The sequence below is a fragment of the Peribacillus loiseleuriae genome (assembly GCF_001183985.1).
Taxonomy (GTDB): domain Bacteria; phylum Bacillota; class Bacilli; order Bacillales; family DSM-1321; genus Peribacillus; species Peribacillus loiseleuriae.
In genome coordinates this window covers 338,206-568,891 of the sequence record NZ_LFZW01000001.1, presented here as the reverse complement: position 1 = coordinate 568,891, position 230,686 = coordinate 338,206, and the positions used below count along the sequence as shown (strand labels likewise).

The window sequence follows — 230,686 nt, the reverse complement described above, 5'->3', positions numbered from 1 at the left end:
CCCACCCGCTATATGATACGACCTAGGCTCGGCCGCACAAGCACCGGTTAGTTGAAGTATCAAAGTCTTTTAAATTCCATTTTAATTAGTAATTAGGCTTTCATTTACATTTGTAATAAAACGAAAAGTTTCTTCCCCCGCCTTTTTATCCTTTATCGGTACAGAGTTCACAAAAATACCTTCCAGTTGAAAATCCTTGGTATCTATTGATTTATTTGAACTAAACAAATAGTAAGAACCATCCTTTACATACGATTTTTCAAATTCAATAAATACTGGCGAGGATACAGTGTGGATAAATGAGTTGGTATCTTTATTTTGTGTTGCCCCTACCGAAAACTTAATTATATCGTATGGAATAATTTCCATTTCTTTTTGATAGTCTGACAGGGATTGTTTTTTGAGAGCTAAAACATAATGATATTCCTTTTTATTAGAGTTATAATACTCTTGAATATTGTAGAATATATTATTTATTCCTGAGTTTGATATAACCTCACTTGATTTTGTATAGAATATTGTTTTATCGCTTAAACTTTGTAAATCTTTTACTTCTAAAGTAAATTGAGATTTGCTACTTGCTTCTCCATCTTTTTTCTTAGATAGTTCACATCCAACAGTTGGTAACACTAAAATTACGAGCAATAATCCAATATATAATCTTCTAATAATTACGTTCATAAATCCCCTTTCTTTAACTGGAATCCCCCTAATAATACACTTGATTTTATTGTTAATAATTCCCTCACATTTTTATTAAAGATATTATAGCACCATTCTTCAACTATTGGCCTTGTTAGTTGAAGAATGGGTTTTTCAAATGTATGATATTAGTTATTTTCGTACATTCAAAAGATCACCAATTTGGTGGTCGCGCTGTTGAATTAATGCATCCGTAGCTTAATTAGACTACCTTAAAAAGAAGATGATAAACCAAGCGATCAAACCAACCACGAAATAGCAAGTGATTCCTATTATTTTGTTTTTATTTTCAACTTCTGCCCTTTTTTCCAATACTCTGATGTAGTCATAGATAACCCATAGACTAAAAAAAAGAATAATACCAAACATATAATTATCTTTTAGGTAATCCAATGAAATAACTGTCACAATTGCAAATGCTATATAACTAATAATCTTATGGATAATAACTCCTCCTAGAAATCACATACACATTACCACAATAAAACAAATTACTTATAAAACTATTTTCCTCATTACTTGAATACATTCTCATTTAATATTCCATCGAATCGGCAATCTGTACAAGATCTTCGATCGTGCATTTCTTCTCGTTTTTTGGAGATTTAATAAGCATAATTGAATAATAAAGTCCGTCTTTTTTCCAACGAATTTCTTTCGTATTCTCGTCATCGCCTTCTATAAGAGCCTTTATGTCGTTCTTTAATTTTACTGTCTTGAATTGTTTATCATCAGAAGAAAAGGTTGTATTTTTATAGTGATAAGTAGTGATATGAAGATTTACACCTTCGCCGCCATACATAAATTCAGTATCGAAAATATCTCCTTTTGAGTCTCCTGGAGGGTTCGCCGTGAAACGTAAAACCACATTTTCAACAGCAAAAGGTAATTCTGTCGGTGCTGCTAACTCATCTTGAATTTTGCCAGGTAGTTTCTCAGCCACTTCTTTTACCGTTTTGGGATATTCCTCTTTTAAATTTTCTACTGCACTATTTGAATTACACCCAGTTAGCAAAATAAGGAAAATAATTGCAAAGACTTTTTTCATTTATCGGACACCTCCCCATTTTTTCTATATAATTCCATTTTATCATTTCCTTGTTCAACAATCCTGCCTTTAGTTGAAGAAGGGGGCTTCTTCTTGAACTGATGTCACCCATTAGCTTAATGGGGTAGCGGCAGGGAAATGCGAATTTACAACGCTAAGCATTTTGATACAAGTCTTATTTAAAGATTATTTGATTATGTCTCAATAGGCTTTACTCTATTGAGACTGTGAAGTGCTACACTTAAACTAACGAGCAGAAGAGTTAAAGAAAGAATATTAGGAGGGATTTCTATTCAAACGATAATAAATAAAATATTAATTGCAGTGATTTTACTAGTTGTAGTTTTATTTTTGGTAGATAAACCTTTTTTAGGAGCTATTCCTTTACTTAGTTTAGTGTTAGTAACTAACTACATTAGTAAATTAGAAAAGAAAGCTGAAGTTAATATTAAAGTAAAAATAATAGGCATGATTTGTTTTTTTGTGATTGCAATTATAGGATTATTGCTAATCCTTTCGTTTCCTGATTATTTTCAAACGAGTCGTTTCTAGATCAACAGGAATCCACTTTTTAATGTTGAAATTAGTTTAACCTTGTAAATCTGCATTTTCCTGACGCTACCCCAAGAAGAGTTTACATAATCACCCTTATAGGTAATCGAGTAGAGGGAAAATAATTTAACTATTTTCGCCCCTCTCACACCACCGTACGTACGGTTCCGTATACGGCGGTTCAATTTATATTACAGTGTGTATTTTTAGATAATGTTCTAAAGCAGAGGGAACCCCCCTCTGCTTTAATCTTTTGTTTGAGATTGCTCTTTGAATAACTTTCGATAGTCCAATGTACCGATAACCTCTTCTACAGAAAGTTAACCCTTTCGCCTCTTCCTCTGGAATCCCTAATTGAACAAGCGATTTGATTTGTTTCTTCGCTACCTTCCATTGCTTCCAGATGATAACTCTAATTCTGGAGCGAAGTTTCTTATCTATCTCAGTCATCGCTTTTTTCATATTCGAGATTCTAAAGTAGTTAACCCACCCAAGTATGACTTGTTTTAGTTTTAAAATTCGGTAGTCCAACGGAACACTCCAATTTCGCTTTGTTAATTTTTGAAGCTTCCTTTGAAGTTTTTGTATGGATGTGAGATGAGGTTTTACTTGATATTTCTCATTCTTAGAATCGTAGTAAAATCCAAATCCTAAGAATTTCAAATCCTTTGGACGGGAGATTTTACTCTTTTCTGTATGGACTATCAACCCTAATTTCTTTTCTATAAATCTCACGATTGAATCCATCACTCTATTCGCTGCTTTCTCACTCTTCACGAAGATGAGGGCGTCATCAGCGTATCTCACGAATTGGAGTCCTCGACTTTCTAGTTCCTTATCCAGTTCGTTCAACATAATATTACTTAACAGTGGGCTTAGGTTTCCTCCTTGCGGAGTTCCAACTGGTGTTTCTTCATATTTCCCATTCACCATAACCCCACTGACAAGATATTTTCTTATTAGAGAAATGATATCTCCGTCATCTATTGTATTAGAAATGATTCGCATGAGTTTATCGTGTTGGACTGTATCGAAAAATCTTTCAAGGTCGATATCCACAACCCAAGTGTGTCCATCATTCAGAAATTCCAAGCTTTTTATAATTGCCATCTCACAACTTCTTTTCTGTCTAAAGCCGTAACTGAATTCGCTGAACTGCTTTTCAAATATCGGACTGAGTACTTGATGAATGGCTTGTTGAACTACCCTATCCACTACTGTTGGTATTCCCAATTTGCGCATCTTGCCATTTTCTTTTGGAATTTCCACTCTTAAGGCAGCTTGTGGTTGGTATTTTCTTGTTCTGATGCGCTGACGCAGCTCGTCTTCGTGCTCTTTCAGATATTGCTTTAGTTCGTCGACCGTAACTCCATCAACCCCACTGGCACCTTTATTTTTATAGACACGTAAGTAGGCTTCATTCATATTTTGATTACTTAGAATTTGTTCTAAAAGTTTCACACTCGTTTCTCCTTTCCTCTCACGTAGTAAGTGATAACTCCATTTTGGTTATCCTTTGAGATACGCTCATACTTTCACCATTAACACATTCGGAGTTCGTCACTTACGCATTCGCGGCGTTGAAACACTATAAATTGTTCAGCCCTTCATGATTTTACTCATTACTATGGCTTCTGCTGACTTCTTGCGACTAACCTTTTTCGACTGTACTACTGTACATCCGCAAGACCTCCAGGGTAAGACAACTATCTTTCCTCTTTTACTCGCCTGATTTACCCTACAAAGTTACGCACATCTTTTGGACTTTGACTTGTCAAGGAGTCTCATCCTTTTATAGAGCCTTAGTATCAGATTTCTGTTCGTCGAGCCAAGATTTTATTCCACGCTTCCTCCAGCCCTTACCTCGCGATAAGTACCTTACGCTTCCTTAGTGGTTGGTCGATGTGCACCCCCACAGTGGACTTTCACCACCTAGATAGTTGCCATGCCTGGCACACCTGAAAAAGGATCTTCTGTTGGAAGATCCTTTTAACTGCTTTTTCAATTAAAGCGCCCGATTGTTGAAGATCGTTTTTCAACTATAGTTCCTGTAATTAAAGATTACTTTGTATCCAACAAACAAGATTAAAAACCAAATCGGTGCGACATACAGTGCAACACGCATGTCTGGAATAAACGCCATTAACACAATAACCATTAATAAGAATGCAATGGAAATATATGTAGTAATTGGGAATAACGGAATTTTGAATTTTAGACCGTCAATTTCTTCCTTCGTTTTAGACTTTCTGAATTTCAATTGAACAATCAGAATAATCATCCAGCTCGTAATAACTGCTACTGTTGCAACAGCAGAAATATAAATGAACACTTTTTCAGGGACGATGTAGTTTAACACAACGGCAATTAGTAACATTGCTGATGAGAATAAAATCCCACGACGTGGACTACCGTTTTTACTAAGCGTTTTGAAATATTTAGGACCGTTGTTTTGTAACGATAAGTTGTAAAGCATACGTCCTGAACCATATAATCCACTGTTGAATGCAGACATTGCTGCTGTTAATACAACGAAGTTAATAATATGCGCTGCACCAGGAATTCCGACATGGTCGAAAACTTGAACGAATGGGCTACCATTTGAACCAACTTCATTCCATGGAGATAAAATCATCATGACACCTAATGCACCAATATAGAAAATTAAAATACGCCAAACAATACTGTTGATGGCAGAAGGAATTGATTTTCCAGGATCCTTCGCTTCACCAGCTGAAACGCCTACTAATTCAACACCACCGAACGAGAACATTACTAACACAAGCGACATTAAAACACCGTGGAATCCGTTTGGCATAAAGCCACCGTGAGACCATAAATTACTGAAACCAACTGCTTCACCATGATTGCCTACACCAAATAAAATAATGGCTAAGCCAAGTACAATCATACCGATAATTGCAACTACTTTAATAAGAGCGAACCAGAATTCAAATTCTCCATAAGCTTTAACATTTGCTAAGTTCACTAACGTCATCACTACAAGTACAACGAGTGCAGTTACCCATTGCGGAATATCTGGGAACCAATAGTTAATATACACACCGACAACTGTTAACTCGGCCATTCCTACAACAATCCACATGAACCAATATGTCCAGCCAGATAAGAAGCCTGCGAAGTTCCCTAAATATTTGTTGGCATACGTACTGAATGAACCGGATGCTGGCTCCGCTACTGCCATTTCACCTAAAGCGCGCATAATCGTAAAGATGACTAATCCACCAATTAAATAAGCTAATAATATCGATGGTCCGGCCATTTGAATCGTTGAGCTAGAACCGTAAAATAAGCCAACACCAATACAACCACCGAGGGCAATTAATTGTAGATGTCTGTTACTTAAACCGCGTTTAAGCTGAACATCTTGTTTCGTTTGTTTCATAATTACTTTCTCCTTAAAACTTTAAATTTCCAAATTGTTTGCGTAAAAGACATAAAAAAAAACGCCCTTTTGGATTAACCAAAAGGACGATTCAACTCGTGTTACCACCTTTAATTTATAAGCAATTCACATTACTTACCTTAAGAAGTACAGTCATTTGACGATACTCTCGCACATGATTACGGGTGCTTACCGGCGTAGCCTACTTAGATATGATCTTTTCGGTACACAGCTCCAAGATGAATTCACAATCGTTTTACATGCACCTCTCATCAACCGGTAACTTTCTGTTCGTAAAAATAATTGATACTATTTCTTTTCATAGCCTTTGTTCTATACAAATATTTTTGAATTGTTTTTCATTTTACACTTAAAAATTGTTTTGTCAATATAATTTTTAAAATTTCTTCATAAACCGCTTAAATTACATATGACATTTTACTATATAAATACAACTCACCACTTAAATATAAAAGCTAAAGGAAATATTTCAACAAATGTTAGTAAAGTTCTTTTAAGAATGTTATTCAACAATATGGCCCTTTAGTTGAACAAGGTTTCTAAGGAAAACAGGAATACTTTATACAAATCTAGTTAACATAAAATTGCTTATAGGTGCTAAATAAGGATCTTCTGTTGGAAGATCCTTTTAACTACTTTTTCAATTAAAGCGCTCGTTTCTTGAATAAAATAAAATTGATAATCCCTTATTGGTTAATGGAAATATGGTCCCTCTACTTTTTCATGAATCTCTGTTTCAATTGCTTCAACATGCTCATCTTTTAGCTTTTGTTTTGGATGAGGTTGAAACCATTGGATTTCCCCCTCGTGAACAAATCCTTTGAACTCTTCACCATCCACTTTAAGAATGAATTGGTGGCGTTCGTGTGGCTTACCTTCAAACACTTGCTCTATTTCAATATCTTTAATCGGGTTGGAAATCCCATATTGCCTCAACAATTCGTGGATTTTATTTTCGATTGCATCCGCTTTTTCCTCTCCGATCATTTGTTTTGGTTCTGGATGCATCCACTGAATTTCACCGTCGTGAAAATGACCTTTAAACTCATCTCCTTCAACAGTAAATGAGAACGCGTGTCTCTTATGTATTGGTGGGTGGTCAACAAGTATTGGCTCAACTTCAAAATCCTTAACTTTCAGTTGTTGTTCATTTTCTTTCGTCATCGTCTTTCCTCCTAATTAATTTACATATTAAAAGGATGTCCAAAATCTCGAGGAAAATGACTCGCTCTAGTCATTTCCCCCGGGATTTTTTACTTCTTGTTTAGTTAACCATTCCCATTAATTTAATATTTTAGGCTTCGACTCGTCATGTTTATTCCATAAATTGGACCATTTGCTGAATAAGATTTCTAAGGAACAAATGAATGCTCTATACAAATCTAGTTAAGTCGGGTAAGCGAGGGGCATCACTGCCCCTAACTCCCCTAAGAACCGTACGTGACAGTTTCCTGTCATACGGCTCAAGCCTTCTTTTTATCTAAACAACTCTTTTATTTAATGCAAGGTGTATGTACTAGCTTAGTAACTTCACCTGTAGGAACTTCTAAAATCCTTACAATAACCTTTTCACCGTTTTGTAGAGGTTGCCTGCATAATGCACAACGATATCCTTGCTTTCTTGCGAGTTTGATTCTGTCCAAAGTATTTTCTGTATCGAAAACCTTTCGGTCTCGTTTTTCCCAATACTCTTTGAGGGCAGGATCATCTGGACTGTTTTTGTATAACACCATCACATGTCGTTTTATTTTAATCCAAGTCATGTGTAAGAGTTGAATATTTGTTATCGGGCAAGTTAAAATCCAAGAGTTATTTCCGCCATGGTTTGGTTTTCTAAAATATCTTTTCTTTATCCATTTCCAAGGTTTTTTAGGATGAAGCTGTCTCAAATATTTACAAGTTTTGTGAAATACATAGTTTTCAATTACACCAAAAGACTTCTTCGATACCACATGCTTCCAGTATTGTCCGTAGCCTCTGATAATGGGATTTAACACTTTGATAAGTTCCCGGACTGGTTGCCCCTTCATTATTCGGAATGTATCTCGTATCTTCTCTTTGGCTTTCTTAATGCTCTCTTTACTCGGTTTAATTAGTAGCTTGTTCCCTTGCCATGTTTTATACTGTCGAACTGAAAATCCGAGAAAAGCAAAACCATCTTCAATATGAGTAATTTTAGTTTTCTCATTGCTTAATTCGAGACCTCTATTACTAAGGTACGGTTGTAGTCTTACGTATACGGACTGTGCTTGTTCCTTAGTTTCTGTTAATACAACAAAATCATCTGCATACTTAACCAGAGCTATCTTGCATTTGGGATGGATAGCGTAACTTCCATTGGATTTATATGTTTTACGATATAAAATATCAAGTTCTTCTTCCATTCCGTGAAGTGCTATATTTGCTAATAGAGGAGATACGACACTTCCCTGGGGAGTACCTTCCTGTGTTTCGGAGAACACGTGTTGATCTACATATCCCATCTTCAACCATCTTTTAATGAGTGCTTTTCCTGAAAACTGAGAGGATTGTTTCTCTATCCATTCATGACTCAAATGATCAAAACAACTCTTGAAGTCCCCTTCAAATATCCATTTTTTCTTACTATTGGTGTTAATCTTGTTAAAGATGTTACTAATCGCATCGTGGGTGCTTCGCTTTGGACGGAACCCATATTGAGGAGGGTTCGAATCTTGCTTCCCATTGAGGTTCCAACGCGTTTTTAACCATGTTTTGATAGACTCTATCTTTAATAGTCGGAATACCAAGTGGTCTTAGTTTTCCATTTTTCTTCGCAATATAGGTTCGTTTTGCCGGTCTGGGGCGATGTTGAAATATATTCTGTTGCTTTAGTTGTCGATATAATTCATTACGCCTGCTAGCGTGCAATGCTGTGTAACCATCTACGCCAGAGGTGCGTTTTCCTTTATTTTGTTGTGTCACTTTTCGAATGGACAACAGTAGGTTCGCTTCACTCCGTAGGAGTAGTCGTTGAAGTTTTCGTATTTTCCTTTGTTGTTTGAGTTGTTCGGCACGATAAATTCTTTGTCGTAACTTCATCACATACTTTTGAATTTCATTCCAGTTTACTGAATTCCAAGTGGTATACGAGGCATTCATAACTGCACGCTCCTTTTCGTCAGAAATTAACCACAAATTTATTTTCGTGTTGAAGACCTATTGGAAGTCAGCTCTCTTTCGAGCCTGTCATAGGTTTGCGCCAAGGTTGGCGACAGTATCCGTCCAGTTATACAGCTTCCTGTTTTCCTGTTACCTTTCGGTGTAACGGCTTTTGCTTTCTCCAATATCCCATACCCTCTGCCACATCGATTGGTTTTACAACCTCTCTACTGTTGATACAGATGACATAGGGCTTACCAAGTTCCACATTCCACAGATACGACAGGGTTAGGTGGGTTCTTTACTCCGGGCAAGATGTGGGACACAGCACAGTAGCTTTATGAATCTACTTTTCCTCTTACCAATACCCAAGCGAAACTATGCATTATCTCGAGCTAGTTCTGACGAAGCTTACAAACCTTCACTTTTGTTCACCATATATGTCTTCTCCTAGCAGTATTCCGGACCATACACTTGTCCTCTGTTTCCTCATTTCCTCATGCAATCTACAAGCCCGTTGCCAAGCATGCAGTTTCGGATGGAGATCATCTTTGTGTCTAAATGAGTAGCGTAAGCTACACTGTGTGAATGCGACTTCTTGTCGCACCATAAAGTCAACTCTCGGAAGTTCCGAAACATAAAACCCCTTGGCACTCAAGGGGTTCCGAATGGTCCATTTTTATCGTTTATACATGATTTTATACATGGTTGATGAATCAACATTTTCGGCTTCTTCAGAAGCCTGGTAGTTGCATAAAAAAGGGGTGTTTTATGCAAATTCTTCTTTCACTAAACCAGCTAATAGGAAGTCAATATCTTTCTCTAAAATTTTCATTTCCCTTATGTTATACTATTTTTGGCCATGCCAAATAACCCTCCAAAACCCTTTTGGAAGGATTTCTCTTTGTTTCACAAAACCGTTAATTAAGCTAAATCAAGGAACGTTTCTTTTCTCTTTAATAAAGCATAAATCCAATGAAGAAGTTTATTAATACAGGCAACGATCGCCACTTTGGCGGGCTTTCCTTCTGATTTTTTCTTATCATAGAATGCTTTAAGCTTTTTGTTTCTTGAACTCCTTATACCGCATAATACGGCAAGATACAGGGAATGGCGTAGTCTGCTCGAACCTCTTTTAGTAATATGATTGATTGTTGCCGTAAACTTACCTGATGAGTGAACACTAGGATCGACTCCAGCGAAGGCAACGAGTTTTTTGGGATGATTAAACCGATCGATTTCACCAATCTCAGAGATAATCGTTGCAGCGATTTTTTCTCCGATTCCCGGAATCGATTGGATGATCTTGTATTCCTCCACTTCATTTGCCAAGGCAACGATACGACCTTCCAAATCAGAAAGGTGCCCTTGGTAATGAAAAAGCAAATCAATATACATGCGTAGATTGATTAAGTGACTTTCATACACGACTTTTTGAAATGGATTTCGAGATGCGGAGTCCATTATTTTTTTTGCTTTTTCCCTCGCCCATTGACCAGATCGCCTCGGACAGAACTCCATAACACTCTCTACTAGTCTACTTTCCCCGGCTGTTAATATGGCCTCTGAAGTGGGATATTCCTTTAACATCGATAAAGAAACCTTTGAATATAGATCTCCAAAAACCTTCCGGTATTCAGGAAACACTTGATCTAAAATGGTGTGAAAATGAAGTTTAACTTCCACATACATATTCGTTACAATCTCCTGTTGTCTTGACAAATTCCGAAGGTTTAAAAGCTGAATCCCTCTATTTTTATGGGGTTCAAAATCTTCTTTGTAATAGAGCACACACAACTGATACGCATCGATCACGTCTGTTTTTACCTTTCGTAAACTGGACTTCTTTGCCTGATAAGAAATAATAGGATTAAGCAAGATATATAAAATCTCGTGTTCCTCCATGCATTGAACAATGGGGGAATGATAATGGCCTGTAGATTCTAAAATGACCATAGGAACTTGCCCTGTCACCTCTTCGATCTCTTTTAAAAAGCCTATAAATTGATCTAATTCCTCTCTGGTATGCTTCATTGAGAAACTCTTTCCATACGGTTTTGATTTATCTGAAAATGCCTGAACTTGACTTTCTCCCTTTGCCACATCCAGACCAACTACTGGATTCATTGTCTTCTCCTCCTCTACTTACTAACCAGTACCCCTAGTCCTCCATGTAGTGTCATAGCTTCGCTTGTTATACGAGATCTACGTCCCAACCAGCCTCAAACATGTTTCTACAAGTAGGGGGCGGACAGTTTAGTTGACGGGATCAATGCCCCACGCACCCGTACGTCCTACCCTGGCTACTGATATAATAGATTCTATTAAAAAAAGGTCAACCAGTAAAAACTGGCTAACCTTATAATACGAAAGTACCTGTTAGCCACCCAGCAGCACAAAATCAGTGCTGCCCCATGGGGTTCTTGCCCGAAGTTTAGTTGCGTGACTGACTAATCCGTACTTCAATTGTCCAATAACCATTGATATCATTACGGCTCTTGAGTCCTATCTAAACAAGAGTATCCAACTGCTTCAGCTTCTTGATAGCCCACCATATGAGGAATATCCTTCAACATCATTTCTTCCTGAAATTCAAGTTGTTTTTTGCCGATGGCAAATAATATACGAATGAGGTTATTACACAAAGCAATAATGGACTACATCTTTTTTTTAGGGTTGCCAGGTCACTGCGTATAATACACGTGAAGTGCTTTAAATAAAGAAGTCATTATTCAGCAAAACATTAAAGCTATCTTCCAATATCTCTAATAGCTCATCCGTTGATTTTACTTTTCCCTCTTCTATCCAAGTAATGAGAATTCCTAGAGCTACGCCACTTCTCACAGCCATAAAATAATTATAATGACTTGTGTTGGTATCCATATCAGGAAACAGATAGTTAGTCAAAATAATGGATTTCCTTTTTAATGATTGATGAATAATATATCTATGATTTATTTGAATTAAAATCTCCAAAATTCCACTATTAGCACTCCAATATTCCAAAAAGTATTTGAGAAAGTGAAATCGTTCCAAAGGAAGGTCGCTTTTCTGTTTGAGTAATTCTATATATGAGTTGAACAACTTCTCAAACTCTATATCACAATTCATCATTAAGACATCAATTAAACAGTCAAAATGTCTATAAAAAGTAGCCCTACCTACTGAGGATTTTAGCTGTATATCCGTTATTGTTATTTTTTCAAAGGGTTTCTCATGAAGTAAAGATAATAAGCCCTTATAAATTAGCGTACAAGACGCCTTACACCGTTTGTCTTCCTTGATTCGATACATTCTGTTCCCTTCTGTTCTATAAGTAATGGAACTATTGTATCAAAAAGAGACTGATTTTATAATTAGAAAATATTCATTGTCTTATTAGAAGGAAGGTGATTAAAGTGAAGGTAGCATTAACTGAAGACGAAAAACAAATTGAATACGCCAATCTTTTTTATAAAGAAGCACCGCCTTTACCGACAAACATTAAAATAAAACTTAAAAATGATCCATCTATAACATTAATCGATTCATTGAATGTAAATGATTTATTAACGGATATTCAGTTGCAAAATGAGATTGGATATGAAGAAATACCAAGTGGCGGTTGGTTAGTGGCAATGAAAAGCGAGATGCCTCATGTGACTGGAGATATGATTGATTGGTGGTTCTGGTGGCATGTACAAGAAAGTTTACGGTATAAAATTTGGTTCCCTGGCGAGCATTATGGGAACTCAACTGCGATAGAAGATAAAGAATACTTTTCTTCACCATTCACTGGTTTTAAACCGAATACGCAATATCCAATAGAAAAAATCGGGCATGTAAATGCAAAGCTATTCATCCAGTTCGTTTCTCCTGAACAATTTGGATTTGATACGGCCTTATTTAAAGACAATGATATTGCCACTATTGTATGTGGATATGTAGGATTTTCAAAATTTAATCTGGAACATACTAAAATGGTCCATATCTTTAAGCAAACAACCAATGGATTAACGATAATCAGCAGATTTTGGCTGGGAGACCGATTGAAATTGAGAAAATTGAAGGATAATGGATTTCTGAATTCTTTCATTAATTCAAGCGCGATTAAAAAGAGAATATTCACGAAAGAACTCGCATACGGAATGGCTGAACATTGTAGTAAAGAATACCGTAATCTTAGTCGCATCTTACCAGATTTATATAAAAATTATGGAGAGTGAGAACCTTATATGATTTTCTCACTCTATTATTTAAAAGGCTCTGTTACATTTAAATGTATGATTTTAGATATTTTCATACATTCAAAAAAGTGTAAAAAGGCCGCCAATTGGCGGCCTTTTTATGGCGCTAACGTACCCGTTACTTTAATAAGCCAATCTTATTTACTATTTTTAAGAATTGAGTAGACATATGTATCGTGTGCTTCACCATTTTGATACATATAATCCCTCAGAACACCTTCTTTTTGAAATCCGAGTTTAGTTAGCAAATTATTAGATGCTTCGTTATCTATAAAAACGACAGCCCCTAAGCGAGCAAGACCTAATTCATCAAAGCCATATTGTAGGACTTTCGATACTGCTTCCGAGGTATATCCATTTCTCCATTGTTCGGGATGAATTTCATAACCTATTTCCGCCCGTTTATGTTTAGGTGACCAGGCATTAAAGCCAATGGTTCCAATTATTCCTTGAGTTCCTTTTCTTTCAATACCCCACCGTATGCCCTTTTTTTCTGTATAACTTTTTGCAAAAAAATCAACGAATGTTTCCGCTTGTTTTATATCTTCTAATGTCTCTTGTCCGTAATAACGTGTTACATTCTCATTAGAAAAACAAGCAAATATGTCTTTTGCATCATTTTTTGTTATTTCTCTTAATAGTAATCTTTCTGTTTCTAATATAGGAAACATCTTTTTCTCTCCCTTTTTGTTTATCTGTTTAAATTTCTGTTAGAACTGTAATTATTCCTTTAAAAATTAGACTTTCTTATTCAACTAAACTGTCCAGTTAGTTGAATAAGGTTTTTTTTGAATGTATGATTTCATATAATATCACACATTCAAAAGGCCACCAAAATTGGTGGCCTTCTTCTGGTACTAAATAGTTTTACTGTATTTATGAATAATTATTTTATAGGTATCTTCACTTTCAATTCATGAATTTCATCATTTTTTAATATACCAATTGAAACAAGTAGATTAATTTTAAGAAAAGTCACATTAGAAGATGCTAAAGATATGTTTAAATATTTATCTGATAAAGATGTTGTGAAACCTATGGGGTTAGCACCTTTTCAAGCAGTAAAAGACGTATGGGATGAAGTTAGTTGGTATAAATCTATATACGAAGAAGGTACAGGTATTAGATGGGGAATTACACTAAAAGATTCTGATAAGGTTATAGGAAGTTGTGGTTTTCTTAATATGCTTACCAAACATTATCGAGCTGAAGTTGGATATTGAATTAAGCAAAGATTACTGGGGCAAAGGGATAGCTAGTGAAGCATTGAAAGCCGTTGTTAAGCATGGTTATCATCACTTTCAGTTAGAAAGAATAGAGGCTTTAATTGAGCCAGCTAATCTTCCCTCACAAAAACTAGTAGAAAATCTAGGCTTTAAAAGAGAAGGGTTACTTAGACATTATGAATATACTTGTGGTAAATTCGATGATTTATATATGTACTCAGTCATAAAAGAAGATATCAATCTTATCTAAAGTATATTAGTACGTGGACTCTTAACCACACAACATCCCCATAAAATAACAGACGGTATATTTCTCGAGACTTAGCTTGTTTGATTTCCTTAAATGTGTCCACCCCATTTATACAATGAATTGTTCCTCAGATTTCCCTTACCGATTTGCAATATACAAAACAAAAAAAGTGCAAGGCACCATGGTATGTTCGATATGGGGTTGAGTATAGAGATGAAATAAAAAACTAGACAAGAGAAAAATAAATTCTCTTGTCTAGTTTTTATAGTGTTAGGCGTTATATTCATGGGAATTAGCTAGTGAATACGCTTTTTTCTAATTCCGCCTCGATTGTCGTTTTCAATTCTTCTGCCGATAATTCTGTAGGATATTGATATTCTTTGTCATTGATAAATACAGTAGGCACCATTTTCACATTTCTGCGAATGGCCTCTGCAGTTACATTCAAGCTAATTTCGGTATTTTGTGGTTCTTCTTTTAATTGATATTGTTTAGCTAATAGCTTCTTAATATCTTGATTGTTCAATTGATCCCATTGTCCTTGTGTTGCAAATAATTCCTTTAAAATTTCTTTTGTGCGTGAAGGATTCTGATAGTCTAGGAATAGATTGATTAGCGTTCCATTTAACAGCATCTCTCTAGGTTTGTCATAATGTTTTACAATAAATTCAACTTGTCCATTATCTAAGTAGTCTTTTAAAACCTCTTCCGCAACCCCATAAAATGTAGCGCAATAAGGGCATGTTAAATTCAAAAACACTTCAATCTTTACAGTCGCGTCCTTCTGTCCAAAGCTCAATTGTGTATTCTCAATTTGATTCGCCATTTCTCTCACTCGCTCTCTATAAAAATTCAATTCATATTTTCATAATTATATTAATCCATACCAAAATTGTCAACATTGAAATTATATAATATTCAGTTTTTATAGATTATTCCGAATGGTGCTATTATCTTCCTTTTTCATGATACTCCACTCCACTATAACAAAGTTAAGAACAATGCCGACCCATATGTTCACATTTAGTATTTCTTCAATCATCTTCTCTCTTCCTTCTGGGAGTGTGAAACCATTTAATATGTAATAAGTAAGAAGGAGAACTGGCACGAATATACGAGCAGTAACAGCAACTAGAGTTAGACCAAAATTACGCATCATCCATATACGATGTTCTTTAAAATCTTTTATTATAGCCATCCGATACCCTTTCCAACACGTGAATAACCATAAAATAGCTAAGGTGAGAAAAGCAACTGCTTTTGTGAAATCTTTAATATAAAAGGTCACTACCAAAGCAAGAATCCCACTTACAAAGACACTACTTACATAAATTTTACCAATATAGCGATGAATATGTGGATTTTTGATACGAATACGATCTATAAACTGAAGAAAACCAGTTATCAAGGATATAAAAGCAAAAATAATATGTGTAACTAGTATAGGATATTGTAATGTAGTCGATGTAATCATCGCACGGCTTTTAGCAGGATTGAAAGTCAAATAGGGGGCCATAAATGGAATGATAACCCCAAGACTTACAATGACTAAAATCCACCAACTCTTTTTTTGTTTCATTATTCCTTCATACCTCCTTTATTATTCTATTGGACATATCTATGCCGGAAGTAGTACGAGTAATCAATACCGTTTTCCCTTCATAGCGTTTCTTTTAACTCCATCCAGATAAAATATTCAGTGATCCCTTTAGTATCTGCAAAAAACACCCTCTATACTATCTGACAATACAAATTAAATCAGCGGAATCTTCACTATCCCCATCTATTCTTGCACTAATTCTTTTACGAATGGACATCATCAACTCTATCTTCTGAATAAATGATCTAGTTCCATCTTATTATGAAACTATTACAAAAAGCTAAACAAGTTCTAAAAAAAGGATAAAATCTTAACCAATCTATTAAAATTCCTAACAAAAAAACGAACTGTTTTAGTTCGGCAATTTCCTACTGCGTTCATGATTCACCTATCTACACATTTTTTTAAAGTTATTGATACATGCTGCAGAGCTACTTGAATAAGAAAAGGTTCAATAATTGCTTGCACATACCATCCGCAGAAGTAAGAAATCAATCAAACTCTTTCAATAAAATGCTCAGGTTCCAAAATAGGCCTGAGCATTTTGTTCCATTTATAATATACATTAAATTCCACTCGATTAGTTTAAGATAGGTTAACAGCCACAACCAGACTGGACACCCATTCCTGGACTACCGTAACCTGGATATCCGCCAATGCCCATAGGTCCTCCATAACCTGGGTAACCACCATAACCCATATGCATTCCATGACCTGGGTAACCACCATAACCCATATGCATTCCATGACCTGGATAACCACTATAACCCATATGCATTCCATGACCTGGATAACCACCATACCCCATATTCATTCCATAACCTGGATAACCACCATACCCCATATTCATTCCATAACCTGGATAACCACCATATAATTGTCTATCCATTCTATATTTCCTCCTCGTAAACTTATATAATCAATATAGAGTATGAATCTATAGTAGGGCGGTATAGACTTTTGCCCAATCTAAAGGAATAATTTCTCTAGGCGGCGAATTAAAAGCATGGTTAAAGCCTTTATTTACGCATGTAAATTCTTCAATCATTATTAAATAAGGATGCAGGATTCACTTCAAATTGCGGTATTATAGTGGATAGATATTAACAAAGTACCAATTGTTAAAAGGTTTCAAATCATAGGTCCTTTACATGGTTTGTATCACATGCAAGGGTTCTTTGTGAATACGGGGCGGGGCTTCGCAAAAATCAGCTCCGCACCGCCAGCTTATAAGATGATGCAGTTTGAGTACCTGAACCTTTTTCATCGTTTTAATTGGGATCAGATGCTCATCGATATTTTTTCTCCCCAAGTTCCGGAGCCCACCAATCAATAAATGACTTTCCGCGATACATAAAAAAACAAACAATTCGTTTTCACTTTACTCACAATGCTTTCACAAATTCTTCAAGCGTAGTAGCATAATTAACCTGAATTCTTGGGAGTAGATAGTGTTCGTTTTCCAGGCCCTTTTCAGAAAATGCCCCAGGGATTGTTGTAAGCCCAAATTGATAGTACTTTTTCGTCTCCTTCACTACATGGTCATTAAAATTGCCATATGGGTATGCAAGAGCCATGACTGGTTTACCCGTGATTTGTTCTATTTTTTCTTTGGACCTTTTAAGTTCGTATTCATAATTTTGGATTTTCGTCAAATTAGGATGTGTAGCGGTATGTGACTGAATCGAGAAAAGACCTGAATCAGCCATCTTTTTCAAATCGATTTTTGATAATCGATTTGAACGACCGATAAAATCAGAAATAACGAAGAGGGTACCCACTGGTTTAAAATGCTCGTCTTTCAGTTTCTGAAAAATTTTAAAAGCATTCTGATTATTTTTATATCCGTCATCAAAAGTGATGAAAATGGGTTTGTTCACTTTTTTAATATCTTGCCAACGATCGAAAGTTAATAAGGTATATCCATGATTTTTTAGATACATCATTTGTTCTTCAAAATTCCCTGGTGTCACATATAAATCCTTTGAACCGTGGCCTTGATACTCATCTATCGAATGATACATCAAGATGGGTACTTCTTCTTGACCGAAAGCTTGTGATGGGTGTACAGACGTTAAAAATAAGAAAAGCAAAACAATATATTTCATAGAACCCCTTCCTTAAACACTTAGCTTTTCAGATATTGTTCCACATTGCCATGATTCTATTATTTCTCTGTTCAACTTATGGGGAAATCTTCATGCCAGCTGAATAAAAAAAGGGAAACTTATGCGAAGAAACGTAATTTGATGTCACAATCAGACTTTTTTAGTAAGTATAAAAATCAATTCCTTGGGATATTCTTGATGCTCTCTTACATCGTTCTTCAATTTGTTCATACCTTTAATGTAATTTTACCGATAATCACCAACAACTTAACTACCCATCACCTATCTTCCTGCAAAATTTTAGATGCACTAGGCTTTACATAATAATTTTTTAGGCAGTTCGCAAACCAATTAAGAAAACATTCATAAATTAGTACTATAGAACAGGGGGGATTGCATGTCTGAAGTTCAAATAACTTACCCTGATTCCCATTGTATCAATATTACAAAAGTATTCGATTGGATTGTTCACCTTTCAACTATTCGGGTTAAAAACCCTATATTCATAAAAAAGAAAGTAAAAATAATAAAAGAGGAAATATGCAGAAACTTTTACATTGAAGATAATAAACAAGGGTCTATATTACTTTGGGAAAGTTCCTCGCCTTCCCATATTGCGAGTACAGTATGGATTTCAAATGAATCAAAGAATGATTGCATGATAAATGTTTTTGTAAATGATAAATTCCTTTTTTCCCTTCTTAATGGCCAGTCAGAGAGCATTACAATAGCGAAACTTCAATCACTTTCTATTACAACGGATTCTAAGCACCGGATCAAAGGGAAGTTTTATATGGTAATAAATAAAAAAGTGGCATATTTAGATGGAGAAAAAAAGAATATTAAGGGGAATAAAAAAGTTAAATGCTTTTTTACTGATCAATGTGGAAATCAAACAAATCATTGTTTCAATGAAATTATTGAATGTGAAGAAGTTTTAGGCGTATCAGGGCGAACAAATAGAAATGTAATGTTACCAAGTGGAAAAACAATGTTACTTCAGAAAGTTAAACTAAGAATAAAGGGATATGCTTGTGTCAAACATTATAATGATAACTGTTATATAGGACCGATTCCTTTTTTCTTCGAAGAAAGTTTTTTCCTGTGTGCACCAAATGGTACAACAATTGCCTGTATAATTGAGAACGCTCATTGTCACGCTACTCTTCTGCCAAGCGTACATGAAGATGCTCATTACGTAATCAATCTTTCAATTGAATTACTGCAACATGTGAAAGTGCTAGGTAATGCAAATATATTAGTTGAAGGGGATATCGTCCACCCTTGTAAACGATAAAATGACGACAGATGTTCTTCTAAGACAACGCTAAGATAAAACTAGAAAAAAATTATACCTATCAAAGAGCCAAATCCCATCTCCGTCAAACATACTATCGATGAATATATGATATACGTTTTTGGGAAGTAATCTTGGCTCCATCAGTAGGTTGATCTAATAATCAAATAGGAATTGTAAATACGCCCTATGTTACACGGTTGATTTAGCTGATGCGACTACTACTTCTGTCATAAACAGCATTTTTGAAAAAAACGGCATAGTTGGAACCTCACTCAACAGCTACTTTCTTTGGATGAAACTACAATTATTGGGTTTGTGGGTGTAGCCAATTTAGGCTTCATCCATTACTTTGAACTACCCACTACTTAATTTCTAACGAAATTTGAAGTGTGGGATTCCTGCGAACACTTTCGTATCCGAAAATTACTTTAGCAGGCTAGCCCCGTCGCACCTACGGTTAGCAGTACCAGCGACTTAGGCGTCTCCTGCGGTTGTTGCCAACTTATACGTTTAAGTTGGCAACACTTCCCTACTCTGCTTAGTTTTCGCTACTTCGGTGAGTGCGGGGCAAAAGAACGTTGAAGATTTTATAGCAGACGTTTTTCCTGCTACAACCTCATATCTTCAGTTTCCAAGGAACGTATGTACGATATGAATATACTGCAGCATTTTGGCCACGCCAACCGAAATTCATCTCCCCCTTACCGCGGGGCTACGCCCTTCACATACTTGAAGAGGGAGTCTTCTTTCGAAAAATGATAAAATTCACCTTTAATCCATAACAATGGTTCTACCAAGCCTTAACTTAAACGAATAATGGTTAGAGCGGCACCTGTAGCTCCTCCCCCTACCAAGATTACTGTCGCGACCAAACCAAATAACTGAAGTAAAATAGTATCGCCTGCTGTTAAAGATACAATCACATCATTATTATAATTTGACGTAGATACCGCTGGGGATACAATTGAACCAGGTATTGGCGTAGTAGTACCATTCAAGATCAGTCTAGAACCAGCAAGTAGTGCGACTGTTGTATTTATTTGATATGTCAAGTAATAGCGACCTGTCACAGGAACGGTAAAAGTAGTATTAGCACCATTGACGGTAAACCCATCTAAGCTTTGGTTATTAGGAAGTGGAACGCTGGTCCCCCCTAGCAGCACTACAATAGTACTCCCAACTGTATTAGACGCATACATAGAGTTAGTTGTCACACTTGGTCCGGTTTCTCCCGTTGGCCCTGTTAGCCCGGTTGCTCCCGTTGACCCGGTTGCTCCCGTTGGCCCGGTTACTCCTGTTGACCCGGTTGCTCCCGTTGGTCCGGTTGGCCCGGTTGCTCCCGTTGGCCCGGTTGCTCCCGTTAGCCCGGTTGCTCCCGTTGACCCGGTTGCTCCTGTTGACCCGGTTGCTCCCGTTGACCCGGTTACTCCTGTTGACCCGGTTGCTCCCGTTGGCCCGGTTGCTCCCGTTGACCCGGTTGCTCCCGTTGACCCGGTTGCTCCCGTTGACCCGGTTACTCCTGTTGACCCGGTTGCTCCTGTTGACCCGGTTACTCCTGTTGACCCGGTTGCTCCCGTTGGTCCGGTTGGCCCGGTTGCTCCCGTTGACCCGGTTACTCCTGTTGACCCGGTTGCTCCCGTTGGTCCGGTTGCTCCCGTTGACCCGGTTACTCCTGTTGACCCGGTTGCTCCCGTTGGCCCGGTTGCTCCCGTTGGCCCGGTTGCTCCCGTTGACCCGGTTACTCCTGTTGACCCGGTTACTCCTGTTGACCCGGTTGCTCCCGTTGGCCCAGTTGCTCCCGTTGACCCGGTTACTCCTGTTGACCCGGTTGCTCCCGTTGGCCCGGTTACTCCCGTTGACCCGGTTGCTCCCGTTGGCCCTGTTGGCCCTGTTATTTCTGCACCGCAGCCAGATGAAAAAATTTGTGCACACATAATAACATCTCGACTTTCTAAGGATTTTCTACATGAAGAATGTTTTTCTCTCCCTATACCTTGCTTGGCTTTTGAATTCGAGGGCAAGACTTGAATACGAACAGACAAATTAAATGATTCAAATAATAACTTTTGTATAGTTTCCTACATAAAGATCAAATCAAAAGAGGACGATGATGCATCCTCTTTTAAAATTAGAACTTATAGTTTAGAGAAAAAGAAACTTTAACGCTTGCCGTACCTGTCCCTGCTCCGACCAGTCCAATTGAGTTTATATTATTCATTGTAACGGACATAGCCTCACCTGGACCGACAGTAAATCCAGTAACCGCAGTTCCATTTACCATAAGAGTTGCTGTTGTTGTAACTCCATTAATTCCATTGTTCTCTACCATGATTGTTCCATTAATGACAAAAGTCGTATTATTATTCCAAAGATCTATAGTATCCGTAGCCGTATCAGCTAAATCAATCGTAAAACATAATGCATCATTCACACCGACCAGCTGTTCACTACAGCAGTTTCCAATCTGAGCCAACGTCGATTTCCCCCTATATAGGTACAGCTATGAGATCATCTTATGTTTCTCTTATCATTTAGGGTTGGACTATAAGGAGGATTTGTTACATATATATCTGCCAGAACTATATCATCATCTATTTTATACGTTGTATAAATCTAAGAATTTAAATACCTTTAATTGTATTCATTTCTTCGAGTACGGCGAGCAAATATTCCCATGTACGGATTGTGGACGGAATGCTAAGATGCTCATTTGGCGTATGGACATCGAACATATCAGGTCCGAAAGAAATGGCATCTAGGCCTGGAATCTTCTCAGTGAAAACACCGCATTCGATACCGGCATGGATGGCGATGATTTCTGCCTTTTTGCCATACTTCCTTTCATATACTTTCTTAAACAGTTCACGAATGGCCGAGTTCGAATTATACGCCCATTCAGGATAGTTGCCACTCGTTTCAACCTTCCCGCCTAAAGTCTGTGCAATGACATTCACTTGATTTAAAATTTGCTCTTTTAAGCTTCTTACAGAGCTGCGAATTTCATTTTGGAAGCATACTTCCGAATCAGATGTCGTGATAACGCCTAGATTTGTTGAAGACTCTACCAATCCTTTAATATCCATACTCATACTTTGAATGCCAGTCGGTGTTAACATAATTGCTTGTACAACTCGTTCGGTCGTTTCTTTCGAAAATACTTTTTCTGCAAAGGCGGCTTTTTCAAGCTTTACATATACTTCTTGGTCTGAAGCTTGTAATTCATTTTTCAACATTCGATTCCACTCATCTATTTTCATTGTTAACTTCTCAGCAGCCTCTAGTTCAATTACAAGAATGGCCTCTGCTTCCCTAGGAATGGCATTCGGCTTCAGGCCGCCGTTGATTTCACTTAAATGATATGCAATTTCATTTGATAAGTCATATAAAATACGGCTCAACAATTTATTGGCGTTTCCTCTTTCTTTGTCAATCTCCATGCCTGAGTGTCCGCCTCGCAATCCCCCAATACTAAGGCGGTATGATCCAGTATATTCAGGGGCAGTTTCCCAATTAATAGGAAGGCTTAGCTTTCCACAAATCCCGCCGGCACTGCTGACAAGCAGCTTCCCTTCCTCTTCTGAATCAAGGTTGATGAATATTTCACCTGTGAAGTGAGTCGGATCAACAGCAATTGCGCCGCCCATCGTCGTCTCTTCTTCTGTAGTAATGACCACTTCAAGAGCAGGATGTGCAATATGATCAGCATCAAGTAAAGCAAGCATATAGGCAACCGCAATTCCATTGTCTGCTCCTAACGTCGTTCCGTTCGCATACAACATGTCGCTCTCGATCCGTAATTCAATAGGGTCTTTTTCAAAATCATGGACAGTTCCTTTATTCAACTCGCATACCATATCCATATGTCCTTGAAGAATAACTGTCGGCGCATTTTCATATCCCTTAGTAGCTGGCTTTTTAATCATGACATTGAATGCCTTGTCTTGTACGACTTCAAGGCTCCGCTCCCGCGCAAAACCTGTTAAATAATCGCTGATTTTCTTTTCATTTCCAGATCCTCTCGGAATGTTCGAAATCTCTTTAAAAAAATAAAATACTGGATTTTCTATTAATTGTTCTACAGTTTGAAACATATGTATCATCCCTTCTAGTACATGTTCAAAAAGGAGGATAAAAAGAGCCGAGAAGTTCCAGGACGTGAGGACCTGATCTTTGCACAGGTTGTGCTGGCTTCTGTGTTGCGCACAGGACGTGCGCGATTTTAACAGAAGGTCATTAATGAGCTATGACGTAATTCGCAAGCTTTTTTACCGGACTTTTTGAACAACTTCTAGTATTATTTTTTAATTAACACGTTGAAGATTACAGGTTCTCCTATTAATATTGCAGAATATAATGGTTTTCGGCAAATTTAGAGAGAGGAATGTAGGATCTCAAAGCTCTAACTATCCCTCTCTTCCGGCCTGGCTTCATTACGTAGCACCACCACTATTAGCCGCCGCGCTGTTATTTCGTTTTATTATCGCATTCACTCCCATCACGACCGCAATCCATTCCCAAGCCGGCATGGATGTCTCATATGAGCTCAAGCGATACGCCGCTGATGAGAAAAATCCGCTCACTTTTTCAAACTTTACTAGAAGCTTGGATTGACTATCATAGATCTCATATTGGCGGGAAAAAGCTTCAGACTTAATCTCATACACTCCCCGTTTACCTGCGTCATATTCATATTTTTTAGAGAAGAAAGCAAATCTTTGACGTAATTCTCCTAGCTCATTTTGATCATAATCTGTTACGACCCATCTATTACGAAGTGTTCGAAACTTTCCACTAACAATGACACTTCCTGTCTGATTCAACACATCTACACTTGAAGAAAAAGCACTCTTTAAATCCAGTTCTCCCACTTGTGTCTTATTTTCATCATAAATAATGGTTGTTCCTGAAGAGAAAAAATTATCGTTTAAAAATAGAATTTGATGATCCATTCTAACTCCCCCTTCCATCTATTATTTACGGGTAACTCTTGAAAGGGTTTCTAATTTATCGCGTGGAAAAATTGAATTTTTCTATCCCGCCTGTTCCTCACACCAAAATAACCCAGCATATCTGTGCGCCAGTCAAACTTATTCTCGCTCCGCTAACAAGACTACAATATCATCTTGTATTTTTGTAATGGAATCTCCATCAACGAAATTATTGAATAGGATTGAGAAAATGAAGCGTTCGCCGCTTTTCGTTGTAACATAACCGGAAAGGGTACTCGTTGCTGCCAGCGTCCCCGTTTTCGCCTGCACATTTCCTGCTGCAAAAGTATTTGTCATCCGATTCCTCAGTGTTCCTCCAATGAACCGGTCACTATCTCCCGCCACAGGCAATGAATGTACATAAGCAGGATACCAAACTTTTGCTTGAACAGCATATAGTAATTTCGTAAGTTCATTAGCTGAGATTAAATTTATTTGAGATATGCCCGATCCATCGCGAAGCTTGAGCGAAGTGGGGTTCATTCCGAGCGATTGAACGGTATTTCCAACTACTTCAAGCCCTGTTTCCCAGCTTCCCTCTCCATGAATAACTTTACCCATTTCCTTCACCAAATGTTCAGCATGTGCATTATTGCTGAGCTTCATGAAAGGGACGAGCAACTGGGATAACGGCATTGAGTCATGCGTTGCAAGCAATTTTGCCTGATTTGGTACTTTTCCTGCTTTTACGAACCCAACATGCGTAATCCCTTGGGCTTGCAGAGCATTTTTGAACACGTGAGTCGTATAAACAGTTGGTTCCCATAATGCTACCCATTGTCTCGTCCGGCTTGATTTAACAGGGATCGTTCCAGTTATCGTAATGGTGTTACTACGATGCTCACGAACGATTTTGATTTCTTTCTTCCCATCTGCCGCCACGGTTTTGGCCAAATTGACGATTTTAACATATTCCGTTTGCGGCGTGACTTTCACAGTCGCTCCCTCACCAACCTTCATTCCTGAAGTCACATCAACAATGGCTGTACCAGAGTCATAATCTTCATTCGGCGCTATCGTTAATGCTGAAATGGCTGCACCGTAATATTCGCCTTCATCGCTCCAAATCATATCCACAGAATATCGTTCACAATCATACCAAGTATCATCGCCAATCACATTGCCAACAACTGTTTTAATTCCTTTATTCTTGATAACTGTAGCAAGAGTGTCTAGATCCGCTTGTAGTAATGTTGGATCCCCTTTTCCTTTTATGTACAAATTACCTGTCAAAACATCTCCATTCATTACTCCATCTGTAAACAGTTCTGTTTTAAATACATAATTTTCACCAAGCGTTTCAAGTGCTGCTGCAGCTGTCAGCAGTTTCATATTTGAAGCTGGGCGCAGCCTAACATCTCCACCATGTTCATAGATAACTTCACCAGTTGCTGCTTGGCGAATACTAATGCCCAAAACAGCTCCAGATAATTTTTCATCAGCTAGAAGAGGATGAAGTTGCTGCTCGAATGTACTACCACTCGCAGCCAGAACAGGCCCATTCGCCTTCTCCACATATTGAACCAAAGTAAACACGAATATTAACAGAAGAAGTACACATACCTTGATTTTATATTTCACTGTCATCCCCACCGCCATATTTTTATCATTGGAAAATATTTCGTAAATAACTTTCATGAAACGAGTCCATTCTCGAAAACGCTTTAGACGTAATCTACAGTAGTATTCCTTCATTCAAACTGGATATGTGAAAGTACGTTATTGTACAAACATGTTGTTAACACTAAAAAAACACATGGCTACTTTTCAAAAAGCCATGTGTTTAAGTATAAGATTTATTTGTTTACATTTCTAAAGTAACGCTGTTGCTATCCATACATCTTTCCCTTATTTTCTTCTCGCAAAATCGACAAACCGAAATTTATCAGGACGATGGCGCGATTCGGTATATTGAATTATGCTGGCATCATCCAAGTACACATAGTTTTTAACTACTACGATATTATGAAAGCCTTCTAAGTCCAAATAGCGGTGATCTTCCTTTGACGGTTCTTCGATCGTGATTTCTTTTTTTGCAAAAGAGATGGTAAGTCCTAATTCCCCTTCAAGATATTCGTATATGGAGTCTTGGCAAATTTCTTTCGTAAGGGAGGGGACATATTTTTCCAGGAGAAAGTCCTTATCTAAGATGATTCGCTCACCATCAATTTCTCTGACACGGCTAATTTTCCAGAATAACTCATCTTTCCCAAGCTTCATTTTATCGCTGAGATCATGATTGGGCTTTATCTTTTCAAGCTCTTCGACAAAGGTTCTGGCGCGCTGACCCATTTTTTTCGAAAGCTCTTTAAAACTGACGAGTCCTGAAATCGGGAAATCAAACTTTGACACATCGAGAACAATCGAGCCTTTTCCCTGTACTTTATGAATGTAGCCGTCTTCAGAAAGCATTTTTAATGCTTTACGGATGGTTTCTCTTGAAGCGGCGTATGAATCAGCTAACTCATTTTCAGAAGGCAGCAATGTCCCACCTTCAATTCGACCATCTCTAATTTGACTTGCTATATTTTCATATATTTTCATGAATTTATTATGTTTCATCCATTATCACCATTCTCATTTGATGCCGCTTTAACAGACTGTAATGTTCCGTCCCCCTGAATTGTGAGAAAAGGAGATAGTCTATATAGCTAATTCAAATATGTTTTAGAAAGACAACTCTACCATTGAATCTTATCATTTCTTTTTCAAATGATAAACAAAAGATTCGTAAGGTCCAATTTCCATATTCGCAGCAAGTTCAGGAGCATCCACATTTGAAAGCAAAATCTCATTTTGATAATCACTCAATTGTTCCGAAGAGATTGATAGCTCAGCCGTTTCTCCATAAAAGTTATTAATCACAAGTAATCGTTCATTTTCTAATACTCGTTCATATACAAAAAGTTTAGGGTGATTTTCCTCTAGTAAACGGTATTCCCCCTCTGTAATAATCGGGTATTGTTTACGCAGCGCAATTAGTTTTTGATAATGGTAGAAAATCGAATCCTGATCCTCCATCGCCTTTTCTGCATTAATATCAGAATAATTATCAGCAACAGGAATCCAAGGCGTACCCGTTGTAAAACCTGCTTGAGATTGATTGTTCCATTGTACAGGTGTCCGTGAATTATCACGCGATTTTTCTTGAAAGATCGAAAGGATTTCTTCTTCTGTTTGGCCTGATTCTTTCATAATTCGATAATGATTAAGGGTTTCGACATCACGGTATTGCTCAATATGATTAAACTTCGGATTCGTCATGCCAAATTCTTCACCTTGATAAATATACGGGGTACCTTGCATCATATGAATCGTTGTCGCAAGCATTTTCGCAGATTGCTTGTGATACGTACCATCATCGCCATAGCGGGAAACGATTCGAGGTTGGTCATGATTACACCAGAACAATGCATTCCAACCTCCTCCCCGCTGCATTTCAGTTTGCCAGGATGAGAGGATTTTTTTCAATGCAAAAAAGTCAAAATCACCAATTGCCCACTTCTCACCATTCGGATAATCGACTTTTAAATGATGGAAGTTAAAGGTCATACTTAATTCTTTGCGGTCAGGATTGGAATAGTGAATACAGTCTTCAATCGAAGTCGAGGACATTTCGCCGACTGTCATACTATCATAATGAGACAATATTTCTCGATTCATTTCCTGTAAAAACTCATGAACCCGAGGTCCATCAGTGTAAAACTTTCGGCCGTCCCCTGGAAGAATAGAGCCGTCATCATCTGTAAAGGTTTGATCTTTAGAAATCAAATTAATAACATCAAGTCGGAAACCATCAATTCCTTTTTCAAACCAAAAATTCATCATTCGATACACATCTTGGCGAAGCTTTGGGTTTTCCCAGTTTAAATCCGCTTGTGTCTCATCGAAAAGATGGAGATAGTATTGTTTCGTTTTTTCATCATACTTCCAAGCAGGGCCACCAAATTTGGACAGCCAATTATTCGGCTCACCGTTCTCTTTCGGGTCTTTCCAAATATAATAATCACGATATGGACTATCAAGCGATGCAGCCGCCTCCTTAAACCACTTATGTTCTGTAGAAGTATGGTTGACGACAAGATCTATAATCACTTTAATGTCTAGATCATGCGCCTTTGCTAGAAGATCCTGAAAATCCTCCATCGTGCCGTATTCTTCGTGAATAGAGTAATAATCGCTAATATCATAGCCATTATCACGCTGGGGAGATTGATAAACGGGCGTTAGCCAAATCACATCAATGCCAAGCTTTTTTAAATAATCAAGTTTCTCGATAATTCCCTGGATATCGCCAACACCACTTCCAGTCGTATCATTAAAACTCTTCGGATATATTTGATAAACAGTAGACTTTCTCCACCATTCGTTCATCCTGAACACCGCCATTTCTAAGGTAGTCTTTGTTTTCGATATAAATTAAAAAGGTTGTCCCAAAAGGGATCTGACCTCATACTCTATACACGGTTATTGTGTTTTTAGAGCTGGGGTCTGACCCTTTATAGGACACTCTTATTTTCGAGAAAGGAGTAACGAATGATTCTCTCCTTTTGTTTTCATGCTTTTATGGAACGAGATTTTTTAAAAGATATTTTTCCTGTATTTGTTTTAGCAAAAATGATGGTTAACACAAACGGAATGACAATGGCAACAACCATCGCTAGCGCAAATACTGTCATATACTTAGGTTGGATTGAAAGAATACCTGGTATTCCCCCAACACCGATAGAGTTAGCCATCACATTGCTGCCTACTGAAATGACCGCGGCAACTAATGAGCCAATCATCGCCGCTAAAAACGGAAAACCATATTTTAAGTTAATTCCGAACATGGCTGGTTCCGTTACGCCTAAGTAACAGGAAATGGCCGCTGGAATGGAAACTTGCTTTTCTTCTTCATCTTTTCGATTAATAAAAATCATGGCAAGCACAGCAGATCCTTGCGCAATATTAGATAAGGCAATCATCGGCCAAAGGTTTGTTCCACCAAGCTCACTCATGAGTTGCAAATCTATAGCATTCGTCATATGATGCAAGCCTGTGATAACGAGTGGTGCATAGACAAATCCAAATACAGCTGCAAATAACCAGCCAAAAGCCGATGTTAATCCTGAATAAACGATATCAGAAACCCAAGAACCGATTTGCCAGCCGATTGGACCAAGAACGATATGGGCAAGTAAAACCGTTGGTACCAATGATAAGAAAGGGACAACAATCATTGAAATTGCATTTGGAACAACTTTACGTAGTTTTAATTCTAAAAAAGAAAAGACTAGACCTGCTAGAATAGCTGGAATGACTTGTGCTTGATAACCGATCATCTCTATTTTCGCAAAGCCAAAGTCCCAGAATGGAATTTCTGTAGCCCCCGCAACTCCATATGCATTCAGAAGCTGAGGAGATACTAGCGTAATCCCTAGTACGATTCCAAGAATTTGTGAAGCCCCCATTTTTCTTGCAACAGCCCATGTAATTCCAACTGGTAAGAAATGAAATATAGCTTCACCAATTAACCATAGAAAAGCATGTACCCCCGACCAGAATTGGGATACCTCGACTAGCGTTTTTGTTCCACCTTCTAAAAGCTTAATATCTCCAATCACATTTCTAAATCCAAGGATTAAGCCTCCGACAACAAGTGCTGGAATTAATGGTGTAAAAATATCAGCTAAATGAGAAATCATTCTTTGTAAGACATTCATATTTTGCTTGGCAGCGACTTTTGCTTCTTCTTTCGACGTATCACTGACACCAGCCATTTTGATAAAGTCATTATAAAAGGATGAAACTTCGTTGCCTATAATGACTTGAAATTGTCCACCTTGTGTAAATGTTCCTTTTACAAGTTGAATCTCCTCAATTTTATCAATATCCGCTTTCTCTGGATCATTTAACACAAATCGCATTCTTGTCGCACAATGAGTTACCACAGAAATGTTATTACTGCCTCCGATATGTTTCAAAAGATCTTTTGCTGGTTCTTTATATTTGCTCAATCTTTTCTCCCCCTAACATTCTGGTATAAGATAACATATACCAAGCTTTTCTTAACTTGTATATACATATTTTGATCACGCTTTCATATTAACTTGTATATACATCTTTGTCAATAGATTTTTAAACCGCTTTCAGTAATATCAATTCATAAAAAAATTCACCGAACGTTATACTTTTGAGGCTTATCTAGAAAAAGTTGTAGCAAAATCAATATGTTATGGAAACATCCGATTTCGGGTCATTTCCCTCAAAAGTAAGGTGTAAAAGAAAGCTTTTAGCCATTAAAAATTGAGATTACGCGTGGAAATGAGCGTTTCTCAAGCCAGAATGGACACTTTTCTAGCTCGAATTGAAAAGTAGATTTCAAAACGAGTTTTACTATATTCAAAGGTACATTATTCTTGGTCTCACTATTTAGAATGCTATATAGAGGCTAGTTTAACAAAATCTTGAATTATCTTATCTATTCTATCAGCGTATTAAAATATATAAGATGTTTACTAATTAATGAATTTTTCATCAGAATTTTCAGTTCAATTTCGTAAAAACTAATAATTGCCCCCCTCTAAACTCTAACAATTTCGGAAAAATACCTGCTTTATCGCGCTTTTCCAACCTAAATCCACTGCAAAATAATCTATAATATTACACAAATTATAGAATTGACTCTATTTTGTAACATAATTACTATTAGAATGAAATATTACTGTCATACTCTCCTGTTATGCTAAGTCTATTAAATTACGACAAAGGAGACTATCATTTTGAAAAAATATCTAGTCTATTTAACAGCTACCTTTTTTCTACTATTTGGGTTTTCCGGCGTTGCATCAGCGAATACATATGAAGTCAAAAAAGGCGATACACTTTACAACATAGCAAAAAAACATAATGTAACAGTTAATCAAATAACAACTTGGAATAATCTAAAGAGTCCTGCAATCAAACCAAAACAAGTTTTAACAGTATCTGCTTCACAAATACAAGCAAAGCCCGCTCAAGTAAAAGGAGCATATAAAACGATTACCATTAAAGCGTCTGCCTACAGCGCAGATTGCAAAGGGTGCAGCGGGATCACATCAACTGGATTGAATTTAAAGAAAAACCCATCACTTAAAGTGATTTCCGTTGATCCTAAACTCATTCCACTTGGTACAAAAGTTTATGTCGATGGATACGGATATGCCATCGCAGCTGATAAAGGCAGCGCCATTAAAGGAAACAAAATCGACGTATTTATGCCATCAAAAAAACACGCACTCAATTGGGGTATAAAAACCGTAAATGTTCGAATTTATTATTAATGAAAAGGGAGGATGTCTATAAACATTCTCTTTTTTGTTTATTTGAAAATTAGCTTTTTTTAACAATTTCATACTTTAAAAATCTAATAAGTGATAAGATGAAGAAGCTTGGATCGTTTCAAGCTTGAATTATTAAAAGCGAGGTGCTTATCTTGAATATCGTAATTATTGGTGCAGGTGCAATAGGGGCTTATTATGGCGCAAGGTGGCAAGAAGCAGGTCAACATGTACAGTTTCTTGTGCGTGAAAATCGTGCAAGACTTTTAAGCGAAAATGGTTTGTATATTACTAGTTCACACGGTAATTATGTGTTTAATGACCTTCATTTCGCAGACAACCTGGATGGGCTGACAGACCCCGACCTTGTCGTCCTCGCTGTGAAAGGCTACCATTTACAAGGAACCATACCTGCCCTTAAAACGTTAGTCGATAGGGGCGCTAAGGTAATCCCTCTATTAAACGGACTTGAGCATATTGCCCTTCTTCAAAAAGAATTAGGTGAAGAAGCTATAATCGGCGGTAGTGCGTATATTATTACAACACTGGATGAAAAAGGGCATGTTGTCCATACGAGCAGCAGCCATGATCTTTTATTTGGTCCTCTCCATCCCTCTCAGCAAAGTATCTGTAAAGAACTTGAAGAAATTTCACGCAACGCCATTATGAATGTGCACTATTCTAATGACATTATGCTTGAATTATGGAAAAAGTATATATTCATTACCGCCTTCTCAGGGGTCACGACAGCGACCAACTTTTCAATTGGAACAATACGAAAATATCCAGATACATTCGAACTACTTCACCAAGTACTTCTAGAAATGAAAGGGCTCGCGAACTTAAATGGAGTGGCTATTAACGAGGAACACATCGCTCAGTTTATGAAACAATTTGATAAGCTTCCAGAGGAGTCCACCTCATCCATGCATCAAGATCGCCGTAAAGAACTGACTCTAGAAGTTGAACACATACAAGGCGGAGCACTTCGGCTTGCTGAAAAAGTGGGCATCAAATTACCAATAACCGAACAACTATACCGTCAGATTAAACCATTTGAGAATTAATCAGTCATTCATTATATATTTAATCGCATGTTCAAAAAGGAGAATAAAAAGAGCCGAGAAGTTCTGCGAGCGATCGTCTCAAACCTTTCACGTATGCAGTAATGCGTGAGGATCAGGCTTACACAGGATACGCTGACCTGTGTTGCTCGTCGACGTGCGCTATCTTAACAGAAGGTCATTCATGAGCTTTGAAGCAATTCTCAAGCTTTTTTACCGGAATTTTTGAACAGCCTCTATAAGAAGACCAATGTGCATTAGATTGAAACATGCACATTGATCTTCTTGGTATCAACTCGATTACAATTCACTTAACTTAAAACAATTCCCCCTCCAGTCACGAGTTCAATGATTTGTTTTTTTGTAGGCAGAGAACCAATGGCCCCTTTTCCCGTTGTCGTAAGTGCACCACAAGCATTTGAAAATGTAAGAAGCTCTTCGTGATGCTTCCTTGCGAATTCTTCAAGCTGAGATGGACTTATTCCACTTTCTAATAAAAGATGTAGGAAAGCCCCAATAAAAGCATCACCTGCTCCAGTCGTATCCTGAACATTTACAGAATACCCCTTTGATGTGTAAGAAAAGTCTCTGCCATAAAGAGTAGCACCCGCGGCACCTTTCGTATAGATGACCATTTTAACATGACCAGTAAAAAGTGAGGAAATAGCTTCTTTTTCATCTTCAAACCCGGTAATGAAAGATAATTCTTCATCAGATATCTTGATTATATCGGCCATGGGGATAAATTCTCGAATGGCTTCTCTGCATGTTTCTGGACGATCCCATAATGGCAGCCTTACATTCGGGTCAAAGCTGATAAGACTTCCTTTTTCCTGTGCTTGTTTAATTGCTTTTTTATGAGCATATTTCATTGGACTTTCTACTAAATCTACAGAGCAAAAATGCAAAATATCTCCTTTCGAAAACCAATCTTCTTCAACTTCAGATTCTGAAAATAACAAATCTGCAGAAGGCTTACGATAAAATGAAAAATCTCTTTCTCCATCTTCACGCAACGAAACAAATGCTAATCCAGTATTCGCTTCTTTGGTTATTAATAATTTGTCTGTCTTAACACCAACTTCTTCCAATTGCTTCCTCAAAAAGTCTCCAAAGGCATCATCGCCCACTTTACTAATCATATAAGCAACACCGCCCAGCTTAGCCACTGTTGCTGCAACATTTGCAGGCGCGCCACCAGGAGCACGTTCGAATGAAACCACATCTTTTAAGGCCAACCCTTTTTGAAGTGGTATAAAATCAATTAATACTTCACCTATTGAATATAGTGATCCCATTTTAAAGCCCTCTCTTTCTCCTTATATCGCCCATTTTTCCACAGTCATATCCACACTTCCATGATTGGCAAAGAATCGGATGTCTTGACCATCTTCTTCAGGGAAAATCCGAGATGTAAAGACTTCCTCACCGTCGTTGATAAATATTTCTACGGAAGAGACATCAACAAAAAGGTGAACCGTTACTATTTCGGAATCCAATGAACAAGCTCGTCCTGTCCCGTATTCTATCCCAACATCCTCTCCAGAAAGACTTCTATCTAGAAGTAATCTTTTACGCTTTGCTTCGTACGTCAGCACAGTTTTCTTTCTGTCATTTGCGCGAAATTCTATTCCGAATTCTGCAGCATCAAGCCTCGCTACCTTTATTTTCATTTCAAAAGTAGTTCCAGCCAAACCCTCAATGGATTTGATCTCATTCTCAATATGTGCCTGAACCTTTATCTTTTGTTTCCTTAATGCTTGCAGCTCCTCAACGGGAGTTTGAATCAGTTTTCCATTTTGAATCGACAATTCTCTAGGAATCGTCAGACAATGTGCCCAGCCATTTTTATCTGTCGGATAATCAATCTCCGGTAACCCCATCCAACCAATGAGAATTTTTCGGCCATGAGGGTCTACCATCGTTTGCGGGGCATAGAAATCAAACCCTCTATCAAGCTCTTTAAATTCTCCATGATGAAATTCTCGGCTCGCCAGATTAACTTTATTACCTATCAGATAACCTGATTGATAGATGTTTTGAAATTCGTCATCCTTTGTTTCAATTCCTTGTGGGGAAAAGATGAGCACACCAGAATTGTCTAGTTCAAAATAATCTGGGCACTCCCACATATAACCGAAGTTTGGCAGACTTGTTTCCAATTCCCCATCAAACTTCCAAGTTTCCATATCTGGACTGCTATATAGAAGGACGGTCCCAGTCAAATTTTCACGTTGCGCACCGATGATAGCACAAAAACCCGCATCTCCTTTCCATACCTTTGGATCACGAAAATGCTCTGTATATCCATTAGGCGGTTTTGAAATTACTGGATCTTGCCACTTTGAAATTTCCCCACTTTGGTTCATCACAGCGATGCATTGCGAAGGATACCGTAGCCAGTTTTCATCACGTTTATTGCCTGTATACATCAGATAAAGCTCACCATCCCGCTCTAATGCACTCCCAGAATAAGCCCCGTGTGAGTCAAAATCTTGATCAGGACGTATCGCAGGTCCTTCATCACTCCAAGTAACAAGATCAGTAGATTTCATATGATACCAATATTTTACCCCATGAACAGGTCCTAGAGGGAACCATTGGTAAAATACATGATAATATCCGTCAAAATAAGCCAAGCCATTCGGATCATTCATTAACCCCATTGGAGGTTGGATGTGGAATGTCTGTCTAAAAGGGCAAGCATGGACTATTTCTAATAGACTAGCTATTTCTTCTGGTGTTGCTTCCTCTAGTCGGCGGTAGCGTTGCTCTCTCGTCCACATAATCGTTCACTCCCCATTATGAAATAGTGAGAAATCCGTGATGGATCCCTTTATTCCCAGTATTGTATTACGATGTCGTTACCCCATTCTTCTTTGCATCACGTTTGCCGAGAAGAATTGTCACAGCAAAGGCAACCGCAAAAGTAATGACCATCCCTATAATATAAAGTATCATCATTCCAGGCTTAATCGAAATAATCCCTGGAAGACCAGCTGCTCCTAAAGCAATCGCCTTCACTTTAAACAACGCAATAAAAGCAGAACCTACTGCCGCACCTACAATTGCTCCAAAGAAAGGATATCTCAATTTCAAGTTCACTCCGAACATTGCTGGTTCTGTAATCCCTAGTAAAGCAGAAATACCCGCGGCAGATGCGACTCCTTTTAACTTTGCATTCGTCGTTAGCAATAATACCGCCAAAGTTGCAGCCCCTTGCGCCACATTAGACATGGCAGCAATCGGGAAAATAAACGAGCCTCCTGTTTTGACTACATCGGCGAGTAACTGAGTTTCAACCGCTAAAAAACTATGGTGCATACCTGTAATAACAATCGGTGCATATAATAAACCGAATAACCCACCACCAATAAAGCCAGCAGAATCATAAAGCCAAACAAGTCCATCCGTTACTGCATTACCAGCACCTCTTGTTAATGGTCCAACTATGATAAATGTAAGAATTCCAGTAATGAAAATTGAGAGTAATGGTGTGACCAAGTTATCCAATACCGAAGGGACTCTTCTTCTTAGCAATGTTTCTAATTTAGCCAAAATAAAGGATGAAGCAAGTACAGGCAGTACAGTCCCTTGATAACCAACTTTTTCAATTCCAAAACCAAATATTTTCCATATCGGTACTTCCCCGCTTGCTACTGCGTTCGCATAGCCATAGCCATTCAGTAAATCTGGATGCACCATTAACATCCCTAAGGTTGCACCCAAATACGGATTACCGCCAAACCGTTTCGTCGCAGAGAATCCGATTAATATTGGTAAAAAGACAAAAGCTGCGTTTGCAAATGTATTAATAAGTGCAGCAAGGTCCGCCATGTTGGGATATGCATCAATTAATGATTTTCCTTCCATGAAAAAATCAGGCGCTGTTAATAAATTATTCAAACCCATTAACAAACCACCAGCTACGATTGCTGGAATAATGGGTACGAAAATATCCGAAAGCATTTTCACAAATCGTTGTATAGGGTTCATTTTCTTCGATCCTGCACTGCTTACTTCACTCGTTGACATATCGGAAATATCCGTTAATTCAGCAAAATCTTTGTAAACTTCATTCACAATTCCAGGTCCTAAAATAATTTGATATTGTCCACCAGTGGAGAAAGTCCCCTTAACAATCTCCATTTCATCAAGCTGCTTTTGATCAATTTGACTTTCATCGTTCACGACTAACCTTAGCCTTGTCGCACAATGAGCTGCCGCTGTTACATTTTCTTTCCCACCAAGTGCTTCTAAAATATCTTTTGCAGTACTCTTGTAATCCATTTTTATCATCACCTTTGAACGAATTATGGAACCGGTTCCTAAAAAACCTAAAAAAATAGAGTGTTCAGAACCAGTTCACTCTTCAAAACAACTATTTATGGAACCGGTTCCGAATGAATTATAGGATTAATTAAATCTTTTGTCAACGCTTTCTCTTTTAATTATTTCATATTTTGAGAATGTGACTTTATCAATTTCCTCCTTGTTTACCATTTTCACCATATTTTTTGCAGCAATATTTCCCGCTTCTTTATAGAAAAACTTGGCTGTTGTAATGCTAGGATGGATCAAATCCGTTACTTCATACCCCCCAAAGCCAGTAATAGATAGATCTTCTGGAACTTGTAGCCCACTCATATAGGCAGCTTTTAAAGCGCCAAGGGCAATATTATCAGTCGCGCAAACAATAATACTTGGCTTGTACTGCTCAATAATTTCAAGCGTTTTATGGATTGCATCTTCACTCTTAAAGCTTGTCTCAAAATATTTCACTTCAGTATCTACCTTATCGGCTACAGCAGACATAAATCCTTCTCTACGTTTGACCCCTACTGCTATATCTTCCTTTGCAACTCCTAAATATGCGATTCTAGTATGCCTTTGTGAAAGAACGTACTCTCCTAATGAATGGGCAGCTTGATAATCATTATGAATCACGCTATGAAATTCTTCATTTTCTTGGCCAACTAATAAAATCGGCACCTTTATTTCATGCAATGCTTTAATATGTTTCTTGGTTACCATAGTTGCCAACAAAATAATGCCTGCCACTTTTTGCTGTGCCAATATATAAATATTTTCAATTTCACGCTCCAAACTCTGACTCGTGTTAGAAATAATTAGCTGATATTCCAAATCTCTAAGCTGCTCATCAATGCCAATCAAAGTTTGTGAAGTAGCATACGAATCTAAACGGGGTACTATCGTCCCGATGATATTCGTCTTCTTCGCTTTCAAGCTTTGGGCAAATTTATTGGGGGAATATCCCGTTTCTTGAACGACTTTTTCAATTTTTCTTATCGTTTCATCACTCACAGAACCTCCGTTTAAATACCGTGAAACTGTACTCTTAGCCACACCCGCCATTTTTGCAATATCAGCAATCGTTACCATTTTTCCAACTCCATTTTATACAAATCTTCCATTATTATAGCAAATGTCGAATGAAGGATGCACCAATTACTCGAATGACCGCATCACCCTATCCTTTCTTGTATTAGGATCTTATGAAAAAGGATAACTCATACTGACGTCGAATTATCTATCTAAGAAGGTCGTTACTTAAGATTGATTAAAAGATAGAAAGAATGTCTTATCTTTCACTCCAGTAAATCGGAAATCAATATTGGCACACAATCTTGATTTTCAGAATTCTATTTATTCCCACATTACTGAAGCATTCGCTCTATCAAGCAAGAAACTAAAACACCGTCTAATTGTTATATATACTTAAGAAGAACGACTTTTACTTTCGACATGGAGGTTGTACGTATGAATCATTACGGAATATTTGTGAACGGAGAATGGTCTGATTATGGATTAGATAAAATTGAAGTAAGGAATCCAGCGACAAATGAAGTAATTGCCACTGTTCCTAACGGGGGCGCTGATGAAGCAAATAAAGCAACAGATGCAGCATACGACGCCTTTCAAGGCTGGGCTGGGCTGTCCGTTTATGAAAGATCTGAGTTGATCTGGAAATGGCATCGTTTAATTGAGGAAAGAAAAGAAGAGCTCGGATACATCATGACAATGGAACAAGGAAAACCATTAAAAGAAGCAATAGGCGAAATCTCCTATGCAAATGGATTTTTATCATGGTACGCAGAAGAAGGGAAACGAGTATATGGGGAAACAATCCCAGCAACTCAGGCTAATAAGCGATTATTCGTTTCCAAACAGCCCGTTGGTGTCGTTGCCGTCATCACTCCTTGGAACTTTCCTGCAGCTATGATCACAAGAAAGGTTGCTCCAGCCCTTGCTGTTGGCTGTACAGTTGTCATCAAACCATCAGAATTAACACCGCTCACTGCTATAAAATTAGTTGAGCTAGCAGAACAGGCTGGAATTCCAAAAGGTATCATTAATGTTGTAACAGGAGATGCAAACGCAATTGGAACTGCCTGGATTGAAGATAATCGGGTTCGTAAACTTACCTTTACTGGATCAACAAAAGTCGGCAAACTCCTAATGAAAGGCGCAGCTGATACAGTCAAGAAAATCTCCCTTGAACTCGGTGGACATGCGCCAGTTATCGTTGTTGCGGATGCTGACTTAGATAAGGCTGTGGCAGGTGTCTTGAACTCTAAATTTCGAAACGCAGGGCAAACTTGTGTCTGCGCAAACCGAGTCTATGTACATGAATCCATTTATGACACTTTTATTGAAAAACTAGTCTTAAAAGTGAAGACATTAAAAGTTGGTAACGGGTTTGAAGAAGGTACTGATATTGGACCGCTTATTAATCAAAGTGCAGTTGATAAAGTATTGGCTCATATTAAAGATGCCATCGATCAAGGTGCAAAACTAGAAACAGGTGGAATGGGACAAAATGGACTTTTCCTTGAACCAACCATTTTAAGCAATATCGATGACTCTATGCTTTGCATGCAAGAAGAAACATTCGGCCCACTGGCTCCGATTGCTTCCTTTAAAACAGATGAAGAAGCGATTAAACGTGCGAACCAGTCCAACTATGGATTGGCAGCTTACGTTTTCACCGAAAACATTAGCAGAGGTATTCGAATCACTGAAGCTCTTGAATTTGGAATCGTCGGGTTAAATGACGGTCTACCTTCAACCCCTCAAGCTCCATTTGGCGGTTTTAAGCAAAGTGGATTGGGTCGCGAAGGCGGACATCAGGGAATCGAAGAATATTTGGAAGTGAAGTATATTTCGTTAGGGTTATAGTAAGCCGGCTCAAACTCGGTAATCACAGTTTGAGCCTGTTGCATTTATTCGCTTCTACTCGGGATGTTAATGATTGAACCTGAATTGCTTCTTCCCTTGGGTTACTTCCTTTTAAACCTCGTATTATGGGCATATCTCTAATTGTTGAGACTTTACTCATCGACTTCGGCTTTTTACTCGTCAACTATGAAATCCCATAAAAAAAGCCGAGCTGTTACACGATATTTAGTTGCATTTCAGGAAAAATTCTAATTAAACATTTTAGCGTTTTCCGCCATACAATTTATTGATTCATACTTCCTAATGTTTTCCGAAATCCTTCTTTATATGACGTCCTCGGAATCGGACCTATTTCTATCTCATATTTTCTGCCATCTAATACGACCGGATCTTCGTTTAAATAAAACATCTCAACCATTTCCTTCATACCAGAATCAAACACTCCTAGTAGTCGAATCATATTTTTAGAAACAGTGGAAACCCTTTTCTCATACCCCGTCAACTCTTTAACGAGTTCAATGATCTCCTTTCCAGTAATGGTGCTCGTGCCTGGAATATTCCAATGCCCTCCTTCAAAGCGGTCTTGCATAGCCAATTCACAGACGGCTTTCGCACCATCCGGTGTATAAATATATTCTCGTGAAATCGTTTGATCCCCGACAAACTGAGCTTTTTTATCTTTCATTATCGCCTGAAACGTATAATCCAGTAATGTATTTTCAGCACGAGGTCCATAAAAGTCTGGAAAATGCGCGATCAACATCGAGACACCGGAATCCTCCGCCATCGAATTCAGCTTCAGACGAATTTTTCCTTTTTTCGTATAGGGGTCCTTTCTTGTCGTTTCAGTTACCAAGGTACCGGGATTTCTTCCGTAAGCATAGATATTATCGACAATTACAAGCTTTGTTCCCGTTTTCTTGACCGCATCAATAATATTACTCATAAGAATCGGCTGCTTATCCTCCCATTCTTGATAAGGTAAATTAATAGAGTGGAAGACAATGTCTGCATTTCTTACGGCACGACTCAATTGTTCCTGATTAAAGACATCACCTTGGACAAGCCTTACAGGATGATTTTTGAACATCCTATTTAGCTTCTCTAGGTTCCGAGCAAAGGCCGTAATCTCAACTCCCCGCTCCAGCAATTCATACACGATTGCGCTACCCATGCCCCCTGTTGCTCCCAATACAAGTGCCTTCATAATTATCCCTCCTCTTAATTAACCAATGGTCAATTAATCGTTAAAAAATTAGGGCTGCAAAATTGCCCGTAAAATTACATCTACATGTGTTTCAGCCATGATTTCCACCTCAGAATAAGATTGCCTATTTCTACAATAGACCGAAACAAATCCATGGAGCGATAGAAAAACAGACCATGTTTCTTTAATCGGTATGGTCCTACCGCTTAATTGATGCAGTGCTTCTGAAAATTGCCGATAGCTTTCACTAGGTTCCTGCTGCAGAAAGCTTTGAACCTCTTCATCTCTCGTTAAGAACATAATTTCATAATGATTAGGATGATCGAGACCGAATTTAATGAATCTTAGAAATAAATCTCTCATTTTTTGATCGTTATCGGCTTCATTATTCATCACCTTCGCAATCTCGTGATTTAGCAAGGAAAAGTCCAATGATACAAGACTGTAGAAGATTTCCGCTTTATTTTTAAAATGATAATAAAGCGCCCCATGTGAATATCCAAGGCTTTGTGCTATCTTTCTCATCGAAACATGTTGAAACCCTTGTTCGGCAAATAATTCTCTTGCTGTGTCCATAATCGTTTCTTTCGTTAATTCATTATCAACTGCTTTTCTTGGTGACATAGTTTTCTCCTTTAATTGACCGTTGGTTAATTAAAATTTTATCTAGACTTTCATTATTTGTCAATATATTCTAATTAAAAAAATGATTAAATGCAATTCAGCCGTAGTAATTACACCTCCGAATACTTTACATCACTTTTTTCAGGGGGTACACGAGTCAAAATAAAAAAAACGTTAATAAATTTTAGTTTTGAACCCATTAATTAAATTTACCTAATGTTCAGATCTAATCAATGAGGGTTGAAATTCAGATAAAAAAAACATCCCTATCTATGGATAAGGATGAAAAACTAGTTGGAATTAATCATTCTCGGATACTTGGCACCCTTACTTAAAACGAAGCAATAAGTCTGATACGCCATTTCCGAAAAAAAGAGTATAAATGATTTTCTCCTTTCTGGCTCTAATGATTTTTTAAAAGCCTTCCCATTTAATATATCCCCTTTCGCTTTATTGCTCATTTTTCAGTGCAGCACGACCTTCTTCAGCAGTACGGATTTTAATCACATTGGCCAGTTCATAAATAAAAATTTTCCCATCTCCTGGTTCACCTGTATTGAAGTTTTTCCTTGCAAGATCGATTACTTGCTGAACTGGTACCTCACAGACAACAATTTCGATTTTGATTCGATCATGCAGGCTGATTTCACGAGTCACGCCACGATAGGTTTCCTTATAACCCTTTTGCAACCCGGTCCCTTTGGCTTCTACAACCGTAATCCCGTTCACTCCGATTTTGGCCAACTCCTGCTTGAACGCTTCGAAATTATCTGGCCTTGTGACGATTTCGATCTTTGTTAACACATCTCCCATCATATAGCCCTCCTACTTAAATGGATTCGTGGTATGCCTTTTCTCCATGTAAAGAAATATCCAGACCAAGTGTTTCATCTTCTTCATTCACGCGTAACGGTACTAAGTAACTAATCACTTTAGCAATGATAAATGTAAGCACTGCTACGAAAATGTAGGTGGCGATGATTGCAATCAGCTGTTTCCAAAATAAACCGATACCCCCATACAGCAATCCGTTTGCTCCTCCAGGATTAACAGAGGTTGTAGCGAATAAGCCAGTTGCAATCCCTCCCCATGTGCCACCTACTCCATGAAGACCAAACGCGTCAAGTGCATCATCGTAGCCAAGCTTTCCTTTTAAATAAGAAACACCCCAGAAACAGACAGCTCCACCAATTAAGCCAATAATAATAGCGGCAGGCACTGTAACGAAGCCACAGGCAGGTGTAATCGCAACTAACCCGGAGATTGCTCCCGATAATGCACCAAGCATCGTAGGCTTTTTATTGCACACATACTCAATTGCAAGCCAGCCAAGAATGCCAGCTGAAGCAGCAACTGCCGTGTTCACAAAAACGACCATGGCCACTTCATTAATCGTCAGAGCGCTTCCGACGTTAAAGCCGTACCACCCGAACCATAATAATGTCGCACCTAGGAATGTTAGCGGAAGATTATGCGGTGAGTTTTCACCTGACAGTTTACGTTTTCCGAGCATAATTGCTAACACGAGACCCGTAACACCAGAGGAAACATGAACCACATTACCACCTGCGAAATCCAATGTTCCAAGCTGAGCTAACCACCCACCGCCCCATACCCAATGAGCTAGTGGAGCGTATACTAGCAACGACCAAAAAATTGTGAACAGTAGGAATGCTGAGAATTTCATGCGCTCAGCGACCCCTCCAGCAATAATAGAAACGGTTATTACAGCAAATGTCATTTGGAATAACATGAACAAACTGTGCGGAATCGTATCACTATAAGGTCCAGGCTCAAACCCAACCCCTTTCAATCCAATCCAATCTAAACCCCCAAAGAAAGCATTTCCCTCTGAAAAAGAAAGCGAATAGCCGATTGTAACCCATAAGATTGAGATGACAGCTAGCGGCATATAACTATGCATGGCAGTGTTTAAAACATTTTTGCTTTTTACCATGCCTCCGTAAAAAAGTGCAATTCCTGGAGTCATAATCCAGACAAGCATGGTCGCCACAAACATAAATACTGAATCCGCTAATTCCATTTTTTCTCCCCCTTCACTAATGTTAGAATATATAACATTGAATGTTATATTTAATATCATATTAAATACATTAACGAAAAGTCAACTTAATTTTATAAATATTCAAAATATTTGTTAGGTTAACTAACATTTCAGTTTGTTTTTTCCAAACAAGATAACAAATTCAACCTTTGGCGTATTAGGTTATTAATCCATTACACCTCTAGGCTTTTGTGGTACGATAATAGTAATATTTTTCAAAAAGAATAATCATGTAAGGAGCGTGGAATCGATGGGCGTAACCCTAAGCAAAGGACAGAAAGTAGACTTAACCAAAACCCATCCAGGACTGCAACACGTCGTTGTAGGGCTAGGATGGGATGTCGGAAATTTTGGGGCTAGCTATGATTTAGATGCATCAGCCTTTTTAACTGGTGCTAACGGTAAAGTAGCGAGCGATGCAGATTTTGTTTTCTACAATAACCCTTCTGGAGGAAACGGATCTATTCTATATAGCGGAGATAACCGGACAGGTTCAGGTCATCAAGATGATGAACAAATTCAAATTGATTTAAATCTTGTACCGCAGGCGATCCATCGTATCGCATTTACAATCACAATTCATGATGCGCATATGAAGCAGCAAAATTTCGGACAAGTCGCCAATGCTTATGTAAGAATTTTTAACACACAAACGTTTGAGGAATTAATACGGTTCGAACTCGGAAGAGACTTCACAGTCGAAACCGCAATCGTAACAGCAGAATTGTATCGGCATAACGGAGAATGGAAATTCAATGCCATTGCAAGTGGTTTCCAAGGCGGTTTATCCGCTTTATGTAGAAACTTCGGTGTGAATGTCGATGATGCACCCGCACCTCCTCCAATTGTTCAACAACCTTATCAACAGCAGCCTATCCCTTCGCCGCACCAGCAGCAAGCGTTCGGCAATCAACAGACGGGATTTGGTAATACCAATACATATGGTAATCAGCCCGCGTATCAACAACAAACCTACCAACCTCCTATGCAAAATCAAGCACAAAGAGGTGGAGCCTCACAGCAATACGGCGGAGAAGAACTGCAATGCCCGCGTTGCCATTCAACCAATGTTCGAACTGGACAAAAAGGATTCGGACTTGGTAAAGCAGCAGTCGGCGGGTTAATTCTCGGTCCAGTCGGATTGCTAGGCGGATTCATTGGAAAAAATCAATTGAAACTAACTTGTAACAGTTGCGGCAATTCGTGGTCACCGAATCAAACCGACTATTCCGAATGGGCCGTGCAGCAAAAGCGGAAAGCACAGAATTTATTCGCTCGATATAAAAGTCAGGATGTACTTGATGCAATTGTTGCCGGTTGTGCACTTGTTTCAATGGCAGACGGACATTTAGACCCATCTGAGCGTCAACAAATGATTGATTTTGTCAACCAAAGCGAAGAATTACGGGTCTTCGATACAAACAAAGTGATCGCACAATTCAACAACTTTACTCAGAAAATCGAACGCGATATGATTGTCGGCCGTGCTGAAGCCTTCAAAGCATTAGGCCGTGTCCGAACAAAACCGGAAATCGCTCGCCTTATTGCAAGATATAGCATAGCGATCGGCTACGCAGATGGTAACTTCGACGCAAACGAACAGCGCGTTGTCAGCGAAGTTTGTAGAGAACTCGGTCTTGATCCAGCTGAATTTCTTTCTTAACAAAAAAGCAAGAACTTATTAGTCATTAGAAAACTACGCTACTTACTCTAGACAACACGTAAAGCAAAAAGTGCCCATGCTGGGCACCATAAAAACAAACGGAAGACTCTATCCAAAGAGTCTTCCGTTTGTTTTCTTACTTATACTCAGATTTCCAGCTGTCGAAGCTCGCTTGAGTTTTCTTTTCACCAAATACCGCATACATTCCTTCACGAGTGACCACCCATGATGTTCCAAATTTACGAATGGTTCCATGAGGGAAATCATGGATTCTCCTTCTTAACGTCGAAGAGTCAATGCCCCATTCTTTGCATGCTTCACTAGAGCTTAATATGTTTCGGCTATCTAGATTAGGTTGTTTTTTAAATAGGTTGATCAATTGAAAACACCTTCTTGATTGGCATTTTATCCCGATTTAACAGGATGCCCCCTTACTTTTCATGAAAAATAAGAAGAGCGGTAAAGAAGCCCCCTTTGATGGAAGCTTCACTTTATACAAAACAACTATAGACGTTCTTTATAAATTTGCAAGACTTGATTCAATATATCTTCAGCTGCTAGGATTCCTTTTTGCTCTGTTCGGTAGATTGTTCCCTTCACTACAGGATTCCCGACTTCACTCAACTCTCCGTGGATCGGCGCAATTGCATAGTCCGCAACCTCAAGCATAGGCAGATCAAGTAGCGAATCTCCCGCTGCTGCCACAAATTCTCGATTGCTTTTTTCTTTAATATAAGCGACTGCATCCCATTTATTCACCGCTTTTGGTACAAAATAAAGCTTACGACCTTGCAGAGACATTTTCCAGCCTTGTTGATCGATTAGTTCTTTGAAATGGATCAATTCATCCAACGGAGCCGAGTCACGCTCAATCAAACAATAATGAAACAATCCATCTGCCGTATGTTGGGAATGAACCCACTCGTCGTTAGCTATTTCACTAAAATGTTCAAGTATCTTTTCTCCGTTTAATGCCTCATTTTTCAGCTTCACTTTAATTAGTCTCTGCCACTCTTCATCTATTTTGCCTTTAACAAGAATATTTCCACCATTACTAGTCACTGCAAAAGACGGGACGATTCCCTCTTGGAATAGAGTAATATATCGAAACTGTTCTACCGTTCTTGTTGTAACCGGAAGAAACATCATCTTGTCAGCAACCCTTTTTAATAATTCAATTGCCGCTAAAGTCATATAAGAGATTTCCCGTTTGCCCCGCTTTTCAACAACACGCATCGCGGGTACCGGGCATCCTTGTGAAAGCCTCATTGAACGAATCGAGTAAATCAACGTTTGGTCCAGATCACTTGCAAAAATCATAGTTCCTTCCTCAATGACTTGATTAGTCCGCAGCACGTATATGACATATCTTTATACTCTTCAATCGGAACCCCACGATCTTTGGCAAGTAGGATAATATGTTTCAATCGCTCGTCATGTCGGTCTTTCACGAGAATCTTCCAAGGAACTCTTCGCAATAAAACACGAGTCGTTTCCCCAACTCCAGGCTTTACATGATTTATATCATCGATTAAAAAATCAACTTGTATCTTTTTCACACAAGCCGCCCCTGACCAATTTGGCGTCGTGTGCTCCGAACGAATTTTATCAAGCTGAGTTTGAATATCCCGTCCAGCCCTAGGAAACTCTTTCACGATGGTTGCAATAAATTCATTTGACACATCTTCCTCTTCAAGATGACGATAATATTTTGCACCGTGAAAGTCTTGATCAGAAATATATGCTTTATTGTGAACCGTACGGCTTACAAGACCTGAAACAGTTGAATTCAGACAAGCACTCGGTATCAAGAAGTCCTCTCTCGTTCCATAAATTTCAGAACAATAACCTGGGTCAGCTAACACAGCAAGACCGTCATCAAGATGATAACCAAACTTGTCATTTATGTTTTGGCAAGCTTGTGTTAATTCACGACTAATTGCCCCTTTACCTGTCCACCCATCAATAAACTGAATCTGGCTATCTGGATGATTCTCTTTAATGTAACATATCGCCCGCTCATCAATTCCTTTACCACGGATGATAGAAACACTGTAATGAGGCGCATCCAAGTTATAAGCGAATGACAAATAACGCTTAATTAGGATGCCAATCGGAGTACCTGCTCTTGCTAACGAAACTAGAATCAAATTCCGCCCCTTCTTTGCAAGAATCTCTTCCGCCACCACGCCTATTGCCACCGCCAGTTTTTCAGCATATTCTCCCAATGCTTTTTGATACACTTCCATGTATTCAGATGTCGGCTTGTATTCAATCGGCAACATTTCAGAGTAATGAACACCAGATTGAATCGCTTCTTCCCGTTCCTCTGTTCCCCGCTCCTCTATGACTCCACTTAGATCTTTTAATAAAAACGTCACATCTTCAGGTGGATAACTGCCCATTGGCGTAATCGGAAAATTTTGTTTAATCGGCATGACTTTCTCCTTTCTGCTGAGAATTCACGGTCACAACAAAGAGCCTCTCTGCACCGACTTGTTTGATTTTTTCTAATAAAGATTCCAGGCGAACCTCTGTTACTTTACGCTCGAGAAATAGATAGATGTCTTGGTAGCTTTTGTACGGGATATTGTAAAAATAATTTGTGATCGCCGAATCATCCGGATTCACAAAGTCAAACCCACTTGTCACAGCATACCCCTCTTTATCAATTCGATGAATCGGACTTCTCGTCGTCGATTGATAAAAGACATCCTTACCCATATATGAAGCGATTTTCATTGGAAGATACATAAATTCACCCGTCCCTAGACATAACGTTTTTCCGCCAGAACGGGTTTGCTTAAGACCCACTCCCACATGAAATGCATAATCATCAATACTTGGACGATCCGTTGATGATATTCCATTAAAGCGTCCTGTCATTCCGGAATAAGGAACTTTATTCACATGTCCTTCACTACTAATAGATACATACTCAACATCATCAATCTGTTTAAAGTTCTCATATTCTGATAGATTGATAGAGTGAATCTCCGTTTCAACTGCAGCATCGGAATTGGTATATTCATAGTAACCTTCCGTATCAACAGGATTTCCATCTACCTTAATCATACCTGCCAATAATGTTGCGGTTCGAATGCGGATTCCCAGCTTTGCTTCTAATTTCGCGTACGCTTCTTTGTTTGCTTCTGAACGCCAATCCAAAAGAGATAAGACGACATACTCTCGACGAGGATATGCTGCATGAATGGATTCAATAATATTTAACGCGGTTTTTCCTGTAGTAATTTCATCATCAACAAGTACGATCGGACCATCTTTCTGCAACAGTTCTTTATTTCCATAGCACGCTTGCTCAGTCGCATGAGAGTGTTCTTCTTCAAATTCTATGCTCGACTGTAGCCCGACGATTTGCTCTCTTGTCGTATGAAGATAATGGGCATTATTAAATAAATCAAATACACTATGTCCAAGTGCTGTCGCAGTCTCAGCGAAGCCGATAAAAAGTGTTTCTTCAGCTAAAGGAAATGGATCATCCATGAGAGATTGATAGATTTCTTCTTGCCTACTTCCTGATAACAACGCTTCAACCGCAGCTTTTCTTCCCTCTATTGGATGGTCATGTACCGTTTCTAAATAACGCATCGCTAATAACGCACCACTTAACAAAGATGTAACCGGCGCTACTGGAATATGCTTGCCCAGAATTTTGCTAACAAACAAAAAGCCACGTTTCTTATTCTTTCGGGCAGCCATTCCGAAGAAATGGTCTAAAGGCAGTTCATAAGGATCTTCCGTTACCTCAACTGTTACAGCTAAAGAATCTAATATATTAAATATGGACCTGTTCTTGCTCTGTGAGTAAATCAATGTATGAGCATTGTTCATGATACACCCCGTATATTTTCGCTTTGCTAACGATTTTTATTGCCCAATTATAATGGGGCTTCATTTCATTCATTTTATTGGAAAATTGACTTTTCAGCACACCCGATTCTCCACCTATTCCCTCTAATATACTAATGGCATCCATATATTCTTCATAGGAGACAACGGAAAACGCGTGAACAGGCTTTATATGGGTCGGATGAATGACAGTTTTCCCAGTAAGTCCATTGTTTTTGTCCAGCAATATTTCCTGAATCAATCCGTCCAAATATTCATTTAAGAATTCTTTACGAATCGATATGCCTTCTTTACCAAGACTGTTCGTAAAAGGAGTTTGGCGAAGCTGCGGTTTAAGTACTCGTTCCTCTTTATAAAAGTACTCCCATACAGGCCCCGACACAACATACTCTTTTTCACTTCGGCCAAATACATTCACGATATCGGCAATACAATCTCTGACAACCGAAATATCATAAATCGTCGAATCACTACTTCTTCTTATGCCATATAATCCACAAAAGTCAGTTGCTCCCATCCGGACATTTAAGATGCAATCATAATGTTCATCAAGCAGCTTCTTTATGCTTAATAATGAAGTGATTCTCGATTCCTTATAGATAACTTCAGCTGATTCAAGAATCGGCATCCCATATAATCGAATGCTATATTGCTCATTTAAGTCACGAAGAGCCGCAATATAACCCGTCCCATTTTCAGCTGTGAATTTTGGAAAAACAAAGCCAGTTAGCACATGTATGGAGCTACCAAGATGCTCCGCTACATTTCTCATTTGCTCTTCATTTCTCACACGAATAAAAATGATTGGCAGTTCACCCGTTGAAAATAATCCCGATTCAATCTGCATATGGAGCTGTTGAAGCTGAGCAATTACATTCATTTCTGCCTGATACACTTCATGATCGCTTACAGCATCTTCAAGACAAAGGACCATAGACACTAAACCATCATGCTTCTGATTAACTATATCAGCGCAAATATTTGGACGAGTGCCAGGCATATACAAGCAAGCTCCAAGCGTAAGTGCCAGCAATTCTTTCTCACTGTCTTTAGAAAATTCCATCGGCATTCGATAAAAGGTTTTCTCTTCACGATCCTTTGTTAAATAATTAAAATGCTTCAAACTGCTACCTCCTATCACAAAAACTGTCACCGGTGTAAGGTTAGTTACTAAAAACCATTAAAAAAACGTATACTTTATTTTCACTTAAGACAGCGTAAGTATCTTGGTCAACCTAAAGTCTAGTATAAGACAAGCAAGAAATAGGGAGAGCCTTTTTGTTTTCTCTCCCTATTTCTTGTTTGTCTTAAAAGCGAAAGATTCTTTTAGCATAAGAAGACCACCTAAGATTCACACATCCTTCGCTCGAAGATATCAGGGATTAAACCACGAAGGCGGAATTTGCCAACATTTCGCCATCAACTAGTAAGCAGAACGCTAGCTACATCCCGTAGTCCCCAGCCTCAAAGCATATGAAAATCCTATACTTTATTACTTTTTACGAAAACCACACCTACTTCATTTAGCCACAACACAACATTTCCCATTCAAATGCTATAGTGAAACTTCAATCAGCGGGATTTTACTTCCCATTAATGCGGGATAAATGACGAAAAGGGAAACACAAATGTGTTCACCCTTTTGACATTTGGAACAATTATGAATGTACTGCTTTTTCTTGCACTTCCTAAATTAACAATGGTTCTTAAAGTTGCAGTGACAAAATCGTTATAAGATATATGTGTATCGTTTAAACAGATAAACCATAGTTTTGACACAATGAAGCCAAGCCGCCTGAGAACCCGCTGCCAATTGCATTAAATTTCCAATCAGAACCGTGACGGTATAACTCACAAATCACAACTGCCGTTTCTATCGAGAAATCTTCTCCAAGATCATAACGTAAAACTTCTACATTTGTATCTTCGTTTACAACGCGCACAAATGCATTAGACACTTGACCAAAGTTTTGGCTACGCGCAGATGCGTCATGAATCGTAACAGTGATTGCAATCTTATGGATATTTGCAGGAACTTTATTAAAATCTATTTTAATCTGCTCATCATCCCCATCACCTTCACCTGTACGATTATCACCTGTATGTAGGACAGAACCACTCGGATCTTGCAAATTATTATAAAAAATGAAATCAAGATCGTTGGTGCATTTATCATTTTGATCAACTAAAAATGCCGAGGCATCAAGATCAAAATCATAACCGCCACTATATTTATTCGTATCCCAGCCTAGACCGATAACAGCACGTGTCAAACCTGGATTTGTTTTAGTTAAATCAATTCGTTGCCCCTTTGATAATGAAATGGACATCTACATCATCCCTTCTATTTCACATAAAGATAATCCCCCTTCAACAAAGTTCATTAAAGGTGAAGGGGCTATCAGAAGAAACTCTCTTTTTTTTTGATCTTATTTTGGAAGATATTAAAGGTTATACAGATAAACCATAGTCAGTTACCAGTGCAGCCAAACCACCTTGGTAGCCACTACCAATTGCATTGAACTTCCACTCGCCATTGTGACGGTACAATTCCGCAACAACAACAGCTGTTTCAATCGAGAAATCTTCTCCAAGATCATAGCGAATAAGTTCTGTATTGCCTTGTTCATTTACAACACGTACGAATGCGTTCGATACTTGACCAAAGTTTTGACCGCGAGCTTCTGCATCGTGGATCGTAATCGTAAAAGCAATTTTTTCAATCTCGGCTGGTACCAGGCTTAAGTCGATTTTAATTTGCTCATCGTCTCCATCACCTTCTCCTGTAAGGTTATCTCCTGTATGTATGACAGAACCGTTACCACCTTGAAGATTGTTAAAGAATACAAAATCTTTTTCAGAACTTACTTTTCCAGTAGCGTTTAGTAAAAACACAGAAGAATCCAAATCAAAATCATGTCCACCATCATACTTGTTTGTATCCCAGCCTAAACCAATAATTAAATTTTTCAGTCCTGGATTCCCTTTTGTTAAATCTACCTTTTGTCCTTTGCTTAATGAAATAGCCATAATTATTTTCCCTCACTTTATTAGATTTTTTTTACAAAAAAATTACGCATACTTATTTGCAATCTCAGAAATGGATGTATCTTTTGTACCGTCTCCGATTGCGTTAAATTTCCACTCACCGTTGTGGCGATAGATTTCTCCAACAAATAATGAAGTTAATCCCGCGTAGTTATCAGTCAGATTAAAATGGATTAATTCTTGGCCGTTTGAATTATCCACCAAACGGATAAAGGCATTTTGAATCATTCCGAAATCTTGTTTTCTTTGTACACAGCCGTAAATATTCACGACGAATACAATCTTTTCTACATTAGGTGACACACGGTTTAAGTCAACGATGATTTGCTCATCATCACCATCACCATCTCCTGTTAGGTTATCACCTGTATGTTTTATACTTCCATCCCCACTTGTTTTATTACCGAAGTAGATCAAGTTATTTTTACTCGTTAATTTTCCATTCTTGTCCAAAAGGATGGCAGAAGCATCACAGTCAATGTTTGGAGTACTTCCTCCACCAAACAATCCTCCCAAAATCCCTTTTGGCTTACCAGCACTCACTGGGTCCCATCCTAAGCCTACTGTTATGGATGATAAACCGGCTCTGCCTTTTGTAAGGTCTACTTTTTGTCCTTTTTGTAATGAAATCGCCAACAGAAACACTCCCTTGCCAACTCACGCCAGCGTGTTTTATTTATTTTTTATTCTATCATCATTCTTCCAATGGAACAAATAATAATACTCTTAACTTTTCAGTTGTCTTGCTTGAAAGCTTTCCTTTAGTTCAATTAATCGTTTTGTACCTTCTTCACGCGTCCGTTTATTTTCATCCTCAATTTTCTTTGTTTCTTCCAGTCCATTAATAATAATGTTCCATGACTCTTCAATTGTTTCAATTTTGATACTCGGTGCTCCTGCAAGTCTTGCAATCTCTGTGCTTTGTGAAGAAATATTTTGTGCATTTCGCACAAGCATTTCATTCGTTCTGCGATCAAGCTCACTCATTGAATCAGCAACAAGCTTTTGACGTTTGGCAGATACCGCTTGGATTAATCCATTTTTAAAAATTGGAATGGTTGTAACAAAGGCAGAATTAATTTTTCCAATCAGCTTCGTGTTCCCTCTTTGAAGTAATCGGATTTGTGGCGCTGTCTGCAATGCAACCATCTTCGCCATTTCCAAGTCATATACCCGTTGTTCTAGCGTTTCAATACCATTTCGCAATGTTTCTAATTCCATCGCTGCAATTTGGTCTCCTGCTATGGCTCTTGCTTCATATTGCGGCAGTAATGTTGTTTTCAATTCCTCTGCCTTCATAGCACCTGCCACACCATATTTTTCAAGAGAAAGGTAATAATTAAAGTTTTGTTCATACATTTGTTCTAGCGTGTTCGTTGATGTCATCATTTCATTTTGGTATTTGGAGATTTCAACGTAAATCTTATCGATTTCACCGCCCATTGTTTGATATTTTCCAAATATCTTTTCAATCATTTTCTCGCCCTTATTGAACAACTTTCCAAACAAACCCTTCTTCTCTTGGGCAAAATCCTTCCGATCGAACTGATCCATTACCTTACCTAGTTGCTTCAATAATTCACTGGAATCTTCCATTGAACTAGCTTTCATCGTACCTAAAATACGATCTGAGAACTTCGAAATTTCAACAGCTGGCTCTTTACCGAACTCCAGCAACGAAATCTGATTTTTCACATCTATTTGCTGAGCCAGCTTCTGTACTTCCGGTTCCTGGCGAAGCTTCAGCTTAATTTCTTCCGTTTTATTAAGTGACAGCTGATTCGTGTTCTCATCAAGTATTTCTGTACTATTAATCTGCATTCTTGATCCCTCTTTCTTACGTATCTTTTTTGAAAAGACGGCGCCATATCGGTTTTTTTGGTTCTTTATATTCATAATTAAATTCAAATTGATCCATTAAATGTACATCATAATATTGTTCATCTAGGTAAAGCTCTAAATCTCTAAGTCCTGATGGATTAAGGAGAATGATATCAAAACCCAACTCATTTAACAAAAGCAATAACGCAGTATCTGAACGTGCTAATCCATTTCCGGAACCGCTATTATACAAAATAATTCTCGGAACAAACTGTGGATAATCAAATTTAAGTAACAATCCAACAATAGACTCGGGCAATACAGTAAGCTGTGTAAATAAATACAATTGAACATCCTCTATCGTCTCATGATGCTCACGAAGAAGCTTAGGGTGCGCACAAACTCTTGAAATTCCCGCAGCAATTGCTTCTTGGACACCAAGTGGCAATTGCTTTAATTTCCACCATACGCTATTAATCATTTTTTTTGGATCTAGTACCCCATCATCGGAAAGTGCATGCTGATAATGATAGAGGTAATTGCCATTGATGCTGTTTGTAAAAGGAAAATAACGGATAAACAGCGATAGATCGCCACCTTTTAGCTCCTCAACTTTCCCCCAATACTCACTTCTATTCGTTATCACGCCGGATACCTTCGCGAATAGGGAAGGTATATGCACTTCATTTCCTTCAATTTTAAAGTTCGGTCTAATGAACGCTCTTTCCCTGCTCATTAAAAATAATTCATCATACGTTGTTTTTAGTGTGATGGAAACAGGGAAATGGGAACGATACTGCCAAGGCTTGAATATAGGCGTCTCTTCAGTGTGTAGAATCCGCTCAATTTCCTTAGATGCCTGATACGCAACCGTTGCCCTACGATCCGGGCGCTGTGTTGGAAAAGGTCTTGGTTCTTTTTTTACTTGAAAATCCTGAACAATCATTTGCTTCCGTTCTGGATCTAGTTCTTTGAAGATATCAGACCCTAGTGGATGGAATATTAATAAATCAAAGCCTAAATTTAGAATAAATGATAAGAAATAAAGTTCGCTTTTCGTTGCGTCGCCATACCATAAAACAACTGGAACTTCTCCTTCATCTAGTTTACTAAGGATTTCATCAACATGGTTCCAAAGCCATTTAATTAAATCGCTAATCACCCTGCGAAAATCAGGATGCTTAAATCCTGATTCATGTTGTTCGACAAATTGGGATAATGTTTTATTGAAACTTTCACGTATATGCCGATGAATCGAAGTATCTTCATGAGACGGAATAAGCTGTCTCCCTTCAAGAAAAGCAATAAATCGATTAACGGAAAGCTGTTCACTTTGGTTTATTTGTAGCACTTCTTGAAGTGCATGAAATTTCTCGGGATCATTTTCTTTGTTTAAACGGTCATTCCAGACGTATACATGAGGGTTTTGAGATAATGTAAATAATGTAAGATAATAATCATCCTCATCTCGGGGAATACCTAAAAAACGAGCCGCCACTTGCCCAAAGCTAATGAAGGGTTCACCGCTTCGGAAATTATCTCTTTCTAAGCGTTTCTTTTCGATTAATTGTTTCCATTCATCTTCTGTAAAATCGATCAATACCGGATTGATCTTTGCGTATTGACCAAATGCACCCACTGACAAATCTCCTTTCAAAGAAAAGCGCTAAGCTCTTTGTTCAACCTACGCATGCCTACCAATTCAGATGGCACAGCTTTAAGGGTCTAGGCTGTCAAAAATCACTGAAAAACTCTTGTATCTATTATAACGTATTTGCCCGCAAAAGGTTTCATTGAAGTTACTGACTTTTGGATATATATGTATCAAACAATTGACCCTTTCGTGTACAATGAAAAGAAGATTATTGAAGGATGTGTTCGTATACTTACCTTAGTTAAAGGCCAGAGAATGAATCTGAGCAAACAATACCCGCACACGAAAAAATGGCGCATTACTATAGCATGGGATATTTCCACTCCCTATGAGAGTAGCCAATACGATGTTGACGTATCCGTATTTATGTTAAATGAACAGCGAAAAATTCCTCTTGAAGAGTACTTTATCTTTTATAACCAGCGGGTATCTCCGGACAAGTCTCTTATCTTGGCAAATCAAATGCACAATGCAGCGAAGCAACATATGACCCTGGACATGCCCTACATAAGGAGCGACATTCAAGAACTACTCTTCGTCCTGACCATACATAATGCTGCTGAAAAAAATCAAAGCTTCCAGCACTTTCGCTCCATCCACATGACCCTTGAAGACTTTGACACAAACGACACCCTCATTTCCTTTACCGAAAATCAGTTCCATGACGAAACAGCTTGTGAACTAGGGAATATTTACAACAAGGACGATGACTGGCGTTTTAATCCAGTTGGCAGAGGGTATAATGCCGGGCTTCAGGAATTCTTGGATCTTTATCACGAGGAAACCGAGGAGACTCCTAAACCGGTGCCCGAGCCTGTTCAAATAACCGAGCCGTTAAAACTCACTAGTTTTGACCTGCTCAAGAAAAAAGTCGATATCGCGTTGGAGAAAAAGGCACTACAGAAAGGAATTTCCCGAGTAGGAGTGGTCCTTGATATATCAGGTTCGATGCGCAGGCTTTATCAAAACGGCACCGTTCAAAACGTTATTGAAAGGCTCCTTGCATTGGCAACCCGCTTCGATGATGACGGCGTCTTAGACGTATGGATTTATGACAATGAATTCACACGGATGCCTTCGATTACCGAGAACGACTTCACTGATTATATCGAACGCGAAATCCTTTCTAATCCAACAGTAAAAAAGTTTGGTGCCAATAATGAACCACCTGTTATGAGAGATGTATTACAAAAATATTTAGAAGAAGAAACAAGCGAGGTACCGGTCTATTTGATTTTCATCAATGATGGCGGCGTGAAGAAGGCAAGCCGGAAACAAGACAATGTTTCAAAAGTATTGATTGAATCATCCAATCAGCCCTTGTTTTGGCAGTTCGTCGGAATTGGTAACGGAAACTTTGACGTCCTTAAGAAGCTCGACAATTTAGAAGGCCGCTTCATCGACAATGCAAACTTTTTTCAGATCGTCGACATCGAGAATGAGAGTGACCATGATTTGTATAATAAATTACTCAATGAATTTCCGTTATGGATAAAAGAAGCGAAAAGCAAGCATGTAATTATTTAAGTGCAATAAGAGGATGTCCCATAAGTGTTTACCCCAGCACTCGCCACATAGTTATTCGTGTTGCTTGCACTTCATTTAAAAACTCGGTTGCAAAATGATGCGGGATGAGCAAGTTTAGGCAGAAACACCGGACTTGATGCATGCTTCACCTCACCTTTTCAACCATAGCAACCCGGAATTCAAATTTGCGTGTCAGAATCACTACTTTTCGAGCGAGATTTGAGATTTGCGCGCCGAAGCCACTTTTGTTGTCTTAGAAACGAAATTTCGGATAAAAGTATACTATATGTAGTAATTACGGGGGATGTTATAGGACATCCCCTTATATGTGTACCTTACTTATAATTTTTTATAAAAAGTATACCAATTCTCTATCCTCCCCTCCCGGTCTCAATTTACTCTTCTACATAAGGTATCGTTAGTGGACCCAAAGGCAAAACAGCTATCGACATATCCTCACCATAAATCTGTTTTAATTCCTCAAGCGTTTGTTCAATGTTATCCGTGCTTTTTAGCATGGCGCCCTTCACTTGCTCATCCGTAAGTTTAGAATAAACATATACATCCGCCCACACTTGAATAACCGCCTGTTTTTGAACTTGCCATTGATCGAACATTTTAAATTCAGGACTGCTTATCAAATCTAATAACTCTTGAGGACTTTTCGCCATGTCAAAAATCTTCGAATAGTTGCCGTGGCTCGGAAGCCCATCTGAACATTCGGATGCAATAATAATTGCGCCTCCTTTTTTCACGATTTTATGCGCGGCGCTCATCCCCTTCACCGCTTGATAAAGATTTTGATCAAGAGGGTAGCCTGAATTTGATGTAATGACTACATCAAATCGTTTTGCGCACTGTATCATCGCATGTTCCTTAACAAACGCACACCCCTTGTCATGTGCTTCATATAATTCACCAGCAAATACAGCTGTTATTTCTTTGTCTTTATTTAAAGTGACGTTCAACATGAAGTCTGGTTTACACATTTGATTTATTTCACGCGTCATTTCTTGAACAGGGTTGTTCTCCATATTTCCCCATGTTGATAGGGGGTCCCCGATCATTCTTGCATTATGAAATGTCATGATTGTCTCTATCCCAGCAATCCCCGGCATAATGCCTTTAGGTCCTCCAGAAAACCCGGCAAAAAAATGGGGTTCAATAAAACCTGTTACAATCCGAAAATCAGCTTCCACATACTCTTTATTTAAATAAACATCACAACCAAACTTGCTCTGCCCCAAATTAACTAATGTTTCTTTATCATGGCAATTATTATTGATGATACGAATATTGTCTACGACCCATTCACCAAGCATCAAAACAAACTCTTCACTTGTTTGGTCCCGATGGGTGCCAGTGCCGTTTATAATGACAAAATTCTCTAGTGGAACATGGCTCAACTCCTCAATCAGCCAAGGAACTAGTTTATGATTAGGAGTTGGTCTTGTAATATCACTGATAACAATCGCGACCGTATCTGTCGCTTTAACGGTTTCCTTAAGGGAGCGAGCACCTATTGGATTTCTAAGAGCATGTGTGACCGCCTCTTTTTCTTCCTCCATTCCCAATAGATTGTTTGGCTCAACCAAGAATACATCATCAGGTAAATCAAGTAATAATCCGTCTTTTCCGTACAATAAATTTGTTTTCATATCTATTTCCTTTCCCTATAAAAATAAAAGTAGCGAAGTAAACATTCAAAAAAAGAGTGGCTTTAAGTAAAAAGACTAGAGGGTGTCCGAACCAAAAACGGACACCACAACTACTTTATATACAATTCATATATTGTCTATTAACATCTTAAACTACGTTAATATTTCAATGGCAGCCCCTTTTAGAAATCCTTTTAATTGATAGATGAATGAGTCACTTTGTTGATATCATTATTTGGACCTGGGCCTTCAATCGTACCATCGATACCACGCTTCTTTTGATATTTATCTACTAAAATAACAGCGATTGGACACAAAATAGCAGTCGTTAAGGTAGCGATTGAGATTTGCGCGGTAGCAACGTTTACTATACTTGCATAGCTAGCAGCCTCCGCATTACTCATCATGCCAGAACTCGCTGCAACTGCGGATGCAGCTGCTATCGCTGCAGGGGTAGCTGCGGCATTTCCTGCTGTCGATGCTTCAGCAACAGGACCGATATAACTTTTTTCTTTGAATAACTTGAATACTAGAATACCTGTCGTAGCAGTAAGGACCGTTGTTAAAATTCCGATTGTAAGACCTGCAGCAACAACGGATGGGTTGAAGAAGTTAGCAAGATTCATCCCCGCCCCCAAAGCAAAGGCGAAGAATGGAACTGGTAGGATTTCTCCTGGCTTTAAAAAAGCTCGGATTTCAGGATCTAAATTTCCAAGTAACATCCCTAAACCAATTGGCAGTAAAACAGCGATAAAAGCGATGACCGGAAAACTAGAACCTAATAAACCTAAAGACATAAGAGTGAGGAATGGACCATCGTTTAAAGATAGAACTGACACTGCGCCAACATCCGAACGGTTTCCATATTGACCCGTCAATGCTACATACATTCCACCGTTTCCATTTGTCATAGCGGCAATAATAGCCAATGTAGACAAGCCAAGAATCCCATCCATTGGATCGAAAAAGATTCCAAATAGTAGTCCTATTGTAAGACCGGTTAAATATTTTGAAGATGTGAGCAAGACACCTTTCTTAAGTGCTCTCCCACCTACTTTCAAGTTCATTTGACTTCCAGCACAGAAGAGAAAAAGTGCTATTAATACCAGCGAACCATTTTTAAATAATGCCTCCGAAAACCCACCGATTCGTAAAAATTCATAAAATCCATCTGGTGTTTGAGCGACCCCAAGCGTCTTCAAGAAATTCATGACAAAAGGGATATGCATTTGATCGATGGTATTTAGTAACGCCCCAAACAAAAGAGGAACGACCATTAATCCACCCGGAACTTTTTCTATCGTTTTTTTGATTTTCATATGCCAAACCTCCCTTTATCTATTTAGTTGATGATACAGTGAACCTTCTATCAGTGGGGGGTCTTTCATACCCACTGATGGTTAGTCCCCACCTAAGCTTCTTCGATTCCTCTAATTCTCGAGGTGGGGGTTTTGACTTTCCGTTAATGCGGGATAAAAAAATGAACGAATAACTTGCTCCGAACAATGCTCTAATAATTCACCTGCACGTTCCATTGCTTCACTCAGCATCATCGGTTGATTAATAATACTGTTCACACTTACTACCCCAAATTGATATAAAGTTTCAATACCTGGCCCAATAGATCCTGCCAGAATGATAGAAGGAATCCCTTGTGATTTAGCGGCTTGCGCTACTCCCATTGGCGTCTTTCCAGATGCTGTCTGAAAGTCAACCTGGCCCTCTCCAGTAATCACAAGATCTGCCCCGATAAGCGCTTGCTGTAACTTCGTATATTCAATGACAATGTCGATCCCACGCCTCATTTCAGCAGGGAAAAATGCTTGGAAAGCTCCGCCAAGACCTCCAGCTGCCCCAGCACCAGGTCGGTCATGAAGATGGATACCTGTGACCTTTTCAACTTCATCTGCCCAGTGAGCCAAACATTGATCCAACATCTTTACATCTTCAATTGTCGCGCCCTTCTGTGGTCCAAAAACAGAAGACGCTCCATCTGATCCGATTAAAGGATTTTGTACATCGGAAGCTATCAGAAATTTCCTACCTTTAATTCTTTTGTCAAATCCACTGACATCGACTGAGTTTATTCGGGCTAATTCAGCTCCACCAAAGGAAATCTCCTTTCCATTTTCATCTAAAAGCTTCATCCCTAGAGCCTGTAACATCCCAGCCCCTCCATCATTTGTAGCAGAACCGCCAATTGCCAAAATGAAAGATTGAAACCCATCATCTAAAGCTTGTTTGATTAATTCTCCAGTTCCATACGTAGTTGCAAGTCTGGGGTTAAGCTGTTCATGAGGGATGAGTGCAAGCCCTGATGCAGACGCCATTTCAATGACACATGTTTCTTCATCCCCTAATACGCCATATTCAGCTTCCACCGTTTCGCCGAGTGGTCCAGAAACAGCTACACGCTTTTTACTACCGCCTGTAGCTACAACCAATGTCTCCATCGTCCCTTCACCACCATCAGCTATAGGTAACAAGACCGTTTCTGCATCAGGAAGAGCCTTTTTAATGCCTTTTTTAATAGAGATGGATGCTTCTACTGCACTTAAACTACCTTTAAATGAATCTGGCGCAATAACGATTTTCATAATCTCCCCCCTTTCTAGAAAACGCTTTCAATTTATGATTTAATTATAACTGAACTTGACTCTTGAAAGCTTCGTGTTTAACGTATAAAATACGAGGATTATTTTCTGAATATTTTGTTTGGATTAACTAAAACATGGAGGAATTATGTTAACAAGGAGTATTGCTCATACAATTGTTAAGGAAACTTCAATACGTCTTAACCGGAATATCAATATCATGAATGATTCAGGTATTATCATCGCTTCCCGAGATGTTGAAAGAATCGATGATATTCACGAAGGAGCACTTCACGTTTTAAAAACCGGGCAGACGCTAACGATTCCTTCTAATCAAAGTGTAGCCTGGAAAGGGTCTCACCCTGGTATCAACCTACCCATTGTTTTTCAAGACAAGATTGTTGGGGTCATTGGGATTACAGGTAATCCAGATGAAATGGCTGATTTAGGGGAACTAGTCAAGATGACAACAGAATTAATGATAAAGGCAGAATATATGACCTCCCAAATGGAGTGGAAGAAACGAACAAAAGAAATGGTGATTGAAGAATTATTGAAGATTAATCCATCCTTTGATCATATTAGTCGTGGTCTTAATTTACTTGGCATTAGCTTTCATCCTCCGTATAATACCGTTGTCATTCAAATGGCTGAAGGTACGATTACGAATCATACTGTTGTAGAAAAGATAGAAGAAATACTAGGTGAGGAGAACGGTATTATTGGTTTTATTAACACAAATCGTATCTTTTTGGCTTTTTCCAACCAAGCACAAATGAAGATTGATAAAAAACTTGAGGAAATTTATCATGCACTAAAAAAACTTCAACTAACATTTCGCCTAGCCATTAGTATTCCGTTTGATTCTCTAAATATGTTTTATCAATCCTATCAAGATTGTGATTTAGCACTTGCGATCAGCAATCCTTCTGAAGAAGTAATCTCTTTCGCTGACGTCGAACTCAAAGTTTTAATTCATCAACTTAATCCATATGAATCTGAAAGGTTTTACCAAAGAGTTATGACGAAAACACTCATAAAATATACCGACACACTTGAAAGCTTTTTTCAAAATAACTTTAACATCCAACAAACTGCGGATGAACTATTTATCCATAGAAACACTTTAATTTATCGATTGAAGAAAATTGAAGAGGATACCGGATATAATCCTAAACACTTCAAAGATGCCATCACTTTGCAGCTTGCGATTTGGATCTCACACAAAATGAAGAAATAACCAAAGTAAATCATAGTAAGAACATGAAAAGGGTCTGACCTCACACACTATACACCGTTTATAGTGTCATTTACACGACATATAAACCATATATAGAAGATGTGGGGTCTGACCCTTTCTTTTTTGGACACCCATTTCATAATATTAGATAGCTTTTTCCATCTGCCCTTTTCCCAAAATAACTGCATTCTCAATATGGGTAGCTCTTATATCGAATATCGGCTTCTCTACTCGTGCATCACCTGTTAATAACAATCTCACGGCAAGATAAGGGAAATTTACTCCTGAAAGCGTTGAAATGTGTAAGCCGCCTGACATACGCGGATTGATTTCCAAAAGCTTTGGAACGCCTTGATTATATTTTACTTGCACATTGTACACGTATGGAATGTTGTAAACATCATGAATTGATTGGGCTAATTGAAGTAGCTCGGGTACTTCCTTCAGCTCGCGTATCCTGCCCCCTGCTTTCTTACGAGGTACGGCTGCAAGAAGTTCTCCTCCATAAGCTAGGCAATCAATACTATATTCAAAATCAGCCAAATATTCCAATACCATTAATGGTTGAAAGGAAGCTTCTGATGCCAAGATTTTATATGCATCATTGTACGAAACTTTATGGGAAATATAACCGAATAAATCTTTCAATCCGTCAGCTTCACGTTTAATTACTCTGAATCCTTCGCCACCCCTACCGTCAACCGGTTTGACGCAGACCGTTTTCCCACAACTATGTAATTTATGATATGCTTTTGCAAATTGCTCAGCGGTTGTTACAATATGATAGTCCGGTATAAATTTCTCTAATCCATTTTTCTCAAAAGATTCATAGAGCTTTCCTTTATCCGAAATTGTCTCCATCAACGAATAATCATCAATCACTAAGACGCGCGTCCCTACTTCATCGAATCGTTTGAGCTGCTTCGAAATTTCCAATGCGTGCTGATACGGTATGAATACATTGATTTGATTCTTTTTACAAAAATCGACGCAATATTGGATATACGCTTCTCCATCTATTTCAGGCTCCGTTTCTGAATGGTCACACACGTGAAAATACACCGTATTTGGATTAGAATGCGTCCCAAAAATCTCGAACTCCATTCCGTCAGGATTATTTTTTATCGCTTCAATAAAATGATACGCTGTCGAAAACCAGCGATTGAACCAAATTCTTTTCTTCATCTAACATATCCTCTCTTACCCTTATTAGGCATCATTATGTTATAGTTTTACCATCTTCACAATGATTTATTCTATAATTTCCCAATCGCGTCTTTCTTCACAAGGAAAGGCTGCCAATCTAATAGTAAGAAACGAGCTATACGTGTATGGATGAACAGAAAGTTTATTTTTTATTCCCTTTCATAATTTTCGAACCGAGTGCACCAACTATTAAAATGACAAATGAAATAACATTCGTGTCTTAAAAAAGAGGCTATGTTTTAAATCAATGTTGAAATTTGATATAGTTTCGTGAATATGCGATAATTTTGCGATATTCAATGGAAGTAGGGCATGACTATGGCATATTTAAGCACTATATATAGAACAAATAAAAAGATTACCGTTACACCAACAACAGCATATATATTCTTTTTTAGAGGAAGTGCTTGTGTTGGGCTCACAAGTAAGTCAAATTACACAGGAAGTTAAAGATTTTAGATTTGCCAAGGGGAAAGTCTGCCCTCATTGCGGTGCTGAAACTGTATCAAGAAACGGAAGATATAATGGTAACAACGATATATATGTAAGTCATGCCGAAAGACCTTTACTGACTTTACTAACTCTGCTACTTACAAGAGTAAGAAAACATTAGATAAGTGGCTTAAATATGCGAAGTGTATGATAAATGGTTATTCCATTAGGAAAAGTGCCGCAATTGTTGGCATTAACATAGCAACAAGTTTCTTTGGGAGGCATAAAATCCTTGACTGCATAAGAGTATTTTTTGCTGAAAGTTTTAAAGGTACGAAACCTTCTAAAATGCCAAGAAAATCTCGTAAAGAGGTAAGCAGGTTAAAAAGAGAGGTATATCTAACGAACAAGTATGTATAGCAACTGCTATTGATAGGCAAGGTAATTTAATCATGGAATTACTATGTAAGGGCAGAATGACACATCAAGAATTAGAAAGGCTCTATGATGGCCGTATAGGGGATAACTTTTATGACGATCCTTTGTACTGATAGTCATAAGAGTTATGTTCAGTTCGCCCATGATTTTTCGTTAGACCATAAGCGTGTAAAAAGAGGAAAGCATAAAGAAGGAATATACCATATTCAACACATAAATACTGTTCACAGCAAATTAAAGAAGTCGATGAATAGGTTTAATGGTGTTGCAACTAAATATATCAGTAACTATATGTACTGGTTCAAATGGCTTGAACTATTTGAAAATGATAAAGAAGCAACAAAGGTAAAAAACTTTATGGTTCAATGTAATGTAGCCTATGCTTATACAAAAACAGCAGGTTTTAAAGAAAGAGAGCCAATATTTGTAAAGGAGATTGAGGTATGACAGAATTCTGGGAATCAAGTTTTGTAGAAAATCAAATGATGTGGGGATTTGAACCTTCAGACTCCGCAATCTTGACAAAGGACTTTTTTCTTGAAAAGAAAGTTAAGGATATATTGTTTCCTGGTATTGGATATGGTAGAAATGCAAAGGTTTTTATTGAAAACGGAATAAATGTAACAGGTATTGAGATTTCAAAAACAGCGATTGAATTGGCAAGGCAAAATGGGCTTAATATGAGTATTTTTCATGGTTCAGTAACCGATATGCCTTTTGATAACAAACTTTATGATGGTATATTTTGTTATGCACTTATTCACTTACTGAATAATCGTGAGAGAGATAAGTTTATTAAAGATTGCTATAATCAGTTAAAGCCAAACGGATATATGATTTTTACTACTATTTCAAAAGAAGCCCCAATGTTTGGAAAGGGCAAACAACTGGGTAAAGACTATTTCGAGATCATGGAAGGGGTAAAAATGTTTTTTTATGATTCTGACTCGATAAAACAAGAATTTGGAAAATATGGACTAATAGAATTTCCGGAAATTGTTGAGCCACATAAGAATTTGGAAAATAAGCCTCCATTTAAATTTATAATGGTAAAATGTCAAAAAGAACTATAATTACAATTACATAAAAAATCAAAAATAGTGAATTGTTAATTGATAAGGCTTATGTATAACCTATTCACTAAGACTTTCAAGTGCTTACGCATTATTCTTAAAAGGCGAATTAAGGGAAGTCAAAGGGCTTCCCTTAAAAATCGCTTAATTTTCAACACTATTTTAAACATAGCCAAAAAAGATTGTAAAGGGAACATCCAGAAATAAAAACACCGCCGTCATAATACGTCCTGCTAATAAGACAAGTCCGATTACTAGCATCCAATTAAACACTTTCTCTACAAAATCCATCGAGTTCCCCTTTGTTATTTAATCACTTCCCTCATACAGTCGCTTTCTGTACAATTTTAATTAATTCATTACTATACGTTTCTAAATCTACTTTCTGGGTATAATTTAGATTAACCATTAGGTACTCTCCTCCATCATTAAGAAACGTGTTTATACTAAAGCTGTAAGAGAAAAGATTAAACTTTTTTTAAAAGGCAAAACTCTCCTCTTTACATACCCTACTTAGGTATCGTATAGTGGAGTCAAGGTAGGAGGTTGAGCTGATGGAAAACACAGGGAAAGAAGTTGCTTGCGATGCAGAAGAAGCTGCGTCTTGTCGACAAAGCCATCATCCTGAGCGTGTGAAAAAGGATTTAACGAATCGCTTAAATCGAATCGAAGGTCAAATCCGTGGCATTAAGGGAATGATTGAAAAGGATGTATACTGTGATGATGTTATCACACAGCTTTCAGCAACACAATCGGCTTTAAATAGTGTCGCTAAGATTCTGTTAGAAGGTCATTTAAAAGGTTGTGTCGTGGATCGACTAGCTGAAGGGGACGATACTGTTTTAGATGAATTAGTAGTTACCATTCAAAGATTAATGAAAAAATAAAAGAAATTTCTCGTCTTCTATATACCCCTATAGCGTATGCTACACTAGATAATTTTTAATTTAAAGGAATGAAAAAACATGAAAAATATAACATTAAGCGTACAAGGAATGTCATGTGGACATTGTGTTCATTCAATCGAGGGAAGCGTTGGTCAATTAGCAGGCGTTGAGCAAGTAAAGGCAAACTTAGCGGATGCTCAAGTAGTAGTAGCATTCGATGAAACACAAGTATCACTAGAACAAATTAAAGAAACAATCGACGACCAAGGTTATGAAGTAGAATAAAAATAAGTCGGGTGCCCTCGTAGCACTCTCTTATTTTAAAAACTATATACCCCCAGTCGGTATAATCGAGGTGGAAAGTATCATGAATACAGCAGTTAAAGAAGCCAATCTGCAAATCACAGGAATGACGTGTGCAGCATGTGCGACACGTATTGAAAAAGGGTTAAATAAAATGGATGGTGTCGAACATGCAAATGTCAATTTAGCGCTTGAAAAATCATCGATTGCATATGATCCAACGAAACTTAGTGAAGCAGATTTTGAAAAGAAAATTGAGGCACTTGGTTATGGTGTCGTGAAACAAAAATCAGAGCTAGACATTACAGGAATGACATGTGCAGCCTGCGCAACACGCATTGAAAAAGGATTAAACAAAATCGAAGGGGTCTTATCTGCAAATGTCAACTTAGCACTTGAAAAAGCAACGATTGAATTTAACCCATCAGAAGTAGCGATTGCAGATATCATCGCAAAAGTCGAAAAGTTAGGCTATGGTGCGCACAAAAAAACAGATGAGCAGGAATCGATTGATCATCGTGAAAAAACAATCCAAACACAAAAACGTAAATTTATTATATCAGCTTGTTTTTCATTACCATTACTTTGGACGATGGTTGGACATTTTTCATTTACATCGTTCCTTTACGTACCGACTTTTTTAATGAATCCGTGGATACAAATGGTATTAGCCACACCCGTACAATTTATTATCGGAAAACAGTTCTATGTCGGTGCATACAAAGCATTACGAAATGGTAGTGCCAATATGGACGTACTTGTTGTCATGGGTACATCCGCTGCTTATTTCTACAGTGTGTACCAAGCGATTGTCACAATTGATTCACATCACGATGCGCACCTTTACTTTGAAACAAGTGCGGTACTGATTACACTGATTATTTTAGGTAAGTTATTTGAAGCAAAAGCAAAAGGTCGTTCATCGGAAGCGATAAAAAAATTAATGGGCTTACAAGCGAAAACAGCGATTGTTTTGCGCAACGGTGTTGAAAAGGAAATTCCATTAGAAGAAGTCGTGATGGGTGACACCATTTTAGTGAAACCAGGTGAAAAAATTCCAGTTGACGGTGAAGTACTAGAAGGAAATACTGCTGTTGATGAATCGATGTTAACTGGAGAAAGTCTCCCCGTTGATAAAAAGCAAGGTGACGCTTTATTCGGTTCAACGATTAATAAAAATGGCTTTATTCAAATGAAAGCAACGAAAGTTGGACGCGATACAGCATTAGCACAAATTATTAAAGTAGTCGAAGATGCGCAAGGTTCAAAAGCGCCGATTCAACGGTTAGCAGACCAAATTTCAGGTATTTTCGTCCCAATCGTTGTAGGAATTGCCATTATTGCCTTCCTTGTTTGGATTTTATGGGTGCAACCAAGTGAATTTACACCAGCACTTGAAGTGTTCATTGCGATACTTGTAATTGCATGTCCATGTGCACTGGGTCTTGCAACACCAACGTCCATTATGGCAGGATCTGGTCGTGCAGCTGAATTTGGTATTTTATTCAAAGGAGGCGAGCACTTAGAGCAGACACAAAGCATTGATACAGTTATTATTGATAAAACAGGTACAGTGACACATGGTAAACCGGTGTTAACAGATGTTGTCGTGGCAATTGGGCAAGACGAGAAACGTTTCTTATCACTAATCGGAGCAGCAGAGAAACAATCAGAGCACCCTCTAGCAGAAGCCATTGTTCAAGGTATTCAAGATAAAGGAATTGAACTAGGAAATGGGCAATTTTTCGAAGCGATTCCTGGTTACGGTGTGCAAGCAACGGTATCTGGTCAAAGTGTGGTCATTGGTACACGTAAATTAATGCAACAATACGGTATCAATGTTTCAAATGTTTTACCAACAATGGAACAACTCGAAGAAAACGGTAAAACAGCGATGCTTGCAGCGATTAATGGACAGTACGCTGGTTTAGTGGCCGTTGCAGATACAATTAAAGACACATCGAAAGAAGCTGTTCGTCGCCTGCTAGATATGGGCATTACGGTCATTATGATGACAGGTGATAACGAGCGTACAGCAAAAGCAATTGGTCAAGAAGTTGGCGTCGATCACATCATCGCAGAAGTGTTACCTGAAGGCAAAGCCGACGAAGTAAAAAAACTACAAGCGACGGGTAATAAGGTTGCAATGGTCGGTGACGGTATCAATGACGCTCCTGCCCTCGTAACGGCAAATATCGGGATGGCTATTGGAACAGGAACAGACGTTGCAATGGAAGCTGCTGATATTACACTAATTCGCGGCGACTTAAACAGTATTGCAGATGCAATCATTATGAGTCGTAAAACAATGCGCAACATTAAACAAAACTTATTCTGGGCATTTGCGTATAACACAATTGGTATTCCAATCGCAGCTGTAGGACTTCTTGCTCCTTGGGTTGCAGGTGCTGCAATGGCATTCAGTTCGGTATCCGTTGTATTAAATGCACTGCGATTACAACGAGTAAAGTTTTGAACTACCCTCCACTTAGTTTTCTATGGAAAATTTGAAGTGGGGGATTTAACTGCCCGCTAATCTGCGATAAAAGGAAAGGAAATTGAGTCGGGTCAATATTTTTTTGAACCAACTCTATTTTTTTCTTTATTTATATATTTCACCGTCCTGTATGCCAAGTTCTCTTACTTTATGCGTATTAAACTTTCCTACCTTCTGATTTTCCCCTCCCCCGTCCTCAAAGATTTTTTGTCTATTAATATTGCATATGAATTGGTAATAAAAAAACAGCTTGCTATTATTCATGAATCAACATATCGTTTTTATCAAACTTTAATATAAATTATCGGACTTTGTTATAAAGATGCTAATCATAGCTTACATCTACTTTTCACAATGAATAAACTGTCTTACGATTCAATGGTTTCATAGGATCTTTTCGTAGAACCAGCCTTATACTATATCTACATTTGCGAATTGTATATGATCCTTTTATATTCTAAATTGACTATACCAGTTCATCAAACAAGTAATTAAGGCTTTCGGTCATCGATGGATGTGTATAAATTTGATTTTTCAATGTATGATAGGTGTCTCCCGTATCCATATTGTATTTAATTAAGTTAATGATTTCATACGATTCGGCACAAAAAAGAGCTGCACCCAGAATTTCATCTGAACCTTTCTCAACAATTACTTGTAACATCCCTTCAGTTTCACCTACTAATTTCGCCCTTGGAATATCAGCCGCTGCCAAAGTAAACAGATCGAAGTTCACATTTTTGTCTATCGCTTCTTTTTCAGTCAAACCAATTCGGGATAGGGGCGGGTCAATAAATACCGAATAAGGTAGATACCCTCTTTTTTCTTGATTATATTCTTTCCCCCCAGTTAATTGGTCTGCTACGATTCGGTAATCATCTAAGGAAACATACGTAAATTGCGGTCCCCCCTTCACATCACCAATCGCAAAGATATGTGGTGTAGATGTTCGCAGTTGAGAATCAACAACAACCTCTTTTCGTTTACCCGTTTTAACGCCTGCTTTTTCCAACTGTAAACCATCGGTGTTTGGTTTTCGACCTGTTGCCAGTAATATAGCGTCAGATTGAAAATTTTTTTCAGCCCCTTCATTCGTAAACTCGATAACCAACTGATCTCCTTCTATTTTTTTACTTCGTGCTTGCAGATGGATTTCTATCCCTTTCTTTTCCAATGTCTCTCGAACAGCTTTAGCCACATCTCCATCTTCTTTTGGCAGGAAAGTGTCCCCGCGATCAAAAATACGGACTTTGGATCCGAAATCTGCATACATTGAAGCAAATTCCAAGCTGATATATCCACCGCCAATAATGGATAAAGTTTTCGGCAATCTTTCTTCATTAAGGAGTGTCTCGCTCGTATATACAACCGGATTATTGTCTATTCCAATTATATCTGGAAGAACTGGCGTCGCCCCTGTATTAATAATAATCGTTTCCGCATTTATTTGAATAACGCCATTTTCTTGTTCAACAGAAAGAGTGTGTTCATCAACAAATGAAGCAAACCCATCAATCACTTCTGCCACATTAGGTTGATTCACTTTTTTATAGTTACCAAGACGCAATTTATCGATAAATTCCTTTTTAGTTGCCATCACAGAAGCATACGTCTTTGCTTTTTCCTCCCACTCTTGATTTTGTCGAAATTGTAATTTCTTTGCTTCATGAATAAGATATTTAGTCGGGATACAAGCTACATTAATGCATGTCCCTCCATACATTTTTTTCGATTTTTCAACAACTGCTATATTCCAGCCTTTCTTACCAAGGAAGGAAGCCAGTGTTTTCCCACCTTTACCGAATCCAATAATCACTACATCATATTGTTTCATTTAAATTCTCTCCTTCCTTTTTCGCACTCTTTCTTACTATTCCCTGAAAAATAAGAACCATAAATACGATTGTGTATTCTAAACTAGATTTTCTCGTGGACATCCTTTCATCCAACTGATGGCTGTTATACCTCAATACCCACATCCCCCTTGAGTAAACGGTTCATTTTCCTAACATGAATGTTTTATATTTGGGCTTGACGCATGGAATACGTATAAAAAAGATGACTCAACTAGGGAACCCTCCCATTTGAGTCATCTTTTCAAATTAATTTGCCGTGTCTTCCAGTTGTCGGTTATAGAGTCCATAGTAAAATCCTTTTTCCTGAAGCAATGAGCTATGTGAACCTTTTTCAATAATTTCACCATCTTGAAGAACAAAAATTTGGTCTGCTTGCTGAATCGTATTCAATCGATGTGCAATGACGAAACTAGTTCTTCCCTTCATTAATCGTTGCAAAGCTTCTTGGATTTTCAATTCAGTGATCGTATCAATACTGCTGGTCGCTTCATCTAAAATCAGAATAATGGGATCAGCCAAGATGGCTCGGGCAATCGAAAGGAGCTGCCTTTGTCCCTGACTAATTCCGCTTCCGTCTTGCAAAAGCTGTGTGTCATACTGATTCGGGAGCTTCATGATAAACGAATGAGCATTCGCCTGTTTAGCTGCGCTCATCACTTCCTCGTCGGTTGCGTCCAGTCTACCATAGCGGATATTTTCTATGATCGTTCCTTGGAACAAGAACGAATCTTGCAAAACAAAGCCCATATGCCGGCGTAGACTCGACCGTTTTACATGCCGAATATCATGACCGTCAACAAGGATGCTGCCACTATCTGGATCATAAAAACGCGACAGTAAATTAATAAGGGTCGTTTTCCCTGCTCCAGTCGGACCTACAAATGCAATCGTTTCGCCCGAAGATGCACCGAAACTTACATTACGTACAGTATCCCTTGAATTGTCATAGGAAAAAGAAACAGACTGAAAGGTAACATGACCTTCTACATCGTCCAGCTCTTCTGCATCATTCTCGTCCCTTTCTTCGATCTCTTCATCTAGAATTTCAAATACGCGTTCAGCTCCTGCGACAGCAGATAACAACGTATTGAATTGGTTAGCTAAATCATTTAATGGACGGGTAAATTGCCTAGAATACTCGGTAAAAATCACGATGGTCCCAATAGAAATTTGACCTTTTAACGCCAAATACCCGCCAACTCCGGCAACAATCGCAAAGCTGAGGTTATTGAGCATATTCATTAGTTTCGGAATAAACCCTGAATAGGCTTGAGCCAGAAAACCTGATTGCTTCAGTTTTTTACTGCGTTCAATAAAATCCTCAATCACTTTATCTTCCTGAGAAAAAGTTTTCACGATTCGTTGTCCAGAAATCGTTTCCTCAATAAATCCATTTAAGGAGCCCAGATTTCGCTGTTGTTCTTTAAATAGTTTCCCTGTCCGTCCTGTAATCCATCTCATTCCGTAAAACATGATGGGAACGATGATGAGCGTTAACAATGTTAATAAAGGACTGAGCCATAGCATGACAGCTATCGTCCCAAGTAACGTAAGTACACTTGAGAAAATCTGAATGACCGAGCTATTCAATGTCGAACTGACATTTTCTATATCATTTGTTACTCGACTCATTAGTTCACCATGCTTGCGGCGATCGAAAAATGGAATTGGCAGTTTATGCAAGTGCCAGAAAAGCTGTTTTCTCATCTGATAAACTGAATCTTGAGCGATGCCGATCATCCAGTAGTTTTGTAGCCATGTCGATAGTGAGTAAAACACGTAGATGATAAATAAGCCTATCAGCATCATCGTTAATCCATTAGACTTTTTCATTACAATGAATTCGTCAACGGATACTCCTACTAAATACGGACCAAGTAGCCCCAACCCTGAGCTAACCACGACCATGAATAACACGAGAAACAGCATCGTTTTATTCGTTTCCAGATAGCTCCAAATTCGTTTAACGGTACCCAGCCAATTTTTCAGTTTTACTTTTGATTTCTGATCATTATGATAAGTGGGAGGTACTCTTTTCAACGGTCAGTCCCTCCTTTCCCAATTGGGACTGTACGATCTGCTGATATAGTGAATGGCTAGCCACAAGCTGTTTGTGTGAGCCTTTTGCAATCAATTCTCCTTCATCAAACAGCAAAATTTGATTTGCTTCTTTAGCGGTACTCACCTTTTGCGTAATAATCAACGTCGTACATGTATACGTTTTTAACGCATGTAAAAGCTTAGCTTCTGTTTTTAAATCCAACGCACTTGTACTATCATCCAGGAGCAGAATTTTCGGCTTTCTAACTAGCGCGCGAGCAATCGATAAACGTTGCTTTTGCCCTCCGGAAAGATTGACCCCTTTCTGACCAAGTGGCGTGTCATATTGATTCGTAAGCGCAGAAACCGTTTCATAAATTTGCGCATCTTTGGATGCCGCAATGATTTCCTCCATACTCGCATCGTTTTTCCCCCATGCGATATTATCTTGAATCGATCCTGAAAAGAGCAATGCCTCCTGTGGGACGAAGCCAATATTTTTCCGCAATATATCTAGCTTCACGGTTGTAATATCCTTACCGTCAATTGTAATTTGACCTTGGTCGACATCAAATAGCCGCGGAATCAATTGAAATAACGATGTTTTTCCTGATCCAGTTGCCCCCATAATTGCAATGGTTTCACCTGCTTTAGCCGTAAAGGTAATATTCCGTAAAGCATGCGTTTTTGCTGTTGGATATCGAAATGAAACATCCTTGAATGAAATTTCCCCGCTATGAATCTCATTTCCTCTGCTTTCTTCTTTTGTGTCAACTAAATCAACTTCTGTGTCAAATACATCGTTAATTCGACCTGCGGATGCTTGGGCACGAGAAATCGACATAATCAGCCAGGACAATACAGATAACGAAGCTGTGATTCTAGTCGCATAGTTGACAATGGCGACCACTTCTCCAACTTGAACATGACCAGTAGCAATATTCTTTTGACCAAGCCATAGAATCATGATAATACCCACATTCATGACGAACAGCAGAATCGGTGTTGATGTTTCGATTAATCGAAGCGATGACGCTGTTTCCTTTTTTAATGCATCACTTGCCTCATTAAATCGACTTGCTTCATGATCTTTGCGCAAGAAAGCTTTAATGAGGCGCATTCCCGTTAAATTCTCCTGCATGACTCCATTTACGTTATCTAGCTTTTCTTGGACGACTCGAAACATAACTGATGCCCGTTTCATTACCCAGGCAAGAAAAACAACAAGCACAGGAATAGAGATCAAAAGGACTAACGCCAATTTCAAGTTAATAAACAGAGCCATCACTGTACCAAGAATGACAAGCAACGGTGCACGGAGCATGATTCTCATCGCCATAAACACGGTGTTCTGCAGCACTGTAACATCATTCGTCATCCTCGTAATCAATGAAGATGTTGGATATTTCGTTAAGTTAGTGAACGAAAACGCTTGAACCTTCTTAAACAAATGACTTCGAATGTCATAGCCAAAGCCTTGGCTCACATGTGACGCAGCAAATGAGTTAATGATTCCACCAATAAAGGAGAGAAAAGAAATCCCTACCATCACACTTCCCCATTTTATGACAACTGCAAGATTCTCCTGCATAATGCCATCATCAATAATTTTTGCCATTAACAGCGGTTGCAACAACTCCACACCTAATTCAGCTAGCATAAGGAAAAGAGCAAGTGCCACCATCATTCGATAAGGCTTTAAATACGAAAAAATCTTCATACATTTCACCATGATGTCCTTTCCTAAAATTTCTATGTCGAAGTAAACCCGAACTATGGAAAATACTGACCTGATTCGCATCATACAAGCAAGCCTATAGTTAATAAACTATTTAGTAAAACGAAAGATAGATTCTTTAATCATACAGTTATTTTGTATATTTTTAAATAGTCTGAATTAGACTTCATTATCCTTCTCTTAATTTTAAAAAATCGAATAAAATTTCAATAGCCCCCTTGACTTATTTAATAAAATAAGAGAGAATTTAATTGATAATGATTTTCAATATCATTATCGACTTCTGAATCTCGAAAAATTATGCTCTTAGCATAATAGATTGCTTAAATGGTGAGTCTACTTATTGGTAGCCACTATAGATGAGTTGCTAATTCCCATATGTGTTTTCATGCTAATTACTTAAAAATAACTAGAATATTGCCCCCTCTTTATTCCAGATGTTTTTACCCCCTACTTTTAAGCACATATGGGATCAGCGTTTTCTTTTGAATATTTATCGAATTATTTATATACTACAGGTAATATACATATCCCATATAAAAAGACGTACTATGTAAGGCGGATGCACAGATTTTCAATCATGTTTAGATGAAGGAGCCTATTAAAAATGAGCTTATCTACCATTATTAAAGAGAGACGTACAGTGAAACGCTATAAGGATACACCGGTTTCTGTTGAATTGATTCAAGATTTGCTAGAGACGGCTGTTTGGGCACCGAACCACAAAATGACGCAGCCATGGCGCTTCATCTTTGTTCAAGGCGACAGCCTAATCTCTTTAGCTGAAGCAGCTCGGGCAGCAGCCATGGCAAAGGAAAAAGATCCTGCGAAAAAAGAAGCTGCGGGTCAACGTGAGTTTAATAAAATCAGTACCCCTCCCTCTATTCTTCTTGCTGTTATGAAGGAAGATCCTAACCCTGTTACTCGTGAAGAAGACTTTGCAGCCATAAGTTGTGTGATTCATAATTTCACATTATTAGCATGGGAACAAGGCCTAGGAACTTTTTGGGCGACTTATGCCACGATTTTTGCTAAGCAATTCCGTGAGGCTTGTGGCGTGCAACTAGGTGAAAAAATTGTTGGTAGCATTCATGTTGGCTATCCGGACATGATTCCAAATCCGCGAGAGCGTAAATCAATTGAAGAAATTTTCACTATTTTATAGTTTTAAAAGGGTAAACGCGAACACGCGCTTACCCTTTTTTGAACTACAAAATATACTTAACGGATTGCCGGGATTTTAATTTTCACCGTAAGCTCTTCTTTATATACAAAATCCAGGGAGCCATGATGTTCCTTAATAACATCATGAATCAATTTGGTTCCAAGCCCTTCATGTTCACCCGTTGTTATCGTTCTTCCATACGTTTCAAGCAGTGAACCTAAAATGGGCGTTGGAATCGGTTTATTATGATTCTTGCAAATGAATACTAATGGTCGCGGTCTTTCCAACTGTTTTTACTTCTACTATCGGGATCAATGAACTTTCATATCAGCATTTTGCTATTCCAATCCTAAACATATTCAGCCTGCTAAAGGAATTAATCTTTGGCCTCATCAACTATGAACATATTATACTTACAATCGGCAGTAACCTGATTTGTATGATGCGGACTGATTGAATAAAAGATGTCGATTCAGTCGTATCATTTTCAAGTGTTTTTACCGAAAAACGATTCTCTTCTAAAGCACTCCGAACCAAGTTATCACAAACTCCTACTATTTCTGTTAATTTCTTTTCATCACGATTCATAAGTTCTTTTACAAGCTCTAATTGGATAAGTAAAGCAGTCATCCTATGCTCCGCCGTATCATGAATTTCCCGTGCAATCCTGTTCCGCTCACGAATCAATGTTAATTGCTCAAGTTACAGTGAATATTGAGTCAACTGTTGATGAGCATGGGATAGTTCTATATGGGACTCATTTAATTGTTCAGACTGTTTACTGACCGTTTCTCTTGCATTAAACAGCCTGTGAATTAAATTCCCAACAACTGCTCCAAATACAACAAAGGAAAAATCAGCTACATTTTCAAAAAAAAGAATTTGTCCGGTGTGTATATACGCGAAAAATAACGCAAAGCTCCAGATTAATAAGAAGACAACTACATGGACTCCCAGTATTTTTTTCTTGCTTCTACAATAAATAATGTAATAGCCGTAACGCCAACAAGTATTAAATATAGAGTCGTACCTGAAAAAACAAATGCAAACAGAAAGCTAAGCAGCCCGTCAATATTAATAGCTATAAGACACCACTTTCCTGGGTCAAAATAAAATTGATATATGATTAACAATAAATAATAGAGTAGCGATTCCGCTAAAGATTTGTACACCACTATTATTTGAAGGAGTACTCATAAAATAAATTAGACTGATTAATAGAAACATAACTATTCTAAGATTCGTTAACCAAGCTCCTATCCCTCATCTCCCCTTCCAAAGTTTACTTTTTTTCATGACAAGAAAATCATTTCATAAAAAGGGGTTCCAAAAGTAAAAAGGCAAACACATCAACTGTGTCTGCCCGTCTTGTTATACATTCACCACTACATTTGAGAAAAACTCCTGATATAACGCACGTACGGCTTTTTCTTCATCTCGTGCTTTGATTCCAAACATCATGCTTACTTCTGAAGAACCTTGGTTAATCATCTCGATGTTTACTTTTGCATTAGCAAGAGCCTTCGAAGCCCGTGCTGTCGTACCTACATTATGCTTCATTCCTTCACCAACAACCATAAGTAAAGCGAGATCATGCTCCACCTTTACTTCATCCGCCTGTAGTTCATTCATGATTCGCTCTACGATATGAGTCTCGATTTCTTTGTTCAATCGATACTCTCTTAAAATAATCGTCGTATCATCAATCCCAGATGGAATATGTTCATACGAAACATCATTATCTTCTAAAATTTGTAACAATTTGCGTCCAAACCCAATTTCACGGTTCATTAAGTATTTTCTTACATATATACTACAGAATCCTTTGTCACTAGCAATCCCAACAACGGGGCCATTCTCGTTTTCACGAGCATTGACAACTTTTGTCCCCGGTGCAGATGGATTATTTGTATTTTTTATTTGCACGGGAATTCCTGCACGAAAAGCCGGAAAGAGCGCTTCATCATGGAAAACGGAGAATCCTGCGTAAGATAACTCGCGCATTTCACGATATGTAAGTTCCTTGATTGGCTTCGGATTTTCAACAACAGAAGGATTGACTGAATAAACAGCATCAACATCCGTGAAATTCTCATACAAATCTGCGTTCGTTCCGTTTGCGAGAATCGAACCCGTAATATCTGAACCACTTCTCGAAAAAGTTACAACTTCGCCAGCTTCGTTATAGCCAAAGAAGCCTGGAAAAACAAGAATTCCTGATTGATCACGAAGCTTTGAGAGCTGATCATACGATTCTGGGAGAACTTGCGTATAGCCTGCTTCATCCGTGACGATGAGCCCTGCTGATTGTGGATTAATATAGTGTGCATCAATGCCCTGTTTACGAAAATAAGCGGCAACCAGCTTCGCGTTATTATCTTCTCCACTGGCTTTAAGTGCGTCGATAAATCTTGTTGGCTTGTTTTGATTACCATGAAGTAGGCTGATGAAGTGATCACGAATTTCCGCAATCACCGCTTCTTCCAGCTCTAATTCTTTAGCTATTTCAGCATATCGACCCATGACCATCTCTAATAAATCCATGGCATCATCACCAGCAAGCCGGGCCTCTGCACAAGCAATTAATAAATCCGTTACTTTTATATCTTCAAAATTTCGTTTCCCTGGAGCCGATACAACGACAATTTTCCGTTCCGAGTCCGAAATAACGATATCAAATACCTTTTTTAATTGTTCACCCGATGCAAGTGAAGAACCACCAAATTTCACAACTTTCAAATCATACAACCCCTATAAATAGAATTATCAGTTAATATTACCTTATTATTACGCTAATCGACAAAATAAGCAAGAGAAATTCTTTTTCTCGTGTACAATTGTGTTTTTATAGAGGACTTCTTTCATATCATTGCTTTAGTAATTCAATTACCCTATAATTATGAAAGTTTTCACATATTCATTTAGGAAGCAGGCGCTATCAATGTGGGTATTATTGGCTATTCTCACAAGTTTATGCTTTGGGATTAATAACACGGTGTTTAAGATTAGCAACGGAAAAGGCATTTCGAAAGTTCATGTTCAGTTTTTCTTTTACTTAGTGGCTTTCATCATGACAGTAAGCTTTGGACTGCTAAACAGTCGTTTTCATCCGAATTGGCTTTCGTTGATTCTTGGTTCAGCTATTGGGATTTTGAATGCAAATGGCAATATCCAAATGTCCAGGGCTTTTGAAAAAGGACCGGCAAGTCTCACGTCACCTTTGATTGCGGCGAATGCTATTTTTCCTGTAATAGGTGCTGCGCTAATTTTCGGGGAGCATTTATCCTTCATTCAAGGAATAGGCGTATTTTGCATGCTCGTTGCTGCCGTTGTGATTCAATATGCACCACATGCAAAAACAGACATTCAATATGGATCATGGATTTTTCATATTGTGCTTGCAATTCTTTCTTTCGGTATATTAGGGATTTTAATGCAGACATCTTCTCACCTTCAGATTCAACCGCTTGATGTGTTAACATCGATGTATTTCGGCGGTACTGTTTACCTTTTCATTACTATGTTGGTAAAGAAGCAGAAGATTCAACGATTGGAAATAAAAACTGGCGGGTTGGTTGGCTGTTTAAGTATTGTTGGCTATGCATCGTATTTTTACGCGTTGAATACTGGAATCGCTAGCATTATCTTTCCTATCGTTAGTCTTAATTGCTTAATTGTCGTGTTTGCAGGCTGTTATTTGTATAAAGAAAAATTAAAAATGTATCAAGTGGCTGGCGTTCTAGTCGCTTTGCTTGGCATTATTTTGACCAAAATATAACAATATGAGCAATGCCCCACAACAGATCTAAGACCTCGTACTTTATATTGTAGAATGTGATACTTCGTATTTTAATCTGTATGAAAAGAACGGGGTCTAACTTTTGTTATGAGGAATCCTCATTTCGTTTGTTCTATTTCTTCTAAAAGGCTCTGACAACTCGCTCCCGTTAATAGGTTTTCTGAGGATACCTCGCTGTGGTCTCTGGATTGCACTCCTACTCTGTTCATTTCTTCCGCATAATCTTCCGGAAACCAAACTCCAAGGTCTACCCATATATCATTGAAACATTCTTCGAATAGACTAGATTGAGAAAATTTTCAAAATCAAGCCACGATTTCTCTCTGGTACGTTGATTGATTTCTACCATTTCCTCATAGGTACCCATATGGAAATCCATTTGACGTATATCCAGCAATAAAAGCAAATGTTTCATCGTCATAATCATATTCATCTTTATATTGTCTTTGTCGTTCTCTCTTGAGAAGCTTTCTCTCTTTTTTTCGCAAATTCTGTTCTCTTGCTTTCCTCTTTTCTACTCTGCGATCTTCCTTTGCTTCACTTTCACGCTTCTTCGTTAAATGGCCAAGCTCATCCAATTCCTTTATCGCCATAGAGATGTGCATCTTATGAACCTTGCCACTGACAAACCAAATGCTCCCCCTCAAATAACTTTACCCACCCGGGAGCATTCACGAGCCTCTTCTCTCGCTCACACTTCCTTCTCTTCTTCACTTTCTTCTTGCTACCCATTTGTAAACACCTCGGGAAATAGGGTCTGACCCCTTTTTAATAACACTAAAACCCTTCCATACCAAGGGATTTTTCTACTATACAAAACTTGGGAAATGGGGTCTGACCCCAAAAGACACAGAATTGTCGAAATTGTATCGGTAAAATTGTCAGAATTGTTGTATTATTTAAATGGACTACTATAATAAATTTGTTATTTCTTTACCTACCAATCAGAACCAAAAATAAAATAGACTAGAAAGGAGTTTCATCTTTATGAAATTCATCAAGAAATCATTTAAAGAGTTATTGCAAGAGAACAAACAAGAATTACTTAATGATAAACAAGCATTAGAAAAAATTGAGATACGGATTGAAAAACGCCATGAACTTAAAAAGCTAGCTTAAACAGCTAGCTTTTTCTGGATGTTTATCAAATTCTGTTCGCGAAAGATCAGACTTAATATCAAAGACTTTTTACGGTGAATAGGAATAATAGTAAAAAACGCCGTTAAAACACAGCGTTTTTTTGCTAATTCACATATTATAGGATGTGTTTTTTCAGTACTCTCGGCGTTTGCCTGCGACTTCATTAATCAATCAATAAGCTGAGTTGGATTGTTGACCATTTACAATCGCAACTCCGGAGCTTGCACCAATACGAGTTGCTCCTGCTTCTACTAACGCTTCCACATCAGCAAGGTTGCGGACTCCACCTGAAGCTTTAACGCCTACATCCGGTCCAACTGTTTTACGCATTAATGCGATATCAGTTACTGTTGCTCCTCCAGTAGAGAAACCAGTAGATGTTTTTACAAAGTCTGCGCCTGCCTTTACAGAAAGCTCACATGCACGTACTTTTTCTTCATCTGTCAATAAGCATGTTTCGATAATGACCTTTGTTATTGCTTGTCCTTGTGCCGCATCAACCACTGCTTTGATATCATCCAAAACGAGTTCATCGTTTCTATCTTTTAAAGCACCAACATTAATAACCATATCCACTTCTGTTGCACCTTTTTCAATAGCATCCCTCGTTTCGAACGCTTTTGCTTCAGGAGTAGAAGCTCCTAATGGGAAACCGATGACTGTGCACACTTTTACTTCCGGCGTATCCTTCAATATTTCGAAAGCAGTTTCAATTTGTGATGGGTTCACACATACAGATGCAAAACGATGCTCCTTCGCTTCTTTCGCCAATTGAATAACGGCTTCACGGCTAGCATCTGCCTTTAATAATGTATGGTCAATCAAGCGAGCGATTTGTTCTTTATTCATATTCATTCCTCCGTCAATTTTAGATTAGATTTAACCATTACAGTAAGTTCCGCAATGCTTAATATCAATGGACTTCTGCATGTACAAGGACAGGGTCTGCTACTTTTGTAAGTGAGAATCTGTATGATTCATAAATGCGTTCTATAACATCATCGACATTTTCGCGATTGCTGTAGATGGTAACGATTGTATCGCCTTTTTTCACTTCATCGCCGATTTTCTTATGCAACATTAATCCGACAGCCAAATCCACAACTGAGTCTTTTGTAGCGCGTCCCGCTCCAAGAATCATAGCTGCTGTACCGATGCTATCCGCTTCGATTTCTGCTACATATCCATCTTCTTTTGCCAATACCGGAATTTCATATTGAGCTCTCGCCAGTTTAAATGGATCGTCAATAACAGAAGCATCCCCGCCTTGCGCAATCACGAATTCTTTGAATTTTTCAAGTGCTTTACCATTCGCAATGACTTCTTCAAGCATTTCACGTGCTTCTTCAACCGTTTCTGCATGCTTAGCCAAGACAACCATCTTGCTGCCTAATGTCAAGCAAAGCTCTTTCAAATCTTTAGGGCCTTCGCCACGAAGAGTATCGATTGCTTCTTTCACTTCAAGTACATTACCAATTGCGAATCCAAGCGGTTGATCCATGTCAGAGATAACTGCCATTGTATCACGACCGACATTTTTACCAATCTCAACCATTGCATGAGCCAGTTCTTTAGCACTTTCCACATCTTTCATGAAGGCACCGGCACCCACTTTTACGTCAAGCACGATCGCATCAGAACCTGAGGCAATTTTCTTACTCATAATGGAGCTTGCCATTAATGGGATGGAATTAACGGTAGCTGTAACATCACGCAGACCATATATCTTCTTATCCGCTGGAGTCAAGTTTCCTGTTGGCCCTGTAACAGCGACTTTCACCTCATTTACTTGATTGATGAATTGGTCAGCTTCTATTTCAGAGCGGAAACCAGGAATAGATTCGAATTTATCCACTGTACCGCCAGTATGACCAAGCCCACGTCCAGAAAGTTTCGCAACTGGAACACCAACCGCAGCAACTAGTGGAGCAAGAACGATTGTCGTTGTATCGCCGACACCGCCAGTACTATGCTTGTCGACTTTAATGCCTTCAATAGCTGACAGATCAATTTGATCACCTGAGTTAACCATTGCCAGTGTCATATTAGCTGTTTCTTCAGCCGTCATCCCTTTAAAGAATACAGACATTAAGAAAGAAGACATTTGGTAATCAGGAATAGATTCACTTGTATAACCTTCAATTATAAAATTGATTTCTTCTTTCGTTAATTCACCACCATCGCGTTTTTTCTCGATTAAATCTACCATTCTCATGTAATCCAACTCCTCTTGTATATGTTATTTTGCTCTTTATGAATTATTTGATTTATTGTGCGCTGAATAATGCTTCCCTTTTGGTTGTTCCGAAAGCGTCTTTCAATTAAAAAATATTTCGTTGATGTATCCCTGCCGAGCATCAATATTTCCGCCTTCAAGTACGGAAAAAGATATTCGTCGTAAAACTAGCTTTTATTTGGGATGATAACATCCTTTGAATTTTACTTAATCAATTTTGAACAAACGTAAAAACCCACTTGAACTTATGCAAAAAAGTTCATCACGTGATCCGCAGTATTCCTCTTTGGGATCCTTACCTTATTTAAGAAACTGCTTGTTTTTGCTGACTTGCTCTAAGTTCGACAGCTCCCTTGATGAAATACAGAATGGAAACTGACAAAACTACCAGCCACAAACGCTGAATCACCAAATCTTCCCACATTCCGATAAACGAAAGAAGGGCCGGGAAAGTCAAAGTCACAAAAGACTGCACAAGAGCCACTTTACCGACATACTCTTCAATCGGTTTCTTTAAAATATTAAGAGCATAGAATAAATACCATAAAAATGCCCACATCAGCCAAGTCAACGCTGTCACATAATCATGAAAATGAACGATTGAAACAAGCGTATAGAAGATAGCGATCATTGTCACCCAAGCGGAGAACCATCCTAAGCCACTACCGTCCATTCCTTTATAGAATGTGAAGGATACATATAGAAATGTTAGGCCAAATAAGAAGGTAGCCGCAAGTCCATATATTGTCCAATTGCTCTGATCCGATATCGCAATTAAGTAGAATGGGATAACAATTTGCAGAATCCCAACAAGGAAATTTAAAATGGCTACACTTTTAGCTTCTGCCTTTCCTTTAAGCATCAATCCATTAAGAAATAATACCGCGCCTGAAAGCAGTATTCCTACATTTAACATAAACAAGTACCTCCTGTTGGTGCATCGTTCTCATGCAGTGAGACGAATAAAGAAAAAAGTAACATATACCCATTTTTCGGGAGTTACTTTTTTCTATTGTATATTTAGATGATTAATCCGACGATTATAGCTGTTAAGATACTCACAAGTGTAGCTCCGTAGAGAAGTTTCAACCCGAAGCGCGCAACAACATTCCCTTGTTTTTCATTCAAGCCTTTTACCGCACCGGCAATAATACCGATGGAAGAGAAGTTAGCGAATGACACAAGGAATACTGAAATGATGGCTAGCGTATGAGTACTAAAAGTGTTAGCTACATCCCCTAGGCTCATCATAGCAACAAATTCATTCGTTACAAGTTTCGTCGCCATAATACCGCCAGCTGAAATAGCCTCTGCCCAAGGAACACCCATTAAGAATGCAATCGGCGCAAACAGGTATCCTAAGATTTCCTGGAACGAAATACCGAAGATCATATCGAACAATGCATTAATCAAGGCCATCAATGCAACGAATCCAATTAGCATGGCACCAACAATAACGGCCACTTTGAACCCGTCCATGATATATTCCCCAAGCATTTGGAAGAAGGACTGCTTCTCTTCATCTTCAATAGTAAGGATATCTTCATTTTCATCTACTTTATACGGGTTGATAATGGACGAAATAATGAACCCACCGAACAAATTCAGCACAATCGCTGTTACGACATATTTCGGTTCAATCATAGTCATGTAAGCACCGACAATGGACATCGAAACCGTCGACATTGCAGATGCACACAGTGTATACATCCGTTGAGGCGAAATTTTAGCTAATTGTTTCTTGAGTGTGATAAACACTTCCGATTGACCTACCATTACTGACGCAACAGCGTTATAAGATTCCATTTTCCCCATTCCATTGACCTTACTTAACAACCAGCCAACCCATTTCATGAATATAGGTAGGATTTTAAAGTGTTGCAAAATACCAATTAATACAGATATAAAGACAATTGGCAAAAGTACATTGAGAAAGAATGAATATTCACCCTCATTAGCCAATCCTCCGAATACAAATGAAACCCCTGCACTAGCATATTCCAATAAACGATCGAATACATTCGATACCCCTTTAATTAAAGTGTAACCGAAGCGTGTATTCAAGAGTACGGCAGCCAATAAAAACTGAATGACCAACATAAGAATAATATTCTTATATTTAATTTCTTTTCTATTTTTGCTTACTAAAAATGCCAAACCGAAAACCAGCAATAACCCACAAAACGATATTAGGTATCTCATAAGTCCCTCCAAATGTTACGGTGTACCACCAGCAAAACGCGAGTTGCTAGCGGTATCCCTTATATGTGCAATCTTTCAATGATGGTCATAGCCGAATAGTACATCACTATTTATCGAAATGGCGTTTAGCTTCTCTCCATATCCTTGGATGTAAAATACCCAGGTAATAATTGTTCAATTGTTGTTTCTTGAATATCTCCATTTAAGTTTGCAAGGTAGATTTTTGTATCTTGATTTGCAAACTCTGCTATTACTTGTCGACAGGCTCCGCATGGAGATACTGGCCCGTCCGTATCAGCGACAATCGCAATTGCTTTCATTTCTGTTTCTTTGTCTGAAACCGCTTTAAAAATAGCCGTACGTTCAGCACAATTCGTTAGTCCGTAAGAAGCATTTTCAATATTGCATCCAAGAAAAACCTTATCATTTCCTGACAAAACCGCTGCCCCTACATTGAATTTAGAATATGGTGTATATGCACTTTCTCTAGCTTTAATTGCTTCTTTCACTAATGTAAGTTTGTCCATTCTAACTTCACCAATCCTTCAATTATCATTTTTTATCCTGACCGATGACACACACAAACAAAGTCAATTTGTATCCGCCTTTATTTGGGTTAATCTAAACTTTACTCTGAAGCTGATGGGTCTAATGTTTTTCTAGGAAGAGTTGAAATACTTCAAAATTCGCCTAAATACCATAAATAGTGAATTTCAAAGGTCGGAAGTCAGACAACTATAGATCAAAACTTTAGTACGAACATTTGCAACTCACTTATTTTACATTTCGCACACAATTGAAGGATTGAAAACATATAAGTTGTACTCGTGTTTTTAGTTTCTTTTCCTTCGCATTTCTCTCTCGACTAGCTAATCAGTTATAAGACCCTCCTCCCTAATGGGAAAGCGTTATCAAACAAGATTAGACAAACCAATATAAATTGAATTCGTTTGATTTCACTATAGCAAATCATAAAACATTTGTAAAACATTAAATTAACTTTTGTAAAATTACCACAACATCCTTATATTCCCTTTCCCCCATCCACCATACCTGAAATCTTACTTGGACTACCACTAGCGAAGCTTCAAGTGGCTAATTCAAAAAAAGCACGGTAACCAAAAGGCTACCGCGTTTGCTTCAATCTTATGTTTCTTTATTTAAAAGTATTTTTGCCGTGTTAGCATCTGTAATCAATACATTACTCATTTTCGACTTAATAGCTCCCCTTATACCATCAACCTTCTTCAAACCACCGGCAACAAGAATGGATTGTTCTTTGTTCTTCAAGTCTTCCAATTCAACACCTATTGTTCTCGCATTTAAATCTGTATTGCAAATATGACCATCTTTATCGAAAAAACGGGAAGCAATATCACCGACAGCATGCTCTGAAATGACCTTTTCATCTTCTTCTGTAAAATAACCTAATTGAAAAAGCAGCGATTCGGTTTGCGGTACTCCAACCGTATAGATGGCAATATTCGCTTCTTTTCCAAGCGTAAGCAATTTACGAATATGACGGTCTGCGTCTATGGCTTGTTTAACAACGACATGATCAACAATTGCCGGTAAAGGAAGTTGATAGAGCATGGCATCGAACGCTTTCTCGAATAAATTCAACGCTTCTGAAGCATAGGTTTTATTTTGAGAATGGCTGACCCCGCCCTTCAACTGGACAATTTTCACATCCCGAACTGATTTATGCTTAAGATGCAACGCTACTTGGTACATAGTTGTTCCCCAAGTGATACCGATAGTATCACCATCTTTGACAATACTGTTAACATAGTTAGCAGCAATCTTGCCGATTGCCTGTTTTACAACATTCTCTTCGTATAGAGGAACGGAAACGACAATTGCCTTTTTCAGACCAAATCTCTCTTCAAGCTCCTCCCCCAACATTCGACAGTTCTCTGATGGATCCATAATCTTAATCTCAACAATTCCCTCTTCTTTCGCCTGTTGCAGGATCTTTGATACAGTTGGTCTGGAGACACCAAGTTTCTTGGCAACTTCCATTTGGCTAAAATCCATTAAATGATAAAGCTTAGCTGCTTCAACCATCTTTTCAATTTTTTCAGAGTTCATTATATTCAGCCTTTCGTATGCACATTTGTACTTATATTGTTACACATATGTATTTAGCCGTGCAAGACTATTCCTCTTTTTGTAAGTTGCTCCATATAAATTCTTGACTTAGGTGGAGAGGTTCACTGAATTTCCGGATAACTAATCTACTCTTTACGTTAACGTGGTTATCAAACGCAATTTTGATAAATCGTTCACCTATTACTAGTCGAATATAATAAAAAAAAGGAATTATACAAAATTGGAAATTGTCGGTTGGAGAAATTAGAAATTTGTTGGCACAAAAAGCCGGTGATTCCAAAACATCAGAAAATCGTTTTTTTCATCCAAAGATTGTTCTATATGAAACGCATTAAACAATCTATAAAATTACACATAACCGATCAATACCCTTTTTTCGAGTTTGATTGATCTTTGCAACAAAGGCTTGAATATTTTTATGAATTTCTTGTACAGACTCGTAAAACACATGATAAACAACAGATGTTTCACCCACTTCCATAACCCTTCAATCGGGTTTAGATTAGGACTGTTTTGGGGTAAAAAAAAGAAGCTTTAGGCGTTCTTGATGTTCCTCTAAAAAAGGTTGGATCAACTTAACATGATGAATTCGGGCATGATCAAGCTCCATTACGATTTTCCTCTAGGGTATTCAAGCAAGACGTTTTCTAGAAAGTGAAGAGATGGTTCCTGCATACAGAAAACAGACCCTGTTTCATAATTAAGCACACCAAATATTTTTACACTTTGGTATTGACCGTACGTTGAGATTTTTCGCTGCCGCCCTTTTGTGAAGGATCATAATTGGAGTTTTACAACATTAACAAGAGCAAAAGAAGAAAAATCCTGCATCAATTAACACAAAATCTAGTTCAAGCATTATTACGATCGACAAAAGTAGTTGAATTATCTGGAAGGAGTTGATCTCGAGCACACTCTACATTCATCGTAGGAATATTAAGGGTATGTGAATGAAATAATTGATCCCCTTTCTCAATAATCCCAATCTTTTTAGCACCTTGATTTTCCCACAATTCACACACTCGAGACAAAGTTGCTCCCCCGCCAGGTCCACTTCCCACGATGAGGACATCATAAGGTATGTTTGACATTTCTTGAATTGTTTTTGTCGGTATCCAATTATTCTTATATGTCAAATTGTTTAATAAACTATTCGCAGTTAAAGTAGGCTTTGCTCCCCTGAGCAAAAGCTACTTTAACTGCGAGTTTTTTCTATATCATTTCCAATTAGCAACAGAAACGCCATCCTATTTAACTTTATTAATAAACGCCATTCTTCCGTTTATGATTCGCTCCGGGCTCACTAATTGAAAACTATTAGCTGCATTTGAAAAATCAATTTTAAGTTCTTTTTCAAAAAAGAGCAATTTTGACTTTTCCATTAAAACAGCGCGGTTATTTGTATCAAATAATTGATCATTATTTTCTTCTGCAGAAGAGACAAACCATAAGGTCGGTATGCCACCAGCACATCCAAAAAACTCGTTATCATCGATTTCATATTTTATTTTCAATATTCCATTTTGTTCCCCAATTTTTTTGTTCAGTTCATTTATCGCTTTGCCTGTTATTGTGATATTCAAAAGGCACGCTTCCTTTCACTCTTTTCTCTATATAAATAGGTTAACCTAAATTGCTCCGAACATTTTGTACCTACCATTTGGTACAATATTAATTTAACACTCTCATTAATAGATTGCAAATAAAGGATATTACGTGCCTTCCTACACAAATTTATACTGTTAATATTTCAATCAAAAAACATTCTATCTAGATTGCTTCATCTAGATAAAATGTCCCGTTTTAGTAATTTGTTAACAAGGTAAACTTTAAGCCAATTTAATAAGAACATACGCAATCCCGATTGCTGAAATAACGCCTAGACCCACATAGATCAGTGTTAAATTCATTAAATTCCCTTTTGTCGCTTTGCTATAATCTTGATCACCTTTACCAGTTAGTGCAATTGTAGAAATAGCTGAAACTATGCCAATAATAATGACGAGTACCATGCTAATCTTCATGAGGATCTCCTTGCAAACTTTTTTCTTCATCCATAATGGTTGAAGAAGCTTGAACTACGGCCACTCGAACATTTTGAAGATTGCTCATGAATCTCTTACCTCCGGTTCCCCTTGTTTTCTGAATATTTATTCTTCCTCAATTATAATAGAACCATGATATCTTACGCCATCCACTTTTTGATAAAATCGACCAACCACTTAAAAACAATCGTCACCACTCTTGCTACAGAAGGCAAGAGATTACACACTACCTTTGGGTATAAGCCTAGTTCAGACATATAAAAAAGGGGAGAACCACTATCAGGTTTTCTCCTTTTTTACAGTGAAGCGGTTCCCTCTCTGTTCCCCTACGTTATTGTAGGAGGATTACCCAGAGAATCTGTATATGCGGTAGAATTATGCAGCTCCAATCCCACTCATTAAAAAAGAACACTCTTCTCAATTTGCTTCAAACCGTAAAAGTATCCTCTTTTCTCCATAAGCTCTGTGAACGAGCCGGATTCGACGACCATTCCTTGGTCCATTACGATAATCTGATCCATCTGTTCCAAGCCTGTTAAGCGGTGACTTATGAGTACAAGCGTATCGTTTTTAGCTTGATTAAATAAGTGCCTATACATGTTTTGTTCCGTTAACGCATCCATTGACGAAGTTGGTTCATCCAATAACCATAACCGGCTTCCCTTTAACAGCGTACGAGCAATGGCTAGTTTTTGTTTTTCTCCTCCAGATAGATTTTCTCCTTTTTCAAAAACCGCTTGATCTAACGTGAATCCGTCAAGCTGGACCTTCGTTAGCGCCGCTTCTAACTCCTCATCTGTTGCATTCTCTCTGGCAATCAGTAAATTTTCTTTGATGGTTCCGTAGAAAAAGTGATTTTCCTGCAGAACTACATTCATGCTTTTCCAAATATTTTCTTCCTGAATCCTATCAACGGAAATACCATTTAGTAATATCCTTCCATGATCAGCAATCTGCATTTTCATAAGCAGCTGCAGCAGTGTTGATTTCCCTGAGCCAGATGGGCCAACGATAGCTGTCTTTGAACCAGCTGGCAAGGTTAGCGAAACCTGATTCAGAATCGGTCGGGTGTGGTCAGAAAAAGAGAAAGTTACCTTATTTATATCAATGGAGATGGCATCTTGATCCAAGTTATAAATCTCGCTATCTGGCTCCAATTTCATAGTAGCATCCTTCCCCACCACTGAAAAAAGTCGTGCAGCCGCTCTTCGACTGTCTTCGAAATGAACAGGGAAAGCTGCCAAAGGAATCGAGTATTCAAACACATTCAGGGAAATCATCACAAGCATTGCAAGGTATAGACCATCCAATTTACCAGTGACAACTTGGTAAGCCCCCAGCGCAACTATAGCCCAGGACACACAATTCGCGATTAACGTATTCAACGTTTGACTGAAATTAGCCAAACCTTCCTTTCGCTCTTGCTCCCTTATGTACAGATCGGAAAGCTCAAGCAGCCGCCGTTCTCTTTCTTCCAGTTTCCGATAGATTTTCAAATCACGGAATCCGTAAAGAAACTCGGTTACTTCAGTAGACAATTCACCGCGCTCACTTTGAATTCCCTGCTCAATATGCCTTTGCCTTAGCGCAAATAAAATCGGGACGATAAAACCGGTCAAAATCATACCTGCAAGTAATGACAAGGCAACATAAACCGAGTAGAAAGAAGTAAAGACAATCGTACTTAAAAACACAAGAACGAAAACAATGGGGGGATAAAAAACGCGGAGAAAGAAATTTTGCAAACTTTCCACATCTCCAACAATGCGAGAAAGAAGGTCGCCGCTTCGATACTTTTGTAAAATACCTGATGCCAGTGGTTCCAATTTTTCAAAAAATGAAACACGCAAATTACCTAAAATAGCAAAAGTCGCCCGATGTGAAAAAAAACGCTCTGCATAACGACTGAGAGCACGAAGAATCGAACATAGTTTCAGCAACGCCAACATCACCGTCATCGTATACAATGGGGGTGCAAGGGCTGCTTTTGAAATCAAATACCCACTGGAAGCAAATAAGCTAATCGCAACGATCCCTGCGAGAAATCCAAACAAAATAGTATACAGGATGTCTTTCTTCTCTATCACAACTAACCGAACGACAAGTAGTAAATCCTTCACTCTGTACCCGCTCCTTGTTGCGCAAACACCATATTGCGATATTCTGTGACTGTTTCGATAAGCTCCTTATGTTTTCCAGCCGCAACCAGTCTGCCATTTTTCAAAAATAAAATTTGATCGGCATCTTGAATCGTATAGAGACGGTGAGCAACCGTGATCACGGTCGAATTCTTGCTCAGTTCGCTCATCGACGCTTGCAATATTTGTTCTGTATATAGATCAAGCCCTGTGGTAGGCTCATCAAAAAGAATAAGGGAAGGTCTTTTTAAAAACGCCCTTGCGAGTGCAACCCTCTGCTTCTCGCCTCCAGACAGGCCCCTTCCTGCTTCGCCAATCGCTGTATCAATCCCACGTTCAAGCGATTGAATCATCCCTGATAGCCCCGCTTTTTCAGCGGCTTTTTCTACTTCCTCCATAGAGGCTCCCAGATCCCCGCCAATACGGATATTTTCAGCAATCGTTCCAGAGAAAAGATATGGATTCTGGGAAATATAACTAATTTGGGTAAACCAGCTCTTTTCCTCGTATTCAGAACGCCGCCTCTTATTCATCTGTATCAATCCCTCAGTAGGTTCCAACAATCCAGCTATGATATGCAAAAGAGTTGTTTTCCCAGACCCATTAGGGCCGACAATTGCTGTCTTTTCAAAAGGAAGAATCGAGACATTCAAATCCTTTAACGAAAAATCCCCTTCATCATAAGTAAACTTTACTCCCTGGATTTCTATAGCAGGCGGGGGACTACCTTTAGGCAAATGCACGGTCCCCCATGAGATTGATTGCTCTTCTTGCGCTAATTCGTCCGCAATCTTTTGAACTGCCCCCATACTCCCACGTCCCGAATGAAAGGCACTTCCCAGGTCTTTTAACGACAAGTAAAAATCCGGTGCCAGTATTAATATAAAAAATGCGGAGAAAAAGCTGATATTCTTGAAAACAACAAGGCGGATACATAACTCAAATGCAATCAAACCGATACTAAGCGTCGAAATGAATTCTAATGTAAGCGAAGATAAAAAGGCGACTTTGAGTACTTCCATAGTAGCATCGCGGAAATCAGAGCTACTTTTTTTAATGGCTTCTGTTTGCTGTCTCGCTCGACCAAACAGCTTAAGCGTTGTTAGACCTTGTAGAATATCGAGAAAATGTCCTGAAAAGGCTGCCATCTTTTCCATCTGGTTTTCTGCTTTTTTTTGCGTTTTTATCCCGATAATCACCATAAAAATCGGAACAAAAGGTGCCGTAATCAGCATAAGCAGACCAGAATAAGCAGGTTGGGTAAAAACGGCAAGCAATATAACAACGGGCACAATGGCGGTTTGGATGATTTGAGGAATGTAACTGCTGAAATAGCTGTCGATTTCATCTACCGCATCCATTACCGTACTTACCTTCCGCCCCGTCTGCCCACTCAAGGAAGTCTGGATCGGATTTCTGGCATATTTCACAAACAACGTTTCCCTTACTTCTCTTTTTACTTTTGAAGCAAGTTTGATGCCTGTTCTCCTTCCCGCATACATGAATATCACCCTGGCGAAAAGTACGGCAAGCAAAATGCCCAATGGAAGTTCAATAGCGTCAAAGGAAGCAGCTTTTAGAAAGACCAAATCAACAATTTTCACAAAATAATAGGCTTGTATAATTATCACTGCGCCTGTCAAACAAGCGAAAAGAACCAGTAAAAACATGGTTCTTCTCTTTGCAAACGCCATTTTTTTTAGCTGATTCATAACATTGCCGATCTCCCAACTTTATCCCGGTTTAACGAACCATCTTTTGGAGATAAAAATCCCGATTGATGGAAGTTTCACTTTAACATTCCGGCTTCCTCTGCCTCATAATCCGGGTACCTTTCTAGTCAACGGTATGTGTCTTTCCCCTTCGCCCCCCAGACAAATAATAGGACGATGGCAATTACAACAATAATCCATGGTGCTACCATAATTAAAAATGTAGTCAAGTAGACACCTCCTATTTCTTTCCTTGTACATACTGGTTGCTAAATACAAACAATCGCATAAGAAGATAGAGCGATGGAATGAGCAATAATAAACCGGCAACAAAGGTAATGATTAAGGCGATGGCCATTGCTTCATTCGTAAACCCATCATAAATCGAGAGGTACGGATAGAGCAGGTAAGGCAGGTGAGCAGCCCCATATCCATAAAAGGCAAAAGCATATTGAAGCATGACGAATATGAACGAAAGACCCAATCTTTGTTTTTTCCAAATGAGATAGACCGCACCAAGGAAAAATAGGCTCGATAGAATGAACATCCAGGAAAGGTCAAGCATACGGCTGAAATGTTCCCAGTTGTGGTGACTGATTGATAAAAATACAAGAAAACTTGCTAGAATGGTGGGCAAACTCCAAGAAAGGGCATATTTTCTCAAAATATCAAAAGCCTCTGTGTCCCCGGCTTTATGCGCATAATACGTTAAAAAGCAGGCAGAGATATACAGCACACTTACAATCGCCAAGATAATAACGGTCCAAGAATAGAAGCTCGTAAATAACCCACTGTAATCCAAAGACACATTACCACCGCTGACATTCAAATATCCCCCCTCTGAAATGGTCAAAACAGTCGATAAGGAGGCAGGGATAAGCAGACCAGTTAATCCGTACAAAAATTGTGTCCACTTTGCCTTTTTTGGACCGTAATGGTGGAATGCGTAATAGGAGCCGCGTATAGCAAGCAGAATCGTCGCAATGCTACCTGGAATAAGTAGAGTTGTCCCATAGTAATAGGCAACCGATGGAAAAAAACCAATTAATCCTACATAAAAGAATACCAGGAATACATTTGTCACTTCCCAAACTGGTGAAAGATAACGATCAATAACTTTATGAACAATGGGCCCTTTTCCCGTTATCGATGTGTAATAGTTAAAAAAACCAGCACCGAAATCAATGGACGCCACAATGACATAGCCGTATAAAAATGTCCATAGCACCGTAATGCCGAGTAGTTCATAGCTCATATCAATGGTTCCTCCCTATTCGATCCCTTGTTTTTTTAATTCCTTCTCAAGCGGGCTCGCTTTAAACACCCTTTTGAGCACAATAATGATAGAAATGGCCAAAATGAGATAAAGCAAAATAAATAGATAAAGCATCGTATCGACATGGTTTGATGTTGTCGCAGCTTCTGCGGTGCGCATAAATCCTCTTATGATCCATGGTTGACGGCCTTGTTCTGCCATGAACCAACCGGCTTCAATTGCAAGCATCGCAAGCGGCCCGCCCACGATAATAGCGCTTAATAATGGCTTGTTAAATTCATTCCATTTTTTCCTGTATTGCATGCAAAAGTAGATAAAGGCAACAAGAGCAAGAAACATGCCGATTGTAACCATCCAGTCAAAGTAATAATGGACGACCAAAGGAGGCCAATCCTCGACTGGAAATTCCTCCAGACCTATTACTTCCGCCCCTGGAATTCCATGCGCCAGAATACTTAGTGCATATGGAATTTCGATAGCCTTGCTAATTTTATTGTTTTCATCTAAGGAACCAGCAAATATTAACGTCGCTCCTTTTTCTGTTTCAAAATGCCACTCGGCTGCTGCCAGCTTTTCTGGTTGATATTGAGCCAGGTATTTCCCTGATAAATCCCCAATCAAGGCCGTACAAATGGCAAAGGCAAGGGCGACAGTCATCGATAATTTCAATGCTTTTTTATGATATACATGGTCCCTGCCTCTTAAAATGGAAAAGGCTGCTATTGAGGCCAAAATAAAGGCAGCAGTTAAATAAGAAGATGCCAAAACATGCGTTACCTTTGTTGGTGTGGCTGGATTGAACATCGCCATAATAGGATTCACATTTGTTAATATGCCATTTTCATAATTAAAACCAATAGGTGAATTCATGAAGGCATTAACAGTTGATATAAAAAAGGCTGAAGCTCCACCACCTATAAAAACAGGGATTAATAAGAGAAAATGTGCATATCTGCTCTTAAACCGATCCCATGTATAGAGATAGATCCCCAGGAAAATGGCTTCAAAGAAAAAGGCAAATGTCTCCAAGAATAAAGGCAGCGCAATGGTATGACCAGCCGCTTCCATAAAATTCGGCCACAATAAGCTGAGTTGTAGGGAAATCGCAGTCCCGGTAACCACCCCAACAGCAACAGAGATGATATACCCTCTAGTCCAACGCCTTGCAAGCACATGGTAATGCAAGTCATTCCGTTTAATTCCGATCCATTCTGCTAACGCAATTAGAAGCGGAATACCAACTCCTAGGGTAGCAAATATGGTATGAAAACCTAACGTGGTACCGGTTAAAATTCTGCTATATAAAACGGGATCATACTCGACCAATCGTGAATCCTCCTTTACTTCATATTAAAAATAGCAATTAGATAGATGCAACATACACCGCATTCGTATATTCCTCAGAAGTCGCCTAATGACAATAGGACCTTCAAAGACAATTCGTACATGGTCTAGCAAAAACTTTAGTAATTCTTCTAACTCTTTTTTATTGCTACTCGTCCGCTGCCCAAGACTGTATATGTTACTTTTTGACTTTTCTTTAATAATTATTCATATCCCATAAAGTTGCCCATTTTTTCTTAAAACTCCTTATCTATTGTTAGCATCACTGCTCTTACTAGTCCCCCTTATAAAGTGAAACTCCCATTAGTAAAAAACATTTGGGCGGATTACTAAATAAAAAAAAGCAGAGATCCTTTACGGCTTCTGCTTCTCTATATATTATATTAATGTAATTTTTTCTATGGTCCGTCCATTCGATATCACATGATTTCAATCAGGAATATCCCTAAACCCTATCATCATATTCCAACATCTTCAATTAATCCAATTTATCTCCTCAACGGCCACTATTTCTCAACATTTTCATGAACTTTTTGTGACATATTTATCTTTTGATTGTATTTTTATATAGATGGTAATAAGATAGAAGCGTCAGTTTGTGAAACAGTTAACACTTTATCTAAATAACTAGAAATATAAGGGAAAGGGGTACTACTATGAAGTTAAAATGGGCTCTATTAGCCATGATTTTCACGGTTGCTGCTGTGCTATCTGGTTGTGAACCACTACTGGTCTTGGACCCTAAAGGGCCGCAAGCTAAAGTGCAAGCCGATGATATTATGTTATCCATCTGGATCATGTCTGGTATTGTTATTGTTGTTTTTGCAATTTTAGTATTCGTGTTAGTTAAATACCGCGCTTCTAAACAGAGTGCAGATTATGAACCTCCACACATTGAAGGGAATATGTTTGTAGAAGCAATTTGTATTGGTGTTCCAATTATCATTGTCATTTTCCTTTCTGTTATGTCTGTTAAGAGTAACTATGAAGTAGAGGCCACACCGAAGGGATACGAAGGTCAAGAACCATTAGTCATTTACGCTTCATCTTCTAACTGGAAATGGCATTTTAGTTATCCTGAAGAAGGTATCGAAACCGTTAACTATGTAAATATCCCAGCAAATCGCCCACTTGAATTCAAGCTTTATTCATTCGGGCCAATTACTAGCTTCTGGATTCCACAACTTGGTGGACAAAAATACGCAATGGGTGACATGGTTACAACATTACATTTAGCAGCATACGAACCTGGTGAATTAATGGGCCGAAATGCAAACTTCAGTGGAGAAGGGTTTGCTGAAAATACGTTCGATGTTGAGGCAATGTCCCAAGCTGACTTTGATAAATGGGTAAAAGAAGTGCACGATACAGCTAAACCTCTTACTGAAGAGAAATTTAATGATTTATTAGAACCTGGACATCTTGGACGATCCACATATACTGGAACGCATTTAGAATTCTCACCAGCTCCAGAACATCATCATGATTCAGCTGATTCTGATAAGGTTTCAGAAGAAGGCAACCACCATCATGAATCAAGTGATTCTTTGAAAGAAGAAGATCACAGTCATCATCATTAATAGGTTACACATATACTAATCACTCGTTTTATATGAAAAGCAATATAATCTTGGAAGGAGTCAAAAAAGTATGGATTTCTTTGATCGCTTTGCCGTACCGCATCCAAGCTTTTTGATATACGCATCAATGGTTGCCATCGGTCTTACTGTTATTGCGGTTCTCGTAGGCATAACCTATTTTAAAAAATGGGATTATCTATGGCGTGAATGGTTAACAACAGTAGACCATAAACGGATCGGTATTATGTATCTAATTTCTGCTTTACTTATGCTATTCCGCGGTGGCGTAGATGCTATTATGTTACGTGCTCAACTTGCCATTCCTGATAATAAATTACTAGAATCTCAGCATTATAACGAAGTATTCTCAACTCATGGGGTCGTTATGATTCTCTTTATGGCTATGCCATTTATTATGTTCTTTTTTAATTTCGTCGTACCATTACAAATTGGTGCCCGTGACGTAGCCTTCCCACGTCTAAACGCCATAAGCTTCTGGCTATTCTTTATGGGTGCGATGCTATTCAACATCTCATTCGTAATTGGTGGTTCACCTGATGCAGGTTGGACTTCTTATTTTCCGCTTGCAGGGAATGATTTTAGTACTTCTGTAGGTTCGAATTATTACATGATTGCAATTCAGATAGCTGGTATCGGTACTTTAATGACGGGTATCAACTTCATCACGACTATTTTTAAGATGAGAGCACCTGGCATGAAATTAATGCAAATGCCGATGTTCACATGGTCTGCTTTAATCTCTAACTTAATCATTGTTTTTGCTTTCCCTGTATTAACCGTATTACTTGCAATGGGTACAATGGATCGTTTATTCGATACAAAATTCTTTGCAATTGGTGACGGTGGTTCAGATATGCTTTGGGCCAACCTATTCTGGGTTTGGGGACATCCTGAAGTATATATCTTGATCTTGCCGGCATTCGGTTTATTTAGTGAGATTATCTCGACCTTTGCACGTCGCAATCTTTATGGGTATAAATCCATGGTTGCTTCAATGGTTGTTATCTCTGCCTTTTCATTCTTTGTGTGGGCTCACCATTTCTTTACGATGGGGCAAGGGGCACTTGCAAACAGCTTTTTCTCCATTACAACGATGGCGATTGCTGTTCCAACTGGGGTTAAAATCTTCAACTGGTTGTTCACCCTTTGGAAAGGGAAAATTGAATTTACTACTCCAATGCTTTACGCGATGCATTTCCTTCCGCTGTTCACACTTGGTGGGGTAACAGGGGTTATGCTTGCGATGTCAGCTGCGGATTATCAATATCATAATACAATGTTCTTAGTTGCTCATTTCCATAACGTGATTATCCCTGGTGTTGTATATGCAATGCTTGGTGGTCTTACGTACTACTGGCCAAAAATGTTCGGATTCATGTTAAATGAGAGAATCGGTAAATGGACAGTATGGTTAATGTCCATTGGATTCGTTTTAGCATTCATCCCAATGTATATTACTGGTTTAGACGGTCAAGCACGCCGAATGTACACGTACTCTGAAGCAACTGGATTTGGTCCATTGAATATGGTTGCATTTATCGGAGCAGGTATTATGGCCATTAGTTTTGCGTTACTTGTGTACAATATCTATTATAGCGTTCGTTACTCACCACGGAATATCGGTAACGATCCATGGAATGCACGTACTCTTGAGTGGGCTACTCATACTCCAGTACCGGAATACAACTTCGCGGTTATGCCGCAAGTTAAATCAACTGAAGCATTCTGGGATGCTAAGAAAAATGGCCACGAAATATTTAAAGGTAAAATCGAAAAAATTCATATGCCGAATTCTAGCGGTTTACCATTTATTATGAGTTGTATCTTCTTCGTCTTTGGATTTAGTATGATCTTCAGTATCTGGCCACTTGCCATTATTTCGTTACTCGGTATCCTAGGTTGTCTGGTATACCGTTCGTTCGAAAAAGATCATGGACATTACATCCCTGTAGAAGAAATTGAAGAAACAGAAACAAAATTGCGAGGTGCTAAATAATGAAAATTGATCACTCGCTTCCACTTGAATATAGCACGGAAGAAAACCGGTTAAAAATCTTTGGTTTTTGGATCTTCCTAGGTGCCGAAATTATGCTTTTTGCAACGCTCTTCACGTCTTACTTCGTGTATGAGAACCGTTCGGGCAATGGTCCTACCGGTGCAGAAATCTTTGAACTATCACCAGTATTAATGGAAACAATCTTGCTTTTAGCAAGTAGTTTTACTATTGGTCTTGGTATTCACGCCATGCGCTTAGGCAAACAAAAAGCCATGATGTCCTTCTTTGCGGTAACTCTTGTTCTAGGTTTAGGGTTCTTAGGATTTGAAATTTTCGAATTCACAACATATATACACGAAGGCGCTGGACTGAGCACTAGCGGATTCACATCCATGTTATTAACAACGTTAGGAACACATGGACTGCACGTAACATTAGGTTTCTTCTGGGGATTATTTATTATCCTACAAGTGAAAAAACGTGGATTGACTCCTGAAACAGCCAATAAATCATTCATTTTCTCTCTTTACTGGCATTTCCTAGATGTAGTTTGGATCTTTATCTTTAGCTTCATCTACTTGAAAGGAATGATGTAATATGAAAGAATTATTCCCAATAAAACAAGTAATGGGTTTTGTATTCTCGTTAATCCTTACAGCAGTAGCTCTATTGGTTTACTTCGTAGATATGTCATTTACAGCAGGCATGACGATTCTTCTTGTGACTGCATTCGTACAAGCAGGCCTTCAACTCGTTGTATTCATGCATGCTGGTGAAACAGAAGATAAAGCTGCCATTTATTCAAACGTTTATTTTGGTATATTGGTTGCTTTAGTTACCATTTTCGGGACATTGTTAATCTTTGTCTGGGATATGTAATCCAAAAGATCAACTTAAAAGAGGGCGTATTACGCTCTCTTTTTTTTAAAAGGCGCAGCCATTTGTTTCATCATATCAACTACACCTATTCAACATCTATATGACCATTTAATATTCACGTTCTTATTATTCTTATTAAACCAATCCATTATCAAGGCAGTATCTTTTTCCCCTGCTTACAATTTGTCACCATCTCTTCAGAAGCTACTAGAAACATTCCCATCAAGAAGATAAAAACAGCGCCCATCACTGTACCAATCCCAATCCCCATCACAGGTTTGTAATCGCTTACAAAGGAACCGTATAAAAAAATTGCAATTCCCATTGTAAGTAGGATTACCCCTACATACTTCGTAGCGTTTAACAACTTCAATCTAGATTCCATTTTAATCATCCTCCTTATATATATATTATTCACCTTGTTCACAGAATTGTCAAACTATTTCTATATTTTCGGAATAATTTTATTGACAATTATATATGAATCGTATTTTTCGCTTGGTGGCACCCTCTACTATTATAAACTTGAACCATAATTCTCATACAACCATTTATTCTTGTACTTGAAATGATCACGACAGCAGCTGATATATGTTTCAAAGTGCCTTTCATCCATTCAAATTAAAGGGCACATCTCAAAAAAAAATGGCCCTAGCTACTAAATCGCAGCCAGAGCCATTCATTTCAATGTTGTTATTGTGATTGTCCTAATGTAACATGTAATGTTAATTTCTGATTTCCACGATACACGTCCACACTTACTTTTTCATTCACTTTTGCTTCTGTATAAAGATATTTTCTAAGTTCCATAGCGCTCTTTATTTCTTTTCCATTCATCGCAGTAATGATATCCTCCTGCTGTAAGCCGCCTTTTTCTGCAGCAGATCCATTTGCCACATCTGTGACCATGACTCCAGCCTTCACATTTTGAGGAATGTTTTGTGCGTATGCTTGTGGAAGTTCTGCTAAATCAGCAAGGCCCACTCCTAAATATGGACGTGTCACTTTTCCTGTTTTAATCATTTCGTCCACAATTGGAATCACATCATTACTTGGAATAGCAAATCCGAGGCCCTCGACACCATTTACGGATATTTTTAAGCTATTAATTCCGATTACTTCACCTTTAGAATTGATTAGGGCTCCCCCGCTATTACCTGGATTGATTGCAGCATCAGTTTGGATGACGTTTAATCCCCATGTACCGCTTGATGTATCCACGTCAATGGTTCTTTCAGCGGCACTAATGATTCCTTCAGTAACCGTTCTAGAAAAATCAAGACCGAGTGGATTCCCAATTGCTACAACCTGCTCACCGGCACGGACCGTACTTGAATCACCAAATTTAATTTCACCCGGAGCTAATGAAGCATCAATTTTCAAAACAGCCAAATCAGTTAAAGCATCGGAACCGACGATTTCTGCCGTTGTGGTCTTACCATTATATAACGAAACCTCAACCTTTGATGCACCTTCAATGACATGATTATTCGTTACAATATAGGCGTTCTTTCCATCAATTTTATACATGACACCTGAACCTGTTCCACTTTCTACTTCCTGCGAGTTCAGTGCAAATCGGTTGGCCGATTGTTGATAATTGACGACTCCAACAATGGCCTTCGAAGCCGATTCAACCATATCTGCAAGGCTTGGTGTTCCTGTATATGAGGTTGTTTGAACGTTTATGCCATTATCCTTTGTTATATCTTTTTCTACTGCTTTGGTAGCTTGATTTTCAGTAGGGGCTGTAGTGCCTGGGAAAAGCTGATCTCCCGCTGTTACAAAAATCGTTGCCGTTAAAACGGAACCAATTAATCCAGAAACAATCGTTTGCCCCCAGCCCGCTTTTCCTTTTTTTTGTGGTTCTCTTTGTGAAGATGTATTTGTTTCAATTTGATGTTCCTCCATACGGACCATCCTCCTTGTTTCTTTCAATTTATTTGTTACATTCATCATACCCAACAAATATGACGAATTTATTAACAAAGAATGAAACAAGGGTGAAATATTATATGATTCTATTCTCTAGAATATAAGACATGCTCATCCCGGTTTGACAGGATGTAAGTATAAAAAAGAGGGGTCCTAAATAAAAAGAATCTTAGTTCCTCTAATTAAACTTCATTCCATACTCAACTTGGAACGTTTCCCCTGCTTCTAGCCGATTCACTCCAAATTTCTCCTTCAAGTTCCCTGATGTATCATGCGTGTCAGCAATGCCGTACCATGGTTCAATGCAGACAAACGATGCCATTGTACGATCTGTCTCGTTATATTTCGACCAAATGCCAACGAACGGAAAATCCTTGAATGTTAGTTCGACACCATGACTCGATTTTTGAGATGTCAGTCTCATGTGATCGATATGGCTGTATACTAGAGCGTCCTGTGCAAATAAAGAAGGCGTGAGCGAAATCTTGTGAAAATCTTGAGCTGGCCCTTTCTCATGGATTAAAGAATCTTTTAGCTCATATTCAATGACTTCCTTATTAGATGCAGGTGTAAGCTTCAATATGTAATCCTCAATCTTCTCATTTTCTAAAAGTGGAAGCTTAAACGCTGGATGTGCACCAATGGAAAAATACATTTCTTCCTTATTTTCATTCACGATTTCCCAGCTTACAATTAGCGAATCTTCTTTAAGCTTATAATGAATATAGACCTTAAATTCATATGGATATACATCTGTAAATTGTCCAGCAGACTCGATTACAAAGGAAACAGAGTCTGTTTCCTGTTTGTCCACTTCGAAAACATTATCACGTAAAAAACCGTGCTGTGACATTTTGTACGTATTGCCATCTAGATGGTACTGGTTCTCTTTTAAACTTCCGACAATCGGAAATAAGACTGGTGAAACACGTCCCCAATATGCGCTATCCCCTGACCACATATAATCCAGTCCATTTTTCTTATGCTGTACTTCTCGCACTTCTGCTCCATTTCGTGAAATACTTACCTTCAACCAATTATTTTCAATTTTAACCATCATCTAATACCCCTCATTTCTTTGATGTTTCTTATTTTTTATCATATCAAAAAACTCCTCCCTAGTTAAAGGAAGGAGTCTAAATTTGTCTTAGATTGTCGAACTTTATTAAAATACGGCAGAACCTCAGTTTAAAACCAGATACTTATTAACCATTCACATGGCAGGGAAAAATACCCCACATCTAGAGCTAACGCGTCAGTACAAGCTCGTGAATGGCATACGCAACCCCATTTTCATTATTGGAGCGAGTTTGAAAATTAGCCGATTTCTTAACCTCAGGAATGGCATTCTCCATAGCCACACCACAGCCAGCGTACTCGATCATTGACAAATCATTACCATTATCACCTATACTCATCACCTCTTGCTGCTTGATCCCTAGTTTTTCTGCTAGTTTCTTGACAGCATTCCCTTTGCTAACTTCTGGATGTAAGATTTCTAAGAAATAAGGTGTACTCTGAACCATCATGTACTTTTCTTTTATTGACGCCGGAATTGCAGCAATCACTTTGTTTAAACGCTCAGGTTCATCAATAAACATGATTTTCGGCAGCAAAATATCTGTTGGAATCTCTTCAATCTTGCGGTAACATAAAGGGATTTGATTGATAAACGATTCAAGCACTGTGTATTCACTGATATTTGTATTCGGTGTATAGACATTCTCTGCATCAAAAAATTGCATAGGAGTGTCTAGCTCTATACTAAGTTCATAGAGCAACTTTAAATCCTCATATCCAAGTGACAGCTCAGATACGATCTCATTGGTATGAGTATTTTGAACGAGAGCACCGTTATAGGCAATCACGTAATCTTCCTCTTCATCTAGCTTAAGATCTTTCAAGTACCGGCGCATACCACCGATGGGACGGCCGGAACAGAGAACGATTTTCACACCTTGCTCTTTTGCTCTATGTAGCGCGTCTCGTACGTCTGCTGTTACTTCATGATGATCATTTAATAAGGTCCCATCCATGTCGATGGCAATGATTTTATACACGATTTTCCACTCCTCTTACTCATTTGACACTATCTCGATGGAAAGATTCTCCACAGTCTCTTCACCTAAAGCTATTTCATATTATAGGCCATAGTGCTTCGTATTATCTACATATTGAATCCTATTAGCTGCTTTGTTTCAGATTGATAACTAGTCACCTTTGCAACTATTTATTTTACTGGCAATTGAATCGTAAAGATCGTTCCCTTGCCTTCCTCACTTTCCACCTCAATTTCACCATCATGAAGCTGGACAAGCTTTTTAACGATGGATAAACCGAGACCGAATTCTCCATAGGGATTGCTAGTTCGAGACAAGTCAGCTTTATAAAAGCGATGCCAGATTGCTTCAATATCTGCTGGATTAATCCCAGAACCTGTGTCTTCAATTTCAATAATGGTCAAATCTTTCCCTACTTTACCCCGGAGCCATATCGTTCCATTTTCGGTAAACTGAATACTGTTTTTGGTAATATTAATTAAGATTTGCATCAGTCTGTCATAATCCGCAAAAACCAATAAATCTTTAGGAACATCAAGTTTAATCCTGTTATTCTTATCTTCTGCCTGAAGGGACAGATGTTCTTGAATGACTTCCAATACTTCTTGAAGCTGGAACGTTTCTTTGGTTAACACGACTTGATTGGATCGAATTTTTTCATAATCTAGATTTTCATTCACTAACCGGATTAATCGCTTCGTCTCTTGATTCATCAGACTAATTCCCTTCATTTTTTCTTCCTCAGGAATTAAGTCATCCCGCAATCCTTCTATCATTCCGCTTATCGTGGTTAATGGCGTTCGCATTTCATGAGATACGTCTGCCATGAATTGACGCCTGCGGTTTTCAAGACTTTCAATTTCTTCATTGGAGTTCTTTAACTTCCGTGCCATCTCATTGAAATCATTGCCTAAGTCACCGATTTCATCAAAGCTGGAGGATGGAACATGGACATTATAATTCCCAGACGAAATCATCGAAGTAGCTTCACGAATACGTTGAATTCGATTCACATGGAGTTTAGACAAAAACCAGCTTAATAGTAAGGATACCGTTAAAGCGATAATCACGGTAATGAATAAATAATTGTTCACTTCACTAATCATTTCTCGTGTACCACTTACCGGAGCATAAAGAACAATGACTCCGAGTAAATTCCCACGTTGGATATACGGTAACAATACAACCGACATTTCTTGTATAAATCGTTTGCCTTCATGGCGAATAATGACCGTTTCACCATTTGAAAGCTGGGAATACTCTTTAGCAGTCAGCTCGAAACTTTCAAGTGGACCAATATTAGGCGTTAACAAGTTCAAGTGTTGATCAAACACACTAAAGTAAATTTTTCGTGCATCTAACACGTTTGCGTATTGATTTAACGTAGCAATCTGCCTTCTCGGATCTGCTTCAAACTTCGCTAAAATGGTTTGTCCATATTCAATCAGTTCATCTGTTTTATTTTTATAGACTAGATTTTCTACATAATTAGCAAACAGTAAACTTAAGATAACAAACGCCACAAGTAAAATGCTAATATGGCTCACAAGCAATTGATACACATACTTAATTCTCATCAACCGTCACCGTTTCATCAAACTTATAACCGACTCCCCAGACAGTATGAAGCATCGGCTGAGCGTTTAAGCCTATCTTGCCCCGCAGACGTTTAATATGCACATCAACCGTTCGCTCATCTCCGTAAAACTGATAGCCCCATACCCGTTCAAGTAGCTGCTCACGCGTGAAAACCTGGCGCGGTGATTGTATAAAATAGAGAAGTAAATCAAATTCCTTCGGTGTTAAGTTGGGGATTAATTCACCATCTAGAAATACTTCCCGTGTATCACGATTTATTGTAAAATGGGTTGTTTCAATAATAGGATCCTCTGATCGTTCTGACTGATTATCCTTCTGCGATCTTCGCATCACTGCCTTAATTCTCGCCATCAATGCTAGAGGGCTGAAAGGCTTAGTCACATAATCATCCGCCCCTAGCTCAAGCCCAAGGACCTGATCAGATTCACTATCCTTCGCTGTTAGCATAATGATCGGTATTGTACGATTCTCTTCCCTGATTTTACGACAAATACTGACCCCATCCATCCCAGGAAGCATCCAATCCAAAATAATTATATCCCAATCACCCGTTTTGTAGCGATTGTACCCATCTAATCCATTCATCACGAACTCACCGTGTAATCCTTCTTTCGCAAAAAACATTTCAAGCATCGAACAAACTGCTTCATTATCTTCTACGACTAAAATATTCACATCTTCACTCTCCTCACCTAGTCCTTCTTTCTTTTACGTTACGTCTAATTCTACATATTTTCAACTACTATCTACTGCTTTGTTTGAATAAAAAATCTTAGAATTGTGAAGGTAAATTTTCATACGGACATGTTAAATTGAGACATGAATAATAATCGGCCCACTCATTTGTCTATTAGGTTATTCTTGCTTTGGTAAAGAGTTATATTGGATTGTTTCGCTTTTTCTACATAATTTTGCAGGATTCTATACAGAGATTTGTCGAATTAGTAAAGGAGAGAATCGACACATGTAAAAACCTAAATAAAGTGAAACTTCAATCAGTGAGATTTGCTTCATCCCCACTGATTGTTAGTCCCGTTCTACTGTTGCTAAATCTTCGATAAAGCGATACTTCGAACCCGAATCAATGAACACAGACTAAGTACGCCGCGTCCTGCGGCAACGTCTGTGTGACCCACATCCTGTGGGCGCAAACTTTACCTCTGCTCACGCATCGGCAAGTTTCACTGTATCTCACCAATCGGGCTTTTACTTTAAAAAGCGAGGCGACTGCCTAGCCCCGACAAGCATAAGGCAGTTATCCCCACCTTCGCTTCTTCGATTCCTCTAAGCTTTGAGGTGGGGAGCTTACTGCCCGTTAATGCGGGATAAAGAGTTTTAGTAGGATTTTTTTGAAAAAGGAGAAGAAGACATGTATAAGTCATATTTAGATTTTGCTATTCAACTTGGGAAAGACGCAGGACAATTCATTCTGCCACACGCAGGAAAAGCGGGTCAGCAAACTGTGAAAGCAGCAAAAGACTTTGTAACAGAAATGGATATTCAAGTGGAAAACCTTATCATTCGCCGAATTAAAGAACAATATCCAACTCATCGGGTTTTCAGTGAAGAAGCGGGGAGTATTGAAGGAACTGAAGATTTTGAATGGGTTATTGACCCCATTGACGGTACGGTGAATTACAGTGTCGGGGTTCCGCTGTATGGGGTTTCTATTGCGCTTACGTACCAAGGTGATCCTGTAGTTGCTGTTATTTCACTTCCAGGTTTAGATGAATTGTTTTGGGCGGCAAAAGGAGAAGGTACTTTTTTAAATGGACAACCGATTCTAGTTAGAGATGCTTCTATATCTGAAGCCTTTGTATCAGTAGGAGACTTCGCAAAGGATGGAAACAAAGAAAGCAATCGGGAACGATTGCTATTGTTAGAAAACATCGTAAATGATGTGTACAGAATTCGGATAATCGGTACAGCTGCTGTTACATTAGCTTATATCGCTGCAGGTCGATTAGATGCAGCGATTTACTTAAACCCAAACTGGTATGACGTCGCAGCTGGCCAGTTACTAATTACTGAAGCTGGTGGAATACAAAGCAGCGCGGGAAATCACACAATATTTTCCACTAAAAAAGTAGTAGACGAATTAAAAAATCTTATTCTTGTGCAAAAATAACCCTTTGCCAACAAGAAAATAGTGTAAACTTTTAATAAAATACCTTTTGTTAATAAACGAAACCGTCTGTCATAGGAACAGGCGGTTTTTTTCAAACGACAGTATACATTTTTCCTATGCGTTTTGATGCCTAGTGAAAGCAGCCCAAGTCGTTTGCGACAAGCGTGCTATCTGGGAAGAAAACCACTTTCTATATTCTCAAGGTCCCGATGACTTCCAATCTATATATTGAACGCTTAATCATCGGACAAAAGTTTTATCGTTGAGCCACAAAAAAAAGCATGAAGAAAAAGCTCTACACCTTTTATTGGTTAAAACTTAATCTTTATTGTTTGAGAGTCATTTATTTTATTTTCAGCTTTATCGAATACATCACTTGTTGTTAATTCAATCCATTCAAGGTCATTTGAAGAGTCAATAATAAAACCTAAATTCCCCTTTTTTGTTGAGTTTCCTTCTATTTCACCGTTTAATTCTTCTAGATATATGTCTTTCTCCCAATCTAATTTCACACCTGAGCTTGTTTCAATCAGGGCGATTGGTGCGAAGTTTATTTTTTCATCGGAAGTATTTTCGATTTCGACAAATACTTTTACGAAATTAAATTCCTCATCATGTGTCAACACATGAAAATAATCAATAAGACTATAATCTGGTCTTAAATGAATGAGTTTCATATCTTTCACACTAAGTCGGATTGGACCAATTTCATAAGTTTCATTGACGAGATTGATTGCCTTCAAAGTTGCTTCACCTTTTTCATCGGAAACGGATTGACCAACTTCTAGTAAAGATCGATCATCTGGTACCTGTGGATTTGAATCGTAATCATTCAAATATTCATTTTTTTGTTGTTTTTCTTTTTCAGGAATTTCACTATTACTTACATCATTTGAACAGCCAAATAATAATAGTGCTAAAAGTGTTAGAAGACCCAGATATTTTTTCAAAAAACTCACCCTCCAATTGATCAATCAAAAAAAGAAGGGCTGACTTAAAGCTACGTGTCAGCCCCTTTCGCTCTCTTTGTCATGTTTTCTTTGTAAAGCCAAATTTATTTATCGTTAATAACGGTTGGTTTTTTTCCTTTTTCTATAATGTCAAAGATGATTTTTGCATTATCTGTGTTATCAATTTGTCCTGCAAATCGTTCAGATGAAGGTCCATAAGCATATACAGGAACATCTTCACCCGTATGACCCCCAGTAGTCCAGCCAGTGTTAGAGCGAGTGTCAAAGATTTTTTCGATTGCATTATCAATATCGACTTCTTTTTTACTAGCAGCATCTTTAACAGATTGAATTTCCTTTGCCGCTAAATCAAGATCAATGTATTTTTTCAATGTTTCTTCTACACCAGCACCATTTGCGATTTGATTCGCCATGAAATCAGGTGTACGTTTTGCTGCTTTAATTGGCTCACCAAACCAGTTGTAGATTCCATTTGCACCAATCGAATAACCGCCAGTAGAGTGGTCAGCCGTTGCTACAACTAATGTATGCTTATCTTTTTTCGCAAAGTCAATCGCTGCTTTAAATGCTTTTTCAAAGTCTTCCATTTCACTCATTGCACTAACGATATCATTATCATGACCAGCCCAGTCAATTTGGCTTCCTTCAATCATTAAGAAAAAGCCATCTTTGTTTTTATTCAAACGATCAATTGCAGAATTTGTCATTTTTTCTAAAGAAGGAACGTCTTGTGTACGGTCAAGCATTTTCGGTAGTCCTCGTTCTGCAAATAATCCAAGAACCTGTTTATTTTTATCTTTTGAAAGCTCGTCTGTATTTGTTACATAGCTAAATCCATCTTTTTTGAATTCATCTACAAGATTACGATCTTTACGTATAAATAAATCCGTTCCGCCACCAAGAAGAACGTCTATCTTATGTTTACCATTTACTAATTCATCGAAATAATCATCTGCAATCCCATTCATGTTTTGACGGCTAGGATCATGCGCACCAAATGCTGCTGGAGTGGCATGAGTAATTTCTGATGTAGCTACAAGTCCAGTTGCTTTCCCTCTTTCTTTTGCAGCTTCTAGAACCGTTTTCACCTCAGTTTTATCATTATCTACTGCAATAGCATTATTATATGTTTTAATACCAGCAGACATAGCTGTTGCAGCCGAAGCAGAGTCCGTTACATTTTGCGCTGGATCTTCTGGATACGTCATTTGCTGGCCAACAAGATATTTATCAAGCTCCGTACGATCTACAAATTTCGAGCTCGGACTGTCTTTTAAATAACGATAAGCAGATGTATAAGAAACGCCCATCCCATCACCAATAAGAAAGATGACATTTTTAATTTCAGCATTGTTCTTCTTTGTTTCTTTTGCTTCAGCGATCGAAAAGGTCGTTCCTAAACTACTCAAAGCAACAGTAGACATAACGGCTAAAGGGAGTAGCTTCTTCTTCAATTTTTTATTAAACACGGATCATACCTCCTAATTTTATGCTATAAATGAATTGTAAATTCATAACTTTAATTCCTTATCATAGGTTTGTAATGATATTGTAAATCCCACTAATTAAGTAAATAGAATCAAAGTAAGGGGAATGTTTTACTGTAACTAATATACAAACGAGACATTCTACCTACAAAAAACTATTTTATTTATTTAACAACATCTAGTTTTTGAGAAGCGGTAGTACGTTATGATTAGATTTTTCTTTAAAAAGATTTACACAAATTTACGTAATAGTTATTTCCCTAACAAAAAAGGATAAAAAGACTGCTCAGGGCACCAAAATCTGTTCATCTTTAATATCTTACTCTACTTTCACTTTATAGAATTAAGAGGGAACTCCATATATTCGACATTTTAAACTGGATATATTTAGTTTAACCATGTCTTTCTCTTACCTTATAATAGGATATAAAACTTCAACAGATAGACCATTTCGGATCGGAGGGATTAAATGTGGATAAAGATAGACTTAGACAGCATGCTCTACAAATTGGGAATGTTTCAAGTGACTATGAACTTGAGATTGAGGATTTTAGAGAAGAGCATCGAGTGGCGCTGTTTGTCTGGAAGTCGACTCATGATGCGGAACAAGGAATATGGATAGAATTAGACGGTGAGGGCCATTTACTCCATTATGATCAATACAAGCCAAAGATACACCATTTCCCTTTACAAGAGGAAGAACTTTTAGAAAAGTCACTTCAGTTTGTCTCCCATCATTATCCGGGTGCTCTAAAAACGTTCATCCCTGAAAAAAGTAAAACACTTTCCAACGGAATACGATTTTCTTATGTTCAAATGGAGCTTGGATTGCCGCTTAAAATGACTGGATTTTATGTAGATGTGGCATTTAGCGGAGACATTATTTCATTCCGTTATTACGGTGAGGCGAAGGATATTAGGCTTCCTGGAGAAATTTTGGACAAGGTATGGGTAAAGCAATCGTTTTTGGCTGAGGTAAAAATGAACCTGCTTATTGCGAAACTAAGTCCTGACGTATATGAAAATGTCAGTCATTCACTTCGCCTTGTCTATGAACCAGATTGTCCTTTTTACACCCATTCTGCTGATCGTTTAGCAGAAAAAAATGTTGAGAACGAAAACGCAGAAGAGTACGATATTGGCTATCTTCCACTTTCCGATAAGTTACCCGGTTATCCTGATATTTATAAGGTTATTGGATTCGATAAAAATGCGTTAACGAAGCTCCGAGAAGTAGAAGTAGATGATGAAGTTGTGACCGTTTGGCATCTAGATCCCCTTCATTCTGTAAACCATTCCCTTAGCCTTGACAGCTATTTTCAAAGAAAAACGGAAAATATGTTGAAAATTAGAACTGAGAAACAAACTGGCAAGATAACAGGGTTGTTTAATTTTATGGATACTGAAGGACCACTGTCATTATCCAACGAAGAATGCAGAACAATCGCTCTAAAATTTCTATACACATTGTATCCAAATGCAGATCAGTATTTCCGTATTGCTAGCCCAAATGAAGATGAAGAAACGACTCAATACGAGTTCCATTTTTCCATCTATCATAAAGGGATCTCAACACATTTTGGTCTCTGTCACATCACTGTCAATAAAACGACAGGTCTCATCACGCATTATATGGCACCTGACATTGATGTCAATCGTTTAGAAGATATCTACGTACAGCCCACTTTGTCTGAAGAAGAGGCAAAGTCCCTTTATATAGAAAACCTCGATTTTGAATTAGCATGGAATAAAAGTTACGAAGAAAATCAGCATGAATTTTACGAACTCATCTATCGTGTTTCATTTCCAAAGCTTCATGGCGATATTCGCTTTATTGATGCTCGTTCGGGTGGAAAGATTGTTGCAAGGATTTAATACAAGTGCATAGAGAAAGTATCACTGCTCCTTTTTCTTAGGTTCGAATTGAATGATAAACAGAGGCAGACTAAAGTATGTTGATTTTACTTAGCTCGCCTCTGTATTTGTGTAGATGCATATATTTCGATTTTGACGTATAAACCCTAAATTTGAGTCATACCAAATCGACTTAAATATTCTGTTCAATTTCTTGAAAGACTCCAAGTGTTGTCCGATATAGGTTGTGGGTAGCTGCAATCAACATCTCCGCTTTTGCTTCATCTCCCACCGCACGCAACAGTTTTTCTCGTAGTTCTGCTTTATTCAAAGGGTTTCTAGGACTTCCCTTAGGCGTATCGATCCTCTTTGACAATACTTCTCCACTGTTAGTCGTCACATCAACAATCGTAAAACGTCCCGCAGGTATCGCAGCTTCTGAAGGTTTGATGGACGCGTCATTCTCTCGAGTTATTTTTTGAACGGATTCTCTCCACACAGATGGGATGGGTTTAGATTCGAAGAAGGAAAAAGTTAACGGTTTACCTGTCAAAGCAAGCCAGACAATATACTCAATCGAAAATCTTCCTTCCTCTCCAGTCGCAGGATTCTTGTAAATCAAAGCGGCATCTCCATTCGGTGGAAAGCGAATGTTGATCGCTTGAATAGCTTCCTCCGATAATTTATACTTTTCATGTAAAAACACTGCTGCATCCGCACCATGAGCCGCCGCTGAACAAAACGGGTACTGTTTAAACCATAATCCCGGTTTGACAATACGCCACGAATCACCCCAATTCACCGCCACATCATACACAATATTTTCCGTGTAAACCTCAAAAAAACCAAGCTTTTCATTTAAAAAATCTGGATTACTATGCAATCCAGCGCGAATCCAATCAGCCGACTTTACAGCATTCTGTGCAGCAATCCCAACATGAAGCGGCTTCACGACCGTTCCAAATTGAATGCGTAAACCACAAGCCTGAGTTGCGGCTAAACTCATCGTTTCCGCAATCAACCGTGGCGAATACTCACGTAAATACGCAATCGCCCCAGCTGCGGCAATTACACCAAGTGTAGCTGTATTATGCCACCCTTTTGTATAATGATAGGGATTCATCGCTTCACCAAATCGAGCCATAATCTCCACACCAACCACATATGCAGCTAAAAACCTCTCCCCAGATGTATCAGGATCACCTGCTGCAAACAAAGCGGCTAAAATAACAGCACTGGGATGCCCACGCACATCTGAATGGACATCATCATAATCCAACAAATGAGCTTGAAGACCATTGAATAAGGCCGCTTGGGCCCTTGTTACCTGAATGCTTTTTCCAATCAGCCAACTCTTCCCGTTTCCACCTTCCTCCAAAATCATTTCAACTATAAGAGCTGGTTCTTTTTCGTTTTTCGCCTGGTAAGAAGCGGCAATGAAATCTATTATCCCTGCTATAGCTGCCTCTTTAACTTCAGTATTTACGAGCGGATTAGAATGATAAATTGCTTCTGCTAATCTCTCAGTTTTCATCACTAGCACTTCCTTTATTACCTCTCGACTACGTCCAATTCATCCACCAGCTGTCGTAAGAATCGCTGTGTCCTCGGATTTTCAGAATGGTCAATCACTTGCTCTGGCGTTCCTTGTTCAATGATTTTTCCATCGGCCATAAAAATAACTTTATCCGCAACTTCCTTTGCAAATTGCATTTCATGAGTCACAATGACCATAGTTGTATCTTGATCAGCCAATTGACGGATTACTTGTAACACTTCATTTACCAATTCTGGATCCAGTGCTGACGTGGGCTCATCAAATAAAATAGCGTGCGGCTTCACCGCCAATGCTCGGGCAATACTAACACGTTGTTGTTGTCCGCCAGACAATGTAATCGGGTATTGTTTTGCTTGTTTTTCTAAGCCGACTCGCTTCAATAACTCTTCTCCAATTTGAATAGCATTTTCTTTTTTCATTTTTTTACTGACAATCAACGCTTCAATTACATTTTGCAAAGCTGTCTTATTTTTAAAAAGATTATAATGTTGAAAGACCATCGCTGTTTGTTGCCTTAATTGGTAGGCGTCTCTGGATTTGTAGTTTAGTGTATCTAATTTCACGTCATTGATTTCAATTGTGCCTCCATTTGGCTCTTCCAATAAGTTCAAGCAACGTAAAAGCGTGGATTTTCCAGAACCTGATGGGCCAATAATGGCCACAACTTCTCCCTTTTCTATGTCCAAATTAATGTCATTCAACACGAGTACATTGCCAAATTGTTTTTTTAAATTTCTTACTTTTATCATCATGATCACCTTCTAAGTGGTTTACTAAGCCAAATTTCCAAATATTTTTGTCCCCAAGAATAAAGAATAATCAATAGCCAATAAACCAATCCAACTGCCAAATACGTCTCGAAGAAACGCATAGAAGCGGAAGCGATCATTTTCCCTTCAGCAAATAGCTCCGTTATACCAAGTGTAAAGGCAAGCGATGTTTCCTTAGTTAAGGAGATAAACGTGTTCCCTGTTGCCGGTAGCGCGTTTAAAGCCGCTTGCGGTAGAATAATGCGGAAATAAATTTGCGATTTCTTCATCCCAACCGCTAGACCAGCTTCCATTTGCCCTTTTTCTACAGAATTCAATCCAGCTCGAAAAATTTCCGCTAAATAAGAAGATTCTTTCAAACTAAAACCAATAATTGCTGCGGTCATGGCCCCCATCGTTGTCAATGAGGGGAATATTTGTGGCAAACCATAATAAATGATAAACAACTGCACCAATGTTGGCATTCCCCGGAATAAGGAGATGTACAAACTGGCTAAATGGGAAAGTCCAAAAATATGGCTGTTTCGTATCAAAGCAATGACGAGTCCAATCACGATTGCGAAGAACATCGAAACCACTGCCAAAAGTAGAGTAATAGGAAGATATTTGATTATTCCAGGTAAAACCTCCAACATATAACTAAGATCAAAATTCATGACGCTTTAAGACCCCCGCTAGGTTTATTCTTTGGTGATATCTTCGCCAAAATACTTCTCCGACAATGTAGCCAGCGTTCCATCTTCTTTTAACTTTTCAATTTCCTTTGTGAATTCTACTTGTATTTCCTCCCCCTTTTCCGTTTTAGCAAAAGGATATCCCACGCTTTCAAATGCAACGGGATCACCAACTAATTTCAAAGGAAGATCGTTTTTCTTAATTTCTGCAAGCAAGATTGGACGCGAATTAATATAACCTTCTACACGATTGTTAATTGCATCTTGCATAGCACCATCACGTGTTTCATAAGTACGAATTTCAATTTCACCTTTTGTATCATATTTTTGTAAGTTTGCAAGATTGTTTGAACCTAGTACACCTGAAACTGTTTTTCCTTTTAAATCATCTAATGTTTTAATCGCTTCATTTTTTGTGCTTGTTACAATTTGTGCGCCATAATAACTGTATGGCTCTGTGAAATTGAATTTCTGTTGACGTTCCTCCGTCATCGCAACAGCATTTGCTACCGTGTCTAATTTACCAGAGTCTAATTGTCCCATTAAACCACTAAAATCTGTTGTCACCCACTCTACTTTGTATCCAAGGTTCTTAGCGATTAATTCTGTAAGCTCTACGTCAAAACCAGTTAACTTGCCATTATCTTTATACCCATTTGGAAAGCTTTGACCGGTTGACCCCACTTTAAGTGTTTTTTCTTGTTTCTCATCCACTTCTGTTGCTTGCTCTTTATCAGAATTTCCACATGCAGCAAGCAGCACCATCATAAGTAAAGATAAAGCAAATACTAATGTCTTTTTCATCATTTTTCTCCTCTATTTCGTAATTGTTTCATCATGTTTTTCTGCCCATGCTTGATATAAATCCGGTTGCAAAATCTTCCGAAAATATATCGTTAAATGACCTTTTCCCAAGTCTTTTTGACCAATTTCTACAAATCCATTTTTTTCGTACATTTCCTTAAGCCAAGGATGTTTATCTGCTGTACCAAGTGTCACCGCCGGAAGTTTCAGCTGTTGCTTCAAAACTTCTTCTTCTAATAATGCCAGTGTTTTCTTGCCTATCCCTTGACGCTTATAATCCGGATTGGTGGCAAACCACCCAAGGTGTGGTAATGCAAGTGGACCAGGATTTAGTCCCCAAGGAAAGCGAAGCGATATAGTAGAGAGGAACGTTCCATTTTCCTCCAATACATACGCAGTATTTTCTGTTAGATGTTTAACGACTTCCTCTTTCGTTGCTGTTGCTGCCGAGAAATGAATATCCAACTCTCGTATACTCGCGTAAGCATCTAAGGTTAAACGTAAAAATTGATCCGCTTCTTCTACTCGTACTTCCCGAAATATTTGACTCATCGTGGCCTCCTTTACTCCAGTAGCTTGCTCTTTGGATTCATCATTTTAATTGGATTATCCTCCAATGGATAAGCATAGCTATGGCTTATTTATAAACTGATTTTCTGGTTTAACCAAGCCAAGATTCCCTCTCAGTGTGGTACTTTCATACTCAGTTCTAAAAATCCCTTTTGATTGCAATTCAGGCACAACCTGTTCAACAAAATCTGTTAACGAATCTGGCAAAAGTGCCGGCATAATATTAAAACCGTCCGCCGCTTCTGACATCACCCAATTTTCAATTTTGTCTGCAATTTGTGTTGGGGTACCAATCGCAATATGGTGTCCACGTGACCCCGCTACCCATTGGTAAGTCTGACGTAAAGTTAGATTTTCATTTGTCGCTCGTTTGACTATCAAATCATATTTGCTTCGAATACTGTCCACATTGTCCGGCAATGAGATATCAGCAAAAGGCGTATCCAATGGAATACTTGAAAAGTCCATATTTTCAAAATACCTTCCTAAAATCGCCAAGCCCATTTCCGGAATAATTAATTCTTGCAATGCTTCATACTTTTCTTGCGCTTCTTTCTCCGTCTGCCCTACAATCGGGAACAATCCTGGCATAATACTCATACTTTCTTTTTCTCGTCCTAAAGCAATCATTTGGCTTTTCAACTCATGATAGAAAGAAATAGCGTCCGTTTGATTTTCCTGAGCAGTAAATACAATCTCAGCATGTTTAGCGGCGAGAGCTTGTCCATCACCGGAAGATCCAGCTTGTACAATGACCGGATGTACTTGTGGAGATTGGGAAATATTCAAAGGTCCTTTGACAGAGAAAAATTCACCTTTATGATTGATTTCATGAAACTTACTTTCATCCAAAAACTGGCCTGACTTTTTATCAATACGTAAAGTATCTGCTTCCCACGAGTCCCACAATTTCTTAGCTACTTCAACAAATTCAGTCGCTCTTTTGTAACGAAGGCTGTGCTCTAAATGCTCTGATTTATTAAAGTTCTCTGCAGTTGAACTAAGTGAAGTTGTGACTACATTCCAACCAGCACGGCCCGAGCTAATGTGATCCAAAGAGGCAAATTTTCGTGCAACATGAAATGGTTCTTCATAGGTGGTCGATGCTGTTGCAACTAAACCGATATTGGAAGTCTCAGCCGCAAGATAGGATAACAATGTCAACGGCTCAAATCTTGACAAGATATTCGGATGCGAATCTTTCGCAACCGATAAGCTATCTGCTAAAAATAATAAATCAAATAAGCCCTTTTCAGCTGTTTGTGCTAATCCTTTAAAATAATCTACGTTCATTGCCGCATTCGGAATAGCATTTGGATGTCTCCAAGAAGCAACATGATGCCCTGTTCCAGCCAAAAATACGCCAAGTTTTACGGATTTCTTCTTCATATGCAAATAGCTCCTTCATGTACTAATCATATGGTATTCCGATAATTCTTCCTATACTTACTGTTTTACTATGGATTATAATTAGAATAAAACCCACTTCTCATTAGAAGAGGGTCTCCTCTACCTATTATTTGCTTAAATATCTCATCGGTACGGACTTTGCCGTCATTAGACACATTTGTAGCTTTTTTAATATAGAAATATACCTTTAAAGATTAGCATTCCGAATAGCAGATTGTCAATTAATAATATTCTAAATAAATATTTTATTTAGAATAACTAGTTTTACTTACATCTATTTATCTACTGAATTTGTAGTCAACTTAACATATTTGGAAAAGGTTTTACTTTAATATTTGAGGAATAGGGTGTCCCAAACGAAAAGGTCAGACCCCACATCTACTATATATCGTTTATGACGTGAACATGGCACGATAAACGGTGTATAGAGTTGTGGAGAGTCTGACCCCTCTCTTTGTCTTATCTACTCGCCTTCTGCATCCATTCATACTGACGTAGACGGACTTCAAAAAGCGTAATTGGATCACGGTATTGCTCTGGACGTTCACGCATTTTATCAAGTGCTGTTTGATTTTCTTTAATTTCATATTCTGATTGTTCAACCGCTGCATGAAGATTCCCTTTTGCGCCGCGGAAAAACATCGTAATGTCGCGATCTAGTGATTTCTCGAACAGTTCGAATTGAGAAAGGAAGTTTCGAGCTATCAATTCAGCTACATCATCATAATCCATCGTTTCCAGGAATTTCTTGTAACGTGTATACATCCCTGCTTTGTTTTGCCCAATTGAACCGAATAGTTTGCCCGCTCCTTTGAGCAACAATTGTGAAGGAGTATGACGAAGCAAGATATTCACATGTTCTATGCGAACTCCACTTGTCATACGATCTGCATCACGACTCCAGTCATCCAGGACTTTAAAGTCACATTGCAAATCCATGCGATTATCCCTATACAAGACATTAAATCCTTCTGCCATTTCATTCAAATCATATTGACATTGGGAGAAATCTTGTTTAGATTCCATAATCCAGTGTTGAAGGGAATTGTAAAATCTCGGCAGCAGTCGACGATTCATATAATCTTGAATTCGAACATTCATTTCTTCATTAAGCGTGAGATGGATTTGGCTGAAATCACTATCTTCCTTCACCAGCTCCGAACTTTCGCGGAGAAGCTCAGGTATGATTTTTTTCAAATCGCTTTTTACTTCTTCTTTAATCGAGCGATAGTTCTTTGAAATGGTTTTTGTTTTTTCTTTTTCCATATCCATTAGCTGGTTAATGGCACCGTTCACCTTCACAACCATTTCTTCATTCCAAGCAATGGACTCTACTCGTTCGTTTTCCATATCAACCCGTTTTTCTAAAAGCGTTGTTAATGTTTGGCGAATATAATATAAAAGAGTATCCGTTCTTAGCTGTTCAATAAATAACCCTGTCTGACTTGCCGCGACGAACTCAGAAGCGTCCTGCATTTGTTTACGGCTCTTGTATTCAGAAGAATAGGCAAAAACATTCGCTCTAGGGAAATCCGCTGCAATGCGCTCAGCCGTTTCATCGAGTATCCGCACTGCATCATTTTCGCTAGAGATCTTATCCATCCGATTCATCACAAAATGAATGGTCAGATGCGGAGTCCGTTTCTTTACCTGTAGCATCATATCACGCTCATAATCTGTGAATGGCGACACCGCATCCAGGACAAATACCATGCTGTCTGCCGCATGACTGATACTTAGAAATTCAGGACTCATCACTGTATGTCGATCCATAGGAGGTGTATCAATAAGTGTGAGTGAATGATCTTGTAAAAATGGCGACGGATAGTTCAGCTCTATGAACGAATTCTGTGAAATATCACGTAAATCCAGCAATGGAATTCGCTCTTTATCCGTGATCTCAAGAATGTTAGGCTCATCACTATCCCGAATGATTAAATAAGCAGGTGTTTCTTCTCCACTAAGCTCAGCGCCAAGTAAGCTGTTTACAAATGAAGACTTATCTGACTTCTCAGTTCCTGTAATTAATAGATGCTGAGTCTCTAAGTCCTTTAACACTTCAACGAGCCATTTTGTTTTTTCTCCTGGATCAACATCATACTTATTTGACCATTGAATCACATCTTCATAAAGTACAGAGCTTGCTTGGAATGATGGTTCACTTACACGTATCTGTGCTAATCGATTTTCTGCATCCCCTACGACTAGTGGATTCATTTGTCCATTAAAGATTCCATCCCATGACAATACAGCTGCTGCGGCAAACATGACCTGAGATGGATCCGCCAGCTTCAACCAATTGCTTAGAAGCTCAGGAACAATTGGTTGTAGTTCATGTACTAAATAATGTCCATCTACTAATTCTAAATAGGTATCTTTAAAAGTATCCGCTAAATCATGCCACGAATGGGTCCCATCAATCTCAATCATGCCGAAGAATGCATTAATCGAAGTTAGCCATTCGAAATAAACCTCTTGCTTACGATATTCCTGCCAAAGTGAAGTTACAAGCTTCTCAAATCGTTTCTGATCGGTTAGCGATAACAATTCTAATACTTGTGCGAAATACTCAGGTAATAGGTTTCTCGTATACCCAAGGTCTACATAACTTTGAAGAACATCAAACCATTTTAATACACCTGTTCTAAGACTTTCATTGACAACAAGCTCAATTGCACTCTCCCAATCTTTTTGACTATCGAAAAATGAACGAGCAAGCTCCGTAACATTTGGATAATCCGGGTGAAAGGATACCACGTTTTTAATCGTTCCAGATGCAAGATCAAACCGCTCTTCTTCTATGTAAAGTGTAAACAATTGCAGCGCCACTTCAGCCCTTAGGACCAGGTTCTCTGAAGCAATTGATTTATATAGTTCTTCAGCTGTAGATAGCATTCCAAGCTCGTAATAGGCATCAGCAACATTCTTCCTCGCCCAAGGCTCTAGCTCTGACCCGATGTTCTCCCATTTAAAGATCGCTGCTTCAAAGTCCTTATAATGAAAATATAATTCTCCTTGTGCATAGCGGATCGTTGACAGTTCAGGAATCTCTTTCTTTTGTTCTTCTAAATACGCCTCTCCCAACAGTTGAATCGGTTCTCCATCTTGAACATCGTTCACGAATGTCTCATAAAATTTTTTGTGAATTAAAAGAGTTTCCGAAACCATTTTAGTCCCCCGTTACCTCATATTTTATAAATCTCAAATGAGAATTTCTTTATAACTACTAACATACTATTTTAACAAAAATTCATGTAGGATAGATTTCTTTCTACTTACAATTGTAGAACAATATTACCCATGTGTGTAAAAAATTTAATAAAACATCCATTTATATGGATGTTTTGTTAAATTTTTTAGACTGTACTCAATAATAAAGGATGGAAATGTCTCCTATCTAGAATGGGCCTATTGCAATCTGGAATTTTAGATTTGCCCACCAAATTTACCTCATTACTCTCATAGTATTTACAGCCGTCAGCAATTGATGGATGAATTCCTCTTGTGAAAAAGCCTGAACAAGTAAGTAGAAATCTCAATACTTCACAAATTAAACTACATACAGATAAAGCAGAAAAATTAGTAGAATTTCCATATAATAAAAGATACTATTCATACCATAACCAGCGAATAAAACCATAAAGGGGTACAACTTGAAAATTTGGTTATGTTTTATTGTTTTGGAATTAATCCCTTACCCAAATACGACTTAAAAAGGCAGCCAATTTGATTGACTACCCGCTATTGGAATATCTCTAACAAATTATGCCCACCACATGTCTGGTTGGGTCTCTTTAATTAGGAGGGAGCCGAGGTTTTTGACTGCATAAGCGAAGCCTTCTTCGATGGCTTCACGTATTACTGAATAGACTTCAGTCCTCGAGACTATCGCTCGCAAAACTTCCCGGCTCTTTTTATCCTCCTTTTTGAACACACCCTTATAGTCGAACTATTTTCTTCGTTTCACTCGATTCCAAAGCCCCAAGGATGACGTTTAAAGATTTCATTCCTTCCAGCCCATTAATAAGCGGCTCTGTATCTTCATTAATACTGTTGATAAATTGACTGATCACCTGTGTATCATACTGACCGCCTGATTCATTCGATTGAATATTCCCTAATCTTAGATTTTCAACTTGCCCATTAGCACGTTGAATAACCAAAGAAAACTCAGGGTCATCCTCTAGCCTCAATACTGCTTTTTCACCATAAATAATCGTCGAGTTATCTTCTTTTACATAAGCCCAACTCGCCGCTAGTGTTCCGATAATTCCGCTTTCTGTCTGCAAAATAAAAGTGGCATTATCGTCTACATCGCTATTTTCCTTCGCACTACTTTTAACAAATGCTGCTACTTCCACGAATTCTTCACCAAACAGATAGCGGAGCAAGTCTGTTTTATGAACCCCTAAATCACCCATTGCTCCGATAAATGCTTGATCTTTTTTAAAAAACCAACTGTCTTTACCGTCAGCGCTCCATGACTCTGGACCGGCGTGACCAAATGCTGAGCGAAAGCTATAGACTTTGCCTATTTCTCCACTTGCGATGAGCTCCTTTGCTATTTGATGGGAATCTACAAAACGCTGATTATGAGCAATCATTAATTTCTTTCCAGCTTTGTTTGCAGCAGCAATCATCTTCTCTGCTTCTTCACGTGATGTCGCCATCGGTTTTTCACAAAGAACATGTTTACCTGCTTCTAAAGCAGCAATGGTCATTGGAGCATGAAGATAGTTTGGCGTACAAATACTAACCGCATCAATAGTTGGATTATTCAGTAGTTCAATAAAATCAGTATATGCCTTTGCTCCATACAAATCCGCTAACTCTTGAGCCCGTTCCTCTACAATGTCGCAAACTGCTATAATTTCTGCAGATTGATTCATTTTATATTCTGGAAGATGGCGGTTCTTTGCGATACTCCCACAACCGATTACACCAATTTTTAATAGACTCATCATTCTCTCTCCCTTTCAATCTGTCTTCTCTTATTTTTCTCCAGATATGGTTTCCAACGCTTGTGCATTTCCATAAACAGGACGAGCGCGTTCTACCGGCTTAACCCACTCAACCGCATTCGAGATCACTTGTTGAATATCAGGGTGATGGTAGGTAGGATATGTTTCATGACCAGGTCGGAAGTAAAAAATCTTCCCGTTTCCACGACGATATGTACATCCACTTCGGAACACTTCTCCACCTTCGAACCAGCTCATAAACAGCAGTTCATCTGGAGCAGGAATATCGAAATGCTCCCCATACATTTCCTCTTTTTCAAGTTCAATATACTCCCCAATACCTTGTGTAATTGGGTGGCTTGGATCAAGGACCCATAAACGTTCCTTCTCATCCGCCACACGCCATTTTAAATCGCATGAGGTCCCCATAAGTTTTTTAAACACTTTCGAAAAATGTCCAGAATGTAATACGATTAATCCCATACCATTAAGAACACGCTCGTACACCTTTTCTACGATTTCATCGGATACCTCGTCATGGGCCTTATGTCCCCACCAAATTAAAACATCCGTTGCAAAAAGAACATGATCCGGTAATCCATGCTCCTCTTCATCAAGCGTTGCAGTCGTAACATCTCGAGTCTCACACTTCAAAAAAGATGCAATAGCTTGATGAATCCCATCAGGATACACATCAGCTACGATCGGGTTGGTTTTTTCATGACGATATTCGTTCCAAACAACTACCTTCATTTTCATCTACTCCTTCGTCCTAACTTCCTTTTTCTCCATTATAGATAATAAGGAAACTCCTATTATTTCACCGCTCCATCTGCAATTCCTTTAATGATTTGTTTTTGGGCAAAGAAATACCCAATGATAACAGGCAAAATGGAAATCGATAATCCTGCTAACGCAAGATGCCATTGTTTCGTATATTGCCCAAAGAAGAAGAATAATTGAAGCGGAATGGTTTCCGTCCCATTTCCTCCAATAACGAGGGATGGTAATAGATAATCATTCCAAATCCAAATTACATTCAATACTCCGACCGTTACCGACATCGGTTTTAATAGTGGAAAAATAATGTACCAAAATGTTTGAAATTTATTGCAACCATCAATTTTTGCTGCATCGTCTAACGATTCCGGAATCCCTTTTAATGCCCCGTGATAAAGGAATATGGATAGACTCGCTCCAAATCCTAAATACATGAAAATCAAACTGCTGCGGTTCAGCATATCAAGTTGACCAAACTGTGATACGAGCGGAATCATAACCGCTTGGAAAGGAATCAGCATTGCAGCTACAAACATAAAGAAAATCACTGTGCTAAGCTTGCTCTTATTTCTTGATAATGCATACGCTGCCATAGCTGAACAAATGATGATAATTATTGTGCTGACAGCTGTAATGAACAATGAATTACCAAAAGCTTTAATAAAGCCAAGTTGTACAAACGCTTGCACAAAGTTGTCCCATGTCCATTCTTCAGGTAGGCCTAGCGTATCTGCGAAGATATCACGTTTTGTTTTGAATGCATTGACTACCATTAAGTAAAATGGCACAAGCCACACGAACGCTAAAAGGATTCCGATAATTTCCAAAAGGAGGAGTCTGCGGTTTTTGAACATTATAATTCAACCTCCTTTTTCTTGTTGTAGTACACTTGCAGCAAGGAAATAGCTGCGACTGTGACAAAGAAGATCATCGCTTTAGACTGTGCATACGCCATTGAATTTTCTGTAAAGGCCGTTTTTACAATATCCATCGCAACCATTTGCGTTGAATTGAATGGCCCACCGTTTGTTAGTGACAAGTTTTGATCATACATTTTAAACGAATTTGACAATGTAAGAAATAAGCTAACCGTGAATGCCGGCGCAATCATAGGAACTGTAATGTTTCGGAAGCGCTGGAATCTATTCGCTCCATCAATTTGCGACGCCTCAATCAATTCTTCTGGTACCGATTGTAGATAAGCAATATAAATAATCATGACATATCCCGCCATTTGCCAGGATGTCAAAATGACCAGGCCCCAAAAACCAGTTTCCGTTGTTGAAAGCCATCCTTGCAAACCCTCAATCCCAATCGACTCGCCTATCGAAGCAAATGCCTTTGTAAAAATGAACTGCCAGATGAATCCTAAAATCAAGCCGCCTATTAAGTTGGGCATAAAGAATACCGTACGTAGAAAACTGCTTGTCTTAATATGCTGAGTCACAATTAACGCAAGCCCTAACCCAATAATGTTGATGACAATAATAGCCGCAATGGAAAATTTAATTGTAAACCAGAATGCATCCCCAAACTCTTTATCGTGAAATAACTTGATATAGTTGTCTAATCCAACAAACTTCGAGATACGAAGACCGTCCCAATTCGTAAATGAATAATATAGACCGGTCAGTAATGGGTAAATCACAACGATGAGGATTGCGACGAGCACAGGAGCTAAAAATAGCCAAAATGATAAATCTCGGTTTTTCATTTGAAACGCCTCCTTTTTGAAAAGCGTAAGCCGAGGCACGCAGAAGTTTTCCTTTCATTCTCTGGATCCGGTTTACTTGTGACCTCGGGGAGCTAGGCTGCTTACGCTAGATACAAAAGCTGATAAAAAACATATATTAGTGCGTGTTCAAAAAGGTGGAGCAGCCCATCCGCAGTTAATTACTTGGTCGAATGTCCACTCCACCACTGAATTGTTTCCCAAGTTGATCGAATACCCACTTTGGTAAAGCTTCACTTTTTCCTGTTAGGATTTAGCAAACCGCTTAATCATTTACCGCTGCGAATATCTTCCCATGCTTTGATATTCTTTTGAATCAATTCGTCCCACGTCATTTCTCCCAATACATAAGCTTGTACGCTTGCTCCGAATTTGTCCTCATTCCAACCAACTGGTGAACCCGTAAATGTCCAGCCAATTGTCTTTCCTGCTGCTGAGTACTCATAGATTTCTTTCGATAGCGGGTCTGCGATCTTCGAAGAATCATACCCTTCATAAGCAGGGATAAATTTAAAATCTTCTAACACTGCTTGTTTACCAGTATCAGAAGTGTACATCCAATCTAGAAATTTCTTCGCTTCTTCTGCAACCGCGTCATCTACCTTATTGTTAACCGCCCAATAGTTCGGTACGCCGACCGGCATTTTTGCTTCACCATCTACAGGTATTGGAATGATACCAATATTTTTTTCTGCTAGCTCTGGATCCATGTCATAGACCGTGTTATACACCCAGTTACCTTGCTGAATGATGGCTACCTGCTCAAGGGAGAAAAGTTCCTCCACTTGTTGGGAATAATCAAGGCTTGTTGTCGGCTGTACAGAAAACTCATTTTGTAAATCAATCATTTGCTTCAACTGATCTCCTTTTGTAAATGCAACAGTTGGAGATTCATAGGCAGTCATTACGTTTCCACCAAATTCGGAAGCTAAGAAAACATTGGAAAGATGGTTCCCTGTTACCCACTTTTCCTTAACAGGGAATGCAAATACCGCTTTGATTTTCAAATCTTTCTTTTTAGCATCCAATTTTTCAACCGCTTCTTTCAACGCCTCATAAGAAGTAAGCTCTTCAGCTTTAATGCCAGCTTCTTTGAAAATACGTTTGTTATAAATAAATCCGTACCCCTCTTGGTTAAATGGTAAGCCGAGTACTTTACCATCTATAGTTACTCCATCAAGTGTGCCATCCAAAGCTGCTTTTGCTGCCTTTGTGTCGCTTAAATCTGTCAAGCGATCGCCAAACTGTTCAATATCCGTTGGCCCGCCGACATTGAATATGGCCGGCTCTTCTTTAGAAGTAAACTTCGTAATTAAAGATTGCTTATAATCATTTCCGCCCCCTACTGTAGAAATCTTTATCTTCACATCAGGGTTCTCTTCTTCATAAGCCTTTGCCAATTCTTCAAATTGACTCTTGAATTCTACTTTAAATTGGAAAACGTCTAATGTAATCTGATCCCCAGAAGCTTTATCGGATGAAGAGCATCCTGCTAAGAATAACGATGACGCTAATACTGCTGAGGCAATGCCCGCTACTTTCTTCAATTTCAATGAACCCATCCCCTTTTTCATTTATTTCTCACAAAAAGCACTTAATGAAATCGTTTGCACAAATGAATAAATATGTAGATTCGTTTCTCTTGAATACCCCTCTATCAATCTATCTATTCACATTGCATTTTATTCTCCACCATTTTACACTGTATCCCCTAAAAATAAAAGCGTTTTCATTGGTAATTTATATATTTTCTACTAATTAATGACGGAAAATAGCGAAATGGCTTTTTTTTGCGCATTATCCCAATTTAGAAGGAGGCAGAACTATTTTTGAACAGTCCCCAATTTTTATATAAAATAGAACAAAAGAGATTTGTTTCAAATGAAGGGAACGCCTATTAAAGAACTTTGATAAACATAAGTACGGCATGGGCTATGGTGAGTAATCTTCTAGACCGTAGGGGAAGATGCCTTCGCTGGACACCAAAGCTCATTAAAAAATTATCCGCTTATCACTTGAAAAAAAGCTCATTCTGTCTATATGCAACATTTTATTTACTCTTCCCCCCACCCTTTACAAACATCAACCCACTCTACCGCGTTTGAAAATTGAAATAATTCATCGCATGTAAGTTCGATTGCTGAATTTGTGCTTCCACAAGCCGGGAACACCGTGTCAAATCGTTGCATCGAGATATCAAGAAAAACGTCTAGGTCACGCACTAGTCCAAAAGGACAGACACCGCCGATTTCGTGACCGGTTTGCAAATATACTTCTTCTGGGGGGAGCATTCTTGCCTTGAATCCAAATAGATTCTTGAATTTCTTATTATCAATCTTTGCATCACCTGCTGCTACAATTAAAAGCGCATTTTCCCCTTCTCCTCGAAACGATATCGTTTTAGAAATGCGAGCGGGAATAACCTGAATCGTTGCGGCTGCCTCGTCCACTGTAGCACTTGATGTTTCGAATTCCATTACATCATCTTCGCGATCATACTTTTTAAAATGGGCTCTTACCTTTTCAATTGCCAACCAAAATCATCCTCTCAGCTTCAAATTTATTTAAAAGGATACACACCTTACAACAATAAAGCAATATGAATGACTGGAATTCTATCCCCATCCATTACTTCCGAAATATCCCTATTGACGTATCCTATCCAACTATTATACTATTAATAGTCGAGTTCAAAGCTTGAGGCTACGTGGTTCGCAACCATCCCACGATAAAAAACTAGGGAGAGATATGTATGAAAACAAAAACATTAGTCGTTAATGCGATTTTAGCTGCTTTATATATTGCAGTGTCATTTTTGATTCAACCATTTGGATTTACTAATATTCAATTTCGGGTATCAGAAATGTTTAATCATTTAATCGTATTCAATAAGAAGTATTTTTACGGAATTGTACTAGGGGTCTTTTTAACAAATTTACTGTTTTCACCGATGGTGCCGTATGATTTAGTTTTCGGAGTCGGGCAATCTGTGCTTTCGTTATTGATTACCATATTTGCTGGACGTTATATCAAAAACAAACTAGCGTTAATGATGGTGAATACACTTGTGTTTACGTTCACAATGTTCATGATTGCTCTTGAGCTAAATCTTGCATTAGACCTCCCATTCCTATTCACATGGTTCACAACAGCTGTAGGTGAATTCGCAGTCATGCTAGTTGGAATTCCTGTGATTTATGCGATTCACAAACGTGTGCATTTTAATAAGTTGTTATAATACTTAGAGGGCCTCCAAATCAACTTGGTGGCTCTTTTTACTTTTCTCACTCTATGTTTGGATAATTTATCATCTTAACTTCTTTCTTTTTCCCCAACTCAAATCTCCATATGGTAAAATTTATAGGTAAAAATATCCTTACTAAGCTGAGCACCAAATAAAGGAGCGCATCCATGCCAAAAATAATTGTATGCATATACGTTACCTGCGGTTTATCCATTCTTTTTTATAAAGAATGGTATCTTACAATTACTAATTTACCTTTTCAAAAGTTGCTGATGATTCAAAGAGTCGAAGGGATTCTTTTCATTGTTATTACTGCTGCTATCCACTACTTTTTTCTAAAAAAGAGAAAAAGCTACACGTTATTAAAAGAAGAACAAGAACGGCTGCAAACATTGATCCATTCAATGTCTGACTTTGTTAATTTCAAAGATGGCCAGGGACGTTGGACTGAAGCCAATAAATTTGGACTCGAACTCTTTCAACTCGAGCAAGTAGACTATAAAGGAAAAAAGGATAGTGAACTAGCTCAATACACTGATTTCTATAAAGAAGCATTAGAGTATTGCGAGACTTCAGATGAAGAAACGTGGGCAAATCGGCAAGTTACTCGGTGTGAAGAATTTATTCCAATGCCTGATGGACTTCACAAAACATTTGATACGATAAAAGTTCCCCTTTTTCATGAAGATGGTTCCAGAAAAGCGTTTATTGTATTCGGGAGGGATATAACTGAACGAGTGAAAGCTGAGCAGCATTTATTGCAAAGTCAGCAACAATATAAATCGCTCTTCGATTATAATCCTGAACCTGTGCTTATGATGGATATAGGTGGTGTGATAACAAATATCAATTCGCGCTTTGAAAGTGTAACTTGCTGGCGATTTGACGATATCACCGGTGTTTCAATCATGGATGTATTAGCTAACTCAAATGAAAAAGAGAATTTGCATCAATCATTAGCCGAAGTTGTTAAGAATAAAACAGGGATTACACATGGAGACATTCGTATTCTTACAAAACATAAAGAGACCGTGTTACTTTCTTTTACACTCGTTCCAATGCTAATAAATGACCAAATTATTGGTGTCATCGGCTATGCACAGGACGTAACGCTCATACGTGAAACCGAAGAAATTCTGAGAAAAACTGAAAAATTATCAGTCGTTGGGAAATTGGCAGCAAGTGTAGCTCACGAAGTTAGAAATCCACTTACTTCTTTAATTGGCTTCGTACAACTGTTAAAATCCAATGAATTAGAATATCAGCATTACTACTCAATTATGTTAAGTGAGTTAGATCGAATTAACCTGATTGTCAGCGAATTGCTCGTCCTTGCCAAACCTCAGGAAATGAAGTTTAGTGATCATAACATCGTGATTCTGATACATGATGTCGTAACATTACTTAAACCTGAAGCGAACTTGAATGGAGCCTCCATTTCTATAAAAGGAAACGAGTCCATCCCATTAATACGGTGTGAAGCAAATCAATTAAAGCAAGTATTCATCAATATTATTAAGAACTCGATTGAAGCGTCAGCAACATCAGTTACAATCGAGTTTTCTATGGCTCATGATCAAGTTACTGTTAAAGTCAAGGATAATGGTCAAGGGATAGAAAAGGCACGAATCAAACATCTTGGGGAACCATTTTATTCATCGAAGGAAAAAGGAACGGGTCTCGGACTGACTGTCAGTTCACGGATCATTGAAACGCACCGTGGGAATATTACCTTTGAAAGTATGCTTGGAAAAGGTACTGAAGTGCATTTGCGTTTACCAATTAATTGTTATTCACAACAGAGCATTGGTTAATTAGCCGATGCTTTGTTGCCAGAATAAACATGCGTTTCGTGATATGAGCTTCCTACATGTATCTATTTTTCACTTCTAACAGATCCTTTTCATATCAATATCCTCTTCATATTCTTGTCGGAATTTCTGGTTATTTCTCCGGGAATACTTACAATATCCGCACTTTCCAATTCTCACTTTTCCATAGTAGGAAAGGGATTCAAGTTCATTTAATTAATCGATTAGTTAGATTCCATTTTGTCAGCACTTGTCACAATATCATTAAAACAAAAGACGAAGTTGTCCCATAAGATTCTGACTTCACGCTCTATACACCATTTATTGTGTCATGTACACGTCAGATAATGTGAAACTTCAATCAGTGGGGGTTAAGCGGGATAAATGATATATAGTGGATGACCCTTCAGTACGTTTCAGATACTCTTTTGTTTTTAACATATCTGAAACGTGCAAGTGAATATATCCCATCACTGTTCCACTTGAACGGCCTCTCCAATCCTCCCCTTCTGTTTCAGCCAGTAAACCTAGTGAGTCCAGAGCTACTATACCTATTTTAATCAAACTATTTTCACCAAATGAAAGGACAAAATTCTAAGAGCCATCATAGTCTATATGAAAAGGGGTGAGAGGAATTGAAAAGGAAACGATTCGACAAACCAGAACCAAAACTTGAAGAGGTAAGCGTCCAAGATGAATCATCCGAACCCAACGATGATCAGTTGGCTGATTTATTAAAAGCCAACCCTTATTTAAAGACGCTGGCTCAACAGATTAAACAGAAAAGACAAAGTCTTCTATTCACGAAAAACAAACCCACTGACAATAAAGTGCATGACTAATACCATACATGAAAGCATCTGAAATATTTCAGATGCTTATTTTAATTTTCTCCCACACTTAACGGGCAGTTAGACCCCCTACTGATGGAAGTTTCACTTTATTTAGAAATTAAAAAGAGCGGTTTCAAAAGATGGGATGCCAAACTACAGGATCGTACATGCATTAATAAAATATAAAGAGGATGTCCCGTAAAGATCTTGACCTCATACTCTTTGCACAGTTTATCATTCTACATACGCCCTCATCTAAACTGTACAGAATAGTCCTAGGTTCTAACCCTTTCATTTGGGACATCCTCTGCGTTATCTTATGCAATCCCGCAGCATTTTTTGTATTTCTTTCCGCTGCCGCAAGTACATGGATCATTTCTTCCAATTACATTCTCATTTATAATCGGTGTCTTCGACTCTTTTGTTATGATATTATGACCTTCCAACTTCATTTGCGCATACCGTTGTTTGAATAACTCTACAACTTCAGGACTATAGTTTAATGCCTCTGCTGCAACCTCGTTTGCCTTCTGTTCTGAAAGATTTCGATCTTCAATAACCATTTCACCGTTTTTAAACGATTTTCTCACGCCGAAATGACGCCCTGTAGCTTTCGAATTCTCGTCTTCTTCAATAAATTTCAGATAAACATCATCACAATGGCAAGCTGCATGCATGCAATAATAGTCGTAAATCCAATAGGTTTTCCCCTCGTACTTGCTTTTCAACGCAATATTATCCTGTATTCCAAACACATCTATATACTTAATCGACTTGCCATCTAATATTTCTGATGCACTAATCGTTCTCATTATTCACACATCCTATAAAATACTTATTTCTTTAGTATTGTATCCCCTATTTGACATTCAGTCATCTATTTATCTCCAAGCCTAGGCAAATGGTTATTTATTCAAGAATATGTCAACATTACGAAGCTAACTCAAACCTAAAAATGCGTTTATGCAACGGAGAATGAACTTTAATTGAAAGGCGTGTGAAACCATAGTTTCACACGAATAAGCCAAAATTTTTTTAACAACAATATTGTTTAACACAGCCAATTGAAAAAAAGAAAGGCTTAACTCACCTTTCTCTTTTCTGTGGAAAAGGGGCAGGCTTCGCAAAATCAGCTCCACCCCCGGCTATACAATTTAAGAACCTGAACCTTTTTCAGCGCTTTAGTTGGATACAGATGCCCATGGATGCTTTTATTTTTCCGATAGCTTTTGTTTTAACGCTGTTTCAATGGAACGAAACTCCTGCTCGACATGTTGGCGGTTTGAGTTGCCTTCAGCTTGGATTATTAATGATTCAGCTAAGGTTGACCTTAAACTTTCATGTGTTTGCGCTAGTTTTTCCAATTCATTGTTTGTCACAAATAATTTCTCCGTTTTTTCAGAGACCTGTTTGTTGGCGCTAGCTGCATGATTTTGTCTCAAAAATGAGAAAGCAATCGACATTTGATTCTTCCAAAGGGGAATCGCCGTCATGATCGATGATTGGATTTTTTCAACTAGCAATTGGTTTGTATGCTGGATGAGACGAATTTGCGGAGCACTTTGCAAAGTAATTTCTCTACTTATCTTCAAGTCATATACGCGTTTTTCTAGTAAATCTGTATATGAAAGGATATCGTCTAACTCCTGCTTTTTTAGAGGGTCCGTTTCCATTTTTGCCACATGCTCTGCGGTTGGAATTGAATTTCCATGTAATTCTTCAAGCTTTAATTCTCCTGCCGCGATGTAAATGTTGAGCATATGAAAATACTCTTTGTTGTGCTCATATAATCGGTCAAGCATGACAATATCAGCTAACAGGATGTTCTTGCTTCGGCTCAATTTCACACTAATGCGGTCAATTTGAGCGCTCGCCTTTTGAAATCGGGACATCGTTTCCTGTGGAGATCTTGTTTTTTTTCTAAACCATCGTTCAAAAAAAGATTGACGAACAGGCGTCAATTCATCAGGGTTCACTTCGTTTAGCTTCCCAATTAAATCAGTTAAAATTTCACCGATTTCACCAATATCCTGCCTCTGTACTTGATCAAGCATCGTATTCGAGAAGACAAGCAATTTAGATTGTGCAGGCATCCCAAAAGTGACTAACGCCTGACGATTATTCAATCGTAATTCTTGGACAATCTGTAACGCCTTTTGTCTGCTATCTTCTGAAATTGTATCAATTACCTTCTTCCCCTCACTTGGAAGTTCTGTAGCAAAGGGATGTGTGACTATACTCTGATCGAGACTTCTCTCGTCTTCACTCATTTCCATTTCTTGCTCCCAGTAATCAAACTTGATTCTTTCGTGTTTTTGATCGTTTGCTTTGCGACATCAATTTCGAAATCAAGTTCTTGAATATCATTCGAAATCACTTCATATAGATCTTCTTCAACTGTTTTCGTTAGTTTTTCTAATGTTCTCCGTGTTTCAATTAACGAAAGATCCAATTCTTTATTTTTCTTCGGCTGCGCCGCTAGAAACACATATTTTTCTGCCAATTCCAAAGTAGAATCCAAGTGAGAGAAGTAAAACTGTTCTGCTTGATAAAACCGTTTCGGCTCTTTTTTCGTTAAGCTGTAAATCTTTCTGATCATCCTCACAAGCTCAATTCTTTCCTTTAAAGAAGGAATGTGTCGAATCGATAATAGCGCTTTACATGCTCGAAAGACCTTAGATTTCGCTTCTTTTACATTTCCTTGGATATATCGATACTCTTTTCTACTTAGTCCGTGTTTCTTCAAAAAACGAGCAGTCATATAGATGGAACTCGCTCCAAATGCAAGAACGCCACCTAATACAGACCAAATTGTAGACAGTATAATGGTCTGACCAAATCCATACACACACACTGGCCATATGATTACAGCAATAGGACCTGAAATAACAATTCCAGCAATGGAAGTTACTAATCGGTTCATCGCATCGACACCCCTAACCTAATTTCTATCCTATTTATACGTTTCGTTCATAAATAAGTTTCATTTCTTCTAGGATAAACGATATATGATTTATGCCATTCCTGCAAATTTTTTAATAAAAGGCTTTGTTAATTAACTCTGTTGATTTTCAACTCTTTTTAGCTCTGGCTTCAGGACTACCTTCTCACTTTGCTGAAAGGCATGAAAAACTGCGGCTCCTCTCAAATGAGTCAAAAAAGAAAAGAGCAAAGTCACTACAGCCTTGATATGGTTTAGCTACTTAGACATGTTTCATTATAGGTGATTCGGGATTGCGATTAAACCGTTAAGATTTGTTAATGCTGATGACACTCTTTGTGTATAAAAAATTCCTTATCCTGCGAGACATACCAAAAAGAAGGGAACGACTTGTTTAAATCGTTTCCTTCACTTTTAGAAATTTAAGTTCAAGAAGATTTATTAGATTTGTTTCTTTGGCTAAAAATCGAGTCATATATAGAAATAATCCAGTTTACAAGCGGGTCGAACAATCTTGATAATTTTACAATCACATAAGCTACGGCAATTGCCACAATTAAACTGCCTACTACGTCAAACGGATAATGAAGCCCCGCCCAAATACGAGAAAAGCCTGTTAATAGGGCTAATATAAACATGGGAATACCGATTTTTTTATATCGAAACCACATGGCGATTGCAATCGAAAAAGCGCCTGTCGAATGATCACTAGGAAATGAAGAATCTGCAGCATGCGGAATCAAGGTTTGAATGTGATGTGTGACAAATGGACGCGGCTCAAAGTAAATGTGCGCAATCAGAACATTTACAACTAACGCAAGGACTCCTGTTCCACCGGCATATAATACAGCACGTTTCATGGCTTTACCGCCAAATATCCAAAGAATGATAAGGGTCAATGCAAACATGTAAATAGCATTATTCGTTATAAATACCATCGAGTTATCTAATGCATGATTATAGCCAGATAGATTATGGATGCTTTTAAATAATTCGTAATTCATATAATCATCCTTTTCTTTTATTTTTCTAAAATTCGTGGAAGCTATTTCATATAAATGAAATAAGGGACTCCCTTTTACTGTTCGTAAAAGGGAGTCTTATAATCAATTATGGATAACAAACATTCATAAAAAACTCTTTGAACACTCATTTTTGAATATTAGTTATTTTCGGCTGTGTTATCATCATTGACTTCTTTATCATGATCCTCGGCTTCATTACCATTTTCATTATCATTTTCGGCTTTTGTAATTTTACCGGTTTTGGCATCCACTTTCACATCATAGCTTTTGCCGTCCTTTGAAACTACGTCAACACCATATACAACCGAACCATCTTCATCTTCTAATTCGACCTGTTTTACAGTGCCACCTTGATATTGTGCCAAAACTGTTTTTGTCGCTTCATCTTGAGTGATAGAAGCTTCTTTTTGTAATTTTGCTTGTTCATTTGAATCTTGCTTCTCTTCTGTTGCTGTCTCCTCTTGGTTTACGGTTGATGTTGGTTGAATGGACTTTTCTGGTTGAATAGCATGTACACCAACAGCTCCTCCACCCACAACGCCTAATGCTAATACAGATGCTAATAATTTTGTTCCAATCATTTATTATTCCTCCTCATTTTATAGAGCATGTCTTGCCTCTTACGAATCCAAGAATACACCTTATTACTTAAATTCCCATGTAAAAATAGTTAAGGTAGATTAATAAGAAAATTAAAAATTTCTAATAATGGTACAGCCAATTTGGGGATATTTGAACGCTTACCGAATTACAACATAAACAAGTCGATTTCCTATAAAAGAATCGACTTGTTTAGAGATATCGAAATGAAATGATTCAGGTTGAGATAATTGAAACGGATTGTACCTATGATTATGTTAAGAACTATTTTGGAGCTATATTGTCGAAAAAGGGAATTATTTCTCAGGCAATATTCCCTCTAAATCAACACATTTCTTGACATCTACTTTCCTACTTTTCCTTTATTCACAAACGTTCCATTCAAAAAAGGTTCATATTAATTAATCGATTAATTAATATGGACTTTTGTCATTCCAACTAGAAATTTGCCATTATTTTTGAGGTTTCCATAACGACGCGCGTGAAACCTCAGATATCTAAAAAAAAAGATAAAGATACGAAGCACCATTCAAATTTTGAATCCCGCCTCTTATCTTCATCTTTCCCATTCATTCAGTTCGTTTCTGCTTTGCTACTTTCGTTATCTTCCATATTAAACCATAGAGGTTCATTATCATCTACATCACCATTATAGTTGATTAAAATCTCTTCACCGGCTTTTATATCAGTGTACGCATAAAAGTCAAACGTGTGGTTCTTAAAATTAATATCATACGTTGCATTCGGCGTGTAGGAGTGGTTAAACAACATTCCATACCCTAAAAGGATGGCCGTGTGGTTTACACCATACTCAAATGCGTAATCTGCAAGCAACGTCTTCTCGATATGTTCATGTTCCTTATTAGGGTAAGAAATAACCGGCGCCTCATGTACAAGCTCACCTTTTGCTATATCACGTGTTGCAAATACCCCTCTATTGAACTCCCCATCGCTGAGTGTGGAAGTCTTTATCTCAATCATGTAAGTCACCTTCGCCTTCTTTTCTATGGAGTTCATTATCTACTTAAGTTTGCCAATTGAATAGGAATTTAGCAACTGTTTTCTTATATTCGTTTTAATCCGCTGTCTATCAGCTATTATTTCCAGATAAGGAGGTATTCAGATATGTACCATTGTTATCACATACAAAAAAGAAGCATTGGCATAAGCCTCAACTTCTTTAAACATTAATATTTTCTAAGAAAACTTGGCCTTTTTTGAAACCATTCTTCACTGATCATACAATGACACTCCGTAAATAATTGTTCAATGGTTTGCGTCAAGTTCGCTAATACTCTTAAGGTAAATCCTTTTACCGGAAGTAAAGAAAGACCGATCTCATATGCATTTGTTTTCGAATTCAGGGCATGATATAACCGATCAAGGAGATCCGGGCTCATTTGTTCACTAATGACCATCATGGATCCTAAATGTGAGAACCCCTCCATGAAACCAAGCGCTTCTATATTTTGAGTTGCTGGATTCAACTTAATATGATCAAATGAGATCAGTTCGTCATCCATATAAATTTCATTGATTAATTGAACCTTATCATAACTAAACCGTTCGCCATTAGGAGACCATCCCGGAGTAATTATATCTGAATAGAGAAATGTAGCGCCTTTCTCCATGTGAATCACATTCTTTTGTTTATAACGTGCATGTTGATATGCGATCAATGGATCAGGAATATACTCCAAATAACTGCCCGCTTTAAGAAATATTTCTGTTTCCTGATATGCATATGACTGTGGTGTTTTATAAACTTTTGTTGCGGATTGTGTGGTTAAGGTTACTCTTGCTTGTTCCTCCAATGCAATGTGCAAATGATAGCGATCTCCATCTAAATAGCCGCCACCTGGGTTTAAAATATAATAACAAACTTGTCCAGAATCGTCGTGATATACTGGGCGCATGACTTTCAATGCGCCCTGGAAATATACATTCTTTGCTACAGTTTTTCCAAGTCGTTCTTCAAGGTCTAAACGTAATTCACCTGTCCAGTCTTTCATTTTAATCTAGCCCTTTTAAAAGCACATTTTTCTTAAGCCAATCTATGACTTGGTCAAGCCCTGTATTATCCTTTAAATTAGTAAAAACAAATGGTTTATTTCCACGAAAAGTCTTCGTATCTGACTCCATGACTTCCAAGCTTGCACCAACAAAAGGGGCCAGATCTGTTTTATTAATAATAAATAAATCAGATTTAATCATCCCCTGCCCACCTTTTCTTGGGATTTTTTCACCTTGGGCGACATCAATAATATAAATGGAGAAATCAACAAGCTCAGGGCTGAACGTTGCCGCAAGATTATCGCCGCCACTTTCAACAAAAATAAGCTCAACATCTGGATGTTTCTCGATTAATTCATCAATGGCAGCAAAATTCATAGAAGCATCTTCACGAATCGCTGTATGAGGGCAACCGCCGGTTTCCACCCCAATAATACGGTCAGCAGGCAGAACGCCATTTTGCATTAAGAATTTTGCGTCTTCTTTTGTGTAAATATCATTCGTTACAACCGCCATGCTAAGCTCCCCTTCCAAATGCCGGGTCAGCTTTTCGACAAGCATGGTTTTCCCTGCTCCAACAGGTCCTCCTACCCCAATCTTTATAGGTTTCATATAAAGCACTTCCTTTCTTTCATATTAAGACATGAAAATACGAATATTCACACGCTCATGTTTCATTTGGGATAACTCGAGCCCTGGTGAAATGATGCCAAAATCCTCATTATCCAAGTTCTGAATTTTTTCTGTTGCCGCTACTAATATTCCTTGAAATTCCTGAATGATTTTCTGCCCAGATGTCTGCCCTAAAGGAATAGCTCGGACTGCGTTTTGGACAAGACTTGAAACAGTGGAATACAAATAATAAAGGGTTGTCGTTGATTGCGGAACCCCTAAATGATGTCCGATCATTGTAAAAACAATCGCTGGATGTCCAAAAGATTGTTTCTCTTTTATACGTTTTTTATACTGTAAAAGAATAGGCATATCATATAAAGATTCTACGAGATTTAACATACGTTCACCCATTCTTTGTGTCCCTTCTCGCGTTTCACGAGGCAAATTTTGCACAGTCAGCATTCGATCTATCTTCCACACTTTTTGGAAATCTTCGTTCTCTAAAGCCTCATATATAATATGAGAAGCAAGCCCATCTGCATAGACGAGCTGTTCATTCAAATAAACATGAAGCCACTCAGAAAATGTGGCTTGATCATGCACTTGATCTTCTTGAATATAACTTTCTAAGCCATAGGAATGACTAAAGGCACCCGTTGGAAAATTAGAGTCGCAAAGTTGAAATAGAGAAAGCGTGTGATCAGTCATGGCTATGCCCAATATGCCGAAATGCCTGTTTCACTTTCCTGTCTTCGCGTCTGTAAGGAATTTTCAGTTCTTTTAGTAAATCTTCTACAAGATAATCGTATTGAACGAGCATTTCGTTTTCTTCAAATTGTGCAGGTAGGTGACGATTCCCTAATTGATGAGCAATCGTTCCCATCTCTTGCAACGATTGTGGGCTAATAATCAATAGATCATCAGATAAGACATCAATGATTATCATGTTATGATCATCCATATATAAAACATCACCCGCGACAAGGTCACGGGGATCTTTCAAACGGATCCCTATTTCCTTGCCGTGATCAGTTGTCACCCTTTGAATGCGTTTCATTAAATCGGCGCTTTCGAGATAGACCTTCTCTTTATGGCGTTTATCCAGTTCTTCTTTTGCCATTTGATCAATATTGGTAACAATTTTTTCAACAATCAATACATTCACCTCAAAATAAGAAATATCGTTGGGCCATCGGTAATTTTTCAGATGGGCTACCCGTAATTAATTCCCCATTTACCCTTACCTCATAAGTTTGTGGGTCCACTGTTATTTCAGGCGTTTCGGAATTAAGCTTCATATCCTTTTTTGTTAATTTCCGAATGCCGCGAACAGGTAAAATCAATTTTTCTAATCCTAATTTTTCATGCACTTTATCATCAAAGGCAGCTTGAGATATAAAAGTAATTGAACTTTTTGACAAGGCTTTTCCTTCTTGCGCATACATTGGGCGATAAATCATCGGTTGCGGTGTCGGAATGGATGCATTGGCATCTCCCATTAAACTCTCGACTGCAAATCCATTTTTCAAAACCATTTCAGGTTTTACTCCGAAAAATGCCGGTGACCAAAGCACAAGATCGGCAATTTTCCCTACTTCAATGGAGCCTACATATTCAGAAATCCCATGTGCAATCGCAGGATTGATCGTATATTTAGCAACATACCGCTTTGCACGATTATTATCAGCATGCTCACTATCCCCTTGCAACAAGCCTCGATCTTTTTTCATTTTGTCCGCTACTTGCCATGTTCGCAAAACGACTTCTCCTACTCTTCCCATCGCTTGGGCATCCGAACTAGTTATGCTAAATATCCCCATATCTTGAAAAAAGTCCTCAGCTGCAATCGTTTCTTTTCTAATCCGCGAATCAGCAAAGGCAAGATCTTCTGGGATCTTTGGATTTAAATGGTGACACACCATTAGCATATCTAAATGCTCATCAACCGTATTAACGGTATAAGGCAACGTTGGATTCGTTGAGGCTGGCAGTACATTCATATAGCTAGCTGCTTTCATTAAATCTGGAGCATGCCCGCCACCTGCACCTTCTGTATGATACATATGGATAACTCGGTCTCGAATGGCTGCCATCGTATTTTCCATAAATCCGCCTTCATTTAAGGTATCAGCATGAACGGCAACTTGAATATCATATTTATCAGCTACACGTAATGCATAATCAAGTGCAGATGCTGTAGCTCCCCAGTCTTCATGAACTTTCAATGCAATGGCACCTGCACGTATTTGTTCAGCAAGCGGCTCTTCAGCTGCAGCTTGTCCTTTGCCTGAAAACCCCACATTTATTGGTAAACCCTCTGATGCTTGGAGCATTCTATGGATATTCCATTCTCCTGGCGTAACCGTGGTCGCTTTAGATCCAGCGGCAGGACCTGTTCCTCCTCCAATTAAAGTGGTTGTACCACCAGTTAATGCTGTTCTAACTTGGGCCGGATTAATAAAGTGAACATGGGTATCGATTGCACCTGCCGTAACAATCAACCCTTCCCCAGCAATGATTTCTGTCGATGCACCAATGACAATATCCACATTATCCATAATTAAAGGATTTCCAGCTTTCCCAATCCCAGCGATTTTCCCGTCACGGATTGCAATATCTGCTTTAACAATCCCTGTGTAATCTAAAATCACCGCATTGGTAATGACTACATCCGGTATTCCATCCCCGCGAGTCACAAGCGGATGCTGCCCCATACCATCACGAATCACTTTTCCTCCACCAAACACGACTTCTTCCCCATATGTCGTATGATCTTTTTCAATTTGGATAAATAAATCTGTATCCGCTAAGCGTATAGAATCCCCTGTCGTTGGACCATACATTTGCGAATATTGTTGTCTTGACATTTTAAAACTCATGATTTGCATCCTCCTTGAACAGATCCATCGACTTTATTGTTAAATCCATACACACGTTGTTCTCCAGCAAAACAAACTAATTCTACTTCTTTTTCATCCCCAGGCTCGAAACGAACCGCAGCACCCGCTGGAACATTCAAACGTTTCCCAAACGCTTCATCACGATTAAATTGTAGGGCTTCATTCACTTCAAAAAAGTGAAAGTGGGACCCTACCTGGATTGGACGATCCCCTGTATTGGTTACTGAAAGTTTGTATAAGGTTCTTCCCACATTAATAATAATGTCTTCCTCTTTTAAAAAAAATTGACCTGGTTCCATTTAATTATGCCTCCCGTCGATTCTTATCTAACCGGACTATGTACGGTCACTAATTTCGTTCCATCAGGAAAAGTAGCTTCCACTTGAACATCGTGAATCATCTCTGGAACACCTTCCATCACATCTTCACGAGTCAATATCGTTGCACCATATTCCATCAATTCTGCAACTGTTTTTCCATCCCTAGCCCCCTCTAACATTTCATATGTAATAAGTGCAATTGTTTCCGGATGATTTAATTTCAACCCTCGTTCTCTTCGTCTCTTAGCCAAATCCGCAGCCACGACAATCATAAGTTTATCTATCTCACGTGGTAATAGTTGCATCGTAATCCTCCTTATTTTCATGTAATTACCAATAGAATCTTTCTTAAATAAGAAAATACTAAGGGCGTAGATATTTTTTGTGTAAAAAAACTGACATATATATCCTTTCCATTTCAGTTATATTTAAACGCCACCTCTCTTTATATTTAGGTTTTTATTTTATTTATGAGAATTCGTATCTAAGTGGAAGAAGAAAGCAAGTCTTATCGAGAGGAGATTGTTATGAAAAAAAAGAATAGCATTTTATCAATTGAGGGATCACTTTTTTCATTCACCATGGCCTGTTTAAAAGGCATCTCTCAAGTCATATTGATTGAAAATGCAAGGACTGGAGCCTTAATTTTACTTGCCATTACAATTTCAGATTATTTCTTAGGTATTATGACTATTTTTTCAGCAATTATAGGAACACTTATCGGAATAATAGGAGGGGCAGATAGTAAGAGCGTAAATCAAGGGTTATTTGGATATAATTCCGTGCTAACAGGAATAGCTCTCACTGAATATTTAGACGGACCGCATCAGTGGATTATTGCCTTAGTAGCGTCTGCTATAGCAGCACTCTTCACAGCCGCCTTGATGCATATTATGAAAAAAGTAGCACTTCCCATCCTTACCTTTCCATATTTCATCGCGACATGGTTTACATTGCTCGCTTCATACCGATTGAAGACTTTCCGTTTAAGTGCAGATTTAGAGCCTCAATCATTAGCCAATTGGACACTAAACATATCCGGGAAAGGCAATTGGTTGGAAGGAAGTTTTAAAGGGATTGGACAAATTTTCTTCCTTGACCATACTCTAGCTGGAGTTATCCTATTTATCGCTATATTTCTGGCCGGTTGGAGATTTGGTCTCTATGCCATTATCGGAAATGTAGCTGCCCTGTTCGTCTCCTACGGATTAGAAGGGGAACATGCCCTCATTTTTATGGGATTGTACGGATACAATGCGATCTTAGCCATTTTAGCAGTATCAGTCGTATTTAATTCGGAAAGCATCAAATTTTCGCCCATAACAGGGATCCTTGCCGCTTGTTTGACCGTACCCATCATGGCCGGCCTAAGCACCTTGCTTTTGCCCTATGGTCTTCCATCACTGACAATGCCTTTCGTCCTCAGCACCTGGCTTATTTTAGGGGCGAAGAAAATTTTGCCAAAAATATGATAAAATACTATTAAAAAAATCAAAAAAAGCTTCTCGTAAAACATTACGGGAGCTTTTCTTTAAAAACTAAAACAGCATGTATCAAGAATTGGCATAATTAATAAATCAAAAAAACAATCATTGATCCTTGGGGACAAAAAATTATTTACTCAACACAAACGTATGAACCGAGGAGATACTTCGATATACAACTCTCCTGAATTATGGAATAATAACTATTTGCGCTAAACATAAAAGCTCGTCGAAAAAAACAGAACCATTTTACTGGTTCTGCACTAAAATTCTTTCTCTTTGGTTAAAGGTTGCTACATGTGAGACGCCTACTTGTTGCAACAACTTTTTGTTTTCTGCCACATATTTCCCAAGATCATCTGGAAAATGTGAATCGGAAGAAAGAGTAATAGGTACACCTTTCCCCACAATCGTTGTTAAAAAATCAACAGATGGGCACATTTCTTTAACTGGATATCGATAGTATAAACCCGCATTCACTTCTGTGGCAGTATTCGTCTCTTTTAATGCTTCAGCAATCCGTTCATACCATTTATGATTAAAGGAGTCATTATTCACTTTAAAATTAAATACTTTTAAATTATCTAAATGGGCAATAAAATCAAACATATTAGATCGAATCATCTTTTCAACCGTTTCATAAAAACGTGTATATAGTGCTTCTAAATTCAACTTTTCAAAACGAGATGCGGTTTGTGGATTATCAAATCCCCATCCATCCACAAAATGAACAGAACCGATCACATAATCCCATGGCTTTCCTTCTAAAAGTGCTGCAAGTTCCTGCTCTTGTCCGACAAAATAATCCGCTTCAATCCCTAGCCTTAATGAGACACCTTCTTTTTCCCAACGTTTTTTTGAAGCTATAATCGATTCAACGAAATCATCCATCTTTTCCGTCATGACATTCTTTAACCAATCTGCTTGCAGTTCCCCGATTGAATCGGTCGAATCTAAATTTAACGCTTTTTCAAAATAATTTTTTGTTTCTTTAAAACGATACAAATGATCGACAATCCCGACTTCTTTCAGACCGATTTGCTTGGCCTTTTTCAAGTATAAATCCAACCACTCTTCACTATAGCATCCGGCGTTTAATCGCTTTTGAAGCTGAATCATTTGATTTTCAATTTTTTCTCTGGAACCATGCTCCAGTACTTCATTAGTTTGAAAATGCTCCATTGCTTTCGCCGTACGTTCGAGCCAAGCAAATGAATAAGGTCCTTCTTCTAGATGTACGTGATAATCGATTAGCATTCCACTCGACCCCTCTTTGTTATAGTCCATTGTTTATACCATTCTTGCCACTCTTTCGGACAAGATTGATCACTTATTACCTCAGCGAATTGACTAGCCTGTCCGAATGAAAAGTAAGACGGAACGCCTATTTTCGATGAATCCGTAAGCAAAATATTCTTCTTGCTGATTGCCATCATTTTCGCGGATACAAGCGACTCTTCTAAATCATAATCATAGATCGTATCTGCCACGATTCCCCCGCAGGAAATAAACGCTTGATCCACATGCATATGATTTAACCACTCAAGTGTCATAGCACCCGAGACAGAAGATTGTGCAGGGTTCGTCAAGCCACCTAACATAATGACCTTTCCTGTCATTCTTTTCTCTTCAATCGCTTGATTAAAACGATCGGCTGCTGCAAGCGAATTCGTCACAACCGTTAAGTTCTGTACGTTTTGAATAAAATCAGCTATATGAACGGTTGTCGTTCCAACATCAATGGCGATTGTATCACCATCTTTAATACGCGATGTCGCCACTATAGCAATTTGTTCTTTTTCTGCCCGATTCATATCAAGCTTTCGTAAAAAAATCTGTTCTTCTTCTAGTTTTGTATATAAAACAGCTCCACCATGTACTCTAGTTAACCGTTCCTGTTCTTCTAGCTCAGTCAGGTCCCGGCGAATCGTTTCTGGCGTAACCGAGAAGGTTGTCGCCAGTTTTGCAACAGATACACGTTTCTCCTCATTTACCCATTGAATAATTAGACGTTGGCGTTCTTCCTTTAATTCATTCATGATAAAGCAATAACATCCTCTGACGCTACGAATAATGGATACTCCACACCTTTTTCAAATGCAGAGGCTTGGTGATGCAATTGTTCCGTTGTAAATTGCTTATTGTCTGCATGAAAAATTGTACGAATCACATTTCCATTCATAATAGAATCGCCAGCAATGGCATGTAATTTGTAAGCAGAGGGTTGAGGTTGTAAATGAATGGATTCTGGACGAATGGCATATTTATCTGCAGACACTACTGCATTTTTCCCTATTAACTTTCCTAGTTGTTCCTTTGAAAAAACATTATACCGACCAATAAAATTAGCAACAAATTCAGTTTTAGGCTGTGTATAAATTTCAGAAGGTGTTCCTTCTTGTGCAATTCCCCCCTGATTCATAACGAAAATTCGATCAGAAACGGTCATTGCTTCTTCTTGGTCGTGTGTCACGAGAATCATGGTCATTTTAAGCTCACGTTGAATCGTTCGAAGTTCAACTTGCAAATGTTTACGGATTTGAGCATCCAGTGCACTTAATGGTTCATCGAGCAACAGTACTTTCGGACGAACAACGAGGGAACGAGCAAGTGCAACCCGCTGTTGCTGCCCACCGGAAAGCTCATGCGGATATGCCTCTTTTTTCTCTTGTAAACCAACGAGATTGATCATTTTCTCTACTTGTTCTGCCACTTCTTTTGCTGGTTCTTTGCGCATTTTCAAACCAAATGCTACATTTTCATACACGGTCATATTCGGAAATAAAGCATAGGATTGAAACACCATACCTACTTGCCGATTTTTCGGAGGGACTTTCTTCATGTCTTTTCCATCTATCATCACATTGCCGCCCGTTGCATCTGTTAGTCCGGATAAAATGCGTAGGATCGTACTTTTTCCGCAGCCACTCGGGCCAAGTAACGTGACAAACTCCCCGTCTTCAATGTTCATATCAATTCCAGAAAGAACATGTGTATCTTGATATTGTTTATGAACGTCTTTTAATACAACATTACTCATGTTCGTCTCATTCCCTTCGCCTTTTTCATTACTGTCGCCATCACTAACGTCAGAATACCCATCAACACGATGTATACAAACACAATCGCACTCGCAATATGACCACTTGTACTTAATTTCGTCATTAAATAAATCTGAGCCGTTTCGAATCGTGAACCAACAACGAGGTTAATCAAAACAAATTCACCAAATAAAACAGAGAAGGATAATAGGCTTGAGACAAATAATCCTGGATAAACCGATGGTAGCAATACTTTTCGGAAAGCATCCATTTTTGAGGCTCCTAATAACTCCGCCGCATCCATCAATTGCCGACCTTGTACATTACGTAAGCTATTTCGTGTTCCTTGATACATAAACGGAAGTACACTAATGACATATACTCCTGTCACAGCGAGGATCATGGGTAGACTCGTCCCTGAATAAAACCGAATGATACCGACTGATAAGATAATACCTGGGAAGGCATATACCATCACAACACTTGCCTGAAACCATTTTTCCAATGCTGGGAAGTATAGAACAATGACAAAAATGGCTGGCACAATAAACAAAATCGAGATGAAAACAGCACCACCTGAAAGAAGAACAGACCTGCCGAACGCTTCTACAAAGCGAGTATCTTGAAATAGGGTACGAATCCATTCGAACGTTAATCCTTCTGGTAAAATGGTTTTATTCCATTCTGTTGAAAATGCATATAACGCTGTCGCAAGAATCGGTAAAGCTAAATAGATACCGATTAGGATTAGCATGACGATTGTAAATTTCTTCATCGTTTCAACAAATCCTTTCTCGTTTTCTTGATAAGCCATTCACTCAGTAACATCCCGATAATCATAATTACACCAAGTAAGACGGCGATGGCACTCGCTAATTCTGGTTGCGCAAAGATATCCCCTGAAATAAGCGATCCAATACGAATGGCTGCTAAATTATAATTACTTCCTGTTAAAGCATATGCAGAGGCATACGCACCCATCGCGTTGGCGAACAAAATCGTGAATGTCCCTGCAATACCAGGAAGTATAATGGGCAGGCCGATTTTTCTCCAAAACATGAGCGGTGAAGCACCTAATAACGCAGCGGCATCTTTCCATTGTTGCTGAATTCCATAATAAATTGGATAGAGAAGCATGATCGAAAGCGGGAGTTGAAAGTAAATATAGATGAGCAATAGCCCTGACCAGCTATAAAGAGAAAAAGATAAATCCCAGCCAAATGAATCAAGCGCCAATGTAAATAAACCACTATTTCCCAGCAAAACAATAAATGCAAACGCAAGCGGTACACCTGAAAAATTAGATGTTAAATTAGATAAAATTAATATCCTTTCCCGTACTGGTTCGGAAAAATTCGTCATCGCGTATACGCCTAACAACGAAACGACTAACGCGATGAACGCTGACACGACAGACAAAGCTAAACTGTTTTTAAACCCTTGTAGAATATAAGAACTAGATAACGCTTCTTGATAATGTTCGAACGTAAATCCATCACTATTTGAAAAACTACTAATTAACATAGAAGTAAGCGGTACGAGAAAAAAGAACGTCATCAACAAAGCGAATGGTACTAATATGAGCAATACTCCTTTTTTTCCAGACATGTTCATGATGTCTCCCTTCCTTAGTCGACTAGGCCAGGTATGAGTAGAGGGACCATCGCTTCTGATGGATGGATTCCGAGCAAATGACAAGCAAGTGGAGCCATTTGCAGCTGTGAAACAATCTGATTTTGAACAATCGGCTTTACTTTTTTAGAAGCAATAAATAATGGAACATGGCGATCATTTGTTGTATTCCCACCGTGATTCCCATCAACTGTCATCCCATGGTCAGCTGTTACGATGATGTCATAACCGAGATCCATCCATTTTGGCAAGGTAAGAGCCAATAGGGCATCTGTAGCTAAAACACGATTTCGATATTGCACAGAGTTAGCTGTAAATTTATGGCCATCATCATCTACATTCATCGGGTGAATATAGAGAAAATCTGGGTTCTTTTCAGAAACAAGCCACTGTGCTTCAGCGAATAAATGACTATCTGGATAATGATCTTCAAAATAAAACAGCCCATTTTCAATCGGTGCATCTTTGGCCAATTGAATTCGATCGACACCATGACGAAACGGCGCATGATTATACAGTTCACTCACCCAATAATAAGCCGCAGCAGCGGTTGTCTTCCCACTGCGTCTAGCTAGATGAAACAGACTTTCTTGCGTCGATAATCGAACGACTCCATTACCGACGATTCCATGGACTAAAGGGGGTGTTCCAGTCAAAATGGTTTCATAAAGCGGCCTAGATAGTGAAGGTACTTCCGACTTCACTTCATAACGTGCGACCTTCCCTTGTTCAACAAGATGTTGCATAAATCCCATATGCGAACACGCCGTCTCAAAACGAAGCGCGTCTACTACGATCATAATTAAACGATTATTTGACATGGATTAACACCTGCTCTTGCCACATTTGAGGAATCTTTTTCGTTGTATCTTCCCAAGCTTTTTGATCGCCAACAGGCTGTGCATTTTTATACATATTTTCTGGTAATAGCAGGGATTTAACTTCTTCTGGTAACTTCACATTTTCGCGAATTGGGCGTGCATACCCTTTTGCTAAATTTTCTTGCCCTGCATCCGAAAGAATGTATTCACGAGCTAACATAGCAGCATGCGGGTTCTTCGAATATTTGTTAATAACCGTTGCATAGCCAGATGTTACAGATGCCTCTTCCGGAATCGTTATGTCGAAACGCTTTGCATCAATTTGTTGGCGATAGCCTAATGCATTAAAATCCCAAAGTAAAGCAACATCAATTTCACCTTTTTCTAGGTTAGCAACACTTGGATCCCCTGCCGATAAACGACCTTGTTTTGCTAATTCCGCAAAGAAATCAATACCAGGTTGAATATTCTTTTCGTCTCCACCGAAAGCATACGCAGCTGCTAATATAGCAAATTGTGCTTGGTTTGCTGTTAACGCATCACCAATACTCACTTTGTAATTCCCATTCTTTAAATCGTCCCATGATTTTGGGGCGCTTTTCACATTATTCTTGTCTGAAATAAAGGCCATCGTACCTGTATAGCCAACAACCCAGTCTCCATTATCATCTTTGGCCCATTTTGGAATGTCATCCCAATAAGACGTTTTATAAGATAATGTTAAGTTTTGTTCCTCTGCAATCGGTCCAAAGGCAATTCCAACATCACCAATGTCAGCTGTCGCATCCTTTTTTTCTGCTGCAAATTTAGCTAACTCCTCAGCACTGGACATATCTGTATCTGAATGTTTTAGTTTATATTTTGTTTCTAAATCGCTCCAAGTTTCACCCCAGTTTGCCCACGTATCCGGCATCCCAACTGAATTAACTTCGCCCTCTTTTTTTGCTTTTTCTTCTATTTGAGTCAATGTCAAATCATTATAATTACTTTCTTTTCCTGCACTTGGACCTTTAGAAGTATCGTTTGATGAACACGCCGCTAACATTGATATAGCCATTGCACCTATTATTCCTTTTTTCCAATTACGATTCCAAGACATTGTTTTCCCTCCAGAAGATATTTGTTTTTGTTTTGTATTACACTATGAATATACAAAACAAATATTAAGCAAAAATCATTCCCACAATAAGACTGTGTAAATTTCAATTTACAGAACATTTACATCCAACATAGGAACCAAAAATAAAAGCACAAGTACCTTGGTTCAACCTAAAGGTTTTTGTTCTCGAGTGATTGGCTGCTTGTACTGGATGCAGATAGACCAACTAAGATATCCACATATTAAATTATGTATATTGGTTTTCCTAAACAATAAAAAAGGCGTGTCGAACCTATCATGTTATCGATAGAACTCGACCACATGATAGGTTTGGCACGCCTAGACATCTGATAAGAGTGTAGCCACTTATCTTATTGCTAAAATACTATGGACTACACCCATACTAAATTAGAGTGATTTTTCTAGTATTAAAACATATTACTGAGGTTGGTCATATTGTTTTGCTCTCTCGCTGTCCTTTAATCCTTTCGTAGTTGGATCAATCACACTACCTATACCAAAGAACGTAAGAGCAATAAAGTTAACAATCCCCAACAATCCATTCATCGCATCTTCAGTCAGTGAAAAACCAATAGGATGAATATATGTGTTAATAAATGCTGCAATCATTTGTACAAGAATTAAAACGCCAGGTATGAATACAGTAAAAATAAAGATTGGATTTTTAAAACGTACTTTCCAGTTAATCATTTTTACACCTCCCATTATACAAAACTCCTATGACGTTAAAACGCCACCATTTACTATGAAGGATCCATCCTATGGCACGCTACACTCACCTTATCAAAATGGTGGCGGTGCGTAGCCGGAATTTCGGATGCTTTCTCGATAAAATCCGTATATCTGCAAAGTAGATTGGTTATAGTAGTAAGTTGCGAAGCCCGTCCCCATGTCCTTCATACAAAAAGCTGGAGCATAGCTTATAAGAAACAAATTGATTTTGCTTATCGAAATATCTCCCTTTTTGATAGTCTATGTTGCTTGTCTTATTCGGTTTAGGCTTATGAAGGATGGCGAAGTTTTTTACTTTGTTTTTACCATTTATCTGTGCAGATATTATGAATATGTTCATTTCATCAGATAGAGGACAAAAAGCTGTTTAGACATCTATCATGATTAAAGCTGTTATGAACCGTGGATGGATCGTTTCTGAAAACCGCGATGAGCATCGTATGGGAAGATACTTGAATCAATTGAAACCTACCATTTTTTGCACTTCTTGATCTAACTATTGCAAAACTATATCGTTCGCTTAATAAACCTTTTTGCCGTTTATAACATTATAGTTTATAATTATATTTAATTAACTATATATGCCATTCAGGAGGCAAGGAAATGGAACCCAATATTGTAACAGGCAGCTTCCAATTAATGAAGTCTTTAAATAGATCCGTTATTTTGAATACCATTCGTAAAAAAGGGGCCATTTCGAGAGCCGATATTGCAAAAACTACAAAACTTACTCCTCCAACCGTTAGCAATCTTGTAAAGGAGCTACTTGAAACAGAAATGATCATTGAAACCTCCTTAGGTGTTTCAAGTGGGGGCAGAAAACCGACACTACTAACGTTGAACAGTGAAATGTTTCATGTTATAGGCCTCGATATAGGTTCCCATCATCTCAAAATTTTACTGACCGACATAAATGGCAGAATACGAAAAAAACAGATTCACCCTATACCAGACTCCATAACAAATGAAGGTCTGCTTGATTTAATGATTACGTCTATCTATACCATCCAAAAGAATGAACAAATAGATCGTGACAAGATCATCGGGATCGGAATTGGGATGCACGGGATTGTTGATGTTGATCAGGGTGTTTCCATCTTTGCTCCCAACTTAAAATTAAAAAATATCCGTGTTAAAGATGTCCTAGAAAAAGAATTTCAAATGATGGTTCAAGTTGAAAATGATGCAAGGGCCATGAGCCTTGGGGAACTTTGGTTTGGAAATGGTCATGGTAATGATAGTATTGTCTGTATTAATGTCGGTAGAGGAATTGGTGCTGGAATCATTATCAATGGACAAGTGTTCAGGGGCGAACACTATATTAGTGGAGAAATCGGCCATATGGTCATTGATCTTAATGGTCCGAAATGCACTTGCGGCAATTATGGGTGCTTACAAACATTCGCTTCCGGTCCCGCAATTGTTGAAAGACTCAATAAAGAATTGAAACTTGGAGAATCTAGTATCCTTAAAAACAAGGAAAACGAAATCGATGGTGAAGTCATTTATCAGGCTGCATTAGCTGGAGACCTGTTAAGCCAGAATGTATTAAATAAAGCAGGACGTTATCTTGGTGTGGGAGTTACGAATTTAATTCATATCGTAAATCCAAAACGGATTGTGATTAGCGGAGGGGTTTCAAATGCCAAGGAATTTATTCTTGAAAGCGTAAAGGAGACGATTGAACAGCGTGCATTGACCGATTCAGCGAAGCAGACGGAGGTCATCATCTCAAAGTTTGGAGAGGACGCCACTGTCATGGGTGCGATTGCATTAATCCTTTCTCAATTGTTTGCAACCCCTAGCAATAATTAACATCTCATATTCTCTTATTAAATAAAGCCATCCAATTGAACAGGCTACGATACACATGAAAAGCCGGCCATACCTATGGCCGGTTTTTCATGTTCTTGATTTAGCGTACCAGAATATCCGGTCGTACATACGTTTCACCATTGTAATTTACCCTTAAATATACCCATTCCCCAGTGTAAGTAAGGTACTCATTTTCTTCCTTGCCGACAAGGAATGTGTCCTCGGATTTAATGCCACGGATGGCAGGATTCCAAGCAAATGCCTGATTTTCCAGAACTGTTCCTTCTGCATTTGGAGTTGCAAGGAATTCTCGGCTCGCATAACCCGTTGGCCCGCCTTGATGCAGAAAGCGCCAGTCTTCGCCATATCCTACTTCCTCATACTTAGCAAACGCTGTCTTTAGTACATCCTTGATAGCGGCTCCAGGTCTTGTAGCTGCATTCATCGCCACATCAATCTGAACTAGCTTTTGCTTGTTTTCATTTAGTTCTGCAGGCAGTTCACCAAAATGAACGAAACGAGTAACGTTTGCGACGAGCCCCCATTTTTCCGCACAAAGAACAATCATTGCATAATTAGCTAATTTTTTCTCTGTTGGAATCGGGTGGCGGTATTTAAATACTCGTTCATCGGTTGATACCAGAATGAGTTGGGGATTAATCCCTTCTTTGATAACTTTTTCTGCCAGATGAGCCTGAATCTCAAACTCCGTCCATCCTGGTTGAACTTCACGGCATGTTGACTCAACTGCCATCGCTGCCTGTTTGGAAAGCCAACGGTACCGATCAATCTCATCACTAGTAAGCGTGTATCGAAGGCTAGTAAGCTCATATCCGAAATCTAGGAAGTCTCCGCTCGGTACATCGCTGGCGATTTTTTTCCCTTCAGTTAGTCCTTGTACAATGGCGTCCTGATCTTCATACCATTCTAGGGTAATAAATTCATAGCCAAGTCCTAAAAGCTCCTCGTCATGAATTCGCGCTGATTCCATTTTTGAAGTAATGCAGTATTTTTCATCAGCAAAAATTAATAAATCTGCGACACCGTTTTCTGTTGTATTGACAATATGGTTATCCTTCCCGCCAGTGATCCAGGCAAAGTTGCTTCGTTTTCGGAAAAACACGCCGTCAATCTTTTTCTCGTTAATAAAATGTTCCACTTTCTCAAGCGGTGTTGCCATTTTCGTTTCCATATTTCTCCCCCCTACTTTTTATCTTCGTAACCATTGGGATTGGCCTGATGCCAGTTCCATGCGGTTTCAATAATGGTTTCCAAGTCGTTGAACCTCGGCTTCCATCCTAAGATAGCCTGTGCTTTCTTTGAGGATGCAATCAATACAGCTGGATCACCTGCACGCCTTGGGCTTACCAACTCAGGGATTGGATGTCCAGTCACGTTCCGAGCTGTCTCGATGACTTCTTTTACTGAAAAACCCTTTCCGTTTCCAAGATTAAATACTTCACTCGCCTCGCTTATGCGTAAATGCTGAAGGGCGAGCCAGTGTGCATTCGCAAGATCCATCACATGAATGTAATCTCGGATACAGGTTCCATCATCAGTAGGGTAGTCAGCACCAAAAATACCGATTGACTCCCGCTCTCCTAAAGCAACTTGAAGGATAATCGGGATTAAATGGCTCTCAGGTTGATGGTCTTCCCCAATCTTTCCGTCCGGATGGGCACCTGCCGCATTAAAATAGCGCAGAGAAATAGACTTTAGTCCGTACGCACCATCACACCATCTGAACATTTTTTCCATTGCCAGTTTGGTTTCACCGTATGGACTTGTTGGATTAGTCATATCGGTTTCCTTGATCGGAATCTGTTTTGGTTCTCCATAAGTAGCTGCAGTAGATGAAAACACAATTTTCTTGACACCATGCCGAAGCATAGTAGATACAAGTGTATGAGAAGCAATTAAGTTATTTTCATAATAATCTAATGGATGTGAGACACTCTCCCCAACTAACGAACTTGCCGCAAAGTGAATAACAGCTTCAATTTCATGGCTTTCAAAAACATGGCTTAGAAAACTGCGATCACGAAGATCGCCTTGATAAAATTGGCCTCCTACAACGGATTGTTCGTGGCCAGTTCTTAGGCTATCAATAACAATCACTTCTTCACCTTGATTCAATAGCTCTAATACTGTGTGACTGCCAATATAACCCGCTCCACCAGTTACTAAAATCGCCATCCCCTATTCCTCCTCAACGATTTCTTTTGTACCGTCACCAATTTCACATATATAGAAAGTTGGCTTGATTCCTGTTCTAGCTGTATAATTACTTGCTACTATCTCTGTAAATGATGTGACAGCCTCATTCTTCACAAGACTAACATTACACCCTCCAAAACCAGCCCCCGTCATTCTTGTGCCAATACAGCCTTCGACTTTAGCCGCCTCTTCAAACAAAGTATCTAACTCGATTCCTGTCACTTCATATAAATCACGTAAGGATTCATGGGATTTCTTCATTAAATTCCCAAACAAATCTAGATCATTTTTCTCAAGAGCTTCCATCGCAGAAATAACCCGCTCATTTTCCATGACTACATGCTCTACTCTACGACGAATGACTTCATCTTTGACAAGATGCTGAATGCTTTGCCAATCATCAATGCTAATATCTCCTAATGACTGAACATGAAGTAATTCTTGTTGGATTATTTTCAACCCTTCCTCACACTCACTCCTGCGCTCATTATATTTTGAATCCGCTAGACCTCTTCGCTTGTTCGTATTAATGATGACAAGTTTGTAGCCGTCAATTCTCACAGGAACATACTCATATTCAAGCGTATCGCACTTCAACTTAATCGCATGCTTTCTTTTGCCCATCCCTACAGCAAACTGATCCATAATGCCGCAATTGACACCGACAAAGCGATTTTCTGCACGCTGTCCAAGCTTTACAAGCTCTACCATTGGAATCTCCATTCCCGCAAGTTCACTCAAGGAAAGCGCTGTCACAAGTTCGATAGAAGCAGAAGAAGATAACCCAGCTCCATTTGGAATATTCCCGTAAAACAGTACATTTGCCCCTGTATAGCAACTGACACTCGCTTGACCGGCGATTTCAAGCAGTTCCTTAAGAACCCCCTTTGGATAGTTCGCCCAGTCATCTTCTGTTTTATATGCGATTTCCGAGATATGGAAACTCACATCTAACTCAAAATTGGCAGAGCGAAAATGGTATATTCCATCATTGCGAGGACTTACCATAGCCCAAGTTCCAAATGTCAGCGCAGCCGGGAAAACATACCCTCCATTATAATCCGTATGCTCCCCAATTAAATTTACACGACCTGGAGCAAAGTACACGCGTAATTCCTCTTCTTTTCCATATTTTTGATAAAATAAATCTTTTAATTGATTTACATCCATTCATGCTCCTCCTTCCTATTTGCAAAAAGCAAAATATAGTAGACTTCATGTTTTATATGAAATACTCCATCTATTTTCTAAAGTGAATATAAGAATTTTATAAAAGCCTGTTTTCCTTCTGGCGTTGTTTTAAACACACCAGCATCGAGAAGAACGCGTTGAAACTTATTCCCCACTTCTTTCTGAAGGATTTCCATTACATTTTCTTTCGTTACAGTGTCTAACCTTTGACACATATCCTCGTACCAGTCCCAGTGTTTTACCAGCGCCGGATCCCACTTTTCCTTTTGTATCGGCTTCACAAGGTATTCGGCTATTTGTTCCAATTCCGTTGCCAGCCTCCCCGGTAGCACAGCAAGTCCCATCACTTCAATCAACCCAATATTTTCCCTTTTGATATGATGGAGGTCTCGATGTGGGTGGAAGATTCCATCCGGATACTCCTCTGTTGTGCGATTATTCCTTAGGACAATGTCCATTTCATATAAATCGCCCCGTCTACGGGCTATAGGTGTTACAGTGTTGTGTAAAGTGTTTCCTGTGTATGCAACAATATCAGCCTCAAGATCAGCATACTTTTTCCAACTCTCATAAATATGCTCACAAGCATTCGCCACATCTTCTTTAGCCCCTTGGATTCGGATAACTGACATAGGCCAATTCACGATACCAATCCTTGTGGATGGATATTTATCGAGATGGACTGTTTCTAACATTTCCGCCCTTTCAACCGCAAATGTGTATCGGCCTCCTTGAAAATGGTCATGCGATAAAATAGAACCGCCGACAATTGGGAGATCAGCATTTGAACCAATGAAGTAATGTGGGAACCGATCAACAAAGTCTAGAAGGCGATCAAATGTGGCTCTAGATATTTTCATAGGTGTATGTTCTTGCCTAAAAACAATACTATGTTCGTTGTAATAAACATATGGAGAATACTGAAATCTCCATTCTTCTTGATTTAAGACGATCGGGATTGTTCGATGAGTTGCTCTTGCAGGATGCCTAAGAGTACCTTTATACCCCTCATTTTCAATACACAAAAGACAAGTTGGATATGAAGAAGGAGGAGCTTCCTTCAATTTCGCAATTTCTTTCGGATCCTTTTCCGGCTTTGATAGATTGATCGTTATATCGATATCACCGTAAGGAGTAGCTGCTTTCCACTCTTTATTTCTAGCAATCCGGTCCGATCGAATATAGTTAGAAGCAGTCGACATTTTATAGAAATAGTTAGTCGCGTGTTCTGGATTGTCCTCATAATGATTTTTAAATAGTCGAATAACTTCAGAGGGACGTGGCATGAGACAATTCATGATTTCTGTGTCAAGGATATCCCGTTCAGTTACCGTATTTGATGCAAGACCGCCATGATCGTACACCCAATCAAGAATACTGCTCAGAATTTCTACCAAAGGTGGCAAGGAGTTTGTATGATTGCATTCTCGCCACTCATCAAGCCCTAAAAGAGAAAGAACACGATTTCTAACATAAATTGAATCGTCTAACCCAAACAGTGCATTCGCATAGCCGTATTCCAGTAAATTTTGGATATCTTGATAAATATCTTTCATGATTGACACCTCGATTTAAGTAGTTTGGGGTGGAAATATAACAGATCATCGACTTTACCAAGGTCAGATCTTAATAACCTTTAACTTAATTAAATTAATTAAGTATGTATACACCATATTATATCTTTTGATTAATTTTTACAATATTTAAACTAAAAGAATTAACTTCATAATCAATCAAAAAAATTCTTAACTGTTAGTTTCTTAGACGCAAAAGGCTGTGATTGCTTACAACCACAGCCTCCTTTAGTGCCTTCTTGTCTCTTTATAATAGTAATCTTTTATTGAAGTTTTTTACTTAATGCTATAGGTGAATGGGCATTTTGATTATATGGTTGAATCGTAAATGCAAATTGGAAATCTTCATTCCCTAATCGATATTGTTCTTGAACATCTTCTCCACAGCTTGCCGAACCTAATCCATATTGCTGTTTATCAATGTGCAAGGTGATATAAGGTTGCTTCACTAGATCATATGTGTGCTTTGCCATTTCTAGTTGTTCAACCGTATAATAGCTTGCTGAGAAATCGAAAGTATTACCTGAAACGAGCATACTTTGACCGTTCTCTTGTGAAAAACTAGCCCATTTCGTTTGATGCCGATTCCCGTTTTCTTGCGGGAAAATATACGGTGTATGCAACCCATCGATTGTTGATGACCAAACACCTATCCTTGCTGCTAGCCTACTATCCACATAAGCTTCATCCGGTCCTAAACCATACCATTGAACAGCATCGTATGTGTTCTGTACAATCATCTCTACACCAATTCGTGGAAGTGTATTAGGACCATTTCCAGAGGTTACCCCTTTAATATCGATTAAAATACTTCCATCTGCTCGAATTGTGTATTCATACGTCACATCAAATCCCCATGCAATGACTGCCGGTGCTAATTTCGCCTCGCAAGAAATAACAACAGATTGCAAATCTTCATGTATCGTAATTGCTGTCTGTTTCATTCGATGTTGAATAGTATGAACACCGTATTCTTTCCACTGCTTTGCAACTGATTTCGCATGAAATTCATCAGAGCCTAATAAATCATTATCAATAGGTGCTCGCCAAAAATTTAATCTTGGTCCTTTATGCAACAGTAACTGGCCATCATAGTAATAGTTTTCAATGCGGCCATTTTGCTTATTGAAAGTTAATTGAAAATTAGGGCCTGTTATGTTTGTTGTTGATGGTTCTTCAACTACATGTAATTGGCCAGCAGATTGTTGTTCATTAGCAACACAGTGAGAGATTGGAAGCTCATGTTGCGACCATGCGACAGTATGACCTGAAGCTGCCCATTGTGTAGTTTCTTTCATCGTCCAAATGAGATTTAACCAGTAATCTGTATTTCCTCGCACGATACTAGGTATTTGAATCGGCAATTCTACCACTCTTGTAGAATTTGCAAGGATCTCTGGTACTTCAAGAATTCCACTTTCTACAATCGTACCATCCGCTTCGATCATCCACTGACATTGTAATTTCGATAAATCAGAAAAATCATATCGATTTTGCACTTGAACAGTCTTTGCTTCAAAATTGAAGTTTGTTACCACAACTGGTTCAATTACTTTTTTATACTCTGCCAATGCTGGTGAAGGTTGCCGATCAGGTCGCACTAATCCGTCGATAACAAAATTACCATCATGCGGCGTCTCTCCAAAGTCTCCACCATAAGCGAAATATTCTTCACCATCTGGCGTATATTGTCTTAATCCATGATCGACCCATTCCCAAACAAAACCACCTTGTAATCGATCATATGCATAAAACGTTTCCCAATATTCTTTGAGGCCACCCGGACCATTCCCCATTGCATGTGCATACTCGCATAAAATATGAGGTTTCTTCAAATCGGTCAATCCACCAATAACCTTCATTTGCTCAATTGACGTATACATGGAGGTGTGAACGTCTGATGCAATTGGATCCTTCGTTGGTACAAAGTCATCCTCAAATAATATTTCTCTCGTCTCCCCCTCATAATGGACCAATCTAGAAGAATCTCTTCTTTTTGCCCACTCATACATGGCAATATGATTTCGTCCAAAACCAGACTCATTACCTAATGACCACATAATAATAGACGGATGGTTTTTATCCCGTTCAACCATTCTTTCCATTCTATCTACATAAGCATCTTTCCAGCTAGGATCATCACTTAATAAATGAGGTTTGCCTATTCGGGTTAACCCGTGACATTCAAGATCCGTTTCATCAATCACATAAAATCCAAAAGTATCGCATAGCTCATAAAAACGTGGATCATTTGGATAATGAGCTGTCCGAACGGCATTAATATTATGCTGCTTCATTAATGTTAAATCTTCAATCATCGAACTTATTGGTACCACTCGACCAAAGTCAGGATGAGCATCATGTCTATTCACACCTTTAAACATGACTGCTACACCATTCACTAATAATTGGCCGCCCTTTATTTCAACATTTCTAAATCCGCACTTTTGTGGAATTACTTCAACTACTTCACCTGTTGGGTTCAATAATGTGATCACTACACCATATAAGAATGGCGTTTCTGCATTCCATTGCTTCACACGCTCAATATGAATCGTTCCTGTCACTACTTGACTGTCTATGCTTTGGTGCTGTTCGGCTATGACAGTACCGTTCTCTTGTATTTCCACTGCAACTTGGTGTCCTTTATACTCTCCTAACAAAGCGAGTTCAAAATCAAATCGTCCATCTTGGAAATCATTTTCTAAAGAGCTATTTACAAACACATCTTGTATATGAGTAGTTGGTTTTGACACAATGTATACATCTCTAAATATACCACTTAACCACCACATATCTTGATCCTCAATATACGATGATTCCGCCCATTGATAGACCCTAACCGAGATTCTATTCTCCCCTTCTTTTACTACATGAGTAATGTCAAACTCAGAAGGAAGACGGCTTCCTTGGCTATAACCAACCTGATGTCCATTAATCCATACATGGAAAGAGCTATCGACACCTTCAAACATCAAATGTAACTTTTCCGATAATGCCTCTTTCGTTAAATAAAACGTCCTTTCGTATGCCCCAGTTGGATTTTCAGATGGAATATAGGGAGGCTCTACTGGAAAAGGATACTGTACATTTGTATAATGTGGTTTCCCATAACCGTTCAATTGCCAATGTGATGGAACAGTGATCGATCCCCAATGATCTGTGCTGTACTCCTCTTTGTAAAACTCACTCGGTGATTCAATCGGTGAGTTTGCATAATGAAACTTCCAATTGCCATTTAATAATAAAAATCCATGTGAATCTCCTCTCTCATACGAGAGGGCTGTCGATTTGTTTTTGTAGCTAAAAAAGGATGCTCTTGGTTTTAGCCGGTTCCTTTGTAATACTTCAAGGTTTTCCCAATCATTTCGTAAAGTCATTGTGATTATCCCCCTTCTACATTTCATTATCCTTTAACGGATCCGCCATAAATTCCTGCAATAAAGTACTTTTGAAGTAATAAAAATAAGATGATTACCGGCACGATACTGATCACAGTACCCGCTAATACTTGACCATAATGCACGACTTGACCTGGAGCGACTAACATCGATAAAAGTACCGGTAATGTCGTGCTTTCTCTTTCCTGTAAAATAATGAGCGGCCATAAGTAATTCCCCCACTGTTGAATGAAGCTTAAGATCCCTAAGGCAGCTAAAGGTGGTAAAGTTGTCGGCAGAATAATTTTGTGAAAGATGGAAATTTCACCTGAACCGTCAATTCTTGCTGCTTCAATCATTTCAGTCGGAATACTCATCATATTTTGCCGCATAAAGAAAACACCAAATGCGTTTGCGAGCGCTGGCAAAATAACGGCTTGTGGCTGATTCTGCCAACCTAAACCAATCACCATTTTGAACAAAGGAATTAAAGTGACTTGAGCAGGTAGCATCATCGTAAGTAACACGACGACAAACATGACATTTTTTCCTTTAAACTCAAATTTAGCGAAAGCATATCCTGCAATCGCACATAGATATAATGTCGCAATTGTAAAAACAATAGTGATTAACAAACTGTTCCCTAGCCCTTTCCAAACAGGAGCAGATGCTGCTAGCCCGGTCAAATTGTTCATAAACTCCCCGCTCGGTAATAGCTTTGGTGGAAATTGAAAAATATCACTATCTGTTAACGTAGAACCGACGAACATCCAATAAAATGGATACACAGATGCTATACAGACAACAATTAAAAAGAGATACGCTGCCATTTTTGTAAAGAGGGATGTTTTTTTCATCATATTTCCCCTCCTTTTGAAAGTTTGATTTGGAAGAAGCTAATAATCCCAACGATAATGGTAATGATATAAGCTGCAGCCGATGCATATCCGAATTGAAAGCTTTGGAATCCAAATTGATAAAGGTACATAACAGGTGTATTCGTTGCATTGTTAGGTCCTCCATTCGTTAATAAAGAGGGCTCTGTAAATAGTTGAATCGTTCCAATTGTAGACAGTATTCCACAAAATAGTAGGATTGGTTTCAACATTGGAATCGTAATCTTGAAAAACTGCGTAAACTTGCTTGCTCCATCAACCTCTGCAGACTCATACAGCGAGTCATCTACAGCCGATAATCCTGCTAACAAAATAATCGTATTGTATCCTGTCCATCTCCACGTAACAGCAATAATAATTAACACCTTTGACCAGAATGGATCGCTAAACCATTGAATAGGATCGATGTGAAGAACACCTAATAAGTAATTCATTATCCCGTATTGTTCATGGAAAATAATAGAAAACACAATGGAGTAGGTAACTAAATCTATTAAAACAGGTAAAAAAATCATTAAGCGAAAGAGCGCTTTTGCTTTAAGAAATTTTGAGTTTAAGATAACTGCTAACAATGTTCCTAAAATAAGCATGAGAGGCACTTGGACAAGTAATATAATAAAAACATTGGATAATGATTTCCAAAACAATCCATCTGTTAGTATATTCTTAAAGTTTTCTAAACCAATCCACTCGGAACTAGTTCCTTGGGTCGATGTAAATGATAAATACAATGATTCAATAATTGGATACACCATGAAAATGAGAAACACGATGAAAAATGGAGATAAGAATAGGTATGGAGCTAGTGTCTTTTGATTCCATCCTTTCTTACGTCTAGTAGTTGCTAGCTCTTTCTTACTTACAGTAGTGGTTGCTTCCACTTCAGCACCTCCTGTAGATAAATGAGGATGTCCCAAAAGGTCCTGACCTCAAATTCTAAGCACATTTTATAGTGTCTTTTACGTCTATAAACGATATTTAGTAGATGTGGGGTCTGACCCTTTGGTTACGGGACAGCCCCATTCATCTTTATTATTTATTTACTTCAAGCTTGGTAGTTTTCGATATAGCTTTTGCGGCTGTTTCCATCGATTCATCCACATTCTTGCCCTCTAGCACTGCACCGATCAAGTCGTTAATAGGTTTCGTAGCATCTAGCATAATTGGGCCATGATCCATTGTATGAATATTTTCAGTTAGTCCTGCAAAGAATGGATAGACTTCCATTCCAAAATAGTTATTATTTTCCTTGAATGTCTCGTTTTCATAGAATGGAACATAGGACGGAAATAATCCGTAATCGATCATTACTTGTTGACCTTCGTCTGTTGTCAAAACATATTCAATAAATTTAAATGCTGCTTCAGTATGTTTAGATTGTTTGGAAACAGCCAACACGGACCCACCCAAGTTAGCTTGTGTATTCCCGCCTTCTTCAAAAGCTGGCAAAGGAGCTATTCCCCATTTACCGGCTTGTTTATCAACAGAATGCTGTAATGTACCTGCATACCATACTGGTAAAATATTTGTTGCAATCGTTTCATTATTGTTCGCTGTAATACGGCCATTCCCATCTTTAACATTTATCGCTACTCCTTCATCTTTCATTTTCTTTTGAAGAAGAAGAGCTTTTTTCGATTCTGGTGAATTCACATTAATTTTTCCGTCTTTTACATATGAACCGCCTAATTGGTTTAAGAAAATTTCGTAAAGATTAAAATCATTGGTGTATCCTGTCATCGTTGTCTCTGGGATTGCTTCTTTTAATTTCTTCCCAGCTTCTATATAATCGTCCCAAGTTTTAATGGAGGCGATGTCAATCCCGGCTTTCTCAAATAAATCGATTCTATAATATAAAGCTGTAGGGCCAATATCCCAAGGCATTGCGTATACTTTGCCATCTTGCGTAACTGCCCCCCAAGAGGACTCGATAAATTGATCGTGATAGGCTTTTGTTTTATCCGTCAAATCAACGAATTGATCAGGAAATTTTGTCAAAAATGCCTGAAAATCTCTTGCTTGTGTCTGAATAATATCAGGTGCTCCTGATCCTGCCGCTAGAGCCGGTGTTACTTTTGAGTACCCGGTATCAGAATGTAGAATTTCTACTTTAATGTCTGGATATTTTTTATTAAATCCTTCAATCTGCTCGGTAAGCGCATCTGCTGCAGAGTTCCACGCCGCTACTTTAATCGTTGCTCCACTTTCGGTAGCACCACTTTTTTCATCTTTTCCACTGCATGCTACTAATAATACGGATGTTACTAGTAATAAAGATAATAACAAAGAAAACTTTTTCACTTTTTACACTCTCCTCTAATTTTGTGGCCACGTGACCATATTTGAGCGAAAAATGTGGCTACGTGACCACATTAATCATAAAAGAAATCCATTTGAACATTTCCGACCCCAATCTGCTCAATTAGATATCCTTCGTAGTAATATTCAAAATATAAACTCAAATGAAACCGTTGTCAACCACTTAAATTTTTTTTACAGACTCTCTTTCTATTAACGTGACCTCAGCTTCTATAAATGTTTCTACCTTCTTTTCGTTATGAAGTTGATCTAATAACTGTTGAACGAGCCTTCTGCCAATTTCTCTTTTTGGAATATTCATCGTTGTTAATGTTGGTGTGACGATTTTAGCTAATTCAATATTATCAACACCAATAACGGATATGTCCTCAGGAACTTTCTTTCCACTTTCAATGATGGCCCGTATGGCGCCCGCTGCTAACAAATCATTAGACGCTGCTACAGCTGTAAATGATTGTCCATTATCCAATAGCGACTTGATCCCAGAATATCCTGTCGTCAATTTGTCTTCATACATTTCGATAAATTTTTTATAATATTCTTTGATTGGTAAATGATGTGCTCTCATTGCACTTTCATATCCTTCAAATCTAGCATTTCCATAATCTTCATCAAAATAATGTCCTAAAAAAATAATGTCTTTATGTCCGTTCTGGATTAAATGCTCTACAGATTGCCTCATCACCTTTTTCAAATCTACAAATACATGTGGTATGTCTGTGTCTAGAAAACGGTCCAAATAAAGCGAAAGTGGCATGTTTAGTGCATCTTTATCAAAATCCATAATTGAGCTTAATTCATACGAGGCAAGTAAAATCATGCCATCATAAGGCCCTTCTAAGACTTGCTTCAAATAATCCTTTCTTTCCTTCGTAATATTATATAATGATAAAGAATATCCTCTCTCTAATGCCATTTCTTCAATCCCAACAAACATTTCCGTAAAAAAGGAGTTCGTTATAGATGGTGTTATACAAGCAATTTGTTTATAGGACTTCATCCGTAAATTTTGTGCTGCCCGATTTGGGATATAATTCAGTTCAGTAATTGCTGCTTCCACTCTTTCCCTAGCTTCTGCCGCAACATATCCATTATTATTAATGACGCGCGACACAGTTGACGGTGAAACGCCCGCTTTTTGTGCAACTTCTCTCCTTGTAACCATTTGTTCTCCTTTCTCACACACTTTATTGTATATATGCTTAACCTTTATAAGTTCACTTTGATTAAACCATAAAAAGGTGGCTGCTTCCTCCTTTTTGATCATTTTTATAAAAAAATTAGTGTAATGTGTTCTTAAATAGATGTTTCAAAATATGCATCAACATTTTCCACTACTATATTTTGTATGAAGGACATGGGGACAGGGCTTCGCGACTTACTACTATAGCCAATCCACTTAGCAGGTATACTTATATGATCGAGTAAGTATCCGAAATTCCGGCTCCGCACCGCCACCATTGTGATTATGTGGGTACAGCGTGCTTCATGATAGATCCTTCATAGTACATGGTGGCGTTTTAACGACATTCAGGTTTTGTGTAGATTAAACATTATAACGTTATATTGACCATATTAAAAACGTATGATAATCTTTATTCGACTTGAGGCAATTTTTAAATAATTTATAAGCATATACATTTAGCATTTTACAAACTACATGGCTCTTCGAAAAAGGATGATTGAAATGACTGATACGACTGTGCTAAGAAATGTAAAAATGGTAGAAGGAAATGCTGTAGATATCCTATTAGAAAATAGAAAAATTAAGAAAATTGTTCCTCGTGGAACAGGAATCGGTGAAAGAATAATTGATTATCAGCACAAGGTATTTATATCAAGTGGCTGGATTGATATGCATGTACATGCCTTTCCGGAATTTGACCCATATGGGGATGATATCGATGAAGTTGGCTACAAAACAGGTGTAACCACGATTATTGATGCTGGTAGTACTGGTGCTGATCGTTTGCCTGACTTAGTAGACAGTTGTAAAAGTGCAAAAACAAATGTATTCGCTTTCCTAAATATCTCACAAATTGGTTTACAGCGCATTGATGAGTTAGCAAATCTTCATTGGCTAAACGAAGAAAAACTAAAAAAGACAGTCGGCGATTATAAGGATTTTATCATCGGACTAAAAGCAAGAATTAGCAATAGTGTGGTTGGCGAAAATGGGATAGAGCCTTTAAAGATCGCTCGGAAATTCTCCGCAGATACAGGGTTACCACTTATGATTCATATCGGATCAGGACCACCGAATATTAATGAATTTCTTGACTTACTTGAGAAAAAAGACATGATTACTCATTACTTAAATGGGAAGGCAAATAATTTATTTGATAAAGCAGGACAGCCATTCCCTAAGTTTCTTCAGGCAATCGAACGAGGCGTTCACTTAGATGTCGGTCACGGGACAGCGAGCTTCTCTTTCAAAACGGCCGAAATAGCGAAAAAGTGTAATATCCACTTTGATACGATTAGTACGGATATATACCGAAACAATCGTCTGAATGGTCCAGTTTATAGTATGGAAAATGTCTTAACTAAATTTTTGTATCTAGGCTATTCGCTGAAAGAAGTAATCGATGCCGTTACTGTTCATGCAGCGGTGTGGTTAAATAAACCGGATTTAGGGAGGATTTCAGAAGGCGATGTAGCAAACCTCACATTATTCTCAGTTGAGGACGAATCGATTTCTTTACTAGATTCTGAGGGTGAAGTGAGAAAAGCAAAACAAAAAATCATTGTACAAGGAGTCGTCATAAATGGAGAATTCGTTGAATGCTAAATACGGTTTAAAAAGAGTGATCAATGCAAGCGGAAGAATGAGTATATTAGGTGTTTCTGCACCTACAGATACTGTGATGAGCGCCATGAAGACAGGCGGGCAAAATTACGTTGAAATTGCGGATCTTGTCGACAAAGCAGGTCAACATATCGCTCGGTTACTTCAGTCTGAAGCAGCGGTTGTTGTAAACTCTGCATCAAGTGGTATTGCTCTTTCCATAGCAGCGATTGTAACAGAAGGAACGCGACGAAAAAGCGAAAAGCTCCATCAAGAATCGATACAAAAAAACGAAGTCATTATGTTTAAAGGCCATAACGTGCAGTACGGTGCACCAGTAGAAACGATGGTCTACCTTGGCGGTGGAAAATTAGTTGAAGTCGGTTATGCAAATGAAGGAAAGAAAGAACATATTGCCGATGCCATTAACGAAAATACTGCAGCTATTTTATATGTAAAATCCCATCATACTGTACAAAAAAATATGATTTCAGTGGAAGAAGCTTGGGAAGTTGCCAAAGCGAATCATATTCCATTTATTGTCGATGCTGCTGCAGAAGAAGATGTGAAAAAATATGTACAAGTTTCTGATTTGGCTATATACAGTGGCTCAAAAGCAATAGAAGGACCAAGTTCTGGAATCGTTGCTGGTAAACAGAAATATATCGAATGGCTTAAAGTGCAATTACATGGCATTGGCAGAAGCATGAAAGTTGGCAAAGAAACGACATTCGGATTATTGCAGGCAATGGATGAGTACTTTGACAAAACTGATGATAGTGAAAAAGAAAAAGCAAGTCTACAAGTTCTTACATCACTAGAATCGATCAATGGTGTAAAGGTATCAATTGTACAAGACGAGGCAGGCCGTGCCATCTACAGAGCTCGAATCCTAATTGATCCAGACCTTGCGCATATAACAGCGAAAGAAGTAAATGATCAGCTAAGAAATGGAAAATTAATCGCGATTTATACCCGTGATTACGGAGTTCGCCAAGGATTTTTTGATATCGATCCACGCCCACTACAAGGTGATGATATATACGTGATTGAAGCCCAATTACGAGCTATTTTAGGAGGAAATGAATAATGACCAATATTAACAAACGCTTTTATCAAAATCGAGTAGCTTTAAATGTGCTAGCAAATAGTATTGAAAATGCTACAGAAATTTTCGAAGCGGCTGAGGGTCACGTATTAATTGGTGTTCTCTCTAAAGATTACCCTAATGTGGAAACAGCTGTGATAGACATGAAAGCATATGGAAATGCGATTGATGAGGCGGTTTCAATTGGTTTAGGCGCCGGGGATAATAGACAGGCAGCGATAGTTTCTGAGATTGCCAAACATTACCCAGGCAGTCATATTAATCAAGTATTTCCTGCAGTAGCTGCTACACGGGCTAATTTAGGAGAAAAAGAGAGTTGGATAAATTCCCTTGTATCTCCAACGGGTCAAGTAGGCTACGTGAATATATCGACCGGCCCTAACAGTGCTGTGGCCGATGATTTAGCAATTGTTCCTGTCAAAGCTGCCATTGCTTTAGTTCGTGATATGGGTGGAAATGCGTTGAAATACTTCCCGATGAAAGGGTTAATTCATGAAGAAGAGTTCCGTGCAGTAGCGAAAGCTTGTGGTGAGGAGGGATTTGCTTTGGAACCAACTGGAGGCATCGATTTACATAATTTTGATAAAATACTAGAAATCGCCTTAGAAGAAAACGTACCGAAAATTATTCCACATGTGTACTCTTCTATCATTAATAAAGAGACCGGAAGGACAAATGAGGATGATGTGCGAACATTATTGGCCATCATAAAAAAATCGGTTCAAAAACATGCCTAAGAAGATTGTCGCATTTGGGGAAGTGATGATGCGATTGCAAGTGCCTGGATACAAATTACTGACACAAGCTAACACATTACAATACTCATTCTCAGGCACCGGAGTTAACGTTGCTGCAGCAATGATAAAGCTAGGTTATGATGGATACCTTGTTACTAAATTACCAACGAACCCTTTAGGTGATGCAGCGATTTCTTACTTGCAACGTTTAGGAATTGAACGAAATTTAATTAATAGAGGCGGAAAAAGCGTTGGTATGTATTTTTTAGAAAATGGCTTTGGGCATCGTGCCAGCCGTGTCACCTACACGAATCGTTTGGAAACCAGTTTTAATACCGCTTCATTATCGGACTATGATCTGGAATCCATCGCTGAATTAGCAGATATCGTCCACTTTTGCGGCATTGCACTCTCAATGGGGAGCAATGTCCGTGAGAGTATGAAAGTCCTTGCTAAAAAAGTAAAAGAAAAAGGCGGAATCGTTTGTTTTGATTGTAATTACCGCCCTTCCTTATGGGACGGTGGATACAGCAAAGCCAAACCTCATTATGAAGACATGCTTACCTTATCTGATATTGTCATGATGAATGAAAAGGATGCTATGCATATTTTAGAAATGAAGACACCGAAAACCTCAAGAGAAGAACAGCTTATCGACTTAATTCCTAAAGTCGCAACAAACTTTGATATTCAAACAATAGCAGGAACACATCGAACGATTAACAGAGATAATACCCATTCTTTACTAGGTTATATGTACAAAGATCAAATGTTCCATTTCTCTGAACATCTATCCTTTTCTGTATACGATAGAATTGGTGCTGGTGATGCCTATACAAGCGGTATTTTGCATGGCGAGTTGTCTAGGTTTTCGCCTAAGAAAACCGTACAGTTTGCAGCCGCAGCAGGAATGTTGGCCTGCACAATTGTTGGGGATTCGCCTATGTCAACAGAAACAGAGATCTTGTCGGCCATTATGGGAACAATTGAAGATATCAAAAGATAAAGTAAAACTTCCATACCGGGAAAATGACAGGAGACATGGAACGAGAGTGAATAGAAAAAAAGGACCGTTATATATACAAATCAAGGAAATACTGAAAGATCGTATTTTACACGGTGTATACGCAGTTAATACTTACATTCCCTCTGAGCCTCTATTAGAAGAAGAATTTAATGTGAGTAAAATTACTGTACGTAATGCAATTAAAGAGCTTGTTCAAGAAGGTTTTATTGAAAAGAAAAGCGGGAAAGGAACGAAGGTCATCACAAATGCTTCGAATGTGAAACTAGCAAAAGGTAAGCACTTTACAGAGTTATTAGTAGAGGAAGGTCACCAAATTATAAAAAAGGTGTTAAGCATAAAAAGGAGTCAATTATCAATTGAATCTTCACTCTATCCTTTATTTAGTGAAAACTGCCTTCAAATTGAGCGAATCTACCTTTTGGATGGTGAACCGTATATTCACTTTTCCCACTATATTTTATTGGACATAAGCGATGAAGAATTAAACGATGTTCAGATTAACTCTTTATATCATTTTATGGAAAAAAACAATATTAAACTTGAAACATTTAGGGATGAGTTCGCTGTTGCCATCGCACCTAGTCACATTTGTGAATCATTGAAGTTGGAAAAAGACACTACAGTCTTAAAAAGAATTCGACTTTCTCATGATGAAGAAGGGAATATTAAAGAATACAGTGAAGGGTACTATAATACAACAAAACACAACTATATTGTGAGCTATAATGAGCGTAATTCATCGGTTTAACCTAGAGTTTATAGACGCCCATTATAGCTTCCCCCCTGCTATCGCTCGATAAGAATGAAATATTATCTCTGTTCAACATTGTGAGATTATTAAACCAAGCGTTAAAAAGACACTAGCGTATTTTCATGGGTTTTCATATATTAATAAGTGCATATGAGATTACAAATGTATTCCCGCTTTCAAAATTAACGATGATTACAGGTTAGGGTCTGCCTTTCATTAGTTTAGCTTTAATCTATGATGCTTTCCTCCGAACACCTGCATCTTTGCACCTTCTAGACGCTTTAAACCCAAATTCTAAAGACCCCCTCTAGACTCCATTTTATAAACGTCTAGAAATGCATGCAGTTTTTTTACAAGTCCACCATTTCCAAATCGAATTACTTTCTCTTGCTTTTGCTCCGATTCTACTTCTTTGGCAAACTCCAAAAAGGATAAAAGGTAAATTCTCCGTGAGAGAATATTGACAATGCCATACTCGTAAAACCAGTTATCAATCGTATTATAAATTCCTTTGTTTAACCCGTATTGGAAATGGCACCAATTAAAAAATTGTAAATCAGGCAGATTCAGATACTTGCTTTTTCCTAAGGGTTTTCCTTTCTCCGTCCTTAAAAAGATTCTCAAATTGTTTAAATTTTCCGATTGCACGATATATGTCCTCCGTAATTTGTTTTTTTAATAAGTCAATTGAAGCAAACCTTTGTTCCTCTCTGATTTTAAAAAGAAGTTGACACTCTATGAACTCCCCATATAAATCGTCGGCAAAATCGATAAGATGAACCTCAAATGATTTTTTTAAGGTTGAACCAAATGTAGGTTTAACACCAACATTCATAATGCCCCGATATGGCTTTCCTTTCACAACTACATGTACGCCATATACCCCATTCTCTAACAAGGCAGCTTCAGCATCTATATTTGCTGTAGGAAAACCTAATTGCCGTCCCATTTTCCTACCATGTACTACTTTCCCACAAAGAAAGTCAATCGTATCTTTCTTCCCTTCACCAAATACAATCGTGTCAAATTCGAATGGTGCCTCCTGATTGTTTATCATCTACCCATCCCCTTTTTCAATGGTAAATACAAAAAACTCTTTTTATCAAAACGATAAGAAGAGTCGAATGTGCGTAAATATGCTATCATTTCCTCTTCTTATCTCTCGAACCATTTGTTCGCTGGAATTGGCACAGTACTCTTAAAAGGGCCTTTTGCCGAGATTTCATTGGACCAGTTCCTCCATCTCTCTTGATAAGAATTTAAATATATGAAATTTCAAATCCAATAGTATTACTCAGGTTTATTTGTGAGTTAAATATATATAATATTCGGAATATTGTCAATAACTTTCAATCTTTTTTGTAATTATTTTCTAGGACGTGAGAACAGATCCTATCCTCTGAAGTTCAGATCCTTGGGTGCACCCATCACTAACCGAGTATTTTTTCCACTACTTATATATACTTACTTCACTGACATTGGGATTAGAAATGAAGGAAGAACTAAAAGCCCACTTTAAAAGAACGAACTCTTTAAAGATGTTTGTTTGGAGGAAAATGTAACATGAACCCACTCCTAAGACAAAGAAGCTTGCCCATAAAGTCTAATAAGGGCAAGCACTATTAAAATGAAGGAATCTCTATTTTTTAGGAAAGCTTCCTTATAGTAGTCTTTCATTATTTCATGGATTGTTGATTTTCCCTTTTAACTGCATCAATGTTTGTGCCTGCCACCGTAAATGTATCATGCTGATTGTTGTTTTCCATGATAAAGAAACCTCCATTCCGTTTCCCTTAATTTCTCCTCAAAAGTTCCTTTTTAGTCAAAGGGGCAAAGAGAAAAAGCTATCATATATGATTTCATAAGAAATCTCGTACATGATGGCCTCATTTTGTTATTCTTTACTGAATTCTTTTGTACTTCTAACTGTATCAATTGGGCGAACTAATTTTTCAATTTGTTCACGTTTCGGTTCTAAGAATGGAGGTAAAGATAATTTTTCTCCAAGCGTTTCATACGGTTCATCTCCCATAAACCCTGGACCATCTGTTGCAAACTCAAATAAAATTTGTGGTGCAACTCTTACATACAATGATCCAAAGAAGAAACGATCAATAAACCCTGATGTTTGGAATCCGAAGTTTCTTATCCGTTTATCCCATTCTTCTAATACAGAACGATCTTCAACTCGGAATGCCGCATGGTGAACTGTACCAAAACCTTGTTGTGCCTGAGGTAGTATGGCATTATATTCGACAACTACTTGTGCACCATTGCCTCCTTCGCCTACTTCAAATAAATGGAATGAACCTTCATGATCAATTTCTTTAAATAAGAGAACCTTTTCCAGCATTTCTTTAAAGTAATCAAACTGAGCAATCCGAACAAAGATGGGCCCTAAACCAGTAATCGCATACTCTAGAGGGACCGGTCCGTTTTGCCATGGTGTACCTGAAGCAACCCCTTCATTATTTTCATCTGAAATCAATTGATATTGTTGGTCATCGAAGTCAACAAATGAAAGTGTCTTTTTACCAAACTGTTCTTTAATTCCTGTGTGTTTTACTTCAATTCGATCAAAACGTTTTACCCAATAATCGATTGCTGCATCACTTGGTACACGGAAAGATGTTTTTGAAATCTCATTTGTACCATGCACGCCTTTTTGAATGCCCGGGAAGTCGAAGAAAGTCATATCTGTACCTGCACTACCTGCGTCATCTGCAAAAAATAGGTGATACGTCTGGATATCATCCTGGTTAACGGTTTTCTTTACTAAACGCATACCTAAAACATACGTGAAAAATTCATAGTTTTTTTCTGCACTACTTGTAATGGCTGTTACGTGGTGAATTCCTTTTAATTCGTTCATATTACATTCCTCCAATTGATTCTCAATTTGTATTCTTTTTAAAACAGAGCTCTTCTTCCCTTTAAGCTGATTTGCTACTTAATTTATACTTTTATAAAATATTTTTCCTATATATTGATTGGCTAGTCGTTTTTCCACAACATTTTATCTCCAATTAAAATATCTTTAATTAAAAGTAAATATATCATGGATTAAATTAGCTGTCAATTGTAAGAACTATATTCACAAAAGTGCGGGATAAAAGCGATTTGGGGAGGAGATTTTACTGCCTATTAACTGGAGGAAAATAAAAAAGGTGAGACACTACTTAATAGTAGATACTCACCTTTCTTCATTGATGGTAGACCTTTTTCGTCCACTCTAGACAATATTATTTTTTAAAAATCCCGAACGGTTTTCCTATCGGTAGCACAACTTGTCCGAAGTGTGTGTTTAACACGTTCGCTGCTGAACCATAGAAAGATAACAAAGCGATGCACATTTCTGCTACTGCAGCAATCATATGAGTTACATCGTACATAATATTAAATGAACTTAAAGATAATCCAATAAATAGGATATCAATAAAGACGAAAATAAAGAACAAAACTTTATGTGTTTCCATGGCCCCAATCGTCATAAAGAGACTGAAAATCAAATAGCCAATAAATGCAAAACCAAGTTGTTTTGGATCGCCATTTGCAGCAAGTTTTTCACCGAAAAAGCCTAACTGAATCATCCATGTTGTTCCAACACCAAACCAAAATAGTCCGAATGCTCCAAATGCAGTTGTTCCAAATATATTGTTATGCTTTGCATCTAGAATTGAGGCATAAACTTGAGCTAGACCGCCTAGGAAAAATACCCACGGCAAGAGATAAGAAAGTCCCTCTGTTAAGCCTAGTTTTTGTGATGATGCTACAAATGTTACCATCGCAAGACCGAATAAGCCTAACGCGGATGGATCTGCTGTTGTTATTTTTACTTGTGTGTGATTCTGAGTACCCATTATTTCCTCCTTAAAAAACATACTTATGTAATGTATCGGAAAAGACAAAGAGTGTCAATACTGGTTTTTCCGATGAAACAGATAAACCGTATGATTCCAGAATCCCACTTAAAGAGATGTTTTCGTTTATTTTCTCTCGTTTTCTCACGATTTCATTTTCAAACTAAATCGAAAATCAGAGGAACGTTGCCTATTTGTTAAAATATAGCTTAAATAAGTTGCGGGATAACAGAGGTAAAATGATAGTTCCATCCTATGGCCGCAGTTGGTTTCCCGTATTACCTTCATAACGAGGAACTTTTCCTAACAGCATGCTCGATAAAAAATCCCTATCCATCAATTAAAATGTACCCTATGGTCAGAAATAAGACACGATGACCTCGGAGTGATCAGGCGCTGGAGTTAAACATTGAAACTACGTCCAAAAGGATGACTTATGTGATTCATCCTCTTCATTGTTGCTAATACGTACAAGCTATTTTAATGTTGAGTTACTAAATTTTCCTGTTCCTTCTCAAGTTCTTCATTTATTTTCACTGCGTATTGATCATAGTCAGGTTGCTCTTCTTCCAGTAATTGCAGCATGTATTTACCAATCACTTCTTCAGCTTGTTTTAAATCGATACTTTGTCCATTTTCAAACGCACTTTCTCGTTTTCCATTCATAATTGTCTTTTTAGCTTTGTTTAACCAAGGATACATTGTTTGTACGACGGAACTATTCGATAGGAAATACGTTGCTGTATTTCCTCCAAGTAATGTAATTTGCTCTGAAATTTCATTACTATTTAACCAATTCAAAAATTCAATACTTTCATTTATTTTGTTCGTATTTTTTGTAATTCCTAAAATACCTCCACCTAATAAAGGAGTATCTCCTGGTACATTTGCAATACCAATTGAATCTTTAATATTACTTTGGGACACAACGGATAAGTGGTTCATAAATCCCATGACCATTGCCGATTTTCCGTCTACAAAGGATTTTACTTCTTCTCCCCACCAATTTGTATCCACAACATTTGAATTTCGGTAACTTTCATGTAGCAGTTTCATTGCATCTTTCGCAATATTCTCATCTAGTTTTATTTCTGAATTATTTAAAAGTGCTCCTTTAAGCGAATAATACCTAAGTAAATACTCAGTAGCTATCGTCCCCGCATTCCCAGTAATCATCGATGCCCCGTTTAATTCTTTTACTAAATCAAAATCACTTTCATTTATGAATTTCAGAATTTCATTATACGTATTAAAATTCGTTGGTATTTTTAATTCTGATTTCGTTTTCTCAAAATATTTTCGTTTCATAATTTCATTTTCAAAAATATCTTTTCGGTAAAATAGCATTTGAATACTAATATCAAATGGTAGAGCATAGGTCACGTCATTAATATTCGCATAGTAGTCTTTTAAAAAATACGGGATATTTTCTAACACACGATCCATGTTATGATTTAGTCCTTGTAAATTCTTATAGATTTTCTGACCGTACCAAGATAGCCCCACAACGTCTAAACGAATAATGTCATAGTTTTTCCATGCTTCATCGTCTTTAATAATTTCAAAAATTTCACTCGTCTTTTTTATTACTAAATTGACATGTATATTTGTGTTTTTTTCAAAGTGTGGGACTATTTTCTTTAAAGCTTCAGTCGTTGGTGATTCAATTGTTAAAATGTTCATTTGTGAATCAAATTTACTATAATTCAAATGCTTATTTAAAAAACCAATATTATGATAAATTTTTGCATGGCTCTTATTTTTCAAATGAATATTAAGTATAATTTTCTTAACCACACTTTCACCTAAATAGCCATAATCCTGAAAATAATAGAGTGTTTCATTGCTATACGTATTTTTGAAGGGTGCCATTGCAATCATTTTAGGTAAAGGTTTCGATGACCCATAATGATAAGCCTTAAGTAGCTTTACTGCTTTTGATACATTTGTCGTAATGATGAAATCGAATGACGTATTTTGAATCATATTGAATGCATTTTCATATTCGTGGGCCATATTTGACTGCGAAATCACGATATTTTTATTGTTTACTTGATTTAAAAATGATGAAATAAAGTCACTTTCATTCGAATATTTAGCTTCATCCGTAAAAACACCAATTGTCTTCTTATTAAAATGATTCAAATAATTTGCCATGTCCACGCCAACTTGTTTGAAATCAAAAGAGATATACTCTAAGGCATTCTCGACATGACGATTAATAAAAATAATATCGCTTTTATTTATTGTAAGTTGATTATAGTATTCATTAGCATCCTCTAAAGATGAAACTGTAATAATTCCTGAAGGTCTCTCTTTGATGATTTCTTTAATAATTTCTAATTCTTTTATTGGGTTATCATAGGTACAATACAAATTCACATGATACCCTCTTGCAGTCGCCTCTTTTAATGAACTCTCGTAAAATGTGGCATATTCATCTAAAGCAAGAGTTGGTAAAATCATAATAATTGTTTGGCTATCACCTGAACGTAGTAACTTCGCATTTTTGTTGAGATTATAACCTAATTCTTCTGCTGCTCTCAGAACACGCTCCATTTTTTTAGAACTAACATTCCCTTTGCCATTCAACACATTGGAAACAGTCCCGTGTGAGACACCAGCTGCTTTCGCAATATCTAAAATTGTTACCATCCTGTTTTTTTCACTCCTAAAAGAACAATAAAGTTCTTCCAATTTTAACAAATATCCTTATTTCATTAGTCATTTTCAATAAAACTATATATATAATTAACAATTCCAGCCTTTTAGAATATTTATAAGATCATCATAGGCCCCTTTATTGGAAAGAACCCAATCGCCACGATCTAAATAATGTAATTTTCGACCATCAAAGTGAGAAGCTTTCAAGCCTAATTCTTTTGCAAAAACAAGTTGGGCCGCTAAATCCCAAGGTCCAGATTTTGACGTAGCAAATGCAACAAACTTACCGGTAATGACATGAATACTATCAATGCCTCCGCAGCCAAAGTAACGAATACCAAAGGATTCCTCAGCCAACCGTCCAAAGCACTCCTTCCCAGCCCAATCTCTGACATCTGCCGAAATCAGCCCTTCTTGTAAAGTAACCTCTTTTTGAATTGGTAATTTTTCATCATTAACAAATGCCCCTTTATTTTCAATGGCATAATATAAATCGTCATTCATCACATCAAAAATATAACCTAACTTACCGATATCATTTTCATAGTAAGCAATTAAAATACAAAAATGGTCTTGTTGTTTTACAAAGTTTGCGGTACCATCAATCGGATCAATGATCCAAACATGCTCTCTTTTATCTCTTATTTTTAATTCTGGAGATTCTTCCCCAACAATTATGTGTGCCGGATATGTTCCCTTAATTTTTTGAACAAGAAAATCTTGAACTTTTTTATCGATATTCGTCACTAGATCTTTTCGATTTAATTTTGTTTCAATTATTAATTCTTCTGATAAAGAACCTTTAATAATTGGAACAATTTCGTTTAACCATTCTACAATTTGAGTATGAATGATTTGTAAGTTCTCCATATTTTCTCCTCTTTTCCTATGCTTAAAAAGCTTACTATTATTTAGTAAGCTTAAGTTTTTGTCTATAGTTATTTAAATGGTTTGGCCAATCTGTTTGGATAATGTCTGCACCTTTTTCTATAAGCTTTTGCCAACCGTGTTCTGGGCCTTTTATAATTGAAGCATCATCATCAAATTTTGCAAATAAAATGATTTCCTCATCAAGTTTAATCGCATTGATCCATATGAATAAACCTTTATCTTTGATGCTTTTAATCGTTTTATCCTGGAAGAATGGACTTTCCACATCCTCTGCAATGATCTCCATGGCAACAAGGTTAATATTTTGATAGGCTTCAGCCTCTTCGATTTCTGGCAACTTTTTAATGATTGGCATATATGAATATTTCACAGGATGGGCATTCAAAATATCCAAATAGCTCTTTTGAACTGGTGATTTTAAGAGAATTTGATCTTCCATGTCAAATTGATCAAGGAAAGGTAGGAGTGTTTCCCAATATTCCCAAGAACGATCAAGATTGATAAGAATGTTTCCTTTAAATGTATTCAACACATTTTCTAATTTCTCAACTTTAAAATTTACACTATGACCAATATTATTTCGATAATTGAGTGCGTCAATTTCGGTTGAACCCATCGTTTTTATGTTATGATCTTGCCCTAAAAGCCTATTTTCATTCCCGTCATGAAAAATATAAAACTTTCCATCTGTCGAACGAATAAGATCAATTTCTAGCATATCTGCTTTTGATTGAACGGCCGCATGAAAGGCAGGAATCGTATTTTCAACAATATTCCCCATACTACTTCCTCGATGGACAGCGATTAAAAATGGGTGGATTTCTAATTTTTCTTTTATTAAATTCATATTAAACCTCTTTTATAAAATATTTTTCTTCTTACTTCCTCTACCATAAATAAAATAAATAACAACTGCAGATATGGCCATTAAAATAACTGAGTACACAAAGTTCATCGCTTTTGCATCGATCGATGCGGTTGGATCGGTATTATTCCGAATCACAATACCAAGCGGTTGATATAATGGATGATACAAAAATACCGTTAAATCATAATCAGCTAATAGACTATTAAAGTTTAATGCGAGTATCGCTAACGTTGTCGGTAAAACGATTGGCAGGATGACTCTAACGAATGTATAGAATGAACCTGCACCTAGATTTTTTGCTGCATCCTCGAGCGAGCTATCGAATGAATAGTAAGCTGCTTTTAGGATCCTCAAGGTAAATGGGATTTTTTCAATCACATAAGCGATCAACAATAAGCTTAATGTCCCTGTTAGAACAATATTTCCTAAAATGGGCATCGGTTTATCGTAGGTGATAATTAAACCTAAAGCCATTAGTATACCTGGGATTAGCCAAGGTATATGGAATGAATACTCTAACGAAGTTGTTAATTTATTGTTATATTTGTGAATAATTCGTGCGATAAATAACATGGCAGCTACAACAATAATTGCCGTTAACCCAGAATAAATGATACTTATCACGAATGGTTCATATGATGAAGCATCCGTTAGAATCTTGATGTAATTATCTAATGTAAAGTGCTCCCATGAAAGTGTACCCGTACTGATGCTATACGTATCGGTAAATGAAAAAATAATGACAGTCATTATCGGCAGCACATAGATGGCAAATAGAACATAGGCAAAAAAGTGAACAATAAAGTTGGTAGCCTTATTTTCAATTTTTTGCTTCTCAATTCTTGTTTTTACTTTTGAAACTGACATATAAAAGCCTTTTTTCTCAGCTCTCGTAATAAAGTAAAGTAACGCAATTTGTGAAACACCTAAAAATATGGCTAACAATGCGGCAAGATCTCTTGAACTCATACTATTAGCAAATGTTAGAATCATTGGGCTAATAGTTTGAAAGTCTTTCCCGCCTACAATCAACGGCGCAGACATCGCACCGAGTCCTGAGGCAAATAACAATACGGATAATGTCGTTAATACAGGTCTTAACACAGGTAAAACAACTTTGATGAGAATTTGCCAAGGCGAAGCCCCCATATTTTTGGCTGCTTCAACGATTTGATAATCAATACTTTTTATTGCATTCGACAGAAAAATGATATGATTCGTTGTACAAGCAAAGGTCATGACAAACACAACTGCTGGGTAACCGACAAACCAATCCGGATTCATCGTCGGAAAGATTTTCACTAAGGCTGTCGTTAAAAATCCTGAATTCCCATAGATAAATTGATAGCCCGATACTAAGATAAGTCCGCCGTAGATCATCGTCGTAAAATAAACAAGTCTCAAGATCTTTGCTCCTTTGATGGCAAAGTAATCTGTGACTAAAACTAAGAAAACTCCGGTAATGTTTACAGTGATGACTAGTGTTATCCCTAAAATAAAGCTATTCAGTAAACTGTTCATCGCTCTTTTAGATGATATTAATTTTTGAAAAGGCTCTAATGAAAAGGCTCCATCTGCAAAAAATGTCGTATAAAGAATATTTACATTTGGGAGAACAAGAAATGCTGCAATAAACCATGTAAGGATAATTCCAACAAGCCAAAGATAGATTTTATTATGAACATGAACGTTTATAAATTTCTTCATCATGATTCTCCTAGTATTGAAGTATGTCTTTGGGATTAATAAATAATGTCACATCGTCGCCCTCTAAATATTGAAAATCCCCATCTTCTTTTTCGATATTTGCAAGAGAAGTTCCCATAACTTCATATTTGTATTGAGAGTATGTGCCATAGAATTCTTTTGACATAACCTTTGCCTGAAGTGAAACGGAATGTTGATCACTTTCTAATACTTTCGTTTTAATCTTTTCCGTTCGAATATAATATTTCTTAGCAGGATCTACTTTCATATTCGTTTTCCCAGCGATTTCTTCGATTATTTTCTGACTAATTACATTGGCATCACCAATAAAATTACAGACAAACTCTGTTTTTGATTGATTGTAAATTTCATCTGGTGTACCTACATGTTCAACAACACCGTTATTAAAAACCGCTACTCGATCTGACAATGTTAAGGCCTCTTCTTGGTCATGTGTCACATAAACCGTTGTAATCCCTTGTTCAAGTTGCAATTTTTTTAGTTCTTTTCGTAATTGTTTGCGAAGCTTTGCATCTAAGTTTGATAATGGTTCATCTAACACGATGATCTTAGGTGCAAGTGCTAATGCCCGTGCAATCGCCACACGTTGTTGCTGTCCACCTGATAATGCTGAGACATTTTTTATAAGTTGCTCATCCGTTAAATCGACAACCCGTGCTATTTCTTCAACGCGTTTTTTGATCTCTTCTTTTTTATTTTTTTGAACTTTTAACCCAAAAGCGATATTTTCATACACAGTCATTGTAGGGAATAAGGCATAGCTTTGAAATACCATACCAATTTGCCTTTTTTCAATGGGCGTATTTGTCAGATCTTCTCCATCGACAATGATCTTCCCATTGGTCGGTGTAATAAATCCTACTAACGTTCTTAAAGTCGTTGTTTTCCCACAACCAGATGGTCCTAAAAACGTGAAAAATTCGCCTTCTTTTATATTTAAATTTAAGTTTTGTATCGCAACAAAATCACCAAATTTTACTTGTATATCTTGAAACGTAATCAAGTGATATCCTCCTTCATAATGAAAACCGCCAAATCCTTTATGGTTCGACAGTTTATAAGGTTTTCTTAATAAGGGTTGAGGAAAGTTTGATAACTTTTAGCTGCCCACCTACAAGGCAGGACTGAACGGAAGATGCCTACTCATCCGCTCAGTCCCGCCTTGATTAACCAAAAGGGCTAATCAAGGCGCTTCCAAATTCTTATTAGAAAATTTCTAATTCAATTTTTTCTACCCAATCGTCAATATGTTCAGAAATGAACGTATAATCCATATCTTGAATCTTTGTGTTTTCACCAATTTGCTTCATTTTGTCTGATGCTTTTGCAACTGCTTTTGTATTTACTGGTAAAGAACCAAATTGTTCAGCCCAAGCACCTTGAACTTCTGCACTACCAAACCAGTTAATAAATTCTTCTGCTACAGCCGTATCTTGATCTTTCCTTTTATTAATGATTCCTACTTGCTCAACTGTAGTCGGTACACCAACTTCCGGTGAAACGATTCCAGCTTCAAATCCAAACTCCTCTTCGATACCAGGTAATCCGCTTGAATACGTGAATGAAATTGGCACTTTTCCTGATGCAAGGTTTGCGTTAGCATCTTCACCTTCTGGCGTTTTATATCCATTGTCAAAGAATGCTTTAATTTCCTTCCAACCTTCTTCCGATATACCTAAGCCACCATTTTTATCTACATGCCTCATTAGCATTCCGTAGATAACAGAGCGGTTTGTGCCTCCACCTAAATTACCTGGAACATGGTATTTCCCTTCAAATTCTTCATTTTCAATTAAGTCTGTCCAATCTTTAGGAGCTGTTTCTTCTGTATACACATCTTTGTTATAAATCATGATGATTCTTTGTTCTACAAGTGGATAATAGAACTTGTCTTTATCACTTGAACCTTCGGGAATTTCTGCAGTCCATTTTGGCTCATACGGAACAAGGATGTCATTTGCCTTTAATGTTTCAAAGTTCATTTGATTTAAACCAAAAACGACATCGCCTAAAGGATTGTTCTTTTCAGAAACTAAACGGTTTAAAAGATCTCCACCACCTGCCTCTACAATTTTAAGTTCAAAGCCTGCTTCAGCAGCTTTTTTAGTTAACCAATCTCCACGTCCGTCAGATACAGAGTTTGAATAAACAATAAGAGATTTCTTTCCATCTTTTGTGTCTGTTGCTGTATCTTTTTTTGTTGAATCATTATTCATACAACCTACTAAGATACTAGCAACCAACATGAATGCCATTACGAGTAGAAGTGGTTTTTTTACTCTCATCCTTTTTCACCCTTTTGTAAGTTTAATTTTTTATCAAAAAATTCTATCATACGAGAACATTCTTTATTTCATTAAATACTTTTTGTCGTAATTACTATTACTCCCTTCTTTTTGGAACGTGTCAATTTTTTATCACAAGGTTATTATATAAGCTGATTTTTTATAAAACAATGCAATTTACTTAGTCTTAAAAAAGATTCACACAAGCTTTACAATGTTTACAATTTGAGTAAAATATAGAGATTTCAAGTAAATTGACGCATCCAAGATAGGTATTGGAACGTGCAAAAATAAGTGTTTAGGACCATTATCAAAAATGTAAAAGGATCCTATTTTTCACTTTTATAACCTAGCAATAAAAAAGATTCGAATGCGGCAAGCAAACGAATCCTTTTTTATTTATTCAACCTGATTAAAGTAAACAGCCACGTTGTAGAAGGACCATTTTTTAACTTTATCTTTTAAACCGCCAGCAATATAAGCTTAGATTTCATAAATTAATTATGAAATGGACTCCTAATACATATGGTTTAAATAAGATTAGAAATGAGCAAGCAATCTTTTCAGGCTTATGTATAAATCCGCTAGTATTTAGGAGGTAATTCAATGTTGTTGATCATTTTAATAATCCTTTTAGTCGTATTTATTGGTGGGCCACTATGTTTATTTCTATGGCTTAAAAGTGTTTCCAAAAAGCCTCAGCATTCCATTATTCGCGCACATCCATATTTAGGATGGCTTCGATACCTTTTAGAAAAGATGGGACCAGAGTTTAGACAGTATTGGTTTGATAATGATAATAGCGGTAAACCCTTTACACGTTCGGAATTCTTAAGCGTTATCTTTTCAGCAAAATATCGTAACGACCTTTTAAGCTTCGGATCCAAGCGAGACTTTGAAAAACCTGGTTACTATATAGCGAATGGGTTATTTCCGCTATTGAACGAAGAATTAAGAGTTGATAATCAAGAAAAGGTTCATGCAATGAAATATAAAATTGACCATGAGGGACTATTTACACGACGTGAACATCTTGAAAAGGATGAAGTCAATCGTTGGCTCTATCATGAGGAAGATGCGATAATAGTTGGCCCCGAGCGAGACTTCCCATGGAAATTATGCGGTCCTTTTGGTGCCTCTGCTACATCCTATGGCGCTGTAGGCGAAAGTTATATCCTTTCGACAGGTAATGGTAGTAAGATGGCAGGTGGCTCATGGATCAATACAGGTGAGGGTGGAATTGCACCAGAGCATTTAAAAAGTAATGCAGATGTTGTTGCACAGATTGGACCTGGTTTATTTGGATATCGGGATGATAATGGGAACTTTTCACTCGAAGAATTTAGGTTGAAGGCCCAGGAAACAAATGTAAAAGCATTTGAACTAAAATTTGGTCAAGGGGCGAAAATTCGCGGTGGCCACCTCGAAGGAGAAAAAGTAACACCAAAGGTCGCAAACATTCGTAATGTTCCAGCTGGTAAAACCATTAATTCACCTAATCGCTTTCCTTTTTTGCATAATGCAATGGAAACGTTGAAGTTTATCAAAACACTGCAAGATGTAGGTGGAAAACCTGTGGGAATTAAAATTGTCGTAGGATATCATTCGAATTTAGATGAATTTTTCGAGACCATGAAAAGCCTTCAAATCTATCCAGATTTCATCACAGTGGATGGTGGCGAAGGCGGGACTGGTGCCACATATAAATCAATGGCAGATTCAATGGGCATCCCACTCTATCCGGCATTAATTACCGTGGTGGATAAAGCCCACCACTATGGCATTCGCAATAAACTAACGATTTTCGCCTCAGGAAAGTTAATATCCGCTGATAAAATAGCGATGGCTCTAGCTATTGGGGCAGATGCTGTTAACTCCGCGAGAGGTTTTATGTTTGCCAACGGCTGCATTATGGCTTTGCAGTGCCACACAGGAAAATGCCCTACAGGTATAACCACTACAGATCCAAAATATCAAGATGCACTCGTTCCAGAGGAAAAGCAATGGCGTGTTATGAATTATATTATTAATGTTAGGCAGGGCCTTTTTGCATTGGCTGCTGCGTGTGAAATCGATACACCAAGAAAGTTTTCTCGAGAACATATTGTATTTAATGATGCGGAAGGAAAGATGAAAAGGTTATCCGACCTGTTTCCAATTTCAGGTTCTTCTGTAGAAATTAAAAAAGATATCTTAGATGAGAAAGGAACTACTTAGCTAGGTTAATATAGTAATGAATACTGGCTGACCTTATAGTACTAACAAGAGTTTAGTTGGAAAGCTGAACATTAACCTTGTTCAGCCTTTCAAATGGACCAAGGAAGTATAGTTCCTTTTTCCTTTTTCACAATATAATCAGCGTTTATCTGATCTACTTGTTTGAAAAGGTGTATCCATTATTATTTTTTTAAAAGTTTATTGTTAAAGACCATCCCCCCTTACATTGATTCCTTCCATTTAATTAACCCATCCGGCTTTTCCATAGAAATATACAATTCTACTACGTTAAAATGTGAGTTATATATTTTATAGGTATTATGTTAGAATAAAAGCGGCTATTAGAGGATGTTCAAAAAGTCCGGTAAAAATAGCTGTCGAATTGCATTAAAGCTCTGTCTCTCCGGTCCTCATGTATTACTGTATACGCGAAAGGTTTAAGACAATTGCTCTCAGAACTTCTCGGCTCTTTTTATCCTCCTTTTTGAACACGCACTATTACATAAAGGAGTGCAAAAAAATGAAAAAGGATGTTTCTCTAAGCAGGCAAATCACTCTTTACGTTGCTTGCACAATGCTTGCTGTATCGATTGCCATTGGAATCATTTTATTTATGAACACATCGAAAACAGTGAATAAGTCAATGGGTCTTCAAGGGATTAGTATGGCGCAACATATTGCATCATTACTTGATGCGAAGGAGTATGAACAAATAACGAGTGACATGACCGAATCCGAACTATACTGGAAACTCCGTGCGGATCTGAAGGACTTGCAGAGGAAGAGCGGAGTTCTGTTTCTTTACACATTGACTGCCCCAAAATCTTCAGATGAACCGGTGCAGTTCATTATCGATGCAGTGGGCCCCGATGCAACGAATGCGATTCCAATTGGTGAAACACACGAATTCACAACGTACAAAACAATCGAAGGTACATTAAAAGATGAAGGCAATGCAACGAAAATTATTGATGACCCGGAATACGGTAGTTACCTTTCTGCATTCGCCCCCATTTATAACACCAAAGGGGAAAAAATCGCGGTTGTCGGTGTAGACATTGCAGCTGATTCAGTCGGAACTGTCCGCTCTGAAATATTGAAAACGAACCTACCAATTTACATTGGAATTATTTTAGCCATCGTTGTCGTTGCGATGTTTCTCATGAAACAATTTATTAAACGTGCACTTCGTCCTTTAAGCGAGATGGAAAAAGCCGCACGGGAATTTGCGACAGGAGATCTCACAACTGCAGGAAAGTCACTTGTTTCTGTGCAAACTACTGGTAGTAATGAAATCACTTCATTCAAGAACTCATTTACACAGTCCTTGTTGCAAATGAAACAGGTAATGATGGACGTAAACAACACTGCAATTTCTCTCCTTAAAGTAACTGAGGAACTAACCCAGATCGTGAATACTGTCCAGGAATCGAACGCAGAAATCACGCATAGCATTACCCAGATTTCGACTACGAGCAAAGTGCAGGAGACGAATAACCTGGAAGTACTTACATCAATGGAGGAAATGACGGTTGGTATTCACCGTATCGCTGAATCCTCGTCCACCGTAGCCGCCGCATCCAACATCATGGAAGAGCTTGTCGTGTCGAGCGTCAACGATTCACAACAGTTTGTCGGTCAAATTAAGGAAGTCGAACACTCCGTCCAGAAATCGGCAACATTCATGCGCGATCTCGGATCTAATTTCAATTCCATAGAAGAAATGGTCAACATTATTGCAGGAATCGCAAAACAAACGAATCTCCTTGCGCTTAACGCAGCAATCGAAGCGGCACGTGCTGGGGAGCCCGGGAAAGGCTTCGCTGTAGTTGCCAATGAGGTAAGGAAACTAGCCGAAATGTCTCGTAGTTCGGCTGAACAAATTCGAGATGAAATGAATTCATTCCAAACCCTGACCTCTACAGCAATTGCTGAAATGAGTACAAGTGCTACAAAAATGGCAGAAGGCTCGAATCTTGTCACAGCTATCGGAAATGATTTAGAGTCTGTACTCGTTACAGTGCGAAATGTCAACAATGAAATCCAAGACGTATCAGCAGTGACAGAAGAAATGTCTTCAGGATTTGAAGAGGTGCTAGCTTCAATGGAGAAAGTCATGTCGCTCGCAACCGATAATGCCAGTCGTACGTATTCTGCAGCAGAAGCATCAGATTTACAAAAAGAGGCTATGGATTCACTCGCTAGCTTGATCCAATCGCTTAATCGTTCATCTGCAAATCTTCGCATAGCACTCGAAAAGTTCAAATAAGTTAAGTGTCACAATGAGCAAAATGAGGATGCTCCATAACGAAAGGGTCAAATCCCACATCTACTATCTATCGTTTAGGACGTGAACATACCCAATAAACGATCGATAGAGTGTGAGGTCAGACCCTTTTGGGGCACCCTCATTTTGTATTTCTTCTATTTTACATAGAAGTAGTGACGTGAAGATTCGCAATATATTTTCCTAAGAAACCCCACTTGATCTTCATTAGAGCTAAAATGCCTGCAAAGAGAGCAGGCATTTTAATTACTAGCGCTTAGATAGTACGATTATAACCTTATTTGTTTTCTGATCCTGTATGATTTCACCTGCAAATCCTTCTGTTAAAGCTCTTGCTGGAACATACAATCGTCCATCTACAATAACAGATGCCTGTGGCAAGGATATAATCTCCCCATTGATGATTGCTTTTCTATCCCCAGAGGCTACTGTCATTTTGTTTCCTCCATATATAACTGTAAGTGTAGAAGTTGTAGGATTATATTGAAGCGATGCCCCTAGCGGAGTAAAAATATCACGCAATGGTACCATTGCCGTGCCAGCTTCGATAAAGCCTCCGCCGATAACCTCTTGTCCGTTGACCGTCACACTAATCTTCGTTCGTTCTTGTTCTGTTGGTTCTTTCGGTGATGTGAGGGTAATCAGGCTTTTTTTACTATCCCACTGAACTGCTACTCCAAGTGCTTCACTAACGAAGCGTGTCGGAACAAAGGTCGTATTCTGTCGGATTGTCGGAGCTACGTCTAATACTTGCGGTTGTCCATCAATCGTCGCCTGTTTTGAGTTAATTTTCAACTGGATCTTATGATTATTTTTGATTGCGGTTATTGACTTTGTTGCGCTATCCCACTGAACTGTTGCACCTATCTCATCAAAAATCGAACGCATTGGCACTAAAACTCGATTATTATCCATAAACGGATGAACATTTACTGCAAGTTCTTTGCCATCAATAATAACTTTAATAGGTGGCTTTAGCTGATAGTCGGTTGTACTGACAATCTCAGCAAATGATTTCGATGAGTTAACAATCAGCACGTTAGTATGAACTTTCACCCGATCAAATAGCCAATGAATATCATCATTACGCATCCTAACACAGCCCGCACTGACATATTTTCCAATTGAATTTGAGTTGTTATTTCCATGAATCGCATATGTTGTACCATATGTACCCCGAGCATTAAGACCTAACCATCTATCTCCCAATGGATTTCTAGCATCTCCACCAGGAATGCCATTTGTATAATAGGGACGGTTCTTAATCTTATTCACAATGGGGAATACCCCTTCTGGTGTCAGACTGTTTGTTTTTCCAGTCGCAACAGGGAATGTTCGGACCAGTTCACCATTTTCATAGAATGCTAGTTCATTGATTGACTTATTAATAATAATGAATTGGTCACCTTCTGCTTGAGCGAACTGTGGGATAAACATAATTAGAAGCATTGCTATGGCAAAGCACATTTTCTTCATCATCTTTCCCCCTAACTATCAATTAATCGGTACTTTTTTGTAAGATTTGTAATCAAACGGTAATAATCACTTTGGTATTTTTTTTAGTTGTCTTAAAAGCGATTGTCAGCCATTTGCCCTTTACACGTTATAAAGAATATACCACTAATCGTTTTCATCACCCTTTCCTTCCTCTCCTAGTCTCTACTTAATATACTCATAGTTTCGGTTAATTGGAGCCTTTTTCCTATCTTAAAAAGCAATTTCCCATCATTCGAGAAAAGTAGTAGAAATATCTCAAATTCTGCACTTCCATTATTCAGAATCTGCTAAATTGAATATTTTTCATTACTTTGTCCTTATCAACTTTCTTTTTTTACATAATTATACAACCAAAACAGCAAAAGAAAAGGAGTTTTGGCGAATATTAGCGAATATGAAACTATGAAAGATCACATCAGCTATATTTTTAGAGAGGAGTTTTGAACAAGTTGCGTCAAATACATTTAATCTTCGTCATTTTGCTCACCGTATTTATTGTATTTTCTACTGGAACTACGTATGCGATGAATACCCCAAAGACCATTCAAGCATACGAGGAATCCTATTTTATTTCCTATAATAACCAAGTTTCACTAGCACAAGGAAAACTCATTACTTATAAAAACGAGGCTTATCTTCCTTTGCAAGACGCTGCACTGCTTCTTGGTCTGACACTTGATTTAAGCTCTGAGGACATTTATTTATCTGGCAGCCCTTCTGTTACTCTAACAAAAGCAGTAAGCTCATTGCCGAAAGATACGGTTGACTTCACAGATACATTTCAGATTAATCCAAAGATTGGTGCCTATTCAGGGTTTGTCATTGAAGACGGAAAAAACGGTGTACCCGTTTTCTCTAAGAATGCTAATCAACGATTATATCCATCTAGTACGACTAAGATTATGACAGCACTTCTAGCAATCAAACATGGTAATTTAAACGAGGTCGTGACAATTGGCCCTAGTGCTAAAGATATCCCTGCCGATAGCTCTGTAGCAGGTATCAAACCTGGTGATAAAATGACACTTGAACAACTTCTTTATGCGATGATGCTCCCTTCTGGTAATGACGCTGCCGCAGCCATTGCTGAACATATTGGCGGGTCTGAGCAGCAATTTGTTCAGATGATGAACGTGCAGGCAAAAGAGCTCGGTGCAACGAATACATCCTTGACAAATCCGCATGGCTATCACCATCCAAACTTGTATACAACTGCATCTGACCTTGCCCTAATTGCAAAAGATGCAGCAAAGTACCCAGCTTTCTTAAAAATTGCTAGTACACCAGTTTATTCAACAAGCTATCGAAATAAAAGCGGCCAAACAATTACAAAGACGTGGAAAAATACGAATCAACTCGTGCAAGCTACAAGTCCATTCTACCTCCCTTCCGCTCAAGCTGGAAAGACAGGGTACACAAGTCATTCCGGTCATAATCTCGTTAGTTTTGTAACAATGGGGGACCATAATTATATCATTGTCCTTCTTCGCGGTGAAAAAGACCAACGTTATATTGATACAAAAAATCTAGTAAATACCGCCTATGTAAAGCGAGTTCAATTGAATCATAAGAAAACAACGATGAACATCTTGCCATTTAAAAATAAAATATATGTAAACAATGATGAACTTCAAACACATGCGGATATTTTCATTAATGATGGCCAAATATTCATTTCAACAGATATATTTAAAGAACTATCACCAGGTATAACAAATGTCAAAGTAAGTGATACACAAACACCACAAGCAAGTCTTAATCATGAGCTTCTATCATTCGACCAGGATACGCCAATTATTCAAAATGGACGAATGCTCGTACCAATCAGACCATTCTTTGAAAAAGCCGGACTAGATCTAAACTGGGATCAAAACACCCAAACCGTTGAAGCCTATTCATCTAATACGGTAATTCAGATGAAAATTAACTCAAAGAATGGGACCGTAAATGGTCAAAATGTTGCTCTGGATGTCCCGGCAACGATCCAAAATGGACGTACACTTGTCCCAATCAGATTCATCTCAGAAGCAACAGGCCTCACAGTCGATTGGGGACGTGGCCGCACACTTTATCTTTACTAATTAGGGGCTGACTTTATATTTTATTCACCCATTATTATGTCATGCACATATCATATAAACGATATACTTTAGATTTTGGGGCTGATCCTTTCATTATAGGACTGCCTCTTTAATTTTCATTAAAGGGAATATTACCCAAACTTCACAAGAAAACATATGTTCATAAATAAAAAAGCACTCCATTCCTCCCGCCGCCTAAAGGAGTGGGCTTCTTGGAGCCCACTTCTGTGATATCCCCTCAAAATGTTACTCCATCATTTGCGTTTCCATAGTACCCTTCAATTGTTCCACTTCTTTTAAACCGTTTAAAGCTACACATAAGTCCTTCTTCTATCGCAAGAATTTAATATGATGATCGGACGATGAGGGCGCCTATCTTTTAAAAATCCTACATTTGGTTATTGACATTCTTTCTTCATCGTTATATGGTTAATTACATAAGTAACTAACCAACACGGTGGTGACGTAGTGAAAAACTTAATTGACGATGGAAGGCCAATTTTTGTCCAGATCGCAGAACGTATTGAAGATGACATTATTGAAGGTGGTCTTCCTGAAGAAGCACAAGTTCCCTCAACGAATCAGTTCGCCGCATTTTACAAAATCAATCCTGCAACTGCTGCCAAAGGCGTCAACTTGTTGGTGGATGAAGGCATTCTATATAAAAAGCGGGGGATTGGAATGTTTGTTGCAGGAGGAGCAAGAACAAAGGTCATTGAAAAGCGGAAAGAGCAATTTTTCGATGAGTATGTTGTCACAATGATTCGTGAAGCAGAGAAGCTTGGGATTACAGCTGATCAGTTAATGGATATGATCCAGAGAGGAGATAACAAACGATGAAAAACGTGATTGAAGTGAAACAGCTCAATAAATCGTATGAAAAATTTAATGCTATTCATGACACTAGTTTCGCTTTGCAAGCAAATAAAATCTACGGACTTCTCGGTAGAAATGGTGCTGGTAAAACGACTTTGATGAAAATGATTACCGCACAAATTTTTCCTACAAGTGGTGATTTGAAAGTATTTGGGGAAGGTCCCTATGAAAATGCTAACGTCCTTAGCCAAATTTGTTTTATTAAAGAGAGCCAAAAATACCCTGATCATTACAATATCCTTGACGCATTAGACGTTTCTAAATCCATTTTTCCAAATTGGGATGTCAACTTTTCTAGGTCACTCATCAAGGATTTCAACTTACCTCTGAAACGCAGAATCAAGAAGTTATCTCGAGGAATGCTTTCTGCAGTAGGAATCGTGATAGGTCTTGCAAGTCGGGCGCCTCTAACTATTTTTGATGAACCATATCTAGGACTCGATGCAGTTTCAAGAGGGCTATTTTATGATCGATTGATGGAAGATTATGTTGAACATCCGCGAACAGTGATTCTGTCTACCCATTTGATTGATGAAGTGAGTAGCTTGCTTGAACATATTTTAGTCATGGACAATGGGAAACTAATTATTGATCAAGATGCAGAGGAATTACGGGGGAAAGCTTTCACAGTCACTGGGCAAGCATCTAAGGTGGAAGCGTTTCTCATTGGAAAAGAAACGGTACACCGTGAGCCGTTCGGTGGATTACTATCTGCCACTGTGATTCACAGCGAAAACGGTTCTGATCAAAAACAAGCGACAGCAAGTGGACTCGAAATCTCACCTGTATCCTTGCAACAGCTTGTCGTCCATTTAACAAGTGGACGATCTGAACAAAAGGAAGTGAATACGAAGTGAATAGAATTTCCGGTGTATTAAAACTTCATTATCGTGATAAGTGGTCATGGATTTATATTCCAGCCATCATCTTGTTTTTTAGTTTCGGAGTTAATCTTACTGTTAGTTTCTTGGTTTCTAATCAAGAAGATCTGTATACAGGGGGGATATCTTCAGTTGTCATTTACATCTTTGTAGCAGGAATTATCGTAGTAGGAAAAACATTTCCATTTGCTATCGGAATGTCAATTAGAAGAATCGATTATTTTATCGGATCTGTAATAATAGGAACGATCAGTAGCGCGTTCTTTACAAGTCTGATCTTCTTATTCGCGCAATTAGAAAAACAGACGAATGGCTGGGGCACTAGGCTCCACTTTTTCTACTTTCCATATGTCAATGATGGTACACTCTTGGAACAGTTTATTCTGTACATGATTCTATTTCTCAATACGTTCTTCCTAGGCTTTTTAATATCGAGTTATGCACGGCGTTTTGGCCGCAAAGGGATGTTCCTTGGGGCGATGGTCTTCTTACTGATTGGAAGTATCGTGATCTTTCTTTTGCATCATTTCGAAGTCTGGGGAAGTATTTTTAGTTGGTTTGCCAGCCATACAGCTGTACAAATTGCCTATTGGCTTATGCCATTCACTCTCCTCTATCTCCTTGGCTCTTACCGCATGTTGCGGCGGGCAGTCATTTGATCTCCCACTGGAGAGAAATATTTGATATAGAGAATAACACAATACAGATTCATACAGGAAAACAAGGACTGAATCTTAAGATAAATCGAACAAATTTCACCAATAAATCCACAGTACAATTCAAAAAAACAAGAAGTTGATGTGAGTATTGATATCAACTTCTTGTCTTAAAGCCTATTATATTAATGTTAATAAAGGGACGCACTCCACATATGGCAATAGGGGTGCTGGTTCGTTGCAACTCCTGGTGCTTTCCTAACGTAAGCAGTTTTCTTTAGGAATTATAATTAGAACAACATCTTTTACACGTAAATTACACAGGGGAAACTACCCTGTTTTCCATTCACATATGATGGATCATTGCTTTAATGCTCCCTTATCCCCTATATTTTATAGCTAATCCTTTTAAGAAATTCCTAGCGTATCTATCACCACACTCTTTATAATTCCTATGGCCTTCTTTTCTTAATATAGCGCTTAATTCTCCTTTTGTTATCATGACTCCTGCTTCTTCTAAGATATCAAGCATATCCTCACTTGTTAATGTTAGTGCTATTTTCAATTTCTTTAGAAGGAGATTATTTACACTTTCCGTATTCTCTACAGACAATGCTGGGCTTTTAGATTGTCCTGGTTTTGGATCTTGTTTCCCTCGTTTAAAAGTAATTAAGCCATTTAAAAATGACTCTAACATCATATTATTGCATATTATATTCTCTTCATTTTCACTTATATCACCATCATTATCAGCTTCATTATGGTAACTGTCTTTTAATTTTGTAAGCATCTTTAGCACTTCTTCTTTTGTTACTTCAATACCGCCAAGTTTAAATATCTCTACCATATCTTTATTTTTTATATCTAGAGCATATCTTAATCTAATTAATATATCATGATTATCCATCTATAAACCTCCTATAATATTCCTATTTGCACAGTAGCTTCATCATTTTTATTGCCCTTTTTAAGAACTATCGTGAGTTCTTGATAAAGAAATTCTTCACAAACTAATTGAACGTATTGAAGTGAAAGAAGAAAGAAGTCCGGGAATCTTTTATAGATTCTCGGACTCTTACATATCTTCTATTTTTTTTCGAGCAACACACAGCACTCTACATGTGTCGTCATCGGGAACATGTCTACAGGCTGAATTTCAACCGCATGATACCCTCCATCTTCTAAAATACGCAAATCACGAGCAAGAGTTGCCGGGTTGCACGATACGTAAACGACCTTATTCGGCTTCATCTCGATAATCGTGTTTAGCAGTGTTTCCTCACAGCCTTTACGTGGTGGATCGACCACTAATACATCTGCGCGGTTCCCATCCTGATACCATTCAGAGATGACATTTGCTGCTTCGCCAACCTCAAATTCGACATTGTTAATTTCGTTGATAAGAGCGTTTCGGCGTGCGTCAGCAATTGCTTCTGGCACAACTTCCACTCCAAGAACATGCTTAGCATTTTGAGCAAGAGATAGAGAAATTGTACCAATTCCACAATAGGCATCAATCACAGTCTCTTTCCCAGTAAGTCCTGCAAATTCAAGCGCTTTGCTATAAAGTACCTTTGTTTGATCAGGGTTAATTTGGTAAAAGGATAACGGCGAAATAGCGAATTTCACATCGCCAATATAATCATAAATCACATCATTGCCCCATAGCACCTTTGTTTTTTCACCCATGATGACGTTTGTCCGTTTTGAATTCACATTATGAACAATCGATTTAACATGCGGCAAACGAGCCGTAATTTCTTCGACAAGATTATTCTTTTGAAGCAATTTAGCTGTTCTTGTTACAAGTACAATCATCAGCTCTCCGGTTTGTTTTGCGTAACGGGCCATAATATGACGTAGTACACCTTGATGATGTTTCTCGATATATGGTTCTACACCGAGTTCATTGCATATTTCTTTCACAGTTTGAATCGCTTCATTTACAGCCAGGTGCTGAATAATGCTTTCATTTGTATCAACGATTTCGTGGCTGCGTGGTTTGAAGAATCCTGCGATAAGTTGTCCATCTTTTTCACCAACAGGGACCTGCGCTTTATTGCGGTAGTGTAAAGGTTCCTCCATTCCGATAATCGGATGAATCGTTACATTCTCAAGTTTGCCGATTCTTGCCATCACTTCACGGACTGTTTTTTCTTTGAATTGTAGCTGACCTTCATAACTCAGGTGATGAAGCTGGCTTCCGCCGTATTTATGCGCTTCTTCTTTTTTCACTTCAACGCGGTTTTCACTTTTTTCCTTCAGTTCCATTAAGCGACCAAATCCGTAGCCCTTGTTCGTCTTCGTTACTTTGATTAGTGCTTTTTCCCCGGGCAATGCGTAGGGAACGAAAATTGGGTAGCCATCGACCTTGGCAACACCTGATCCATCATGTGTTAAGTCCTCAAATACTACATCTATTACATCATTCTTTGAAACGGGAATTATTTTCTCCATTGTATACTTCCTTTTCTATCGAAATGCTTACAGTTCAACAAACTTCTGCAGCAGTATCCATCATATATTTAGAACTCTTATTTTATCACACATTCACTAGACAAACAAAAGCACCTTTTATCAATATTTTTCATAAAAATAAATAAGGTTATCAAAATAAATATGGACATGCGTATATGATCTGGCTTTTGATGCAAAATAAAGGAAAAAGTGAGGTGAGCAAAATGGGATTGTTTCAATCGATTTCTGCCTGGAATACCGCTAGACAGGAAAGACATGTAGCGCTCATGCAGGATAAAGGACTATGTCCGGATTGCCGCGGTCGAGGCTTTAACTCGTATGCTTCCTATGAATACAGCTACAATAATGTGTATGATTGTCCAGGCTGCAACGGTAGCGGCTCTTATGTCGACTGGGCAGAAACAATTAGTCAAACGGAAGGCTAAAGAATTAAGTAAAGCTCAAGCGCCTTGATCAACCTAAGGGCTAGCATAAGACGAGCAAGACAAGAATCATCGCCGTATAGCTTGATTGGCTAGACCACAGGGTGTAAGTTGCTTTCTCCAGACACCAAATATATAAAAAAACCTTATACTTTATCTTTGAACAAAAATACGGCCTGTAAAGCCGTATTTTTTGTTAATTCTCACATTTCTTCGCATCTTCAAAGAATTGCTTTAATGTATGGAGCAAATGCTGAGACCCCAAATTGAAGCTTCCTAATGAGCCGTCCGCAATTGTTTTAACGCGGGCGCCTGGGACGGAGCGCAGGTATTCCATCGCTCCTTCCTTCGTTAGTCCGATTCCCTCCTGACTCCCTCGAAGGACTAATACCGGACAATTAACATTGCCCAATTGTTTCCAAAATGGATGTTCATGGGAATCATGTTCGATTGCTTTTAATGTATCGAGCGTCATATGAGTCAACGCGGTTCTCCCTGCTTTTTGAACAAGAAGATTGGCCCATCCCTCTGGTAAATCTGTTTCAACAGCAGGGTAATCGCCGATGATGAGCCCTTTCAAGCGACTTAAGTTCTCCATCGCAAATCCTAAAGCATAAACAACACCACGATGAAAACCGAATAAGACGAAATTTTCAATATGGATATGTTTAATCACGCTTTCAATATCTGTTACATGATCCTCCAGCGTATATCCCTTTTCTGGTGTATCACTTCGTCCTCTTCCACGCATTGTAATGACCAGTGCACGACGGGGCGCAAGAGCACGAAGAATATCCTCATACTCTTCCCCCGTCTCTGTCAAACCGGGAATGATGACGAGTGGGGGTTCTGTGGACGGTCCAGTGTTGTCCATATAATGGATACGAATATCACCATTTTTAACCCAACCTTCAAGCATTACATTCCCTCCCTTATGACAGTTGTTTCACCATATATTCATAATCATGCCCGTTAATTTGTCTGTGATTCACAGTTTTATACCCTAGCTTACTGTATAAACGGTGTGCGCGTGTATTTTCTACCTCAACATTTAGAGATATCCTTCTATGTCCTTTCGACATCGCAAGCTCTTGGGCCGCTTCAATCAAGGCAGTTCCTATTCCTTGTCCCCAAAACTGTGGATTGACACTCACTGTATCGATATAAAAATCTTCCGGTTCCGCTTCTTTCTCAGTCGTTATCTCCGAGTTCTTCTTCTTCTCTCTTAAACGATTCACGATTAATCCATCCAGCTGTTCCGCATCGCTTCCAAGATAGGTCAAAATAAGACCAGCTACATTTCCTTCAATTTCTATTATCAGCGCGTTCTCATAGCTTAACCGGTTATTTGGATGACTGAAAAAATATTGAAGCACATCTAAAATAGCTTCCTCTTCCTGTTCACTCGTCAACGCTTCAGCAATATCCTGAATCGCCAATCTAATTAAATAAGCGGATATCTGTCCATCCGCTGGTACCGCTTGTCTGATCATCATTTGTTTGTTCTCCTCAATTAGAAAGAGAATGTCCCAAAAGGGTCTGACCTCACACTAGAATACACAGATTATTATGGAATACACCTAAACTGTATATAGTTGTATGGTCTGCCACTTTAGTTTTGAGACATCCTCCATTTTACTCATTTATATTTCCAGCTTATTTGCGGGATCGTCATGTAGCGTATTTTCCGGAATAAAAACATCGAAATGACGATACTGACTGACGAATTCTGCAGGAGCTAGTCCACCAAATTCACCATCTAAATTTAGCATCATTTCATTTTTTGCGGTTACTTTAATTCTATTTGCTTTAACATAAATCACATTTTTATCATGAACATGCTCCCCGCGTAAAGCCAGTGATGCTACTCTGATAAAGTCGGCTAGGTTTGTTTTCTTTAAAATTAATAGCGTAAACATGCCGTCATTTAGAGAAGCGTCAGGTGCTAGCTTTTCAAAGCCGCCAACAGAGTTCGTGTTCGCAACAAGGAAAAGCATAATTTCTCCTTCAAAAAACTTCCCGTCATATTCAATCGTTACATCCGTAGCTCGAATCGAAGGTAGCATTTCAATGCCCTTCATGTAATAAGCCAATTGTCCGAGCATCGTTTTTAACTTTATCGGCACCTCGTAGGTAAGCTCCGTTAATCGGCCGCCCCCAGCAATATTGATAAAATATTTTTCGTTCATTTTCCCGATATCAATCGGCATAGTATGACCCTTTGTAATAATATCCACCGCAGCATCAATCGAGCGTGGTACATGAATAGCACGCGCAAAGTCATTCGTTGTTCCGGTCGGGATCACACCAAGTTTAGGCCGATTTTCCGCTCCGGCAAGACCGTTTACAACCTCATAAATGGTACCGTCACCGCCTGCAGCAATGACTACATCATATCCTCGTGCAATCGCAATTTCTGCAGCACGTGTTGCATCGCCCGCCCCTGTTGTAGCATGACATGAAGCTTCATACCCTGCCGCTTCAAGCTTAGCTAATACATCCGGTAAGTTTTTCCGAATCATTTCTCGGCCTGATGTCGGATTATAAATCAATCTTGCTCTTTTCATTTCCCATCATCCTAATGTTAAAATACGTTTCAGTCACTATATGGTAAAGATTCACCAAACAGAATGCAACGAACAGCGATAATCGTCTTGGAATCAATAGCGATTCCTTAAAGAGTGAGCCTCTCTGCTCACTTTCATCATAAGTTCTTATTACAGAGAATCCGTTAAATCATTTCTGAACAAATTATATAGCAATTTTTTCAAAAACTCTAGTTTTATCGTTTGAACCTTTTACCAGCTAGCTTTGATTATTCATAACCATTTCCATTTATCCATCCACTTTCACTTTCCTCTTCTTAGTTTCCCCCTCCAACTCGGGAGTAATCCATAAATTCTCGATTGGATGGTTTTATCTCATTTTCACCATACATGACGCATTTTAATTCCTTTTTCCTTATCATGCTAAATCTATTTCTACTAAATCTCAATTTGCAGATTCATTATCATAAAAAAACGAGGATATCCCATGGGACATCCTCGATCTTTTGTAGTCAACTTCTACCTATTAACGTTTGTTCAATTCAACAAGCAAAATTTTGTTTACTAGCTGTGGATTGGCTTGTCCTTTTGTCGCTTTCATAATTTGGCCGACAAGGAAGCCAGTTGCTTTTTGCTTACCCGCTTTAAAGTCTTCAATCGATTGCGGATTGTTATCAAGTGCTTCATTTACGATTTTCGTAAGTGCACCTTCATCCGAGATTTGCACTAAACCTTTTTCCTTCACAATCGCTTCTGCATTTCCACCATTTTCAACAAGCTCTTTGAATACGGTTTTGGCAATTTTAGATGATATCGTTCCGTCTTCGATTAACTTAATCATCCCAGCAAGTGTTTGAGGTGTAAGCTCGATGTCATGGAGTTCTTTTCCTTCGGCATTAAGATACGCTGAAAGTTCTCCCATTATCCAGTTGGACGCTTGTTTCGGATCTGCTCCTTGCTCAACCGTCGCCTCGAAGAAATCAGCCGATTCTTTAGTCACAGTTAAAACAGCCGCATCATATTCTGGCAGTCCTAGCTCTTCTACATAGCGTTTTTTCCGTGCATCTGGAAGCTCAGGTATTTCAGCCGCGATCCGCGCTTTCCATTCTTCGTCAATATGAATAGTCAGAAGATCCGGTTCTGGGAAGTATCGGTAATCATCAGAACCTTCTTTCACACGCATTAGAAGTGTTTTTCCCGTTGATTCATCAAAACGACGTGTTTCTTGTTCGATTATCCCACCTGCATTTAACACTTCAGCTTGACGAATTTCTTCATATTCCAATCCTTTGCGGACAAAGTTGAATGAGTTCAAATTCTTCAATTCTGTTTTTGTTCCAAACTCTTTTTGTCCAACAGGACGCAAGGAGATGTTTGCGTCGCAGCGCAATGAACCTTCTTCCATTTTACAATCCGATACACCTGTGTACTGGATAATCGATTTGATTTTTTCCAAATACGCATAGGCTTCCTCAGGTGATGTAATATCAGGTTCTGAAACAATTTCAACGAGTGGTGTACCTTGGCGATTATAGTCGCAAAGAGAATAGCCATCGTTTGTATGTGTCAACTTACCTGCATCTTCTTCCATATGAATGCGTGTAATGCCGATTTTCTTTTTCTTTCCACCAACTTCAATCTCAATCCAGCCATGTTCACCAATTGGCTGATCGAATTGAGAGATTTGATACGCTTTTGGGTTATCCGGGTAAAAATAGTTTTTTCGGTCAAATTTCGTAATTTCCGGTACTTTACAGTTTAAAGCGATCGCAGCCTTCATGGCAAAATCGACAGCTTGTTTATTAACAACCGGTAGGGTTCCAGGATAACCAAGGTCAATCACGGTCGTATTCGTATTTGGTGCCGCCCCAAAATGGTTCGGGCTTGCAGAGAAAATTTTTGAATCTGTTTTTAATTCAACATGTACTTCAAGGCCAATTACCGTTTCATAGTTCATCTTATTCACCCCTTACAACTTTGGAAATTGTTTATGAAATTCTGTCGCTTGCTCAAATGCATGCGCAGTACGATAAATAGTGCTTTCATCAAAATGCTTGCCGATAATTTGTAGACCAAGCGGCAACCCATTGGAGAATCCACATGGAACGGATATTCCTGGAACACCTGCAAGGTTCACAGGGATCGTTAAAATATCATTTGCATACATTGTTAATGGATCCGCAGTGTTTTCACCAATTTTAAAAGCTGGAGTTGGTGTTGTCGGCCCAATAATTACATCATACTTCGCAAATACATTTTCAAAGTCCTGCTTAATAAGTGTGCGGACTTTTTGTGCTTTTTTATAATACGCATCATAATAACCAGAACTTAATGAGAATGTTCCAAGCATGATTCTGCGCTTCACTTCGTCTCCGAAGCCTTCTCCACGTGTTTGCTTGTACATTTCGATTAAGTTCTCAGCATTATCTGCACGATATCCGTAACGAACACCGTCGAAACGTTGTAAGTTGGCGGATGCTTCCGATGAAGATAGCAAGTAATAAGCAGCAAGCGCATATTTGGAATGTGGTAAAGACACTTCTTCCCACTCAGCACCTAATCCTTCTAATACTTTTAACGCAGAAAGTACTGAATTGCGGGCAGCTTCACTAACCCCTTCTCCGAGATACTCTTTCGGAACAGCAATCTTCAGTCCTTTAACATCACCTGTTAAAGCATTCACAAAGCTTGGAACTTGCACATTTGCTGAAGTTGAATCCATCGGGTCTACACCTGAAATAGCTTCTAGTAAATAAGCATTATCCTCAACCGTACGGGTAATCGGCCCAATTTGATCAAGAGATGAAGCGAATGCAACAAGCCCATAGCGAGATACTCGGCCATAAGTTGGTTTTAATCCAACGACGCCGCAATATGCAGCTGGCTGGCGAATCGAGCCACCTGTATCCGAACCAAGTGAGAACAGAACTTCACCAGCAGCAACGCTAGCAGCTGAACCACCTGAAGACCCTCCAGGTACATAATCCGTATTCCAAGGGTTGCGAGTAGCTTGAAAAGCTGAGTTTTCATTTGAAGAACCCATCGCAAATTCATCCATATTCAACTTGCCGATTGTTACCGTTTCCGCTTGTTTAAGCTTCTCCGCTACAGTCGCATCATAGATTGGATCAAAGTTCTCCAAGATTTTGCTCGCACATGTTGTACGTAAATTCTTAGTCACAATGTTATCCTTCACACCGATTGGCAGACCAAATAACATACCAGATTGTTCGCCACGTGCAAGTTTATCATCTAATTCCTTCGCTTTTACCCGTGCACGTTCTTCATCCAATGTTAAGAAAGCCTTCACTTGGCTTTCTACCTGTCCAATTCTTTCATATGATTCGTTAACAAGGTCTGTTACTGATAGTTCTTTTTTATGTAAACGTTCATGCAGGTCCGAAACCTTATGTTCAAACAACGACATCTATATCCCTCCCTAATCCCTTACTTGCCTTCCATAATGGATGGTACGCGAATATGTCCATCCTTGCTGTCTGGTGCATTTTTCAATACTTCTTCTACAGGCAGCCCTTTTTGTGAAATATCTTCCCTCATAACATTTTGCATATCCAACACATGAAAAGTTGGTTTTACTTCGTCTGTATCAAGTTCATTCAATAGCTCCGCAAAGGAGATCATAAGATCCAGTTCCTTTTGCATCTTCTCAGCTTCCTGCTCTGTAATGCCTAAACGTGCCAAATGAGCAACATGTTTAACTTGCTCCATTGATATACGTGACATTCTCTTCACCTCCATTGATGATTCAAAAGACTGCATAATTATGCTATATTCTCTATTTTTTCATTGAATTCCGATCATATTTCCGAAAAAACAATTATTTAAATAATATCAGACTTTTACGCCCTAAAGCAACACTTCCAAGTACAGTAAATGGCTAAATATCTGTTCGTTTTCCATTCAAGAAAAAAACAGGTCGAATTTCGATATTTTTACAGATAAATACACAAATATTGTCTGGGAAATAATGAAGTAATTTGACGAACTTTGGTATTTATATGAAGAAAGCAGACCCAGCCTATCTTCAGAGTCTGCCTACCTTATCTTATTTATAAATATGAACATACGGTTCACTATCACCTGGCTTACGAGTAATTAGCGCTTCTGGACCATTTACTGATGTAATAGAAATCTGAATGGTAATATATTCATTAAAGTGGTTCATGATAAGTCCCGTTACATATTGTGTAAACCCAATCGCTTCTGTATTTCCATAAAACTGAATGGGAATATCAATATTCAATTCCTTTAGCTGTTTATTCACATAAAATGCTCGACCAACAACTCCATTAAAGTTTGGAAAATAATTTTCTATATCCTGTTTAAAGTTTTTAAATGACCTTACATCGTCACGATACTCTTTTTCAGCTGCAGTAGAGGGGAATAAATAGTACTCTTCATCAACATTTTCCCATTTCCCAATCGTACTTTTATTACCATCTACGTGGGAATAATAAAGAAAATTCCCTGGGACAACTGAGGATTTTTCTCTTTGTTCAAACAGTGCAATCGTGATAGGTACATCGTTCATCCCTTTTTTTTCACGTAATCGTTGCACGACTTTTTCAGCAATTGCCTTACCTTGCTTCTCTAATTCATTTTGATTAATCTTCGTTTCATACGTAGCGCCATAAGCTTCTTTTTGATAATAATAAACAGAATTAAGAGCCAGTCCAATGACAACTCCGCCTAAACTAACCGTTTTGTCCTTGTTTTGCACTAAATAATCATGTTCAAGAATATTTGCTAAATAAATTGGATTCTTTTCACTGCGGTTTGCAATATCGCCTTTACCCGTATCAATTGGGTTGAGGCCTAGATTATCCTTTGCAGCCAATTTCTTTTCTTTCAGCTGTTCTTCCGTATATTCTCTTCTAAGCCATTTATTAATCAGTTTCCCTTCAAGAATTTGCCCTTCACTGAAAAAATACTTGTCTGGACTAAAATTCTTCTGAGCTATTCTCATTAAACCAGTTTCAAATTCCTCGATATCATAGCGCGTATTTAAATTGGATACAACCAGCCCGCGTGCCTGTGACTCTTTAAAAGGAAGCACCGTTTTATAATAATCCTCAGAAATTTGATAATTCGGCACAATCGCTTTTTCCGTACTATTATCCGTTTCACTCACGACCTCTTGCTCCTTATCAAATTTCGGAGCACACCCGGAAAGTAATAAAGCCAATACGATTCCGAGGAAGGTGATGTTTTTCATTCTAACACCTCTATTTAGTTAGTTCTGCGATTAATTTCTCCTCGCTCCATACTTCAATGCCTAAGCTATCTGCTTTTGTTAGCTTAGATCCGGCAGCTTCTCCTGCAACGACTAAATCCGTTTTCTTACTGACACTTCCGGCAACATTTGCACCTAATGCTTCTAATTTCCCCTGAGCTTCACTCCGCGTTAGTTGATGCAACTTGCCAGTCAGTACAATTGTTTTCCCAGCAAAAAAGCTATCAATTTGATCAACTGCGACAGGTCTCGCTCCTTTATACTCGAGATTTACTCCCGCTTTTAACAGCTCAATCATCAGCGCTTGAACTTCTTCTAGGTCAAAATAGGCGACAATGGAGTCTGCCATCTTATCCCCAATTTCATTTACGGCCGTTAAATCTTCATGATTGGCACTACTCAATGCGTCAATTGTAATAAATTCTTGGGCTAATGTTTTCGCTGCCTTTGCCCCAACATGGCGGATGCCCAAACCAAATAATAGTTTTTCTAATGAATTACTTTTGGAGGCTTCGATTGCTGCGATAAGATTATTGACGGACTTTTCACCCATCCGCTCTAAGCCGAGTAACTGATCATATGTCAATTTATATAAATCGGCAACATCAAATATGAGTCCTTCACTAAATAATTGACTGATTACTTTTTCGCCAAGGCCATCGATGTTCATCGCATTACGAGATACAAAGTGAATCAACCCTTCACGAATCTGAGCCGGACACTTTGGATTGATGCAGCGAAGGGCGACTTCCTCTTCAAGTCGGACAAGCTCACTTTCACATTCAGGGCAATGCGTTGGCATGTTGAATTCAATCTCTTCTCCGGTACGTCGATCTACAAGGACATTGACCACTTCAGGGATGATATCTCCAGCTTTCTTTATGATGACTTGATCACCAATTTTGATATCTTTTTCCCGTATCAAATCTTCATTATGAAGACTTGCTCGCTGAACTGTTGACCCAGCTACTCTAACTGGCTCAAGTAAAGCAGTAGGTGTTACCACTCCTGTCCGCCCGACACTAAGTTCAATATTTAACAGCGTTGTAATCACTTCTTCGGCCGGAAATTTATAAGCAATTGACCAACGAGGACTTTTCGCTGTCCTTCCTAATTCCTCTTGTTGTTGCAGTGAATTCACTTTAATCACAATGCCATCAATATCATATGCCAGGTTTGGGCGCCTCTCTACCCAGCTCTCTACATATTCTAATACTTCTTCAATCGATGCACACGTTTTTCGTTCTTGATTCGTTTTAAATCCAAGACGGTCCAGCAAATCAAGACCCTCACTATGAGATTCAACACCAATATCCTCTAAGTTAGCAATCGCGTATAGGAAAATATCCAGTTTGCGTTTTGCTGCAAGCTTCGGATCAAGTTGTCTAAGAGAGCCTGCTGCTGCGTTTCGGGGATTAGCAAATGGTTCTTCATTTTGTTCTTCCTTCACCTTGTTCAATGCTTCAAATGACTTCTTCGGCATAAATGCTTCACCGCGAACTTCGATTGTATAAGGTTCTTTAAGTTTTAATGGGATGGACTTAATTGTCTTGAGGTTTTCAGTGATATCTTCCCCAATTGTGCCATCACCGCGAGTAGCCCCAAGCTTAAAGTACCCATTCTCATATTGAAGCGTAATAGCAAGTCCGTCGATTTTCAATTCGCATACATAGGAAATCGAGTCACCAACCGCTTGTCGCACTCTTCGATCAAAATCCCGCAAATCTTGTTCGTTAAATGCATTACCAAGACTCAGCATGGGACTTGTATGTTCTACCTTTTCAAACATTTCGAGTACGGCCCCACCCACGCGTTGGGTCGGTGAATCTGGTGTTCTCAATTCAGGAAATTGATCTTCGTATTCAATTAATTCTCTTAGAAGTTGATCATATTCTGCATCTGAAACAGACGGCTGATCCAAAACATAATATTCATAACCATATTGATTCAATAACGTTTGTAATTCAGTTATTTTTCCTGCTGCTTGCTGTACGTCCATATATCCAGTCCTTCCTCTTATACTTTTTCAATGGGTGCAAACTTAGCAAGCAAACGTTTAATTCCAGTTGGGCTTGGGAATGCAATGTCTAATTCTTTGCCTTCACCTTCACCTTTTACACTGACAACCGTTCCCGTTCCCCATTTTTTATGGGCAGCTTTATCGCCAACCTGCCAACCAATTTCGTCTCCACCTGTTGCATTCGGCTGAGCAACCACTTTTCCAAATGAAGGTGTACGTCTTGAACCACCTGAATGTATTGGTTTTGAAGAATGTAAGGCTGATTTTTTGGGTTTTGGTTTCATATCTTCTATTAGTTCTTCTGGAATTTCAGCAATAAAGCGCGAAACAGGATTCATATTCGTACGACCAAACAATGTTCTCATTTGGGCATTTGTTATATACAACTCTGATTCTGCACGAGTGATACCTACGTAAGCAAGCCTACGTTCTTCTTCCATTTCTTCTTCGTCCATAAGTGAACGGCTATGCGGGAATACCCCTTCTTCAAGCCCCAGTAAAAATACAACTGGAAATTCCAACCCTTTTGCAGAGTGCAAGGTCATGAGCGTCACTGACTCCTGTGCTTCTTCTGTATCATCTAATTGATCAATATCGGCAACTAATGCAAGGTCGGTTAAAAAGCCAACTAAAGATTTATCGTCATTACTTTGTTCAAACGATTTAGTTACAGATAAAAACTCATCGATATTTTCTAAGCGGCTTTGTGACTCAATTGATTTTTCTGCTTGAAGCATTTCACGGTACCCTGTTTTTTCAATCACTTCTTCTACAAGCTCGGTGACAGACAGATATTCTTGCTGATTCGTATAGGCATGGATTAAATCACGGAATTCACGTGCTGCCTTTGTGATCTTCGGACTTAGGCCAATCATGTCAATATCCTGCAGTGCTTGATACATCGAACCATCTGTCATTGCCGCATAATCAGCAACCTTATCAAGAGAAGTAGCCCCGATTCCTCGTTTTGGTACATTAATGACCCTACGTAAACTGATATCGTCATCTGGATTGGCAATCAATCGTAAATAAGCTAGGATATCCTTAATTTCTTTACGATCGTAGAACTTAATTCCGCCCACAATGGTATATTGCAGATTAGATTTTAATAAAACTTCCTCCATAACCCGTGACTGGGCGTTTGTTCTATAAAGGATTGCAATATCAGATAACTTTCTGGAACTGTCACGAATCATTTCATTAATCTTTCCAGCAACAAACTGTGCTTCGCCTTGTTCACTATCAGCACGGAAATATCTGATTTTATTCCCATCCATATTTTCCGTCCAAAGGTTTTTCGGCTTCCGATTTCGGTTATTATCGATTACTTTATTTGCTGCCTCTAAGATTTTCTTTGTTGAACGATAATTCTGTTCAAGGAAAATCATCGTTGCGTTTGGGTAGTCTTTTTCAAATGATAGAATGTTCGCGATATCCGCGCCACGCCAGCGATAGATGGATTGATCGCTGTCCCCAACTACACATAAATTGCGGAATCGTGAAGCGAGAAGCTTAACGAGCATATATTGCGCTCGGTTCGTATCTTGATATTCATCCACGTGAATATACTGGAATTTCCGCTGATAATATTCAAGAACCTCAGGTACACGCTGAAATAACGTGATGGTCAACATAATTAAGTCATCAAAATCACATGCTTGATTCTTTCTGAGCCGTTTCTGATATTCCGTGTATACTTCCGCTGCAACATTTGTATAGAAGTCACCGGCTGTTTTTTGGTATTCCTCTGGAGTTACGAGTTCGTTTTTTGCTGAACTGATTGTTCCTAAGAGAGCGCGATAATCATATTTTTTAGGATCGAGGTTTTTGTCTTTCAAGATTTGCTTAATAACTGATTGTTGATCGGTTGTATCTAAAATGGAGAAGTTTCGATTATATCCGATGCGATCGATATCACGTCGTAAAATCCGCACACACATGGAGTGGAAGGTACTGATCCAAATCTCATCTGAAGCTCCGCCAAGAATGCCCCGAATCCGTTCTTTCATTTCGCGTGCTGCCTTATTCGTGAAAGTAATTGCCAAAATATTCCACGGCGCCACTTCTTTTTCTACCATTAAATAAGCAATTCGATGCGTAAGCACCCTTGTTTTACCACTTCCCGCTCCAGCCATGATGAGAAGCGGTCCATCTGTTGCCTTCACTGCCTTTTGCTGTTGCTCATTTAAACCTTTTACTAACTTTTCCGCTAAAAATTGCATGAAAGCACCACCTTGCGAACGTTTGTTCTTTTTATTATACTATAGTCTTTCTCTATTTAAAAGAGTCATTTATTTCACTGCTGGAACTGTCTCAAGTGCCGCCTTTACATTGTCATAGATAATATTCCCTACTACGACAACATCAGCAAACTCTGCCATTTCTTTTGCTTGAGCTGCTGTTACAATTCCTCCGCCATAGAAGAAAATAGTCTCTTTTAAGTTTTGTTTCACCTTCTTCACTACTTTTGGATCGCCGTACATCCCACTGTATTCCAAATAAAATATCGGCAGATGAAACATTTTCTCTGCCATCATGGCATATGCAGCAATATCATCTTCATCAAGATTCGTATCTGCATCCGTCAGTTGAGCTGCTTTACAATCAGGATTTACAATGCAGTACCCTTCCACAAACATCTCAGACCAATCCATAATTTCACCATATTCCTTTACAGCCTGCTGATGTAATCTCATCATCCATTTTGAATCTTGGCTGTTTAGAACACTTGGAATGAAATACAAATCAAATCCAGGAGTAACTGTTTCAACAGATGATACCTCAAGAATACAAGGAACTGTGTAACGACGAACTCTTGCCATCAAATCTAACACATTTTCAAGGGTAACGCCGTCTGTTCCCCCAATTAGAATAGCGTCAGTTCCAGATTCACAAATACTTTCTAAATCTATATCATTTATTTCTTTATTAGGATCTAACTTAAACACATGCTTCCACTTCCGAAAATCGTACATCTTATATCCTCCATTATTATTTATCATAGCCCCATTATAGCATTAAGATTTTTGATAAAAAAAGATTTATAAGAAACGATAGCCCAGAATAAGAAGACGAGTAGGAAAGAAGATTTTGCGGTTTAGAAGAAGCACTTTACGTGCCAATCATGATTTGACACATAACGAACCAAAAAGAATTTGCTCGATCCGGAATAAAAATATAAAGTAGCAACTTTCATTTAACATATCTTGACAGATCAAGACCCTATAACCAATCGTACCCTTGAGATACACAAAAATTCATTATAAAAGAAAGATAGCCTCAAAAGTCATAATCAGAAAAAAACAAATAAAAAAGCCAGGGAAAACTCTCCCCGACTCTTTCTGAAGACACAACAGCATTCATCGAACTGACTTGCTTATTCTTCTTCTACTGGCTCTTTCTTAATTCGATCCAATGCCATTGTATAGGCATCATTTCCATAATTTAAGCATCGTTTCACACGCGATATCGTCGCTGTGCTTGCACCTGTATCGGTTTCAATTCGATGATATGTTTTACCTTCTTGGAGCATACGTGCTACTTCAAGACGCTGTGATAGCGATTGTATTTCATTAACTGTACATAAGTCGTCAAAGAAACGATAGCATTCTTCGAGATCTTTTAGTGATAATACGGCTTCGAAAAGCTGATCCAGACCTTTTCCCCTTAATTTATCAATTTGCATAGTTTTGCCCCCTAGTTTTCTTGAGCACCGAGATGGACAAGCTGGCTAATTCCCGGCTTATCCGGCAAAACATTCACCCACGTTTTGCCTGGTACGAAACCAACTTCTTTTCCATTTTCCACTGGAACAATTCGGCCTTCGCTATTTTTCCATTGAATTTCATTCCATTTGCCTTTTTGCAGTAGATACGCCTTACCACCCGCATTAAAATCAATATCGCGTCTTCCAACACTATCTATGACCTTATGAGGTGCTTCTATAATAAAGATATTGTCTATCTTAATCGGCACTTCATCTTCATATTCAATCGTTTGTTGATTATTAGAATATCTGGAGTACGTTTCTGATTGTTCATCATACAAAAATTCTACATCAAATAAGGATGCCCCATAAGAAATCTGAACAAAAGAAGCAGGTTCACCTTGTAATAGTTCCATTTCGGATTTCTCCAAAAATGTAAAGGCTTTAGGCTTTTTTGTCAAATCATATGAATTCTGCTCAGCACCTCTCTCGATGTTTTCAAAAGAAATATAGGAATTATGAGGTGCTTTTCGTTCACTCGAACGTTTAAAAAGCGTTCCATCATACTCTAATCCATTCAAATGATCAATATATCCTTGATCAAGCATCTCTTTAGCATCTGGGCTATTCCCGTGACATACATAGACACAATCTAACCCTTTTGCTAATTTAATAAAGTAATCTCGAGCGCTGCGAACCGGTCCAACTTCTTTTGGCATTTCACTTTGAAAAACGGCTAGGAAACGTGTTACTTCTGCTTCCGCATACATTTCGTAGACAATATCTGCTTTTGAAAGGCCTGATTGAGGCCGTGCTCTCGGGTGATTATTAATCATTACAGCTATCGCCCTATGTTCTGTATCATCGTTCGTTGCAATGCCTGTTAAAGGGAAAATGTTTGTATACTGATCGCTGTCATCTGGTTCTTGAGTCGTTTCATCTTGCCCGACAATTTCACTTGAAGAATTGTCAATTGGTCGCTCGCTCATAGCTTCTTTTTTTAGACAGCCACTCATCAATAACAGAACAGCAAACAGAATAAGCGGTAAACTTTTCTTCATTCCTGTGCACTCCCTATCAGTTTCCAGGATATTTTCTTTTAAATAAGTCTTCTTTTACATTTTAACGCATTATTGTAGGAAAGAGAACTGTTTTATTCATAATATCATACATTCCCGTTGGGGTTACACGGATATATGGAAGATGTGTAGCTGAGAAAAACAACAATGTGTATATTGGATCTGAAAATACATATCCTCTATCCTGAAGCAGTTGTTTCAATTCCTTTTCCTCTTTAATTAGCTCTGGCATTGTTTTGTCAGAAATCAGTCCTTTTAACGCTAAGCGCATTTCAAAAATGATTTTCCCTTGCTCAGCAATTACAATTCCTCCACCAATTTCCTTCATCCTCTGAAAAGCAAGAAGCATGTCATCTTTTCGTTTTCCAATTAGAACAATGTCTCCCGTATTTGAATATGTGCTTGCAAACCCGCATAATTGATTGGCAAAGCCTTTAACCATCGTATTAATTCTCCATTCTCCGCCACGGTCCACCATTACAAAATAACACTCATCATGTTCGAATGACAGATTTCCATCAGAGTAATCCGATGTAATCGAGTATGGTTTCGTAATCACATCATTGACCATTTCAAAACCGAATGGCATCGAGAACTCTAAATCATTACTGTCCAATTCCCAATCTAACTGTAACTCTCCGAATCCATATTCATCCCAATGAACAACAGACGAATCTTCAAGCTCCACCCCATCACGTTTCACCCATTTCCCTTTCGCTAGAACAGAAACAGGAGCTGGATCTGTCTCACATTGAAGGAAATTAATATTAGCTACTCTGCCTGTTGCAATATTTCCATGTAAGTACTCAATATTATAATAGCGGGCAACATTAATGGTAGCCATATTATATGCATCTATAATCGGAACGCCCTGTTCAATTGCGATTTTAATCATCGTATCAATGAAACCCTTCTCATGAAATGAAGGCGATGAACCATCCGTCGTAAAGAAAAAATTGTCGTATTGATCGATCCCAAGCTCATGAATTTCTTTCAATATATTTTCCAAGTCCGGTCGGATTGAAGAATTTCTCAAGGAAACCGTGTACCCTTGCATCAATCGAGACAACACTTCTTTTCCAGTCATGGCTTCATGATCACAATCAGCTCCGAATAGCATCATTTTCGCTAACGTTTTTTCCGATGCTCCTGGGAAATGACCTTCTATCTGCTTTCTCATTCGCTTTGCCTCTTGAATCCAGTGAAGCATCATGTCATCCCCAGCAAGCAGCCTTGGCCATGCAGTTAACTCCCCGCCTTGCAATACGGCATCATGCTCGAGCCATGCCTTTACATCCCCATGGGTAAAAATTGTTTCTTCATTACGTAGTTCAGTTTGCCCATCAAACCTGCACCACCAATACATACTCGCCGGGATATTTCGCAATTCTTTCAATAAAGAAAACGCTTTCTTTTTTTCTAATTGCAAAAACAAAACCAGGTTATCATTAATTAATGTCGTTGTCCCAAAATACGATGCATAACGAGCTAACGTCTGGGGATTATATAATTGAAATGGATGAGAATGGGGCTCAATATAGCCTGGAACCAATAAGTTGCCCTGGCAATCAACGATTTCGCAATCATCTAATTTGTCGGGAAGATTGCCCCCTACATAGACGATGCGATCATCATAAATCCAAATATTTGCTTGTATCCACTTTCGTAATGACTGATTTAAATACGTTGCATTTTGTAGGAGAATATGTGGAGCTCTGTTTCCGTCTAGTACATCAACATGCTCTCGCAAATGTTTATTCTTCCATCGATAACGTTGCTCTAACAAGAGAACCCCTCCATTTTATTAGATTTAATTACTATATTTATGTTAAAAAATCATGTAAAGAATTAAAAATAAGTAATATTCACCCATTTTTATTATCCTAACACATTTAACAAGTTAATACATTAAAGTTTTGTTGAATAATGTGAATAATTTGTGAAAGGGGTTTGTCTAGCATGAAATACAAAACCAATATCAGTATCCCAAACGCGTTACTCAGAATCACTTGTGGCTTTACTCTTTTAGCATGGTCAATTTCAAAAATGTCAAGAAAACCGTGGAAAGAGTCCTATTTAGTTGTGGCTATGCTTTCTAGTATGAAAATTGGAGAAGGAATTCTTCGTTTTTGTCCTTTTGTTGCTCTTTATGAAAAGTGTCAAGGAACGTTAAGCTGGGACCATAACATCATCAAAAAAGGGGTGCCCTTATTGGCTCAAATGGGGATGGGGAATGATCTTATCTCAGATCATGAAAAAACAGAAAGTTAAAAAGAAAGTACCCCAATGAAGGTCAGACATCGCACGAAGCAAAAGGTCAGACCCGCAACAATTAAATTCAGTATAAGATACGTGTAAAAAACACTACATACTGTTTAGAGTGCGAGGTCAGACCTTTGTGTTTTGATTATTCGGGGTATCTTTTATTTGGCAACCAAAATGGCGCGGTAGCCGATGTCTTTTCTCCAGAATAACTCTTGATTATGAATCTTCTCTAATTCTTTGTAGACCTTTGTTTGTGCACTAAGAAGATCCGTTCCCTTTGCAGTCACAAGCAGTACTCGACCGCCGTTTGTCGTGTAGTCACCTTTATCATTCTTCGATGTTCCTGCGTGATAAATGTCGACATCCTCACTTAATTCCCCTAAACCGGATATCGGTGCCCCTTTAACATATGCGCCAGGGTAACCAGCTGCTGCGACCACAACCCCAATTACAGGTTCATCGTCCCATTCAAGCTCATAGTCCTTCCCGTTCAAGACAGCAAGTAGCGTATCAACAAAATCATTTTTTAGTCTTGGCAGGACAACTTGGGTTTCTGGATCGCCGAATCGTGCATTGAACTCAATCACTTTTGTTCCCTTATTCGTGGCAATTAAGCCAGCATATAAAATGCCTGTGAAAGAGCGTCCCTCAGCAACAAGTGCTGCTGCTGCAGGTTTTACAATTTGTTCGACTGCCGCAGAAACCATGTCTTCTGGAATTTGAGGAACAGGTGAATACGCACCCATTCCACCTGTATTTGGACCAGTATCGCCATCATAGGCCCGCTTATGGTCTTGAGCGATGACCATCGGGTATACCTTCTCCCCATTTACAAAAGCCATTAATGAAAACTCCTCACCTTCAAGGAATTCCTCCATGACAACTCGTGCAGAAGCCTCACCGAATTTCTCATCAACTAACATTTCATGTAATGCTTCCAGTGCCTCTTCCATTGTGTGGGCAACGACTACCCCTTTCCCAGCTGCAAGTCCATCTGCCTTTATCACAATTGGAACACCAATTTCAGCTAAATAGTTTTTTGCTGACTCGATATCTGTAAATGCTTCATATGCAGCAGTAGGAATTTCATATTTCTTCATTAAATCTTTTGCAAAGGTTTTACTACCTTCAATTATGGCTGCTAGTCTATCAGGTCCGAATACCTGTAAACCAGCTGCTTTGAAATCATCGACAATTCCATTAACCAAAGGTGTTTCAGCTCCGACAATCGTTAAGGAAACATCCTGTTTTTTAGCGAAAGCAATCAGTTCCTTATGATTATTTTCATCGATTTGAACAAGCTCCGCAACATCCTCCATCCCTGGATTACCTGGAGCCGCGAATACTTGACGAACATTCTTGCTTTCGGATAGTTTCTTTGCTAGTGCATGCTCACGACCACCCTTGCCAATCACTAACACGTTCATGGAATCACCTCTTCATGATATTAAAAACAAGTACCCATTTTTGATCAAGTTAAGCCAAAAAAATTTAGTGTTTAAAGTGACGGATGCCTGTAAACACCATCGTAATACCGTATTCATCTGCCTTTTTAATCGAGTCCTCATCACGGACAGAACCACCGGGTTGAATGATGGCTGTAACACCAGCAATAGCCGCCGCTTCAACTGTGTCATCCATTGGGAAGAATGCATCAGAAGCGAGTGCCGCACCTTTTGCTTTTTCACCTGCTTGTTCTAAAGCAATCTTGGCTGCTCCCACTCGGTTCATCTGTCCAGCACCGATACCGTATGTCATTTGTGCGCCACTTACAACAATTGCATTGGATTTCACGTGCTTCACGATTTTCCAGCCTAGTTTCATGGCTGCCCACTCATCTTCAGATGGTTGGCGTTTCGTTGGAATCGTTATGGTTGCATGGTCTAAACCATAAGTATCCAAATCTTGAACGAGTAATCCCCCTTGAATGGATGTTGCTTTTCGTTCGTTCTTTTGCTTACCATCGAAAGCTACTGTTAACAGACGGATATTCTTTTTCGCTGTTAATATCTCTAGTGCTTTCTTAGAAAAGCGAGGAGCTATAATAATTTCAAGGAAAATTTCGCGGAGCATTTCAGCTGTTTCTTGGTCCACTTCACGATTTAATGCGATAATTCCACCAAAAATGGACGTGGAATCTGCTTCATACGCTTTTTTGAACGCTTCAGCAACCGAATCGCCAACCCCAATTCCACACGGATTCATATGCTTAACAGCAACAGCTGCTGGCTCTGCAAATTCATTGACGATCTGTAAAGCAGCATCAGCATCATTAATATTGTTGTATGATAGTTCTTTACCGTGCAATTGTTGCGCATACGCAACAGAAAAAGTAGACCCTAATGGTTTTTGATAAAATGCAGCTTGTTGATGCGGATTTTCCCCATATCGAAGTGATTGTTTTAACGTATAAGTGAGCGTTAAGCTTTCTGGATTTTCTTCCTCGGCAAGCTTTGTCATGTACTCGGATATGACAGCATCATATGAGGCTGTGTGACGGAATACTTTCGCAGCAAGTTTTCGTTTCTTTGCAGCTGATACTTCACCATGTTCAATAAGCTCGGTAAGTACGGAGTCATAATCAGATGGGTCCACAACAACTGTCACAAATTCATGGTTCTTTGCCGCTGAACGAAGCATAGTTGGACCGCCAATATCAATATTCTCAATCGCATCTTCAGGAGTCACATCAGGTTTCGCAATCGTCTGCTGGAATGGATACAAATTGACGCAAACGAGGTCTATTGGTTGAATACGATGTTCTTCTAATTGAGCTTGATGTGCGATATCGTTCCTTCTTGCCAATAATCCGCCGTGAACATTTGGATGCAACGTTTTGACCCTGCCATCTAAAATTTCTGGAAAATCTGTTATATCGCTAATTCCAATCACATCAATTCCATTTTCAACAAGTGTCTTCTTCGTACCCCCAGTAGATACGATTTCAAAGCCTGCCTCTTTAAGACCAATTGCAAATTCTACAATACCTGTTTTATCTGATACACTAATTAATGCACGTTTTGCCATAATGAATCCTCCTATTAGAAAAGCGTAAGCGCTTATTAATGAACTTCGACTACTATTCTCGTCCGATGGAGAACAGCGAAGACAGCACATCCTGTGCACGTCCGACAAGCATAAGACAAGCAAACTGTTAGGGGGCTTATTCTTCCTGTTAGATTGCTTGGCTTATGACTTCGAAGCGTTAAACTGCTTGTGCTAGACACAAAAACTTGTTGAAAAACCATAGACTTTTTAATCCTAAAAGCGCAAGCTACCCGTTCAACCTCCACTAAATAAAATCGTTCAAAAATTAATGAGAAGGAATTGATTTCTCATTCATGAACAACTGCTGAAGCACTTCTGGATAGGTGGTATGCTCTGCTTGTTGAATTCGTTCTTGTAAACGATCTCTCGTATCATTTGCAAGGACTCCGATTTCTTTTTGGGCAATAATTGGACCTGTGTCCATTCCAGCATCCACATAATGAATCGAAAGGCCAGTTACCTTCACACCTGCATCAAACGCTTGACCAATTGCATCTTTACCAGGAAAATTAGGCAATAAAGAAGGATGAATATTCACGATTGCTTCAGGATATTCCTGTAAAAGCGTTGGCCCGATTAATCGCATATATCCGGCCAGGACGATGAATTCAATATTCCGCAATTTAAGCTGTTTTACGATTTCCTGTTCAAAAGCTGCTTTGTCGTGAAAAGATTTTGGAACAAAGCAAAAACTATCAATATTCTCTTTTTCGGCTCTTTGTAAAACATAAGCGGACTCTTTATCACAGACAAGCAAACAAATATCTGCTGCAAGCGTACCTGCCTTAACAGCATCCACAATTGCTTGAAAGTTACTCCCGTTTCCCGATGCAAATACTGCTATTTTTTTCATGATTCACTCGCAATACTTACACCAGGTTGATTGATGACCGTACCAATTTGATACGCCATTTCACCATGTTTTTCAAAAAAGGCTAGAAGCTCGGACGCCTCTTCCTGCTTCACCACAATAGCCATGCCAATACCCATATTAAAAATATTGTACATATCCTCACGACTAATTTTTCCTTTTTCTTCAAGAAGGGAAAATATCGGCGGAATCTCCCAAGATCCTGACTTTATCTCGATTCCTAAATTTTCAGGCATCATTCTCGGTAAATTTTCAACAAATCCACCACCAGTGATGTGCGCCATTCCTTTAACTTCAAACTCACTCAACGCCGCTAAAATTGGCTTTACATAAATTTTAGTCGGCTTTAAAAGTTCTTCCCCTAGTACACAGCCAAGTTCGGGAATAAATTCATTTACGTCCATTTCAGCGTCTTCTAATAAAACTTTACGTACAAGTGAGTAGCCATTGCTATGGATGCCGCTTGACGCTAATCCGATCACACAATCGCCTTGTTTTATTTTTTGACCTGTAATCAGTTTCGTCTTTTCACATGCACCCACAGTAAAACCAGCTAAATCATATTCTTCCTCACTGTACATGCCTGGCATTTCAGCAGTTTCACCACCGATTAATGCACAACCCGCTTGCTCACAGCCTTCTGCAATCCCTTTTACAATGCTTTCGATTTTCTCAGGTTCTGCTTTTCCACAAGCGATATAGTCTAAAAAGTACAGCGGTTCAGCTCCTTGAACAACGATATCATTCACACACATGGCCACACAGTCAATGCCGATGCTGTCATGCTTATTCATCATCATCGCAAGCATAAGCTTCGTGCCCACTCCATCGGTTCCTGAAACGAGCACAGGCTCGCGTAAGTTCAATTGAGATAAATCAAACATGCCGCCAAAACCGCCAAGTCCACTCAATACTCCCGGACGCATCGTTTTCTGAACATGCTTTTTCATGCGTGATACTGCTTCATAACCAGCTTCAATATCGACTCCCGCCGCTTTATACGCATTTGACATGGTGATGATCCTCCTTATTTCAACTTATTATGGTTGTTGACTGCTCATTGGTATATATTTCTGTTGGATAATTTCCAGTAAAGCAAGCGAGACATTGTCCTCGGTTCTCACCCTCAAACGGTCTTCCAATCGCTTCAACCATTCCCTCAACACTTAAAAATGTAAGGGAATCCGCCCCAATAATTTCACGAATTTCTTCAACAGAATTTTCAGAGGCAATTAACTCCTCACGACTAGATGTATCAATTCCATAGAAACATGGATTTTTAATTGGAGGCGAACTGATTAGCACATGTACTTCCCTCGCTCCGGCTTCCTTCAGCATCGTGACAATTCGCTTGCACGTAGTGCCCCGCACAATTGAATCATCAACCATTACAACCCTTTTCCCATCCACAACACCGCGTACTGCAGATAGCTTCATTCTCACACCCTGTTCTCTTAGGGATTGAGAAGGCTGAATAAAAGTGCGACCTACATATCTATTTTTAATTAAACCCATTTCATACGGAATGCCACTTGCTTCTGCATAACCTATGGCAACAGAATTACCTGAATCAGGAACACCTGTTACGACGTCAGCTTCAATTAATTTTTCTACCGCTAGCTGCTTGCCAAGATTTTTCCGTGCTGTATGAACATTGATTCCGCTAATATTACTGTCTGGACGGGAAAAATAAATATATTCCATCGTACACATGGCCCGCTGTGAAGACATGACAAAACGTTCGCTTGTCATCCCTTCATCATTGATGATAAGGAGCTCTCCCGGTTCAATATCACGAACAAATTCCGCACCGACAATATCAAATGCGCATGTTTCAGATGCTATTACATAAGCGCCGCCCAAGATACCAAGAGATAGGGGTCTGAGTCCGTTCGGGTCTAGAGCAACGAGCATTTCTGTTTCTGTCATAATCAGGAAAGCATAAGCACCTTTTAACGAGCTTAATCCATTTGTAACACGACTTTTCAAATCTGAAAAACCGCCTTTACGAATCAAATGTGCTAGTACTTCTGTATCAGAGGTGCTATGAAAGATGCTTCCTTGTGCCTCAAGCTGAGCCTTCAATTGATTGGCATTCACGATGTTTCCATTGTGGGCAAGTGCCATCGCTTCATTTTGGAAATTGAATAAAAATGGTTGGACGTTTTCGTAACCGCCTCCACCTGCCGTTGTATATCTGACATGGCCGATTGCTGCATTTCCAGATAAATTCTTCATTTTCTCGGCAGTAAACACTTCCGTGACCAATCCTTCACCCTTCATTCCTGTCAGCTTTCCGTCCTTAGCTAGAACCATTCCCGCAGCTTCTTGACCACGGTGCTGCAGGCTATGCAAGCCATAATAGGTGATTTGTGCAGCATCTGGGTGTCCCCAAATGCCAAACAAACCACATTCTTCATTCAATCCCTTTAATTCAGCAAGCATGGGATCGCCCCTCTCCAAGCTGACTCTAATTCTTGAACTTTAGCGTCTAGTATTAGGCCGTCCTGCTGATGGGAGATTGTTAATAATCCATTATCTTTTACTTCACCAATGCAATAGGCATCTTGAACGATTCCTTCAAAAGCTTCGCGGTTTTCAGGTGATACAGATACAACGAAACGGGATTGTGTTTCACTGAATAACTCCGTAACTGCTTCATTTTCAACAATGACACGTGCTCCTAAACTTTCTGTACCAAAGAGTGCTTCTGCAAGAGCTACCACGAGTCCTCCTTCTGCAACATCATGTGCTGAGGCAACATAGCCACTTTGAATCGCATTCAAAAGTTGCTTCTGACGTTGTTGTTCTATTTCTAAATCAATGGACGGTGACTGACCAAAGATTTTTCCTTCAAGCATTTTTTGCAATTCACTGCCACCAAATTCTTCTTTAGTCTCACCAATCACATAAATGAGGTCCCCTGAATTTTTAAATTCTTGGGTCGTAATATGGGAAAGATCGTGCACAAGGCCCACCATACCAATAACAGGTGTTGGATAGATTGCTTCACCATTTGTTTCATTATAAAGCGAAACATTCCCTCCAATAACAGGTGTACTCAATGTTCTACACGCTTCACTTATTCCATCCGCTGCCTTCTCAATTTGCCAGAAAATCTCCGGTTTCTCAGGATTACCAAAGTTCAGGTTATCGGTAACCGCTAACGGTTCTGCTCCAGAACAGACGATATTACGTGCTGCTTCAGCAACGGCAATTTTCCCGCCTACTTCTGGATCTAAATAAAGGTAACGAGAATTACAATCTGTTGTCATCGCAAGTGCTTTATTCGTCTCACGAATTCGGACAACTGCAGCATCTGAACCTGGAGCTACAACTGTACTTGTCCGTACCATATAGTCATATTGATTGTAGACCCACTCTTTACTTGCAATTGTTGGCTGGGATAACAGACTGACAAGTGTTTCTTTGAAATTAACGACATTTGGAACTTCAATTTTCATTGCTTGAAAATCTCTGTACAATTGAGGTTCGCTTGATGGCTTATGGTACACAGGAGCCTCTTCAGCTAATGCATCAACCGGAACGTTCGCTACAACACTGCCTTTATGAGTAAGCTTAAGAAGTTTTTCTTCCGTTACCACACCAACAGCAACTGCTTCTAAATCATATTTAGCAAATAAATTGGTAATTTCCTGTTCGCGTCCTTTTTTAACGACAATTAGCATCCGCTCTTGTGATTCTGAGAGCATCATTTCATAAGCAGTCATCCCAGTTTCACGTTGTGGCACAAGATCAAGGTTCATCTCAATCCCAGAACCTGCTTTAGATGCCATCTCTGCCGAAGAGCTTGCAAGCCCTGCCGCTCCCATATCTTGAATCCCGACAAGGGCATCATTATGGATTAATTCAAGACAGGCTTCAAGAAGCAGCTTTTCCATAAACGGATCGCCCACTTGTACAGCAGGACGATTTTCATCAGATGATTCAGTCAATTCTTCAGAAGCAAACGTCGCCCCATGAATCCCATCACGCCCAGTTTTCGCCCCTACATACATGACCGTATTACCGACTCCACGCGCTTGCCCTTTTTGAATATCTTCATGGTTAATCAAACCAACACACATGGCATTTACAAGCGGATTTCCCTCGTAAGAAGGATCGAATTGAATCTCGCCACCAACTGTTGGGATACCGATACAATTCCCATATCCAGCAATACCTGCTACGACTTCTTTAAATAAATATTTGACACGTGCATTATCCAACTCACCGAAACGAAGTGAATTCAGAATCGCAATTGGACGGGCACCCATTGAAAATACGTCGCGAATGATGCCGCCGACACCTGTTGCCGCTCCTTGATAAGGCTCAATCGCAGAAGGGTGATTATGACTTTCAATTTTAAAAACAACCGCCTGACCGTCTCCAATATCAACAATCCCCGCACCTTCACCAGGACCTTGAAGTACTTTATCCCCAGTTACCGGGAACTTTTTTAAAATAGGCTTGGAATTTTTATATGAACAATGTTCTGACCACATGACAGAAAATAAACCAGTTTCTGTATAATTCGGCGTACGTCCCAGGATGTTTTCTACCATCGCAAATTCTTCATCCGAAAGACCCATCTCTGCATACACTCGCTGTGATCTAATTTTTTCCGGGCTTGGTTCAAGCATTAACGACATGGTTTTCCCTCCAATTTCTTACGATTGATTGAAATAATTTTAATCCATCTGCACTTCCAAGTAATTGATCGACTGCACGCTCAGGATGTGGCATCATTCCCAAAACATTTCCACTTTCATTCGTGATTCCTGCAATCCCTTCAAGACTGCCATTCGGATTTTCACCTTCATACGTAAATACAATCTGATTGTTTTGCTTTAAAAGTTTCATGGTTTCTTCATCGCAATAGTAATTCCCTTCACCATGGGCGATCGGAATTGTAATAGTTTCACCTATTTCATAGCTACTCGTAAACACTGTTTTATTATTCTCAACTACTAGCTGAGTTGGTCTACAAATAAACGCTAACTCTCGATTTCTTCTCATCGCACCTGGCAGTAGCCCTGCTTCGAGTAAGATTTGAAATCCGTTGCATACACCTAATACAGGTACTCCTTCGTTCGCCGCTTTCATCACTTCACCCATCACGTTAGAAAAACGAGCTATGGCGCCAGTACGAAGGTAATCGCCATATGAAAATCCTCCAGGCAATAAGATACCATCAAAACCAGCTAGGCTGTCTGCTGTATGGGGCACATATTCTACTTCTTCACCCAATTCATCCTTAATTGCATGAAACATATCAATATCACCGTTGGAGCCTGGAAACACAATCACAGCGAACTTCACAGTGCGACAACCTCCTCAACTTCATAACGGTAATCTTCAATAACGGTATTCGCTAACAGACGCTCGCACATTTCTTTAACTAGAGCATCGATATCCTGATTGTTTTGTTCAATTGTCAGTTCCATATATTTGCCGATTCTCACATCTGACACCGTCTCGTACGACATGCTGTGTAAGGAAGATTTAACGGCTGTTCCTTGTGGATCTAAGACACTTTCTCTTAACGTGATATATACCTTTACTTTATACATGCTTGTAACCTCCAAGTTTTGAATAGATTTTTTCATAGGCCTCTACTAAATTTCCCAAATCGCGGCGGAATACATCCTTATCGAGCTTTTCTTCCGTTTCAACGTCCCATAATCGGCACGTATCTGGAGATATTTCATCCGCCAACAAGATTTCACCATCTGCAAGTTTTCCAAATTCTAGCTTAAAATCAATTAAACAAACTCCAATTTCACTAAAAAAGCTTGATAAAGTTGCATTCACATCTAAAGCTTTTTGTTTCAAAATCCTAACTTCCTCTTCAGATGCTAGCATCAATTCTTTAATATGGTCCTCTGTTAACAATGGATCACCGAGCTTATCATCTTTGTAATAAAATTCAATAAGTGTCTGCTTCAATAGCTGCCCTTCAGGCAATCCAAGGCGCTTAGATAAGTTGCCTGCTACTACATTTCGTACAACAACTTCAAGTGGAATAATAGATACCCTTTTTACAAGTTGCTCTGTGTCGGAAATTTGCTTAATAAAGTGAGAAGTAATTCCAGCTTCATGAAGCTTTAAAAATAGCAAACTAGTAATTCTATTATTCAGCACACCTTTACCGGCGATTTCTGCTTTTTTTTCACCATTGAAGGCCGTTAATGAATCTTTATATTCTACCCAGACAACTTCTTGATTCTCTGTCGCATAAATTCTCTTAGCCTTTCCTTCATAAAGCATTTCTCGCTTTTCCATCTACAAAGCCCCCCATAATAAAGAATATTGGCAATTTTTAAGATACAGCACAGGGTTTTCTTCCAGTAAATACCGACAGCGTCCCTATTTACAGTCCTAAACGATCGAAAATCATATCAACTTGCTTTAAGTGATGATGATAGTCGAAGCAATCATCTAATTCTTCCTTTGTCAGCAAGCTTGTAATCTTGTCATCCTGTTCAAGTAGGCTACGGAAAGGAACTTGCTTCTCCCAAGCCACCATCGCTTTTGGCTGAACCGTATCATAAGCCTCTTCACGTACAAGACCCTTATCAATTAATGTAAGCAATACGCGCTGTGAATAAATTAAACCAAGCGTGCGATCCATATTACGCTTCATATTCTCTGGGTACACCGTTAAGTTTTTCACAATACTCCCAAAGCGATTTAACATATAATTCAGTGCAATCGTTGCATCAGGTAGAATAATTCTTTCTGCTGATGAATGGGAGATGTCACGCTCATGCCATAATGGAACATTCTCATAAGCAGTCATCATATATCCGCGAATGACTCGTGCAAGTCCAGTCATATTCTCTGAGCCAATTGGATTCCGTTTATGTGGCATAGCGGATGAGCCTTTTTGCCCTTTTGCAAAAAACTCTTCTACTTCACGTGTTTCACTTTTTTGTAAGCTGCGAATTTCAACTGCGAATTTTTCAATGCTTGTCGCAATTAAAGCAATGATACTTAGATAATGAGCATGTCGGTCCCTTTGAAGCGTTTGTGTAGAAATTGGCGCTGCTTCAAGCCCTAACTTTTCACAAACGTATTTTTCTACGAATGGATCGATATTAGCAAATGTACCAACCGCTCCCGACATTTTCCCAACCTCAATGCCTGTTATCGCTTCTTTAAAACGCGCTAGGTTTCGTTTCATTTCTTCATGCCATAACGCTAATTTCAAGCCAAATGTTGTCGGCTCTGCATGTACGCCATGCGTACGTCCCATCATGATCGTATATTTATTTTCCTGCGCTTTATTTTTCAAAATATCTACAAATCGCTCTAAGTCGGCTAGCAAGATTTCGTTTGCTTGTTTCAAAATAGAGGATAGGGCCGTATCAACAACATCTGTTGATGTCAATCCGTAATGAACCCATTTCCTTTCCTCACCTAAGGTTTCTGAAACCGCTCTTGTAAAAGCAACGACATCATGACGCGTCTCCTCTTCGATTTCTTTAATGCGATTCATATCAAAAGACGCATTTTCCCGAAGAAGTGCAACATCTTCCTTAGGTATAACACCCAGTTCAGACCATGCTTCACAGGCAAGAATCTCCACTTCAAGCCACGCTTTAAATCGGTTTTCTTCGGTCCAAACTGCTCCCATTTCAGGGCGTGTATAGCGTTCAATCATCGCATGGCCTCCCTTTTCTGCTTGTTACTTATTCCAGATCCCACTTTGTTTAATCTCATCTAGCGCTTGCTCAACTGAGTTTCGCAAAACATTTACATGCCCCATTTTTCGTTTTGGACTAGCTTCTTGCTTTCCATATAAATGAATCTTCCAATCTGCTAACTCTGGGATTGCGTAAAGGATATCATCTAGATGCTCACCAAGGATGTTCACCATCACGACAGGTTTCAACAAATCTGTCTTCCCTAATGGCCAATTGCAGACAGCTCGGATATGTTGCTCAAATTGCGAAGTAAGGCACACCTCCATCGTATAATGGCCAGAATTATGGGGTCTTGGTGCCAACTCGTTTACTATGATCTCATCCTCATCTGTTAAAAACATCTCAACCGCAAGTGTACCAACTAGATTAAGGTTTTCAGCTAGCTGCAAAGCCAGTTTCGTCGCTCTCTGTAAAGCTTTCTCACTGATTCTTGCTGGAACAATACTTTTATGCAAAATATTCTCTCTATGAATATTTTCTGCTACAGGGAAGTACTCCATGTCGCGATTTGAATTCCTAGTAACGATCACAGAAATTTCCTTCGCAAAAGGGATCCATTTCTCCACTACACATATCCCACTTGCTAACAGATTTTCTGCAAAAGCAAGATCGGACTTCTCGCGTAGAACAAGCTGACCTTTACCATCATAGCCGCCACGCGCTGTTTTTAACACGCATGGGTACCCCAAATTTTCGACCGCATCATAAACATCAGTCAAGTTCACTGCGACACTATATGGGGCTACAGGGACACTCGCTTTGGAAATCGCCGCTTTCTCTGTTACGCGGTCCTGTGTAATTTTTAACAGCCCAGCACCTTGTGGTAGATAACTATTCTCTTTCAACCACTCTAAAGCTTCAAAACTCACATTCTCGAATTCATACGTGATAACATCGCTCACTTCAGAAAGTTTTTTTATCGAATCTAAATCATCATAAGCACCATTTATTTCAATATCCGCAACCTGCCCACATGGACAATCTTTTGTCGGATCCAAAACTGCTATACGAAACCCCATTGCCTTTGCAGATAAAGCCATCATTCGTCCCAACTGGCCGCCACCAATAATCCCGATTGTTTGTCCTGGTAAAATTACTTTATTTAAGCTGTTCACTGCTAGTTAGCACCTTTTCCTTTGTTTCGTTTCGAATGGCTTCTAATTTGTCTGCAATTTTTTCATCACTGCTGCCGAGAATTTGAGCAGCCAACAGGCCAGCGTTAACAGCTCCAGCTTTCCCAATAGCTACCGTAGCGACTGGTACTCCCCCAGGCATCTGTACGATTGAAAGCAGTGAATCCATTCCGTTTAATGTCTTCGTTTGTACGGGAACTCCAATAACAGGCAATGTTGTTTTGGCCGCCGTCATACCAGGTAAATGTGCAGCACCGCCAGCTCCAGCTATAATGACTTTAATGCCTCTTTCCCGTGCACTCTCCGCGTAATCAAACAATAAATCGGGTGTACGATGTGCAGAAACCACTCGTTTCTCATATGGTATGTTTATCTGCTCTAATGCTTCACAAGCATGTTTCATCGTTTCCCAATCAGAAACACTTCCCATTATTACACCAACCTGTGCTTTCACTGTCTTCCCCCCAAACTTGTATTAGAAACTGTACTATATATGAAATGAAAAAACGGGCAGCCCTTTCTACATACAAGAGAAAGGTACCTGCCCGGGATGATTAGCCCTTTCTTACAAAAGGACATACATATCCTGAATAAAGGAATCACTTTCTCTCATAGTCCAATAATTTACGGTTATTGGGTAGAAACTTTCGGGCCATATTCCCAGGTATTATATGAGAGATATTAAGTTCACTATCATCTTAACAATCGATACGACTTACGTCAAGACTAAAATCGAATATTACAAATGAATAGATGCTTAACGTTCGTGTTTCACTCATTTGATAACGCTTCAAAGACAATTTTACGAGAAACAGGCTTATAAATGGTCTCTCCTTTTTCTTTTTCTTCTGCAAAAATCGGTTTTTCTATCCTTTTGATAGGAGAATAACCGGCCGCTTTAATCCGGTCCAGACAAGCATCAATGCTTTCTCCTTCTTCCACTTCAAAAACTTCTTTCTTTTTTTTACTCACAAAATCGTCCCTTTCAAAAAGAGCTTTTCTTTTCATTTTTTGATTTCCTTTTCTAAACTATACCAAAAAGTCACTTTTCATGAAAATTTATTAAGCGGCATGTTATTTGTTGTAATCTTTATAGTGCGTGTTCAAAAAGAAGAATATAAAGAGTAGAGTAGTTAGAGGAGTGCACTCCTCTAACCTTTTGCGTATGCAATAATACGTGAGATTCAGAACCAGCATCTAAACAAAGGGAGCACTAAAAAGAAATGAGGTTAATAAGAAATGCCCTCACCAGTCCTTAGCTACAAGTTTTTTTGATTTAGACGGATAAATAAATCATTCTCTCTTTTTCTATTAAATTGAGCAGCGTTTACTGCATACAAAGTGATTCTTCCACATGAATTCTTCATAAAAATACACTATCTTAAATATATCAGCCATTTTTTTCATATATCGGCCAATATTAAATTATATCAGCCGTGAATTAAATTCTAAATCCTAAAAACGACCAAAAGTAACTCATGAAATTAGCTACTTGCGCTAGATGTGAACAGACAAATTAAGTGATTCATGATCCACATAAAGTGAAACTTCAATTAGTGGGGGTCTGCTGCCATGAAAATAACCATTTTCATCATTTTTGATGAAGCTTGCTTCATGTTTGGCTGCCCGTTAATACGGGATAAATAATTTCCTAAACAGCAAAAAAGACCAGCTATAAATAGCTGATCTCTCGAATTGCTTGGCAACGTCCTACTCTCACAGGGGGAGACCCCCAACTACCATCGGCGCTAAAGAGCTTAACTTCCGTGTTCGGAATGGGAACGGGTGTGACCTCTTTGCTATCGCCACCAAACAATAAAGGAATATCATTCCTTCAAAACTAGATAATAAGAAGGGTTTTTGCTTTTTTCAAGAACAATAAGGTTAAGTCCTCGATCGATTAGTATCAGTCAGCTCCACATGTCGCCACGCTTCCACCTCTGACCTATCAACCTGATCATCTTTCAGGGATCTTACTAGCTTACGCTATGGGAAATCTCATCTTGAGGGGGGCTTCATGCTTAGATGCTTTCAGCATTTATCCCGTCCGCACGTAGCTACCCAGCGATGCTCTTGGCAGAACAACTGGTACACCAGCGGTGCGTCCATCCCGGTCCTCTCGTACTAAGGACAGCTCCTCTCAAATTTCCTGCGCCCACGACGGATAGGGACCGAACTGTCTCACGACGTTCTGAACCCAGCTCGCGTACCGCTTTAATGGGCGAACAGCCCAACCCTTGGGACCGACTACAGCCCCAGGATGCGATGAGCCGACATCGAGGTGCCAAACCTCCCCGTCGATGTGGACTCTTGGGGGAGATAAGCCTGTTATCCCCGGGGTAGCTTTTATCCGTTGAGCGATGGCCCTTCCATGCGGAACCACCGGATCACTAAGCCCGACTTTCGTCCCTGCTCGACTTGTAGGTCTCGCAGTCAAGCTCCCTTGTGCCTTTACACTCTACGAATGATTTCCAACCATTCTGAGGGAACCTTTGGGCGCCTCCGTTACATTTTAGGAGGCGACCGCCCCAGTCAAACTGCCCGCCTGACACTGTCTCCCGCCCCGATAAGGGGCGCGGGTTAGAATTTCAATACAGCCAGGGTAGTATCCCACCGACGCCTCGACCGAAGCTAGCGCTCCGGCTTCACAGGCTCCTACCTATCCTGTACAAGCTGTACCAAAATTCAATATCAGGCTGCAGTAAAGCTCCACGGGGTCTTTCCGTCCTGTCGCGGGTAACCTGCATCTTCACAGGTACTATAATTTCACCGAGTCTCTCGTTGAGACAGTGCCCAGATCGTTACGCCTTTCGTGCGGGTCGGAACTTACCCGACAAGGAATTTCGCTACCTTAGGACCGTTATAGTTACGGCCGCCGTTTACTGGGGCTTCAATTCAAAGCTTCGCCTTGCGGCTAACCTCTCCTCTTAACCTTCCAGCACCGGGCAGGCGTCAGCCCCTATACTTCGCCTTGCGGCTTCGCAGAGACCTGTGTTTTTGCTAAACAGTCGCCTGGGCCTATTCACTGCGGCTTTTCCGGGCTATTCACCCTAAAAAGCACCCCTTCTCCCGAAGTTACGGGGTCATTTTGCCGAGTTCCTTAACGAGAGTTCTCTCGCACACCTTAGGATTCTCTCCTCGCCTACCTGTGTCGGTTTGCGGTACGGGCACCCTACATCTCACTAGAGGCTTTTCTTGGCAGCGTGGAATCAGGAACTTCGGTACTATATTTCCCTCGCCATCACAGCTCCGCCTTGATGGAAACGGGATTTTCCTCGTTTCCGGCCTAACTGCTTGGACGCGCATATCCAACAGCGCGCTTACCCTATCCTTCTGCGTCCCCCCATCGCTCAAACGATGTATAGGTGGTACAGGAATATCAACCTGTTGTCCATCGCCTACGCTTTTCAGCCTCGGCTTAGGTCCCGACTAACCCTGAGCGGACGAGCCTTCCTCAGGAAACCTTAGGCATTCGGTGGAAGGGATTCTCACCCTTCTTTCGCTACTCATACCGGCATTCTCACTTCTAAGCGCTCCACCAGTCCTTCCGGTCTAGCTTCAACGCCCTTAGAACGCTCTCCTACCACGGATACCATACGGTATCCATCCACAGCTTCGGTGTTACGTTTAGCCCCGGTACATTTTCGGCGCAGAGTCACTCGACCAGTGAGCTATTACGCACTCTTTAAATGATGGCTGCTTCTGAGCCAACATCCTGGTTGTCTAAGCAACTCCACATCCTTTTCCACTTAACGTAAACTTGGGGACCTTAGCTGGTGGTCTGGGCTGTTTCCCTCTTGACTACGGATCTTATCACTCGCAGTCTGACTCCCGAGAATAAGTATTTGGCATTCGGAGTTTGACTGAATTCGGTAACCCGTTGGGGGCCCCTAGTCCAATCAGTGCTCTACCTCCAATACTCTCATCTCGAGGCTAGC

The 230,686-nt window shown here is 38.6% G+C and carries 193 protein-coding genes, 1 rRNA gene, 6 pseudogenes, 3 riboswitches and 4 other annotated features; of the genes and pseudogenes, 42 read left to right on the top strand and 158 right to left on the bottom strand.

What is annotated here, in order from left to right; all coding sequences use genetic code 11:
- Window positions 1-81: 81 nt before the first annotated feature.
- The 9 genes and pseudogenes from AC625_RS02620 to AC625_RS27185 all read right to left on the bottom strand — a co-directional run bounded on the left by AC625_RS02620 (window position 82) and on the right by AC625_RS27185 (window position 12,143).
- On the bottom strand, window positions 82-681 hold the full coding sequence (locus tag AC625_RS02620; RefSeq protein WP_049679867.1) for a hypothetical protein: 600 nt from the start codon (window positions 679-681) through the stop codon (window positions 82-84).
- A gap of 556 nt (window positions 682-1,237) precedes the next feature.
- Window positions 1,238-1,750 carry a hypothetical protein gene (locus AC625_RS02615; protein WP_049679866.1) on the bottom strand — a complete coding sequence of 171 codons (513 nt, stop codon included), beginning with the start codon at window positions 1,748-1,750 and terminating at the stop codon, window positions 1,238-1,240.
- Window positions 1,751-2,488: 738 nt separating this feature from the next.
- A complete protein-coding gene (gene ltrA, locus AC625_RS02610) occupies window positions 2,489-3,763 on the bottom strand; it encodes a group II intron reverse transcriptase/maturase (RefSeq protein WP_049679865.1) in 1,275 nt (424 codons plus the stop codon).
- A gap of 574 nt (window positions 3,764-4,337) precedes the next feature.
- Window positions 4,338-5,708: an amino acid permease gene (locus AC625_RS02605; protein ID WP_049679864.1), complete on the bottom strand. Its 1,371-nt coding sequence runs from the start codon at window positions 5,706-5,708 to the stop codon at window positions 4,338-4,340.
- A gap of 79 nt (window positions 5,709-5,787) precedes the next feature.
- Window positions 5,788-6,040, bottom strand: a binding site (T-box leader).
- A 382-nt stretch (window positions 6,041-6,422) separates the two neighbouring features.
- On the bottom strand, window positions 6,423-6,893 hold the full coding sequence (locus AC625_RS02600) for a hypothetical protein (protein ID WP_049679863.1): 471 nt from the start codon (window positions 6,891-6,893) through the stop codon (window positions 6,423-6,425).
- A 329-nt stretch (window positions 6,894-7,222) separates the two neighbouring features.
- Window positions 7,223-8,849: pseudogene (gene ltrA, locus AC625_RS02595) on the bottom strand (group II intron reverse transcriptase/maturase).
- A gap of 924 nt (window positions 8,850-9,773) precedes the next feature.
- Window positions 9,774-10,976: an IS110 family RNA-guided transposase gene (locus tag AC625_RS02585; RefSeq protein WP_049679861.1), complete on the bottom strand. Its 1,203-nt coding sequence runs from the start codon at window positions 10,974-10,976 to the stop codon at window positions 9,774-9,776.
- A gap of 362 nt (window positions 10,977-11,338) precedes the next feature.
- Window positions 11,339-11,572: pseudogene (locus tag AC625_RS27495) on the bottom strand (hypothetical protein); the annotation flags it as partial.
- On the bottom strand, window positions 11,562-12,143 hold the full coding sequence (locus tag AC625_RS27185) for a TetR/AcrR family transcriptional regulator (RefSeq protein WP_049679860.1): 582 nt from the start codon (window positions 12,141-12,143) through the stop codon (window positions 11,562-11,564). The gene AC625_RS27185 and the pseudogene AC625_RS27495, both read right to left, overlap by 11 nt.
- A 104-nt stretch (window positions 12,144-12,247) precedes the next feature.
- Here AC625_RS27185 and AC625_RS02575 point away from each other — a divergent pair, with 104 nt between their 5' ends.
- Entirely contained in the window at window positions 12,248-13,054 is an 807-nt protein-coding gene (locus AC625_RS02575) for a DAPG hydrolase family protein (RefSeq protein ID WP_049679859.1), read from the top strand.
- A gap of 158 nt (window positions 13,055-13,212) precedes the next feature.
- Here AC625_RS02575 and AC625_RS02570 read toward each other — a convergent pair whose 3' ends face one another.
- A complete protein-coding gene (locus AC625_RS02570) occupies window positions 13,213-13,746 on the bottom strand; it encodes a GNAT family N-acetyltransferase (protein ID WP_049679858.1) in 534 nt (177 codons plus the stop codon).
- Window positions 13,747-13,995: 249 nt separating this feature from the next.
- Between AC625_RS02570 and AC625_RS02565 the strand changes: the two are divergent.
- Window positions 13,996-14,551 (top strand): annotated as a pseudogene (locus AC625_RS02565) (GNAT family N-acetyltransferase).
- A gap of 292 nt (window positions 14,552-14,843) precedes the next feature.
- Here AC625_RS02565 and AC625_RS02560 read toward each other — a convergent pair.
- The 4 genes from AC625_RS02560 to AC625_RS02545 all read right to left on the bottom strand — a co-directional run bounded on the left by AC625_RS02560 (window position 14,844) and on the right by AC625_RS02545 (window position 18,259).
- On the bottom strand, window positions 14,844-15,377 hold the full coding sequence (locus tag AC625_RS02560) for a thioredoxin domain-containing protein (RefSeq protein ID WP_049679857.1): 534 nt from the start codon (window positions 15,375-15,377) through the stop codon (window positions 14,844-14,846).
- 99 nt (window positions 15,378-15,476) lie between these two features.
- Complete coding sequence (locus AC625_RS02555; protein ID WP_049679856.1) at window positions 15,477-16,130, bottom strand: DUF2306 domain-containing protein; 654 nt, start codon at window positions 16,128-16,130, stop codon at window positions 15,477-15,479.
- A 616-nt stretch (window positions 16,131-16,746) separates the two neighbouring features.
- Window positions 16,747-17,040 (bottom strand): hypothetical protein, encoded by a 294-nt coding sequence (locus AC625_RS02550; protein WP_049679855.1) that lies wholly within the window; start codon window positions 17,038-17,040, stop codon window positions 16,747-16,749.
- A 496-nt stretch (window positions 17,041-17,536) separates the two neighbouring features.
- Window positions 17,537-18,259 carry a polysaccharide deacetylase family protein gene (locus AC625_RS02545; protein WP_053177986.1) on the bottom strand — a complete coding sequence of 241 codons (723 nt, stop codon included), beginning with the start codon at window positions 18,257-18,259 and terminating at the stop codon, window positions 17,537-17,539.
- A 397-nt stretch (window positions 18,260-18,656) separates the two neighbouring features.
- Here AC625_RS02545 and AC625_RS02540 point away from each other — a divergent pair, with 397 nt between their 5' ends.
- Window positions 18,657-19,556, top strand: a complete 900-nt coding sequence (locus AC625_RS02540; RefSeq protein WP_049679854.1) for a BMQ_0737 family morphogenetic spore coat protein — start codon at window positions 18,657-18,659, stop codon at window positions 19,554-19,556.
- A gap of 803 nt (window positions 19,557-20,359) precedes the next feature.
- Here AC625_RS02540 and AC625_RS28430 read toward each other — a convergent pair.
- The 8 genes from AC625_RS28430 to treP all read right to left on the bottom strand — a co-directional run bounded on the left by AC625_RS28430 (window position 20,360) and on the right by treP (window position 30,546).
- On the bottom strand, window positions 20,360-21,493 hold the full coding sequence (locus AC625_RS28430) for a collagen-like protein (RefSeq protein ID WP_053178181.1): 1,134 nt from the start codon (window positions 21,491-21,493) through the stop codon (window positions 20,360-20,362).
- Window positions 21,494-21,687: 194 nt separating this feature from the next.
- Entirely contained in the window at window positions 21,688-22,032 is a 345-nt protein-coding gene (locus AC625_RS02530) for a DUF3992 domain-containing protein (protein WP_049679853.1), read from the bottom strand.
- Between the two features lie 148 nt (window positions 22,033-22,180).
- Window positions 22,181-23,650, bottom strand: coding sequence for an aminoacyl-histidine dipeptidase (locus AC625_RS02525; protein WP_049679852.1), 1,470 nt, complete (start codon window positions 23,648-23,650; stop codon window positions 22,181-22,183).
- Window positions 23,651-23,989: 339 nt separating this feature from the next.
- Window positions 23,990-24,508 (bottom strand): LURP-one-related family protein, encoded by a 519-nt coding sequence (locus AC625_RS02520; RefSeq protein WP_049679851.1) that lies wholly within the window; start codon window positions 24,506-24,508, stop codon window positions 23,990-23,992.
- Between the two features lie 138 nt (window positions 24,509-24,646).
- Window positions 24,647-26,128, bottom strand: coding sequence for a D-alanyl-D-alanine carboxypeptidase/D-alanyl-D-alanine endopeptidase (dacB, locus tag AC625_RS02515; RefSeq protein WP_049683553.1), 1,482 nt, complete (start codon window positions 26,126-26,128; stop codon window positions 24,647-24,649).
- Between the two features lie 267 nt (window positions 26,129-26,395).
- On the bottom strand, window positions 26,396-27,109 hold the full coding sequence (treR, locus tag AC625_RS02510) for a trehalose operon repressor (protein WP_049679850.1): 714 nt from the start codon (window positions 27,107-27,109) through the stop codon (window positions 26,396-26,398).
- Window positions 27,110-27,244: 135 nt separating this feature from the next.
- On the bottom strand, window positions 27,245-28,921 hold the full coding sequence (treC, locus tag AC625_RS02505) for an alpha,alpha-phosphotrehalase (protein ID WP_049679849.1): 1,677 nt from the start codon (window positions 28,919-28,921) through the stop codon (window positions 27,245-27,247).
- 182 nt (window positions 28,922-29,103) lie between these two features.
- A complete protein-coding gene (treP, locus tag AC625_RS02500) occupies window positions 29,104-30,546 on the bottom strand; it encodes a PTS system trehalose-specific EIIBC component (protein WP_049679848.1) in 1,443 nt (480 codons plus the stop codon).
- A gap of 765 nt (window positions 30,547-31,311) precedes the next feature.
- Here treP and AC625_RS02495 point away from each other — a divergent pair.
- Both AC625_RS02495 and AC625_RS02490 read left to right on the top strand, forming a co-directional pair.
- Window positions 31,312-31,851, top strand: a complete 540-nt coding sequence (locus AC625_RS02495) for a 3D domain-containing protein (RefSeq protein WP_049679847.1) — start codon at window positions 31,312-31,314, stop codon at window positions 31,849-31,851.
- Between the two features lie 143 nt (window positions 31,852-31,994).
- Window positions 31,995-32,915: a ketopantoate reductase family protein gene (locus tag AC625_RS02490; protein WP_342670979.1), complete on the top strand. Its 921-nt coding sequence runs from the start codon at window positions 31,995-31,997 to the stop codon at window positions 32,913-32,915.
- 308 nt (window positions 32,916-33,223) lie between these two features.
- On the opposite strand, the gene AC625_RS02485 is transcribed toward AC625_RS02490, so the two are convergent.
- The 4 genes from AC625_RS02485 to AC625_RS02470 form a co-directional block, all read right to left on the bottom strand.
- Window positions 33,224-34,210, bottom strand: coding sequence for a carbohydrate kinase family protein (locus tag AC625_RS02485; RefSeq protein ID WP_049679845.1), 987 nt, complete (start codon window positions 34,208-34,210; stop codon window positions 33,224-33,226).
- Between the two features lie 21 nt (window positions 34,211-34,231).
- Window positions 34,232-35,701, bottom strand: coding sequence for a glycoside hydrolase family 32 protein (locus tag AC625_RS02480; protein ID WP_156187389.1), 1,470 nt, complete (start codon window positions 35,699-35,701; stop codon window positions 34,232-34,234).
- A gap of 64 nt (window positions 35,702-35,765) precedes the next feature.
- Complete coding sequence (locus AC625_RS02475; RefSeq protein WP_049679843.1) at window positions 35,766-37,202, bottom strand: sucrose-specific PTS transporter subunit IIBC; 1,437 nt, start codon at window positions 37,200-37,202, stop codon at window positions 35,766-35,768.
- Window positions 37,203-37,328: 126 nt separating this feature from the next.
- Window positions 37,329-38,315, bottom strand: coding sequence for a LacI family DNA-binding transcriptional regulator (locus tag AC625_RS02470; RefSeq protein WP_049679842.1), 987 nt, complete (start codon window positions 38,313-38,315; stop codon window positions 37,329-37,331).
- 378 nt (window positions 38,316-38,693) lie between these two features.
- On the opposite strand from AC625_RS02470, the gene AC625_RS02465 reads away from it, so the two are divergent.
- A complete protein-coding gene (locus AC625_RS02465; protein ID WP_049679841.1) occupies window positions 38,694-40,112 on the top strand; it encodes an NAD-dependent succinate-semialdehyde dehydrogenase in 1,419 nt (472 codons plus the stop codon).
- Window positions 40,113-40,395: 283 nt separating this feature from the next.
- Here AC625_RS02465 and AC625_RS02460 read toward each other — a convergent pair whose 3' ends face one another.
- The 4 genes from AC625_RS02460 to AC625_RS02445 all read right to left on the bottom strand — a co-directional run bounded on the left by AC625_RS02460 (window position 40,396) and on the right by AC625_RS02445 (window position 43,987).
- Window positions 40,396-41,322: an SDR family NAD(P)-dependent oxidoreductase gene (locus AC625_RS02460; protein ID WP_049679840.1), complete on the bottom strand. Its 927-nt coding sequence runs from the start codon at window positions 41,320-41,322 to the stop codon at window positions 40,396-40,398.
- Window positions 41,323-41,367: 45 nt separating this feature from the next.
- Window positions 41,368-41,943: a TetR/AcrR family transcriptional regulator gene (locus AC625_RS02455; RefSeq protein ID WP_049679839.1), complete on the bottom strand. Its 576-nt coding sequence runs from the start codon at window positions 41,941-41,943 to the stop codon at window positions 41,368-41,370.
- Between the two features lie 450 nt (window positions 41,944-42,393).
- Entirely contained in the window at window positions 42,394-42,756 is a 363-nt protein-coding gene (locus AC625_RS02450; RefSeq protein WP_049679838.1) for a P-II family nitrogen regulator, read from the bottom strand.
- A gap of 16 nt (window positions 42,757-42,772) precedes the next feature.
- Entirely contained in the window at window positions 42,773-43,987 is a 1,215-nt protein-coding gene (locus tag AC625_RS02445; protein WP_049679837.1) for an ammonium transporter, read from the bottom strand.
- Between the two features lie 271 nt (window positions 43,988-44,258).
- On the opposite strand from AC625_RS02445, the gene AC625_RS02440 reads away from it, so the two are divergent.
- A complete protein-coding gene (locus tag AC625_RS02440; protein ID WP_049679836.1) occupies window positions 44,259-45,671 on the top strand; it encodes a TerD family protein in 1,413 nt (470 codons plus the stop codon).
- Window positions 45,672-45,807: 136 nt separating this feature from the next.
- On the opposite strand, the gene AC625_RS02435 is transcribed toward AC625_RS02440, so the two are convergent.
- The 10 genes from AC625_RS02435 to AC625_RS02390 form a co-directional block, all read right to left on the bottom strand.
- On the bottom strand, window positions 45,808-46,050 hold the full coding sequence (locus AC625_RS02435; protein WP_049679835.1) for a helix-turn-helix domain-containing protein: 243 nt from the start codon (window positions 46,048-46,050) through the stop codon (window positions 45,808-45,810).
- Between the two features lie 125 nt (window positions 46,051-46,175).
- The gene (locus AC625_RS02430; RefSeq protein ID WP_049679834.1) at window positions 46,176-46,991 is read right to left on the bottom strand and encodes an HAD family hydrolase; all 816 of its coding nucleotides are present in this window, start codon (window positions 46,989-46,991) and stop codon (window positions 46,176-46,178) included.
- A complete protein-coding gene (locus AC625_RS02425; RefSeq protein ID WP_049679833.1) occupies window positions 46,988-48,109 on the bottom strand; it encodes a cysteine protease StiP family protein in 1,122 nt (373 codons plus the stop codon). The genes AC625_RS02430 and AC625_RS02425 overlap by 4 nt, the downstream gene beginning before the upstream one ends.
- Window positions 48,099-49,523 carry a phosphoribosyltransferase family protein gene (locus AC625_RS02420; protein WP_049679832.1) on the bottom strand — a complete coding sequence of 475 codons (1,425 nt, stop codon included), beginning with the start codon at window positions 49,521-49,523 and terminating at the stop codon, window positions 48,099-48,101. The genes AC625_RS02425 and AC625_RS02420 overlap by 11 nt, the downstream gene beginning before the upstream one ends.
- A complete protein-coding gene (locus tag AC625_RS02415; RefSeq protein ID WP_049679831.1) occupies window positions 49,468-50,664 on the bottom strand; it encodes an HpcH/HpaI aldolase/citrate lyase family protein in 1,197 nt (398 codons plus the stop codon). Before AC625_RS02415 ends, AC625_RS02420 begins: the two co-directional genes overlap by 56 nt.
- Window positions 50,665-51,292: 628 nt before the next feature.
- Window positions 51,293-51,871 carry a TerD family protein gene (locus AC625_RS02410; RefSeq protein ID WP_049679830.1) on the bottom strand — a complete coding sequence of 193 codons (579 nt, stop codon included), beginning with the start codon at window positions 51,869-51,871 and terminating at the stop codon, window positions 51,293-51,295.
- Window positions 51,872-51,992: 121 nt separating this feature from the next.
- Complete coding sequence (locus tag AC625_RS02405; RefSeq protein WP_049679829.1) at window positions 51,993-52,571, bottom strand: TerD family protein; 579 nt, start codon at window positions 52,569-52,571, stop codon at window positions 51,993-51,995.
- Between the two features lie 42 nt (window positions 52,572-52,613).
- Window positions 52,614-53,225 (bottom strand): TerD family protein, encoded by a 612-nt coding sequence (locus tag AC625_RS02400; protein ID WP_049679828.1) that lies wholly within the window; start codon window positions 53,223-53,225, stop codon window positions 52,614-52,616.
- 90 nt (window positions 53,226-53,315) lie between these two features.
- The gene (locus tag AC625_RS02395) at window positions 53,316-54,410 is read right to left on the bottom strand and encodes a toxic anion resistance protein (RefSeq protein WP_049679827.1); all 1,095 of its coding nucleotides are present in this window, start codon (window positions 54,408-54,410) and stop codon (window positions 53,316-53,318) included.
- Between the two features lie 16 nt (window positions 54,411-54,426).
- The gene (locus AC625_RS02390) at window positions 54,427-56,049 is read right to left on the bottom strand and encodes a YceG family protein (protein ID WP_180320055.1); all 1,623 of its coding nucleotides are present in this window, start codon (window positions 56,047-56,049) and stop codon (window positions 54,427-54,429) included.
- Window positions 56,050-56,229: 180 nt separating this feature from the next.
- Between AC625_RS02390 and AC625_RS27480 the strand changes: the two are divergent.
- Window positions 56,230-56,826, top strand: a pseudogene (locus AC625_RS27480) (TerD family protein); the annotation flags it as partial.
- A 60-nt stretch (window positions 56,827-56,886) separates the two neighbouring features.
- Window positions 56,887-57,591: a vWA domain-containing protein gene (locus tag AC625_RS27475; protein ID WP_049683551.1), complete on the top strand. Its 705-nt coding sequence runs from the start codon at window positions 56,887-56,889 to the stop codon at window positions 57,589-57,591.
- A gap of 395 nt (window positions 57,592-57,986) precedes the next feature.
- On the opposite strand, the gene larA is transcribed toward AC625_RS27475, so the two are convergent.
- The 3 genes from larA to AC625_RS02370 form a co-directional block, all read right to left on the bottom strand.
- Entirely contained in the window at window positions 57,987-59,249 is a 1,263-nt protein-coding gene (gene larA, locus AC625_RS02380; protein WP_049679826.1) for a nickel-dependent lactate racemase, read from the bottom strand.
- A gap of 194 nt (window positions 59,250-59,443) precedes the next feature.
- Window positions 59,444-60,568 carry a 2-keto-3-deoxygluconate permease gene (locus tag AC625_RS02375; protein WP_049679825.1) on the bottom strand — a complete coding sequence of 375 codons (1,125 nt, stop codon included), beginning with the start codon at window positions 60,566-60,568 and terminating at the stop codon, window positions 59,444-59,446.
- Between the two features lie 111 nt (window positions 60,569-60,679).
- Window positions 60,680-61,846, bottom strand: a complete 1,167-nt coding sequence (locus tag AC625_RS02370) for a glycerate kinase (protein ID WP_049679824.1) — start codon at window positions 61,844-61,846, stop codon at window positions 60,680-60,682.
- A gap of 145 nt (window positions 61,847-61,991) precedes the next feature.
- Here AC625_RS02370 and AC625_RS02365 point away from each other — a divergent pair, with 145 nt between their 5' ends.
- Entirely contained in the window at window positions 61,992-63,083 is a 1,092-nt protein-coding gene (locus AC625_RS02365) for a CdaR family transcriptional regulator (RefSeq protein ID WP_049679823.1), read from the top strand.
- A 144-nt stretch (window positions 63,084-63,227) separates the two neighbouring features.
- Here AC625_RS02365 and AC625_RS02360 read toward each other — a convergent pair whose 3' ends face one another.
- Window positions 63,228-64,268 carry an ATP-grasp domain-containing protein gene (locus AC625_RS02360; protein WP_049679822.1) on the bottom strand — a complete coding sequence of 347 codons (1,041 nt, stop codon included), beginning with the start codon at window positions 64,266-64,268 and terminating at the stop codon, window positions 63,228-63,230.
- A 361-nt stretch (window positions 64,269-64,629) separates the two neighbouring features.
- Between AC625_RS02360 and AC625_RS25310 the strand changes: the two are divergent.
- Window positions 64,630-65,606: pseudogene (locus AC625_RS25310) on the top strand (IS1595 family transposase).
- The gene (locus tag AC625_RS02345; protein WP_049679821.1) at window positions 65,603-66,232 is read left to right on the top strand and encodes a class I SAM-dependent methyltransferase; all 630 of its coding nucleotides are present in this window, start codon (window positions 65,603-65,605) and stop codon (window positions 66,230-66,232) included. The pseudogene AC625_RS25310 and the gene AC625_RS02345 overlap by 4 nt, the downstream one beginning before the upstream one ends.
- 162 nt (window positions 66,233-66,394) lie before the next feature.
- On the opposite strand, the gene AC625_RS28080 is transcribed toward AC625_RS02345, so the two are convergent.
- On the bottom strand, window positions 66,395-66,523 hold the full coding sequence (locus tag AC625_RS28080) for a hypothetical protein (protein ID WP_281177210.1): 129 nt from the start codon (window positions 66,521-66,523) through the stop codon (window positions 66,395-66,397).
- A gap of 263 nt (window positions 66,524-66,786) precedes the next feature.
- On the opposite strand from AC625_RS28080, the gene AC625_RS02340 reads away from it, so the two are divergent.
- From AC625_RS02340 to AC625_RS02330, 3 genes are all read left to right on the top strand, one after another.
- Entirely contained in the window at window positions 66,787-67,119 is a 333-nt protein-coding gene (locus AC625_RS02340) for a metal-sensitive transcriptional regulator (protein WP_049679820.1), read from the top strand.
- Window positions 67,120-67,197: 78 nt separating this feature from the next.
- Window positions 67,198-67,404, top strand: coding sequence for a copper chaperone CopZ (gene copZ / locus AC625_RS02335; RefSeq protein WP_049679819.1), 207 nt, complete (start codon window positions 67,198-67,200; stop codon window positions 67,402-67,404).
- An 82-nt stretch (window positions 67,405-67,486) separates the two neighbouring features.
- On the top strand, window positions 67,487-69,898 hold the full coding sequence (locus tag AC625_RS02330; protein WP_049679818.1) for a heavy metal translocating P-type ATPase: 2,412 nt from the start codon (window positions 67,487-67,489) through the stop codon (window positions 69,896-69,898).
- Window positions 69,899-70,385: 487 nt separating this feature from the next.
- Here AC625_RS02330 and AC625_RS02325 read toward each other — a convergent pair whose 3' ends face one another.
- The 3 genes from AC625_RS02325 to AC625_RS02315 all read right to left on the bottom strand — a co-directional run bounded on the left by AC625_RS02325 (window position 70,386) and on the right by AC625_RS02315 (window position 75,547).
- Complete coding sequence (locus tag AC625_RS02325; RefSeq protein WP_049679817.1) at window positions 70,386-71,753, bottom strand: FAD-dependent oxidoreductase; 1,368 nt, start codon at window positions 71,751-71,753, stop codon at window positions 70,386-70,388.
- Between the two features lie 268 nt (window positions 71,754-72,021).
- On the bottom strand, window positions 72,022-73,815 hold the full coding sequence (locus AC625_RS02320) for an ABC transporter ATP-binding protein (RefSeq protein ID WP_049679816.1): 1,794 nt from the start codon (window positions 73,813-73,815) through the stop codon (window positions 72,022-72,024).
- Window positions 73,787-75,547 carry an ABC transporter ATP-binding protein gene (locus AC625_RS02315; protein ID WP_245644906.1) on the bottom strand — a complete coding sequence of 587 codons (1,761 nt, stop codon included), beginning with the start codon at window positions 75,545-75,547 and terminating at the stop codon, window positions 73,787-73,789. Before AC625_RS02315 ends, AC625_RS02320 begins: the two co-directional genes overlap by 29 nt.
- Window positions 75,548-76,160: 613 nt before the next feature.
- Here AC625_RS02315 and AC625_RS02310 point away from each other — a divergent pair.
- On the top strand, window positions 76,161-76,718 hold the full coding sequence (locus AC625_RS02310) for a nitroreductase family protein (RefSeq protein ID WP_049679815.1): 558 nt from the start codon (window positions 76,161-76,163) through the stop codon (window positions 76,716-76,718).
- Window positions 76,719-76,774: 56 nt separating this feature from the next.
- On the opposite strand, the gene AC625_RS02305 is transcribed toward AC625_RS02310, so the two are convergent.
- The 3 genes from AC625_RS02305 to AC625_RS02295 all read right to left on the bottom strand — a co-directional run bounded on the left by AC625_RS02305 (window position 76,775) and on the right by AC625_RS02295 (window position 79,457).
- Window positions 76,775-77,005: a hypothetical protein gene (locus AC625_RS02305; protein ID WP_049679814.1), complete on the bottom strand. Its 231-nt coding sequence runs from the start codon at window positions 77,003-77,005 to the stop codon at window positions 76,775-76,777.
- Window positions 77,006-77,114: 109 nt separating this feature from the next.
- Window positions 77,115-77,405: a histidine kinase dimerization/phosphoacceptor domain-containing protein gene (locus AC625_RS02300; protein WP_082190915.1), complete on the bottom strand. Its 291-nt coding sequence runs from the start codon at window positions 77,403-77,405 to the stop codon at window positions 77,115-77,117.
- Window positions 77,406-78,089: 684 nt separating this feature from the next.
- The gene (locus AC625_RS02295) at window positions 78,090-79,457 is read right to left on the bottom strand and encodes an aspartate kinase (RefSeq protein ID WP_049679812.1); all 1,368 of its coding nucleotides are present in this window, start codon (window positions 79,455-79,457) and stop codon (window positions 78,090-78,092) included.
- Window positions 79,458-79,659: 202 nt separating this feature from the next.
- Between AC625_RS02295 and AC625_RS02290 the strand changes: the two genes are divergently transcribed.
- Window positions 79,660-80,496: an EamA family transporter gene (locus AC625_RS02290; protein WP_049679811.1), complete on the top strand. Its 837-nt coding sequence runs from the start codon at window positions 79,660-79,662 to the stop codon at window positions 80,494-80,496.
- Window positions 80,497-80,870: 374 nt separating this feature from the next.
- Here AC625_RS02290 and AC625_RS02285 read toward each other — a convergent pair whose 3' ends face one another.
- Window positions 80,871-81,164 carry a hypothetical protein gene (locus AC625_RS02285; protein WP_180320053.1) on the bottom strand — a complete coding sequence of 98 codons (294 nt, stop codon included), beginning with the start codon at window positions 81,162-81,164 and terminating at the stop codon, window positions 80,871-80,873.
- Between the two features lie 340 nt (window positions 81,165-81,504).
- On the opposite strand from AC625_RS02285, the gene AC625_RS25305 reads away from it, so the two are divergent.
- On the top strand, window positions 81,505-81,636 hold the full coding sequence (locus AC625_RS25305) for an FbpB family small basic protein (protein ID WP_082190914.1): 132 nt from the start codon (window positions 81,505-81,507) through the stop codon (window positions 81,634-81,636).
- A gap of 192 nt (window positions 81,637-81,828) precedes the next feature.
- On the opposite strand, the gene deoC is transcribed toward AC625_RS25305, so the two are convergent.
- From deoC to AC625_RS02215, 15 genes and pseudogenes are all read right to left on the bottom strand, one after another.
- Window positions 81,829-82,506 (bottom strand): deoxyribose-phosphate aldolase, encoded by a 678-nt coding sequence (gene deoC / locus AC625_RS02280; protein WP_049679809.1) that lies wholly within the window; start codon window positions 82,504-82,506, stop codon window positions 81,829-81,831.
- 64 nt (window positions 82,507-82,570) lie between these two features.
- Window positions 82,571-83,872 carry a pyrimidine-nucleoside phosphorylase gene (locus AC625_RS02275; RefSeq protein WP_049679808.1) on the bottom strand — a complete coding sequence of 434 codons (1,302 nt, stop codon included), beginning with the start codon at window positions 83,870-83,872 and terminating at the stop codon, window positions 82,571-82,573.
- A 325-nt stretch (window positions 83,873-84,197) separates the two neighbouring features.
- Window positions 84,198-84,809 (bottom strand): AmiS/UreI family transporter, encoded by a 612-nt coding sequence (locus tag AC625_RS02270; protein ID WP_049679807.1) that lies wholly within the window; start codon window positions 84,807-84,809, stop codon window positions 84,198-84,200.
- Between the two features lie 104 nt (window positions 84,810-84,913).
- On the bottom strand, window positions 84,914-86,095 hold the full coding sequence (locus AC625_RS02265; protein ID WP_049679806.1) for a NupC/NupG family nucleoside CNT transporter: 1,182 nt from the start codon (window positions 86,093-86,095) through the stop codon (window positions 84,914-84,916).
- A 125-nt stretch (window positions 86,096-86,220) separates the two neighbouring features.
- Complete coding sequence (locus tag AC625_RS02260) at window positions 86,221-86,622, bottom strand: cytidine deaminase (RefSeq protein WP_049679805.1); 402 nt, start codon at window positions 86,620-86,622, stop codon at window positions 86,221-86,223.
- A gap of 619 nt (window positions 86,623-87,241) precedes the next feature.
- Entirely contained in the window at window positions 87,242-88,186 is a 945-nt protein-coding gene (locus AC625_RS02255; protein WP_049679804.1) for a DNA-binding transcriptional repressor DeoR, read from the bottom strand.
- 361 nt (window positions 88,187-88,547) lie between these two features.
- Window positions 88,548-88,981 (bottom strand): annotated as a pseudogene (locus AC625_RS27470) (IS630 family transposase); the annotation flags it as partial.
- Window positions 88,982-89,058: 77 nt separating this feature from the next.
- Window positions 89,059-89,238 (bottom strand): hypothetical protein, encoded by a 180-nt coding sequence (locus AC625_RS02245; protein WP_049679803.1) that lies wholly within the window; start codon window positions 89,236-89,238, stop codon window positions 89,059-89,061.
- A 216-nt stretch (window positions 89,239-89,454) separates the two neighbouring features.
- Window positions 89,455-89,790 (bottom strand): iron-sulfur cluster biosynthesis family protein, encoded by a 336-nt coding sequence (locus tag AC625_RS02240; RefSeq protein WP_245644905.1) that lies wholly within the window; start codon window positions 89,788-89,790, stop codon window positions 89,455-89,457.
- 246 nt (window positions 89,791-90,036) lie between these two features.
- Complete coding sequence (locus AC625_RS02235) at window positions 90,037-90,231, bottom strand: hypothetical protein (protein WP_049679802.1); 195 nt, start codon at window positions 90,229-90,231, stop codon at window positions 90,037-90,039.
- 419 nt (window positions 90,232-90,650) lie between these two features.
- Window positions 90,651-92,372, bottom strand: a complete 1,722-nt coding sequence (gene cydC / locus AC625_RS02230) for a thiol reductant ABC exporter subunit CydC (protein ID WP_049679801.1) — start codon at window positions 92,370-92,372, stop codon at window positions 90,651-90,653.
- Window positions 92,369-94,102 carry a thiol reductant ABC exporter subunit CydD gene (gene cydD / locus AC625_RS02225; protein WP_049679800.1) on the bottom strand — a complete coding sequence of 578 codons (1,734 nt, stop codon included), beginning with the start codon at window positions 94,100-94,102 and terminating at the stop codon, window positions 92,369-92,371. The genes cydC and cydD overlap by 4 nt, the downstream gene beginning before the upstream one ends.
- A gap of 128 nt (window positions 94,103-94,230) precedes the next feature.
- Window positions 94,231-94,332, bottom strand: coding sequence for a cytochrome bd oxidase small subunit CydS family protein (gene cydS, locus AC625_RS28425; protein WP_400626655.1), 102 nt, complete (start codon window positions 94,330-94,332; stop codon window positions 94,231-94,233).
- A gap of 11 nt (window positions 94,333-94,343) precedes the next feature.
- Window positions 94,344-95,357 carry a cytochrome d ubiquinol oxidase subunit II gene (locus tag AC625_RS02220; RefSeq protein WP_049679799.1) on the bottom strand — a complete coding sequence of 338 codons (1,014 nt, stop codon included), beginning with the start codon at window positions 95,355-95,357 and terminating at the stop codon, window positions 94,344-94,346.
- 15 nt (window positions 95,358-95,372) lie between these two features.
- Window positions 95,373-96,704: a cytochrome ubiquinol oxidase subunit I gene (locus AC625_RS02215; RefSeq protein WP_049679798.1), complete on the bottom strand. Its 1,332-nt coding sequence runs from the start codon at window positions 96,702-96,704 to the stop codon at window positions 95,373-95,375.
- A gap of 674 nt (window positions 96,705-97,378) precedes the next feature.
- Here AC625_RS02215 and qoxA point away from each other — a divergent pair.
- The 4 genes from qoxA (at window position 97,379) to qoxD (ending at window position 101,198) form a co-directional block, all read left to right on the top strand.
- The gene (gene qoxA / locus AC625_RS02210; protein WP_049679797.1) at window positions 97,379-98,302 is read left to right on the top strand and encodes a cytochrome aa3 quinol oxidase subunit II; all 924 of its coding nucleotides are present in this window, start codon (window positions 97,379-97,381) and stop codon (window positions 98,300-98,302) included.
- 70 nt (window positions 98,303-98,372) lie between these two features.
- A complete protein-coding gene (gene qoxB, locus AC625_RS02205) occupies window positions 98,373-100,319 on the top strand; it encodes a cytochrome aa3 quinol oxidase subunit I (RefSeq protein WP_049679796.1) in 1,947 nt (648 codons plus the stop codon).
- The gene (qoxC, locus tag AC625_RS02200; RefSeq protein WP_049679795.1) at window positions 100,319-100,915 is read left to right on the top strand and encodes a cytochrome aa3 quinol oxidase subunit III; all 597 of its coding nucleotides are present in this window, start codon (window positions 100,319-100,321) and stop codon (window positions 100,913-100,915) included. Before qoxB ends, qoxC begins: the two co-directional genes overlap by 1 nt.
- A 1-nt stretch (window position 100,916) precedes the next feature.
- Window positions 100,917-101,198, top strand: coding sequence for a cytochrome aa3 quinol oxidase subunit IV (gene qoxD, locus AC625_RS02195; protein ID WP_049679794.1), 282 nt, complete (start codon window positions 100,917-100,919; stop codon window positions 101,196-101,198).
- Between the two features lie 151 nt (window positions 101,199-101,349).
- On the opposite strand, the gene AC625_RS02190 is transcribed toward qoxD, so the two are convergent.
- From AC625_RS02190 to AC625_RS02165, 6 genes are all read right to left on the bottom strand, one after another.
- A complete protein-coding gene (locus AC625_RS02190) occupies window positions 101,350-101,583 on the bottom strand; it encodes a hypothetical protein (protein WP_049679793.1) in 234 nt (77 codons plus the stop codon).
- A 308-nt stretch (window positions 101,584-101,891) separates the two neighbouring features.
- Complete coding sequence (locus AC625_RS02185) at window positions 101,892-103,109, bottom strand: S1C family serine protease (RefSeq protein WP_245644900.1); 1,218 nt, start codon at window positions 103,107-103,109, stop codon at window positions 101,892-101,894.
- A gap of 202 nt (window positions 103,110-103,311) precedes the next feature.
- On the bottom strand, window positions 103,312-104,190 hold the full coding sequence (locus AC625_RS02180; protein ID WP_049679791.1) for an aldose 1-epimerase family protein: 879 nt from the start codon (window positions 104,188-104,190) through the stop codon (window positions 103,312-103,314).
- Between the two features lie 190 nt (window positions 104,191-104,380).
- On the bottom strand, window positions 104,381-105,193 hold the full coding sequence (yidA, locus tag AC625_RS02175; RefSeq protein ID WP_049679790.1) for a sugar-phosphatase: 813 nt from the start codon (window positions 105,191-105,193) through the stop codon (window positions 104,381-104,383).
- 170 nt (window positions 105,194-105,363) lie between these two features.
- Complete coding sequence (locus AC625_RS02170; RefSeq protein WP_049679789.1) at window positions 105,364-106,770, bottom strand: sensor histidine kinase; 1,407 nt, start codon at window positions 106,768-106,770, stop codon at window positions 105,364-105,366.
- Window positions 106,760-107,467 (bottom strand): response regulator transcription factor, encoded by a 708-nt coding sequence (locus tag AC625_RS02165; RefSeq protein WP_049679788.1) that lies wholly within the window; start codon window positions 107,465-107,467, stop codon window positions 106,760-106,762. The genes AC625_RS02170 and AC625_RS02165 overlap by 11 nt, the downstream gene beginning before the upstream one ends.
- A gap of 694 nt (window positions 107,468-108,161) precedes the next feature.
- Between AC625_RS02165 and AC625_RS02160 the strand changes: the two genes are divergently transcribed.
- On the top strand, window positions 108,162-108,920 hold the full coding sequence (locus AC625_RS02160; RefSeq protein WP_049679787.1) for an inositol monophosphatase family protein: 759 nt from the start codon (window positions 108,162-108,164) through the stop codon (window positions 108,918-108,920).
- Between the two features lie 311 nt (window positions 108,921-109,231).
- Here AC625_RS02160 and AC625_RS02155 read toward each other — a convergent pair whose 3' ends face one another.
- Both AC625_RS02155 and AC625_RS02150 read right to left on the bottom strand, forming a co-directional pair.
- Window positions 109,232-109,870, bottom strand: a complete 639-nt coding sequence (locus AC625_RS02155; protein WP_049679786.1) for a hypothetical protein — start codon at window positions 109,868-109,870, stop codon at window positions 109,232-109,234.
- A 104-nt stretch (window positions 109,871-109,974) separates the two neighbouring features.
- Window positions 109,975-111,315: an alkaline phosphatase gene (locus AC625_RS02150; protein ID WP_049683547.1), complete on the bottom strand. Its 1,341-nt coding sequence runs from the start codon at window positions 111,313-111,315 to the stop codon at window positions 109,975-109,977.
- Window positions 111,316-111,849: 534 nt separating this feature from the next.
- Here AC625_RS02150 and AC625_RS02145 point away from each other — a divergent pair.
- The gene (locus AC625_RS02145; RefSeq protein ID WP_049679785.1) at window positions 111,850-113,253 is read left to right on the top strand and encodes a YcdB/YcdC domain-containing protein; all 1,404 of its coding nucleotides are present in this window, start codon (window positions 111,850-111,852) and stop codon (window positions 113,251-113,253) included.
- Window positions 113,254-113,425: 172 nt separating this feature from the next.
- On the opposite strand, the gene AC625_RS02140 is transcribed toward AC625_RS02145, so the two are convergent.
- The 13 genes from AC625_RS02140 to AC625_RS02080 all read right to left on the bottom strand — a co-directional run bounded on the left by AC625_RS02140 (window position 113,426) and on the right by AC625_RS02080 (window position 128,968).
- The gene (locus tag AC625_RS02140; RefSeq protein ID WP_049679784.1) at window positions 113,426-114,766 is read right to left on the bottom strand and encodes an MmgE/PrpD family protein; all 1,341 of its coding nucleotides are present in this window, start codon (window positions 114,764-114,766) and stop codon (window positions 113,426-113,428) included.
- Window positions 114,767-114,783: 17 nt separating this feature from the next.
- Window positions 114,784-115,539 carry an amino acid ABC transporter ATP-binding protein gene (locus AC625_RS02135; RefSeq protein WP_049683546.1) on the bottom strand — a complete coding sequence of 252 codons (756 nt, stop codon included), beginning with the start codon at window positions 115,537-115,539 and terminating at the stop codon, window positions 114,784-114,786.
- 5 nt (window positions 115,540-115,544) lie between these two features.
- Window positions 115,545-116,216, bottom strand: coding sequence for an amino acid ABC transporter permease (locus AC625_RS02130; protein ID WP_049679783.1), 672 nt, complete (start codon window positions 116,214-116,216; stop codon window positions 115,545-115,547).
- 24 nt (window positions 116,217-116,240) lie between these two features.
- The gene (locus AC625_RS02125) at window positions 116,241-117,041 is read right to left on the bottom strand and encodes an amino acid ABC transporter substrate-binding protein (RefSeq protein ID WP_049679782.1); all 801 of its coding nucleotides are present in this window, start codon (window positions 117,039-117,041) and stop codon (window positions 116,241-116,243) included.
- Window positions 117,042-117,050: 9 nt separating this feature from the next.
- Entirely contained in the window at window positions 117,051-117,590 is a 540-nt protein-coding gene (locus tag AC625_RS02120; protein ID WP_049679781.1) for a GNAT family N-acetyltransferase, read from the bottom strand.
- 78 nt (window positions 117,591-117,668) lie between these two features.
- Entirely contained in the window at window positions 117,669-119,003 is a 1,335-nt protein-coding gene (locus tag AC625_RS02115; protein ID WP_156187386.1) for an LLM class flavin-dependent oxidoreductase, read from the bottom strand.
- Window positions 119,004-119,477: 474 nt separating this feature from the next.
- Window positions 119,478-122,186, bottom strand: a complete 2,709-nt coding sequence (locus tag AC625_RS02110; protein ID WP_049679779.1) for a hypothetical protein — start codon at window positions 122,184-122,186, stop codon at window positions 119,478-119,480.
- A gap of 770 nt (window positions 122,187-122,956) precedes the next feature.
- A complete protein-coding gene (locus AC625_RS02105) occupies window positions 122,957-123,979 on the bottom strand; it encodes a Gfo/Idh/MocA family protein (RefSeq protein ID WP_049679778.1) in 1,023 nt (340 codons plus the stop codon).
- 30 nt (window positions 123,980-124,009) lie between these two features.
- A complete protein-coding gene (locus AC625_RS02100) occupies window positions 124,010-124,732 on the bottom strand; it encodes a ThuA domain-containing protein (RefSeq protein ID WP_049679777.1) in 723 nt (240 codons plus the stop codon).
- Between the two features lie 62 nt (window positions 124,733-124,794).
- Entirely contained in the window at window positions 124,795-125,613 is an 819-nt protein-coding gene (locus tag AC625_RS02095; RefSeq protein ID WP_049679776.1) for a carbohydrate ABC transporter permease, read from the bottom strand.
- A complete protein-coding gene (locus tag AC625_RS02090; protein WP_049679775.1) occupies window positions 125,613-126,473 on the bottom strand; it encodes a carbohydrate ABC transporter permease in 861 nt (286 codons plus the stop codon). Before AC625_RS02090 ends, AC625_RS02095 begins: the two co-directional genes overlap by 1 nt.
- A gap of 287 nt (window positions 126,474-126,760) precedes the next feature.
- A complete protein-coding gene (locus tag AC625_RS02085) occupies window positions 126,761-128,053 on the bottom strand; it encodes an ABC transporter substrate-binding protein (protein WP_049683545.1) in 1,293 nt (430 codons plus the stop codon).
- Window positions 128,054-128,545: 492 nt separating this feature from the next.
- The gene (locus tag AC625_RS02080) at window positions 128,546-128,968 is read right to left on the bottom strand and encodes a YbaK/EbsC family protein (protein ID WP_425415472.1); all 423 of its coding nucleotides are present in this window, start codon (window positions 128,966-128,968) and stop codon (window positions 128,546-128,548) included.
- 224 nt (window positions 128,969-129,192) lie between these two features.
- Window positions 129,193-129,237, top strand: a riboswitch (PreQ1 riboswitch).
- Window positions 129,238-129,243: 6 nt separating this feature from the next.
- Between AC625_RS02080 and AC625_RS02075 the strand changes: the two genes are divergently transcribed.
- Both AC625_RS02075 and AC625_RS02070 read left to right on the top strand, forming a co-directional pair.
- Window positions 129,244-129,729 (top strand): QueT transporter family protein, encoded by a 486-nt coding sequence (locus AC625_RS02075; RefSeq protein WP_049679773.1) that lies wholly within the window; start codon window positions 129,244-129,246, stop codon window positions 129,727-129,729.
- A gap of 173 nt (window positions 129,730-129,902) precedes the next feature.
- Window positions 129,903-131,549: a PAS domain-containing sensor histidine kinase gene (locus AC625_RS02070; RefSeq protein ID WP_049679772.1), complete on the top strand. Its 1,647-nt coding sequence runs from the start codon at window positions 129,903-129,905 to the stop codon at window positions 131,547-131,549.
- Between the two features lie 354 nt (window positions 131,550-131,903).
- Here AC625_RS02070 and AC625_RS02065 read toward each other — a convergent pair whose 3' ends face one another.
- Window positions 131,904-132,110, bottom strand: a complete 207-nt coding sequence (locus AC625_RS02065) for a hypothetical protein (RefSeq protein WP_049679771.1) — start codon at window positions 132,108-132,110, stop codon at window positions 131,904-131,906.
- Between the two features lie 71 nt (window positions 132,111-132,181).
- Between AC625_RS02065 and AC625_RS02060 the strand changes: the two genes are divergently transcribed.
- Window positions 132,182-132,388 (top strand): hypothetical protein, encoded by a 207-nt coding sequence (locus AC625_RS02060; protein ID WP_049679770.1) that lies wholly within the window; start codon window positions 132,182-132,184, stop codon window positions 132,386-132,388.
- A 308-nt stretch (window positions 132,389-132,696) separates the two neighbouring features.
- Here the strand turns inward: AC625_RS02060 and AC625_RS27465 are convergent, their stop codons facing one another.
- The 13 genes from AC625_RS27465 to AC625_RS01995 form a co-directional block, all read right to left on the bottom strand.
- Window positions 132,697-133,191 (bottom strand): SEC-C metal-binding domain-containing protein, encoded by a 495-nt coding sequence (locus AC625_RS27465; RefSeq protein ID WP_049679769.1) that lies wholly within the window; start codon window positions 133,189-133,191, stop codon window positions 132,697-132,699.
- Window positions 133,192-133,590: 399 nt separating this feature from the next.
- On the bottom strand, window positions 133,591-134,655 hold the full coding sequence (locus AC625_RS02050) for a toxic anion resistance protein (protein ID WP_245644898.1): 1,065 nt from the start codon (window positions 134,653-134,655) through the stop codon (window positions 133,591-133,593).
- Entirely contained in the window at window positions 134,646-135,302 is a 657-nt protein-coding gene (locus AC625_RS02045) for a 5-bromo-4-chloroindolyl phosphate hydrolysis family protein (RefSeq protein ID WP_049679768.1), read from the bottom strand. The genes AC625_RS02050 and AC625_RS02045 overlap by 10 nt, the downstream gene beginning before the upstream one ends.
- A gap of 446 nt (window positions 135,303-135,748) precedes the next feature.
- A complete protein-coding gene (locus AC625_RS02040; RefSeq protein WP_049679767.1) occupies window positions 135,749-136,324 on the bottom strand; it encodes an undecaprenyl-diphosphatase in 576 nt (191 codons plus the stop codon).
- Between the two features lie 158 nt (window positions 136,325-136,482).
- Complete coding sequence (locus AC625_RS02035; RefSeq protein WP_049679766.1) at window positions 136,483-136,926, bottom strand: PepSY domain-containing protein; 444 nt, start codon at window positions 136,924-136,926, stop codon at window positions 136,483-136,485.
- A 592-nt stretch (window positions 136,927-137,518) separates the two neighbouring features.
- Window positions 137,519-137,926 carry an SET domain-containing protein gene (locus AC625_RS02030; RefSeq protein ID WP_049679765.1) on the bottom strand — a complete coding sequence of 136 codons (408 nt, stop codon included), beginning with the start codon at window positions 137,924-137,926 and terminating at the stop codon, window positions 137,519-137,521.
- 206 nt (window positions 137,927-138,132) lie between these two features.
- Entirely contained in the window at window positions 138,133-138,957 is an 825-nt protein-coding gene (locus AC625_RS02025; protein WP_049679764.1) for an urease accessory protein UreD, read from the bottom strand.
- Between the two features lies 1 nt (window position 138,958).
- Window positions 138,959-139,570: an urease accessory protein UreG gene (gene ureG / locus AC625_RS02020; protein ID WP_049679763.1), complete on the bottom strand. Its 612-nt coding sequence runs from the start codon at window positions 139,568-139,570 to the stop codon at window positions 138,959-138,961.
- 24 nt (window positions 139,571-139,594) lie between these two features.
- Complete coding sequence (locus AC625_RS02015; RefSeq protein WP_049679762.1) at window positions 139,595-140,281, bottom strand: urease accessory protein UreF; 687 nt, start codon at window positions 140,279-140,281, stop codon at window positions 139,595-139,597.
- A complete protein-coding gene (ureE, locus tag AC625_RS02010; protein ID WP_049679761.1) occupies window positions 140,274-140,729 on the bottom strand; it encodes an urease accessory protein UreE in 456 nt (151 codons plus the stop codon). Before ureE ends, AC625_RS02015 begins: the two co-directional genes overlap by 8 nt.
- A 10-nt stretch (window positions 140,730-140,739) precedes the next feature.
- Window positions 140,740-142,452, bottom strand: coding sequence for an urease subunit alpha (ureC, locus tag AC625_RS02005; protein ID WP_049679760.1), 1,713 nt, complete (start codon window positions 142,450-142,452; stop codon window positions 140,740-140,742).
- Window positions 142,449-142,772, bottom strand: a complete 324-nt coding sequence (gene ureB / locus AC625_RS02000; protein ID WP_049679759.1) for an urease subunit beta — start codon at window positions 142,770-142,772, stop codon at window positions 142,449-142,451. The genes ureC and ureB overlap by 4 nt, the downstream gene beginning before the upstream one ends.
- A 23-nt stretch (window positions 142,773-142,795) precedes the next feature.
- Window positions 142,796-143,098, bottom strand: a complete 303-nt coding sequence (locus AC625_RS01995; RefSeq protein WP_049679758.1) for an urease subunit gamma — start codon at window positions 143,096-143,098, stop codon at window positions 142,796-142,798.
- Between the two features lie 222 nt (window positions 143,099-143,320).
- Between AC625_RS01995 and AC625_RS01990 the strand changes: the two genes are divergently transcribed.
- A complete protein-coding gene (locus tag AC625_RS01990; RefSeq protein WP_049679757.1) occupies window positions 143,321-144,265 on the top strand; it encodes an urea transporter in 945 nt (314 codons plus the stop codon).
- 261 nt (window positions 144,266-144,526) lie between these two features.
- Here AC625_RS01990 and AC625_RS01985 read toward each other — a convergent pair whose 3' ends face one another.
- From AC625_RS01985 to AC625_RS01950, 8 genes are all read right to left on the bottom strand, one after another.
- Window positions 144,527-145,534: a histidinol phosphate phosphatase domain-containing protein gene (locus tag AC625_RS01985; protein WP_049679756.1), complete on the bottom strand. Its 1,008-nt coding sequence runs from the start codon at window positions 145,532-145,534 to the stop codon at window positions 144,527-144,529.
- Complete coding sequence (locus AC625_RS01980; protein WP_049679755.1) at window positions 145,528-146,316, bottom strand: DeoR/GlpR family DNA-binding transcription regulator; 789 nt, start codon at window positions 146,314-146,316, stop codon at window positions 145,528-145,530. Before AC625_RS01980 ends, AC625_RS01985 begins: the two co-directional genes overlap by 7 nt.
- Entirely contained in the window at window positions 146,313-147,317 is a 1,005-nt protein-coding gene (locus AC625_RS01975) for an ABC transporter ATP-binding protein (protein WP_049679754.1), read from the bottom strand. The genes AC625_RS01980 and AC625_RS01975 overlap by 4 nt, the downstream gene beginning before the upstream one ends.
- The gene (locus AC625_RS01970) at window positions 147,314-148,093 is read right to left on the bottom strand and encodes an ABC transporter permease (RefSeq protein WP_049683543.1); all 780 of its coding nucleotides are present in this window, start codon (window positions 148,091-148,093) and stop codon (window positions 147,314-147,316) included. Before AC625_RS01970 ends, AC625_RS01975 begins: the two co-directional genes overlap by 4 nt.
- Complete coding sequence (locus AC625_RS01965) at window positions 148,090-148,926, bottom strand: ABC transporter permease (protein WP_049683542.1); 837 nt, start codon at window positions 148,924-148,926, stop codon at window positions 148,090-148,092. Before AC625_RS01965 ends, AC625_RS01970 begins: the two co-directional genes overlap by 4 nt.
- Before the next feature lie 20 nt (window positions 148,927-148,946).
- Window positions 148,947-149,771, bottom strand: coding sequence for an alkaline phosphatase family protein (locus AC625_RS01960; protein ID WP_049679753.1), 825 nt, complete (start codon window positions 149,769-149,771; stop codon window positions 148,947-148,949).
- Complete coding sequence (locus tag AC625_RS01955) at window positions 149,761-150,870, bottom strand: ABC transporter substrate-binding protein (protein WP_049679752.1); 1,110 nt, start codon at window positions 150,868-150,870, stop codon at window positions 149,761-149,763. The genes AC625_RS01960 and AC625_RS01955 overlap by 11 nt, the downstream gene beginning before the upstream one ends.
- Before the next feature lie 438 nt (window positions 150,871-151,308).
- Complete coding sequence (locus AC625_RS01950) at window positions 151,309-151,581, bottom strand: phage holin (protein WP_082191229.1); 273 nt, start codon at window positions 151,579-151,581, stop codon at window positions 151,309-151,311.
- Window positions 151,582-152,226: 645 nt separating this feature from the next.
- Here AC625_RS01950 and AC625_RS01945 point away from each other — a divergent pair.
- Window positions 152,227-153,438, top strand: coding sequence for an ROK family transcriptional regulator (locus tag AC625_RS01945; RefSeq protein WP_049679750.1), 1,212 nt, complete (start codon window positions 152,227-152,229; stop codon window positions 153,436-153,438).
- Window positions 153,439-153,538: 100 nt separating this feature from the next.
- Here the strand turns inward: AC625_RS01945 and AC625_RS01940 are convergent, their stop codons facing one another.
- The 9 genes from AC625_RS01940 to AC625_RS01900 form a co-directional block, all read right to left on the bottom strand.
- Complete coding sequence (locus tag AC625_RS01940) at window positions 153,539-154,630, bottom strand: M24 family metallopeptidase (RefSeq protein WP_218971209.1); 1,092 nt, start codon at window positions 154,628-154,630, stop codon at window positions 153,539-153,541.
- An 11-nt stretch (window positions 154,631-154,641) separates the two neighbouring features.
- On the bottom strand, window positions 154,642-155,634 hold the full coding sequence (gene galE, locus AC625_RS01935; protein WP_049679749.1) for a UDP-glucose 4-epimerase GalE: 993 nt from the start codon (window positions 155,632-155,634) through the stop codon (window positions 154,642-154,644).
- Window positions 155,635-155,637: 3 nt separating this feature from the next.
- Complete coding sequence (locus tag AC625_RS01930) at window positions 155,638-156,825, bottom strand: galactokinase (RefSeq protein WP_049679748.1); 1,188 nt, start codon at window positions 156,823-156,825, stop codon at window positions 155,638-155,640.
- 77 nt (window positions 156,826-156,902) lie between these two features.
- Window positions 156,903-158,402, bottom strand: coding sequence for a UDP-glucose--hexose-1-phosphate uridylyltransferase (galT, locus tag AC625_RS01925; protein ID WP_049679747.1), 1,500 nt, complete (start codon window positions 158,400-158,402; stop codon window positions 156,903-156,905).
- A 281-nt stretch (window positions 158,403-158,683) separates the two neighbouring features.
- Window positions 158,684-161,800, bottom strand: coding sequence for a beta-galactosidase, LacZ type (lacZ, locus tag AC625_RS01920; protein ID WP_049679746.1), 3,117 nt, complete (start codon window positions 161,798-161,800; stop codon window positions 158,684-158,686).
- 26 nt (window positions 161,801-161,826) lie between these two features.
- Complete coding sequence (locus AC625_RS01915; RefSeq protein WP_245644897.1) at window positions 161,827-162,660, bottom strand: carbohydrate ABC transporter permease; 834 nt, start codon at window positions 162,658-162,660, stop codon at window positions 161,827-161,829.
- Window positions 162,657-163,577, bottom strand: a complete 921-nt coding sequence (locus AC625_RS01910) for a carbohydrate ABC transporter permease (protein WP_245644895.1) — start codon at window positions 163,575-163,577, stop codon at window positions 162,657-162,659. Before AC625_RS01910 ends, AC625_RS01915 begins: the two co-directional genes overlap by 4 nt.
- 151 nt (window positions 163,578-163,728) lie before the next feature.
- On the bottom strand, window positions 163,729-164,997 hold the full coding sequence (locus AC625_RS01905) for an ABC transporter substrate-binding protein (protein WP_049679745.1): 1,269 nt from the start codon (window positions 164,995-164,997) through the stop codon (window positions 163,729-163,731).
- A gap of 181 nt (window positions 164,998-165,178) precedes the next feature.
- Window positions 165,179-166,180 carry a LacI family DNA-binding transcriptional regulator gene (locus tag AC625_RS01900; RefSeq protein WP_053177981.1) on the bottom strand — a complete coding sequence of 334 codons (1,002 nt, stop codon included), beginning with the start codon at window positions 166,178-166,180 and terminating at the stop codon, window positions 165,179-165,181.
- Window positions 166,181-166,702: 522 nt separating this feature from the next.
- Here AC625_RS01900 and AC625_RS01895 point away from each other — a divergent pair.
- From AC625_RS01895 to AC625_RS01875, 5 genes are read left to right on the top strand one after another with little or no spacing between them, the layout of a single operon-like run.
- Window positions 166,703-167,806 (top strand): amidohydrolase/deacetylase family metallohydrolase, encoded by a 1,104-nt coding sequence (locus tag AC625_RS01895; RefSeq protein WP_049679744.1) that lies wholly within the window; start codon window positions 166,703-166,705, stop codon window positions 167,804-167,806.
- On the top strand, window positions 167,784-168,893 hold the full coding sequence (locus AC625_RS01890; protein WP_049679743.1) for a DgaE family pyridoxal phosphate-dependent ammonia lyase: 1,110 nt from the start codon (window positions 167,784-167,786) through the stop codon (window positions 168,891-168,893). Before AC625_RS01895 ends, AC625_RS01890 begins: the two co-directional genes overlap by 23 nt.
- Window positions 168,893-169,648 carry a 2-dehydro-3-deoxy-phosphogluconate aldolase gene (gene dagF / locus AC625_RS01885; RefSeq protein ID WP_049679742.1) on the top strand — a complete coding sequence of 252 codons (756 nt, stop codon included), beginning with the start codon at window positions 168,893-168,895 and terminating at the stop codon, window positions 169,646-169,648. The genes AC625_RS01890 and dagF overlap by 1 nt, the downstream gene beginning before the upstream one ends.
- Window positions 169,641-170,654, top strand: a complete 1,014-nt coding sequence (locus tag AC625_RS01880; RefSeq protein ID WP_049679741.1) for a sugar kinase — start codon at window positions 169,641-169,643, stop codon at window positions 170,652-170,654. Before dagF ends, AC625_RS01880 begins: the two co-directional genes overlap by 8 nt.
- Window positions 170,655-170,700: 46 nt before the next feature.
- On the top strand, window positions 170,701-171,423 hold the full coding sequence (locus tag AC625_RS01875; RefSeq protein WP_049679740.1) for a GntR family transcriptional regulator: 723 nt from the start codon (window positions 170,701-170,703) through the stop codon (window positions 171,421-171,423).
- 559 nt (window positions 171,424-171,982) lie between these two features.
- Here AC625_RS01875 and AC625_RS27460 read toward each other — a convergent pair.
- The 9 genes from AC625_RS27460 to AC625_RS01830 form a co-directional block, all read right to left on the bottom strand.
- On the bottom strand, window positions 171,983-172,483 hold the full coding sequence (locus tag AC625_RS27460; RefSeq protein ID WP_245644893.1) for a riboflavin kinase: 501 nt from the start codon (window positions 172,481-172,483) through the stop codon (window positions 171,983-171,985).
- Window positions 172,484-172,578: 95 nt separating this feature from the next.
- Window positions 172,579-172,684: riboswitch (SAM riboswitch) on the bottom strand.
- A 636-nt stretch (window positions 172,685-173,320) separates the two neighbouring features.
- Window positions 173,321-174,298, bottom strand: a complete 978-nt coding sequence (locus tag AC625_RS01865; RefSeq protein ID WP_049679739.1) for a ring-cleaving dioxygenase — start codon at window positions 174,296-174,298, stop codon at window positions 173,321-173,323.
- Window positions 174,299-174,668: 370 nt separating this feature from the next.
- Window positions 174,669-175,286 (bottom strand): acetate uptake transporter, encoded by a 618-nt coding sequence (locus tag AC625_RS01860; RefSeq protein ID WP_049679738.1) that lies wholly within the window; start codon window positions 175,284-175,286, stop codon window positions 174,669-174,671.
- A gap of 480 nt (window positions 175,287-175,766) precedes the next feature.
- On the bottom strand, window positions 175,767-177,941 hold the full coding sequence (locus AC625_RS01855; protein WP_049679737.1) for an extracellular solute-binding protein: 2,175 nt from the start codon (window positions 177,939-177,941) through the stop codon (window positions 175,767-175,769).
- 96 nt (window positions 177,942-178,037) lie between these two features.
- Window positions 178,038-178,820: an inositol monophosphatase family protein gene (locus AC625_RS01850; protein WP_049679736.1), complete on the bottom strand. Its 783-nt coding sequence runs from the start codon at window positions 178,818-178,820 to the stop codon at window positions 178,038-178,040.
- A gap of 37 nt (window positions 178,821-178,857) precedes the next feature.
- A complete protein-coding gene (locus AC625_RS01845; RefSeq protein WP_049679735.1) occupies window positions 178,858-179,688 on the bottom strand; it encodes a glycerophosphodiester phosphodiesterase family protein in 831 nt (276 codons plus the stop codon).
- A 12-nt stretch (window positions 179,689-179,700) separates the two neighbouring features.
- Entirely contained in the window at window positions 179,701-181,419 is a 1,719-nt protein-coding gene (locus AC625_RS01840; protein WP_049679734.1) for an ABC transporter permease, read from the bottom strand.
- 7 nt (window positions 181,420-181,426) lie between these two features.
- Window positions 181,427-182,440, bottom strand: coding sequence for an ABC transporter ATP-binding protein (locus AC625_RS01835; protein ID WP_049679733.1), 1,014 nt, complete (start codon window positions 182,438-182,440; stop codon window positions 181,427-181,429).
- 202 nt (window positions 182,441-182,642) lie between these two features.
- Complete coding sequence (locus tag AC625_RS01830) at window positions 182,643-183,722, bottom strand: extracellular solute-binding protein (protein WP_049679732.1); 1,080 nt, start codon at window positions 183,720-183,722, stop codon at window positions 182,643-182,645.
- Between the two features lie 606 nt (window positions 183,723-184,328).
- Between AC625_RS01830 and AC625_RS01825 the strand changes: the two genes are divergently transcribed.
- A complete protein-coding gene (locus AC625_RS01825; protein WP_049679731.1) occupies window positions 184,329-185,939 on the top strand; it encodes an FMN-binding glutamate synthase family protein in 1,611 nt (536 codons plus the stop codon).
- Window positions 185,940-186,459: 520 nt separating this feature from the next.
- Window positions 186,460-188,208: a methyl-accepting chemotaxis protein gene (locus AC625_RS01820; RefSeq protein WP_049679730.1), complete on the top strand. Its 1,749-nt coding sequence runs from the start codon at window positions 186,460-186,462 to the stop codon at window positions 188,206-188,208.
- Window positions 188,209-188,475: 267 nt separating this feature from the next.
- On the opposite strand, the gene AC625_RS25295 is transcribed toward AC625_RS01820, so the two are convergent.
- Complete coding sequence (locus AC625_RS25295; RefSeq protein ID WP_082190908.1) at window positions 188,476-189,702, bottom strand: L,D-transpeptidase family protein; 1,227 nt, start codon at window positions 189,700-189,702, stop codon at window positions 188,476-188,478.
- A 470-nt stretch (window positions 189,703-190,172) separates the two neighbouring features.
- On the opposite strand from AC625_RS25295, the gene AC625_RS24995 reads away from it, so the two are divergent.
- From AC625_RS24995 to AC625_RS01795, 4 genes are all read left to right on the top strand, one after another.
- A complete protein-coding gene (locus AC625_RS24995) occupies window positions 190,173-191,804 on the top strand; it encodes a stalk domain-containing protein (protein WP_053177979.1) in 1,632 nt (543 codons plus the stop codon).
- A gap of 468 nt (window positions 191,805-192,272) precedes the next feature.
- Window positions 192,273-192,644, top strand: coding sequence for a GntR family transcriptional regulator (locus AC625_RS01805; RefSeq protein ID WP_049679729.1), 372 nt, complete (start codon window positions 192,273-192,275; stop codon window positions 192,642-192,644).
- Window positions 192,641-193,537 (top strand): ABC transporter ATP-binding protein, encoded by an 897-nt coding sequence (locus AC625_RS01800; protein WP_049679728.1) that lies wholly within the window; start codon window positions 192,641-192,643, stop codon window positions 193,535-193,537. The genes AC625_RS01805 and AC625_RS01800 overlap by 4 nt, the downstream gene beginning before the upstream one ends.
- Entirely contained in the window at window positions 193,534-194,220 is a 687-nt protein-coding gene (locus AC625_RS01795) for a hypothetical protein (protein WP_049679727.1), read from the top strand. The genes AC625_RS01800 and AC625_RS01795 overlap by 4 nt, the downstream gene beginning before the upstream one ends.
- Window positions 194,221-194,596: 376 nt before the next feature.
- Here AC625_RS01795 and AC625_RS01790 read toward each other — a convergent pair whose 3' ends face one another.
- Window positions 194,597-195,124, bottom strand: coding sequence for a YehS family protein (locus AC625_RS01790; RefSeq protein ID WP_049679726.1), 528 nt, complete (start codon window positions 195,122-195,124; stop codon window positions 194,597-194,599).
- 179 nt (window positions 195,125-195,303) lie between these two features.
- Window positions 195,304-196,674 carry a 23S rRNA (uracil(1939)-C(5))-methyltransferase RlmD gene (rlmD, locus tag AC625_RS01785; RefSeq protein WP_049679725.1) on the bottom strand — a complete coding sequence of 457 codons (1,371 nt, stop codon included), beginning with the start codon at window positions 196,672-196,674 and terminating at the stop codon, window positions 195,304-195,306.
- Between the two features lie 224 nt (window positions 196,675-196,898).
- On the opposite strand from rlmD, the gene AC625_RS25290 reads away from it, so the two are divergent.
- Window positions 196,899-197,120: a methionine aminopeptidase gene (locus AC625_RS25290; RefSeq protein ID WP_082191226.1), complete on the top strand. Its 222-nt coding sequence runs from the start codon at window positions 196,899-196,901 to the stop codon at window positions 197,118-197,120.
- A gap of 193 nt (window positions 197,121-197,313) precedes the next feature.
- Here the strand turns inward: AC625_RS25290 and AC625_RS01780 are convergent, their stop codons facing one another.
- The 13 genes from AC625_RS01780 to AC625_RS01720 all read right to left on the bottom strand — a co-directional run bounded on the left by AC625_RS01780 (window position 197,314) and on the right by AC625_RS01720 (window position 213,508).
- The gene (locus tag AC625_RS01780) at window positions 197,314-198,036 is read right to left on the bottom strand and encodes an alpha/beta fold hydrolase (protein ID WP_049679724.1); all 723 of its coding nucleotides are present in this window, start codon (window positions 198,034-198,036) and stop codon (window positions 197,314-197,316) included.
- Between the two features lie 13 nt (window positions 198,037-198,049).
- Window positions 198,050-198,613 (bottom strand): GNAT family N-acetyltransferase, encoded by a 564-nt coding sequence (locus tag AC625_RS01775; protein WP_049679723.1) that lies wholly within the window; start codon window positions 198,611-198,613, stop codon window positions 198,050-198,052.
- Between the two features lie 147 nt (window positions 198,614-198,760).
- A complete protein-coding gene (locus AC625_RS01770) occupies window positions 198,761-199,684 on the bottom strand; it encodes a diacylglycerol kinase (protein ID WP_049679722.1) in 924 nt (307 codons plus the stop codon).
- 505 nt (window positions 199,685-200,189) lie between these two features.
- Window positions 200,190-201,620 carry an Asp-tRNA(Asn)/Glu-tRNA(Gln) amidotransferase subunit GatB gene (gatB, locus tag AC625_RS01765; protein WP_049679721.1) on the bottom strand — a complete coding sequence of 477 codons (1,431 nt, stop codon included), beginning with the start codon at window positions 201,618-201,620 and terminating at the stop codon, window positions 200,190-200,192.
- Window positions 201,621-201,632: 12 nt separating this feature from the next.
- Complete coding sequence (gene gatA / locus AC625_RS01760) at window positions 201,633-203,090, bottom strand: Asp-tRNA(Asn)/Glu-tRNA(Gln) amidotransferase subunit GatA (RefSeq protein ID WP_049679720.1); 1,458 nt, start codon at window positions 203,088-203,090, stop codon at window positions 201,633-201,635.
- A gap of 20 nt (window positions 203,091-203,110) precedes the next feature.
- A complete protein-coding gene (gatC, locus tag AC625_RS01755) occupies window positions 203,111-203,407 on the bottom strand; it encodes an Asp-tRNA(Asn)/Glu-tRNA(Gln) amidotransferase subunit GatC (protein ID WP_049679719.1) in 297 nt (98 codons plus the stop codon).
- 322 nt (window positions 203,408-203,729) lie between these two features.
- A complete protein-coding gene (locus tag AC625_RS01750) occupies window positions 203,730-204,899 on the bottom strand; it encodes a CamS family sex pheromone protein (protein WP_049679718.1) in 1,170 nt (389 codons plus the stop codon).
- Between the two features lie 10 nt (window positions 204,900-204,909).
- Window positions 204,910-206,916: an NAD-dependent DNA ligase LigA gene (gene ligA / locus AC625_RS01745; RefSeq protein WP_049679717.1), complete on the bottom strand. Its 2,007-nt coding sequence runs from the start codon at window positions 206,914-206,916 to the stop codon at window positions 204,910-204,912.
- 17 nt (window positions 206,917-206,933) lie between these two features.
- The gene (gene pcrA, locus AC625_RS01740; RefSeq protein ID WP_049679716.1) at window positions 206,934-209,159 is read right to left on the bottom strand and encodes a DNA helicase PcrA; all 2,226 of its coding nucleotides are present in this window, start codon (window positions 209,157-209,159) and stop codon (window positions 206,934-206,936) included.
- 69 nt (window positions 209,160-209,228) lie between these two features.
- The gene (gene pcrB / locus AC625_RS01735) at window positions 209,229-209,912 is read right to left on the bottom strand and encodes a heptaprenylglyceryl phosphate synthase (protein ID WP_049679715.1); all 684 of its coding nucleotides are present in this window, start codon (window positions 209,910-209,912) and stop codon (window positions 209,229-209,231) included.
- Window positions 209,913-210,313: 401 nt separating this feature from the next.
- Entirely contained in the window at window positions 210,314-210,622 is a 309-nt protein-coding gene (locus AC625_RS01730; protein ID WP_049679714.1) for a YerC/YecD family TrpR-related protein, read from the bottom strand.
- 11 nt (window positions 210,623-210,633) lie between these two features.
- Entirely contained in the window at window positions 210,634-211,704 is a 1,071-nt protein-coding gene (locus AC625_RS01725; protein ID WP_049679713.1) for a DUF3048 domain-containing protein, read from the bottom strand.
- A gap of 61 nt (window positions 211,705-211,765) precedes the next feature.
- Window positions 211,766-213,508, bottom strand: a complete 1,743-nt coding sequence (locus AC625_RS01720; RefSeq protein WP_049679712.1) for an adenine deaminase C-terminal domain-containing protein — start codon at window positions 213,506-213,508, stop codon at window positions 211,766-211,768.
- Between the two features lie 173 nt (window positions 213,509-213,681).
- On the opposite strand from AC625_RS01720, the gene AC625_RS01715 reads away from it, so the two are divergent.
- The gene (locus AC625_RS01715) at window positions 213,682-213,993 is read left to right on the top strand and encodes a YgaP-like transmembrane domain (protein ID WP_049679711.1); all 312 of its coding nucleotides are present in this window, start codon (window positions 213,682-213,684) and stop codon (window positions 213,991-213,993) included.
- Between the two features lie 152 nt (window positions 213,994-214,145).
- Here the strand turns inward: AC625_RS01715 and purD are convergent, their stop codons facing one another.
- The 14 genes from purD to rrf form a co-directional block, all read right to left on the bottom strand.
- Window positions 214,146-215,414, bottom strand: a complete 1,269-nt coding sequence (gene purD / locus AC625_RS01710) for a phosphoribosylamine--glycine ligase (RefSeq protein WP_049679710.1) — start codon at window positions 215,412-215,414, stop codon at window positions 214,146-214,148.
- A 64-nt stretch (window positions 215,415-215,478) separates the two neighbouring features.
- Window positions 215,479-217,014 (bottom strand): bifunctional phosphoribosylaminoimidazolecarboxamide formyltransferase/IMP cyclohydrolase, encoded by a 1,536-nt coding sequence (purH, locus tag AC625_RS01705; RefSeq protein ID WP_049679709.1) that lies wholly within the window; start codon window positions 217,012-217,014, stop codon window positions 215,479-215,481.
- A 286-nt stretch (window positions 217,015-217,300) separates the two neighbouring features.
- On the bottom strand, window positions 217,301-217,888 hold the full coding sequence (gene purN, locus AC625_RS01700) for a phosphoribosylglycinamide formyltransferase (RefSeq protein ID WP_049679708.1): 588 nt from the start codon (window positions 217,886-217,888) through the stop codon (window positions 217,301-217,303).
- Window positions 217,885-218,919, bottom strand: a complete 1,035-nt coding sequence (gene purM, locus AC625_RS01695; RefSeq protein WP_049679707.1) for a phosphoribosylformylglycinamidine cyclo-ligase — start codon at window positions 218,917-218,919, stop codon at window positions 217,885-217,887. Before purM ends, purN begins: the two co-directional genes overlap by 4 nt.
- Window positions 218,920-218,938: 19 nt before the next feature.
- On the bottom strand, window positions 218,939-220,351 hold the full coding sequence (gene purF / locus AC625_RS01690) for an amidophosphoribosyltransferase (protein ID WP_049679706.1): 1,413 nt from the start codon (window positions 220,349-220,351) through the stop codon (window positions 218,939-218,941).
- Entirely contained in the window at window positions 220,336-222,558 is a 2,223-nt protein-coding gene (gene purL, locus AC625_RS01685) for a phosphoribosylformylglycinamidine synthase subunit PurL (protein WP_049679705.1), read from the bottom strand. The genes purF and purL overlap by 16 nt, the downstream gene beginning before the upstream one ends.
- On the bottom strand, window positions 222,542-223,228 hold the full coding sequence (purQ, locus tag AC625_RS01680; protein ID WP_049679704.1) for a phosphoribosylformylglycinamidine synthase subunit PurQ: 687 nt from the start codon (window positions 223,226-223,228) through the stop codon (window positions 222,542-222,544). Before purQ ends, purL begins: the two co-directional genes overlap by 17 nt.
- On the bottom strand, window positions 223,225-223,479 hold the full coding sequence (purS, locus tag AC625_RS01675; protein ID WP_049679703.1) for a phosphoribosylformylglycinamidine synthase subunit PurS: 255 nt from the start codon (window positions 223,477-223,479) through the stop codon (window positions 223,225-223,227). The genes purQ and purS overlap by 4 nt, the downstream gene beginning before the upstream one ends.
- On the bottom strand, window positions 223,472-224,191 hold the full coding sequence (purC, locus tag AC625_RS01670) for a phosphoribosylaminoimidazolesuccinocarboxamide synthase (RefSeq protein ID WP_049679702.1): 720 nt from the start codon (window positions 224,189-224,191) through the stop codon (window positions 223,472-223,474). Before purC ends, purS begins: the two co-directional genes overlap by 8 nt.
- Before the next feature lie 88 nt (window positions 224,192-224,279).
- Entirely contained in the window at window positions 224,280-225,572 is a 1,293-nt protein-coding gene (purB, locus tag AC625_RS01665) for an adenylosuccinate lyase (protein WP_049679701.1), read from the bottom strand.
- A 24-nt stretch (window positions 225,573-225,596) separates the two neighbouring features.
- The gene (gene purK / locus AC625_RS01660; protein WP_049679700.1) at window positions 225,597-226,730 is read right to left on the bottom strand and encodes a 5-(carboxyamino)imidazole ribonucleotide synthase; all 1,134 of its coding nucleotides are present in this window, start codon (window positions 226,728-226,730) and stop codon (window positions 225,597-225,599) included.
- On the bottom strand, window positions 226,714-227,202 hold the full coding sequence (gene purE / locus AC625_RS01655) for a 5-(carboxyamino)imidazole ribonucleotide mutase (RefSeq protein ID WP_049679699.1): 489 nt from the start codon (window positions 227,200-227,202) through the stop codon (window positions 226,714-226,716). Before purE ends, purK begins: the two co-directional genes overlap by 17 nt.
- A gap of 138 nt (window positions 227,203-227,340) precedes the next feature.
- Window positions 227,341-227,443: riboswitch (purine riboswitch) on the bottom strand.
- Between the two features lie 76 nt (window positions 227,444-227,519).
- Complete coding sequence (locus AC625_RS01650) at window positions 227,520-227,720, bottom strand: NETI motif-containing protein (protein WP_049683534.1); 201 nt, start codon at window positions 227,718-227,720, stop codon at window positions 227,520-227,522.
- Between the two features lie 725 nt (window positions 227,721-228,445).
- Window positions 228,446-228,561: ribosomal RNA gene (gene rrf / locus AC625_RS01645) — 5S ribosomal RNA — on the bottom strand.
- Between the two features lie 79 nt (window positions 228,562-228,640).
- Window positions 228,641-229,509 (bottom strand) — a sequence feature (23S ribosomal RNA rRNA prediction is too short).
- 1 nt (window position 229,510) lies between these two features.
- Window positions 229,511-230,258, bottom strand: a sequence feature (23S ribosomal RNA rRNA prediction is too short).
- An 11-nt stretch (window positions 230,259-230,269) separates the two neighbouring features.
- Window positions 230,270-230,686, bottom strand: a sequence feature (23S ribosomal RNA rRNA prediction is too short).

Excerpts from the sequence above, each read along its gene's own strand:
- AC625_RS02620 (WP_049679867.1), bottom strand. The coding sequence starts at position 681 with ATGAACGTAATTATTAGAAGATTATATATTGGATTATTGCTCGTAATT.
- AC625_RS02615 (WP_049679866.1), bottom strand. The coding sequence starts at position 1,750 with ATGAAAAAAGTCTTTGCAATTATTTTCCTTATTTTGCTAACTGGGTGT.
- AC625_RS02605 (WP_049679864.1), bottom strand. The coding sequence starts at position 5,708 with ATGAAACAAACGAAACAAGATGTTCAGCTTAAACGCGGTTTAAGTAAC.
- AC625_RS02600 (WP_049679863.1), bottom strand. The coding sequence starts at position 6,893 with ATGACGAAAGAAAATGAACAACAACTGAAAGTTAAGGATTTTGAAGTT.
- AC625_RS02585 (WP_049679861.1), bottom strand. The coding sequence starts at position 10,976 with ATGAATCCAGTAGTTGGTCTGGATGTGGCAAAGGGAGAAAGTCAAGTT.
- AC625_RS27185 (WP_049679860.1), bottom strand. The coding sequence starts at position 12,143 with ATGTATCGAATCAAGGAAGACAAACGGTGTAAGGCGTCTTGTACGCTA.
- AC625_RS02570 (WP_049679858.1), bottom strand. The coding sequence starts at position 13,746 with ATGTTTCCTATATTAGAAACAGAAAGATTACTATTAAGAGAAATAACA.
- AC625_RS02560 (WP_049679857.1), bottom strand. The coding sequence starts at position 15,377 with ATGGCGAATCAAATTGAGAATACACAATTGAGCTTTGGACAGAAGGAC.
- AC625_RS02555 (WP_049679856.1), bottom strand. The coding sequence starts at position 16,130 with ATGAAACAAAAAAAGAGTTGGTGGATTTTAGTCATTGTAAGTCTTGGG.
- AC625_RS02550 (WP_049679855.1), bottom strand. The coding sequence starts at position 17,040 with ATGGATAGACAATTATATGGTGGTTATCCAGGTTATGGAATGAATATG.
- AC625_RS02545 (WP_053177986.1), bottom strand. The coding sequence starts at position 18,259 with ATGAAATATATTGTTTTGCTTTTCTTATTTTTAACGTCTGTACACCCA.
- AC625_RS02540 (WP_049679854.1), top strand. The coding sequence starts at position 18,657 with ATGTCTGAAGTTCAAATAACTTACCCTGATTCCCATTGTATCAATATT.
- AC625_RS28430 (WP_053178181.1), bottom strand. The coding sequence starts at position 21,493 with ATGTGTGCACAAATTTTTTCATCTGGCTGCGGTGCAGAAATAACAGGG.
- AC625_RS02525 (WP_049679852.1), bottom strand. The coding sequence starts at position 23,650 with ATGTTTCAAACTGTAGAACAATTAATAGAAAATCCAGTATTTTATTTT.
- AC625_RS02520 (WP_049679851.1), bottom strand. The coding sequence starts at position 24,508 with ATGGATCATCAAATTCTATTTTTAAACGATAATTTTTTCTCTTCAGGA.
- treR (WP_049679850.1), bottom strand. The coding sequence starts at position 27,109 with ATGAAACATAATAAATTCATGAAAATATATGAAAATATAGCAAGTCAA.
- treC (WP_049679849.1), bottom strand. The coding sequence starts at position 28,921 with ATGAACGAATGGTGGAGAAAGTCTACTGTTTATCAAATATATCCGAAG.
- AC625_RS02485 (WP_049679845.1), bottom strand. The coding sequence starts at position 34,210 with ATGGGATCACTATATTCAATAGGTGAAGTATTAATTGATTTTATACCA.
- AC625_RS02475 (WP_049679843.1), bottom strand. The coding sequence starts at position 37,202 with ATGGATTACAAGAGTACTGCAAAAGATATTTTAGAAGCACTTGGTGGG.
- AC625_RS02470 (WP_049679842.1), bottom strand. The coding sequence starts at position 38,315 with ATGGTAACGATTGCTGATATTGCAAAAATGGCGGGTGTGGCTAAGAGT.
- AC625_RS02465 (WP_049679841.1), top strand. The coding sequence starts at position 38,694 with ATGAATCATTACGGAATATTTGTGAACGGAGAATGGTCTGATTATGGA.
- AC625_RS02455 (WP_049679839.1), bottom strand. The coding sequence starts at position 41,943 with ATGTCACCAAGAAAAGCAGTTGATAATGAATTAACGAAAGAAACGATT.
- AC625_RS02450 (WP_049679838.1), bottom strand. The coding sequence starts at position 42,756 with ATGGGAGATGTGTTAACAAAGATCGAAATCGTCACAAGGCCAGATAAT.
- AC625_RS02445 (WP_049679837.1), bottom strand. The coding sequence starts at position 43,987 with ATGGAATTAGCGGATTCAGTATTTATGTTTGTGGCGACCATGCTTGTC.
- AC625_RS02440 (WP_049679836.1), top strand. The coding sequence starts at position 44,259 with ATGGGCGTAACCCTAAGCAAAGGACAGAAAGTAGACTTAACCAAAACC.
- AC625_RS02430 (WP_049679834.1), bottom strand. The coding sequence starts at position 46,991 with ATGATTTTTGCAAGTGATCTGGACCAAACGTTGATTTACTCGATTCGT.
- AC625_RS02425 (WP_049679833.1), bottom strand. The coding sequence starts at position 48,109 with ATGCCGATTAAACAAAATTTTCCGATTACGCCAATGGGCAGTTATCCA.
- AC625_RS02420 (WP_049679832.1), bottom strand. The coding sequence starts at position 49,523 with ATGAACAATGCTCATACATTGATTTACTCACAGAGCAAGAACAGGTCC.
- AC625_RS02410 (WP_049679830.1), bottom strand. The coding sequence starts at position 51,871 with ATGTCCATTTCATTATCAAAGGGGCAACGAATTGATTTAACTAAAACA.
- AC625_RS02405 (WP_049679829.1), bottom strand. The coding sequence starts at position 52,571 with ATGGCTATTTCATTAAGCAAAGGACAAAAGGTAGATTTAACAAAAGGG.
- AC625_RS02395 (WP_049679827.1), bottom strand. The coding sequence starts at position 54,410 with ATGCAGATTAATAGTACAGAAATACTTGATGAGAACACGAATCAGCTG.
- larA (WP_049679826.1), bottom strand. The coding sequence starts at position 59,249 with ATGAAAACAAATTTATTGTACGGAAAAGACGGATTATTACTTGATTTA.
- AC625_RS02375 (WP_049679825.1), bottom strand. The coding sequence starts at position 60,568 with ATGAAAATCAAAAAAACGATAGAAAAAGTTCCGGGTGGATTAATGGTC.
- AC625_RS02370 (WP_049679824.1), bottom strand. The coding sequence starts at position 61,846 with ATGAAAATCGTTATTGCGCCAGATTCATTTAAAGGTAGTTTAAGTGCA.
- AC625_RS02365 (WP_049679823.1), top strand. The coding sequence starts at position 61,992 with ATGTTAACAAGGAGTATTGCTCATACAATTGTTAAGGAAACTTCAATA.
- AC625_RS02360 (WP_049679822.1), bottom strand. The coding sequence starts at position 64,268 with ATGAAGAAAAGAATTTGGTTCAATCGCTGGTTTTCGACAGCGTATCAT.
- AC625_RS02345 (WP_049679821.1), top strand. The coding sequence starts at position 65,603 with ATGACAGAATTCTGGGAATCAAGTTTTGTAGAAAATCAAATGATGTGG.
- AC625_RS28080 (WP_281177210.1), bottom strand. The coding sequence starts at position 66,523 with ATGGATTTTGTAGAGAAAGTGTTTAATTGGATGCTAGTAATCGGACTT.
- AC625_RS02340 (WP_049679820.1), top strand. The coding sequence starts at position 66,787 with ATGGAAAACACAGGGAAAGAAGTTGCTTGCGATGCAGAAGAAGCTGCG.
- copZ (WP_049679819.1), top strand. The coding sequence starts at position 67,198 with ATGAAAAATATAACATTAAGCGTACAAGGAATGTCATGTGGACATTGT.
- AC625_RS02330 (WP_049679818.1), top strand. The coding sequence starts at position 67,487 with ATGAATACAGCAGTTAAAGAAGCCAATCTGCAAATCACAGGAATGACG.
- AC625_RS02325 (WP_049679817.1), bottom strand. The coding sequence starts at position 71,753 with ATGAAACAATATGATGTAGTGATTATTGGATTCGGTAAAGGTGGGAAA.
- AC625_RS02315 (WP_245644906.1), bottom strand. The coding sequence starts at position 75,547 with ATGGTGAAATGTATGAAGATTTTTTCGTATTTAAAGCCTTATCGAATG.
- AC625_RS02310 (WP_049679815.1), top strand. The coding sequence starts at position 76,161 with ATGAGCTTATCTACCATTATTAAAGAGAGACGTACAGTGAAACGCTAT.
- AC625_RS02290 (WP_049679811.1), top strand. The coding sequence starts at position 79,660 with ATGTGGGTATTATTGGCTATTCTCACAAGTTTATGCTTTGGGATTAAT.
- AC625_RS25305 (WP_082190914.1), top strand. The coding sequence starts at position 81,505 with ATGAAATTCATCAAGAAATCATTTAAAGAGTTATTGCAAGAGAACAAA.
- deoC (WP_049679809.1), bottom strand. The coding sequence starts at position 82,506 with ATGAATAAAGAACAAATCGCTCGCTTGATTGACCATACATTATTAAAG.
- AC625_RS02275 (WP_049679808.1), bottom strand. The coding sequence starts at position 83,872 with ATGAGAATGGTAGATTTAATCGAGAAAAAACGCGATGGTGGTGAATTA.
- AC625_RS02270 (WP_049679807.1), bottom strand. The coding sequence starts at position 84,809 with ATGTTAAATGTAGGAATACTGCTTTCAGGCGCGGTATTATTTCTTAAT.
- AC625_RS02265 (WP_049679806.1), bottom strand. The coding sequence starts at position 86,095 with ATGAGATACCTAATATCGTTTTGTGGGTTATTGCTGGTTTTCGGTTTG.
- AC625_RS02260 (WP_049679805.1), bottom strand. The coding sequence starts at position 86,622 with ATGGACAAACTTACATTAGTGAAAGAAGCAATTAAAGCTAGAGAAAGT.
- AC625_RS02255 (WP_049679804.1), bottom strand. The coding sequence starts at position 88,186 with ATGAACTCTGAAAAAATTGAAAAGATGGTTGAAGCAGCTAAGCTTTAT.
- AC625_RS02235 (WP_049679802.1), bottom strand. The coding sequence starts at position 90,231 with ATGAAGATTAGCATGGTACTCGTCATTATTATTGGCATAGTTTCAGCT.
- cydD (WP_049679800.1), bottom strand. The coding sequence starts at position 94,102 with ATGAATCAGCTAAAAAAAATGGCGTTTGCAAAGAGAAGAACCATGTTT.
- AC625_RS02220 (WP_049679799.1), bottom strand. The coding sequence starts at position 95,357 with ATGAGCTATGAACTACTCGGCATTACGGTGCTATGGACATTTTTATAC.
- qoxA (WP_049679797.1), top strand. The coding sequence starts at position 97,379 with ATGAAGTTAAAATGGGCTCTATTAGCCATGATTTTCACGGTTGCTGCT.
- qoxB (WP_049679796.1), top strand. The coding sequence starts at position 98,373 with ATGGATTTCTTTGATCGCTTTGCCGTACCGCATCCAAGCTTTTTGATA.
- qoxC (WP_049679795.1), top strand. The coding sequence starts at position 100,319 with ATGAAAATTGATCACTCGCTTCCACTTGAATATAGCACGGAAGAAAAC.
- qoxD (WP_049679794.1), top strand. The coding sequence starts at position 100,917 with ATGAAAGAATTATTCCCAATAAAACAAGTAATGGGTTTTGTATTCTCG.
- AC625_RS02190 (WP_049679793.1), bottom strand. The coding sequence starts at position 101,583 with ATGGAATCTAGATTGAAGTTGTTAAACGCTACGAAGTATGTAGGGGTA.
- AC625_RS02185 (WP_245644900.1), bottom strand. The coding sequence starts at position 103,109 with ATGGAGGAACATCAAATTGAAACAAATACATCTTCACAAAGAGAACCA.
- AC625_RS02180 (WP_049679791.1), bottom strand. The coding sequence starts at position 104,190 with ATGGTTAAAATTGAAAATAATTGGTTGAAGGTAAGTATTTCACGAAAT.
- AC625_RS02170 (WP_049679789.1), bottom strand. The coding sequence starts at position 106,770 with ATGAGAATTAAGTATGTGTATCAATTGCTTGTGAGCCATATTAGCATT.
- AC625_RS02160 (WP_049679787.1), top strand. The coding sequence starts at position 108,162 with ATGTATAAGTCATATTTAGATTTTGCTATTCAACTTGGGAAAGACGCA.
- AC625_RS02150 (WP_049683547.1), bottom strand. The coding sequence starts at position 111,315 with ATGTCTACTGTTGCTTTGAGTAGTTTAGGAACGACCTTTTCGATCGCT.
- AC625_RS02140 (WP_049679784.1), bottom strand. The coding sequence starts at position 114,766 with ATGAAAACTGAGAGATTAGCAGAAGCAATTTATCATTCTAATCCGCTC.
- AC625_RS02135 (WP_049683546.1), bottom strand. The coding sequence starts at position 115,539 with ATGATAAAAGTAAGAAATTTAAAAAAACAATTTGGCAATGTACTCGTG.
- AC625_RS02130 (WP_049679783.1), bottom strand. The coding sequence starts at position 116,216 with ATGAATTTTGATCTTAGTTATATGTTGGAGGTTTTACCTGGAATAATC.
- AC625_RS02125 (WP_049679782.1), bottom strand. The coding sequence starts at position 117,041 with ATGATGAAAAAGACATTAGTATTTGCTTTATCTTTACTTATGATGGTG.
- AC625_RS02120 (WP_049679781.1), bottom strand. The coding sequence starts at position 117,590 with ATGAGTCAAATATTTCGGGAAGTACGAGTAGAAGAAGCGGATCAATTT.
- AC625_RS02110 (WP_049679779.1), bottom strand. The coding sequence starts at position 122,186 with ATGGTTTCGGAAACTCTTTTAATTCACAAAAAATTTTATGAGACATTC.
- AC625_RS02105 (WP_049679778.1), bottom strand. The coding sequence starts at position 123,979 with ATGAGTCTATTAAAAATTGGTGTAATCGGTTGTGGGAGTATCGCAAAG.
- AC625_RS02100 (WP_049679777.1), bottom strand. The coding sequence starts at position 124,732 with ATGAAGGTAGTTGTTTGGAACGAATATCGTCATGAAAAAACCAACCCG.
- AC625_RS02095 (WP_049679776.1), bottom strand. The coding sequence starts at position 125,613 with ATGTTCAAAAACCGCAGACTCCTCCTTTTGGAAATTATCGGAATCCTT.
- AC625_RS02090 (WP_049679775.1), bottom strand. The coding sequence starts at position 126,473 with ATGAAAAACCGAGATTTATCATTTTGGCTATTTTTAGCTCCTGTGCTC.
- AC625_RS02085 (WP_049683545.1), bottom strand. The coding sequence starts at position 128,053 with ATGGGTTCATTGAAATTGAAGAAAGTAGCGGGCATTGCCTCAGCAGTA.
- AC625_RS02080 (WP_425415472.1), bottom strand. The coding sequence starts at position 128,968 with ATGGAATTCGAAACATCAAGTGCTACAGTGGACGAGGCAGCCGCAACG.
- AC625_RS02075 (WP_049679773.1), top strand. The coding sequence starts at position 129,244 with ATGAAAACAAAAACATTAGTCGTTAATGCGATTTTAGCTGCTTTATAT.
- AC625_RS02070 (WP_049679772.1), top strand. The coding sequence starts at position 129,903 with ATGCCAAAAATAATTGTATGCATATACGTTACCTGCGGTTTATCCATT.
- AC625_RS27465 (WP_049679769.1), bottom strand. The coding sequence starts at position 133,191 with ATGAGAACGATTAGTGCATCAGAAATATTAGATGGCAAGTCGATTAAG.
- AC625_RS02050 (WP_245644898.1), bottom strand. The coding sequence starts at position 134,655 with ATGGAAATGAGTGAAGACGAGAGAAGTCTCGATCAGAGTATAGTCACA.
- AC625_RS02045 (WP_049679768.1), bottom strand. The coding sequence starts at position 135,302 with ATGAACCGATTAGTAACTTCCATTGCTGGAATTGTTATTTCAGGTCCT.
- AC625_RS02040 (WP_049679767.1), bottom strand. The coding sequence starts at position 136,324 with ATGAATTACGAATTATTTAAAAGCATCCATAATCTATCTGGCTATAAT.
- AC625_RS02035 (WP_049679766.1), bottom strand. The coding sequence starts at position 136,926 with ATGATTGGAACAAAATTATTAGCATCTGTATTAGCATTAGGCGTTGTG.
- AC625_RS02030 (WP_049679765.1), bottom strand. The coding sequence starts at position 137,926 with ATGATTGAGATAAAGACTTCCACACTCAGCGATGGGGAGTTCAATAGA.
- AC625_RS02025 (WP_049679764.1), bottom strand. The coding sequence starts at position 138,957 with ATGAAAGACTGGACAGGTGAATTACGTTTAGACCTTGAAGAACGACTT.
- ureG (WP_049679763.1), bottom strand. The coding sequence starts at position 139,570 with ATGAAACCTATAAAGATTGGGGTAGGAGGACCTGTTGGAGCAGGGAAA.
- AC625_RS02015 (WP_049679762.1), bottom strand. The coding sequence starts at position 140,281 with ATGACTGATCACACGCTTTCTCTATTTCAACTTTGCGACTCTAATTTT.
- ureC (WP_049679760.1), bottom strand. The coding sequence starts at position 142,452 with ATGAGTTTTAAAATGTCAAGACAACAATATTCGCAAATGTATGGTCCA.
- ureB (WP_049679759.1), bottom strand. The coding sequence starts at position 142,772 with ATGGAACCAGGTCAATTTTTTTTAAAAGAGGAAGACATTATTATTAAT.
- AC625_RS01995 (WP_049679758.1), bottom strand. The coding sequence starts at position 143,098 with ATGCAACTATTACCACGTGAGATAGATAAACTTATGATTGTCGTGGCT.
- AC625_RS01990 (WP_049679757.1), top strand. The coding sequence starts at position 143,321 with ATGAAAAAAAAGAATAGCATTTTATCAATTGAGGGATCACTTTTTTCA.
- AC625_RS01985 (WP_049679756.1), bottom strand. The coding sequence starts at position 145,534 with ATGCTAATCGATTATCACGTACATCTAGAAGAAGGACCTTATTCATTT.
- AC625_RS01980 (WP_049679755.1), bottom strand. The coding sequence starts at position 146,316 with ATGAATGAATTAAAGGAAGAACGCCAACGTCTAATTATTCAATGGGTA.
- AC625_RS01975 (WP_049679754.1), bottom strand. The coding sequence starts at position 147,317 with ATGAGTAATGTTGTATTAAAAGACGTTCATAAACAATATCAAGATACA.
- AC625_RS01970 (WP_049683543.1), bottom strand. The coding sequence starts at position 148,093 with ATGAAGAAATTTACAATCGTCATGCTAATCCTAATCGGTATCTATTTA.
- AC625_RS01965 (WP_049683542.1), bottom strand. The coding sequence starts at position 148,926 with ATGTCTGGAAAAAAAGGAGTATTGCTCATATTAGTACCATTCGCTTTG.
- AC625_RS01960 (WP_049679753.1), bottom strand. The coding sequence starts at position 149,771 with ATGTCAAATAATCGTTTAATTATGATCGTAGTAGACGCGCTTCGTTTT.
- AC625_RS01955 (WP_049679752.1), bottom strand. The coding sequence starts at position 150,870 with ATGTCTTGGAATCGTAATTGGAAAAAAGGAATAATAGGTGCAATGGCT.
- AC625_RS01950 (WP_082191229.1), bottom strand. The coding sequence starts at position 151,581 with ATGATTAACTGGAAAGTACGTTTTAAAAATCCAATCTTTATTTTTACT.
- AC625_RS01945 (WP_049679750.1), top strand. The coding sequence starts at position 152,227 with ATGGAACCCAATATTGTAACAGGCAGCTTCCAATTAATGAAGTCTTTA.
- AC625_RS01940 (WP_218971209.1), bottom strand. The coding sequence starts at position 154,630 with ATGGAAACGAAAATGGCAACACCGCTTGAGAAAGTGGAACATTTTATT.
- galE (WP_049679749.1), bottom strand. The coding sequence starts at position 155,634 with ATGGCGATTTTAGTAACTGGTGGAGCGGGTTATATTGGCAGTCACACA.
- AC625_RS01930 (WP_049679748.1), bottom strand. The coding sequence starts at position 156,825 with ATGGATGTAAATCAATTAAAAGATTTATTTTATCAAAAATATGGAAAA.
- galT (WP_049679747.1), bottom strand. The coding sequence starts at position 158,402 with ATGAAAGATATTTATCAAGATATCCAAAATTTACTGGAATACGGCTAT.
- lacZ (WP_049679746.1), bottom strand. The coding sequence starts at position 161,800 with ATGACTTTACGAAATGATTGGGAAAACCTTGAAGTATTACAAAGGAAC.
- AC625_RS01915 (WP_245644897.1), bottom strand. The coding sequence starts at position 162,660 with ATGATGAAAAAAACATCCCTCTTTACAAAAATGGCAGCGTATCTCTTT.
- AC625_RS01900 (WP_053177981.1), bottom strand. The coding sequence starts at position 166,180 with ATGGTTACAAGGAGAGAAGTTGCACAAAAAGCGGGCGTTTCACCGTCA.
- AC625_RS01895 (WP_049679744.1), top strand. The coding sequence starts at position 166,703 with ATGACTGATACGACTGTGCTAAGAAATGTAAAAATGGTAGAAGGAAAT.
- AC625_RS01890 (WP_049679743.1), top strand. The coding sequence starts at position 167,784 with ATGGAGAATTCGTTGAATGCTAAATACGGTTTAAAAAGAGTGATCAAT.
- dagF (WP_049679742.1), top strand. The coding sequence starts at position 168,893 with ATGACCAATATTAACAAACGCTTTTATCAAAATCGAGTAGCTTTAAAT.
- AC625_RS01880 (WP_049679741.1), top strand. The coding sequence starts at position 169,641 with ATGCCTAAGAAGATTGTCGCATTTGGGGAAGTGATGATGCGATTGCAA.
- AC625_RS27460 (WP_245644893.1), bottom strand. The coding sequence starts at position 172,483 with ATGATAAACAATCAGGAGGCACCATTCGAATTTGACACGATTGTATTT.
- AC625_RS01865 (WP_049679739.1), bottom strand. The coding sequence starts at position 174,298 with ATGAACGAATTAAAAGGAATTCACCACGTAACAGCCATTACAAGTAGT.
- AC625_RS01860 (WP_049679738.1), bottom strand. The coding sequence starts at position 175,286 with ATGGGTACTCAGAATCACACACAAGTAAAAATAACAACAGCAGATCCA.
- AC625_RS01855 (WP_049679737.1), bottom strand. The coding sequence starts at position 177,941 with ATGGTAACAATTTTAGATATTGCGAAAGCAGCTGGTGTCTCACACGGG.
- AC625_RS01850 (WP_049679736.1), bottom strand. The coding sequence starts at position 178,820 with ATGGAGAACTTACAAATCATTCATACTCAAATTGTAGAATGGTTAAAC.
- AC625_RS01845 (WP_049679735.1), bottom strand. The coding sequence starts at position 179,688 with ATGAATTTAATAAAAGAAAAATTAGAAATCCACCCATTTTTAATCGCT.
- AC625_RS01840 (WP_049679734.1), bottom strand. The coding sequence starts at position 181,419 with ATGATGAAGAAATTTATAAACGTTCATGTTCATAATAAAATCTATCTT.
- AC625_RS01830 (WP_049679732.1), bottom strand. The coding sequence starts at position 183,722 with ATGAGAGTAAAAAAACCACTTCTACTCGTAATGGCATTCATGTTGGTT.
- AC625_RS01825 (WP_049679731.1), top strand. The coding sequence starts at position 184,329 with ATGTTGTTGATCATTTTAATAATCCTTTTAGTCGTATTTATTGGTGGG.
- AC625_RS01820 (WP_049679730.1), top strand. The coding sequence starts at position 186,460 with ATGAAAAAGGATGTTTCTCTAAGCAGGCAAATCACTCTTTACGTTGCT.
- AC625_RS25295 (WP_082190908.1), bottom strand. The coding sequence starts at position 189,702 with ATGAAGAAAATGTGCTTTGCCATAGCAATGCTTCTAATTATGTTTATC.
- AC625_RS01800 (WP_049679728.1), top strand. The coding sequence starts at position 192,641 with ATGAAAAACGTGATTGAAGTGAAACAGCTCAATAAATCGTATGAAAAA.
- AC625_RS01790 (WP_049679726.1), bottom strand. The coding sequence starts at position 195,124 with ATGGATAATCATGATATATTAATTAGATTAAGATATGCTCTAGATATA.
- rlmD (WP_049679725.1), bottom strand. The coding sequence starts at position 196,674 with ATGGAGAAAATAATTCCCGTTTCAAAGAATGATGTAATAGATGTAGTA.
- AC625_RS25290 (WP_082191226.1), top strand. The coding sequence starts at position 196,899 with ATGGGATTGTTTCAATCGATTTCTGCCTGGAATACCGCTAGACAGGAA.
- AC625_RS01780 (WP_049679724.1), bottom strand. The coding sequence starts at position 198,036 with ATGCTTGAAGGTTGGGTTAAAAATGGTGATATTCGTATCCATTATATG.
- AC625_RS01775 (WP_049679723.1), bottom strand. The coding sequence starts at position 198,613 with ATGATGATCAGACAAGCGGTACCAGCGGATGGACAGATATCCGCTTAT.
- AC625_RS01770 (WP_049679722.1), bottom strand. The coding sequence starts at position 199,684 with ATGAAAAGAGCAAGATTGATTTATAATCCGACATCAGGCCGAGAAATG.
- gatB (WP_049679721.1), bottom strand. The coding sequence starts at position 201,620 with ATGAACTATGAAACGGTAATTGGCCTTGAAGTACATGTTGAATTAAAA.
- gatA (WP_049679720.1), bottom strand. The coding sequence starts at position 203,090 with ATGTCGTTGTTTGAACATAAGGTTTCGGACCTGCATGAACGTTTACAT.
- gatC (WP_049679719.1), bottom strand. The coding sequence starts at position 203,407 with ATGTCACGTATATCAATGGAGCAAGTTAAACATGTTGCTCATTTGGCA.
- AC625_RS01750 (WP_049679718.1), bottom strand. The coding sequence starts at position 204,899 with ATGAAAAACATCACCTTCCTCGGAATCGTATTGGCTTTATTACTTTCC.
- ligA (WP_049679717.1), bottom strand. The coding sequence starts at position 206,916 with ATGGACGTACAGCAAGCAGCAGGAAAAATAACTGAATTACAAACGTTA.
- pcrA (WP_049679716.1), bottom strand. The coding sequence starts at position 209,159 with ATGCAATTTTTAGCGGAAAAGTTAGTAAAAGGTTTAAATGAGCAACAG.
- pcrB (WP_049679715.1), bottom strand. The coding sequence starts at position 209,912 with ATGTACGATTTTCGGAAGTGGAAGCATGTGTTTAAGTTAGATCCTAAT.
- AC625_RS01730 (WP_049679714.1), bottom strand. The coding sequence starts at position 210,622 with ATGCAAATTGATAAATTAAGGGGAAAAGGTCTGGATCAGCTTTTCGAA.
- AC625_RS01725 (WP_049679713.1), bottom strand. The coding sequence starts at position 211,704 with ATGAAGAAAAGTTTACCGCTTATTCTGTTTGCTGTTCTGTTATTGATG.
- AC625_RS01715 (WP_049679711.1), top strand. The coding sequence starts at position 213,682 with ATGAAATACAAAACCAATATCAGTATCCCAAACGCGTTACTCAGAATC.
- purD (WP_049679710.1), bottom strand. The coding sequence starts at position 215,414 with ATGAACGTGTTAGTGATTGGCAAGGGTGGTCGTGAGCATGCACTAGCA.
- purH (WP_049679709.1), bottom strand. The coding sequence starts at position 217,014 with ATGGCAAAACGTGCATTAATTAGTGTATCAGATAAAACAGGTATTGTA.
- purN (WP_049679708.1), bottom strand. The coding sequence starts at position 217,888 with ATGAAAAAAATAGCAGTATTTGCATCGGGAAACGGGAGTAACTTTCAA.
- purM (WP_049679707.1), bottom strand. The coding sequence starts at position 218,919 with ATGTCAAATGCGTATAAAGCGGCGGGAGTCGATATTGAAGCTGGTTAT.
- purF (WP_049679706.1), bottom strand. The coding sequence starts at position 220,351 with ATGCTTGCTGAATTAAAGGGATTGAATGAAGAATGTGGTTTGTTTGGC.
- purL (WP_049679705.1), bottom strand. The coding sequence starts at position 222,558 with ATGTCGTTAATGCTTGAACCAAGCCCGGAAAAAATTAGATCACAGCGA.
- purS (WP_049679703.1), bottom strand. The coding sequence starts at position 223,479 with ATGTATAAAGTAAAGGTATATATCACGTTAAGAGAAAGTGTCTTAGAT.
- purC (WP_049679702.1), bottom strand. The coding sequence starts at position 224,191 with ATGGAAAAGCGAGAAATGCTTTATGAAGGAAAGGCTAAGAGAATTTAT.
- purB (WP_049679701.1), bottom strand. The coding sequence starts at position 225,572 with ATGATTGAACGCTATACACGCCCTGAAATGGGAGCAGTTTGGACCGAA.